The following is a 225,097-nucleotide window of genomic DNA, read 5'->3' as shown; positions in this document are numbered from 1 at the left end:
CGACCCCCGGGACGGTGCACTGGTGGTGAATCCGAGTTACTCGCCGGAGCAGGGCGACTTCTCGGCCGGGGCGTCGATGTCGCAGCAGATCGTGCAGGACCTGCTGTCCAACACCGCCGAGGCCGCCGAGCGGGTGGGCGACGACGACGGCGGCTTCCGGGCGGAGCTGGCGGACACGCTCGACCGGCTCGACCCGGGCCTGCGGATCGGCTCGTGGGGCCAGTTGCAGGAGTGGAAGGAGGACTGGGACGACCCGGCCAACGAGCACCGGCACGTCTCGCACCTGTTCTCGCTGCACCCGGGCGACCAGATCGACCCGTACGCGAACCCGGAGTACGTGGCGGCGGCCGAGACGTCGCTGCGGGCGCGGGGTGACGGGGGCACGGGCTGGAGCAAGGCGTGGAAGATCAATTTCTGGGCCCGGCTGCTCGACGGTGACCACGCGCATCGGATGCTGTCCGAACTGCTGAAGCAGAGCACGCTGCCCAATCTCTGGGACACCCACCCGCCGTTCCAGATCGACGGCAACTTCGGTGCCACCGCCGGGATGGCGGAGATGCTGGTGCAGAGCCATCGCGGGGTCGTGGACGTCCTGCCCGCGCTGCCTGGCGACTGGGGCACCGGGTCGGTGACCGGCCTGCGCGCCCGGGGTGACGTCACCGTGGACGTCGACTGGGCCGACGGGACGCCGACCCGGATCGCGCTCCAGGCGGGTCGCTCGGGACCGCTGACGGTGCGCAGCACCCTGGCCGAGGGGCGTTTCCGGGTGGTGGACGAGGCCACGGGACGTCCCGTCGAGGTCCGTTCGGAGGGCGGCGAGCTCACTCTCGACGCGCGGGAGGGGCACACCTACGTCGTCACCACTCTCGCCGAGGTGGCCGTCGCCGCGCCGGACCGGGTGGACGACGGGACGCCGTTCGAGGTCGAGGCCGTGGTGTCGGCCGGTGAGCGCACCGTGCCCGCGGCCACCCTGGGGCTCGACGTGCCCGAGGGCTGGTCGGTGACACCCGAGCGGCACCGGCTGCGGCCGGTGCACCGGGAGCAGAGCCGGGCCGTCACGTTCGAGGTCGTGCCCTCGGCCGGTGCGGAACAGGACCGGCATCGCCTGCGCGCGGTGCTGCGCGGGGACGGATGGCAGGCCGTGGGCAGCACGACCGTCCACATCGACCCGTTGCCGCCATGTACGCCACCGGAGCACGGCGACACGCTCGTCGCCTGGGACCCCGAGGAGGGCGAGACCGTGGCCGACGCCTCGGGCCGGGGACGGGACGCTCGGGTCGCCGGCGCGGGCGGCTACACCGGGGACGGCCCCACGGGCAGCGCGCTGGCGCTGGACGGCGGGACGTACCTGGCCTCCGAGCCGACGACCCTCGGCTTCCTGGAGGAGGCGACGTTCGCGGCGGAGGTCGAGGTGAGCTCCTCGGGGACCTACCGCCGCCTGTTCGACTCGCAGCCCAGCGGCGATCCGGGCACGGACGGCGTCCTCATCGATCTCACGCCGTCGAACCAGGTCCGGTTCATCGGGGCCGGGCGCAACGTCACCACCGATGCGGTGGTGCCCGAGGCCCGCTTCGTCGACCTGGTGGTCACGATGAGTGACAACGGTCAGGTGACCGTGTACGTCGACGGGGAACGCGCGGGTTCGGCACGAGTGCCGGACGGGGGCATCGACGGTTGCGCCACGCGCGAGTTGCGTTTCGCGGCCGACCAGGGCGGCGGGCAGCGGCTGACGGGTGCGGTCGATCGGATGGCCGTGCTCGCCGAGGCGCTGCCCGCGTCGGCGGTCGGGGACTGGCAGGAGCGCGCTTTCGGCCGGGTGTGAAACGGTGGTGAGGCGGGGGGCCGCGGGTCGGGCAGACTCGCGGCCCCGTCGCGTCGTTGACCCGGACGCGGGTGCGCCCTCCGCCGAACGGTCTAACACTTCTGCTTTGCAGCATCAGAAGTTGGACTTTCCTGACCTTAGATATTTACGCGCGAGTCTTAAGTGCTTAACGTCTCCGCAGCAACCGTTCTCGCTGGAGGCGTAGACCATGACTGGCAGGCATACTCGGTCCACCTCGCCCGGGCAACTCTCCCGGCGCTCGATGCTCGCCGGCGCCGCCGCCGGCGTGGTCGCTCCCGTCGCGGCCTCGGCACTGGGCAGTGCCCCCGCTGCCGCGGCGGCCAAGCCCGGCAAGGGCAAGACGGACGGCGGGGAGTACCGGCGCATCAAGATCTACGCCGAGGAACTGCCCAGCGGGCTCTTCGGTTACGGGCTGGAACCGGGCAAGGCCACCGTCCCGGGTCCGGTGCTGGAGATGTGGGAGGGCGACACCCTCGAGATCGAACTGGTCAACAACACCGACCGGCGGCTGTCGATCCACCCGCACGGTGTCGACTACAGCACCGACTCCGACGGCAGTCCCTTCAACGACTCGTTCAACGAGCCCGGCGAGACCCGCTTCTACGAGTGGCGCACGAAGAAGCCCTCGGAGGGGCCCGACGGGTTCTGGATTCCCGGCAGCGCCGGGTACTGGCACTACCACGACCACGCTCTCGGCGGTGAGCACGGCACCGAGGGCATCGCGAAGGGGCTCTACGGCGCGCTGGTCGTGCGCCGCCAGGGCGACATCGTGCCCGACCGCCAGTTCACGGTCGTGTTCAACGACATGACCATCAACAACAAGATGGCCCCCGACGTGCCCATCCTGGAGGCCAACCACGGCGAGCGCGTGGAGTGGATCGCCATCGGGCACGGGAACAACTTCCACACCTTCCACCTGCACGCCCACCGCTGGGCGGAGAACCGGACCGGTTACCTGCACGGCCCGGACGACCCGAGCCGGGTCATCGACACCAGGGACCTCAACCCGGGTGACGCCTTCGGCTTCCAGGTCCTCGCGGGTCAGGGCGTCGGCCCCGGGGCCTGGATGTACCACTGCCACGTGCAGTTCCACTCCGACGACGGCATGGCGGGCGTCTTCCTGGTCCGCAACGAGGACGGCAGCATGCCCGAGGGCGCGCAGGAGGCGATCGACCGCTATCACGGTCACGGCGGCGGTGGGCACGCCGCCACCGGCGGCTGACGCGCCGCCGCGTGCTGGTGCCGCGAAGGCCACCCTTACTGCGTTAGGTGCGGCGAAGGCCACCTTGACTGCGTCAGACGCAGCGAAGGTGGCCTTCGCCGCACTCGCATGAGGTGACCACGCTCGGGTGTCGCCCACCCTTGTGGGTGATTGGCCCGGTGCGCGAGTTTCGCCCTCGGTGTCCCGTGAAGCCTGGAGGGTCAGGGGGTCACGGGACACAGGTCACCAATGCGAGAGGAGGCGGCGATGGCCACCCCACTGCGCCCCGAGGAGCTGGTCGACAACGCGGTGGTCGACGCCAACGGCCGCAAGATCGGCAAGGTCGGCACCGTGTACCTGTCCGACGAGTCGAGGCAGCCCGAATGGGTCACCGTACGCACCGGCCTCTTCGGCATGAAGGAGAGCTTCGTGCCGTTGCAGGGTGCGCACATGGAGGCCGACGGCGTCCACGTCTCGGTGTCCAAGGACCAGGTCTCGGACGCGCCGCGCACCGACACCGACACCGACCTCACCGGGACCGAGAGTGCCGAGTTGTACCGGCACTACGACCTGCCGGCCCCTCGCGCGGCGATGCCGGAGGAGCACGGCGGCACGGCACGCGACACCGGCATGCGCGAGGGCGTCGAGCCGCGTGGCGAGCCCGAGCCCAGGCCGGGGATGGCCGGCGCGGCAGGAGCGGGCACCGCCGGCGCGGCAGGGACAGCGGGCACCGCCGGTGCGACCGGGACAGCGGGGACCCCCGGGACCACCGGACCGGCCGAAGGCGAACCGATGGTGCGCTCTGAGGAACACCTGCACGCGCGCACCGAGGATGTGGAGACCGGCCGGGTGCGGCTACGCAAGTACGTGGTCACCGAGGAGGAGCAGGTCACGGTGCCCGTCTCCCACGAGGAGGTCCGCCTCGAACGGGAGCCGGTGGGCGAGGCCGAGCGGGGCGAAGGCGGCCGGATCGGCGAAGAGGAGCAGGAGGTGACCCTGCACCGCGAGCGGGCGAAGGTCACCAAGGAGACCGAACCCGTGGAGAAGGTCCGGCTCGGTAAGGAGCGGGTCACCGAGCAGGAGACCGTGTCGGGCGAGGTTCGCAAGGAGCGCTTCGACGTGGAGCAGGACACGACGGAGACAGGCGAGGGGCGCCGACGGGAGACCTGAGAGCGCCGGCACCGGACGAGCAGGGCACGGTCGCGATTCGCGGCCGTGCCCTTTTCGCTGTCGGCGGCCTTCCGTGCGCGACTGCCCACGGAAAGTACTAACGCGACTGTCCGTAGTAGATCGTTCTGAAAGATCCGGAGAGCACCGGTTCAAACCTGATTGTTGTCACCGCCACACCGTCGCGGCGAGGACGGGGCCGAGAGCCGGTGGGTAGCGTGAGAGCGCCCGGGGCCGCCGGGTGTCGCGTGGCGACGCTCGGTGGCTCTTCCACGACACCGGCGACGTCGTGTTCCCCGCCGCCCCGACGCGGGTACGGGCCGTGCTCCGTCTCGCGGAAGGACTGAACGATCTTGCGGCGAACTCTGCCGCCGATGCTGCGCGCGTTCTCCAACCGGAACTACCGGCTGTGGGCCGCCGCGGATCTGGTGTCGGTCACCGGTACGTGGATGCAGGTGCTCGGGCTGAACTGGGTCGTCATGGAACGCACCGGTTCGGCCACCTCGGTGGGACTCTCCGTGGCGTTGTCCACGCTGCCGGCCATGGTGTGCGGGCCCTGGGCCGGTGCGCTGGCCGACCGGATGTCCCCGCGCCGGATCATCGTCGTCGCGGAGTCACTGCACGTGCTCATCGCGTTACTGCTGGCCCTCACCGTGTGGGCCGGGCTGCCGCTACCCGTCCTGTTCGGACTCACGGCCTCGGCGGGGCTGGTCGGCACGGTCGAGGGGCCCGCGCTGGGCCGGTTCGCGAGCCAGGTGGTGCCGCGCTCCGATCTGGGCAACGCGTTGGCGTGGAACTCGGTGGTGAACTCCGTGGGCAGGGTGCTCGGCATGAGCCTCGCCGGTGTGCTCGCGGCGCTGCTGGGCGAGGCGCTGCTGTTCTGCCTCAACGCGGTGAGCTTCACGGCCGTGATCGTCACGGTCCTGGTGATGCGGCCCGCCCAGTTCCACCCGCTGGCCGTGAGCACGCCCGAGTTCGCCGGTGTGCGGGCCGGACTGCGCTACCTGCGCACCCAGCACGTGCTGCTGGTGCTGTTCGCGCTCGGGTTCGTGCTGTCCTCGCTCGGCCGCAACTACCAGGTCACGATGGCCGCGATGGCCGAGGGACCGCTGGGCGCGGGACCGGCGGGCTACGGCACGTTGTCCGCCGTGTTCGCCGTGGGCACGGTACTCGGCGGACTGGCCGCGGCGCGGATCTCGGCGTACACGATGCCCGTGTTGCTGGCCACGGCGGCGGCGACGAGCGTCCTGCAGGCCGTCAGCGGCCTTGTGCCCGGCATGGTCGGGTTCGCGCTGATGCTCCTGCCCATCGCGGCGGGTGCCGTGGTGATCGACACCGTCAAGAGCACCCGCCTGCAACTGGACGCCGCCGAGAGCATGCGGGGCCGCGTGCTGGCGGTGCAGGGGACGGTGGCCGGGGGTGCGGGTGCGCTCGGGGCGCCCGCCCTCGGCTGGCTGTCCGAACACCTGGGGCCGCAGGAGGCGCTGCTGCTCGCCGGTGCGGTCACGCTGCTGGTCACCGGTGTGGCGGCGCTCGTGCTGCGGGAACTCGCCCGGAGGAGCGCGACGGCGCCGCAGGCCCCGGCCGCCGAGCCCGCGCTCACCCCCGCGTGAGCCCCCCGGCCCCCGTCACCGCGATCGCGGACGCCGGGTCCTGACGGCCGTACGCTCACCTCCGGTCGCGCCGGTTTTGGTGGAACCCTACAAACTCCCGTGACGGGACGTGGTGAGTCCGATCATTCCCCGCAGTCGCCGCAACGGCGAGAGTGGCAGGGTGGCCACCGCTGGTGGTCGCGCCGTTTCATGTCGCCGCCTGGAGGGTGAGGGATCTCTGGTGTTCCGTCGGGTCGCCATCGTCAACCGCGGAGAGGCCGCCATGCGGCTGATCCACGCCGTCAGGGAGCGCAACGCCGAGGGCGGGCCGCGACTGGAGACCGTGGCGTTCTACACCGACGCCGACGGGGACGCCACGTTCGTCAGGGAGGCCGACCACGCGTACTGCCTCGGTCCCGCCTCCGCGCGGCCGTACCTGGACATGGCGGCGCTGGAACGCGCGCTGCGGGACACGGCCGCCGACGCCGCGTGGGTCGGCTGGGGGTTCGTCGCCGAGGACCCGGCCTTCGCGGAGCTGTGCGACCGGCTGGGCATCACCTTCGTCGGCCCGAGTGCCGACGCGATGCGCAGGCTGGGTGACAAGATCGGCGCGAAACTGCTGGCCGAGGAGGTTGGCGTCCCCGTGGCCCCGTGGAGCCGGGGCCCGGTCGACGACCTCGACGCCGCACACGCGCAGGCCAGGCGCATCGGCTATCCCCTGATGCTCAAGGCGACCGCCGGGGGTGGCGGGCGCGGTATCCGCGTGGTGTCGTCCGAGGCCGAGCTCACCGACGCCTACGAACGCACCCGCAGCGAGGCCGAGCGGGCGTTCGGCAGCGGCGTGGTGTTCCTGGAACGGCTGGTCACCGGCGCGCGGCACGTCGAGGTCCAGGTCATCGCCGACGGGCAGGGCTCGGCCTGGGCGCTGGGCGTGCGCGACTGCTCGGTGCAGCGGCGCAACCAGAAGGTCATCGAGGAGTCGGCGTCACCGCTGCTGTCCGCCGAGCAGACCGCCGAACTGAAGGCGTCGGCCGAGCGGCTCGCGCTCGCGGTGGGCTACCGGGGCGCCGCCACCGTCGAGTTCCTCTACCACCCCGGTGAGCGCCTGTTCGCGTTCCTCGAGGTCAACACCCGCCTTCAGGTGGAGCACCCGATCACCGAGGCCACCACGGGCATGGATCTCGTGAAGGCGCAGCTGCACGTGGCCGCGGGCGGCACGCTGGAGGGCGAGAAACCGCCCGAGCGGGGGCACGCGGTGGAGGCACGGCTCAACGCCGAGGACCCCGACCGGGACTTCGCGCCCGCTCCGGGCCGGATCAGCCTGCTGGCGTTTCCGGCGGGGCCGGGTGTCCGCGTGGATACGGGTGTGAGCGAGGGCGACACGATCCCGGCCGACTTCGACTCCATGATCGCCAAGATCATCGCGTACGGGCGGGACCGCGACGAGGCACTGGCGAGGCTGCGGCGGGCGGTCGCGGGAACGCGCGTGCTCATCGACGGCGGGACCACCAACAAGAGCTTCCTGCTGGACCTGCTCGACGCGCCCGAGGTGATCGATGCCAGCGCGGACACCGGCTGGATCGACCGGGTTCGCGGCGAGGGACGGCTGCGGGCCACCCGGCACTCGGGGGTGGCGCTGGCCGTGGCGGCCCTCGACGCCTACACCGAGGCCGAGCGTGCCGAACAGCAGCATCTGCTCGCCACCGCCTACGGCGGGCGCCCTCAGGTGCGGCACGCGGGAAGCCACACCGTGGAGCTGAAGCTGCGGGGGAACGGCTACCGGGTGACCGTGGCGCGGACGGGACCGCGCCACTTCGGTGTGGCGATCGAGGACGGCGCCACGACACACGGCGTCGACGTCGAGATCGACCGGTACGACGCCGCCACCGGGCAGCTGGTCGTCAACGGGCACCGGTACCGGTTCGTCACGGGCACCCACGGTCCCGTCCACGTCGTCGATGTCGACGGCACCGTCCACCGCATCAGCCGCGACGAGGGCGGCGTGGTCCGCTCACCCGCGCCCGCGCTGGTCGTGGCGGCCCCGGTCGAGGTCGGCGCCGAGGTGGACGAGGGCGCCCCCGTGCTCGTGCTGGAGAGCATGAAGATGGAAACGGTGTTGCGCGCGCCGTTTCGCGCGGTGCTGCGGGAACGCCCGGTGTCGATCGGCAGTCAGGTCGAGGCGGGCGCGCCGCTGCTGCGACTGGAGCCGCTCGACGACGGCGAGGCCGACGCGGGCGCGGCGGCGGTGCAGTGCGGCGAGGACCTCGAACTGCCCGCCCGGACGCCGGAGACCGGCGCACGCGAGCGGGCCGCGCGGGCCCGCGCCGAGTTGCGCAGCCGACTGCTGGGCTACGACCTCGACCCCCACGACGAGAGCCGCGCGCTGGACGGCTACCTCGCCGCGCGGGCGGATCTCGTCGCACTCGGCGACCGCCCGGTGGAGGCCGAGTCCACGCTGCTCGGGATGTTCGCCGATCTCTCGGAGCTGAGCCGTAACCGGCTCGTGGACGGCGAGCGCGCGGCCGACATCCGGGTCCACAGCCCGCGGGAGTACTTCCACACCTACCTGCAGAGCCTCGACGTCGACCGGGCCGGCCTGTCGGAGGTCTTCCAGACCAGGCTCTCGCGGGCGCTCGGCCACTACGGCGTCACGGATCTGGAACCGGGCCCCGAGCTGACGGAGGCGGTCTTCCGGTTGTTCTGCGCGCAGCAGCGGGCCGCCACCGACGTCGGCGTGGTGACCGCGTTGCTGCGGCAGTGGCTCAGCGAGCCCGCGCCCGAGCAGGCCCTGAGCGAACCCGTGGGGCACGTACTGGAACACCTGATCGTCGCCACCCAGGTGCGGTTCCCGTGGGTCGCCGACCTGGCGCGCAGCGTGGTGTTCCGGTGGTTCGCACAGCCGATGCTGCGCCGCAGGCGGGCCGAGATCTATGCCGGGGTGCGCTCGCACCTGCGCCACCTCGACGCCCACCCCGATTCGGCCGACCGCACCGAACGGATCGCCGAGATGGTGGCGTGTGCCGAACCGCTGGTGCGGGTGCTCGGCCAGCGCATCCATCGCCGGGATGCCGACCTGGGCCCGCTGCTGGAGGTCATGGCCCGTCGGTACTACCGCGACCGGTCGCTGGCCAACGTGCGCGTGCACCGCGTCGGCGAGTTCTCGTGCGTCACGGCGGACTACGACTCCGACAGCGAGTCGGTGCGGCTCGTGTCCACCGCCGCGGACCCGGCACGGCTGACCGAGGCGCTGCGCGCGGTCGCCGAGGCCACCGACGGAACACCCGCGGCAACGGGCCTGGTGGTGGATCTGTACCTGTCGTCCTCGGACGAGCTGGCCGACGACGACAACGCCGCCGCGAAGCTGCTCGCCGCGCTCACCGAGGTGCCGCTGCCGGGGCCGGTACGCCGGGTCACCACGACCGTCGCGGGCCGGGGCGGAGCGGTCATGCACCACCACTTCACGTTCCGTCCTTCGGGCGCGGGCCTCGCCGAGGACCGGCTGATCCGGGGTCTGCACCCGCTCATCGCGCAGCGCCTGCGCCTGCGCCGGCTGCGCGAGTTCGACCTCACCCGGTTGCCGTCGGCCGACGAGGAGGTCCACCTCGTGCGGTGCGTGGCCCCGGGCAACCCCGCCGACGAGCGGTTCGTGGCCATGGCGCAGGTTCGTGACCTCACGCCGCTGCGCGACTCGGAGGGCCGCCTGCTGGCGCTGCCCTCCCTGGAGGGAACCCTGGCCGCGTGCCTCGACGCGATCCGGGAACAGCAGGGGCGGCGGCCCGCGACGAAACGGCTCGACACCAACCGGGTCGTGATCTATGTCTGGCCGACCAGCGAGCTGACCACCGACGAGCTACGCGCCGTCGCGCGGCGCGTGGTGCCCACCACGGCGGGAGCGGGCGTCGAGGAGGTCGAGTTCCTCGGCAGGCGCCGCGACCCGGCCACCGGCGAGGCGCGGGAGACGGCCGTGACGATCACCCACTCGCCCGGATCGGGTGTCGGAGTGCGGATGACCAAGCCCTCCACCGAGGTGATCCGGCCCCTCGACGCCTACGGACAGAAGGTCCTGCGTGCCCGGCGCCGCCGCACGGTCTACCCCTACGAGCTGCTGGACCTGCTCACGGGTGCCGAGGGCACGTTCGTCGAGCACGACCTGAGTGCCGATCGCACGCTCGTCCCGGTGGACCGGCCGAGAGGCGGCAACACCGCGGGCCTCGTCGCGGGCGTGGTGACCACACCCACCGAGCGGCATCCGGACGGCGTCACCCGCGTGGTGCTGCTGGGCGATCCGACGAAGGCGCTGGGTGCGCTGGCCGAGCCCGAGTGCGCCCGGGTGATCGCCGCACTCGACCTCGCCGAACGCCTGAACGTGCCGGTGGAGTGGTTCGCGCTGTCGGCGGGGGCCCGCATCGCGATGGACTCCGGCACCGAGAACATGGACTGGGTGGCCGCCGCGCTCAAGCGCATCGTCGAGTTCACCCAGGACGGCGGCGAGATCAACGTCGTGGTGGCCGGCATCAACGTCGGCGCGCAGCCGTACTGGAACGCCGAGGCCACGATGCTCATGCACACCAAGGGCATCCTCGTGATGACCCCGGACTCGGCGATGGTGCTCACCGGCAAGCAGTCGCTCGACTTCTCCGGCGGAGTGTCGGCCGAGGACAACTTCGGGATCGGCGGCTATGACCGCGTGATGGGGCCCAACGGCCAGGCGCAGTACTGGGCGCCGCACCTGGCCGGTGCGCGGGACGTGCTCATGTCCCACTACGACCACACCTACGTCGCGCCGGGCGAGACCGGGCCGCGTCGCGCCGGGACCACCGACCCGCGTGACCGCGATGTCCGCGACCACCCGCACAACGTGGTGGACAGCGACTTCACAACCGTCGGGGAGATCTTCTCCAGCGAGAAGAACCCGGACCGCAAGAAGGCGTTCGACATCCGCACCGTGCTGCGCGCCGTCGCCGACGCCGACCACCCGGTGCTGGAGCGGTGGGCGGGCATGGCCGACGCCGAGACCGCCGTGGTGCAAGACGCTCACCTGGGCGGGTGGCCGGTGTGCCTGGTGGGAATCGAGTCCCGGTCGGTGCCGCGCCGGGGCTTTCCCCCCACGGACGGCCCCGACACCTACACCGCGGGCACGCTGTTCCCCCGGTCGTCGAAGAAGGTCGCGCGTGCGATCAACACCGCCAGCGGCAACCGGCCGCTGGTGGTGCTGGCCAACCTCTCCGGGTTCGACGGCTCGCCGGAGTCGATGCGCGAGCTCCAGCTGGAGTACGGCGCCGAGATCGGTCGTGCCATCGTCAACTTCGAGGGCCCGATCGTGTTCTGCGTGATCTCGCGCTACCACGGCGGAGCGTTCGTGGTGTTCTCCAAGGCGCTCAACCCCAACATGACCGTGCTGGCCGTGGACGGCTCGTACGCCTCGGTGCTCGGCGGCGCGCCCGCGGCGGCGGTGGTGTTCTCCGGTGAGGTCGCCGCGCGTACCGCGTCCGACGAGCGGGTGCGGGATCTGGAGGCGCGCCTCGCGACCGCGGGTGACGACGAGCGTGCGGAGCTGGCGGAACAACTGGCGGAGGTGACCTCGTCGGTGCGGGCGGAGAAACTCGGTGAGGTCGCGGCGGAGTTCGACGGCATCCACTCCATCCGCCGCGCGGTCGAAGTGGGCTCGGTCGACGCGGTGATCGCGCCCGAGGCGTTGCGACCGGAACTGATCAGCGCGGTCGAACGCGGTCTGACCGGCGCCTGAGCCGCGATGGACGGTCCGGCGCGTTCACGTCGTGGGCCGGTCGTCGGCCAGGTCGCGAAACGGCGCGGCGCGCCGCGCGAGCCGCCGGAACAGTTCGATGGGCGTGGTGTCGTCGAGGAACTCCTCGAAGTTCCCGGTGCGCAGGAGGGTGGCGAAACCGTGCGCCATCGACCACGCCGCCAGCGCGTCGGCCTCGACGATGGTGTCGCCGGTGTCGTGGGCGTCGCTCGGCGCACCGGCGACACCGGCGCGCAGCACGCGCCGGGTCCAGTTCTTGGCGGCGAGCAGTTCGGGATCGTCGCGGTGGTAGAGATCCGGCCGGTACATCACCTCGAAGTGCGCGGGATGCTCGGCCGCGAAGCTGACGTAGCGCACGCCCAGCTCCACCACCGGCAGCGGTGTGCTGTTGAGCGCGTCCTGCAGTGAGTCGGCCAGGAACTCGTAACCCTCGACGGCGATCGCGGTGAGCAGCCCGGCCTTGTCCCCGAAGTGGTGCGCGGGCGCGGCGTGGGAGACGCCCGCGCGGCGCGCCAGATCGCGGAGGCTGATGGCCGCCGTGCCGTCGGTACTGATCACGTCGATGGCGACGGTGATGATCGCGCGCCTGAGGTCCCCGTGGTGGTAGGTGTCCCGACCGGGCATAACGTCTCAGTCTACGGCTCATCTTGTCGCCGTACAGTTCGGCGGCGCGGCGATGACCCGGTCGGGTGGTGCTGGCGGCGGGCGTAGTGATCGTACGAGTGGGTACGCCTTCGGCCATGAGGGACTTCGGCGACGACGCCGTGCGGAGTGCGGGACCGGCCGTGGTCTGGCATGGCCCCGAACGGGCCCCGGTGGTGCTGGTGCTCGATCCGGCGGGCGAGGCGAAGCACGACGAACTTCCCGCGACTTGGCGTCCGCTGGCCGAACACCTGCGGATCGGCTGGTGCCGACTGCCCGCCGAGAGTGGTGAGGCGCCGTCGGTGGAGGACCTGCTCGGCTCGATCCGGCAACGGGTGCATCTGGTGGCGGCCGCGACGGCGGCCGAACCGGCGTTGCGGCTGGCCGACGAGTACGCGGACCGGGTGCGCAGCGTGGTGGCCGTGGATCCCGCCCCCGCGTCCGGCGGCGAAAGCCCGCCCTCGGACTGGTGGGACGCCGCCACGGGGCCACGGCGGCAGCGTCTGCTCGCGGAGGGCGTGCGGGTGGCCGCGTTCGTGAGCAGGGAGACCGATCTCGCCGTCCGCGTGGAGCCGCCGGTGCCGCTCGGACATCCCGACGTGGTGGCGCGAGTGGTCCAGCTGCTGCTGTCGTTCCAGGGTGACCGCGCCGACCCCGAGCCCGTCGAGCCCGAGCGGGCCGAGCTGGCCGGGGCCTGGCAGGCCGTGCGGGACCGGGTCGGCCCCGCGCTGGAGCGCGCGCGCCGCCGACGGGGCTGAGCGACCCCGACACAGTGATCTGCGGAGACCGCGCAGCCCGGAAACTGTCGGTGGTGGTGGCTAGCGTGGTCTCCGTCCACACGAGAGGGAGGAAACCACCATGACGAGTCAACCACTGGTGACGGGGGAACGCGCCGAGCTGCTGGAGACGCTCGCGCTGCACCGCGGCTTCCTCCGGCACACCCTGAACGGGCTCAGCGACGAGCAGGCCGCCCTGCGGCCCACCGCGAGCGAGCTCTGTCTCGGTGGGCTCATCAAGCACGTGGCCGCCACCGAGCGGCAGTGGCTGCGGTTCGCGCGGGGTGATACGGCGGCGGTGGCGCTGCCGGACACCGAGGAGAAAGCGGAGGCCGCCCACCGTGAGCGGGCGCGGGAGTTCACCATGCTGCCGGGTGAGACCGTGACCGGGGTGCTCGCGTCCTACGACGACGTCGCGGCCGAGACCGCGCGGATCGTGACCGACGTGCCCAGCCTCGACACCACGTATCCGCTGCCGGAGGCGCCGTGGTTCGCGCCCGGCGCGCGGTGGTCGGTGCGGCGGGTGCTGCTGCACGTGATCGCGGAGACGTCCCAGCACGCCGGTCACGCCGACATCCTGCGCGAGACCATCGACGGCCAGAAGACCATGGGCTGACCCGGCCCGGGCCCGAAGTCCCGGCGTGGACGGGACCAACGGCGGCGGTGCAGCCGTCGCGCGAGTCCCTATCGTCAGCGTTGCGTGTCGGCGAAGGGAGCGGACATGGCGTCGCAGCGCCGGGACACCACGGGGGAGCCCGCGGGGGCGGCGGCACACGACGGCCCGTCGTCCACTGCCGGAGCGATCGTGGTCGGCGCGGACGGGTCCGAGACGTCGAAGCGAGCCGTGCGCTGGGCGGCGGAGCGGGCGGCGGGCCGCGATGTGCCACTGCACGTGGTGTACGCGTACGGGCTGGTGGCGCGGTTCTTCGCGGCGGAGGCGCCCATGCCCCCAAGTGTGATCAACTCACTGCTGGAGGAAGCGCACGCGATCGCCGAGACCGCCGCGAACGAGGCGCGTGCGGTGGCGCCGGGGGTGACGGTGCGGACGCACGTCGTGGACGAGGCGCCGGTCCCCGCGCTGACCCGTCGGTCGCGGCACGCGGCGCAGGTCGTGCTCGGTGCCGCGGGGCAGGGGGGTTTCACCGGCATGCTGGCGGGGTCCACCGCAGTGGCCGTGGCGGCGCACGCCGACGCGCCCGTCGTGGTGGTGCGGTGCGCGCCCGACCGCCAGGCGCCACCCGCGCGGGGCCCCGTGGTGGTCGGCGTGGACGGCAGCCCGCTGTCCGAACGGGCTCTGGCCTGCGCGTTCGACGAGGCCGCCCTGCGTGGGGCACCGCTGGTCGCCGTGCACGCGTGGGCCGACGTCGAGGACGAGAACCTGCTGCGCCGCGCCAAGCTGTATTTCTCGGGCACCCCAGAGGAGGGACAGGTCCGGACCCTGCTGGACGAGCAGGTGGCCGGGTGGTGCGAGCGGTATCCCGACGTCGCGGTGGAGAGTGTCGCGGTGCGCGATCGCCCGCGCAGGCAGTTGCTGGACCGGTCCACCACCGCGCAGCTCGTGGTGGTGGGCAGCCGTGGCAGGGGTGGGTTCACCGGGTTGCTGCTGGGTTCCACCAGTCAGGCGTTGATCCACCACGCTTCGTGCCCTGTGATGGTGGTACGGCCGAGAGGCGACGAGACCTGAGGGAGCGACCCATGCGGGCTTACCGACTGCTCGACTGGCTCACCGATCCGGTGCTGACCGAGCTGGACACTCCCGAACCGGGGCCGGGGCAGGTGCTCGTGCGGATCGGTGGCGCGGGGGTGTGCCACTCGGATCTGCACGTCATCCGCGAGTTCCCGCCGGGTCAGATGCCGTGGTCGGTGCCCTTCACCCTCGGACACGAGAACGCGGGGTGGGTCGAGGCGCTGGGCAGCGGGGTGCGGGGGCTGGAGCCGGGGCAGCCGGTCGCGGTGTACGGGCCGTGGGGCTGCGGTGAGTGCGACTACTGCCTGCGCGGGGTCGAGACCTACTGCGAGCGGCCGGACCGCGCGCCGGTGCCCCGCGGCGGCGGGGGCCTGGGACTCGACGGGGGGATGGCCGACTTCCTGCTCGTGCCCCATGCGCGGCAGGTGGTGCCGCTGCCCGACGGTCTCGATCCGGTGACGGCGGCGCCGCTGACCGACGCCGGGCTCACCCCGTACCACGCGGTACGGCGTTCGTGGCCGAAGCTCACGCCGTCGGCGACCGCCGTGGTGATCGGTATCGGCGGGCTCGGTCACCTGGCCGTGCAGATCGTGAAGGCCACGACGGCGGCCAGGGTGATCGCCGTGGACACCAGGCACGAGGCACTGGAGTTGGCCCGGACGCTGGGCGCCGACACGGTGGTCACGCCAGGGGACAACGCGGCCGAGCTGGTGCGGGACGCCACGCGGGGGAGGGGCGCGGACGTCGTGATCGACTGTGTGGGCACCGACGCCACGCTGGCCTTCGCCGCCGCGACGAGCCGCGTGCTGGGCGATCTCACGATCGTGGGGCTCGGGGGCGGGACGCTGCCGGTCTCGTTCTTCGGACTGCCGTTCGAGATGTCCGTGCAGACCACCTATTGGGGGAGCCGGCCCGAACTGGTGGAGGTGCTGGACCTGGCCGCACGGGGACGGCTGCACACCGAGGTGACCCGATTCGATCTGGCCGACGTCGCCGAGGCGTATCGCAGGCTGGAGGAGGGAACCCTTACCGGACGTGCCGTCGTGACACCGTAGCTGGTGGTCCGATGTGGAACGGCAGGTCGTGTGACGCCGCGGAGCCCGGTCGTGACTGGAGGCCATTGTGGATCTTTCCAGAACCGGTTTCCGGTGTTACTCACCTGATCGGGGGGCCACCGCTTCGGTTGCGGCAGCCGGGGAAGGCCATAGCATCGTCTGCGGTGGATGCGGAAAGCCTGGACGGTCAGGCGGCCGAGTCTCGCGCAGGACCGTCGCGACCCAGCCCGGACGACGTGCTCGTGTACGAAGTTGCCCGAGGACGCGCGCCGGGCCGAGAATGGAACATTCCAGATGCCGACTGTCGGCCCCACGGCTGAGCGGGACGAGGCGAGAGCCATGCACGCCGAAGCGGCGCGGGTGTCACCCACGGTGAGGCGGTGGCGCGCGCGGGCCCGGCACGAGAACTTCCCGGTGGCCCTGCGGGTGCTTCCCCGCCGGTACCGTCGTCACCTCGGCACGCTGTACGCGTTCGCGCGCACCGTCGACGACATCGGGGACGCCGCCCAGGGCGACCGGCTGGCCCTGCTCGATCGGGTCTCGGCCGAACTGGACGCCGTGTACGCGGGCGGTACCGGGTCCGGTCCGCTGTTCCAGCGGCTCGCCGTGACCGTGGCCGACTGCGGGCTTCCGCACTCCGAACTGGAGCGACTGGTCGAGGCCAACCGCCGCGACCAGAAGGTCGACCGCTACCGGACGTTCGACGACCTGCTCGGCTACTGCTCCCTGTCGGCCGAGCCCGTCGGCAGGTTGGTGCTGCGTGTTTTCGACGCCGACACCCCACGGCGGTGCGAGTTGTCCGACCGGATCTGCGCCGCGTTGCAGGTGCTGGAGCACTGCCAGGACGTCACCGAGGACGCCTACGCGGGCCGCGTCTACCTGCCCACGAGCGACCTCGAACGGTACGGAGTCGCCGAGGACGACCTGGTGGCCGCGTCCGCGGGGACGGGACTGCGGGCGGCTGTGGCACTTCAGGTGCAGCGTGCGGTGACGCTGCTGGACGAGGGCGCACCGCTCGTGCGCGAGCTGCGTGGCGCGGCCAGGGTGGCCGTCGCGGGCTACCTCGCCGGTGGTCGCGCCACCGCGCGCGCACTGGCGGACGACGGTTTCGACGTGCTCGCCCGCAGGCCAAGGCCCCGCCGTTCGCACGTCGCGCTCGCCGCGCTGGACTCGCTCCGGCGCGGCCCCGGGGCCGGTGATGCGCGGTGAGAACGGAGCACGCGTACCTCGACTGCGAGCGCATCACCCGCCGCCAGGCCCGCAACTTCTCCTACGGCATCAGACTCCTGCCCGCCCCGAAGCGGCACGCGCTCAGCGCGGTGTACGCCTTCGCGCGCCGGATCGACGACATCGGAGACGGCGACCTGAGCCGGGAGGTGCGGCTGAAGGGCCTCGAAGACGCCCGCACGGATTTGCGTGCGGTGGAGTCGGGGCTCGGTCCCGGTGCGGACGACGCCGTGCTCGTGGCGCTGTCCGACGCCGCCCACCGCTTCGATCTTCCCCTGGGGGCGTTCGACGAACTGATCGACGGGTGCCGCGCCGACGTGCTGGGAGTGGAGTACGCGACGTTCGACGCGCTGCGCCAGTACTGCCGGTGCGTCGCGGGTTCGGTCGGCAGGTTGTCGCTGGCCGTGTTCGGCACGCCCGACCGGGCTCGCGACGAACCCGTCGCCGACGACCTCGGGGTCGCGCTGCAACTGACCAACATCCTGCGCGACGTCGTGGAGGACCGGGCGCGCGGCCGGGTGTACCTGCCCGCCGACGAGCTGGCGCACTTCGGTTGCACGCTGGACCGTCGCGACGACGGCACAGCGGCGGACGATCCCGCCGACCTGGTGGCGCTGCTGGAGTTCCAGGCCGCACGGGCCCTCGAATGGTACGAGCGCGGCCTGCGGCTGCTCGACGTCCTCGACTGCCGCAGCCGCGCGTGCTGCGCGGCGATGGCGGGCATCTACCGGCGCCTGCTGACTCGGATGGCCTTGCGTCCCTCGGAGGTGCTGCGGGGGCGGACCAGCCTGCCGGACTGGGAGAAGGCGCTGGTCGCGGGTGTGGCGCTCGCGGGAGGCGCGCCGTGAGCGCCCCGTGCGCGCAGCCGAGGGCGCAGCGTGCAGGCCCGGCCGACGCCGACGTGGTGGTGGTCGGGTCGGGACTGGCCGGGCTCACGACCGCCTGTGACCTCGCCGATGCCGGTTTCGCCGTGACGGTGCTGGAGGCACGGTCCCGGCTGGGTGGTGCGACCTTCTCCTTCGAGCGGGACGGCCTGACGGTCGACAACGGCCAGCACGTGGTGTTGCGGTGCTGCACCGGCTACCGGGCGCTGCTCGAACGCCTCGGCAGTGGCGAGGGCATGGCGGTGCAGGAGCGCTTCCGCGTTCCGGTGCTCGCGCCGGGCGGGCGGTTCGCCGAACTGCGCCGCACCGACGCGCCCGCGCCGCTGCACCTGGCTCCCGCGATCGCCCGGTACTCGGCGCTGAGCCCGCTGGACCGGGCGCGGGTCCTGCGCGCCGCCCTGGCGCTGCGGTCGCTCGATCCGGATGATCCCGCGCTCGACGACCACAGTTTCGGCGACTGGCTCGCCCGGCACGGGCAGAACGCCGCGACCCGGGAGCGCCTGTGGGATCTGGTGTCGGTCGCCGCGCTCAACGGCGACGTCTCGCAGGTCTCGCTGGCCTCGGCGGTCATGGTGTTCCGTACGGCGCTGCTCGACGCACCCGACGCGGCCGACATCGGCGTGCCCCGGTGGCCGCTGGAGGACCTGCACGTCCGGCCCGCCGAGAAGTACCTGCTCGAACGCGGTGGGGTGGTCCGCACCCGCAGCGCGGTGCGCGGGGTCACCCCGACGCGGGATCGGTTCCTGGTGCGGCTGGACGACGAGGTGATCGACGCGGACGCGGTGGTGCTGGCCGTGCCACCGGAGGCGGCGAGCCGGATCTGCCCCGAGCGCGCCGGGCTGCACCGGCGGCGGCTGGCGCAGCTGGGCTCGGTGCCGATCGTCAACGTGCACGTCGTGTACGACCGGCCGGTGACCGACCTGCCGTTCGCCGCCGCGGTCGGCTCGCCCGTGCAGTGGGTGTTCGACCGCACGGCGGCGGCCGGGCTGGACGAGGGCCAGTATCTGACGGTCTCGCTGTCGGCGGCCGACACGTGGCTTACCGCCCCGGCGTCGGTGCTGCGGGACGTCTTCCTGGCCGAGCTCGGCAGGCTCTTCCCTCCGGCAGCGGCCCCGGCGGCGCGCCACCCGAGGTTCTTCGTCACCCGGCAGCGGCGGGCCACGTTCCGTCAGGCGCCGGGCTCGAACAGGTTGCGCGCGGCCCAGCGAACCGCGATGCCCGGGCTGGTTCTCGCCGGGTCCTGGACCGCGACCGGTTGGCCCGACACGATGGAGGGAGCCGTGCGAAGTGGACACCGAGCCGCGGACCTCGTGGCCGCCCACCTTGCGGGAGGTGTGAGGCGATGACTGCGACCATGCCCACCGAGGTGAGCGCCACCCAGGCACTGGTGCGACCGGCCCTGAGGGACGCGGTGGCCACCCTGGAGCCAGCGATGCGGCGCATCGTCGGCTACCACCTCGGCTGGACCGACGAGCGCGGCGAGGCCGTGGAGGGAGGCGGGGGCAAGGCGCTGCGTCCCGCGCTCGCGCTGCTCGCCGCCCAGGCCGTCGGGGCGCGGCCGGAGCCCGCGCTGCCGGGAGCCGTGGCGGTGGAACTGGTGCACAACTTCTCGTTGCTGCACGACGACGTCATGGACGGCGACACCGAGCGCAGGCACCGGCCCACCGTGTGGCGGCTGTTCGGCACGCCCGCCGCCATCCTGGCGGGTGACGCGCTGCTGACCCTGGCCGTGGAGGTGCTGGACGCGGCGGGCGACCGCACCGCGAGCCGGTGCCTCACCACGGCGGTGCGCAGGCTCATCGAGGGGCAGAGCGCCGACCTGGACTTCGAGCACCGGGCGACGGTGGGGGTCGAGGAGTGCCTGCGCATGGAGGACGGCAAGACCGCCTCGCTCATGGCGTGCGCGGCGGAGCTGGGCGCGTTGCTGGGTGGGGCGGGCGGCCCGGCCGTGTCGGCGCTCGGGGACTTCGGCCGCAACCTCGGTATGGGCTTCCAGCTCGTGGACGACTTGCTCGGCATCCTGGGAGCCCCCGAGGTCACGGGCAAACCGGTGCTCGCGGACCTTCGTGTGCGCAAGAAGTCGGTGCCGGTGGTCGCCGCGCTGAGCTCGGACACCGGCAGCGCGGCGGAGTTGCGCGAGTTCTACCGGCGTGAGCAGGTGCCCAGCGAGACCGACGTGCGGAGGATGGCGGCGCTGGTCGAACAGACCGGTGCGCTGACCTGGACGCGGCGGCGAGCCCGGCGCTATGTCGCCGACGCGGAGGCCGCGCTGGCCGCGGTGGACCCACCTGCCGGCATCCGTGCCGCGCTGGCCGAGTTGACCAGGTTCGTCGTGGAGCGTGACCGATGACCGAGCTGTTGCCGCGAGAGGCCGCCCCGACCCGCGAGGCGGCGCGGGCGTGCGCCGACGCCGCCCGAGCCCACCTGCTGTCGCGCCAGCACGGCGAGGGCTGGTGGAAGGGCGAGCTGGAGACGAACGTGACGATGGAGGCCGAGGACCTGCTGCTGCGGCGGTTCCTCGGCATCGACGACGAGAACGTCGTCGACGAGACGGCCCGCTGGATCCGGTCGCGGCAGCGCGAGGACGGCACGTGGTCGAACTTCCGGGGCGGTCCCGCCGACCTGTCGACGACCGTCGAGGCCTACACCGCGCTGCGGCTGGCCGGTGATCCGCTGGACGCGGCACACCTGCGGCGCGCCCGCGAGTACATTCTCGACAGTGGTGGGCTTGAGGCCACCAGGGTGTTCACCCGCATCTGGCTGGCCCTGTTCGGGCAGTGGTCGTGGCGTGAGCTGCCGGTGCTGCCACCGGAGATGGTGCTGCTTCCCGGCTGGTTCCCGCTCAACGTCTACGACTGGGCGTGCTGGGCGAGGCAGACCGTCGTTCCGCTGACCATCGTCGGGTCCGCGCGACCGAGCAGGCCGCTCGGGTTCGGCGTGCGGGAGCTGCGCACCGGCGTGCGGCGCCGCGAGTCCGAGTCGCTGCTGTCGTGGTCGGGTGTGTTTCACGGCCTCGACGCCGTGTTGCACCGGGTGGAACGGCTTCCCGTGCGGCCGCTGCGCAGGCGCGCGCTGGAGAAGGCGGAGCGCTGGATCCTCGACCGCCAGGAGGCGGACGGCGGGTGGGGCGGCATCCAGCCGCCGTGGGTCTACTCGATCCTCGCGCTGCACCTGCGCGGGTATCCGGTGGACCACCCGGTGATCCGCAAGGCGCTGGACGGCCTCGAGGGCTTCACGGTGCGCGAGCGCACCCCGGACGGCTGGGTCCGCAGACTGGAGGCGTGCCAGTCGCCGGTGTGGGACACCGGCCTGGCGATGACGGCCCTGCTGGACTCGGGTACCCCACCGGACGATCCGGCGCTCGTCCGGGCGACGGACTGGCTGCTGCGCGAGGAGATCCGCTCGGAAGGCGACTGGCAGGTGCGCAGGCCGGGAGTGCCGCCGTCGGGCTGGGCCTTCGAGTTCGCCAACGACCACTACCCGGACACCGACGACACCGCCGAGGTGCTGCTGGCGCTGCGCCGGGTACGGCACCCCGAGCCCGCGCGCCTGGCCGCGACCGTGGACCGCGCCACCGACTGGCTGGTGGCCATGCAGTCGGCCGACGGCGGCTGGGGCGCGTTCGACGCCGACAACACCCGGACGTTGTGCGAGAAGCTGCCGTTCTGCGACTTCGGTGCGGTGATCGACCCGCCGTCGGCCGACGTCACCGCCCACATCGTCGAGCTGCTGGCGGCGCGCGGCCTGGCCGGACAGGCCGCGGCGCGGCGCGGCGTGCGCTGGTTGCTGGAACGGCAGGAGGCGGACGGCTCGTGGTTCGGGCGGTGGGGCGCCAACTACGTCTACGGCACGGGTGCCGTCGTGCCCGCGCTGGTCGCCTGCGGGATCGAGCGCTCGCACCAGGCCGTGCGCGCCGCCGTGAACTGGCTCGCGGCGCACCAGAACGCCGACGGCGGCTGGGGCGAGGATCTGCGTTCCTACACCGACCGGGCGTGGGCGGGCCGGGGCGCCTCCACGCCGTCGCAGACCGCGTGGGCGCTGCTGGCGTTGCTGGCCGCGGGAGAACGGGGCGATCTCGTGCGCCGGGGGGTGGAGTGGCTGGTGGCCACCCAGCGCGCCGACGGCGGCTGGGACGAACCGCAGTTCACCGGAACCGGATTCCCCGGCGACTTCTACATCAACTACCACCTGTACCGCGTCGTGTTTCCGCTGTCCGCACTCGGCCGGTACCTCGACACCGCCGGGAGCGGTGACCGTGCCGGGCCGGGTTGACGACCTGCTGGTGATCTGCCCGCTGGCCGTGGAGGCGGTCAGCGTGCGGGCGGGGTCGCGGGGCCGCGACGTCGTGGCCGTCGTGTGGGCGGGGATGCGCGCGCGCCGGGAGGCGGCCGTCCTCGCGGCGTTGCGCCGCAACCCGGCCGCCGCCGTGGCGGTGGTCGGCGTCGCCGGTGCGCTCACCCGCGACGCGCGACCAGGGGACGTCGTCGTCGGCGAGGTCGTCGACGCGCCGCACGCGACGTGGCGATGCCCCGCGGCGCCGTTGCTCGCCGCCGCGCTGCGCCGGCACCGCGGGTTCACCCGGCGGGTTCACCGTGGCGTGGTATCGCAGTCCGACCGGGTGGTTGCCCGGGTTGGGTCCGTCCCGGCGGGGAACGCCGTGGCACTGGACATGGAATCGGGTTCGCTGCTGGAGCTGGTGGGTGAGGGGCGGCCCGCCGTCGTGCTGCGCGCGGTGGTGGACACCCCGAGCCGTCCGCTGGTGAGCCCGGCGACGGTGCCGGGCGGGGTCGCGGCGCTGACCGCGCTGGCGGCTGCCGGGCCCGCCCTGCGCGCGTGGGCGCGCGCCGTCGCGCCGGGGCGGGCCGGAGACGACAGCGTTGTGGACTACAGCGTTGTGAAGGTTGCGAAGGAGGTGCGGCACCGATGAGCATGCCGTGGCATCAGAGTCTGCGCATCGCGCGCTACCTGCTGGCCCAGAAGCTGCGACGGCGCTCCAAGTTCCCGCTCATCGTGGAGTTGGAGCCGCTGTTCGCCTGCAATCTGGGCTGTCCGGGATGCGGCAAGATCCAGCACCCGGCGAGTGTGCTGAAACAGCGCATGCCGGTGGAGCAGGCGATCAACGCCATCGAGGAGTGCGGGGCGCCGATGGTGTCGATCGCCGGGGGAGAGCCGCTGATGCACCCCGAGATCGACACGATGGTCAATGAGCTGGTGCGGCGGAAGAAGTACGTTTTCCTCTGCACGAACGCCGCCCTGCTCCGCCGCAAGATCGACAAGCTGGACCTGCGGCCGTCGCGTTACTTCGCGTTCGCCGTACACGTGGACGGCCTGCGGGAGCGGCACGACACCGCTGTCGCCAAGGAGGGTGTGTTCGACGAGGTGATGGAGGCGATCGCCGAACTCCAGCGGCGGGGCTTCCGCGTCACCACGAACACGACCGTGTTCAACACTGACACCCCGCAGACCCTGATCGACGTGCTCGACTTCCTCAACGACGACGTCGGGGTGGACGAGATGATGGTCTCCCCGGCCTACGCCTACGAGAAGGCGCCGGACCAGGAACACTTCCTGGGCGTGCAGGAGACGCGGGAGTTGTTCCGCAAGGCGTTCGCGGGCGGCAACCGCAAACGGTGGCGGCTCAACCATTCGCCGCTGTTCCTCGACTTCCTGGAAGGCAAGGTCGACTTCGGCTGCACCGCGTGGGGCGTGCCGTCGTACTCGCTGTTCGGCTGGCAGAAGCCGTGCTACCTGATGAGCGACGGCTACGCGAGCACCTACGCCGAACTCGTCGAGACGACCGACTGGGAGTCCTACGGTCGGGGCCGTGACCCGCGCTGCGCGAACTGCATGGCGCACTGTGGCTACGAGCCGACGGCTGTGCTGGCCACGCTGGGTTCGCTCAAGGAGTCGCTGCGGGCGGCCAAGGGCCTGTGACCGATCCCGGCACCCTGGCCTGGCTCATGGCTCACCGGGACGTCACCCGAAGCGGCGCTGCGCCGCGTCCGTGAGGCCCGGCGCGAGACCGCGTAACCGCGCGGGCAGGCGCAGCCAGCGCGGCACGAACACCTCCGCGCGGCGGTGTTCCACCGCGCGGACGACGGCCGCCGCCACGACCTCCGCCGCGACGGGACGCGGGGTGCGTCGGTGGTACGGCGTGCCACGCCGCGTGAAGAACGCGGTGTCGACCACGCCGGGCACGACGATCGAGACGCCCACACCGTGCCGGCGGGCCTCGTGGCGGAGACTGCCCGCGAGCGTGTTCACCGCGGCCTTCGTCGCGGAGTACACGGCCTCGTCGGCCACGGCCAGATGACCCGCGATGGACGAGACGAACACGAGGTGGCCCCGCCCGCGCCGGGCCATGTCCGGCAACACCGCGCGGGCCAGTCGCGCCGGGGCGAGCACGTTGGTCCGGAGCAGCGTCTCGATGTCCCGGTCGGGCATGTCGGCGAGTCTCCCGGCCCAGCCCACCCCGGCCGCCGCCACCACGACGTCCACCTCGCCCGCCTCGGCCAGCACCGCGTCGACGGCGTCCGGCTCGGTGAGATCGGCACGGCACGGTCTCGCGCCGGTGCGCCGGGCCACCTCGGCGAGGGCGCCGGAGTCGCGTCCTACCACCACGACGGCGCAGCCCCGGGAGGCGAACGTCGCCGCCGTGGCCGCGCCGATGCCCGACGATCCACCGGTGACGAGCACGCGCGTGCCGGGGGCGATCATGACCGTTGTCCGGCGTGCTCCGCCACCAGGGCGGACATCCGGTCGGTGACGGCGTCGGCGACCCCGCCCCATTCCGGAGTGGCCGTGAGGCCCAGCGTGATCCACGGACCCCAGGTGAGCGCGCCCCACGCCAGTCCGGTGCCGGGCGCGAGCGACAGCACGGGGTAGGCCACCGACATCACCGCGCCGTGCCAGCGCACCTCCCGCCGTGGACCCGGCATGACCGTGCCGACGGCGTTGAACCACCCGCCGCGGTACATCAGCCGTGCCGCCGCACGATGCGCCGGGGGCGGCAGCGCGCCGAGAGCCTGGACGACGAGACTGGCGGCCTCGGGAACGCCGCCGCCGGTGCGCGAGCGCAGCTCCGCCGCGACGCGCTCCACCCGGCCGGGTAACGGCATCGGCCCCACGGGAAGGTCCACGGGCACGGCTCCGGTCTGGTTGCCCGCCGTTCGCAGGTCGCCGGTCCCGCGCACCGACCACGGGACCATCAGCCGGAACCGCTCCGCGCGCCCGGCGAGCCCGGTCTCGTGCCATGCCTGGGCGAACACGCCGAGGAGGAACTCCGCCGCGCTCGCCCCGAGCGCGTTCGCGCGGGTGCGCACCGCGCGCCCGGGCAGCAGCGCGAGCGCGTGGTGCCGTCGTGCGGTGGTGACGGGTCCGTCGGTCGGCGCGGCCGGCGCCCGGCCCCCCGCCGCCAGGCGCCGGAGCCCGGCGAGTGCCGTTCCCGCACCGGCCCGCAGGCCGGGCACTCCGGTGCCGCCCACGGCCGGGGCCGGTCTCGACGACCACGACAGGCGTCCCGCGTCGTCGGTGTCCGACAGCAGGGCCTGGAGCACGGTCATGCCGTCGCCGAGCGCGTGGTGCAGCTTCACCAGCAGCGCCCTGCGACCGTCGGGGAGTCCGGTGACCAGCCGCATCGCCCCTGCCGCGCACCCGGCGCGCAGGGGTTCGGAGAAGAACGCGTCGACCTGGGGGCCGAGTTCGGGCGACGAGACGACCTCAACGCCGGAGGCCGCGCCTCGGCCGGGGACCGGGACCCACCTGGCAGCGCGGGTGGCGGTGGCGGCGGTGATCCGGCCCAGGGCACCCGGAATCCCGGCGAGCATCCCGGCAGCGTGCTCGGCGGTCAGGTCGGGTCCCGCGTCGAACAACAGCACCGTGCCCACATGCTGCGGCGCGGCGGGGGTGTCGACGTGCGCGAACAGCGCGTCGGAGGCCGGCAGCCGCCGTGGGCCGGGGCGGGGCGGGGTGTGCGCGAGGCGGCGCAGCACCGTGTCGAGATCGCCGGACGTGGAGGTGGGGTCAGTGGGTTCGTCGGGGTCCCACAGGGCGAACGGCAGCGCCAGCCCCCGGTGCCGGTGCAACAGGCCGAGCGCGTCCGCCAGCACCGGCCCGGTGACGAGCACGAGGTCGGGCCGCACCCGGTCGAGCAGGCGGCCCAGCGTTCTGGCCGTCCTGGCCGTTCTGGTTGCCGCGGCACCCGTCGGCAGCCACGTCGCCGGGACGTCGACCCGCTCGCCGACCACGTCGACCGTCGGCCAGACGTGCTCGGCCGCCTGCCGCACCCGCACCGGCGACGCCGGTGCGTCCGGGCAGGAGACGACGAGTAACCGCGGTGCCGTCGGAGTCCGCATCCGTTCAGCGTGGCAGGTGCGCGGCGTCGCGCACGGCGAGGCGGGCGGGACACGCGCAGAACCTCACCCTCCGGGACGAGGCCGCGCCCGTTTGCCGGGCGTTGCCCCGGCAATTCCCACGCACAGGGCCAACCGAGACGTCGACGCGGGAGCACCATGTTCACTCACACCAAGCACCTCCAGTTCGAAGCGAAGCCCGAGCAGCCCGACCCGGTCTACGCGCGCAAGCTCCAGGAACTGATCGGCGGTGCGTGGGGCGAGATGACGGTCACCATGCAGTACCTGTTCCAGGGCTGGAACTGCCGCATGGAGGGCAAGTACAAGGACCTCATCATGGACATCGCCACCGAGGAGATCGGGCACGTCGAGATGCTCGCGACCATGGTGGCGCGGCTGCTGGAGGGCGCCCCGGCCACGGAGACCACGCGGGCCGTGCAGGACCCGGTGATGGCGGCGGTGCTGGGTGGGATGGACCCGCAGCAGGCGATCGTGGGCGGCGGCGGGGCGATGCCGAACGACAGCCAGGGCGTGCCCTGGAACGGCCGCTACATCATCGCCAGCGGCAACCTGCTCGCCGACTTCCGTGCCAACGTGGCCGCGGAGGCGCAGGGACGCCTGCAGACCGCGCGCCTCTACAACATGACCGACGACCCCGGCGTGAAGGACATGTTGAAGTTCAACCTCGCGCGCGACACCTACCACCAGAACCTGTGGCTCGCGGCGATCGAGGAACTCAAGGCCGACGGCATCGAGGGCACCATCGCACCGAACGCGCTGCTGGACGAGGAACACACCGACCACGCCACGAGCCTGTGGAACCTGTCCGAGGGCGACGAGTCGGCGCGCGGCCGGTGGGCCAACGGCACCGCACCGGACGGTTCCCACTCGATGGGCATCGTCACCGAACCCAGGCCGCTGGGTGGCCCGGGCGAGGCTCCGGCGCCGGACCCGAAGCTGTTCGCCAGCTACGACGGCTCCAAGGGCGCGCCCGCCGATCCGAAGCTGACCGGTGGCAAGGGCATGGTGGGCCGGTTGAAGGAGGAGTTTAGCGACTGAGCGCCGTGCCCGTGCCGTCGCCGGAGCGCCGCAGTGCGAGCAGGCCGAGGTTGAGCAGCAGGCGGTCGCGCGCCTTCGACGGCGAGCGGCCGGTGACCGCCTCGACCCGCTGAAGGCGGTAGATCACGGTGTTGCGATGGCAGTAGAGCCGCTGCGCGGCCCGCGTCGGCGAGCCGCCGCTGTCGATCACCGCCTCCAGCGTCGAGAACAGCGTCTCGCGCTCGTGCGCCGGGAGGTCGAGCAGTCCGCCGAACGCCACCCGCACGAGCCTGCCCGTCAGTTCGGGGCTGCCGACGAGCAGTGCCTCGGGCAGGTGATCGTCGAGGAACGCCACTCCAGCGCCGCACAGCGTCCTCGCCGCCGTCCGCGCCAGCGTGTAGGCGTCCGCCACCTGCGCCAGTGAAGTGATCACCGGCGAGGCTCCCGCCCGGCCCGTGACCGAGGGGCGCAGCGCGGCGAGCGCGTCGGCGGGGGACCGGTCGCCCAGCGCGACGAGACCCACGATGTCGGAGGGCCGCACGTGCCACGAGGACACGATCCCGTGTGTGGCGAGCGCGTCTCGCGGGGAACGCAGCGGCTCGTCGGTGGCGGTGTCGACGGGTGCCACGACGCACAGCATCGGCCCGCACGTGGGAAGCCCCAGCACGGTCGCGGCCTCCTGGGCGAGCGCCGCGTCCGCGCCCTGCCCGTCGAGCAGCGCGTTGAGGAACGCGTGACGCTTGCTCAGTTCCTGGCTGCGCAGCCGCGACTCCTCCAGCCGGTAGTCGTCCACGAGCGCCGCGGAACTGGCGTCGATGGCGCGCCACACGTGGCCCGCGGTGGCGAGCAGCTCGCGGTCGTAGCGGCCCCGGAACCGCTCCCGCGACGCCGACAGCAGCGCCTCCCAGATCACCTGGCCGCCGAGCCGGTAGGCCCGCAGCACCGCCTCCAGCGGAACCCCTTCGCGAGCCCGCAGGCGGCCCGTCTCGCGGGAGGTGTCCTGCGGGTCCACGCCGGCCGGGACCAGCCCGCCGAGCGACTGGATGCCCCGCTGCAGATTCGCCCTGAGGTTCTCGCGCAGCGCGTCGGGCGCCGACACCCCGAGCTCCGCGTACGATGGTTCGGCGCGCAGCACCAGCAGCGTCAGGCGATCGGCGAGGGTGTCCAGTTCCTCCATGAGGGCCAGGCTGAGCAGCCGCAGCGCTGCCCTCGCCGGCGAGGACACCTCCCCGCCGGCCGGATCGCCCGGTGCCGTCGTCATCTCAGTGACCCTGGCATGTCGTGGGCGCTTCGTCCACCGTCACCGGGCGCAGAGCCCATCGGCACCCCGAAATCCTGGGCGCTGCGCCCATGGCTCCCCGCGACGGATGTCGGCGCCCGAAGAGATCACGGTGAGGGCCCGGACAGCCATCCGTTGCGCTGCGCGCATCGTCGGGCGGTGGCGAGGACGCCCGCGACTGCTGGTGACGGATCGTCCGCGGGCCACAGAACGGAGAGTTCCGCCATGATCGGCGGCTCGACGACAGCGCGGCGGACGACGCTGGTACTGGCCTTCGCGGCGTGCTCGGCGAACGCGGTCGGGGCCAGGCCGATCTCACGTCCTCCGGAGAGCCGGGCGAGCATGGCGTTCACCGGAGGGTCCTCGAACGCGCGGATCTCGGGTGAGAAGCCCGCTTCGTGGCACGCGGCGACGATGCCGTCGTAGTACGCCGGGGCGAGCTTGCGGGGAAACAGCAGCAGCGTCGCGTCGCGCAGTGCTCTCACCGGGATGGCCGGTCCGGTGGCGAGGCGATGCCGGGTGCTCAGTAGCGCGGAAACGGGCTCCTGGCGCAGAATCTCGCCACCGATGCCGTCCAGGGGCCGCGGTGAGAGGGCGAGACCGATGTCCAGTTCCCCCGCACGGAGCCGTTCGGGGATCTCGGCGCTGAAAACCTCTCGAGCGTCGACCGTGACACCGGGGTGGTCCTCCTGGAGAGCATTCAGTAGGGCCGTGAGCGTGCCGAAGTTCGCGACCGGGGTGTAGCCCAGCCGGATCGTCGTCGCGATGCCCGATCCGGCCAAGCGGGTCAGCCGCGTGGCTCGCTCCAGCGCGGCCAGTGCTCGCGGCGCCTCGTGGGCGAGCGTCCGGCCCGCGGCGGTGAGCTGTACCCGACGGCTCGACCGTACGAACAGCGGGGTTTCGAGGGTCTGCTCGAGTTTGCGGATCTGATGACTCAGCGACGGCTGGGAGATATAGAGACGCATGGCCGCCCTGCCGAAATGAAGCTCCTCGGCTACGGCCAGGAAATAGCGCAGTACACGGGGGCTGATATCGATAGGCGGATCCTATCGTCTCTCGCCCGGAGAAGTCTTGGACTTCCAGAAGACGGCCGCCGTAGCGTCAGGTCAGGCCACGGGAGACGTTTTCCGATCCGACTCCCGCCATCCACGGTCCAATCCACCACGCAGGAGGCAATATCGTGACGCGCACCGCGAAGGCCGGACTCGACGCGCTGCTCACCCCCGAACAGAGCGTTCTGGTGCTCATCGACCACCAGCCATTCCAGTTCGCCAACGTGCACAGCCACGAACCGACCATGATTGTCAACAACGTCGTCGGCCTGGCCAAGCTGGCGAAGGTCTTCGACGTTCCCACGGTGCTGACCACGGTGATCGAAGATCGGGGCGGCCACCTCATCAAGGGCCTCCAAGACGTGTTCCCGGACCAGAAGCCGATCAACCGCACGTTGATCAACACCTGGGAGGACCGCCGGGTCGTCGACGCCGTGGAGCGGACGGGGCGCACGAAGCTGATCCTTGCCGGGCTCTGGACCGAGATTTGCGTCGCCATGCCCGCCATTCAGGCGGCGGGGGAGGGGTACGACGTCTTCGCCGTCACCGACGCCAGCGGCGGAGTCAGTGCCGAGGCGCACGACATGGCGGTGCGTCGCATGGAGCAGGCAGGCGTGGTCCCCATCACCTGGATGGCCGTTTCCGGTGATTGGCAACGCGACTGGGCCCGCGAGTCGACGGCTGCCGCGCTCGGGCCGGTTCTCCAGGAGCACGCGGGCGGTAGTGGCATCGCGCTCGCCTGGGAGCTGCAACTTCTGGCCACGCCTACGGCTGATGGTGCTGGTGTGTAGCACTGGATCCGCGCGGCGGGAGGGGCGGGGCCGTCGCGGCTCCGCCACCCGCATTTGTTGACGTGTCAACCACGAGCGGGCATGATTGACACGTCAACAAAACGATGGAGAGTCGCGATCGCCCTCCGCCGACGACCGCCCCGGCGCTCCGTGGCACGACCTGGCCTTGAAGGAGTAGCACACGATGGATGTCTCGCGGATCGAGTTCGGTGTCGACAGCTTCGGAGACCGGCCCCGCGACGACAGGGGCGAGATCGTCTCGCACGCGCAGGCGATCCGCGCCGCGGTCACCGAGGCGACCCTGGCGGATCAGGTCGGCATCGACGTGGTCGCGCTGGGCGAACACCACCGGCCGGAGTACGCGATCTCCAGTCCGGAAACGGTGCTGGCAGGAATCGCGACCGCCACGAAGCGTATTCGGCTCGCCTCGGGGGTGACGGTGCTGTCCTCGGACGATCCGGTGCGGGTTTTCCAACGGTTCGCGACTGTCGACGCACTCTCCCACGGCCGCGCCGAGGTGATTCTCGGGCGGGGTTCATTCACGGAGTCGTTCCCGCTGTTCGGGCACGACCTGAAAGACTACGAGGTGCTGTTCGACGAAAAGATCGATCTGTTCCACCGGCTCCTGGACGAAACGCCGGTCACGTGGGAGGGCACCACCCGTGCCGCTCTGCACGAGGCGGACGTGTACCCGAAGACCGATTCGGGGCGCCTCAGTACCTGGGTGGGAGTCGGCGGGTCGCCGCAGTCGGTGGTCCGCACCGCCCGCTACGGGTTCCGGCTCATGCTCGCCATCATCGGCGGAGCCCCTGACCGCTTCGCCCCCTACGTGGACTTGTACCGGCGGGCGAGCCAGAAATTCGGTACCACCGCACGGCCGGTCGGGATGCACTCGCCCGGCTTCGTCGCCACCACCGATGACGAAGCCAGGACGCTGTTCTACCCGGGATACTCAGAGATTCGCGACCGGATCGGGGCGCTGCGCGGCTGGCCACCGATTCGCCGGGACGAGTTCGACGCCGAGGTGGAGCACGGATCGCTCTATGTCGGTTCTGTTGAGACGGTCGCGAACAAGATCGCCCACGCCATCCGGGTGCTGAACGCGGGCCGGTTCGACATGATCTACTCCGCTGCGGGCACCGTCGCCGCCTCGGCCCGGCTGCGTTCGGTCGAACTGTACGGCACTCAGGTCATTCCCCGGGTCCGTGAGCTTCTGGCCGAACAGCCCGCCGGTACCGCGGGAGCGACCCGATGAACGCGCCGATCACCACGATCGGAATCCTGGGTGCGGGGAAAGTCGGTACCGTCCTGGCGCGCCTGGCGGTCGCCGCGGGGTATCGGGTCTTCGTCTCCGGGTCCGGCGACCCCGCCAAGATCGCGCTGACGACCGAGGTGCTCACCCCCGGTGCGACCGCCGTGTGGCCGGCCGAGGCCGCGGGCGCCGCGGACGTGGTGATCCTCGCTCTCCCGCTCAGCAAGCATCGCGCTCTCCCGGTTCCTGAGCTGCGAGACAAGCTGGTCGTCGATGCGATGAACCATTGGTGGGAGATCGACGGTCCCCGCGACACGATCGTGCCGCCCGGTACGTCGTCGAGCGAAATCGTGCAGCGTTTCCTGGCGGGCGCGCGGATCGTGAAGGCCTTCAACCACATGGGCTATCACGACCTCGAAGAGGAGGCTCGTCCCTCAGGCGCCGGCGAGCGTAAGGCGATCGCGATCGCCGGCGACTCGCCCGATGACGTCGCCGTGGTCGCGAAGCTGACCGATGCGCTCGGATTCGATCCGCTCACCGTCGGCGACCTCGCGGCGGGCGCTCGGCTCGAGCCCGGCACCCCCGCGTTCGGAGCCGATGTCGACGTCACGCGGCTTCGCGCGCTCACCAACGTCGCCGCTCCGGCGGCACTTTCCGGAGCGACCATGAACCGGAAGCCCAGTGAAAGGACAGTCGGGTGCCTCGAGAACTGACGGACAACACCGGCGCGCCCGTGACGGTCGGGCTGCAGCCCGCCAGTCCGGTCGGCTCCTACACCGTGCATGTCGCCGAGGGGCCTCCCGTCGGCCGAGCCGACTTCGTCGAGCCTCAGGACGTCGCGGGCGAGCGGATCTTCTTCCACACCGAGGTGGACCAGGAGTTCGGAGGACGTGGTCTGGCGGGGCTGCTGGTGCGTGAGGCCCTCGCGGACAGCATCCGCCAGAATCTCACCGTTGTGCCGGTGTGCCCGCTGTTCGCACGTCATCTCAGAAGGCACGGTGATGAGTTCGTTGCCCGTGGCGGTGTGTTCCGCAAGCCGACACCGGCCGACATCGCCCTGGTCACGCGGGTGATACAGAGCTCGTGACCGGGTAGTCAGCACACGATTCTCCTGGCGCGATGAGTTGCTGCCATCGGGTCGGCCGACAGCGAAAGGGAAGACGATGGGTTACATCACCGTGGGCAACGAGAACAGCACGTCGGTTCAGCTGTACTACGAGGATCAGGGTTCCGGGCAACCGGTCGTCCTGATCCACGGTTACCCGCTGAACGGGCACAGCTGGGAGCGTCAGACGCGGGAGCTCCTCGCGTCCGGGTACCGGGTCATCACCTACGACCGTCGCGGATTCGGGCAGTCCTCCAAAGCCGGTTCCGGCTACGACTACGACACCTTCGCGGCGGATCTGCACACGGTCCTGGAAACCCTCGACCTGCGTGACGTGGTGCTGGTCGGGTTCTCCATGGGCACCGGGGAGCTCGCCCGGTACGTGGCACGGTACGGGCACGAGCGCGTGGCGAAACTCGCCTTCCTCGCCTCGATCGAGCCGTTCCTCGTCGCGCGCGACGACAATCCCGACGGGGTGCCGCGGGAGGTGTTCGACGGCATCATGGCGGCGGCGAAGGGGGATCGGTACGCCTGGTTCACGCAGTTCTTCCACGACTTCTACAACCTCGACGAGAACCTCGGCTCCCGGATCAGCCAGGAGGTCGTCACCGGCAGCTGGAACGTCGCGATCACCAGCGCGCCGGTGGCCGCCTACGCGGTCGTCCCGTCCTGGATCGAGGACTTCCGCGGTGACATCGAGGCGGTGCGTGCCAGCGGCAAACCGGCCCTGATCCTGCACGGCACCAAGGACAACATCCTCCCCATCGACGCCACCGGGCGCCGCTTCCGCACCGCGCTGCCCGAGGCCGAGTACGTCGAGATCGACGGTGCCCCGCACGGCCTGCTCTGGACGCATGCCGACGAGGTCAACACGGCGTTGAGCACCTTCCTCGGAAAGTAGGCTGCCGGACGGCATGGGAGGCCCGCCCGGGCTTCTCACACCGTCGCGAACGGACCGCCGACGCGGAATGCGTGGTCGGCGAAGCGCGTGGCGATCAACTCGTGAGTGGTGGTATCGGGGTGCAGCGCATCGGGAAGGGGGTGATCGCCGGCGTCGGCCCGTCCGTAGAGCGTGGTGCCGTCGAGGTAGTGCAGGTTTCGGTCCTGCCGTTGCTCGACGATGGCGGCGAGCGCGTCGCGGACGACCGTGAGGGTGAGACGCCCCTGCTCCGTGTCGCCCGCTCGTCCGGAGGCCGCGAACCGCACCTGTCCGTTGCCGAAGCTGTCGGGGTCGAACATGCCGGGCCCCGGGGTGTGCTCGTGGATGCCGCAGTGAATGGGCGAGACGACCAGCAGCGGTGTCGTGGGGTGGCCGTCGCGGATGGTGTCGAGGAAACCGTGTACCGCGGGGTCGAACGCCCGACGGCGCATGCTGTCCGCGTTGACGACGTTGATGCCGAGCTTGACGCTGATGAACTCGGCCGGGGTGTCGCGGATGATCCGCGCCATGAACGGGTCGACGAGCGCGCTGCCGCCGAAACCGAGGTTACGCAGTTCGACCCGTCCGATCCGGGCCGCGAGAGCCGGCCAGGTCCGGGCCGGTGTGGTGGCGTTGGAGCCCTGACTGATCGAGCTTCCGTGGTGCAGCCAGCGCCGTGCGCCGAGTGGTGCGGGAGACACGGCCGCGTCGGTGCGGAGCTCGACGAGCTCGATCGACTCGTTGTGCGGCAGCCACAGCTCCACGAGCTTCTCGCCTGCCACGAGTCCCTCGAAGCGCGCGATGTGGAGCGGGCCACCGGCGAGTGCGGTCTCACCGGTGGCAAGATCCGTCTCGAGCACATCACCTCCGGTGAGCGGATCGCTCGCGACGAGCTGGTGGTCCACGATCAGGTCGATGCTGCCTCGGGGACGGTCGAGCCCCCGGTAGGCGAGGTGAGTGGGATGGGTGACGAGTTCGATGTGCCGCGCCTCGGTGCGCATCGCCACCCGCACACCGGAGGGCTGCACCTCCCTGGACAGCAGCTGCGGGTCGGGGAACCGAGCGGTGACCCAGTCGGGAAGCCGATGGGGCCGCAGCCCGCGGGACGTTGTTTCGAGGTGCTCGAATCCACGCAGCAGTGCGGGCGTGAGAGGTGTGCGGATCGTCATTGGTGCTCCCCCTTGGTTCCGGTGTTGTCGTCCGCCCCGGCCGGCCACGCGCACAGCAGCGAGTCGAGGGCGTCGAGTGCCCGCTCCCAGGAGGCGTCCGGTGCTGGATCGCTGTGGTCGAAGCCTCCCGAGGACTCGAGAGTGATGAAGCCGTTGATCGCACTGCCGATCAGCCGGATGGCGTGAACGTGCTCGCGCTCGGGAAGGGCGTAGCCGCGCAGCACCGCGCTCGTCAGCTCGACGACGGCGCGGGCCGCGCCCGAGCCGACCACGGACGCGCCGACTCGCCGCTGGAGCGCCTGCCATCGGCCCGGGGACTCGGTGGCCAGGGCTCGATGCGCGTTCGCGAGGCCGCGCAGTGCGGACGCGCCGGATCGTCCCGCGATCGCGTGGGAGATCCGTTCGCTGAGATCGCGCAGGGCCGACTCGGCGAGCGCGTCCCGAAGCGCCGCGAGATCGCGCACGTGCGAGTACAGGCTCGGTGCTCGCACTCCCAGCGATCGAGCCACGGCCGAGAACGACACGGCGTCGAACCCGACGTCGTCGGCGAGCGCGGCAGCCGCATCGACGACGTCCGCGGCGGAGAGGTGTGATCGGGGCACGCGCCAAGCCTACAGCATGTAGGTAAGTGCCTATAGTTGGTAGGAACAAGCGCCGTCGAGGCGGAAGAGGAGACCCATGAGTCCGTTCTTGGACAAGGTCATGCCCGAGGCATGGCGAGCCGCGAGTGCGTTCTCGGCGGCGATCCGGGAGGCCACGTCGCGGCGGGGGCTGTCGGCGCAGGAGTCCGAGCTCATCAAGGTCCGTGCCTCGCAGCTCAACGGGTGCGCGTTCTGCCTGGACCTGCATTCGCGCGAGGCGAGACAGGCCGGGATCCGGCAACAGAAACTGGACCTGCTGCCGGGCTGGCGGGAGACCGGGGTGTTCGACGAGCGCGAAAGAGCGGTACTGGCGGTGACCGAAGCGTCCACGGTCCTGCCCCTCACCGAGGAGTCCGCCGCCGATCTGTCGGGCGCGCGATCCGTGCTCGGCGACGAGACGTTCGTGGCGGCCGAATGGGTGGCGGTCACGATCAATGCCTTCAACCGGATCTCCATCCTCAGCGGGCACCCGGTGCGTCCCCGCGATTCCGAAGGGAAACTCGTTCGATGAGCAACGCCGAGGCACGCCCCGATCTGGAGGTTCTGGAGTCCGGGCAGCCGTGTACGGCCGTGCAGCGCCTTGAGCCGCGCCTCGTTCCGCTCGGCGGTCCGCGGACGATGACCGTGTACCGCACGCTCCCGCAGCGGCGGCGGTCGTTGGTGGGAGCGTGGTGCTTTCTGGATCACTACGGTCCCGACGACGTCTCGGCAAGCGGCGGGATGCTGGTGCCGCGACACCCGCATACGGGACTCGCCACGGTCTCCTGGCTGTTCACCGGGCGCGTCGAGCATCTCGACTCCGGCGGCAACACGGCCTCGGTCGTGCCGGGAGAGCTCAACCTGATGATCGCGGGCCGTGGCATCTCCCACCAGGAGATCAGCCACAGCGGGACGAGCACCCTGCACGGGGTGCAGCTCTGGTACGCGCTGCCGGACGCGACGCGCTTCGCCGGCAACGCGTTCGCGCACTACGTTCCCGAGCCGGTGACGCTGTCCGGGGTCACGGCTCGCGTGTTCATCGGCGAGCTGCTCGGTTCGGTCTCCCCGGTCGAGACCCTGACTCCCGACCTGCTCGGTGCCGAACTGCTCATCGAGCCCGGCTGCTCAGCACGACTCACCGTCCGAGCCGACTTCGAGCACGCCGTGCTCGCCGAGAGCGGGGAGGTCACCGTGAACTCGGTCGCCGTCGACCACCGTTCACTGGCCTACGTCCCCGCCGGAGCCGAGACGGTGGTCATCACCGCGGGCGACGCGCCGACCCGCGTGCTCCTGCTGGGTGGCGTTCCGCTGGGAGAGCAGATCGTGATGTGGTGGAACTTCGTCGGGCGTGACCACGACGAGATCGTCGAGTACCGGCGCCGGTACCAGGCCGAACTCGGCTTCGACACCGCCGATCCGCGAGACGCGGGCAAGCCCGCCCTGTTCGGCACGTTCCCGCCCGGCCACCCGAGGCCGTTGCCCGCGCCGCCGCTGCCGAAATCCAGGCTGCTCCCGCGCGAGTAGGGTCACCGCGCGGATGTTGCCGCGCCGCGCCCGGTCGGAACGCTCGCAGCGCGCCACAGCGCCGTCGCTGCCGCCGTCGTCGTCGCAGTAACCCTGGCATGTCGTGGGGCGCTTCGTCCACCGGCACCGGGCGCTGAGCCCATCGGCACCCCGAAATCTTGGGCGCTGCGCCTATGGCCGTCGTTGGGCGTCCGGCACGAAGCTTGTCCCACCCCGGCCGAGGTCGGCGGCAGTGGCGACGACGCCAGCGGCGAAAGGGCACGAGCGTGCGGCAACGTAGCGGCGGCTCCGGCGACACCCCGCGGGAGCGACACCCCCTGTTCCAGATCGACGGCGTGACCGTGCGGTTCGGTGGACTCACGGCGCTGGAGGACGTGTCGCTGGCCGCGTGGCCCCACGAGGTTCACGGGGTCATCGGCCCCAACGGCGCGGGCAAGACCACCCTGTTCAACGTGTGCTGCGGGTTCACGGCCGCCGAGTCGCCGTCGGTGCGGTGGCGCGGTGACCCGGTGCCGCCGCCGCGACCGCACGAGCTGGCCGCCAGGGGTATCGCGCGCACTCTGCAGGGACTCGGACTGTTCCGCGGACTGACCGTGCTGGAGAACGTGATGGTGGGCGCGGACCGGTTCCGCCGCAGCGGGTTCGCCTCCGCGCTGTTTGGGCTGCCCCGGTCGGTCGCCGACGAGCGCGCGGTGCGGAACAGAGCACAGCGGGCGTTGCGGGACCTCGACGTGGACGGCTGCGCCGCGGCCTATCCGGACAGCCTGCCCTACCCGATTCGCAAGCGGGTGGCGCTCGCCAGGGCCCTGGTCTCGGAGCCCGAGCTGCTGCTGCTCGACGAGCCGGCCAGCGGGCTCGGCCACGACGACATGGGTGAGCTGGGCGAGCTGGTGCGCGGCCTGTCCGACCGGATGGCCGTGGTCCTGGTCGATCACCACATGGATCTCGTGATGTCGGTGTGCGACCGCATCACCGTCCTCGACTTCGGCCGGGTCATCGCCACGGGCGGCCCCGACGAGATCGCCGCGAACCCCGCCGTGGTGCGGGCCTACCTGGGGGAGGAGGCACACACGTGAACAGCACACTCGACGACCCGCCGACGGAGCGGCCGGAGACCGGGCTCCGGATCCGCGGGCTCACCGCCCGGTACGGGCCGGTGCTCGCACTGGACGAGGTCGACCTCACCGCGCCGCGCGGGCAGATCACCGCCGTGCTCGGCGCGAACGGTGCGGGCAAGACCACGTTGCTGAGAGTGGTGTCCGGGTTGCTGCGGCCGGCCGGGGGCGAGGTCCTGCTCGGCTCACGGAATCTCACCGACTCGGCCGCCGAGGACGTCGCCAGGGCGGGTGTCGCCCAGGTTCCCGAAGGCCGGGGGGTGATCACCGAGCTGACGGTGGAGGAGAACCTCCGGCTGGGCGCGCTGCTCGGAGCCACCCGCTCCCGCGCCGCGGGCGACGGGACTCCGGCGGCTCCGCCGGTTCCGGTCTCCGACCTGCCCGACGTGTTCGCCCTGTTCCCGTCGCTGGAACGCCGCAGGCGGCAGTCCGCCCACTCGCTGTCCGGCGGCGAGCGGCAGATGCTGGTGCTCGGCAGGGCGCTGCTCTCGGCGCCGGAGGTGCTGCTGCTCGACGAACCCTCACTCGGCCTCGCGCCGAAGGTGGTGGCGCGCATCTTCGCGGTGCTGCGCGAGCTGGTCGACGCGGGCGGGCTGGCGGTGCTGCTCGTAGAGCAGAACGCGCGAAGCGCACTGTCCATCGCCGACACCGGTGTGGTGCTCAACCTCGGCAGGGTCGTGGCCTGCTCCGACGCGAGCGCCCTCGCCGCCGACGACGAGCTCCGCCACGCCTACCTCGGTTTCTGACTCCTTCGCCCCATACCTCGATCCACGGGACGTCCTCCATGCAGCGATTCGTCGACCTCACCCTCAACGGCATCAGCCAGGGCGCGATCTACGCGGCGTTCGCGCTGGCGCTGGTCCTGATCTGGCGCTCGACCCGGATCGTGAACTTCGCCCAGGGCGCCATGGCGATGCTGACGACCTACGTCGCGCTCGTACTCATCGAGAGCGGGCAGCCGTACTGGGTCGGCTTCGCCGTCGCGCTCGTCGCGGGCTTCGCGCTCGGCGCGCTGGTGGAACGCCTGGTGATCCGGCCAGTGGAAGGCGGGCCCGAACTGAACGCCGTGATCGTGACGCTCGGTCTGTTCGTCGCGTTGCAGGCGCTGGCCGCGATCCTGTTCGGCTCGTCGTACGAGTCGTTTCCCGCGCCCTTCGCGCTCACCGGGTTCACGATCGGTGGAGCGACCGTGGCGTTCACGCCGTTCAACGCGTTCGTCATCCTCGCGGTCCTGGCGGTGATGCTCGCTCTGGTGGCGCTGTTCCGCCTCACCGATCTCGGGCTGCGCATGCGTGCGTCGGCTCTGCAACAGGAGGTGTCGCGGCTGCTGGGAATCCGGGTCGGGCGCATGCTGACGCTCGGGTGGGCGCTGGCCGCGGTCGTCGGCTCGCTCGCCGGACTGCTGATCGCGGGCGGCAGCCTCATCCATCCCGCCTACATGGAACCGGTGATCGTGTTCGGTTTCGTGGCGGCGGTGCTCGGCGGGCTCGACAGTCCCGGCGGCGCCGTCACCGGCGGCCTGCTCGTCGGGCTCGCCCTGTCCTACGTGTCCGGATACCTGGGCAGCGAACTCGTGGCGCTCGCCGCGCTCGCCATCCTCGTGCTGGTGCTGCTGGCACGCCCCCAGGGACTGTTCGGCCGCACCACCGAGAGGAAGGTCTGAATGAGCCAGGCGACGACCGGCGTGCGCCGGTTCCTGCCCTCCTCGCCGCCCGCGCGGCACCTGCTGTTCACCGGGCTCGGCCTGGTGGCGGTGGTGCTGGTGGCCGAGATCGTCTCGGACTTCCGGCACGCACAGCTCGCGGCGATGGCCTACTACGCCATCGCGGCGGCCGGTCTCACCGTCCTCACCGGACTGAACGGGCAGATCTCGCTGGGGCACGGCGCGCTGATGGCCGTCGGCGCCTACACCACCGCGCTGCTGCTCGACGGCGGGACCCTGCCGTTCGGCGTGGCGATGCTCGCGGCCGCCGCCGTGACCGCGGGTGTCGGAGTGATCGTCGGTGCCGCCGCCGCGCGGCTGCACGGGCCGTACCTGGCCGGTGCCACCCTCGCGCTCGCCGTCGGCCTGCCGGGCCTCGCGGTGCACTTCGACGGCCTGCTCGGCGGTGAGCAGGGGCTGCCGGTCGCCACACCCACGCCCGCACAGTGGTTCGACGACGCGCTGTACTTCCTCACCGGGCAGGAGCTGGGCCAGCAGAAGTTCCTCGCCTACCTGGCGTGGGGCACGGTGCTGCTGGTCTTCTTGCTGCTCGCGAACCTCATGACGAGCCGGTACGGGCGCGTGTGGCGCGCCGTGCGCGACGACGAGGTCGCGGCCACGCTCGCCGGAATCCACCTCGGCAGGGCACGGGTGCTGGCGTTCGTGGTGAGCGCCGCCTGCGCGGGGCTGGCCGGGTCGGTGCTGGCGATGGTCGTGCGGCTGACCGCACCGAGCGGGTTCACGATCGTGCTGTCGCTGTCGTTGCTCACCGCCGTGGTGGTCGGCGGACTCGGCAGCCTGACCGGTGCCGTGCTCGGTGCCGCGCTGCTCGTCTTCCTGCCGCCCGCGGTCACCGACCTGGGGACCGAGCTGGGACTGACCGCGGTGCGCGCCGCGCAGCTGGCGCCGCTGGTGTACGGGATCGTGCTGGTGGCCGCGATGCTCACCGCCCCGTCGGGCGTGGTCGGACTCGGTCGCCGCCTGTGGAACCGGGTACGCAACGAAGGGAGCAAGGCATGAGGACACGGAGAGGACGGGGTGGCACCCCGTGGCCGCGGTCGGCCGCCCGCGTCGGCGTGGCCGCGCTGACGGTGCCGCTGGTGCTGTCGGCCTGCGGTGCCGGTGGCAGACCGGACGGGGACTCGGGCGGTGCGGAGACCGGCGTCACGGACGACACGATCACGATCGGGGCGCACTTCCCGCTCACCGGGGTGGCCGCCCCCGGCTACAGCGAGATCCCCACCGGGGCGAAGGCGTACTACGACTACGTCAACGCGAACGGCGGCGTCCACGGCCGCACGATCGAGTACGTCTACCGGGACGACGCCTACAACCCGACCAACACGAGCCAGGTCACCAACGAGCTGGTGTTGCGTGACGAGATCTTCGCGATGGTCGGGGGACTCGGCACGCCCACCCACGGCGCGGTGCTCGACTTCCTGCACGACAACGAGGTTCCGGACCTGTTCGTGTCCTCGGGATCGCTGCTGTGGGACCAGCCCGACACCTACCCGATGACGTTCGGGTGGCAGTCGGACTACGAGATCGAGGGCAAGATCCTCGGCCAGTACCTCGCCGAGCACCACTCCGACGCCAAGATCGGACTGCTGCTGCAGGACGACGACTTCGGTGAGGACGGCGAGAAGGGGGTGCGCGCCTACGTCGACTCGCAGATCGTGTCCGCACAGCGCTATGCCCCCACCACCAACGACGTCACGCCACAGGTGAGTGCGCTGAAGGACGCGGGCGCGGACGTCGTGGTCGGCTTCACCGTGCCGTCGTTCACGGCGCTGAGCCAGCTGTCGGCGCAACGGCTGGACTACGACCCCCAGTGGGTGTACAGCAACGTGGGTTCCGACTCCGCGCTCGTGGGATCGCTGCTGTCGCGGTTCTCGGAGGGCGCCGTGGAGGACGCCAGCTCGCTGGAGGGGGCGCTCACGACCGAGTACCTCTCCGGGGTCGAGGATTCCGGCGACCCGTGGGTCGAGCTGTGGCAACGGGTGTGGGAGGAGCACGGCGGTGACGAGCCGCTGACCAACTACCGCATCTACGGCATGGCCCAGGCGTACACGTTCGTGCAGACGTTGCAGGCCACCGGACCCGAGCCCACGCGGGAGGGCCTGGTGGAGACCCTGGAAAGCTCCGGCGGCGAGTTCGCCGGGCCGACGCTGTCGCCGTTCCGGTACTCACCGGACTCCCACGCCGGAGTGTCGGGAGTGCGGGTCGCCGAGATCGTGGGGGAGGCCACGGAACCACTGACCCCGGTGCTGCTCACCGACAACGGCGACGCCGAGATCACCGAGCAGGAGAGCGACCAGGCGCCGCCACCGGAGGACGGCATTCCCGACGCCCCGGCAGGGAACTGAGCGGTCAGGACAGTCCCAGCGCCGCCGTCAGCAGGCGAGCCGCCGCGCCGCCGCGCTCGATGGCCACGTCGAGCGCGGCCGGCACGTCGAGATCGCGGCCCAGCAGGTGCCGTAGGTGCTCGATGTCGGAGTCGTCGGTGTGGCCGGTGCGGCGGCCCGCCGCCTGGTGCAGGTCCTCCAGCCGGGCGGCGGCCACGTCGAGCACGCCGGGCGCGTAGTCCCACGTCCGCGCCCACGGCCGGTCGATGATCGCCAGCCGCACCACCGTCGCCGGGTACGCCTCCAGCAGGTCGCGCACGAGCACCAGGTTTCCCGCCGAGGCCGCCATCTTGGTGCCGTCGACGCTCACGGTGCCGACGTGCAGCCAGGACCGCGCGTACGGGATGACGTCGGTGAACGCCTCCGCCATCGCCGCGTGGTAGGCGTGGTGGGGAAAGCGCAAATCCTCGCCGCCCGCGTGGATGTCCAGTGACGGCCCGAACGTGGAGATCGACATGGCGACGCACTCCGCGTGCCAGCCGGGCCTGCCGGAGCCCCACGGCGAGTCCCACGCGGGGTGCTCCGGCTCGGCGGGCTGCCACACAGCGACGTCGAAGGGGTCGTCCTTGGCCGGGTCGTCGGGCCTGCCGCCGTACTCGCGGGCCAGGTCCAAGGCGGCGTCCTCGTGGAGTCCGGACCGCGCCACCACGTGCCTGCCCCGGAAGTAGACACCGCCGTCCCGCACGTACGCGGCGCCGGATGCCGCGAGGGCACCGGCGAGGCGCACCACGGCGTCGACGTAGCGGTGTGCCCTCGGCTCGTGGTCGGGGACGGGCACGCGCAGCGCCGCCATGTCCTCGTCGAAACTGAACTCCTGGAACGCCGCGAAGTGGTCGTACCGGACTCCCGCCCGCTGGGCGGCGTCGTCGAGGACGTCGTCGATGTCGGTGACGTTGCGGCACACGACGGGCTCCACTCCGAGCACCCTGAGCACACGGCGCAGCGTGTCGACCCACACGAACGTCGCGGCGTGCCCGAGGTGGGTCACGTGGTAGGGCGTGATGCCGCAGGCATAGACGCGGGCGCGGTCGAGCAGCGTCGTCGACCGAGTGCCCAGTGTGAGCGTGGTGGCTCCGGTGGCGGGGCGCCACCGGGTCAGCGAGTCGAACGTCATGACCCCATCCTCGCCCCTGTGCGGCGACCCCGCTCAGCCGTCGCGAGCTGCGGACACGGCTACGCGAGCTGCGGACACGACTACGCGAGCTGCGGACACGGCTACACAGGCTGCGGACACGGCTACGCAGGCTGCGGACACGGGTGTGGGGTTACCACTCGCGCTTCTGGAGGCCCACCAGGATGCGGTCGACGACGCTGGGGTCCGGGCCCGCCTTCTCGCCGTTGGCGGGCTCGGGCACGTTCTGCGTCCGGCGCTCGTCTCGCCGGGGCAGCCGCACCTGCGCGGCGGAGACGCCGCCCGGCAGCGGGATCTCGCACCACACGAGCTTGCCCCTGCCGTCGAGCGGAACCGCCCCGGTCGGATAGCCCTCCAGCACGGGCGCGTCGTCGTGGATGTGCGCGAGCTGGTCGTCCTCCACCTCGACGACGAGGCAGTTGCCCGACAGTCGCAGCCGGATGGTCACGAATCCGGGAGCCTTCTCGTCCGTGCGCTGCACCACCGCGTCGACCAGCCCGCGCGCCACGCCAGCCGCCTCGTCGAAGAGGCCGGCCAGCGACCACTCGGTGAGCGAGAAGCGCACGAACAGCTCGGCGCACTTGATGGCACTCGGCAGCGCGACGAGACGGAGGTCGTCTAGCTGCGAGGTCTGGGAACCCACGAGCAATCCTTCCCGGTCGCTTCCCATCAGGTGCCGGCTGGTCGGCGAGTCCAGTATCCTGCCGCATCCGCGCACCCGGCGTCGAGTCCCGAGGCCGTGAGGCGTCACACGCCGTGACCGAGCGAGCGACCAGCCGTGGACACCCTACCGTGCGCGGCGCGAGGAGTTGACCATCGGGCGTGCTCAGGAGCGCGCGGTCCGGCGCCGCACGGCCAGACCGAGCTGGGAGCCCAGTTCCGTGTAGGCGGCGAACTCGCCGTGGTCGAACCACTGGTCGCCGGTGCTGTCGGTCGGGAACTCGGGATGGTGGACGGCGTAGGACTGCAACGAGTACGGCAGGGACGGCCACAACACACCGCGCGCCACGATCAGCTCGCCGGTGACCCCGTCGTCCAGCCCGCTTTCCGGGGGGTAGTACACGGTGCCGGTGAGCACGGGTGAGACGGCCAGTCGGTCGGCGAGGGGATGATCCGGCTGCTCGGAGCGCGCCGAGCCCGCGTCCACGCACCACGGGTCGTGCAGCTCGACCCGCACGCCCAGCTCCTGCCGGGCGAGTTCGAGCGCCTGTGCGAGCGTCCGGGCCGACGGCGGCGAGTCGTTGCTGGCGTCGATGCAGTAGATGCGGGTGCAGCGGCGCCGGAACAGCTCGACGAGCCCGAGATTGTCGTAGTGCCCGCCGTCGCTGACGTGCAGCAGCCGGTCGTGGTGGGGATGGCTGCCGAAGACCTCCCTGACCAGGTAGGGCAGCCTGCGCACGCTCGGCAGCCACGGGTAGGCCCAGTCGCCCTCCCTGGCCGCCTGCCTGGCCTGCCGCACGAAGCCGGGGTTGGGCAGCCACGCGCCGAGCCGGGCCCCCGAGACGGCGAACAGGACCTGGAACCAGCGGCTCATGCGTCCCATCGACGAGGCGAACGCGGCGCCGCTGAGCGCCACGGCGCCCTGGACGGTGAGGTCGCGGCGGAGCCGCTCCGAGGTCGTGCGCTCCAAATCGTCCGTGCGGACCCAGCCCACGTCGGGACCGCCGGTCCACTTCGCGCCCAGGGTGAACGACACGGCTGTCAGTCCCGGCGGCGTGCGGTGCTCGCCGGTGAGGTTCGCGGCGGCGGCGAAGACGACCTCGGGAAAGCGCACTCCCTCGGCCGCGACGCCGTAGGCCGAGAGCGTGGTGGCCTCGGCCGGGTCGTACGGCACCGCCACCACCTGACCGTCGCCGCCGCGGCGCACGGCGCGGACCGCGAAGGCCCTCGCCAGCCGCTCGCGGTAGAACGGATGCAGGCTCAGCGACGTCACGTCGAAGACGCCGCCGAGCAGCACTACCACCGCCAGCGTGAGCAGGGCGCTCACCAGCGCCGTCCCGTTGCCCTCCGTCATGACGGCCGCGCCGAGCAGCAGCAGCCACAGCAGTGCCAGCAGCCCGGTGGTGAGGATGACGAGCAGGCGGCGGAGCAGGCCGTCGGGCACGGCCGGTGCCCGGGACGGACCCGTCGTCCGCCGCCGGCGGAACCGGGAGCGCAGAGTCGTGCGGTGTCGCCACGCCATCGCGGACACCGCGCTGAGGTAGGTGAGCACGACCGCGCCGACGGAGGCGCCCACGTCGACGGCCCGTCCGGTGTGCGCGAGCAGCCAGGACGCCGCCCAGGCCAGCGAGGGTACGACCACCGCGACCCCGGCCACCGTCCACGCCAGCACGGCGAAGTCGGTGGCCAGCCGCGCCGCCGCGCCGCGCCTGCCGCGTTCGTGCTGGGTCAGGATGCCGACGAGGAACGCGGCGGCGGCGAGCACCGCCACGGCGATGGCCGCTCCCAGCCGGGGTGTGGGGTAGGCGAGCGGATCGGAGGTCAGCGTCGTGAGCGGAACCCGCTCGTAGAGCAGGCCCGCGGCCACTCCCAGCACCAGCGCCGGTCCGAACAGGACGATCAGGGACAGCACGAGACCGCGCGCCACGCGGCCCAGCGCGGCGAGGATCTCGCCCGGGGTGTCGGCGAGGTAGCTGGAGTGACGGCGGATGTGGTTCAGCTCGGCGGTGCCGTCGGTGAACACCGACTCCGCGTCGCGCAGCGGCGTGCCCGTGGTGGGCGGAGGTCCGGCTCCGGTGAGCGCCTGCTGGAACGCCCCCGCGGTGTAGCCGCCGCCGGAGACCGACACGAGGTAGCGCGCGTCGAGCAGCTCGGCCCGCAGGGAGCGCAACGCGCCGAGCGCGACACTCGCGGCGCGGATTCCCCCGCCCGACAGGCAGAAGCCAGTCGTGTGCTCCCCGCGCCGCCAGCGTTCGCTGACCACCGAGGGCCGGACGTCCGGGACCGTGTACGCCTGCCGCCAGCGCGGGGCGCGGGAGTCGGCGTCGGTGGGCATGGCCGGGTCGTCCGGCTCGACCGGGCGGGGCGGCACCGTGTCGAGTACCTGATCGGCCCGCCGCTCCAGCACACGGGGCGAATGGGCCGCACACCGCCACACTAAAACGGTCGCACCCGTCACGGCGATCAGTGCGGCGGGAACGAGCGCGGCGTACTTGAGCACGGCGAGCGTGATGACGGTGTGCGACAGCGCACCGCCCGGGGTGACGGCGCCGCCCGCGACCAGCAGGACGACGCATTCGAGCACGTGGGTGGTGACCGCGACGACCGTCGCGGTGAGCCCGAAGCGGACGGCGGCCCGCGCGGGCGCGGTGCGCCACGCCCAGCCCGCCGCGGCCATGCCGAGGTAGAGGCCCACGCCGTAACAGGCGGCCAGTGCGAACCCCCAGGCCGCGGCCGAGCTCACCGCGGCCGTCTCGGCCGCCGCTGTCGCGTCACCGGGAGGGAACTCGACGGCGAGCAGTGCGCTGCCCGTGTGCCACCAGGCGCCGGTCACGGTCAGCGCGATGGCGGCGAGTGCCAGCCCGGCCGCCACCGGCCGCGGTGGAACGTCACGGCGGACCGGTCCCGGCACCGACATCCCTGCCACCCCCAGCTGCCCTCGGCTCGTCGCATCCAGTGTCGATCATGCGGGCGAGCCCCGTGTCACCGGGACCGCCGGCCGATGATCCCACCGGGTTCGGGACGCCGGACACGGCCGAACGAGGGGAACCCGAGGGTTTCGGGCACCGCCGAACGGGAAAAGCGCCGGGGTGGATCACGCCACGGAAACCGGAGGACGCATGGCACGGGACGCGACGAGACCCATCGTGGTGGGCGTGGACACCTCACCCGCCGCTCGGCGGGCGCTGGAGTGGGCCATGGACGAGGCGCTGCTGCGGGGTTGTGCCGTCCGTGCGGTGGTGGTGTGGTCGGTGGACGTGACCAGCGAACCGCCGTGGCTTCCCGCTGAGGAAATCCGGCAGCGGCATGCCCGTGAACTCGCCGGCACGATCGCCGAGGTGAGTCGCGGGCGTGCGCGGGTGCCGGAGATCGTTCCCGTGGTCCTGGAGGGTGCGCCTGCCGCGGGGCTGCTGGAGGAGGCCCGGGGCGCCGCCATGCTGGTCGTGGCACGTCGCGCCGAGTCGTGGGTGCGTCGCGCGCTGCTGGGATCGGTCAGCAGCGCCTGCGTCAAGCACGCCACCGTGCCGGTCGTGGTGGTGCCTCCGCCCTCGGCGGGCCCGGCCGACGCCGAGGAATGGCCCGCCCACGACGCCGGGGCCACCACCGGGTAGCCGCGCGTCGCGGGCCGCCGAAGTTCAGTCGTGCCGGACGGGGATCTGCTTGACGTTCTCCTCCGGTGTGCTCAGCTCGACGGTCACCGTGAGGATGCCGTCGTCGTAGGACGCCTCGATGCCGTCCTCCTTCGCCCCGGTGGGCAGTGCCACCGTGCGCGCGAACGAGCCGTAGCGAAACTCCGACCTGCCACCCTCGGCCCGTTCCTCCGACCGCTGTGCCTCGATGGTCAGCAGGCCGTTGTGGACGGTGATGCTCAGGTCGTTGTCGGCGTCGATGCCGGGTAGTTCCGCCCGCAGCACGTACCGGTTGCCTTCGGTCCGGTCCTCGACCCTGATGCCGTGCAGGTCGAGCGAGGGCCGCAGGCCGCCCATCGTGGGAAACATCTCCAGCAGGTCGCGGAAGTCGGGAATGAGAGACCTCGGGTGGGCCCGCTCGGGCTGGCTCATGGCGGACTCCTTTCGTCGTTGTGCCCTGCCTTCATCGCACTCGGAAAGGTGGTTTCGGGGCGAGAGCCGTCCGCACACGGGCGCGAGGGACCTAAGTCCCTTCGGGCTCGCGCGGGGCCGGAGCACGCTGGACGAAAGGGGTGATCGGAGGTGCCATGCGCGCGTGGCGCGTGACGCGACCGGGGCCGGTGACCGCGGGGCCGCTGACGTCGCACGACGAGCCGGTTCCGGTGCCCGCGCCGGGCGAGCTGCTGGTGCGCGTCCTGGCGTGCGGGGTGTGCCGCACCGATCTGCACGTGGCCGAGGGCGACCTGCCGGTCCACCGGCCCGCGGTGGTGCCGGGTCACGAGGTGGTGGGCGAGGTGGCCGAGGCGCGGGCGGCGGGGTTCGCGCCGGGGGACCGGGCCGGCATCGCCTGGCTGCGGCACACCTGCGGCCGCTGTCGGCACTGCCTGCGCGGTGCGGAGAACCTGTGCCCCGATTCGCGCTACACGGGCTGGGACGCCGACGGCGGCTACGCCGAGTACGCCACCGTTCCCGCCGACTACGCACTCTCGCTGCCGGAGGGCTACTCCGATGCCGAACTCGCGCCGCTGCTGTGCGCCGGGATCATCGGTTACCGGGCCCTGCGCCGCGCGGAGCTGCCCTTCGGCGGGCGGCTCGGGGTGTACGGATTCGGCGGCAGCGCCCACCTGGCCACGCAGGTCGCGCTGGCCGAGGGCGCCACGGTCCACGTCATGACGCGCGGCGTGGGGGCGCGGCGGCTCGCGCGGGAGCTGGGGGCGAGTTCGGCGCAGGGCCCGGCCGACCCGCCGCCGGAGCCGCTGGACGCGGCGGTGCTGTTCGCCCCGGCCGGTGACCTCGTGCCGACCGCGCTCGCCGCGCTCGACCGGGGCGGCACGCTCGCCGTCGCCGGCATCCACCTGACCGACATCCCGCCCCTGCACTACCGGAGGCACCTGTTCCAGGAGCGGCAGCTGCGCAGCGTCACCGCCAACACCCGCGACGATGCCGGGGAGTTCCTGCGGTTCGCCGCACAGCACCGGCTGCGGGTCGCCACCACGTCGTACCCGCTGGCCTCGGCCGACCGCGCGCTGGTGGAACTGGCCGAGGGTTGTGTCGTGGGGGCCGCGGTGCTCGAACCCTCCGCGGGGGAAGGGAGATCCGCGTGACCCAGCGACTCCGGCGGCCGTGGTGGGTGGCACTGGCGGTGGTGCTGGTCGCCGTGCTGGCCCTCACGACGTGGGTGCTCGTGGCCGATCCCGGATCCGATTCCCCCGACGGCGCCGCCGAGCCGTCGCGGCCCGGCACCCAGCAGGCCGCGCCTCCCGCGCCTCCCGCGCAGCCACGACCCGTCCCCGTCACCGTCGTGAAGATCGACAATGTGGCGGTGGCCCGCCCGCAGACCGGGCTCGACGCCGCCGACGTCGTCTACGTCGAGCCCGTGGAGGGCGGGTTCACCCGGCTCGCGGCCGTGTACTCGTCGCGGGTTCCGGACGTCGCCGGACCGGTGCGCAGCGCGCGGGAGACCGACGTCGAACTGCTCGCCCAGTACGGGCGGCCCGCGCTCGTGTTCTCCGGTGCCGCTCCCGAGATCGAACCGGCGCTGGACGGGGCCACGGCCGTGCTCGTCCGGCAGCGCGACCACACCGAAGCGTTCTTCCGTGACCCGGCGCGCCCGGTGCCGCACAACCTCTACGGCAGGCTCCCGCTGCTGCCGGGCGGCAGCGGGCCGGGTCCCGACCGGGTGCTCCCGCGCGGTGCGGCCCCGGAGGGCGGCACCCCGGTCACGGAGTACCCCGTGGACTTCGCCCGCGACGAGTACCTGTTCACGTGGTCGCCGCAGCGGCGGGGCTGGCTGGCCGAACTGGACGGCACGCCGCTGGAATCGGCGGGCTCCGGGCCCGTGGCGCCCGCGACGGTGGTCGTGCAGCGGGTCGATCTGGTCGAGGGCGCCGGGGTGCGGGACGCGGCGGGCACGGTGTCGCCGGTGGTGCGCAGCACCGGCACCGGACCGGTGACCGTGCTGCGTGACGGGAACCGTTTCGAGGGCACGTGGTCCCGCCCGGACGCGGCCGACGGCACGCGGTTCACGACGCGGCAGGGTGACCCGCTGCCGCTGCCCGACGGTCCGGTGTGGGTGCTGCTGGTGCCGCGCTGAGCGGAATCACTCACCACGGCCGTGGGAATGGCCGTGGTGCCGTTCGGGTCGCACGATCATGACGGGGCATCCGGCGTGGTGGATGAGTGCCTGACTCGTGGAGCCCAGCAGCATGCCCCGGAATCCGCCCCTGCCGTGGCTGCCGACCACGACGAGCTGCGCCGACCGGCTGCGTTCCAGCAATTCGTGCCGGGGCCGGTCCTTGACCACCTCGCGTTCCACGACGACGTCGGGGTAGTGCTCCTGCCATCCGGCCAGCCGTTCGGAGAGCAGCCGTGACTCGTAGTCGCGCACCGGTTCCCAGTCGTAGTACAGCCGCTGTTCGTCGAACACGGCGGTGCTCGTATCGCTCCAGGTGTGGACGGCGAGCAGCGGCACCTCGCGAAACGCCGCCTCCTCGAACGCGAACCCCACGGCCCGTACGCTCAGCTCGCTGCCGTCCACGCCGACCACGACCGGGCGCGTGTCCTGGGCCACGGCCTCGGGATAGTCGCCCCGCACCGACACGACGGGGCTGTGGGCGTGGCTCACCAGCGCGAGTGTGGTCGAGCCGACCACCAGTCCGGCCAGGCCGGTGCGGCCGGAGGAGCCGACCACCACCATGCGCGCCGAGTGGGACAGGTTCAGCAGGGTCGGGATCGCCGACTCGATCTCGAAACGCGCCTCGACGTGGGGTGCCGCCAGTTCGGTCGCGATCCGCTCCGCCGTGCGCAGTGCCTGCTGCTGGCGCTGGCGCAGCTCCTCCTTGAACGCCTCGGGCGGCGGGACGGTGAAACCGAAGATGTACGGATCGCTGAAGCCGGAGGCGTGGACCAGGTGCAGCGGTGCCCTGTGCCGCGCCGCCGTGAGTGCGCCCCAGCGCACGGCCCGCATCGCGGACTCGGTGTCGTCCACTCCGACCACGATGGGCGTGTTGCCGCTGTAGGGATCGGTCATCGGCCTGCTCCCGGTGTCGGTCGGCCCCGCCGCGCGGGCTTCTCCCGCGACACTAGGCCGGTCCGGGCCCGCCGACCGCGGCCGAACGTCCCGTGGGAGGGGGACCTCCGGCCGCCACCCGCTCCCGCCCGGGTGCGGGCAGGGTGCGCGTGCCCAGGACGAGCCAACCGAGCACCGACAGCCAGATCCCGACGAACTGTCCGAACAGGATCACCTCCACCGCGCCGCCCGCCAGCAGCAGCACTCCGATGACCCGACCGCAGCGCCGCGCCACGCGCTCGCCCCTGGCCCGGTCGCCGGTGCGGGCCCAGACCAGTGCGCGCACGAGCCGCCCGCCGTCCAGGGGCGAGCCCGGCAGCAACGCGACGAGCGCGAGCAGCAGGTTCGCGGTGCCGAGCCAGAGCAACGACGCCAGCGGCACCGGCGCCAGCATCGGCTGGGCCACGAGGGCCACGGCCCAGAACACCGCGCCCGTCAGGACGCTCGCGGCGGGACCGGCCACGGCGATCACCGCGTCGGCGCGGGGCCCGGGAGCCTCGGAGTCCCGCTCCGCCACTCCGCCGAGCAGCCACAGCGTGATGCGCTCCGTGCCGACCCCGTGCCGCCGCGCGGCGAGCACGTGCGCGACCTCGTGGACCACCACGCACGCGAGGAAGGCGAGCGCGACCGCCAGCCCGCCGAGCCAGTACCACGCCGGTGCCCGGTCGGCGGCGGTCACGGGCAGCAGACCCAGCGCCAGGGTTGAGGTCAGCACCACCACGGTCACGGCCGAGGACGGGTGCAGCCGCAGCCTCGGCCCGCCGGTTCGGCCCTCGCGTGCCCGCATCGTCACCCGCCCGGGTTGACGAGTTCGGCGAGGGCGAGCAGCCGGTGCGCGTAGCCCCATTCGTTGTCGTGCCACCCGAAGACCTTGACGAGTTCCGCGCACGTGGTGCTCAGGCGGGAGTCGAACACGCACGATGCGTCGGAGCCCACGACGTCGCGCGACACCACCGGGGCATCGGTGTAGCGCAGCAGCGGGGCCAGCCCTGCCGCCGCTGCGTCGGCGAAGGCGCGATTGACCTGACCCGGCGTCACCGCCGAGCGCACCAGCACGCTGAGGTCGGCCAGGCACCCGCCCTCCACGGGCACGCGCACGGCGACGGCGTCGACGGCCCCGGCCAGCTCGGGCAGCAGGGCTCCCACCGCACGGGCGGCACCGGTGGCCGTCGGGATGATGTTCACCGCCGCCGAACGCGCCCGCCGGGGGTCGCGGTGTGGCCGGTCCACGAGCGACTGATCGCCGGTGTAGCTGTGGATCGACGTCAGGGCCGCGTGGCGGACGCCGAAGCCGCGGTGCAGGACCAGCAGCATGGGCGCCACGCACAGTGCGGTGCCCGACCCCGCCGAGACGACGTGGTGGCTGCTCGGGTCGTAGTCGTCGTCGTTGATCCCGACCGCGATCGTGGCGTCGGCGCGGGGGTGGTAGGCCGCCACGACGACCTTGCGCGCGCCCGCCGCCAGATGTGCGGCGGCGTCCCGCCGTGCCGACGCCGGGCCGGTCGTCTCCACCACGACGTCCGCGCCCGCGCGACGCCAGTCCACCTCGCCCGGGTTCGCCGCCGAGGTGAGCTGGATGCGCTGGTCACCCACACACAGCGTGCGCCCGCGCACCCGCACCGGCTGCGCCAGCCCGCCGTAGGTGGAGTCGTACTCCAGCAGGTAGGCCAGCGAATCGGCGTCGGCGGGGTCGTTGACGGCCACCACCTCGATCGGGTCGCGGTCCGGGGAACGCGACAGCACGCACCGCAACAGCACCCGGCCGAGGCGGCCGAACCCGTTGATGCCCAGCACGAGCGTCACAGGTCGATGGTCGCCAGGCACCGCCGCCGTCGGCAGGGCCGAAGGACACCGATGCCGGTGTCGGCCGTGGCGGGCACAGTGCCCGCCCGGCAGGGGCTTTCGACTCCTGTCGCCGCCCGGCCGACCCGGCCACGCTGGTCTGAAACACGGGCTGGAGGGAGCGGTCGATGGGCCTGGACGCGGGCGCCGCCGAGGTCGTCGTGGGGGTGGACGGCTCGGCCGACGCCCTTCGCGCGGTGGCCTGGGGCGCCGTGACCGCCGCGCGCAGGCACCGGCCGTTGCGGCTGGTCAGTGCCATCGCGCCGCCGACACCGTACGGTTCGGGCATCGGGTTGTCGCCTGGCCATTTCGTGGAGCTGGAGGAGCGCGGCCGGGCGTGGCTGGCCGAGGCCGGTGCCGTCGCCGAGCGGGTGACGCCGCCGTCGCGGGTTCCGGAGATCGGCACCGAACTGGCCGTCGGAACGGCGGCCCCGGTGCTCACCGAGCGGGCGCGGGCGGCCTTCGTCGTCGCCGTCGGCGCCGCCGAGGGGCAGCGGCGGCGCGGCAGGCTCGGCACGGTGACCGCGGCTCTGCTGGCACACGCCGCCTGTCCCCTTGCGCTCGTGCGCTGGCCGGGTGACTCCGAGACGCCGCCGCGCGACGGGGCCGTCGTGGTCGGGGTCGACGGCTCGCCACCGAGTGCCGACGCGGTGGCGGTCGCGTTCGAGGAGGCCGCCGTGCGGGCCGCCCCGCTGGTCGCCGTCCACGCGGTGGATGCGGGGCCGCGGGGCAAGGGACACCGGAAGGACCGGCACCCGTGGGGTGAGGACGAGACCGCTGACGCGGTGACCCTCGCGGAACGCCTGGCCGGCCTGCGCGAGTGGTACCCCGAGGTGGACGTGGAGCGGGTCGTGGCCCGCGACGGGCCGGAGGCCGCGTTGCTGCGGCACGCCGGGACAGCCCAGCTTCTCGTGGTCGGCACCACCGGGCACGGCGAGCTCGGCGGCAGGATGTCAGGCTCGACGAGCCACGCGCTGGCGCACTCCGCGCCGTGCCCGCTGCTGGTCGTGCCCCAGGGGACCCGCGCGGGTACGGCGGGACACGCCGCCCGCCGCGCGGAGAGGACGGGGCCATGAGCACCGTCGTCGCGGCGGTGGACGGGTCACCGGCGGCCGTGAACGCCGTCCGCTGGGCCGCGACCGACGCGGAACACCGGGGCGCGACGCTGCGACTGGTGCATGCCTATCTGGTCCCGGTACACGGCTATCCCGATTTCGCGGCGACGTTTCCCCAGCTGCGGGAAGGCATGCGCGACCAGGGTGCGCGATGGCTGGAGGAGGCGAGGACGGCGGCGGAGACGGCGGCGCCCGAGGTGGCCGTCGAGACCGAGCTCGCCGAGGGCGAGGCCGTCCCGGTGCTGCTGGCGGAGTCCCACCGGGCCGAGCTGGTGGTGCTGGGATCGCGCGGGCTGGGCGGGTTCACGGGCATGCTCGTGGGTTCGGTCGCGGTGGCGCTGGCCGCGCACGGGCACTCGCCGGTCGTGGTGGTGCGCGGGCGCGACCGGCTGCGCCCCGGCGGCGAGCCGCCGTCGCAGGGTGCCGTCGTGGCCGGGGTGGACGGGTCGGAGCCCAGCACGGCCGCGCTGGCGTTCGCGTTCGCCGAGGCTGAGCTGCGGGGAGCGCCGCTCGTGGTGGTGCGAACGTGGAGCGGGATCGTGCTCGACGCGGTCCCGCGCTACCCGCTCACGGTGGACCCCGAGCGGATCGAGGCCGACGAGCGGGCCGCGCTGGCCGAGCAGGTGGCTCCGTGGCGGGGTGCCTATCCCAGCGTCGCGGTGGAACCGGTGGTGGTACGCGGACGCCCGGTGCGCACGCTGCTGGAGCACGCCGACCGTGCCCGGCTGGTGGTCGTCGGCAGCCGGGGGCGGAGCGGGTTCCGGGGCATGTTGCTGGGTTCGACGAGTCAGGCGCTGATCGCGCACGCGCCGTGTCCGGTGGCGGTCGTGCGACGGTCGGCGGGGCAGGACTGAGGTCTCGATGCGGGCGAAGGACATCATGAGCAGCCCGGTCGTCACGGTGAGCCCCGGCGACCCGGTGAAACGTGCCGCCCGGCTGCTGGCCGAGCACGGGTTCACCGCGTTGCCGGTGGTGGACGACTCGGACCGGGTCATCGGCATCGTGACGGAGGCCGACGTCATGGCGGGCCGCGTGCCCCGCGACCCGCGCTACCGCACGACGGCGACGGAGCCGCCGCCTGGCGAGGTGGGGGAGGTGATGGCCGTCGCGCCCGCCTGCACCGACCAGGGCACCGACGTCGCCGACCTCGTGGCGGCCCTGCTGGACGGCCACCACCGGGTGATGCCGGTGCTGGCCGGGGACCGGCTCGCCGGCATCGTGACCCGGCACGACGTGGTGCGGGCGTTGTCGCGCGAGGACGCCGACATCGCGAGGGACGTGCGGCGGCGGCTGATGATCTACGGAGGCCCGGACCGCTGGAGCGTGAACGTCTCCGGCGGCACGGTCACGATCCTCGACGACCACGACGACGCCACCGACCGGCACGTGGCCACGGTACTGGCCGAGTCGGTCCCCGGGGTGGTGCGCGCGACCGTGCGCCACCGGACCGAGGACTGAGCCGCCGGAGTTGTCAGCGCGCGGGGGCGGCGGGCACCAGCACCAGCGGGCACACCGCACGCCGCACGCATTCGAGGGTGACTCCGCCGAGCGGAACCGCGCTGAGCCCGCGCTGGCCCTGCGTGCCGAGGACCAGCAGATCGGCCCTGGTCGCCGCGGCCAGCAGTTCCTCCGCGGGCTCGCCGGTGACGACCAGTTCCCCCACCGAGGCCGAGGTAGCCACCAGGCTGACGTCCCGGTGCAGTGCCGCGCGCACGGAGCCGTCGTCGCGCCACGCACCGCGCTGCCGCAACGCGAACTCGGAGCCGGGCAGCGGGGCGGGCTCGTCCCGCACCGAGACCGCCAGCACCTGCCCACCCGTCAACTCCGCCTCCGCGCACGCCCAGCGCAGTGCCTGCCGGGCCGCCGGGGAGCCGTCGACACCCACGACGATCGTTCCGGCTTCCGGGTCGGTGCCGTGGTGGGCGGGCATGGGTGCGAGCCTGCCCCTCGGCGGCGTGCCCGGCGAGAGTCGGAGGTCCCGGGGACCAAAGACCCTGCCCGGGCAGGCCCAGCGCCGCTGTGCCGGGCGCGGGCGGCGGACGAGGATCGGCGGCATGACCGAGACCGCCGTGTCCGGTGCCGCCGTGGCCGAGGCACTGCGTGCGGGCACCAGGGCACCGTCCCCGCACAACACCCAGCCCTGGCTGTTCGCCACCCGCGACGGCGAGATCGACGTCCGGCTCGACGAGTCCAGGGTGCTGCGCGTGTGCGATCCGGACGGCAGGGAGGCGGTACTGTCCTGCGGCGCGGCGGTGCTCAACATCCGGCTCGCGCTGGCGGCGGAAGGAACCGCCTGCGCGACCACCCTGCTGCCCGACCGCCGCGAGCCACTCCTGCTGGCCACGCTGCGGCTCGGCGCGGGACGCACCCCGTCGGCGCAGGACCGGCGGCTGGCCGGCGTCATCGCCGCCCGGCACACCCATCGCAGGCCGTTCACCGGCGAGGCCGTGCCGGCCGCGGCCCGGCACGTCCTGGTACGCGCCGCGGCCGACGAGGGTGCCCGGCTGCACCTGCTCGACGGGCCCGGGCAGTTCGACACCTTCGCCGCGCTGCTGCGCCGCGCCGAACACGTGCAGCGGCACGATCCCGCGTTCGTCGCCGAACTGGCGGAGTGGACCGGGCGCGGCGATCGTGGTGACGGGATTCCCGCCGCCGCGGGCGGCCCCCGGCCCTCGTCCGAGCCCGCGCTGTCGCTGCGCGACTTCCGGGGCGCGGACGCCACGGACGCCACGGACGCCACGGTCGCCCGGGAGTACGAGCGCACCCCGCTGGTCGCCGTGCTCACGACCCCCGGCGACACGCGCCGGGACGCGCTGCGGGCCGGGCAGGCGCTGCAACGGGTCCTGCTCACGGCCACGGCGGCCGGGTTGTCGGCGTCGTTTTTGGCGCAGCCCGTCGAGGTTCCGCGCGTGCGCGCCGAGCTCCGGTCGTTGCTGGGCGGACGGGACTTCCCGCAGACCGCGTGGCGGCTCGGCCACGGCCATCCCGGGACACCGACCCCGCGACGCGCGCTGGACGAGGTCGTCACCCGGCCCGGGACGGGGGAGCGACCATGACGGTCGGCCCGCCCGTGCTCTCGCGCGCGGGCCACACGTGGTCCGAGCAGGAGAAAGGTGTGCTGTCCAGGGCCGTGCTGCATGCCCACCGGTGCGGGCTGGCGGAACCGTGGAACGTGCGTGTCCACGGCCACCGCGTCGAGATCGCCGAGAACCTGCCGCCCGCGCTGCGGGGGCACGCCGGTGCCGACCGCAACGGCGTCATCGCCACCGGCTGCGCGCTCGCGGTCGTCACGAGCGCCGTGCGTGTTCTCGGCTGGGCTCCCGAGACGGTGTTGTTCGGTGATCCCGACCGCGCCGAACTGGTCGCGACCGTGGTGGCCAACCGGCGGCACCGGCCCTCGCCCGCCGACGTCGGGCGCTACCGTGCGGTGTTCGAGCAGCGCAGGCACCACCGGACCCTTGACCCCGGCGACCCCGAGGCGCTCCCACCGGCCGTGCGGGACGCCGTCGTGCGCGCCGGCGCGGTCGCCGACGCCCAGGTGGTGCCGGTCCCCGCGGTCGTGGCTGCCCACCGCAAGCGGGGGATGGACCCGGGACTGCTCGTGGTCACCGCGACCGACGGGCGGCGGGGACAGCTCGTGGCCGGGGTCGCGCTCCAACGCGCCTGGCTCTCGGCCACCGCGCTCGGGCTGACCGCCGCCACCGTGATCGAGCCGTTCGAGACCCGGGAGTTCCGGCAGCGGATGGTTCGGCACGCGCGGGTCGACGGCAGCCCGCAGTTGCTGCTCGTGCTCGGCCGATCACCCTCCACAACGGAGGCTTGAGACCCCGCTGTGCAGGGAATACGCTCGCGAAGCACAGCCCCGATCGGAGACGCCGATGGCAGCCGAGCAGCCTGCGAACGGGCGACGTGACGACGCCCGGTTCGGGACCAGCGCCCTCACCGGACTGCGCCTGGACGAGTTGCTGCACGAGGTGCAGGAGCGCATCGGCGAGATCGTGCGGACACGCGACCGGCTCCAGGGGTTGCTGGACGCGGTGCTGGCCGTCGCGTCGGGGTTGGAGGTGGACTCGACACTCCAGCGCATCGTGGAGTCCGCCACGGAACTCGTCGACGCGCGCTACGGCGCGCTCGGCGTGCTCGACGAGGACGAGCACGGACTCGCCGAGTTCGTCTACTCCGGCATCGACGACGAGACCAGGGCCAAGATGGCGCACCTGCCGGAAGGCAGGGGGCTGCTCGGTCTGCTGATCGAGGACCCGCGCCCGGTGCGGCTGGCGGACCTGGCTCAGCATCCCGCCTCGGTCGGCTTTCCCCGCAACCACCCGCCGATGCACAGCTTCCTGGGTGTGCCGGTGCGGGTGCGCGACAAAGTCTTCGGCAACCTCTACCTCACCGAGAAGCGAGGGGGCGCTGAGTTCACCGCCGACGACGAGGTGGTGTTGCAGGCGCTGGCCGCCGCGGCGGGTGTGGCCGTGGACAACGCGCGCCTGTTCGAGGAGTCCCGCAGACGCGAACGCTGGCTGGGCGCGGTCGCCGAGATCAACGGCGAACTCCTGGGCGGCGCCTCCGTGGAGGCCACGCTCGAACTCGTCGTGCGCCGGGTGTGCGAGCTGGCCGACGCCGAGGACGCCTTCATCCTGCTGGCGACCGACGAGACCTCCGACGCCGTCTCGGTCAGCGTGGCCACCGGGCGCCGTACCGCGTCGCTGTCCGAACTCGCCGTGGACACGCGCGGTGACTCCGCCGTGGCGGAAGCCATGCGCGGCGGTCGTCCGCGCCTGTGCGCCGACCTGGTCGCGGCGCTGCCGGAGGAACCCGGGGTCGCTTCGGCGGGGTTCGGGCCCGGCGCGGTGGTGCCGCTGACCGGTGCCGCGGGCGCGGGAGGCGTGCTGATCACCGCGCGCGCCAAGGGTTCAGCGGCGTTCTCCTCCGACCAGCTGCCGATGCTGACCTCGCTGGCCGATCAGGCCGCCGTGGCACTGGAGTTCGCCGACCAGCAGCGCAGCCGCCGGCTGCTCGACCTGCTCGCCGAGCGGGACCGGATCGCCCAGGACCTGCACGATCACGTGATCCAGCGGTTGTTCGCCACCGGGATGAGCCTGCAGGGCACCCTGCGCCGGATCGACGACCCCCACGCGCGGCTGCGGGTGGAGCAGGCCGTGGAACAACTCGACAGCACCGTGCGCGAGATCCGCACCTCGATCTTCGACCTGCACACCTCCGGCGCTCCCGGCCGGGGCAGTCTGCGCAGGCGGCTGCTGGACATCGTGGAGGAGCTGACCTCGGAGACCGCGGTGGCCCCGACCATGCGGCTCTCGGGCGCGGTGGACACGCTGGTGCCGGACCGGGTGGGCGAGCACGCGGAGGCCGTGGTGCGGGAGGCGCTGAGCAACGCGCTGCGCCACTCCGGGGCCGACGCCATCCGCATCGTGGTGGAGGTGGACCAGCAGGGCCTGCTCATCGAAGTGGCCGACAACGGCGTGGGCATCCCCGAACAGGCACGCCGCAGCGGGCTCGACAACCTCAGGCGCCGTGCCCGGCACTGCGGCGGCGACTTCACCGTCGGCGACGAGCCCGGCGGAGGCACCCGCGTGGTGTGGCGTGCCCCGTTGTGAGCCCTGCGATCACGGGCTCGGCGGATCGGGCGGCGTCGGCGGTCCCTGCTTGCGCAGCTCCGTCGCGAGCACGGCCGCCTGGGTCCGCCGCTGCATGCCCAGCTTGCCCAGCAGGCGCGACACGTAGTTCTTCACGGTCTTCTCGGCCAGGTAGAGGCGTGCGGCGATCTCGCGGTTGGTGAGCCCTTCGCCGATGAGTTCGAACACGGCGCGTTCCTGCTCGGACAGTTCCGCGACCGGGTCGGCGTCGGCCCGTTCCCTGCGGATGCGGTTCATGAGCGCCGACGTCGTCTTGCTGTCGAGCAGCGACCCACCGGAACCGACCGTGCGCACCGCCGACACCAGATCCGACCCCAGCACCTGCTTGAGCACGAAACCCGACGCCCCCGCCATGATCGCGTTGAACAGGGCCTCGTCGTCGGCGTACGAGGTCAGCATCAGACACCGCAGGCCCTCGACCGTGGACAGCAGCTCGCGGCACAGTTCCACGCCGTTGCCGTCGGGAAGCCGCACGTCCAGCACCGCCACGTCGGCCTCCGCGCCGGGAATGCGCGTCAGCGCCTCGCCGACCGAGGCGGCCTCACCGACGATCCGCATGTCCGACTCGCCGTCCAGCAGGTCGGCCAGGCCGCGCCGCACGATCTCGTGGTCATCGACGAGGAACACGCGAATCGTCATCGCGGCCAGCATAACTCCGGGAACCGGCGGCCACCGGATACGGAACCCGCCCGGGGCGGGGACTTTCGGCCCTGGTCCACCACACGGGTGACGTGGGTAGCTGTACCAGGCCGTTCGGCCCCGGGCGCCGGGGACTTCGGCACCGAGACACCGGACCCCGACGTCAGGAATCGTGGACACCATGACGCAGCGCGAATGGTCGGTGGGGGAGACCGACGTGCTCGCCAGGGCGGTCGTTCGTGCGCCCTCGGTGCACAACATCCAGCCGTGGCGGCTCGAACTGCCCGACGGCGAGGCACGGATCTTCGAACGCGCCGACTTGGCGCTGCCCTACCACGATCCGCGCGGGCGGGACCGCTCGATCTCCTGCGGTGCGGCCGTGACGAACCTCGAACTGGGCATGCGGGTGCTCGGCAAGCGCCCCGCCGTGCGGCTGCTGCCCGACGGGCCGGGCGGCTCGCTCGTGGCGACGGTGGGCGTCGCGGAGCGTGCGGAACCGACCGAAGCCGAGCTACGGCGCTACTCGGCCATCTCGCGCAGGCACAGCTACCGCCGGCCGTTCGCCGGCCCGGTGCCGCGAGGCGAGGACGTGACCCGGCTGGTGGCCGAGGCTGACCGGACCGACGCCGCCGACGTGCGGGTGCGCGCGCTGCACGGTGCCGGTGAGGTCGGCGCGCTCGCGGAACTGCTGGAGTACGCGGGCATGGTCCTGCGAAACGACCAGGGCTACCAGCGGGAGCTGGCCATCTGGACGATCCGCGACGAGCGCTCCCGCCCCCACGGTGCCGGGGTGGCGGGCAGTGCGACGCCGACCTCCACCCTGCCGTGGGCTGGGCTGGTGCGGGCCGGCACCGCGCTGCCCGACCGCGTGACGCTGACCGAGCGGCTGCACGGGGAGACCGTGTTCGTCTTCGCCAGCGACACCGACGGCAGGGACGCGCACGTGCGCACCGGCATGGCCATGCAGCGGCTGTGGCTCGCGGCGGTCGAACGCGGCCTCGTCGCGGCCGTGCAGACGCACCCGCTGCACCTCACGGAGGCGCGCAGCCGCTTCGGCGAGCGGCTGTCCCTGCCCGGGTATCCGCAGCTGCTCATGCGGGTCGGCAGGCCGGCGGGTGCCGTGCCCCGCAGCCCGCGCCGCCGCGCGGCCGAGCTGCTCATGCCGCGCGACTGACCCGCGTTCAGCGGGGCAGCCGCCGCCAGAGTGGGCGGGGCAGCAGGCGCAGCCCGGCGAAGACCGGGCGCAGCACCGTCGGCACCCACACCGTGTGCCGGCCCGCGCGCAGGCCGCGCACGGTGGCGTCGGCGACCTGCTCCGGTGTGCTGGAGAACGGGGCGGGTGTCATGCCGCGGGTCATCCTTCCGACCACGAATCCGGGACGCACCAGCAGCAGGTGGACACCGCTGCCGTGCAGTGCGTCGGCGAGGCCGGAGGCGAACCCGTCGAGCCCGGCCTTGGCCGAGCCGTAGACGTAGTTGGCGCGGCGGACGCGCACGCCCGCCACCGACGAGAAGACCACGAGCCTCCCGTGTCCCTGCGCCCGCAACCGGTTCGCGACGTGGGTGAGCACGCTGACGTGGGCGGTGTAGTCGGTATGCACGATCGAGACCGCGTGCGCGGCGTCCCGCTCGGCCCTGGCCTGGTCGCCGAGTACCCCGAAGGCCGTCACCACGACGTCCACCGGGCCGTGCCCGTCGACGATGTCACCCAGCACGCGCTCGTGGGAGCCGAGGTCGTCGGCGTCGAACTCCACCCGCGCCACCGACCGCGCGCCCGCGTCGCGCAGCGCGCGTTCCTCGGCGTCGAGGTCGCCGCAGCGCCGCGCGGCGAGCACGAAGGACCGCGCGCCCTGCCGTGCCAGCCGCCGCGCCACGGCCAGCCCGATCTCGCTGCGCCCGCCCAGCACCACCACCGTGTCCACAGTCCCGCTCATGAGCCTCAGTCTGTCACCGTGTCCGCAGCCCACGTAGCCGTGTCCGCAAGCTGCGTAGCCGTGTCCGCAGTTCGCGTCGCCGTGTCAGCGACTCAACGCGGTCTCCTGCTCCACGCGCGAGAGCTTCTCGGGGTTGCGCACGGTGTAGAGCGTCGTGACGAGTCCGTCCTCGATCCGCACCGTGACGACCGCGTCGATCTTTCCTTCGTGCCGCAGGAGGAGGGCCGGGCTGCCGTTGAGCCGCACCGGCTCGGCGGCCATGTGGCCCACGAGTTCGGGCAGCCCCGCGCTCAGCAGGCGAGCCACCTTGTCGGCTCCGACGACGGGTCGCGGCATGGCCTTGGCGACGCCACCGCCGTCGGCCAGGGCGACGACGTTCGGCGCGAGGATGTCGAGCAGGTCCTGCAGGTTACCCGTCTCGACCGCACGTCGGAATGCGGCGAGCGCCGCCGTCGTCTCGGCCTCGGACGTGGTCTCGCGCGGCCTGCGTGCCGCGACGTGCGCCCGCGCCCGGTGGGCGATCTGCCGGACCGCGGCCGGGCTTCTGCCGACGGCGTCCCCGATCTCGTCGTAGGCCAGTGCGAACACCTCCCGTAGAACGAAGACCGCCCGCTCCATCGGTGCGAGAGTTTCGAGTACCAGCAGCATCGCCATCGACACGCTCTCGGCCAGTTCGACGTCCTCGGCGACGTCCGGTGCGGTCAGCAACGGCTCCGGCAGCCAGGGCCCGACGTAGGACTCCCTGCGGCGGCCGAGCGTGCGCATCCTGGTGAGTGCCTGACGGGTGGTGATGCGGACCAGGTACGCCCGCCGGTCACGCACCGTGTCGATGTCGACGCCGGACCATCGCAGCCAGGTCTCCTGCAGGACGTCCTCCGCGTCGGCAGCGGAGCCGAGCATCTCGTAGGCGACCGTGAAAAGCAGATTACGGTGGGCGACGAAGGCCGAGGTCGCGGTGTCCGGGTGGCCGTCCTCGCGCATGTCTGGCTCCTGTCTCGTGTGTTGCTGTGCCTACCACGAGACGCCGGGGCGAACCGGGTTGTGACAGCGCGACGGTGCCTCTGAGCAGACCCAGCCCTCGGAGGGCGCGAGTTCCGCTCGCTGCCCACCGAGGGCCCGTGCCGAGTGACCGTCAGTCCACGCACGATCAGGGCGGAGTCCGAGGAATCACTGGCAGCAGATGTTGTAGCCGCGGTTCATCCAGAAGTTCGTCGGGATCGGGTTGTCCAGGGTGTAGTCCCCGACGCTGACCGCCGCGAGCGGCCTGCGACCGGGGCGCATCTCGACGTGCGTGTGCGCGGAGCTGGCGCCGCGCGCGGCCTCCGTGGCGATCCGCTGACCGCGTTTGATGTGCTGGCCTTCGCTGAGCCCGTTGAGCGGGTTGGTGTGCAGATAGATGATGCTCTTGTTGAGGTTGGCGTTGTAGATCGAGATGGTGGACAGTCCACCGCCGCCCTCGGTCTTGTTGATCAACGTCCCGGCGGTGAGGGAGTACACCGACTCGCCGGAACCTCGCGCGAAGTCGATGCCCTCGTGACGCCCCGACGTCGACAGGTAGCCGTCGAAGTAGGCGGTGATGTGGCCCGCCCTGCTGTGGTAGACGCCGTACTCCAGGCGGTTGTTGGCTCCCTTGCCGACCAGGTGACCCGCGTTGTCGTTCTTGAGCGCGGGCCGGAGGTTGGCCTTCTTGCCCGGGACGTAGGAGTCGATGGCCCCGGACCAGTTGCTCTTGTAGAAGACCGTGATCGGAACCGACTTGCGGTTCCAGACCGAGGCCGCGTTGTTCTTCACGCACTGCCCGCGCCCGTTACCGGAGCTGATGTACTTCACGCAGTTGGAACCCGTGCCGTAGTTTTTGATCGACCCCTTGAAGTCGACCAGTGATCCCGCGTTGTTGCTGTTGTAGTACAGGCAGACCTCCCCGGACTCGCAGACGCCGTTGCGTGCGGTGGCAGCCGCCGCCTGCGGGGTGGCCAGGACGAGCCCGCTGAGCAGTACCGCGCTGAGCGCGGTTACCACAACTCTTCGCAACAAAGTGTAACCTCCTCGATACTGAGCGTCACGAATGTGACGCAGAACACGAGACCATACCGACGCGGCCGACCGCGCTGCACCGACGAAAGTCGGTGATCAAGACGGTGGTCTGCACCAGTTGGATTCGTACGCTCCGGAGATGCCGCGATATCCGCAGGCTCTCACCCGTAACCCGTTCGTCGCGGTAGGATGTGCGATCGATGCCTGACACCAACCTCTACTTCCGGCAGCTGCTGTCCGGCCGCGACTTCGCCGTGGGTGACCCCGTGGCGACGCAGATGCGCAACTTCACCTACCTGATCGGTGACCGCGAGACGCGGGAGGCCGTGGTGGTGGACCCGGCGTACGCGATCGATGATCTGCTGAACGTGCTGGCAGCCGACGACATGCGGCTGGTGGGCGTGCTCGCGACCCATCACCACCCCGACCACGTCGGCGGGGACCTGCTCGGCTTCTCCCTGCCCGGGCTCGCGGAGCTGCTGGCGCGCGATCCGGTGCCGGTCCATGTGGCCGCGGCCGAACTGGAGTGGGTGCGCCGCACCACCGGGGTGTCGGCCACGGACCTGGTGGCGCACGAGCACGACGACCGGCTCGACGTCGGCGACATCCCGATCCGCCTGCTGCACACTCCGGGGCACACGCCGGGCAGCCAGTGCTTCCTGCTGGAGAACGCGCTCGTGGCGGGCGACACGCTGTTCCTCGACGGGTGCGGGCGCACCGACCTGCCCGGTGGGGACGCCGACGCGCTGTACCGCAGCGTGCGGGCGCTGGCGACGCTGCCGGGCGACCCGGTGGTTTACCCCGGGCACTGGTACTCCACGGAGCCGTCGGCGGCGCTGTCGACCGTGCGCCGCGGCAACGTGGCATTCCGGCCCCGGTCGCTGGAAGAGTGGCGCGCCCTCTTCGGCTGACGTGCCGCCGCCTGGCGGAAGTCCCCGGCACACCTCCCGGCACCAGCCCGGCACGTTTCACCCCGGCCCGGACGGGTTATGCCTCGGCGACATGTGCGCCGGGACGTGAGGAGTGCCGATGGCCAACCCGACGGTCGCCGAACAGCTGGTGGACCTCATGGTCCAGGCCGGGGTGCGACGGATCTACGGCGTCGTGGGCGACAGCCTCAACCCGATCACCGACGCGGTGCGGCGGCGGTCGGACATCGAGTGGGTGCAGGTGCGCCACGAGGAGGTGGCCGCGTTCGCGGCCGGCGCGGAGGCGCAGATCACCGGACGCCTCACCGCCTGCGCCGGCAGCTGCGGGCCGGGCAACCTCCACCTCATCAACGGCCTGTTCGACGCCCACCGCAGCATGGCGCCGGTCGTGGCCATCGCCGCCCACATCCCGAGCGAGGACATCGGCACCGCGTATTTCCAGGAGACCCACCCCGACCGCCTGTTCGTCGAGTGCAGCCACTTCTCCGAGCTGGTGTCGAGCCCCGAGCAGATGCCGCAGGTGGCGCAGATCGCCATTCAGACGGCGCTGGGGCGATCCGGTGTCTCGGTGCTCAGCGTGCCCGGCGACGTGGCGGGCATGGACGTGCCGCGAGGACGCGCGCGGCTGGTTCCCTCGTCCGACACGGCGACCATGCGGCCGGGTGACGCGGAAATCGATCGCCTCGCCGAGCTGGTCGACTCCGCCGAGCGGGTGACGTTGTTCTGCGGCCGCGGCACCGCCGAGGCCCACGACGAGGTGATGGCCTTCGCCGACCGGGTGCTCGCACCGGTGGGCCACGCGCTGCGCGGCAAGGAGTGGATCCAGTACGACAACCCGTTCGACGTCGGCATGTCGGGTCTGCTCGGCTACGGTGCCGCCTACGAGGCCATGCACGAGTGCGACCTGCTGATCCTGCTCGGCACCGACTTCCCGTACCGGCCGTTCCTGCCGGACGACGTGCGGATCGTGCAGGTCGACATCCGCCCGGAGAACCTCGGGCGGCGGTCGCGCCTGGATCTCGGGGTCTGCGGCGACGTGGGGGAGACGTTGCGGTGCCTCACCCCGCGGGTGCGCAGCCGCACCGACCGCCGTTTCCTCGACCGCATGCTGCGCAAGCACGCGGACGCGCTGGAGAACGTCGTGTCTGCCTACACCACCGACGTCGAGCGGCACAAGCCGATCCATCCCGAGTATGTGGCGTCCATTATGGACGACGAGGCCGCGGAGGATGCCATCTTCACGGTGGACACGGGGATGTGCAACGTGTGGGCTGCCCGCTACCTCAGCCCCAACGGGCGCCGCCGCATGATCGGCTCGTTCACCCACGGCTCCATGGCCAACGCGATGCCGCAGGCCATCGGGGCGCAGTGGCCCGACCGGTCCCGGCAGGTGGTCGCGATGGCCGGCGACGGCGGGTTCTCGATGCTCATGGGTGACTTCCTCACGCTCGTGCAGTACGGATTGCCGGTGAAGACGTTGCTGTTCAACAACTCGTCACTGGGCATGGTCGATCTGGAGATGCTGGTGGCCGGGCTCCCGCCGCACGCCACCGCGTACCCGGACTCCGACTACGCCGCCATCGCCCGCGCCTCGGGAGCGCACGGCATCCGCGTCGACGATCCCAAGCAGGTGCGGGACGGGGTGCGTGAACTGCTCGACCACGAGGGGCCCGCGCTGCTCGACGTGGTCACTGACCCCAACGCGCTGTCCATCCCGCCCCGGATCACCGGCCAGCAGCTCACCGGGTTCGCGCTGGCGACCAGCAAGATGGTGTTGCAGGGCGGTGTGGGTCGCATGGTGCAGCTGGCGCGGTCGAACCTGCGCAACATCCCGAGGCCGTGATCGCCGGTAGGTTCGGGGCATGACGACATCGCAGAGGTCCGTCCGCATCGAGCGGACCGCGCAGGGCAGGTATGTGGCACACAACGAGCGGGGCGCGACACTGGAGTTCGGCGACGGCGACGACCAGTTCAGCCCCGTGGAGCTGCTACTCGCCGCGATCGGGGGCTGCACGGCCATCGACACCGACGTGGCGACGAGCCGCCGCACGGAGCCGGACGAATTCACGGTGACGGTGACCGGCGACAAGGTGTCGGAGAGGGAGTCCGGAAACCGGATGGAGAACCTCGAGGTGCGGTTCGCGGTGCGGTTTCCCGAGGGCGAGCAGGGTGACGCGGCTCGCTCCATGCTGCCGCGCACCGTGGCGTTGTCGCACGACAAGCTCTGCACGGTCAGCCGCACGGTCGAACTGGGCACCCCGGTGCGCACGGTGATCGAGTAGCCCGGTCCCGGCGTTGCCGGTGTGCCGCGAAGGCCACCCTCACTGCGTCTGCTGCGGTGAAGGTGGCCTTCGCGGCGTCCAGCGCAAGCGGACATCGGCGCAGACCCGCAGCAGGCGCTCGGTGACGGCGTCCACGTCGAGCGCGGCGAAGCGCACCGACGGCAGCGCCACGGTGAGTGCGGCGTGCCGGCCGTCGAGCCAGCCGAGCGAGGCCCCGAGTGCTGTCACACCGGCCTCGCTCTCGTCGTGGTTGAGCCCGTAGTTCCTGCGCCGGACGGCGTCGAGTTCGCCCGTCAGTGCCGCGCGTCCCGCCGCCGGGCCGTGCGGCTCCCACAACGCCTCGACCTCGGCGGCGGTGAGGTCGGCGAGCATGGCCTTCCCGCCGGAGGTGCGGTGCGCGGGCATCCGCGCCCCCGTGCGCAGCCCCACCCGCAGGGGCTGGCGCCCTTCGACTCCGTCGACGAACCGCACCTCCGGCCCCACCCGCACCATGAGGTGCACGGTCTCGCCCACCTCGTCGAACAACCGCTCCAGATACGGCCGCACCCGGTCGGTCAGCGGCGGCGGGTCCTCCACCACGGAAAGCCCGCGCAGAGCGGGCCCCGGCCGGTACCGGCGCCGCTCGCCCCGCACGGCGAAGCCCCGGTGGCTCAACGTCGACAGCAGGCGGTGCGCGCTGGAGGGCGCGATGCCGAGTTCCCGCCCCGCCTCGGTGACGCTGAGTTGCCCGCGTTCGGCCAGCAGGCTCAGCAACGTCAGCGCGCGGTCCACGGCCTCGATGCGATACGGGTCCGAATTCTGCTCCACAGAAAAACAGTACGACGTCTTTGCGCTAAGCGGAAGAGTGTTCGTAGGCTCCGAGGAACTCGCCGGCGCTCGCCCGGTTGTCGCGCCGCGCGGAGTCGAAGAGGGAGGCCAGATGTCCACGGATCAGGTGCTCGTCACCGGAGGCGGTATCGGCGGGCTCAGTGCGGCGGTCCTGCTCGCCCGGCGCGGCGTCCGGGTGCGGGTGCTGGAGCGCTCGCCGGAGTTCGCCGAGGTCGGCGCCGGGCTGCAGCTGGCTCCCAACATCACCCGCATGCTCGACGAGGTCGGCGTGCTCGACCGCATCCTGCCGCTGTCGGTGCAGCCGCGCAGGCTGGTGTTCCGCAATGCCGAGACCGCGGAGGAACTCACCCACCTCGACCTCGCCGACGCGCGGCGCCGCTACGGCGGGCCGTACCTGGTACTGCACCGCAGTGACCTGTTGCGGGCCCTGCTGGAGGCGGCCGAGGCCGAGCCCGGCGTCACCCTGCACACCGGCCACGAGGTCACCGGCGTCACCGACGGGCCCGACCACGCCCTCGTCCACTGCGCCGACGGCACCGAGTTCCGCGCGGAGCTGGTGGTCGGTGCCGACGGCCTGCACTCGGTGGTGCGGGCCCACCTCGTCGACGACGAGCCCCTGTGCTCGGGTTACGTCGCGTATCGCGGCGCGGTGCCGATCGAGCAGGTCGCCCACCGCGCCTCGATGGACGACGTCGTCGTGTGGATGGGGCCCGGCCTGCACCTGGTGCAGTACCCCGTGCGGGCGGGCAGGCTCTACAACCAGGTGGCCGTCTTCCGCAGCGAGCAGTACCGCCGGGGCGAGCGCGACTGGGGCACGCCGGCCGAGCTGGACCGCACGTACGCGGGTATGTGCGACGAGGTGCGCGCCGCCGTGCCCGCCCTCGGCCGCGACCACCGCTGGCCGATGTACGACCGCGAACCGTTGCCGAACTGGACCCGGGGCCGCCTCACCCTGCTCGGCGACGCCGCGCATCCGATGTTGCAGTACCTCGCGCAGGGCGCGGGGCAGGCGCTGCTGGACGGTGCGGCGCTGGCCGGTGCGCTGCCGCCGGGGCGGCCGTGGGCCTCGCACGACCTCGGTGCGGCCCTGCGCGAGTACGAGGCCGCCAGGGTCGGCTTCGCCTCTCGCGTGCAGGCCACCGCGCGCGTCTGGGGCGACATCTGGCACGTGGACTCCCCGGTGTCCACCCTGCTGCGCGACGAGGTCTTCCGCAGCCGGGACGTGCACGACTACCACCTCGTCGACTGGCTCTACGGCCCCGCGGTGTCCGCCTGATCTCCCGCGAAAGGATTCCCATGTCCGCCCACTCGGAAGCCGCGACCGACCACGCCTCGGTCGCCAACCAGATGACCGGAGCCGACAGCCTGGAGCTGCGCGAGCTGTACTCCGACTTCGAGTCCGAACACCTTGTTCCACTGTGGACCCAGCTCGGCGACCTGATGCCGATGCATCCCGCGCCGAGAGCGGTACCGCACGTGTGGCGGTGGTCGGCGCTGCATCCGCTGGCGCGGCGCGCCGGTGACCTGGTCCCGGTGGGGCGCGGGGGAGAGCGGCGCGCGATCGCGCTGGCCAATCCCGGGCTGTCCGGCCACGCCTACGCCACGCCGACACTGTGGGCGGCGATCCAGTATCTCGGTCCGAAGGAGACCGCACCCGAGCACCGGCACGCGCAGAACGCGTTCCGCTTCGTCGTCGAGGGCGAGGGGGTGTGGACCGTCGTGGACGGTGACCCGGTGCGGATGTCGCGGGGTGACTTCCTGCTCACGCCCGGCTGGCACTTCCACGGCCACCACAACGAGACCGACTCGCCGATGGCCTGGCTCGACGGTCTCGACATCCCGTTCGCCCACTACGCCGACAGCGGCTTCTTCGAGTTCGGCGCCGACCGGGTCACCGACGAGTCCACTCCCGACTACAGCCGCAGTGAACGGTTGTGGTGCCACCCCGGGCTCCGCCCGCTGTCGGGTCTGCGCGACACGGTGTCGTCTCCCATCGCGGCCTATCGCTGGGAGCACACCGACGCGGCGCTGAGCCAGCAACTGCTGCTGGAGGACGAGGGCAGGCCCGCCACCGTCGAGCAGGGCCACGCCGCCGTGCGCTACGTCAACCCGACCACCGGCGGCGACGTCATGCCCACGCTGCGGGCGCAGTTCCACCGGCTGCGCGCCGGAACCGCACTGGCCACCCGCCGCGAGGTCGGGTCCAGCGTCTTCCAGGTGTTCGAGGGCCGGGGCCAGGTCGTGCTCGACGGCACGGAACACGAGCTGGCGAAGGGCGACTTGTTCGTCGTGCCCTCGTGGGCCGCGTGGTCGCTGCGCGCCGAGGGTCAGTTCGACCTCTTCCGCTTCTCGGACGCGCCGATCATGGAGCGCCTCCACCTCAACCGGGTCCACGTCGAAGGAGAGCAACGATGAAGCTGGCCACCCTGCGTCTCGGCGACGCCACCGCCGCCGTGCGCGTCGAAGGCACCACGGCCGTCGAAACTGGGTTCGCCGACGTCGGCGCGCTCCTGCGCGACGGCGGACCGAGCGCGGCGGCCACGGCCGACGGCGCGCGGCACGACCTCACCACCGCGGAGTTCGCCCCCGTGGTGACCCGGCCCGGCAAGATCATCTGTGCGGGGCTGAACTACCGCAACCACATCCTGGAGATGGGCCGCGATCTGCCGGAACATCCGACGCTGTTCGCGAAGTACCCGGAGGCGCTCGTCGGTGCGCGCGACGCGATCCAGCTGCCGCCCGAGTCCACGCGGGTCGACTGGGAGGGCGAGCTGGCGGTCGTGGTCGGCACGCGGGTGCGCCGGGCGCCGGTCGAGCGGGCGCGGGCGGCCATCGCGGGCTACGCCGTGCTCAACGACGTCACGATGCGCGACTACCAGTACCGCACGCTGCAGTGGTTGCAGGGCAAGACCTGGGAGGCCAGCACGCCGTTCGGTCCGGTGCTCGCCACCCCCGACGAGTTGCCGTCCGACGCGGAACTCGTCACCGAACTCGACGGCGAAGAAGTGCAGCGCACGCCGATCGACGACCTGGTGTTCGACGCCGCCGCGCTGGTGTCCTACATCTCGACCATCGTCACCCTCCAGCCGGGCGACGTCATCGCCACCGGCACGCCCGGCGGCGTCGGCCACGCCCGCGAACCCGCGCGGTACCTCTCGGCGGGGCAGACGCTCACCACCCGGGTCGACGGTATCGGGGAGCTGGTCAACGTCGCCGTGGCCGAGACCCGATCATGAGTGTCACCACGGACGAGGCCGCCCGTGCGGCGCTGCGAGCACGGCAGGGCCCGGGATATCGCGAGGACTCCCCGCAGGCCCCGGCGCGGGAACTGCTGTGGGCACGCCGGGGCACGGCGTACTTCGCCAGGGTGCTTGGCGGGCTCTCCGACGCCGAACTCGATGCCCCGAGCCTGCTTCCCGGCTGGTCGCGGCGCCACGTCGTCGCCCACGTCGGGTACAACGCGAGGGCCCTGACCCGGCTGCTGGAATGGGCGAGGACCGGGGTCGAGACCCCGATGTACGCCTCGGCCGAGCAGCGGGGCGCCGAGATCGAGTCGGGCGCGACGCTGCCGGCGAGGGCACTGCGCAGCCTCGTCGCGCACGCGGAGCGGCACCTCGACGTCGAGTGGCGCGACCTGCCGGGCCCCGCGTGGGAGGCCAGGGTCCGCACCGCGCAGGGCAGGCTCGTGCCCGTGCGGGAGACGGCGTGGATGCGCACCCGGGAGGTCTGGATTCACGCGCTCGACCTCGACGCGGGTGCGAGCACGCGCGACTTCCCGCCCGAGTTGCTCGGCGCACTGCTCGTGGACGTGCCCCGGATGTGGCGGCGCCGCGAGGAGACCGTGCGGCTGCGGCTGGTGCCCGACGGCGGCGACGACGTCGTACTCGGCGACGGCGGGCCGACCGTGTCGGGCAGCCTGCCCGATCTGGTGCGCTGGCTCGCGGGGCGGGGAGCACGCGGGCTCACCAGCAGCGCGGGCGAGCTGCCGCACCTTCCCCGGTGGTTCTAGTCCCACCGGGGTTATCGGGGTTACTGCCAGGTGGCGGTGTCGGGGTCGATTCCGTGGGCGCGTGCGCTCGCGTCGATGCTGTGCCGTAACCAGGTGGCGAGTCCGGTGCGGATGCCGTCGTAGTGGGCGGCGAAGCCCGGATCGGACTCGTATCTGCGGCCGAGGCAGACCTGCATCTGCCGGGTGAGGGGAAAGTACGCGGTCGTGAACACCGCGCGGTGTCGCTCGACGAGCTGGTTCGCCTCCGGGCTGCCGGGGGTGACACCGGCCGCCATCGCGTCCGCCAGTGCGCGGTCGAGGCCGGTGACGGTGTCGGTGACGGCCTGCCACTGCTCCGGCGTGCGAGCGGCCGAGCGCTCGGCGTACTGCTGCCACTGCGCCGTGTCCCCGTAGCGTTGCCGGGCCTGGGCCGCCCAGCCCGGGTCCCAGCGAGGGCCGAAGATCGCGGCTTGCTGCTCGGCGGTCAGCAGCAGGCCGCGCTCGTGGGCGTCGATCATCCGGTCCAGCCCGGCGCCGAGTTGCCGCAGGCGCTCGATCCGCTCGGCGACCTGGGCGCGCTGAGCGCGCAGCGCGCCGGGAACGTCCGTGGCCGAATCGGCCACGATGGCCCGGATCTCGTCCAGGCCGAGGCCGATCTCCCGGTACACGACGATGCGGTGCAGGCGCTCCAGATCGGCCGCGGTGTAGCGGCGGTATCCGGCGGCCGTGCGCAGCGACGGTCGCGCCAGGCCGATGTCGTCCCAGTGGTGCAGCGCGCGAACGGTCACGCCCAGCCGCGACGAGACCCGACCGACGGTCAGGCCCTCGGCGTCAGTGGCGTCAGTGGAGTCAGCGGCAACACCGGGGTCGGTCGCATCAGGCATGTTGCTCATTGTCACCGTGACCGGTGACCGGCGGGGTGATCCCGATGGCTTCGAGATTGCGTGCCTGCTGACCGGCCGGATCGAAGGGCTTCGCCGCGGTGAGCACGACCCGGGCGTTCTCGGGTGTGCTCACCTCCACGTCGCGGGTGTTCCACGGCGTGTCCCTCGGGCCCTCGACCGAGTCCGGGCTCACCGCACGGCACGCCTCGACCAGCGGATCGATCTGGCTGAGCACGCAGGCGAAACTGACGCTCATCGCCGGTGCCCGCTCCGGAACGCTCTCCGCCGACACGAGGAGTACGTCCTGGAACGCCCACCGGCGCAGATGCACGAGACTGCCGGGGATGCCGAACAGTTCGATGAACCCGAGCCCGCGAACCCAGAAATCCGCCGACGCCGTCAGATCGGTCGTGGGGATCGTGACGAACGCGGGCATCCCGTAGATGCCCCGGAACGGTTCCGGCGCCACCGCGTCCGGACGGGGATCGGGTACGGGACTGATCTCGAATGCGTTGTAGTGCTCACTCATGCGTCCCACTGTCGGGCCTCACGCGACGTGAGGGTCAAGCCGAATTCGCGGGGAATTCCGGTACTAGGACCCGGCCAGCCGCCGGAACGTGTCCAGCAGCACGTGCGCGAGGTTGAACACCACGGCTCCGGGCGGAGCGCTCGCCGCCTGCTCCGGGCCGCCGACGATGCTCAGCATCGGCGTGCCCGCGTCTCGCGCGGCGGCGACCGCCCGGTCCGCGACCTCGCGTACGGCCGCCTCCGCCGCACCGCCGGTCAGGCCCATCGACACCGACAGGTCGGCGGGCCCGACCAGCAGTGCGTCCACACCGTCCACCGCGGCGATCTCGGCTGCGGCGTCGCAGGCCGCCACCGTCTCCAGCATCGGGATCACCAGGGTGGTCTCGGCCGCGGTCGCCAGGTGCTCGGCGGCGCTGACCGCGCCGAACGACCCGGCCCGCGAGTACGTGGCGAACCCGCGCTCGCCGAGCGGCGGGTAGTGCGCGGCCCGGACGGCGCGCCGGGCGTCGGCGACGGTGTCGACATGCGGCACCACGACACCCTGCGCGCCGAGGTCGAGCACGCGCAGCACCAGGGCGGGTTCGTCCTGGCCCACCCGCACCAGGACCGCGACTCCCCGGGCCTGCGCGGCCTGGATGTGCTGCTGCAACGCCACGAGATCGGCGGGCCCGTGCTCGCAGTCGATCAGCACGAAGTCGAGGCCCGCGACCCCGGCCAGCTCGACGAGGAAGTCCGAGGGCAGGCGCAGCAGGCCACCCCGCAGGCGTTCGCCGCCGCGCAGCCGCTGTTTCAGGGTCATCGGGCCACCATCCCGGCGGAGAGGTCGATGTCGGCGGCGCACAGCCCGGGCATCGCCAGCATCGCCACGAGCGCGGTCGCCACCTCGGTCTCGGTGACCATCCGGCCGAGCGCCGAGCGGGACACGAACGCCGCCTCCGCCTCGGCGTAGCTCGCGCCGGTACGTTCGGCCTCCAACCGGAAGTTGCGTTCCATCCGGGGACCCGCCACCGGGCCGGGGGACAGGGAGTTCACGTTCACCCCGAGCGGGCCGACCTCGGCGGCCAGCGTGGTGGTCAGCCCCAGCACGGCCATCTTCGACGCGCAGTAGGGTGTGCGCCGCGCCAGGGGACGTTTGCCGCTCACCGAGGCCACGTTCACGATGTCGCCGCTGCCGCGCTCGATCATCGCGGGCAGCACCGCCCGGCACATCAGGTAGCTTCCGCGCACGTTGACGGCGAAGACGTCGTCCCACTCGGCCGGTTCGATGTCGGTCAGCGCCGCGACCGGCCCTGGTACGCCCGCGTTGTTGACGAGCACGGACACGTCCTCGTCGGCGAGGTCCGAGGCCAGCGCGCTCACCGAGGCCGCGTCGGCGACGTCCACCACCGCCGCGCGCCCGGGGGTGGGGAGACCGGCGACGCAGGCCTCCAGTGCCGAACGGGTGCGCCCGGCCGCGATCACGCGGGCACCGGCCGCCGACAGCGCGTGGCACATGGCTCTGCCCAGCCCGTTGCCGCCGCCCGTGACGAGCGCCGTGCGGCCGGTGAGCGCGCCGCTCACCGCTGCCCCACCGGAGCCCACGGAGTCCTCGAAGCCCAGGACACGGTGGCGTCGCCGTACTTGGCCGCGCGGACGTCACCGGAGCGCGCGTGTCCCTCGAACAACTCGATCCGCGACGCACGGCCGCACACCTCGCCGAGCCGGGCACTCGCGGCGGGGTCGGTGACCTCCTGGTAGGTGACGGTCTTGAGGTACTTGCCGACCCACAGGCCGCCGGTGTAGCGCGCCGCGCCACGGGTCGGCAGCACGTGGTTGGTGCCGATCACCTTGTCGCCGTACGACACGCAGGTGCCCTCGCCCAGAAACAGCGCGCCGTACTGGGTCATCCGGTCCAGCGCCTGCCTCGGGTTCTCCGTGAGGATCTGGACGTGTTCGCTGGCGTAGCCGTCGGCGACGGAGAACGCCTCCGCGAGCGAGTCCACCACGACAATCTCACCGTGGTCGCGCCAGGCCGGGGCGGCGAAGTCCCGGGTGGGCATGTCCGGCAACAGGCGCTCGACGTGCTCCAGCACGCTGCGGCCCAGTTCGGCCGAGGTCGTGACGAGCACGGCGGGGGAGTCGGGTCCGTGCTCGGCCTGGGACAGCAGGTCCACCGCCACGACGAACGGGTCGGCGGAGCCGTCCGCGACGATGAGGATCTCGGTGGGGCCCGCGAACAGGTCGATGCCCACCTCGCCGAAAAGCTGCCGCTTCGCCTCGGCGACGTAGGCGTTGCCGGGTCCGGCGATCAGATCGACCGGGTCCATCGACTCGGTGCCCACCGCCATCGCGGCCATGGCCTGAACGCCGCCCAGCAGGTGGATCTCGTCGGCTCCGGCCAGGTGCATCGCGGCGACCGTGGCCGCCGGGACCTCGCCCCGGATGGGCGGGGTACACGCCACGACCCTGGGTACACCCGCCACCTTCGCGGTGACGATCGTCATGTGCGCCGACGCCGTCAGCGGATACCGGCCGCCGGGGACGTAGGCGCCCGCCGCGGCCACCGGAAGGTGGCGGTGTCCGAGGTGGACTCCCGGCAGCGTCTCCACCTCGATGTCGCGCATCGACTCACGCTGGTGCCGGGCGAAGGTGCGAACCTGGTCCTGGACGAACCGGATGTCGGCGAGGACCTGGTCGTCGACACCGGACACGACGCGCTCGATCTCGGCGGCGGAGAGCCGGAACGACTCCGGCGACCACGAGTCGAAGCGCTGCGAGTGCTCGCGCACCGCCACGTCACCCCGCGCCCGCACGTCCGCGATGATCTCGCCGACGCGGTCGGGCACGGCGGTGGTGTCCTGCCGTGACTGCGCGGTGCGCGCCGGGCTCTTGAGTACCTCAGGCATGAAGCTCCTTCCGGAACGAGAATCGGCGCAGCCAGTCGCCGAGCAGCGCGGCCACCTCAGCGGGACGTTCGAGGGGCAGCAGGTGTCCGGCGCCGGGCAGGGTGTGCCGCTCGGCGCCGGGGATCGCGGTCGCGATCGCGGTGTGGAAGCTTTCCGGGCACAGGGCGTCCGCGCCGCCGCCGAGCACGAGCGCGGGTGCCCGCACCGCCGCCAGCGCCTCGTGCGCGTCGGTGCGTGTGGCCTGCGCGGCGAGTTGCGCCCGGAACACCTCGGGCCCGATGCGGTTCGCCATCGCGAGGAACGTCCGCGCCCGCTCGGCCGGGGGCTCGGGCGCGGCGAACATCGTCGGCAGAATCCGTTCGGTGACGACCTCGGCGAAGCCGCCCTCGGCGGTGAGCCGGTCGAGCGCGGCCCACTGTTCCCGCTGCCGCGCGGTGGGGGCACCGGCGTTGGTGGACATCGCGCAGAACCCGGCGACCCGTTCGGGAGCCAGGCGCAGAACCTCGAAACCCACGATCGCGCCGAGGCTGAGCCCGGCGAGCACGAAGGGCCCCTCGGTGGCGGCCAGCACCTGCCGGGCCATACCGCCGATGCTCGGCGCGCTCAGGTCCACGTCCACCACGGGGTGCCCGAGCGCGCCGCGCACGTCCTCCCACAACCCGGCGTCGCACAGCATGCCGGGCACGAGCACGACCGGGACGGTCCCGGTCATCGGCCGAGGGCCCTGGGCACGAGCGCGTACGGAGCCACGTAGCCGTTGTGGTCGGTGGCCACGCCCGCGTCGGCCGCCGCCTTGACGACCTCGTCGTCCCATTCGAGACGGACGCGGCCGTCCCCACCGTTGATCACGAGCATCGTCGCGGTGTCGTCGCCGGTGTTGCGCAGGGCCCGCCAGGCTCCCCGCGGCACGGACAGCATGTCCCACGGGCCCAGCCGGACGGTCACCTCGTCGTGCAGGTTGAGGGTGACCTCCCACTCGCCGTCCTTGACCAGCAGGACCTGGGTCTCGGCGTGCCGGTGCGGCAGCATGCCTTCACCCGGCTCGGCGCGCAGCCACGCGACGTTGTGCCCGTGCGGGTTGTACACGCGGGGTTCCTGGTGCAGGTCCTCGGTCATGCCGTAACCGATGACCAGCGCGAGCTGCGCACCGCCGCCCGGCAGGGCACTGTCGAGGAACGGGGCGGGCGAGAACTCCAGGTCGGTCGAGGTCGCGACCCGCCTGCGCATCTCGTCGGCGGTGTAACTGCGCAGCCTGGCGATCTGCTCGGGCGGCATCGGCCGCACGAGTTCGGTGTCCTCGCCGACCTCGTCGCCGGCCAGGGTGTCGACGAGCTGGTTCTCCGCCGTCAGGTACAATCCGTGGCCCTCGGCCTCGCGCAGCACCGACGGTCCCCAGATGATGCCGCCGGTGTCGTCGTGGCCCAGCGTGGTGAACAGCCAGCCGTCGTCCGGCCCGATGTTGGTGAAGCCCCGGAAGATCCACGTCGGCATCGAGGCGATGTCGCCCTCGCGCAGGACGAGTTCGCCGTCCTGGCCGTCCGCGCCCCAGCGGAGCAGGAACTCGCCGCGGAAGCAGTAGAACACCTCGGCGGTGAAGTGCAGGTGCAGGTTGTTGGTGATGCCGTTCGGCATCGCGGCGGCACCGATGTTGTAGCCGTGTGGCTCCCGCAGGTTCACCACCTGGTCGGCGCTCTGGGTGACCCCGGGGCCGATCATCGCGTAGTTCTCCTTGCGGTCGGAGCCCGGCGTCCGGCAGTCGATGAACGCCTGGTTGCAGGAGACGAAGTCGCTCCGCCGGATGGTGCGCCGGGCCGCCTCCGCCTCGGTCACCGTGTGGCCGTCACTCGTCACAGTGGAACCCTCCTCATTCATACGTATTCACACTAGTCCCGGCGCCCCGCTCGCTGTCAATCCCGGCCTGGGAGTCGGTGCTGTGATTCGAGTGGGAGCACGTATGCTTCGTCCAGTACGGCGACCGGGAGGGACTGTGGGGATCACCAGCCGCGACGTGGCACGCCTGGCCGGGGTGTCCCAGCCGACGGTCTCGCGGGCGCTGCGCGGCGACCCCCGGGTGTCGGAGGACACCGTGCGCAAGGTCCGGGCGGCGGCCGAGGCGCTGAACTACGTGCCCAGCGAGGCGGGACGCAGCCTGTCGACGCGGGTCAGCCACCGCATCGGCGTGCTCGTCACCGATCTCACGAACCCGTTCTACCCGCACCTCGTCGGCCCGCTGCACGACGAGCTGGAGGAGCGGGGCTACCGGATGATGCTGTTCACCGAGCGCTCCGACGCCCCCGCAGCGGCGGAACGGCTGGTGGACCGCTCGATCGACGGCATGGTGCTGGCCACCTCCACGCTGGATTCGGCGCTGCCCGCCGAGCTGAACCGCCGTGGGCTGCCCTTCGTCTACCTCAACCGGGAGGGCACGGCGCCCGCGGACGCGGTCGTGGTGGACAACCGCGCCGGTGGTGAACTCGCGGCCCGGCAGCTCGTGGAGAGCGGTCACCGGCACATCGGCGCCATCTTCGGCCCGGACAACACCAGCACGGGCCGCGACCGCGAACTCGGGTTCCGGCAGGCGCTCGCCGACGCGGGCATCGCGCTGCGGCCCGCGCACGTGCGGTACGGCCCCTTCGAGTTCGAGACGGGACTCGCCGCGTTACCGGACCTGCTGTCGGCGCGACCAGCGCCGACCGCGCTGTTCTGCGGTAACGACGTCGTCGCGATCGGCGTGCTCGACGCCGCGACGCGGCTCGGGGTCGCGGTGCCCGAGCAGCTGACGGTCATCGGATTCGACGACATCCCGATGGCCTCCTGGGCGAGCTTCCAGCTGAGCACCGTGCGCCACGACCTGCACCGGATGGCGCGGACGGCGGCGCAGCTCGTGGTCGAGCGGGTGTCCGGTACCTACGAGGGTGAGCCGAGGCGGATCGTGCTCACGCCCCGGTTCGTGGCGCGCCGCACCCACGCGGCACCGGCGGGCGACTGAACGACTGACCGCTCGTGTCCGGGCATACGTAATACGTGACCGAGCACGACCCGGCGTGGTGGCCGCGCCGAGGTCCGGTCACGTCTGTGCACGTGACACCGCGAGCGGGGAAGCGGAACCCGGGTTTTTCTCTGCCGCTTACCCATTGCTCCGGGCTTGTGAATACGCATACACTGCGCGGATTCCCAGCCCCGCCGCTCTTCCGGCAGAGGAGGTCGACCCCTGATGGTGGCAACCACCGTCCCGCCGCCGCGCAAGCGGTCCCGGCTGCGCCAGCACGCCACGCCGTACCTGCACTTGGCGCCCGCCCTGCTGGCGATCGTCCTGACGACCGTCTATCCCCTGGTGTCCGCGCTGATCACCAGTTTCCGCCACTGGCGGCTCAACGAGACCAGGGAAGCGGGGGAGTTCGTCGGCCTCCAGCAGTACGAACGGGTGTTCACCGACGGCACGTTCGGCAACAGCGCCTGGGTGACCCTGCAGTTCACGGTCATCTCGGTGGTGCTGTCGGTGGGGCTCGGGCTGGGCATCGCGCTGGTGCTGAACAACCGCACCCGGCTCAGCGCGCTGACGAAGGCCCTGCTGATCCTGCCGTTCGCCGTGGCACCCGCGCTCAAGGGCTTCTCCTGGCGGTTCATGCTCAACCCGGACACCGGTGTCTACGACCAGATGGTCGACACGATCCTGCCCTTCGCCGACGACATCAACTGGCTCGGTGACCCGTTCTGGGCGCTCATGGTGATCGCGCTGACGGAGGTGTGGGGCTGGGCTCCGCTCATCGCGCTGATGCTGCTCGGCGGTCTGGGCTCGATCTCACCCGAGGTGCGCGACGCGGTGCGGGTGGACGGCGCGAACGCCTGGCAGGAGTTCTGGCGCGTCACGCTGCCCCTGCTGCGACCGCTGCTGCTGGTGGTCGTGTTCCTCAAGGCCGTCTTCTCGGTCAAGATCTTCGACCAGGTCGTGACCACCACCGGCGGTGGTCCCGGCCGGGCCACGGAGACGCTCAACTTCTTCGCCTACTCACAGGGCTTCACGTTCCTCGACATCGGCTACGCGTCGGCCGTCTCCTGGGTGATCGTCGTGGTGCTCGGTGTGCTGGCGACCCTGTACCTGTTCGCGATGGCCAAGCAGGAGGCGAAATGACCGACACGGCCGTCACCCCGGCGCCCGCTCCCGCACGGCCCGCCCCCGCGATCCGCCCGCGACGCGGGCGCGGGGGCTGGGCGACGGCACGCGCGTTCCTGCGTGTGCTGACCACGCTGGCGATCCTGTTCTTCGTGCTGTTTCCCATCCTCTGGATGGGGATCACCGCCTTCAAACCCGCGCGGGACGCGTTCTCGACCGACGTCGTGTTCACCCCGTCCCTCGCCAACTTCGCCGCGATCCTCGGCGGCGCGAGCGATCTCACGGGGGCACTCGTCAACAGCGTGCTGATCGCGGTGGCCACGACCCTCGTCTCGATCCCGATGGCGCTGCTCGCGGCGTACGCGTTCTCGCGCTACCGCTTCCCCGGCCACCGCGGGATGCTGCTGGCGATCGTCGCGACCCAGTTCATTCCCGGTGTGGCGATCGCGCTGCCGTTCCTGTCGCTGTTCCGGGGACTCGGGCTCATCGACACCCACCTGGCGCTGGTGATCGTCAATCTCTCGCTGGTCGTTCCCTACATCACGTGGCTGCTCAAGGGCTTCGTCGACGGGCTGCCGATCGAGATCGAGGAGGCCGCCCGGCTGGACGGCTGCGGCCAGCTCACGCTGCTGTGGCGGGTGATCACGCCACTGGCCGCGCCGGGAATCTTCGTGGCCGCCGTCTTCTCCTTCCTGCTGTCTTGGAACGAGTTCCTGTTCCCCACCTTCCTCGCGCGGTCGGAGGCGTCGACGCTGCCGGTCGCGCTGATGACGCTCGTGCTGCCGGAGGGCGTGGCCTGGGGGCAGATGGCGGCGGCAGGACTGCTGGTGATGGCGCCGATGCTGGTGCTGGCGCTGCTCGTCCGTAAGCACTTCGCCGAGGGAATGACGATGGGAGCAGTGAAATGAGGCTCGCGCGCCGCCGCATCGGCAGGGCATCGACCGCGCTGGGCGCCGCACTGGTGATGCTGGTGAGTGGCTGCTCGGCCGGGCCGAGCCCGGACGATCTGCCGGACTCGGTCGCCACGGGACCGACCGGCGAACGCGGCCTGCTGACCGGCAAGCCCTACGACGGAACCCACATCCGGCTGCTCAGCTGCTGCAAGACCACCGCGCAGTTCGCGGCGCTGCAGCGCAGGACCGAACAGGAGTTCACGAAGAAGACCGGCATCACCGTGGAGTGGGCCAACATCCCGTACGAGTCGTACCTGCAGAAGATCGTGGCGGAGACGGCCGTCGGGGGCGGCACCTACGACCTCGTGGTGTGGCCCGACGCCTACGGCGCGTCGGCCAAGATCGGGCTGCAACCGCTGGACGAGGTCATGGCCGACGTGGGCCGGTCGATCGAGGAGTTCCCCCCGCCGTTCCAGCAGGCCGCGCGGGCCGGTGACGAGGACACCGTGTACGGGCTGCCGTTCCGGGGATTCTCCTACAACTACTTCTACCGCGAGAGCGAGTACGAGCGCCTCGGGATGGAGCCCGCGACCACCTGGCCGGAACTCGGTGAACAGCTGGAGCGGCTCGACGGGGCCGACGGCAGGGACGCCTTCGCCGGGCAGTACGGCCGGGGCGGCGGGCAGAACCTCTACACGTGGCTCTCGATGCTGTGGAGCAACGGCGCGGACGTCCTCGACGCCGAGGGCGAGCCCGCGTTCACCACAGCAGAGGGCGTCGCGGCGACGGAGCAGTACCTCTCGCTGCTGCGGGACGGCCACAGCCCGCCCGCGTCGACGAACTGGACGGAGACCGACGCGACGCAGGCGTTCGAGCAGAACCGCAGCAACTCCGTGTTCACGTGGGCGTGGCAGATGGACGACTTCACCGACCCCGGCAAGGTGCAGCCCGAGGTGTCGGAGGACATCGGGGTCGCGCCGCTGCCGGGCTGGGAGGGAAAGCCCGCGGTGACCTACGGCTACACGTGGCTGATGGGCGTGCTGAACACCTCCGGTCAGCAGGGCGCGGCGTGGGAGTACCTGAAGTGGGTGACCCACGCCGACACCGAACGCGACATCGCACTGGACAAGTCCGATCCGGACACCGCGACGAGCGTCGTCGTCCACACGCGCAACATGCTCGATCCCGAGGTCAACGCGGCCAACCACGGGTTGCCGGAGTTGCAGGAGTCGACGCTGCGCCGGGCGCGGACGGTGCCGATGACGATCGACTGGCCGCAGATCCAGGACGTGCTGGAGGTCGCGATCAACGAGATGGCCCACGGCGCTGACGTCCGCACCAAGCTCGACGAGGCCGCCGCCCAGATCCGCCGGCTGGTCCGGCGCTGAGACCCGAGGAGAACAGTGTGACCACGCTCGCCGACGTCGCCTACGCGCCGTACCGCGACCCGGAGGAGTTCATCGTCGAGTGGACCGACCGCATCTGGGTCCGGCGGGGGATCGGGCTGATCCGCGAGAACTACGCGGCCGACGCGATCGTGCACGGCGCCTACGGGACCGGCCGGGGCGTCGAGCCGGTCGTCCGCTCGACCCTGCGCAAGATCGCGGCGTTTCCCGACCGGGTCGGTCAGGCCGAGGACGTCGTGTGGGAGGCGAGGGGGCAGGACGCGTTCCTGAGTTCCCACCGGGTGTTCAGCTCGGGAACCCACACCGGGATGTCCGGTTACGGGCCACCGACGCACCGGCCCTTCGCGTCGCGCACCATCGCGAACTGCCTGTACCGCCGAGGGGTGATGGTGGAGGAATGGGTGGTCCGCGACGAGTACGCCGTCGTGGAGCAGCTCGGTCTCGATCCCGCCGCGGTGGCCAGGGAGCTCGCGTTCACCGGCTGGGACACCCCGCGTGCGCCGCTGGCGGACGTGCTCGTGGAGGGTGACTCCGGCGCGCGCCCCGAGCACGGCCGCGCGGAGTGCGAGCACGTGCTCGGGCTGGTCGACACGGTGTGGAACCAGCGGATGCTGCACGAGGTGACCGAGTTCGTCGCACGGGACGTCACCTGCGACATCTCCCGTGGGCGGGCGCTGACCCGGCCGGACGGCTACCAGCGTGGTCTGCTCGATCTGCTGGCGCCGCTGCCGGACGCGCGGTTCGAGGTGCGTGACGTCGTCGTGCACGACTCGCCCGCGCACGGCGGGGTCCGGGTGGGTCTGGTGTGGTGGCTGGAGGGCACGTACAGCGGGACGCCGGCCTACGGGCCGGTGACGAACTCACCGGTGACGCTGCTCGGGTCGTCGCAGTTCCTTCTCCGGGACGGCCGGATCGTGCGGGAATGGCGGGTCTACGACGAGCTGGCGATCCTGGCGCAGGTCGCCAGGGCGCGCGGCGACGAGCCCGTCAGTCCCGGGTGAGCAGCATCCGCTGGGCGAGTCTGGCCAGCTCCCTGCTCGCGGGGGACAGCACCTCGGCCTCCCGCCGCACGAGCGCGATCGTGTCGTAGAGCGGCTCCGCGAAGCTCACCGTGCGCACGGACGGTGGGCAGGAGCCGCTCTCCGCGACGGCACGCGACACGATGGTGTCTCCGATCCCGCGCGCGACGAGGCTCAGCGCGGACTCCACGTGCTCGACCTCGATCCACGGCTCCAGTCTGACCCCGGCCAGCTGCGCGCGTTCGGCGAGCTGGCGCCGGGTCGGGTCCTTCCACCCGTAGTGGGCGTCGTAGAGGATCAGCCGGGAGTTCGCCAGCCCGCTGATGGTCACCGGCTCGGCCACCCGCTCCGGGTCGGTGCTCGCGTAGACGACCTCGTCGCGGAGCAGCGGCGTGACGCGGAGCCCGGCGTCGTCGATGGGCAGGATCACCAGCCCCGCCTCCACGGTGCCTGCCGCGACGGCGGAGGCGACCTCCACCGAGTTGAGCCCGATCAGCCGGATGCGCACCTCCGGATAGGCGGAGTGGAAGTGCTCCGCCAGGTCGGAGAGCAGGTAGTACGCCGCGTTGCGGAGCAGCCCGAACGTCGCGACGCCACCCCGCAGGGACCGCACCGACCGCAGCGCCTGCTCCGCGTTGTCGGCCGCGGCGACCGCCTGCTCGGCGAAGGGCAGCAGGGCCGAGCCCGCCGCCGTCAGCACGAGCCGGCGCCCGCCACGGGAGAACACCGGTGTGCCGTGCTCGTCCTCCAGCTTGCGGATCAGCTCCGAGACCGACGCCTGCGTGATGCCCATGCGGGCGGCGGCGGCGGTGAACGATCCCGTCCGCACCGCCTCCAGGAACGCGCGCAGTTGCTTGAGGGTCATAGGGAAACCCTATCCTAGCCTCAGGACTTGCTGGCCTTGTCCAATGGCCGATCCGGTTCTAGCGTCGCGGTCATGAGATTCGACCCTTCCCGGCTGGCCGAGCTCGACGGTTCCTACCGCCTGCTCAAGACCGCGGCGGACCGGCCACCCGCGCAACGTGATCCCGAGGTCGCCGACCGGGTGTCGGTGATGCTGAGCGACATCGAGCGCGACGGCATGGCCGCCGTGCTGCGCTACGCCCGCGAACTCGACGGCTGGCAGGGCGGTGACGTCGAGATCAGCGCCGCCGAGCTGGCCCGCTCCGGCGACGAGCTGCCCCGCGACGTCCGGGCGGCGCTGGAACTGGGGGCCGAGCGCACACAGGCGTTCGCGCTGGCACAACGCGCCCACCTCGTCGACTTCGAGACCGAACTCGCCCCCGGTCTGGTCACCGGGCACCGTTACGTCCCCGTCAGGCGGGTCGGCGCGTACCTTCCCGCGGGCCGGTTCCCGCTGCTCGCGAGCGCCTTCATGACCGTCGGCGTGGCCAAGGCAGCCGGCGTTCCGACGGTGCTGGCGTGCAGCCCACCGGGGCCAACAGGGCAGGCGCACCCGGCCGTGCTGTACTCGGCGTACCTCTCCGGCGCCGACCGCGCCTACGCGCTCGGTGGGGTGCAGGCGCTGGCGGCCATGGCGTTCGGCCTGCTGGGGGAGCGGCCCGTGGACATGGTGGTCGGCGCGGGCAACGCCTACGTCGCCGAGGCCAAGCGGCAGTTGTTCGGCAGGGTCGCGATCGACCTGCTCGCGGGGCCCTCCGAGGTCGCCGTGCTCGCCGACGACACCGCCGATCCCGTCCTGGTGGCCGCCGACCTGCTCGGGCAGGCCGAGCACGGCACCGAGTCCCCGGCCGCGCTCGTCACCACGTCCCAGCGGCTCGGGGAGGCGGTGATCGCCGAGATCGACCGGCAGCTCCCGGCGCTTTCCACCCGCGACATCGCGGGCCCTGCCTGGCGCGACTACGGTTCCGTCACCTGGGCCCGTGACGCCGCGACGGCCGTCGAGCTGATGGACGACCTGGCACCCGAGCATCTGGAGGTGTACACCGCCGACGACGCCTACTACCACGACGCGCTGCGCAACTACGGCTCGATCTTCCTCGGCCGGTGGAGCACCGTGGCGTACTCGGACAAGGGCATGGCCGGCACCAACCACGTCCTGCCGACCGCGGGCGGGGCCAAGCACAGTGCGGGCCTCTCGGTGTCCCGGTTCCTCAAACCGCTCACCTACCAGCGCGTGACCGGCGAGGCCACGCCGCTGCTCGCGGAGGCCGTCGACGTGATCTCGGAGTACGAGGGGATGGCCGCGCACCGCGCCACCGCGACCCTGCGGCTGGCTTGCCACCGTTCCGGACAGGAGTAGACCCGATGACAGCCACCGAAGAGGGCCGCGAGCACCAGGGGCCCGCCCCGGCGGACTCACGGCCGTCGAGCCCTCCCGGCACGATGGCGCCGGGGCGGCGCACGATGCCGCGCGATCACCGCATCTCGCTCACCCCCGGCTACGGCGTCGACGCGCCGAACGTGACGCCGGGGGAGCGGCGGCAGTCGCTGCGCGGCTTCGAGGACACCTACACCGACATCGTCGACTACATCGTCCGCATCACCCACCGCATCTGGGAGGACCAGGACGTCGGCTACATCTACGACACCTACAGTCCCGGCTGCAGGCTCTACGACGACAGCGGTGTCCACTACGGGGTGGAGCAGCTGGTCCACGGCACGATGCAGAGCATCAACGCGTTCCCCGACTGCAGGCACTACGCCGACGACGTGATCTGGGCGGGCACCGACGAGGAGGGCTTCGTCACCTCGCACCGGGCCATCAACATCGGCCACCACACCGGCCCGTGGCGCTGGAGCGAGCCCACCGGCCGCAAGCTCGACACGTGGGTCATCGCCAACTGCGTGGTGCGGGAGAACGAGATCTACGAGGAGTGGGTGCTCTACAACACCGCGGCGAAACTCCAGCAGCTCGGCATCGACGTGCTCGCCGCCGCGCGTGACTACGGCAACTCGCTCGCCTTTCCCACGCTGTCCGAGCGGCCGTTCGCCGAGGTCGACCGCATCGAGGGCGGGCGCAAGCCGCTGCCGTACCCGGAGGCGCCCAGCGCGGACTTCGACGTCGAACACGAGGTGCGCAGGCTCTTCCACGACGTCTACAACCGGCGCGACCTCAGCGCCGTCGACCGCCTCTACGCCGAGACCGTGCGCTGGCACGGCACCACGAACCGCACCGGACAAGGCCGCTCGGACGTGCGGGGGATGGCGCGCAACCTGCTGGCCACCTTCCCCGACCTGGGCGTGCGGGTCGACGAGGTCTACTGGATGGGCAACGAGGCCGACGGGTTCAGCGTGTCGGTCCGCTGGTCGGGGGCGGGCACCCACCGCGGCTACGGGCTCTACGGTGAACCCACCGGCAGGCGGGTCCACCTCTGGGGCATCTCGCAGCTCTACTTCGCGCAGGAGCGGATCGTGGAGGAATGGTCCCTGTTCAACGAGTTCGACGTGCTCGCCCAGTTGCTGCGCGACGAGCCGGGGCGTGCGTGAGGCGCGTCGCGTGCGCGCCACTGGCTCCCCGGGTCGGTGACCTCGCCGCCAACCGCGCGCTCACGCTGGCGGCGATCGGCGCCGCGCGGCGGCGGGGTGCCGACCTGCTCGTGCTTCCCGAGCTGGCCACGTCGGGCTACGTCTTCGCCGACGCGGCGGAGGCGCGGTCCGTCGCGGTCGGCGCGGACGACCGGTTGCTCACCGACTGGGCCGAGGCCGCGGGAGAACTCACTCTCGTCGCCGGGTTCTGCGAACTCGGCGACGACGGGGCGCTCTACAACAGCGCCGCGGTGCTCGACGGCGACGGGGTGCGCGCGGTCTACCGGAAAACCCACCTGTGGGACCGCGAACACCTCGTGTTCACCCCGGGCTCGGCGCCACCGCCCGTCGTGGACACGCGAGCGGGGCGTCTGGGCGTGCTGATCTGCTACGACCTGGAGTTTCCCGAACTGACGCGCTCGCTCGCGATGCGCGGCGCCGAGGTGATCGTGGCGCCGGTCAACTGGCCCCTGGTGGCCCGGCCGCCGGGGGAGCGTCCACCCGAAGTCGTGATCGCGATGGCCGCCGCCCGCACCAACCGCGTGTTCGCGGCGATCTGCGATCGCACGGGCACCGAGCGAGGCCTGCGGTGGACGGCGGGCACCACGATCCTCGACGAGTCCGGCTGGGTCCTCGCCGAGTCGGTGGAGGACGCGCTCGTGGTCGCCGACCTCGACCCGGCACGCGCGCGGGACAAGTCGCTGTCCGGGCGCAACGACGCGCTGGCCGACCGCAGGCCCGAGCTCTACGGCACCGGCGAGGCCCAGCCCGGCGCCTCGGCGCGCTGATCCGCGCGCGGGCTTCACACGGCCGACCAGCCGTTGTCGACTGGCAGGACCGGGCCTGGGGACCTCCGGCCCTGCCGGAGGGGGCCGATCAGCGCTGCTGCCGCCGCGCCAGGCCCGGAACGCTGGACGACGTGGTTCGGACCGGATGGCTGCCCCCGTGGGAAGCGAGAGCCCGTCGGCGGGTGGCGCACCACCGGACGGTGGGCCAGGACCCGCCGGAGTGCCCGCTGCCCGCCGAACCGGGGGGCACGGGATGACCACCACCGAACCGGCGCCCGCGCATCCGGTGCGCGTGCGGGCAAGCCTCGATCCGGAGCTGTCCCGCTGGCTGTGGCTGGTGAAGTGGCTGCTCGCGCTCCCGCACTTCCTGGTGCTGGCGGTGCTGTGGCTCGCTGTGGCCGGGGTGACGTTCGTGGCGTTCGTGGCCGTGCTCGTCACCGGCCGCTATCCGCGCGCCCTGTTCGACTTCACCGTCGGTGTGCTGCGCTGGAGCTGGCGGGTTCACTACTACGCCTACGCGGCACTCGGCACCGATCGGTACCCGCCGTTCACGCTCGCCGACGTGCCGGACTACCCGGCCCGGCTGGAGGTGGACTATCCACCGCGCCTCTCGCGGGGTCTCGCGCTGGTCAAGTGGTTGCTGGCCGTCCCGCACTACCTCGTCGTCGGCCTGTTCACCGGCGGTGCCTGGGGCTGGTGGTGGTCCGGCGACGACCGCGTGACCGGGTGGGGGCTCATCGGGATACTCGTGCTCGTCGCGGCGATCGTGCTCCTGTTCACCGGCCGGTACCCGAGATCGGTGTTCGAGTTCGTGGTGGGGCTCGACCGCTGGGTGGTACGGGTGGTGGCCTACGTCGGCCTGCTCACCGACGTCTACCCGCCGTTCCGGTTGGAGCAGGGCGGTGACGAGCCGGGCCCGGCACGCGCGCCCGGCCCCGGCGGGACCGCTCCGCCCGGTGACCGCCGGGGCTGGACGGCCGGGCGGGTCAGCGCCGTCGTCGGCGGGTTCCTGCTCACGCTCGCCGCCCTGGCACTGCTGGCCGGTGGTGGGACCGCGCTGTGGGCGGACACGACGCAGCGCGACACCGACGGCTACGTCACGGCGTCGACCACTCTGCGCACCGGCTCCGGCGCGCTGGCGACCGAGCGGATCGACCTGGGCGAGCCGGGCGATCCCGTCGGTGCGGCGCTCGGTGATCTCCGGGTGCGGGTGACGCCGACGGAACCCGGCCGGGAGGTCTTCCTCGGAGTGGCACCGGCCGCCGATGTCGCACGGTATCTCCGTGGCACCTCCCACGCCGTCGTGCGCGACCTCGCCCCGGGCGGGGTCACCACAACGGCCGTGCCGGGGCCGCCACCCGCCCCGCCCGGCACCGTGGCCGGGTGGACCGCACAGGCGAGCGGCGCGGGGACGCAGGAGGTGCGGGTGCCCTCGGAAGCCTCGGAAGGCGGCGACTGGGCGGTCGTCGTCGTTCCCACCGGCGACGCGAACGGCTCCCGAGGCGTCAGTGTGCGCGCCGAGGTGGGCGCCACCGCGCCCGCGCTGCCCTGGGTCGCGGTCGCGGGCCTCGCGGTGGGCACCGTCGTGCTCGCCGGTGGCTCGGTGCTGATCGCTCTGGCCGCTCGCCGCGCGTCGCCGCCGGGGTCCGCGGCGAGCTCGGCGGCTTGACAGCGGCGGTGGCGGTCGGCATTGTCGGCGGAGAGGAGGGGAGTACCCGCCCTTTCCGGGATCGTCAATACGGCGGCTTCGTCGGCCGCCCGGTCCCGAACCGTGCCGCCGCCGCTCACCCGGCTCACGGTGGGGAGACCTCCGGTACTGAACCGGAGGTGTGTCGTGGTTGTCGACTGGTGGGTGTGGCTTGCCGTGCTCGGCGTCATCCTGCTGATGCTCGCGATCGATCTGTTCGCGCATCGTCGTGCTCACGTGGTGGGCGTCAAGGAGGCGCTGGCGTGGTCGGCCGTGTGGGTCACGCTCGGGCTGAGCTTCGGCGTGATCGTGTGGTGGGTCTGGGGAGCGGAGTTCGCCGCCCAGTACTTCGCGGGCTACGTCATCGAGAAGTCGCTGGCCGTGGACAACGTGTTCGTGTTCGCGATCATCTTCAGCTACTTCGCGGTGCCCCGCGAGTACCAGCACCGCGTGCTCTTCTACGGCGTACTGGGCGCGCTGGTCTTCCGAGCAGGCTTCATCGCGGCCGGGTCCTGGCTCATCGCCTCGTTCGCCTGGGTGCTCTACGTCTTCGGGGCGTTCCTCGTCGTCACCGCCGTCCGGATGGCCCGGCAGAGCGACGAGACCATCGACCCGTCCCGCAGCGTCGTGCTCAACGCCTTCCGCCGGATCATTCCCGTCACGGAGGACTACCACGGCCAGCGCTTCTTCGTGCGCAAGCTCGGCCGCTTGTACGCCACGCCGTTGCTGGCGGTGCTGGTGCTCGTCGAGGTCTCCGACATCGTCTTCGCCGTCGACTCCATCCCGGCGATCTTCGCCGTGACGCAGGAGACGTTCCTCGTGTTCACCTCCAACGCCTTCGCGATCCTCGGCCTCCGGGCGTTGTACTTCCTGCTCGCCGACCTCATTCACCGCTTCGTCTACCTCAAGCTCGGGTTGGCGATCGTGCTCGCCTGGGTCGGCGTGAAGATGCTGCTGCTCGACGTCGTCAAGATTCCGACGGTGCTGTCGCTGGGCGTCGTGGTGGCGATCCTCACCGTCGCCGTGACCGCGAGCCTCCTGCGGACCCGGGGAGGCGGCTCCGGCGGCACCGGGAAGACCGGGCCACCGGAGCGGGCCGGCAGCACCGAGGAGGACACGCACACCGGCTGAGCGGGACCGGGCTCACTCCCGCAGGTGTGCGAGCGCCTGCGTGAGTGAGCCCTCCACGCTGCCCGCCGTGAGCACCCGGTGCGACTCGGGCCAGGGATTGAGCCGGTCGGTGAGCCGCTGCGCGATCTCCGGCGTCGCGTCGGACACCGCACCGGAGCGCTCCCGCAGCCTGCGCGCCATCGTGGCGGGCGGGGCCCAGCACTCCAGCTGCTCCAACCCGCTGTCGGTGCGGGCGGCGAGCGCGGCGGCGGCCTCCCGATGGGCCGTGGAGATCCACGACGCGTCCAGTACCACCGTCTCGCCGCGCGCCAGTCGCCCCTCGGCCCTGCGCAGCAACTCGGCGTAGGTGCGCTCGGTGTTCTCGGGGCTGTAGATGCCGCGTTCGAACTCGGCGGCCCCGCTCTCGGTGGCCTCCAGACCCGCCAGCTCCTTGCGGACGCGATCGCTGGTGAACACGGTGGCGCCGAGCCGGTGGGCGATCGCCTCGCTCAACGTCGACTTGCCGATGCCGGGCAGGCCGCCGACCAGGATCAGCCGCACCACGCCCTCGCGCAGGTGCGCCAGTGCCAGGGACGCGTGCTCGTGCGCGAGATCGGCCGCGCGGGGATCGCCCTGGGCGTGGCGCAGGCACGCGACCTTGGCCCGCACGAAGGCCCGGTAGGCCACGAAGTGGTGGCGCAACGACGCCGGGGCCGGATCGGCCGAGGCCGTGACGTAGGTGTCGAGCAGCAGCGCCGCCAGTTCCGGGGCCCCGAGGCGTTCCAGGTCCATCGCCAGGAACGCCACGTCGTCCAGCCCGTCGACGGCCCGCAACCGGTCGTCGAACTCCAGGCAGTCGAGGATGCGGGGGCCATCGTCGAGGCAGAAGATGTCCTCCGACAGCAGGTCGCCGTGCCCGTCGACGATCCGGCCCTCGGCGATCCGGTCGGCGAACAGGGGTTCGCGCCCGGCGAGGTAGGTGTCGCTGAGTTCCTCCACCCGCTCGGCGACGGTCGTGCCCACCACCCTCCGGTGTGGCGCGATCTCGGCGAAGCTGTCGTGCCAGCGCCGCCGGATCGCGTCGCGGGTGCCCTCGTTCTCGAGTGCCTCGCCACGGGCGGCGTCACGGTGGAACCGGGCCAGGGTCTCGGCGATGCCCCGCACCGTGTCCGCCAGTGGTTCGTCGTGGCGCACCAGCGTCTCCAGGCGGCGCTGCTCCGGCATCCTCCGCATCACCACCAGGTGCTCGCACACCGCACCGTCCGGGCCCACCAGGTCGGCCACGCCGTCGTAGACGTCCGGCGCGAGACGCCGGTTCAGTTCCACCTCTCGGTGGCACGCCACCTCGCGCCGGTGCAGGTCACGGAAGTCCACGAAACCGAAGGCCACGGGCTTTTTCAGCTTGTACGCGCGGTCGCCGACGAAGAACACCACTCCGATGTGGGTCTCGCGCAGCCCCACCCACTCCGGAGGGAGCCGCGCGAACCCGGCCGAGTGCGCCATACCGGTCACTGTGGTCGCCGGCGGGGTGGCCGCGCCAGGGGCGGAGGTCACCGGGCCGCGTCGCGTTCGACCCGCCGAGGCAGGCCAGGATGCGCCGATGGTCCCGGCGCGGAGGGGGACAGCGGCCCTCGCACCGGCACCGGTGTGCGGTGTTGGCTGTGCTCGACGTGAGGAACCGGGACGACACGTCCGGCCGTGGCACCGGGCGTGAGCTGATGCTGCTGGCCGGCACGGTGGTGCTGCTGGTGTCGGGGCTGCTCGTGTGGCCCCTGACACCGGAGGTGGCGCGCGTGCTGTGGGCCTGCGTCACCGGCGCGATGCTCGTCCCGTCGGCGGCCCGGGTCGTGGGCGAGCTACGGCGGCACCGGTACGGCGCTGATCTGCTGGCCGTGCTGTCGCTCGCGGGAACCCTTGCGGTCGGCGAGTACCTGGCGGGCGCCGTGGTGGCGTTGATGGTGGCCACCGGGAGGGTGCTGGAGGCCGCCGCCGAGCGGCGTGCGGCGCGGGACCTGTCGGGCCTGCTCGCCCGCGCGCCCCGCAACGCCCACCTGCGGCACGGAGACGAGATCGAAACGGTTCCGGCCGGGCGGGTCGTGGCGGGCGACGTGGTGGTGGTGCTGCCCGGCGAGGTCGTCCCGGTGGACGGGACGGCCCTGGGCGAGGGGATGTTCGACGAGTCCGCGCTCACCGGAGAGTCTCGGCTGGCCGCCCGGTCCGTGGGGGAGGACGTGCGCAGCGGCGTGGTCAACGCGGGAGCCGCTGTCCCGCTGCGTGCGTCGGCGGCGGCGAGCGACAGCACGTACGCCGGGGTGGTGCGCCTGGCGGAGCAGGCCACGGCCGAGCGCGCGCCGATCGCCCGGCTGGCCGACCGGGTCGCCGTGTGGTTTCTGCCGCTGGCCCTGGTCATCGCCGCGGTGGGCTGGGCGGCGTCCGCCGACGCGGTCACCGCCGTGGCCGTGCTGGTCACCGCCACCCCGTGCCCGCTGCTGCTGGCCGTGCCGATCGCCGTGACGGGCGGGATGTCGCGGGCGTCGCGTGCGGGTGTCGTCGTCCGGGACGGTGCCGCGCTGGAACTGCTCGGCGGGGCGCGGTCGCTGCTGCTGGACAAGACGGGCACGGTCACGGCGGGGCGTCCCGAGGTGACCGACGTGCTGTGCGCGCCGGACACGACCACCGAGCAGGCACTGGGTCTCGCCGCGGCCGTGGAGCGGTACTCGCCGCACGTGCTCGCGGAGGCGGTCGTGCGCGCGGCGCGCCGCGCCGGTGTGGCTCCGCCCTCGGCGGACGACGTGACCGAGGAACCGGGCCGCGGAGTCGAGGGCCGGGTCGGCGACCGGTTGGTCCAGGTCGGCACGCGGCCCACGGGGGAGGAGCTGCCGCACTGGGCGGCGACTGCGCTGCGGCGGGGCAGGCTGGATCTCGCCACGGTCGTCTGGCTCACCGTCGACCGTGTTCCCGCGGCGGCGCTGCTCGTGCGCGACCGCATCCGTGCCGACGCGTCTCGCACCATGCGGCGCCTGCACGCGTCGGGAGTGGCTCGCATCGTGCTGCTCACCGGCGACCGGTCCGGCAGCGCCGACGAGGTCGCGGCGATGCTCGGCCTCGACGAGGTGCAGGCGGGCGCGGACCCCGCCGCCAAGATCGCGCGGGTGGGGCGGGAACGGGAACGCGGAACCGTCGTCATGGTCGGCGACGGCATCAACGACGCTCCGGCGCTTGCTGCGGCGGACGTGGGAATCGCCCTCGGCTCGCGCGGATCGACCGCCGCGGCGCAGGCGGCGGACGCGGTGATCGTCGATGACCGCATTGCGCGGCTGGCCGACGCCATGGACATCGCACGCCGCACGCGCCGGGTCGCGGTGCAGAGCGCGATCGTGGGAACGGCGCTGTCGGTACTGGCGATGATCGCCGCCGCGCTCGGCAGGCTACCCCCGCTCGCCGGGGCACTCGTCCAGGAGGGCATCGACGTCGCGGCGATCGCCAATGCGCTGCGCATGCTCGGTGGCGGGCACCGGCCGCGTTCCGGGACGGAGCCGTTGCTGCGGCGGTTCGCGGCCGAGCACGAGAGCCTGGCTCCGGTGCGCGCGGCCGTCCGGCAGGCGGCCGACGGCCTGACCGACGGGATCACGGCTTCGTCCGACGCCGCCGTCCGCCGCGCGTTCCGGCTGCTCACCGAACGGCTGCTGCCCCACGAGCGCGCCGAGGAGTCGGAGCTGTACCCCTCGCTACGCCCGGCGTTCGGCGGTTCCGACGGGATCGCCACGATGAGCCGGGGCCACGCGGAGATCGAACGGCTGTGCCGCAGGCTCGGCCGCCATCTCGCCGAGGAACCGCGACGGCTCCGGCCCGATCAGGTCGACGACCTGCGAGCCACCCTCTACGGCCTCGACGCCGTGCTCACCCTGCACTTCGCGCAGGAGGACGAGGGGTTCTTCACGCTCGCCGACGGTACCGCCGGCACCGACGGCACTGAGGGCACCGACGGCCGGTGACCGTCGTCGGCGTCAGCGGATCGGCACGCTGTGCTCGGCGGCCGTCCTGATGGTGCGCAGCGTCGCCTTCTGCAGTGACGCCACGAACGGGGCGACGGTTTTCCAGTACCGGCCGAACAGGACCGCCGTGCGCCGGTCCGTGGTGCTCACCCGCAGGTCGTAGCTCACCAGGGAGCGCATCCCGTAGGGCCTCGCCGACAGCGACAGCACGATCGTGCCGAAGCCGGGCTCCGCGAACTCGGTGAACCGGTCCGGTTCCACCTGTCGCCACTGCACCACCGGTTTCCAGAAGCGCCCGGCCACCCCGGCGGCCACCTCGCTGCCGGGTGCCTCGCCCAGCAGTACCCACTCCGACTCGGCCACCATGTCGTCCAGCGTCATCCGCGTGGGGGTCCTCGGCGGCCCCTGCCCGCGGTGGCGCCACCGCTCCGGCAGCGCGCGCACCCACATCGCCGCGCCGACCAGCGGGCCGCGCACGTCGGTCAGATCGAGGTGGCGGGCGGCCTCGTAGGCCCGCACAGTGTCGGCACCCACGACGAGGTGCCGTGCCTGCACCACATCGGGCTCGGGGGCGAAGCGATCCGCCAGTGACGGCGTGTGCCCGCCCGGGATTGACTCGTCGGTCATCGGTCCTCGGCTCCCGTTCCTGTCTCACCAGCGTGTTCACGGGTGTGGGCCAGCCCCGCCGGCACGACCACCACCGGGCACCGCGCCCGGCGAACACAACTCGCGGACACGCTGCCCAGCAGCATTTCGGACAGCGCACCGCGCCGGTGGCTGCCCACCACGAGCAGGTCGGCCCGCTCCGACGCGGTGATCAGCTCGCCGGCCGGATCGCCCGCCCGCACGGTCTCGGTCACCGGCACGTCGCCCGCGTGCGGGACCGCGGCGGCCACGGCCGCGATCGCCGCCCGCAGGTACGCGCGCGTGCCGCTGTCGTCCGTCACGGGCCTGCGCCCGCGCGGCTGGAACGTGTACGACGTTCCCGGCAGCAGCGCGTCGGGTTCCCGCACGGCCACGGCCTCCACCGCGCCACCCCGGTCGGCCGCGTCGGTCACCGCCCAGCGCAGCGCCAGCTCGGCGGTGGCCGAGCCGTCGATACCCACCACGATCCGGCGGGAGGGCAGGTCGGTGCGTGACATGTCGATGCCGGTCCCCTCACCTCGCTCCACCACTCTTCACCGGCCGGGGTGCGAGTAGGTAGGGCCGTCGGGCCCCGCCCGCATCGTGTCCGCAGCCTGCGTAGCCGTGTCCGCACTTCCCGTAGCCGTGTCCGCAGCGACGGCTTGCTTGACGGAGATCACGCCCTGCGCTTCACTGGCGTCGGAGCCCGGCTACCGAGAGGAAGCACACTGTGGCGGACAGCGAGACCGTGGCCGAGTATCCGTTCGTCAATCCCACTGCACTCGAACCGCCCGAGGAATGGGCCCGCCTGCGGACTCGGTGCCCGGTGAGCACGGTCCGCCTCCCCAGCGGCGACGAGGCATCGCTGCTCACCCGCTACGACGACGTGCGGCAGGTGCTCGCCGACTCGCGGTTCACGCGGCAACTCGACGCCGGGGCGGGCGCGGCGCGCATCGCGGCCAACGAGTCGGGGGGCGTGTTCAACAGTTCGATGGCCTCGACCATCCCCCAGGCCGGTCCGGGCCACCAGCGCTGGCGGCGCAGGGTCAGCCGCTGGTTCACCGCGAAGCGGATGACGGCACTGCGCCCCGGCATCGAGGCGATGGCGGACCGGCTGATCGACGGGATGGTGGAACGGGGCGCCCCCGCCGACCTGAAGGCGGACCTCGGATTCCCGCTGCCCGTGTGGGTCATCTGCGACCTGCTGGGTGTTCCGGAAACCGACCGTGACCGCTTCGCCTACTGGTCGGACACCCTGCTGAACCTCACCCGGTACGGGCAGGCCGAGATCGACGCGGCGCAGGCCGAGTTCACCGGGTACATGGCCGAGCACGTCGCCGCGCGGCGCGCCGAGCCCGGTGACGATCTGCTGAGCAGTCTGCTCACCGAGGACGACCCGATGCCGGACGCCGCGCTCGTCGCCACGGGAATGGGACTGCTGGTGGCCGGGCACGAGACCACGGCCAACATGATCGCGAAGATGGTGGGGATGTTGCTGGCCGACCGGGCGCGCTGGGAAAGCCTCCTGGCGGAGCCCGCGCTGGTGCGGACGGCCGTTGAGGAGGCGCTGCGCTTCGACGCCAACCCGGGCTTCGGCATGCCGCGTTACGTCAGCGAGGACGTCGAGTTCGACCACGCGAGGATCGAGGCGGGCACCACGGTGGTCTGCAGCATGGCCGCCGCGAACCGCGACGAGCACGCTTTCGCGCGGGCGGGCGAGATGGACCTGACTCGCAGCCCGAATCCGCACCTGGCCTTCGGCGTGGGCGCCCATTCGTGTCTCGGGCAGTCGCTCGCGCGCACGGAGTTGCAGGCGGTGCTGACCGTTCTGCTGCGCCGCCTGCCGGGTCTGGAACTCGCGGTGGATCCGGCGGAACTCGACCGGGTGGAAGGTCTCGCCGTGGGCGGATTGCGCACCGTACCGGTGCGGTGGTGAGCGACGCCGCAGCGATCGCGCCTGCGCGAGGGCGGAAGGACATCGATCAGTGACAGGGAGGCGACACATGAGAATCAGCGTCGACGAGGACCGGTGTTGCGGGTCGGGTCAGTGCTCGATGCTGGTTCCCGAGGTGTTCGACCAGCGCGAGGACGACGGCATCGTCGCGTTGCTCGACGCGAGCCCGCCCGCTCAGCTGCACGACTCGGTGCGTGAGGCGGCGGACATGTGCCCGACCTCCGCCATCCAGGTGGAGGACGTGGAGGACTGAGTCCGCACATCGTGTCCGCAGCCTGCGTAGCCGTGTCCGCATCGCACGCTGCGGACACGGCTACGCAACTTGCGGACACGGCTACCTAAGCTGCGGACACGGTTCAGCGGGAGCTCGACTCGGCCCAGATGTTGATGCCCGACTCGGTGGCGTAGTCGTCGATCTCGGCGAGCTCGGCGGCGGTGAAGTCGAGGTTGTCCAGAGCCGCGACGTTCGCCTCCAGCTGGCCGACGCTGCTGGCGCCCAGCACGACCGAGGTCATCCGCTGGTCACGCAACGCCCACGCGATCGCGAGCTGGGCCAGCGACTGTCCCCGCCGGGCTGCGATCTCACCCAGCGCGCGCACCTTGGCGAGGTTGTCGTCGGACAGGAACTCGGCGGGCAGCGAGCTGTCCCGGCTCGCGCGGGAGCCCTCGGGCACCCCACGCAGGTAGCGGTCCGTCAGCAGGCCCTGCGCCAGCGGCGAGAATCCGATGCAGCCCACGCCCTCGCGCTCCAGGACGTCGAGCAGATCCTGCTCGATCCAGCGGTTGACCATCGAGTACGACGGCTGGTGGATGCGCAGCGGCGTTCCCAGCTCCCGCAGAATGGCGGCGGCCTCGGCGGTCCGCTCGGCGGAGTAGGACGAGATCCCGACGTAGAGCGCTTTGCCCTGGCGTACCGCCGTGTCGAGCGCACCCATCGTCTCCTCGAGCGGCGTGTCCGGGTCGAGGCGGTGCGAGTAGAAGATGTCGACGTAGTCCAGCCCGAGCCGGGACAGACTCTGGTCCAGGCTGGCGAGCAGGTACTTGCGTGAACCCCGGTCGCCGTAGGGGCCGGGCCACATGTCGTATCCGGCCTTCGTCGAGACGATCATCTCGTCGCGGTACGGCCGGAAGTCGGTGGCGAGCACCCGGCCGAAGTTCTCCTCGGCCGAGCCGTAGGGCGGGCCGTAGTTGTTCGCCAGATCGAAGTGCGTGATGCCCAGGTCGAAGGCCCGGCGCAGGATCGCGCGCTGAGTGTCCAGCGGCCGGTCGTGGCCGAAGTTGTGCCACAGGCCCAGCGAGATCGCGGGCAGCCGGAGCCCGGTGCGGCCCGAACGCCGGTACGGCATGGAGTCGTAGCGCGAGGATGCGGCCTGATACGTCATGGCCGCATCCTCGCACGGGATCATGCTCAGCCGGTGGTCGCCGGGTCGCCGTCCAGGGCGGCCGACAGGCGGGGCACGAGGTCGTCGACGATGTAGGGCACGCTGAGCACTGACGCCTGGGAGAACGCGGTGCCGAAGTCGCTCGAATTGTCGATCATCACTTCGCGCTTCTGCTTCGCCACCGGCAGGGTCGAGTACAGCGTGTCCTTGCGCAGGGCCTCGCCGTCGTCGTCCAGCAGCCACAGCAGGACGTCGGTGTCGAGCACGTCGGCGCGTTCGCGGCTGACGCTGGCCCCGAACTGGTCGCCCACCAGTTCGCCGAGCCGGTCGGGAAGCCGGAGGCCGAGATCGGTCAGCAGCACCGAGCGCGGGTCGTTTCCGCCGTAGAGGAAGTAGCCCTCGTACAGGGTGGCGATGAGCGCGGTGGCGCCCTCGAACTCGGGGTGCTCCGCCCGGACGCTCGCCAGGTGGTCGTCGACCTCGGCGACGACGCGGCGCGCTTCGTCGGGTTTGCCGACCGCCCGGCCGATCGTGGTCGTGAGGTCGCGCCACGGCATCCCGTAGTCGGGCAGATCCGGCGGTGGCGCGACGGTCGGAGCGATCTCGGAGAGCGTGTCGTACTCCTCGCGGGTGAGGTCGGAGTACAGGCCGACGATCAGGTCGGGACGCAGCTCGGCGATGCGCTCGAACTGGATGCCGTTGGTGTCGTCGAGCACCACGGGATCGTCGGCGCCGCCGAGTGCGTCGCGGGCCCACGGCCCGATCGCGCCGGGGTAGTCGCTGAACCAGCGGGTGGTCGCCACCGGCGTCACGCCGAGGGCCAGCAGCGCGTCCTGGTCGGTGTATCCGACGCTGACGACCCGCTCCGGCGCCTCGTCGACGGTCGTGGACCCGAAACGGTGGTCGAGTGTGACCGGCAGCGCGCCGGATTCGGCTCCCACCGGGCCCGCGCCGTCCTGGCCGGCCTGCTCGGTGCCTCCCGAGCAGGCGGCCAGCAGCAGGGCGGTGACGGCGAGAACGGCGGGGGCCACGCGGCGCCCCCGGGACAGGACAGACATGGCCCTAAGGTTTGCCTAACCAAACCCGGTTGGTCAAGAGTGGGTGGGTCACGTCTGTGCCGCGCCGCCCGCCGACAGTGCGTGCGCCCGCTCGATGACGGCGAGGACCGCCACGGCATCGCGGGGGTCCACCGGTGGCGGCGTGCCGTCGCCGGTGAGTGCGTGCGCGAGCTGCCGGTAGAACGCGCCGTAGTCGCCGCGTTCGCCGGGCACGCGGCGGGTGTCGTCGCCTGCGCCCAGCAGGCCGGGTTCCCGGTCGAGGCCGAAGCCGTCGTCGGTGGGCAGTGCCCCGGCCCGCAACGCCGCCTCCTGCGGATCGAGACCCCAGGTGGTGTAGGCGGCCCGGTCGCCGAGCACGTGGAAACGCGGCCCCGGCAGTGCGGCCAACGACGACATCGACAACCGCGAGCGGGTGCCGTCGCGATGCCGCAGGACGACCAGCGTGTCGTCGTCGGCGGCGCCGTCGGGCAGGCCGGGTGTGCGGCGGGTGACGTCGGCCCACACGTCCTCGACCGGACCGAACAGCCGCATCGCCTGGTCGATCAGGTGGCTGCCCAGGTCGAACAGGATGCCGCCGCCGTCGGCGACCGGTGTGGCGGCCTTCCAGCTGCGCGGTCCGCCCGGCTTCCAGGACTCGAACCGCGACTCGAAGGTGTGGACGCGGCCGAGTTCGCCACGCTCCACGAGCCCGCGAAGCGTGCGGAAGTCGCCGTCCCAGCGCCGGTTCTGGAACACGGTGAGCACGCGACCCGCCTCGCGGGCCCGCTCCACGAGCGCCGTGCCCTGGGCGCTGCTGACCGCGAACGGTTTGTCCACCACGACGTGCAGGCCCGCGTCGAGGGCGCGCGAGGCCAGCTCGGCGTGGGTGCGCGGCGGGGTGCCGACGACCACGAGGTCGAAGTCGGCCGCGCGGGCCAGGACGTCCTCGGCGTGGGGCAGCACCTCGACGCCGGGGTGCGCCGACCGGGCCGTCGCGGCGCGTTCAGGGTCGGCCGTGACCACCGCGTCCAGCGAGTACGCCGGGTCGCAGGCCAGGAAGGGTGCGTGGAACACCCTGCCGGAGACGCCGAACCCCACTACCGCGGTCCGAACCGGTCCTGACGAGACCATGGCTCCACCCCCGTTTCCGTCGTGTCCGCAGCCTACGTCGCCGTGTCCGCACTTCCCGTAGCCGTGTCCGCGGTTCCCGAAGGCCCGGAGGTCACCTCGCCGGGCCGGTACGGCGCGCGACGGCCCGCTGCAACACGATGAACACCAGGAGCAGGAGCCCCACGACGATCTTCGTCCACCAGGAACTGAGCGTTCCCTCGAACGAGATGATCGTCTGGATCGTGCCGAGCACCAGCACGCCCACCATCGAACCGACGACGTAGCCGGAGCCGCCCGTGAGCACGGTGCCGCCGATCACCACCGCCGCGATGGCCTCCAGTTCCATGCCCACGGCGTGCAGGCCGTAGCCGGAGAGCATGTACAGCGCGAACAGCAGTCCCGCCAGCGCGGAGCAGAATCCGCTGATCGCGTACACGCCCACCTTCACCCTCGCGGTGGCCAGGCCCATGAGCAGGGCGGACTGCTCACTGCCGCCCACGGCGTAGACGGTGCGGCCGAAGCGGGTCCGGTGCAGCACGTACACCGCCACGGCCACGACGAGCAGCGCCACCACGGCGCCGTAGGTGAGCCGGACGTCGCCCGGCAGTTCGATCACTCCGGTGGCGAGGTCGCGAAAGCCCTCGTCCTTGATGGAGACCGACTCGACGTCGATGACGAAGCACAGCCCCCTGGCCAGGAACATCCCCGCCAGCGTGACGACGAACGGCTGGATATCGAAATGGTGGATCACCATTCCCATGAGGAGCCCGAACCCGGTGCCGAGCACGAGCACCGCCAGCACCACCAGCGGCACCGGCCAGCCGTCCCGCAGGGTCGCGGCGGCGACCATCGTGGACAGCGCGACCACCGAGCCCACCGAGAGGTCGATGCCCCCGGTGAGGATCACGAAGGTCATCCCCACGGCGAGCACGATGAGAAACGCGTTGTCGATGAACAGGTTCGCGAACACCTGGCCGGACGCGAACGCCTCGTACCGCAGCGCACCGACGCCGAAGGTGGCGAGAAACAGCGCCACGGTGGCCAGCAGCGGGACGAACCTGCGCGGCGGGGTGAGGCGCCCACGACCCGGTGCCTTCGAGGACGCGGAGGAGACCGTCAACGCTGCCCCGCCTTCGCCGTCGGAGCCGTCTCGGTGGCGCCCTCTGCGCCCGCTGTGCCCTCCGCGCCTTTGCCGCCCTCGCCGCCCGCGCCTGCCGCGGGGCCGGGCGGCGAGGGGGAACGCCGCCCGCGCCGCAGCAGCGCCCTGGCCTTCGGCGACTGCACGAGACACACGGCGATGACCACCAGCGCCTTGAACACCAGTGTGACCTCGGAGGGGATGCCGATGGTGTAGACCGTGGTGGTCAGCGTCTGGATCAGCAGCGCCCCCACGAGCGTGCCGGTCAGCGAGTACCGGCCTCCGGAGAGGGCCGTGCCGCCGAGGACGACCGCGAGGATGGCGTCCAGCTCGATCCACAGCCCGGCGTTGTTGGCGTCGGCGGCGCTCACGTTCGAGCTGATCATGAGCCCGGCCACCCCCGCGCACAGTGCCGCGAAGACGTAGACGGTCCAGATGATGGTGCGGGAGCGCACGCCGGCCAGCCTGCTCGCCGTGGGGTTGCCGCCGACGGCCTCGATCAGCGTTCCGAGCGCGGTTCGCCGGGTGAGCACGGCGACGAGGGCGAACACGCCGAGACTGATGAGGATGGCCACGGGCAGCACGAGAAACCCGGCGCCGACGCCCGCGTACGTGCCGTTGTTGACGGTGACGATCTGCCCGTCGGTGATCAGCATCGCGACGCCACGGCCCGCCGTCATGAGGACCAGCGTCGCGATGATCGGCTGGATGCCGAGCACCGACACGAGAAAGCCGTTCCACGCGCCGAGCGCCACACACAGTCCCAGCGCCAGCGCCATGCCCCACAGCGCGGTGGAGGCACTGCCCTGGTCGGCGGAGCCGGCGATGGTGGTGCAGGCCACGGCCCCGGCGATGGCGGCGACCGCGCCCACCGACAGGTCGATGCCCCGGGTCGCGATGACCACGGTCATCCCGAGCGCGATCAGCAGCGTCGGCGCGCCGTTCTTCAGGATGTCGACCAGACTGCCGTAGAGGTGGCCGTCCTGGAAGCGGAGGTCCAGAAAGGACGGTGTGACCACGGCGTTGAGGACCAGCAGTGCCAGCAGCGCCAGAACCGGCCAGGTGACGGTGCTGTGGCGGGCTCGCGCCGCGAACCCGGCGGTGCGGCTCATGACGCGAGCCTTTCGACAGCCGGGGAACCGCCGCGCGCGATCAGGTCCATGACCTCGTCCACGGTGATGTCCGGGTGGTCCAGCTCGGCGACCGCGCGGCGGTCCCGCAACACCACGACCCGGTCGCTGATGCGCACGACCTCCTCCAGCTCGGCCGAGATGAACACGATCGCCAGGCCGTCGGCGGCCAGTTCGGTGACGAGTCGCTGGATCTGGGCCTTCGCTCCGACGTCGATGCCGCGGGTCGGCTCGTCGAGGATGAGCAGCTTCGGTTCGGTGACGAGCCAGCGGGCGAGCAGCACCTTCTGCTGGTTCCCGCCGGAGAGGGTGCCGACGAGCGCGTCGGGGTTCGCGGGGCGGATGTCGAGCGTGGTGATCCAGCGCCGCACGAGCGCGTCCTTCACCCGGCGTGGGACCGGTCTGGCCCAGCCCCGTGCCGCCTGCATGGCGAGCACCAGGTTCTCCCGGACACTGAGGTGGGAGACGAGGCCCTCGCCCTTGCGGTCCTCGGAGCAGAACGCGACGCCACGGGCGATGGCGGCGCGCGGCGTGCGCAGTGACACGGCCGTGCCGTCGATCTCGACGTGGCCCGAGTCCGCCCGGTCGGCGCCGAACAACAGCCGCGCGAGCTCGGTGCGGCCGGAGCCGAGCAGCCCCGCCAGCCCCACGACCTCGCCCGCCCGGACCTCCAGGTCGACCGGTTCGATCGCGCCGCGCCGGCCGAGCCCGCTGGCGCGCAGCAGCGGCGCCGTCCCCTCGTCGCGCACCTCGTGCTCGGTGGCCATCCGCTCCACCTGTTCCAGCGTGCCGAGTTCGCGGCCCAGCATCGCCGACACGAGGTCGAGCCTGCCGAGTTCCCGGGTGGCGTACTCGCCGACCAGCACGCCGCCTCGCAGGACGGTCATCCGGTCGGAGATCTCGTACACCTGGTCCAGGAAGTGCGACACGAACAACACGGCCACGCCGTCGTCGCGCAGCACCCGGATGATGCGGAACAGCTCGGCGACCTCGTCGGCGTCGAGGCTGGAGGTCGGTTCGTCGAGCACGAGCACGCGCACGTCGATCGCGACGGCGCGGGCGATGGCGACCAGCTGCTGCACCGCGATCGGATGCGAACCCAGCGCCGAGTCGGGATCGATGCGCAGGCCGATGCGGGCGAGCAGCTCGGCCGCACGCCTGCGCAGCGCGCGGCCGTCGATGCCGCCCAGCCTGCGCGGCTCCCTGCCGAGCAGGATGTTCTCGCCCACCGTCAGGTTCGGGCACAGGTTGACTTCCTGGTACACGGTGCTGATGCCCGCCCGCTGCGCCTGCCCCGGGCCGGAGAACGACACGCGCTCACCCGCGAACCGGATCTCGCCCGCCGTGGCGGAGTGAACGCCCGTGAGTGCCTTGATGAGCGTCGACTTGCCCGCGCCGTTCTCGCCCAGCAGCGCGTGTACCTCGCCGGGGAACAGGCGGAAGTCGACGTCCTGGAGCGCCTTCACGCCGGGAAACTCCACCGTGATGCCCCGCAGAGTGAGGACCGGCTCCGGGGCGGGAGCCGTCGCTGTGTTCCGGTTCTCGGTCATCGTGTGCCTTCGCTTCCCGCCCCGGGGCCTCAGTACTGCCGGTCGGGCAGTGCCTGCCGCGCCTCCTCCTGCGTGAAGGTGGTCTCCTCGACCACGACGCGCTTGGGCACCTCCTCGCCCGCGACGACCCGCTCCGCCAGGTCCATGAGCTGGTCACCCAGCAGGGGATTGCACTCGACGATGAAGTTGATCTTTCCGTCCGCGAGCGCCTGCATGCCGTCCCGCACGGCGTCGACTGTGATGATCCTGATGTCCTCGCCGGGGGTGAGCCCCGCGGCCTCGATGGCCTCGATGGCTCCGAGTCCCATGTCGTCGTTGTGGGCGTAGACCACGTCGATGTCGTCGTGTGCCTTGAGAAACGCCTCCATCACCTGCTTGCCGCCCGAGCGGGTGAAGTCCCCGGTCTGGGAGGCGATGATCTCGACTCCCGAACCCGCGATCGCCTCGGTGAAGCCGGTGTGGCGGTCGATGGCGGGTGCCGCTCCGGTCGTGCCCTCCAGCTCCACGACGGCGACGGAGTCCTCGCCCTCGGTCTCCTGCAGGAGCCATTCGCCCGCCTTGCGGCCCTCCGCCACGAAGTCGGAGCCCAGGAACGTCTCGTAGAGCGAGTCGTCCTCGGAGTCGATGGCGCGGTCGGTGAGGATCACCGGGATATCCGCGCGCTGGGCCTCCAGCAGCACGGTGTCCCAGCCGGTCTCCACCACCGGGCTGAACGCGATGACGTCCACCCGCTGCTGGACGTACGAGCGGATGGCCTTGATCTGGTTCTCCTGCTTCTGCTGGGCGTCGGAGAACTTCAGCTCGACCCCGGCGCGCTGCGCGGCCTCCCGCACCGACTTCGTGTTCGCGGTTCGCCAGCCGCTCTCGGCGCCGACCTGCGCGAATCCCATCGTGAGGCCATCGGGCTCCCCACCGGCGGAGTCGTCCGAGCCGCAGGCGGCGAGAGTGCCGAACAGGGTCACGGCGGCCACCGCAGCCGTCCATCGTCTGAGCACCGATCTTCCTCCTGACTGCCGTCGCGAGCTGCGCGCGGCTCGTACCCGGCGCCCTTCGCGCGGTGATCCGCGTCACTTGATCGGCAAGTGTGAACGCTAACATGGACGGCGTCAAGGGAGCCGATCAGAAAAGTCGCCGCCGGAAGGCGGCGTCGAGCGGCCGTGCATGTTAGCGCTCACTCGGATCAGCGGACGGGACGAACTCGCCGCCTGCGCCCGACGCTGCTCTGGCGCACGACCAGCTCCGGCGCCACGACCGCGACCGGCGCGGGGCCGGGGCCGGGAGGTCCTGAGGCGATCTGGCCGAGCAGCAGCTCGATGCTGCGGCGCCCGACCTCCTCGAAGTCCTGCCGCACGGTGGTCAGGGGCGGGGTGAAGTAGGCGGATTCGGGAATGTCGTCGAAGCCGGCCACGAGGACGTCGTCGGGTACGGACACGCCGCGCTCGTGGAAGGCCCGCAGGACACCGAGTGCCATCTGGTCGTTCGCGACGAACACCGCCCGCACGTCGGAGCGTTCGGCCAGCAGCTGCCCGGCCGAGTAGCCCGAGGCCGGACTCCAGTCGCCGTGCAGCGGTTCCCCGGGCTCGATCCCGGCGTCGGCGAGCTCGGCGCGCCAGCCCGCGACGCGGTTCTCCGCCTCCAGCCAGTCGGAGGGGCCCGCGACGTGCCACACCGTGGGAGCGCCCTGGGCGAGCAGATGCCGCGTGGCCAGCCGGGCTCCTTCGGCCTGGTCCACGCACACCACGGGCCTGCCGTTGCCGTCCCCGCCCTCCACCACGACGAGTGGGAGGTCGGCGGAGGCGCCGGCGAGTGCGTCCACCGTGGCCCGTCGTGGTGCGATCACCACGACGCCCTCCACCGACTGGCTGGTGAGCCGTTGCAGAGCCTGCCGCACCGCTGCTCCGTCGGCCACGCGAACACCGGCCACGCTGACGTAGTAGCCCGCCCGCCGCGCGGCCTGTTCCAGCCCGGACAGGGTGCTGGCCGGACCGTAGAGCGACGTGTCGAACCCGACCACGCCGAGCACTCCGGTCCGCCTGGTCACGAGCGCCCGTGCGGCGGTGTTGGGCCGGTAGCCGAGTTCCTCGATGGCCGCGACGACACGGGTCCGGGTCACCGGTGACACGGACGGGTGTTCGTTGAGTACGCGCGACACCGTCTGCTGGGACACCCCCGCCAGGCGCGCGACGTCGGCCATGACGGCGGGCCGCCTTGGCGCGGGCGCGTTGCTCGCCATGACTACCTCCGGCTGGGTGGGTTCGGCCTCGACCGTACCGGCGCGACCGGCCGCGGCCCGGGTGAGGGGACGGTCCCACCCGGTAGGGTGAGCGATAACATGTGAGCCTTGTTATCTGCGGCCGTGTGCCCGTGAAAAGTCGGTGAAATCCTTGACGAGCCCGATGTGAGCGCTAACACTGAGGCGGTCCTGCTGTGCTCGTCGCCCCAGGGAGGCCGCACCCCATGACCGCGTTCGCGCCGCCGCGCCCCGGCCCGTCCGAGCGTCGCTGATGCCGAGGGCGGAGCAGGTCACCGAAGTCTGCACCCACCACGGCGAGGGGCCCGTCTGGGATACCGGCGCCGGGCTGCTGCGGTTCGTGGACCTGTTGCGGGGGGACGTGCTCGCCCACCGGCCCGGCGGCCCGGTGTCACGCCGTGCCGTCTCGACGGTGGCGGCGGCACTGCGGCCGAGGCGGGGCGGCGGCCTCGTCGTCGCGGTCGAGCGGGGGTTCGCGCTCGTGGAACCGGACACCGGAGCGGTGACGATCCTGCCCGCCGTCTGGGACGACCCCGGGGTGCGCATGAACGACGGTGGCTGCGACCCGCAGGGCCGGTTCTACTGCGGGTCGATGGCCTACGACGCCGCCCCCGGCCGGGGTGCGCTCTACCGGCTGGACGCCGACGGCACCGTCCACCCGGTACTCACCGGGGTGACGATCTCCAACGGCATCGGGTGGAGCGCGGACGGTGCGACCGTGTACTACGTGGACTCGCCCACCCAGCGGGTCGCCGCCTACGACTTCGACGGCGACAGCGGCCGGTTCTCCCGGCCGCGCACCGTGGTGGAGATCCCGCCGGAGCGGGGTATGCCCGACGGCATGACCCTCGACGCGGAGGGCGGGCTGTGGGTGGCGCTGTGGGGAGGCGGTGCCGTCCACCGCTACACGCCCGACGGGCGGCTCGACGAGGTGGTGGAGGTCGCCGCCACGCGGGTGAGCGCGTGTGCCTTCGGGGGTGACGACCTGACCGATCTGTACGTCACCACGTCCCGGCAGGGGCTGTCGGGCACGGCGGCAACGGAGGAGCCCGCCGCCGGTGCGCTGTTCCGTTGCCGCCCCGGTGTCTCGGGCCTGCCCACCACACCGTTCGCGGGCTGAGCGCGCCGCGTCACCGCAGCCGAGGGAGAGCAGATGAGCGCGATGAGCCCGGCCGTCCGGATCGACGAACCGGGACGCCTGACGGTGTTCTCCGCCGCCCGTACCGCGCCGGAGTCCGGCGAGGCGCTGGTGCGCGTGGCCTACAGCGGGATCTGCGGCTCGGACGTGGAACTGTTCGCGGGCACGCGGCCCGCGGCCTTCGCGCGGTATCCGGTGGTGCCGGGGCACGAGTGGGCGGGCACGGTGGAGGCCGTCGGGGTCGGCGTGCCCGTGTCGCTGGTGGGCAGCCCGGTGGTGGGGGAGGGCTTCCGGTCGTGCCAGGTGTGCCCGGCGTGCCGAGGGGGAGAACCCACGGTCTGCCACGGTCCCTACGACGAGACCGGCTTCACCCGGGACGGCGCGTGGGCGGAGTGGTTGCGGGTGCCTGCCCGGCTGCTGCACGTGCTGCCCGAGGGCGCGGACCTGCGTGCCGCCGCGGGACTGGAGCCCGCGGCCTGCGTGGCGGAGGCGTGCCTGCGCGCGGGGGTGTTACCGGGCGAGCGGGTGGCTGTCGTGGGCGGTGGCACGCTCGGCCTGCTCGCCACCCAGTTGCTGCGGGCACACGGCCCGGCCGAACTGGTCGTGGTCCATCCCGCGACGGCCCGGACCGGGCTGGCCGTCGCATGTGGAGCGAGCGCGCTCGTGACCCCGGACGATGCGGAGGCACTGACCCGGCACTTCGACGTCGTCGTCGAGGCGGCGGGCGCGGCGGGCACGGCCGCGAGCGCGGTGCGCCTGGTGCGGCGGGGCGGGCGGGTCGTGCTCACCGGTATCCCCGGCGAGGACGACCACCTCACCACGCGGGAGCTGGTCACCGGCCAGATCGCCGTGTATCCCGTGTTCGGCGCCCCGCCGAGGGCGTGGGTCCACGCGGTGCGGGCCTTCACCGCGGGCACTCTCGACCCGGCGCTGATCGTGACCCACGAGTTCGCGCTGGCCGAGGCGCGGGAGGCCCTGCGCCTGGTCGCCCGGCGCGATCCCGCCGTGGTGAAGGTCCTGCTGCGTGCCTGACACGTCGCGGGCACGAGGAAGGGAAGGGACAGCGCCGATGAGCCCGTCGGGCGAGCAGTTCGTCCTCCGCGCCGCCGGTTACCGCGCGACCGTCACGGAGGTGGGTGCCGCGCTGCGGACGCTGACCCACGACGGCCGTGCCCTGGTCCGGGCTTTCGCCGAGGACGAGGTCAGGCCGGTCTACTCGGGCGCGGTGCTGGCACCGTGGCCCAACCGCATCGCCGACGGGCGGCACCCGCACGGCGAGACGGTGTTGCAGCTTCCCCTCACCGAACCGGAGCGGGCCACCGCGCTGCACGGCCTTGTCTGCTGGGCGGCGTGGCGGCCGGTGGGCCACTCGCGGTCGAGCCTGAAGCTGGAGCACACGCTGTGGCCCACGCCCGGCTACCCGTTCCGGCTGCGGCTGGTGACGACCTACGAGCTGACCGAGGCGGGGTTGACCGTGAGCGTGTCGGCCGAGAACACGCTCACCGGGGTGGCGCCGTACGGCTGCTCGATCCACCCGTACCTGGTCGGGGGCGCGGGCCGGGTGAACGACTGGACGCTGCGCCTGCCCGCCTCGCGCGTGCTGGACGTGGACCCGCACCGGCTGCTGCCCACCGGGCAGCGGGAGGTGGCCGGTTCCCCGTTCGACTTCCGGGACGGCCACCCGATCGGCCCGCTGAAGGTGGACCACGCTTTCGGCGGCGTGGAGTTCGGCGCCGGGACCACGGCCGAAGCCGTGGTGCTCGCCGCCGACGGCCACGGCGTGCGCCTGCGGTGGGATTCGATGTGCCCGTGGGTGCAGGTCCACACCGCCGACCGCCCCGAGCCGGTCCTGGACCGCACCGGGCTGGCGGTGGAACCGATGACGTGTCCGCCGGACGCCTTCAACAGCGGCCGGGACGTGGTCCGGCTCGCACCCGGCGCCACCCACGTCGTGCGGTGGCGGCTGGCCGCCGTGTGATCAGCGCGGCGCGACCGGTTCCGGTGCGGACTGGAGAATGTCGGCGTGGACGCGGCGCAGCAACGGGCCCGGTTCGTCGCCCACGGCCTCCACCAGCGTCCGCCTGCTGCGTAGGTAGGTGTCCAGCGCCTCCGCGCGACGACCGTCGTGGTAGAGCGCGCGCATGAGCAGGGCGGTGATGCGCTCGTCCAGCGGATGATCCCAGGCCAGCTCGCGCAGCGCGGGAATCAGCTGTGCGTGCCTGCCGAGGCGGAGCTCCACCTCGATGCCCGCGACCCGCGCGGCCAGCCACTCCGCGCTCAGCGCCCGGCGCACGCGCTCCGCCCACACACCCTCGACATCCGCCAGCGGGACCGGAGCCCACAGCCGCATCGCCTCGTCATAGTGCCCGGCCGCGGCGCGGTCGGGGGCGGCCCCGGCTCGGGTGACCAGCGCCCGGAACCGATGCACGTCGATGCGCTGCGGGTCGGCGTCGAGCAGGTACCCGCCGCGCTGCCGCACGACCCAGCCGACGGGGGAGTGCGCCCGCAGCACCCGGCGCAACCGCTTCGCCGCCGTGTACAGCGCGTCCCGGGGATCGCCGGGTACCGATCCGCCCCAGATGCGATCGATCAGCAGGTCGTCGGCGACGAACTCGCGCGGTCGCCAAGACAGCGCCGCCAGCAACGCCCGCGCCCGCCCGGACGTCACGACCAGCGTGCGGGCCGGTACCTCCGCGCGCACCGCCCCCAGCAGGCGGAACTCCATGACCACTCCTTGACCTCTCCTTCGGCAGGCTGGCTGCCTGGCGACCGTGTCCCGGCCGCTGTCGCCAGCCTGACGGGCGCGGCCACACGATCCCCACAGTCGCGCCATACGGCGCGGGCGGGGCGCGTCGCCGCGCGCGCGCCGACGCGGCGCCCTACCGTGGTCGCATGCGAGTGTTGATCACCGGTGGGGCCGGGTTCGTCGGCTCCCACGTCGCCGACCAGCTGACCGCCCGAGGCCACGAGGTGCTCCTGCTGGACGCACTGCTGGACACCGCCCACGGCGGTGCCGGGGCGCCGGACTGGGTCAGCGGGCACCAACTCGTGCGCGGGGACGTCCGGGACGCGGGCCTGCTGGGCGAGCTGCTGACCGGGGTCGACGTCGTGTGTCACCAGGCCGCCGTCGTGGGCCACGGGCTCGACCCCTCCGACGCGCCGCTGTACGCGAGCCACAACGACCACGGCACGGCGGTGTTGCTGGCCGCCCTGCACGCGGCCGGGGTGCGGCGGCTCGTGCTCGCGTCGTCGATGGTGGTCTACGGCGAGGGCCGGTACGCGTGCGAGGTCCACGGCGAGGTCCGCCCCGGCGCCCGGACGCGGGCGGAGCTCGACGCGGGCCGCTACGAGCCGCCATGTCCGCTGTGTGGCGCGCCGCTGCGGTGGCGGCATGTCCCCGAGGACGCGCCCGTGGACCCGCGCAGCACCTACGCCGCCACGAAGGTCGCCCAGGAGCACCTGGCCGCCGCGTGGGCCAGGCAGACCGGCGGGCACGTGTGGGCACTGCGTTACCACAACGTGTACGGGCCGAGGATGCCGCGCGACACCCCCTACGCCGGGGTGGCGTCGCTGTTCCGCTCGGCCCTGGAGAACGGCCTGGCCCCCACGGTGCTGGAGGATGGCGCGCAGTGCCGCGACTTCGTTCACGTCCGCGACGTCGCGCTGGCCAACGTGCTGGCCGTGGAGCGGGCCGGTGCCGAGGGCGAGCTGACGCCGGTCAACGTCTGCTCGGGCGAGCCGCACACGGTCGGTGAGCTCGCCACCGAACTCGCGCGGGCGACCGGAGGGCCGTCGCCGAAGGTCGTCGGTGGCGCCCGGCCTGCCGACGTGCGGCACGTGGTGGCCGACCCGGCGCGGGCGCGGGAGCTGCTCGGGTTCTCGGCGGAGGTGCCCTTCGCCGACGGGGTGGCCGCCTTCGCGACCGACCCGCTACGGGCGCCGGTCGCTTCCGCGTAGCGTCACGGGCTCACCAGTTGGTGAGCATGAGGTGGTTCACGGCCAGCGCGGTGGCCGCCTGCGCGAGCAACCACCACCGCCGCGCCCGGACCGGCACCAGGGCGGCCGCCGCGACCAGCCAGATCGCGAACGGGAGCCAGATGCGTTCGACCTCGGCCTTCGACATCCCCGACAGGTCGGCGGCGGCGACCGCGACGGCCGCTCCGGCCACCACCGCGACCAGGCCGGGCACCCGCCGCCACGCGAGCGCGGCCCTGCGCAGCCCGGGTCCCACGACCGGGCCGGTGGCCAGCGCCAAGCACGCGAGGTTGGCCCACACCCAGAACTCGAACGGCCGGTCGGCGGCGATGCCCTGGTAGTACCGGATCACGACGTTGCCGTATCCGTCGAACCACCAGAACCCGGCGGCGGCGAACGCCCCGGTGACGGCCAGCGCCCCCACGACGGCCGAGCCCAGGGCCCGCCAGTTCCTGGTCACGACGATCACGGCGAGCGCGACGGCGCCCATGAGGACCAGCCCGTAGGACAGGAAGATGCCGAACCCCAGCAGGACACCGGCGGCCACACACGGCAGCACCCGCCCGCGCGTGGCACCGACGGCGAGCAGCGCGACGCCGGTGGCGGTCACGCCCATGAACAGCGCGTCGGCCGACACCCCCACCCACACCGCGCCCGGGAAGAGCACCAGAAACGGCAGCGCGGCCCGCGCGGTGTCCCGGTGGCCCAGCGCGGCCAGCGTCACCGGCACCGCCACGACGGCGGCGGCCCCGGCGAGCACGCAGACCACGCTCGCCGCCGTGCCGCCGCCCAGCCCGATCCGGTCCAGCCACACGAACACCAGCGTCGCGCCCGGAGGGTGGCCCGACACGTGGGTGGTCCACGAATCGGGCTGGAAGTCCACGATCCGGTCGGCGAAGGTCCGCAGCATCACGCCGACGTCGGTGATGCCCGGTACCTCGTGCAGGTACTCCGTGCCCCCCGTCAGCCGTTTCGTGAAGCCGAACCGCCAGCCGTCCACGAGCGCCAGCGCCATGGTCCACGCCACCGCGGTTCCGTACGCGGCGGCCAGCGCCGCGCGCCAGGGCAGCCGTTCGGCCAGCCCGGGGCCGAGGACGACGACCGCGACGGCCAGCAGCACGGCGGGCACCGTGCCCGGCCCGATGTGGGGATGGAAGAAGCCGAGCAGCGGCCACTCCCCGAAGTCGGCCGGCGCGCCCCCGAAGGACCCGGGGCCGAGTTGCCTGCCGTCGTTCCACCACAGGGTGCCCGCGATCGCGGCCAGCACCAGTGCCACGACGGCACCGGCGGCCAGCAGGTCGGCCCGGTGCGTGCGCGCCGGGGCATCCTCGTCGGAGTTGTGCACGGTCACCGGCGTCACGCTAGTGCGTCGCGTCGGGTCGAGATTCGTCACCTCCGTCCGGCTGCCGCCCGCCGTTGGCGGCTCTACCGTGGCACTGGTGAACATCGACAGCGTTGACGTGATCCTGCCCTGCCTCGACGAGGCGGCGGCCCTGCCGGGCGTGCTCGAAGCGCTGCCCGAGGGCTACCGGGCCATCGTCGTGGACAACGGCTCGACCGATTCGTCGCCCGAGGTAGCGGCGGCGTGGGGCGCGAAGGTCGTGCGTGAACCGCGCCGCGGCTACGGCGCCGCCGTACACACCGGAGTCGAGCACGCGAGCGCCGACGTCGTGTGTGTGCTCGACGCCGACGGCTCGCTCGACCCGGGTGAGCTCACCGCGCTCGTCGCCAGGGTCGCACCGGGCACACTCGTCGTCGGGGCGCGCCGACCCGAGGGGCGCGGCGTGTGGCCGTGGCACGCCAGGATGGGCAACCGGGTGGTCGCGGCCCTGCTGCGGCGCCGGGGCGTCGCGGTCACCGACATCGGACCGGTGCGCGTGGCCCCGAGGACGGAGCTGCTCGATCTCGGCGTCCGCGACCGGGCGTTCGGCTATCCGCTGGAGGTCCTGTTGCGTGCCGCCGGGGCGGGATGGTCGATCGTGGAGCTGCCCATGACCTACCGCGCGCGCCACGCCGGGACCCGCAGCAAGGTGACCGGTACCGTGCGCGGCACGCTGCGCGCCGTGCGGGACATGTCGCGGGTGCTGCGATGAGCGGGGCGGGACGGCACGCGAGGGTGGTGCTCGTCGTGGCCAAGGCGCCGGTCGCGGGGCTGGCCAAGACCCGGCTCGCCGAGTCCCTTGGCTCGGTGGCCGCCGCGCGGATCGCCGCCGCGGCGCTGCTGGACACGCTGGACGCGGCGCTGGCCACGCCCGGCACTCGCACGCTCGTCGCGCTCGCGGGAGATCTCGCCTCGGCCGAGCAGGGAGAGTCGGTGCGGGCGCTGCTGGCCGGCTGCGACGTGGTGGCGCAGCGCGGTGCCACCTTCGCCGAACGGCTGGCTCACGCGCACGAGGACGTCGCACTGGCGTATCCGGGCGCGAGGGTGGTGCAGATCGGCATGGACACCCCGCAGGTGTCCCCGGATCTGCTCGCCACGGCGCTGTCCCGGCTCGACGACGCCGACGGGGTGGTGGGCCCCGCCGCCGACGGCGGCTGGTGGGCCCTGGCGCTGCGCGATCCCCGTGCCGCGGAGGTGCTGCGGGCGGTGCCGATGTCGCGCCCCGACACCGGAGCCCGCACCGAGGCCGCGCTCCGGACGCGGGGCCTGCGCCTGGCCGCACTGCCCGTCCTCACCGATGTGGACACTCTCGACGACGTCAACGGCGTCGTGGCGCGGACGCCGGGCTCGCGTTTCGCCGCCGCCGTGGCGCGTGCGCTGCCGCGCACGGTGTTGTGATGGGTGCCCGGCCGCGGTTTCGCTCCGAGGCGCACGACGCCCGCGTCACTTCCCGGGTCGGGGTGTGGCTGGGGGTCGCGTTCGGACTGTGTTTCCTGACCGGCCTGCTGAGCCACCTGCTGCAGCACCCGCCGGGCTGGTTCGCGTGGCCAACCCGCCCGGTGTATCTGTACGGGATCACCCAGGGCATCCACGTCGTCTCCGGGGTGATCGCCGTACCGCTGCTGCTGGCGAAGCTGTGGAGTGTCTACCCGAGACTGTTCCAGCGACCCGTCGTGCGCTCGGCCGGACACGCGCTGGAGCGGCTCTCGATTCTCGTGCTCGTGAGCGCGGCGTTCTTCCAGCTCGTCACCGGGCTGTTCAACGTGGCCCAGAACTACGCCTTCGGGTTCTTCTTCCCGCAGGTCCACTACCTCGTGGCCTGGGTGGCGATCGGCTCGGTCCTCGTCCACGTCGCCGTGAAGCTGCCGGTCGTGCGCCGGACGCTGCGCGAGCCCCTGGACAGCGGGCCGCCGGAGCGGGGACTGCTGTCCCGGCGCGGGTTCCTGCGCGTCACGGCCGTGGCGGGCGGAACCGCCGCCGTCGCCACGGCGGGCGCGCCGATCGAGGCGCTGCGCCCGGTGACGCCGCTGACGTGGGCGACCGGGCCGGGCCTGCCGGTGAACCGCACCGCCGCCGCCGCGAACGTCCGCGTCGACGACCCGGACTGGCGGCTCGCCGTGGCGGTGCCCGGCGGTACGCGAACCTTCACCCGGGCCGCGCTCGCGGGACTGCCCCAGACCACGGCCCGCCTGCCCATCACGTGTGTCGAGGGCTGGACCGCCACCGCCACCTGGACCGGAGTCGCCGTGCCGGACCTGCTGCGCGCGGCAGGGGTTCCCGAGGGCCGCGCGGTGCGGCTGGTGTCGCTGGAGCGCGGCTCGCTGTGGAGCGTCAGTGAGCTGTCCGCCCACGCGGCGCGCGACCGGCTGGCCCTGCTCGCGCTGCGGCTCGACGGGGCCGATCTCCCGCCGGACCACGGCTACCCGTGCCGGCTGATCGCCCCGAACCGCCCCGGTGTCCTGCAGACCAAGTGGCTCGACCGGATCGAGGTGCTGTGAGGACATGAGGACCGCACGGGTGCTGCTGTCGCTCGCCGGGCTGGCCGCCCTGGCCTGGGGCGGCGTGCTGGCCTTCGAGTTCGTGACGACCTCGGCGCGCTGGCCCTCGGCACTGTGGTGGTTCGCGGGTGGCACGCTCGCCCACGACTTCCTCGTCGCTCCGCTCGTCGGCGTCGCGGGTGTGTTGCTGGCCCGCGTGCTGCCGGAGCCGTGGCGCGCGCCGGTCGCGGCGGGCGCGGTGCTCAGCGCGGTACTGGTGCTGCTTGCCGTGCCGTTGCTGTACCGGCCGTATCCGGCACCCGCGAACCCCGGCCTGCACGACCGCGACTACCCGGTCGCCCTGGCGCTGACGCTGGTGGTCGTGTGGCTGGTGGTACTGGCGGCGGGTCTGTTCCGGCACACACGCCGGCGTGGGGGCTAGGTCGTCCTCAGGTGGTTGTGTCCTCGGCGCCCGGCTCGTCCAGCACGAACTCCAGACCCACCGCGGGTCCGCCGCGCCGACGCCACCTGCCGAGAAAGGTCACGAGCACGAACCACCGGAACGCCGTGCCGTACTTCGCGAGCATCGCACGCTTCGCGGCGGGCAGCTCCGCCGTGGGCAGAATCCTCGCGTTTCCGGTGAGCCATGCGCCGGTGGGTGTGCCATCGAAGGTCGAAGGGGCGATCTCGATCCGGGGTGTACGGCGGATGCGCACGACCTTCCACGACCGGCTGGGCGTATAGGCGTACCAGCGATCACCGACTGGCGCGAGCCACACCGGCGTGGCCGTAACCCTACCGTCGCGCCGGAAGGTGCGCAGGGCGAAGAACCGGTCGCCGTCGGGATCGTCGCGGAACCGCATGGGAAGACGGTACTGGCGCGAAGCGAAGCTGGGGCACGGTGCCCCGGAGTTGTCGCCGGATCTCCCGCGACCCGCCCGTCATCTCTGCTCGCCGCGCCGTCGTGCCTGCACGCCGTCCAGAATGACGTCGAGACCGTCCTCGAACCAGTTCCGGTCCCCGTCCGGCAGCGGCTCGGCGATCAGCGCCCGCAGGCGCGGGAACGACCGGAGATCGGTGTCGTGGAGCCGGTCCTGCCAGCTGCGGCCGGGGTCCGGCTCGGCGCCTTCACGGGGTTGCCCCAACACGACCCGCGCCGTGCCCTGGACGTAATTGTTGATCGTCATGATCGCGCGAGCGGCTTCGTGCGGGGGGAGCCGGAGTTCCCCCAGCGCCGTCAGCGCCCATTCCATGGCCGCCAGCGACGCTGTCCCGAAGGGCGGGGTGACGGTGGTGGTGGCCGTCAGCAGCCACGGGTGGGTCAGAAAGGCGGTCCAGTCCTGCCGGGCCAGCACGTGCATGCACTCGCGCCAGTCCAATCCGGCGGGGTCCGGATAGTCGAACGCGGCGGTGACGTGCTCGACCATCGCGGTGACCAGTTCGTCCCGGTGAGCGATGTGGCGGTAGAGCGACGCCGGGCCGGTGCGCAGGTACTCGGCCACCCGGCGCATCGAGACCGCGTCCAGGCCGTCGCGGTCAGCGAGTTCGATCGCCGCGGTCACGATCCTGCACATCGCGATCCCGACCATCACGGCCGAGCTGGCACCGAGTCCGAGTCAGACCCTGTGGATCCTCGACGTGTACGGGTTCCTGCTGGCCGGGCTGCTGATCGTCATGGGCAATCTGGGTGACCGGATCGGCAGGCGCAGGCTGCTGCTGCTCGGGTCGGGGCTGTTCGGCGCGGCGTCGGTGCTCGCGGCGTTCGCCGCGACACCGGAGGTCCTCATCGCCGCCCGGGCTCTGATGGGCATCGGTGGCGCCACGCTGATGCCGTCGACACTGTCGCTGATCCGCACGATGTTTCCCGATCCGCGCGAGCGGACCCGCGCCATCGGGATCTGGACGGCGAGCCTGTCCGGTGGCATCGCCCTCGGGCCCATCGTCGGTGGTGTGTTGCTGGAGTCGCTGTGGTGGGGATCGGTGTTTCTGATCAACGTGCCCGCCGTCGTGGCGCTGGTCGCGCTCGCGCCCCGGCTCGTGCCGGAGTACCGCGGTGCCGTTGCGGCACCGCTGGACCTGTGGAGCGTGACGCTGTCGTTCGCCATGATCCTGCCGGTCGTCTGGTCGGTGAAGGCGGTCGCGGAGAAAGGGGCGCTCGGCCCTGCGCCGGTCGGGGCGCTGGCCGTGGGCCTGCTGTTCGGCGCGGTGTTCCTGGCGCGGCAACGTCGTCTGTCCACTCCGCTGGTCGAGCTGCGGCTGTTCACGCATCCCCGGTTCACCGGCGCGATCCTCGGCGCGGGGCTGGCGATGTTCTCGCTGGTGGGCGTGATGCTCTACAACGCCCAGTACCTGCAACTGGTCCACGGGCTCTCTCCGCTGGCCGCCGCCGTGGCGCTGTTGCCCGTCATGGCCGGAGTGGGAGTCATGTCGGTCGTGTCGTCGGTGCTCGTCGGCCGCCTGGGCTACGCCGTGGTCTTCGGCGTGGGCTCGCTCGTGGCGGCCGGGGGAATGCTGGCCCTGAGCCGCGCACCCGTCGGCGACGGCCTTGTCCTCGCCGTCGTGGCCGCGGGTGTCATCGGCGCGGGGATCGCGCCGATGATGACCCTCGCCACTGACGTCGTCGTGGCGTCCGTGCCCGCCTCACGCGCGGGAGCGGCCTCCGCGCTGTCGGAGACGGCCGCCGAGTTCGGGGCGGCGCTGGGTATCGCGGTCCTCGGTTCGATCGGGACCGCGCTCTACCGGTCCCGGGTGCTCGACGGCGTTCCCGGTGATATCCCGGCCGAAGGAGCCGAAACGGTCGGGTCCAGCCTGGGTGCGGCGCTCGGCGTGGCGGAGCGGCTTCCGGTGCAGACCGCCGCCGAACTCAGCGATCTCGCCCGCGCCGCGTTCGTCGACGGCCTGAGTGCCGCTACCGTCACGGCGGCCGTGGTTCTGGTCGTGGCCGCGATCGTCTGCCCACTCCTGTTGCGGCGGTCCTGACCGGGAGCGCTCCCAGTTCTGCTGCGCAGATGTGGGGGCCACGGTTGAGACGCTGAGGTAACAAGCTGGTCATCGCGCATTGACACCCGAACGGGTGAGGGTGCAGTCTTCTCCCTCAACTGGGAGCGCTCCCAGTTTTCGTGTAGCCAACCCAACGAGGGGTGACCGTGCGACACCAACTCAGACGCGCCATCGCCGCGACCTCCGCCGTGGCCGCCGCAGGTCTGGTGACCGTGGCCTGTGGCGGGGACGACTCCGCCGACGGCGGCAAGACCGAGCTCACCATCGCGACCTTCGGCGAGTTCGGATACGAGGAGCTCTACGCCGAGTACGAGCGGCTCAATCCGGACATCGACATCGTGCCCCACACCACGGGGCAGGGCGGCCCGCACCACCAGGCCATGTTCACGAAACTCGGCGCCGGGTCCGGGCTGGAGGACGTGGTCGCCATCGAGGAAGGCCACATGCCCGAGGCGCTGGGCAAGTCGAGCCGCTTCCACGACCTGAGCGAAATCGGGCCGTCCGACGTGGGTCCCGACCGCTGGCTGGACTGGAAGTACGAGAGCGGCCAGGACAAGGACGGCAAGCTGCTCGGTTACGGCACGGACATCGGCCCCCTGGCGATGTGCTACCGCAAGGATCTCTTCGAGCAGGCCGGGCTGCCGTCCGACCCCGAGGACGTCAAGGCGCTGTTCGAGACCTGGGACAGCTACTTCGAGGCCGGTGACGAGTTCATCGCCGAGGTCGACGACGTGGCGTGGTTCGACTCGTCGGCGCAGATCTTCAACGCCATGCAGAACCAGCTCGACGTGGGCTACTTCGACCGGCAGGACAACCTGACCATCGAATCCAACCCCACGATCCGGCAGAACTGGGACGAGGTGACGGACGCGGCCGCGCGCGGCCAGTCCGCGGGGCTCGTGGCGTTCAGCAACGAGTGGAACAGCGGCTTCACCCAGTCGGCGTTCGCGACGAAGACCTGCCCGGCGTGGATGCTCGGGGTGATCGAGGAGCAGGCGGGCGAGGACCTGGCGGGCGAGTGGGCCGTGACCGACGCGTTCCCCGGCGGCGGTGGCAACTGGGGTGGCTCCTACCTCGCGGTGCCCACGCAGAGCGAGCATCCGGAGGAGGCCGCGGCGTTCGCGGCATGGCTGACCGAACCGGAACAGCAGATCACCGCGTTCAAGGCGGCCGGAGCGTTCCCCAGCCAGGTCGAGGCGCTGGAGTCACCGGATCTGCTGGCGGCGACCAACGAGTACTTCGGTGGCGCCGAGATCGGGGAGCTGTTCGCGGCGCAGGCGCAGAAGGTGGGCGAGGCCCAGTACAAGGGCCCCGGTGACGGCAAGATCCAGGAGAACGCGGCCACTCCCGCACTGCAGTCCGTCGAGCAGGGTGCCTCGCCCGACGAGGGCTGGCAGCAGCTCGTCCAGTCCGCCAAGCAGATCGCGTCCTGACGGGAGCGAACGTGAGTCAGACGAGCCCCGCCCCGGCGGCTGCCGAGGACGAGGCGGCGCCCGAGCCCGCGGGCCCTCCGCTCACCCGGTCGCGCCCCAGCTGGCGTGACCGGGTGAGCCGGTGGGACGTGCGCTACTCGCCGTACCTCTACGTGGCGCCGTTCTTCGTCATCTTCGGTGTCGTCGGCCTGTTCCCCCTGCTCTACACGGCGTACGTGTCGCTGTTCGACTGGGAACTGATCGACGACTCCCCGTCGTTTCTCGGCCTGGACAACTACGCGCGGCTGCTCGGTGACGAGCAGTTCTGGAAGACCCTGGTCAACACGCTGAGCATCTTCGTGCTCTCCAGCGGGCCGCAGATCATCATGGCGGTGCTGCTGGCGGCGCTGCTGAACACGCGGGTGCGGTTCCCGACGGGGTGGCGGGTCGGCGTGCTGATGCCGTACGTGGCGTCCCTGGTGGCGCTGGGCATCATCTTCGCCAACCTGTTCGGCCCGCAGTACGGGCTGGTGAACGGCGTACTGGAACTGCTGGGCCTGGACCGGGTCGACTGGCAGGCCGACCGGTTCTCCAGCCACGTCGCCATCGCCGTGATGGTGAACTGGCGCTGGGTGGGCTACAACGCGCTGATCGTGCTGGCCGCCATGCAGGCCATCCCGAAGGAGGTCAACGAGGCCGCCGTGGTCGACGGCGCCGGCGCGGTGCGCCGGTTCGTCAGCGTCACGCTGCCGATGCTGCGGCCGACCCTGATCTTCGTGGTGATCACCTCGACGATCGGTGGCCTGCAGATCTTCACCGAGCCCAAGTTGTTCGACGCGATGCCGGGCTCGAACAACGGTGGTTCCACCAATCAGTTCCAGACCATCACCCTGTACATGTACCAGTCCGCGTTCGAGCGCGAGGACCTCGGCTACGCCTCCGCCGTCGCGTGGGTGCTGTTCGTCCTCATCATCGGCATCGCGCTCGTGAACTTCCTGCTGACGCGGCGTATCGCCTCGACGGGGGACGATCGATGAGCGTGTCTGTCCTGACCCGTGCCCGCACACCGCGGCTGTCCGGCCCCGGCAGGCCCACCTTCTGGGTCTACGGGCTGCTGATCGCCTTCGTCCTCGGCTCGGTCTTCCCGTTCTACTGGTCGTTCCTGGTCGCCAGCCGGGACGGCTCGATGCTGACCGAGCAGATCCCGCCACTGGTACCCGGAGGCAACTTCTTCGCCAACGCGGCGCGGGTGTTCGACACCGTGCCGTTCTGGAAGGCGCTCGGCAACAGCGTCATCGTCTCCGGGTCGGTGACGATCTCGACGGTGCTGTTCTCCAGCCTGGCCGGGTTCGCGTTCGCCAAACTGCGGTTCAAGGGCCGCAACGGGCTGTTCGTGTTCGTCGTCGCGACGCTGGCGGTGCCGACGCAGCTCGGCATCATCCCGCTCTACATGGCGATGGCCGAGCTGGGCTGGGCCAACCAGTTGCAGGCCGTGATCGTGCCGAACCTCGTGACGGCCATCGGTGTGTTCTGGATGCGCCAGTACACCGTGAGTGCCGTCCCGTACGAACTCATCGAGGCCGCACGGGTGGACGGCTGCTCGATGATCCGCGTGTTCTGGCACGTGTGCCTGCCCGCCGTGCGACCCGCGGCGGCGTTTCTCGCCATGTTCACGTTCATGACGTCCTGGAACGACTTCCTGTGGCCGCTGGTGGCGCTGGGACCGGACAACCCGACGGTCCAGGTGGCGCTGGAGAAGCTGCAGAGCGGTTACTACGTGGACTACTCGCTGGTGCTGGCGGGCACCACGCTGGCCACCGTTCCGATCCTCGTCGTGTTCTTCCTGCTCGGCCGCCAGATCGTGGCCGGGATCATGCAAGGTGCTGTGAAGGGATAGCTCGTGTCGACAGTTCATGACGGAACCGGACCGGCCGGAAACCCCGCGACGCCGGCGCCACCCGTGACGTTCCCTGCGGACTTCCGCTGGGGAGTGGCCACGGCGGCGTTCCAGGTCGAGGGCGCGACCACCGCTGACGGCCGGACACCGTCCATCTGGGACGCCTTCTGTGCCAGGGAGGGGGCCGTGGCGGGCGGGGACACCGGTGATCCCGCCGCCGACCACTACCACCGGATGCCCGCCGACGTCGCGCTCATGCGGGACCTCGGCGTGGGCGTGTACCGCTTCTCTCTGGCGTGGCCCCGGGTCCGCCCGGACGGTGGTGAGATCAACGCGGCGGGGCTCGACTTCTACGAGCGGCTGATCGACAACCTGCTGGATGCGGGAGTGACCCCGTGGCCCACGCTGTACCACTGGGATCTCCCGCAGGCGCTGGAGGAGCGGGGCGGGTGGACCGCCCGCGACACGGCGTACCGGTTCGCCGACTACGCCGCCGCCGTCGTCGAGCGCCTCGGCGACCGGGTCGGCACGTGGACGACCCTGAACGAGCCGTGGTGCTCGGCCTTCCTCGGCTACGGATCGGGGCGGCACGCTCCCGGACGCACGGAGCCCCGTGCCGCCGTCGCCGCCGCGCACCACCTGCTGCTCGCGCACGGGCTGGGGGCCGCCGCGATCCGGGACACGGTGCCCGGTGCCGAGGTGGGGGTGACACTCAACCTGTTCCCGGTCGGGGTCGCCGACCCCGGGTCGGCCGCGGACTGGGACGTGGCCCGGCGGGTCGACGGGCTGCAGAACCGCGTGTTCCTCGACCCGGTACTGCGGGGGCGCTACCCGGACGACGTGCTCACCGACCTCGAGCCCTACGGCCTGCGTGACGCGATCCACGACGGTGACGAGCGGATCATCGGCACCCCGGTGGATTTCCTGGGCGTGAACTACTACCGGGACCTGCTGGTGTCGGCCGTGCCGGACGCGCGGTCCGGCCTGCCCTCGGAGTGGGTCGGGGCGGAGCACGTGAGCTTTCCGGAGCGGGACCTGCCGAAGACGGACTCCGGCTGGGACATCAGTCCCGAACCACTCACGGGACTGCTGCTGCGGTTGCACACCGAGTACCCGCGCCTGCCGCTGTACATCACGGAGAACGGGGTGGCGTTTCCCGACGAGATCGGGGCCGACGGCCACATCGCCGACACCGACCGGATCGCGTTCGTCGACGCACACCTGCGCGCGGCGCACGCGGCGATCGAAGCAGGAGTGGACCTGCGGGGCTACTTCTACTGGTCGCTGCTCGACAACTTCGAGTGGGCCGAGGGCTACGCCAAGCGCTTCGGGCTCGTGCACGTCGACTACGCGACCCAGCGCCGCACTCCCAAGGCGAGTGCGTCATGGTATGCCCGGGTGATGGCGGACAACGGTTTGGCAGGACGAGAATGATCGAGCCCGGGAACGCGGCGGTCGAGCATCGGGGCGCCCCCACGCTCGAGGAAGTGGCGCGGGTGGCGGGAGTGTCCCGCTCGACCGTCTCCCGGGTGATCAACAACTCGCCGGGGGTCAGCGGGCGGGCGCGGCGGGCGGTGACGCGCGCGATCGAGACCGTCGGCTACGTCCCCAACGAGGCCGCCCGCAGCCTGGTGACCCGGCGGACCAACTCCGTGGCGCTCGTGGTCTCCGAGCCCGGTGAACGGGTGTTCGGTGACCCGTTCTTCGCGGGCGTCCTGCGCGGGGTTCACGCCGGCTTGTCCGGCAGCCTCCGGCAGCTGGTGCTCATGATGCTCGCCGAGGACGACGACGGTGCGCGGCTGGAGAAGTACCTGTGCAGCGGGCACGTCGACGGCGCGCTGGTCGTGAGCATGCACGGTGACGACCCGCTGCCGCAGCGGCTCGCCGAGGCGGGCCTGCCGGTGGTCGCGGGCGGCCGTCCGCTCAGCGGGAGCGACGTGCCCTACGTGGACGCCGACAACTTCACGGGCGGGCTCACCGCCGCGCGCCACCTCACCTCGACCGGTCGACGTGGGCTCGGCACGCTGGCGGGGCCCGCCGACATGGCGGTCGGCATCGACCGCTTCGCGGGCTGGCGGCTGGGACTGTCGGAGGCAGGCGTCGGCGCGGACGCCGTGGTCCACAGCGACTTCACCGTGGAGGCCGGGGCCAGGGCGATGGCGGAGCTGCTGGAGCGCCACTCCGAGCTGGACGCCGTGTTCGCCGCGGCCGACATCATCGCGGTGGGCGCGTTGCGCGAGCTGGCGGCCCGGGGCCTCGCGGTCCCGGACGACGTCGCCGTGGTGGGGTTCGACGACTCCGTGCTGGCGACGACGGTGACGCCGCGCCTGACCACGGTGCGCCAGCCGGTCGAGGAACTGGGCCGCACGATGACGTGGCGCCTGCTCGCTCAGCTCGCGGGGGAGACACCGCTGCCGCCGTCGATCCTGCTGCCCACGGAGCTGGTGGTGCGGGAGTCCGCGTGAGGTGGGGGCCGACCGGGTGAGATGAAGGACTCGGGGTCGGTGAGGATCGTGCGCAGCGCGGTGGTGGCCGCGCCACGCACGGCGGCGTCGGCGCCGAGCACGGAGGCCCGGACCTCCACGGGGTGCCATCGCGCGCTCAGCACCCGGGTGCCGAGCTCGTCGGTCAGCGGGCCCGCCAGCCACGGGTGCAGCCGGGCATAGGTGCCGCCGAGCACCACGGTGGGCACGTCGAGCAGGTTCACCGCGCTCGACAGCGCCGTGCCCAGCAGGCGGCCCGCCGACCGGACGGCACTGGTGGCGGTGCGGTCGGCGGCGTCGAGCAGCGCGAGCAGGGCGTCGACGTCGCGGGCCCCGGCACGGTCGAGAATGGCGTCCTGCCCGGCCAGCCGTTCCAGGCAGCCCCGCGAGCCGCACGAGCACCGGGGGCCGCGCGGGCGCACGGGGAAGTGCCCCAGCTCCCCGCCGAAGCCGCGGGTGCCGTCGAAGAGTTCGCCGCCGAGCACGAGACCGGCGCCGATGCCGACCTCACCGGAGACGTGGACGAAGCTCTCGGGGATCTCGCCACCCGCCTGCCGCAGTGCCGCGAGTTCGGCCAGGGCGGCGAGGTTGGCCTCGTTGCCGACCACCAGCTCGCCCGGGGCGACGGGGACGCGGCAGGCCAGCTCCTCGGCGAGGTCCACGTCGTGCCAGCCGAGGTTGGGTGCCCGGTGGACCCGCCCGCCGGAGGCCTCCACCAGGCCGGGCACGGCGACCCCGATACCGCCCACCGGAATGCCGTCGTGCTCGGCACGGCGCAGTGCGTCCGCCACCTCGCCCGCCACGCGCTCCAGCGTGCGGGCCGGGCCGTCCCGGTTGTCGGCGCGTCGCACGTGCGCGTGCCGCGTGCCGCCGGTGAGGCCGACGAGGCAGGTGGTGACGTGGTCGACCGCGATCTCGACGCCGAGTCCGTGCGGGCCGTCGGGCGACAGGGACAGGGACGTGCCCCTGCGCCCGGGACCGCTCCGGTGCTGGCGGCCCTCCTCGCGGATCAGCGAGGCGAGCACCAGGCGATCGACCAGGCTCGACACGGTGGCCTTCGTGAGTCCGGTGCGCGTGGCGACCCCGGCCCGGGAGACTCCGGGTTCGTTCGCGACGGCGGCCAGCACGAGGGCGCAGTTGTGGCGCCGCACGGTGTGCTGGCCCGCGGGCCCGGTGGCGGTCATCGCCCGATCCTAATCGTTCAGGCGTTGAACGAAAGCCTTGACCCTCTGCCGGGGCACGGCATAAGTTCAGTGCTCGAACTATTTCGCCGGATCTCCAGCGGGAGGACATCGTGGTCGGCAAGCCCGTGCCCGAAGACAAGTTCAGTTTCGGCCTGTGGACGGTGGGATGGCGTGCGGCCGACCCGTTCGGCGACGCCACCCGTCCCGAGCTGGATGCCGTAGAAGCCGTGCACCGCCTCGCGGAGCTCGGCGCGTGGGGCGTGACCTTCCACGACGACGACCTGATCCCGTTCGGCAGCGACACCACCGAACGGGACCGGCGCATCAACCGGTTCCGGGCCGCGCTCGACGAGACCGGGCTCGTGGTGCCGATGGCCACCACCAACCTGTTCACCCACCCGGTGTTCAAGGACGGCGGCCTCACCAGCAACGACCGGGAGGTCCGCCGGTTCGCGCTGCGCAAGGTCATGCGCAACATGGACCTCGCGGCCGAGCTCGGCGCCTCCACCTACGTGCTGTGGGGCGGGCGCGAGGGCAGCGAGACCGACGCGGCCAAGGACGTGCGCGCCGCGATGGACCGCTACCGCGAGGGCATCGACACCCTCGCGCAGTACGTGCGCGACCAGGGCTACGGCCTGCGGCTGGCGCTGGAGCCCAAGCCCAACGAGCCGAGGGGCGACATCCTGCTGCCCACGATCGGGCACGCGCTGGCGTTCATCTCCACGCTGGAACACCACGACATGGTGGGTGTCAACCCCGAGGTCGGGCACGAGCAGATGGCGGGCCTGAACTTCGTCCACGGCATCGGCCAGGCGCTGTGGCAGGGCAAGCTGTTCCACCTCGACCTCAACGGCCAGCACGGGCCGCGCTACGACCAGGACCTCGTGTTCGGCCACGGTGACGTGCTCTCGGCGTTCTTCCTCGTGGACCTGCTGGAGCACGGTGGCTACGAGGGGCCGCGCCACTTCGACTACAAGCCGCCGCGCACCGAGGACATCGACGGGGTGTGGGCGAGCGCGGAGGCCAACATGCGGTCCTACCTGCTGCTGCGGGAGCGGGCGCTGGCGTTCCGGGCCGACCCGAGGGTCGTCGAGGCGCTGGAGCGCTCGCGGGTGCCCGAGCTGTCGCGGCCCACCCTGGCCGAAGGGGAGAGCCCCGCCGACCTCAAGGCCGACCGGACCGCGTTCGAGGATTTCGACGCCGACGCCGTGGCACAGCGCGGCTACGCCTACGCGCAACTGTCCCAACTGGCCTTCGAGCACCTGCTCGGCGCCGCCTGAAGCGTCGGGCCCCGCAGCCGTGTCCGCAGGCTGCGTAGCCGTGTCCGCAGGCTGCGTAGTGGTGTCCGCAACTCGTGTCGTGCCCGCCGCCGCCCTCCGCGGTGGGCACGCCACGGCTTCACCCGTTCGAGTCGGCCTGGGGCCGGTCAGGAGTGCAGTCCCTCGGCGGCGAGCACCAGCCGGACACAGTGGGCCGTCAGCCGTTCGCGGGTGACGTCGAACGTCCCGCCCAGGTACCCGGCGAACACGTTGGCGAGCCCGCCCACCAGCGCGGTCGCCGTCATGGCGCGGTCACCCTCGTCGAGCCGGTCGGACAGTTGCTCGCGCACCAGGTCGGCGAAGACCGGCAGCCGTTGCGCGCCGATGCGGCGCAGCGGCTCCTCCGCCAGCGGCGCCAGCAGCAACACGCGCCCCTGCCGCGGATCGTCGAGGATCAGCGTGACGAACGCCGACACCGCAGCCTCGGCGCGCCGGGACGGATCGCTGCCCGCGAGCGAGACGGCGTCGACGAGAGTCCGGTGCGCCAGCGTGACGACGTGGTCGTAGGCGGCCACCACGAACTCGTCGCGATCGGTGAAGCTCTCGTAGAAGTAGCGCTCGGTGAGCCCGGCCGAGCGGCACACGGCGCGCACGCTCACCGCAGGCCCCTCCGGGGTGCCGAGGAGGTCGAGCCCGGCGTCGAGGAGCTGCCGCCGCCTTCTCGCCCTGCGGTCGGAGAGCGAGGTTCCGGCCCAGGTGCGATTCGCGTCCGTCATCGTCTGATCCGAGTCCGATCCGTGCCACCGCCGATGTGACCACGTGCGTTGTCATCCTAGACCGTCGCCCGCCGTTCCGGGTTCCGTGGCACGCTGAGCCCATGAACGACCACGCCGCGCGGGAACCGGACCCGGAACTGCTCGACCTGTGGGCCAGGGTGTTCGGCTTCGCCAGGCACGGGCAGGCCGAGACGCTCGCCGCCTACGTCGACGCCGGGATCTCCGCCGATCTCACCAACGACAGCGGCGACACACTCGTGATGCTGGCCGCCTACCACGGCCACGCGGCGACGGTGCGGACGCTGCTGGAACGCGGGGCCGACCCCAACCGTCTCAACGATCGCGGCCAGAGCCCGCTCGCCGGTGCCGTCTTCAAGAGCGAGCCCGACGTCGTTCGTGCCCTGCTCGACGGGGGCGCCGATCCCGAGCTGGGGCAACCGTCGGCTGTGGACACCGCCCGGATGTTCGGCAACAGCGAACTGCTGGCACTGCTGCGTCCCAGTGACTGAGAGCTGCCCGTACCGGATGGTGAGACGCTGACCACTGCGCTCGTTCTCGTGGCGGGCGGGACGGCATGCTGGTCCGCATGCCGGAGGAGGAACAGCACTACCTGACGGGTCTCGATCTCGCGGGCCGCCGGGTCCTCGTCGTGGGCGGGGGCACCGTGGCGCAGCGGCGTCTGCCGCGCCTGCTGGCGGCGGGTGCGGCGGTGGAGGTCGTCGCGCCGCACACCACACCCTCGGTGCAGGCGCTGGCCGACGCCGGGGAATTGGTGTGGCACGCGCGGCCCTACCGCGCGGGCGAGGACGGCGACGTGGCGGATGCCTGGTACGCGCTCGCCTGCACCGACGACCCGGCCGTCAACGCCACGGTCGTGGCGGACGCCGAGAGTGCCAGGGTGTTCTGCGTCCGCGCCGACGACGGCACGGGAGGCAGCGCGGTCACCCCGGCGACCGGACACCACGACGGCCTGCTGGTGGGCGTCCTCTCCGGTGGCACCCCGCTGCGCTCGGCCGCCGTCCGCGACGCGGTGCTCGACGGGCTGAGCTCCGGCGTGGTGGCGGACCCGGGCGAGTCCGGGCCGGACGAAGCCCGGACGGGCGGGGTCGCGCTCGTCGGCGGCGGGCCGGGCGATCCCGAACTCATCACGGTGCGCGGCCGTCGCCTGCTCGGGCGAGCCGACGTGGTGGTGGTCGACCGGCTGGCGCCCCGCGAACTGCTCGACGAACTGCCGCCCCACGTCGAGGTCGTGGACGCGGCGAAGATCCCGTACGGCAGGGCCGCCGCGCAGGACGTCCTCAACCGCACGCTCGTCGAACACGCCCGTGCGGGCCGGTTCGTGGTCCGCCTCAAGGGCGGCGACCCCTACGTCTTCGGCCGCGGCTTCGAGGAGGTGCTCGCGTGCGCCGAGGCCGACGTCCCCGTCACCGTCGTCCCCGGTGTGACCAGTGCCTTCTCCGCGCCGGCCGCCGCCGACGTGCCGGTGACCCACCGCGGCGTCGCGCACGAGGTGGTCGTGGTGTCCGGGCACGTGCCCCCCGGCGACGAGCGCTCGCTCGTGGACTGGGACGCGCTGGGCAGGCTGCGGGGCACGGTCGTTCTGCTCATGGGCGTGGAGCGGCTCGGGCGGTTCACCGACGCGCTCGTCGAGGCGGGGCGCCCGAAGGACACGCCCGTGGCGGTGGTGCAGGAAGGCACCCTGCGTTCGCAGCGGGTGGTGCGCGGCACGCTCGCCGACATCGCCGCGAGTGTGACCGAGGCGGGTATCCGGCCGCCCGCCGTCACGGTGGTGGGGCCCGTGGCGGGGCTGGCCTAGGCCGGAACTCGCGGACGGCCCCGGCGCGCGACGTCGCTCTCACTCTCCGCCCGACCACTGCCCGCATCTGGCGGGGTGGGCGAGGATGGGCGCATGACTGGCAGCGACACGAACGACACACCGGACACCGTCTCCGGGCAGTACACCTCCCTGAGCGTGGAGCGCAGTGGGCACGTCGCCGAGGTGACGTTGCTCGGGCCCGGCAAGGGCAACGCGATGGGGCCCGACTTCTGGCGGGAGCTGCCGATCGCGTTCGGTGAGCTGGACCGGGACCCGGAAGTCAGGGCGATCGTGCTGACCGGCAGCGGCAGGAACTTCTCCTACGGGCTCGACCTCGCCGCGATGCTGCCGTCGTGGAGCGAGTACCTGGGTGGCGACGCGCTGGCCCGGCCCCGGCGCGAGTTCCTCGACGAGGTCCGCCGCATGCAGGACGCGATCACCTCGGTCGCCCGCACCCGCAAGCCGGTCATCGCGGCCGTCGCGGGCTGGTGCATCGGCGGCGGGGTCGACCTCGTGTCGGCGGCCGACGTCCGGATCGCGAGCGCGGACGCCCGGTTCAGCGTCCGCGAGGTTCGGGTCGCGATCGTCGCGGACATGGGCAGCCTGCAGCGACTCGCGTCGATCATCGGGGAGGGGCACCTGCGCGAACTCGCCCTCACGGGACGGGACATCGACGCCGCACGCGCGGAGCGGATCGGCCTGGTCAACGACGTCCACGCCGATCGCGACGCCACGCTCGCCGCGGCACGGACCATGGCGGCCGACATCGCGGCGAATCCTCCGCTGGTCGTGCAGGGTGTGAAGGACGTACTCTCCGTCAACACCGACCAGCGGGTCGAGGCCGGGCTGCGGTACGTGGCGACGTGGAACGCCGCGTTCCTGCCGAGCCACGACCTGACGGAGGCGGTGCAGGCGTTCCTGCAGCGCCGTGAGCCGGAATTCCGGGGTGAGTGAGGAGGCAGCGCCAGTGGGCAACGGCAAGGGCGCCGACGACATCGGGAACACGGACACCGGAGACGCCGTAGACGCCGCAGAGACCGTCTCGCGGGAGGCGTACCGGCGGTTCCGGCAGGCGCGGGACTCGCTACTGGCGCATCGCGAGGACTACGCGGCGGCGCGGGCGGAGTTCGCGTGGCCCGAGTTCGGCGAGTTCAACTGGGCGCTCGACTGGTTCGACCGGATCGCGGCCGAGGAGCACAACGCCGAGCGGGCCGCGCTGTGGATCGTCGAGGAGGACGGCGCGGAGAACCGGTGGACGTATCCCGAACTGTCCCGCCGTTCGAACCAGGTGGCGAACTGGCTGCGCGAGCGGGGAGTGCGACGCGGCGACCGGCTGATCCTCATGCTCGGCAACCAGGTGGAGCTGTGGGAGACGATCCTCGCGGCGGCCAAGCTCGGTGCGGTGATCATCCCGGCGTCGACGCTGCTGGGCCCCGCGGACCTGCGTGACCGCGTGGAACGGGGCCGGGCGGCGCACGTCGTGGTGCGGGCCGCCGACACCGCGAAGTTCGCCGACGTCCCCGGTGACTACACGCGCGTGGCCGTGGGCGGCGGCGACGGCTGGCACTCGTTCGCCGACTCCTCGGACGCCGACCCCGTGTTCACCCCGGACGGGCCGACCCGCGCCGGCGACCCGTTGCTGCTGTACTTCACCTCGGGCACGACGGCGCAGCCGAAGCTCGTGGAGCACACCCACGTCTCCTACCCGGTGGGCCACCTGTCGACGATGTACTGGATCGGCCTCGAACCCGGAGACGTCCATCTCAACATCTCCTCGCCCGGCTGGGCCAAACACGCGTGGAGCAACGTCTTCGCGCCGTGGAACGCCGAGGCCACCGTCTTCCTGTACAACTACACTCGCTTCGACGCGGGCGCGCTCATGGCGCAGCTGGACCGCTGCGGGATCACGAGCTTCTGCGCCCCGCCGACGGTGTGGCGCATGCTGATCCAGGCCGATCTCACCGCGCTGCGCACACCTCCGCGCAAGGTGGTGGGCGCGGGGGAGCCGCTGAACCCCGAGGTCATCGAGCAGGTGCGCCAGGCGTGGGGCGTGACGATCCGCGACGGGTTCGGCCAGACCGAGACCAGTGTGCAGGTCGCCAACACGCCTGGCCAGCCCGTGCGGCCGGGCTCGATGGGGCGGGCGGTGCCCGGATTCACCGTCACGCTGCTCGACCCGGCCACCGGGCAGCCCGCGCGCGAGGGCGAGATCTGCCTCGATCTCACGCGGCGCCCGGTGGGGCTCATGACGGGCTACGCCGGCGACGAGGAGCGCACGGCCGCCGCATTCGCCGGAGGCTACTACCACACCGGGGACGTCGGCAGCCTCGACGACGACGGCTACATCACCTATGTGGGCCGCACCGACGACGTCTTCAAGGCGTCCGACTACCGCATCTCGCCGTTCGAGCTGGAAAGCGTTCTGCTGGAGCACGAGGCGGTCGCCGAGGCCGCCGTCGTGCCCTCACCGGACGAGATCCGGCTGGCGGTGCCCAAGGCGTACGTCGTGCTCGCCCAGGGCCACGAGGCCACCGGGGAGACGGCGGCGAGCATCTTCGCGTTCTGCCGTGAGCACCTCGCGCCGTACAAGCGCATCCGCAGACTGGAGTTCGCCGACCTGCCGAAGACGATCTCCGGCAAGATTCGCCGGGTCGAGTTGCGGAGCCGGGAGCAGGACCGGCCGGACGCCGGGAACGACACCGAGTTCCGGGAGGCGGACTTTCCGCCGCCTGCGAGCTGACTCTGGTGAGAATCACCCGACACGGTGGCGCGTTTCGTCATCGATTCGCTAACGAATCGTGTCACCGTGCCGATGGGTTGTGTGAGCGAGGTCTCGCGAGGACGTGTGAGACGGCGCTCACAGGTCAATCCCGTCAGTGATCCACACAGTCGAACCGAGTGCAGGTGCGATGAGTACCGACCAGCAGAGCGGACCCCGCGTCCGCCCCACCGAACCCACCGACGACCACGGGTCCAGCCGTACCCGGGCGGGGGACCGGGACGCCCAGGCATCCCCGCCCACGACCCCCTGCACCGTGGTGTGGAGCCGGGGACGGCCGTACGTGCTGGAGAGCGGGTCGGGACGGCCCCGGTGGATGGGAACCGATCACCACGGGCGACCGCAGCCGCTCACCGGCGACGAGCTGCGCAGACGAGGCTGGACCTATCGGCGCTCCTGCTGATCACGACGGTGCTGGGTGCCGCTACGGTGAGCGGGTGACCGAAGCTCAGCCCGTCGGGACCGGCAGCCAGCAGTCCGTGGCACGACAGCTCATGACCGTGCCGAACCTGCTGTCGATCGCCCGGCTCGCGGGAGTGCCGGTCTTCCTCTGGCTCCTGCTGGGGCCACAGGCCGACGGGTGGGCCTTCGGGTTGCTGATCGTCAGTGGGATCACCGACTGGCTGGACGGCAAGCTCGCCCGAATCCTCGACCAGTCCACTCCGCTCGGCCAGCTACTCGATCCCGCGGCCGACCGGCTCTACATCGCCGCCGCGCTGCTGGCCTTCCTGCTGCGCGACATCGTGCCGTGGTGGGTCGTGCTCGCCCTCGTGGGCAGGGAGATCGTCGTCGGAATCGCCCTGCTGGCGCTGCGTCGCCGCCGCTTCGCCCCACCCGAGGTGACCTACATCGGCAAGGCGGCGACCTTCACCCTCATGTACGCGCTGCCGCTGCTGCTGGTCTCCCACGCCGAGACCCCGGTCGCGGAGGTGCTGCGCCCGATCGCCTACGCCTTCACGGCGTGGGGTGCGGTCCTGTACCTATGGTCCGGTGCGCTGTACGTGGCACAGATCGCGCGGGCCGTGGGACGCGACGTCGCCGGGAGGGCGTGACGCCACGCCCGTGCGGAGCAGGCGGACACGCGGCATTGTGTCAGGAGCCGCCCGAGGCGGATCATGGTGACGAGCGGAGAGGAGAGTGCCACGTGTCGGTTCCCGAGGAACTGCGCTACACCGAGGAACACGAGTGGGTCGCCGCGGTCGACGGCGGTCGGGCGCGGGTCGGTATCACCGCGTACGCCCAGGACCAGCTCGGTGACGTGGTGTTCGTCGAGTTGCCCGAGGTGGGGATTCACCTGACGGCGGGAGCGACGTTCGGGGAGATCGAGTCGACCAAGAGCGTGTCCGAGCTGTTCGCGCCGGTGGACGGTGAGGTACTGGCCGTCAACGACGCGGTGGTGGCCTCGCCGGAGTTGGTCAACTCCGACCCGTACGGCGAAGGCTGGCTCGTCGAGCTCGCTCTCGACGACGCGGCGGCACCGGACTCGCTGCTGGACGCGCAGGGGTACCGGCGTGTGATCGACAACTGATCCGGGAGCCCCGGCACTGTGTACGGTCCCGGCACGGTACGTTGACCACACCACGTTCACGACGACGACACTTCAGTGCGTAAAGGAGAGCTCAGGTGAGCACGAACGACGGGCCCGGCGTTCCCCCGGAGCAGTCTCCGGAGCGGACCTCCGTTTTCCGGGCCGACTTCCTGTCGGAGGCAGAGGGCCAGGAGGCTCCCGCGGCCGAGCCGCAGGACGCCGGCGTCGACGCTCTGCCCGGCGGCTCCGCACTGCTGGTGGTCAAGCGCGGGCCCAACGCGGGTTCGCGGTTCCTGCTGGACCGCGACACGACGAGCGCGGGCAGGCATCCGGACAGCGACATCTTCCTCGACGACGTCACGGTGTCCCGCAGGCATGCGGAGTTCCGTCGTGAGGGCGGCGAATTCGTGGTGATCGACGTCGGCAGCCTCAACGGCACCTACGTCAACCGCGAGCCGGTCGACCAGGCGGTCCTGTCGGGTGGTGACGAGGTGCAGATCGGCAAGTTCCGCCTCGTCTTCCTGACCGGTCCGGGACACGGGGGTCAGGGGGCACGGTGACGGCTGCCGGGCGGCCACAACGCGAGGGGTCGAGCATCGGGGCCGTGCTGGCCCAGCTGCGTCCCGACTTCCCCGACGTGACGATCTCGAAGATCCGTTTCCTCGAGTCGGAGGGCCTCGTCCGGCCTGCCCGCACCCCGTCCGGATACCGGCAGTTCGGTCCCGCCGACGTCGAGCGGCTGCGCTTCGTGCTCGCCGCCCAGCGGGATCACTACCTCCCGCTCAGAGTGATCAAGGAGCAGCTCGACGCCGCCGACCGGGGCGAGGGCCCGGCCTCCGCCGGCACGCCGAGGCCCCGGCCGCCGCGCAAGCTGGTGGCGGTCGACTCCGGAGACGACTACGGCCAGGCCCCGGGCCTGCCCGGGCCCGAGCGATTCGCGGCGGAGCCCGGGGACGAGGCCGTGTTCACGGCGGAGGACCTGCAGCGCGAGGCGGGGATCGACGCGGCGATGCTGTCGGAGCTGTGCCAGTTCGGCCTGGTCAAGCCCAGTGGTGCCGGATACTACGATGCCGACGCCGTGCGGGTCGCGCACACGGTCAAGGCGATGAGCGACTACGGCATCGAACCTCGGCACCTCCGGGCCTTCCGGGCGTCGGCGGACCGGGAGGTCGGACTGGTGGAGCAGATCGTCGCCCCGGTGCTGCGGCATCGCGACGCCGACGCCCGGGCCAGGGCCGAGGAGACGGTGCGGGAGCTCGCGGCGCTGTCGGTCACGCTGCACACGCTGCTCGTGAAAACCGGGATTCGCGGTGTGACCGGCGGGTAGACTCGAGTGAGTGAACCAGCGACCGGCCAGCCGAGTGACAGTCCGGCGAGGAACGGGATCACGAAGCGTGTCCTGTGTCGTCTTGATGACGCGTCGGGCCGACGGGTCAACGCGGCCCCTCAGATGCCGTACCGTAGATGAACGGTTCGCGGAAATGAGCCGTGGAGGACAACAAGTTTCGCGACGAGCACAGCGCCCAGATGACGGGTAGCGTCGAGTAGAGTCGATGCGGAATCCTCGTGACAGCGCTGCAGCCCGCGCGCAGGACAGGGAGGCGAAGCCCGATGAGCGAGATGCGCGTCGTCGGCGTCCGGGTCGAGTTGCCCGCGAATCAGCCGATCTTGCTGCTGCGGGAAACCGACGGTGAGCGGTACCTGCCGATCTGGATCGGCTCGGTCGAGGCCACGGCCATCGCGTTGGAACAGCAAGGTGTCCGTCCGGCCAGGCCGCTGACCCACGATCTGCTCAAGGACATTATCGGCGCACTGGGCCGGGAACTTCAGCAGGTCGTCATCACCGATCTGAGCGAAGGTACGTTCTTCGCCGAACTCGTGTTCGACGGAGACATCCGGGTGTCGGCCCGGCCCAGCGACTCGGTGGCGCTCGCGTTGCGCGTGGGCGTGCCCATCCATGCCGAGGACACGGTGCTGGAGGAGGCGGGCCTCGTCATCCCCGACGAGCAGGAGGACGAGGTCGAGAAGTTCCGTGAGTTCCTCGACTCCGTGTCTCCCGAGGACTTCCGGGGCGCCGACACCTGAGGCTCAGCCCGGGGAGGTCGCCCGCGCGAACAGCGCGGTGATCTCCGCGGCGTGGTGCCGGAGGTCGAGACCGGGATCGCCGGACAGTCGTTGCGCGATGTCCTCCACCGTGGCGCGGATCGCCCTCGCCATGATCTCGGCGTCGAACGCGCCGAAGACTCCTTCTCGTTGTCCCTGTGTGAGCTGCCGAGCCAGTCGGCCGACCCGCAGGTCGTACACGACGACCTCGAACAGCGGGGAACCGTCCGAGTCCCTGGCGTTTCCGGCGATCTCCGTCAGCGCACGGGCGGCCTTAGGCTCGCTCGCGAGATAGTCGATCTCGGCGGTCAGTACCGAACGGAGCATCGCGGCCCTGTCGTGATCCATGGGGGAACGCTCGGTGACGAACCGGTCGTGATCGTCGATCAGTGCGAGCAGGGTGGCCGTGATCAGCTCGGTCTTGTCCGTGAAGTGGTAGGAGATCATGCGGGTACTGCTGAGCCCGGCCCGCGCGATGATCCGGGCGAACGAGGTCCTGGCATAACCGAACTCGGCGATGACCTCGATCGTGGCGTCGATGATCTGCGCTCGCCGGGCGGCCTCGGTGGGGGTGAGTCCCAGGCCGTCGGCGAACTCGCGCTTTATCTGCATGAGTAAATAGTTACTCGACCGAGTAAGGGTGTCAACCGGCTGACATGGCGGGGTGGCGGCCCGCGCGTCGCGTTGACCGGCCCGGCGGGCGGGCTTACCGTCGGAAAAGACGTGAATCGCGCCGATGTGATTACGCAGGTTAAGCGGTCCGAGGTGGCGGGATTGTCGTAACCGGTCGGTTCCGGCCCGGGATCGGCGGTCTTGTTTCGCTGCCGGCGCTCGCCGGGCGAGAGGAGGCATGGGTGGTCGACGAGAGTCCGATGAGGGCTACCGGTGGTGAGCAGGGGGAGTTGTTCCCCGACGCCTCGCTGCCGGACGAACTGGTTGGCTACCGCGGCCCCGCTGCCTGCCAGATCGCCGGGATCACCTACCGGCAGCTCGACTACTGGGCCCGCACCCGGCTCGTGATGCCGACCATCCGGACCGCCCACGGTTCGGGGTCGCAGCGGCTCTACTCCTTCAAGGACCTGCTGGTTCTCAAGATCGTGAAGCGATTGCTCGACACGGGTGTCTCGTTGCAGAACATCCGGGTCGCGGTGGATCACCTGCGGGCCAGGGGCGTGCGCGATCTGGCGCGCGTGACGCTGTTCTCGGACGGCGCGACGGTGTACGAGTGCACGTCGCCCGAGGAGATCGTCGATCTGCTGCAGGGCGGGCAGGGCGTGTTCGGCATCGCGGTGAGCAACGCGATGCAGGAGATCAGCGGCACGCTGCACGAGTTCACCGCGGAACGGGCCGACGGCGGGCAGGTCGAGCCCGAGGTGCCGGACGAACTCACCGAGCGCCGCAACGCCCGCCGCACCGGCTGACGTCGCGGCGGTGGTCAGTCGTCGGCCGGGCCGAGGCCGGCCTGCCGGAACTCCGCCTGCTGGGCGGGTTCGAGCAGGTACTTCTGGAAGGACTGCGCCGCGTGCTGGCGCAGCAGCTCGCCGTCTCCCGCGATGGCGAGGAAGGGATACTCCCCGTCGGGCCCCGTGGCCACCGGCAGGCCAGAGGAGCCGAGGAGGTCGGGTCGCGCCCGGTTGAGCTCGTCCAGCCAGGTTGTGGAGTCGGGCAGCCAGGCCGCGGGCGCCCCGGTGTCCGAGGTCGTCAGCGAGTCGTAGACCTCGGCCGAGGGGGTCGCGGCCACGGTGACGTGGACGCAATGCTCCTGCACCACGGTCCTGGCCCGGTTCCACCGGTTCGCCGCGGTGGTCACGGGTTGTTCGAGCGCGGGGTCGACGGCGACACGGATGGTGGTGTCGCCCTGCTGGCAGTCGGCGGCCTCGGCCGCGGCGCGGCTCTCCTGGACGCCGTCGGCCCAGTTCCAGCCGAACCAGCCAGCGACGAGCAGACCGAGCAGGACGACACAGGCCACGGGCCAGGCGGCGACGGTGCGCCTGCGGCCCACGGCGCGGTGCGTCCCGGTGGACGTCGTCGACGCCGTGGAGGCTCGGTGTCGTGCTGCGCGGTGCCGGGCTTCGCCCTGTCGCGCCATCGCGTGATCCCCCTCGATGATTACGCTCAGTGCATGAGACCAAAACGGTATCACTCTACCAGGCTGCACTGTGATCGATATGTGATCTCGGTCAATACTCCGAGTCACAACCGTCGAGGAGTGTCCGGCAGTGCCGCAGCAGCCGCTCGCGGAGCGGTACCGCTCGCCGCGCGAACCGTGCCTGCGCTCGCGCGTAGCTCGCCTTGCCTTCCGGCGTCTCGATCGGCACCGCGGTGTAGCCGTACCCGGAGAGGTCGTACGGGCTCGCGCGCATGTCCAGCTCCCTGATGTCGGCCGCGAGCGCGAAGCAATCGCCGAGCAGCTCCGACGGCACGAACGGGTCGAGCTTGTAGGCGTGCTTGTACAGGTCCATGCCCACGTGCAGGCAGCCGGGCTGATCCAGCTCACGCTGGGTGTCGCGGGTGGGGTGGAACCGATTGAGCGGGCGGGCGGACTCGGTGAAGAAGCGGAAGGCGTCCACATGGCTGCACCGCACGTCGTGGGACTCCACCACTGCGTCGGTACCGGCGTGCCCGAGCCGCAACGGAACCTGTGCGTGCCGCACCTCGTCGGCGCTGGTGCGGTAGACCATCGCCCACTCGTGCAGTCCGAAACAGTCGAGCCGCGCTCGCCGTGCCCCGATGGCCTCCAGGCGCGACACCGCATGGCGGGCGGAGCGGGCGATCCGTTCGGGGACCGCCGGGTCGAGCACGACCCCGGCCGGAGTCCTGCGGTATCCGGGCCGGTCGAGGAACCGCTCGGCGCCCGCGCCGGCCAGCGCCACGCCGGGGCCCGGTTGCCAGCGTTCGAGCCGGGACGGCGGGAACGAGTAGTACGTGAACAGAAAGTCCAGCACCGGGTGCCGCTCACCGAGGGAACGGCGCCGCGTGTGCGGCGCCGTCCACTCCCGCATGCGCTCGGCGTGTGCCTTCTCGCGGGCCAGCCACCGCGCCTCGGGCAGCACGACGGGTGTCACGGCCGTCCCGTGATGTGCGTGCCGTCGCGCACGGTGCCGACGTACTCCTCCAGCAGATCCTCCAGGGCCACGATCCCGACCGCGGTGCCCTCGGCGTTGACGGCGACCGCGAGATGGCTGCCCTCCCGGCGCATGGCCGACAGCGCCTCGTCGAGCCTGGCGGGCAGGGCCAGCTGGGTCAGCCTGCGGGTCCGCTCGGCCGGAACCACGACCGTGGGGTCGCCGTCGAGCTGGTCGAGGATGTCCTTGACGTGGACGTAGGCCGTCAGCCTGCCACCGGCGGCGAGCACCGGGAACCGGGAGAACCCCGTCGTGGACACCGCCTTCTCCACCTGCCCCACCGTGGGCTTCTCCGGGAGGGTGGTCAGTTCGTCGAGCGGCACCAGCACGTCGGCGACCGTCTTCTCCACCGACGACAGAGTCTGGCTGAGCCTGCGGTGCTCGGCGTGCTCCAGCAGTCCCTCGCGACGGGACTCCCGCAGCAGCGAGGCCAGTTCGTCGGAGGTGTAGCCCGTCTCGACCTCGTCCTTCGGCTCGACCTTGCCCAGGCGTAGCAGGACGTTGGCCACGCCGTTGAGCAGCCAGAGGAACGGGTGCATGATCCGTACCCACGCGACGTGGACGGGCACGAGCCACAACGCGAGCCGCTCCGGCTCCGCGATCGCCAGGTTCTTCGGCACCATCTCGCCGACGAGCACGTGCAGCAGCGTCATCGCCACCAGCGTCACGGCGAACGCGACCCCGTGCACCACGTAGCCGGGGATGGGCACGCCGAGCGCGGCGACGGCGAGTTCGAGCTGGTGGGCGACCGCGGGTTCGCCGAACTGCAACAGCAACAGCGAGCACACGGTGATGCCGAGTTGCGCTCCGGCCAGCATCAACGACACGTTGCGGCTGGCGTTGATGACGATCTTCGCCCGGGTCTTGCCCTGCGCGAGCAGGGCTTCCAGCCGGTCCCGGCGGGAGGAGATCAGCGAGAACTCGGCCCCGACGAAGAAGGCGTTGGCCAGCAACAGGACGCCGATCAGGGAGATGGCGAGCCAGTCGTTCACGGGGTCACCTCCGCACGGCGCCGCACGGTGACCTCGGCGATGCGGTGGCGGTCCATGCCGGTCACCACGAGCCGCCAGCCGTCGACGTCCACGGACGCTCCGGGGTCGGGAATGTCGCCCAGCTGTTCCAGCAGGAAGCCCGCGATCGTCTCGTAGTCGCCCTCCGGCATCGCGAAACCGGTGGCCTCGCGTACCTCGTCGCCACGCAGCTGACCCGACACGACCCAGCTGTCGGCGGTGAGCTGCTGGGACGTGGGTTCCTCGTGGACGTCGTGCTCGTCGCGCACGTCACCGACGATCTCCTCGACCACGTCCTCCAGCGTCACGAGACCGGCGGTGCCGCCGTACTCGTCGACGACGACGGCCAGCTGGAACCGGGAGTCGCGGAGCCGGTCGAGCACCGCGTCACCGGGTAGCGACTCGGGCACGGTCGGCATCGGTCGCATCAGCGACCCCGCCGGGGTGGCCCCGCGATCCGGCGCGGGCACGGTGAACGCCTGCTTGACATGCACGGTGCCCTGGATGTCGTCGAGATCCTCCCGGTAGACGGGGAAGCGTGACAGCCCTGTGGCGCGGGCCAGCGACACCATGTCGGCTACGGTGTCGTCGACATGCACCGCCTCCAGCTGCACGCGCGGGGTCATCAGCTCGCCCGCCGTCCGGTCGCCGAACCGCAGCGAGCGGTCGAGCAGTTCGGCGGTCGACTCGTCGAGCGTTCCCGTCTCGGCGCTCGCCCGCACGATCGAGCCCAGCTCCTGCGGCGAGCGTGCCGACCGCAGTTCCTCCTGTGGCTCGATGCCGAACTTGCGCACCACCCAGTTGGCGCTGTTGTTCATGAGGTCGATGAGCCAGCGGAACAGCGCCGAGAACCGGGTGTGGTATCCCGCCACGGCGCGTGCCGTGGCCAACGGCCTGGCCACCGCGAGGTTCTTGGGCAGCATCTCGCCGATCACCATGGACAGCGAGGTCGCGAGCACGATGGACAGCACCAGCGATACGCCGCCCGCGGCCGACTCCGGCACGCCGAGCGAGGTCAGTGCCGGCCGGATGAAGCGGCCGAGCATGGGTTCGGCCACGTAGCCGGTGATCAGCGTGGTGAGGGTGATGGCGACCTGCGCGCCGGAGAGCTGGAACGACAGGGTGCGATGGGCCTTGAGAACGGTCTTCGAGCGTTTGTCGCCGACCTGCCGGACGTTGGACTCGACGGTGCTGCGTTCGAGTGTCGTCAGGGAGAACTCGGCCGCGACGGCGAGCCCGGTCCCGACGGTGAGCAGGAGGACGAAACAGAAGCCGAGGATGGTGATGAGGATGTCCATCAGTGGACACCGCCGTCACTGCGGCCGGAAACGAAGGGACAGCCGGGTGGGTCACCCGGCTCGGTACTGTCCCCGGGTGACTGCGCGTCGCGCACGGGTGAGGTCACTCCTCCATATCGTGGGTCGAAGTGGCGCTATCTTAACCACCTCCAACGGGGCCGTGCGGAAACGTGTTCCACGGACCACGGGCGGCGCACCGCCGCCACGCGGATCACAGCTCCGGCGTCGCCAGGCCGCGATGGCGGCGCACGCTCTCCTCGACCACGTCGAGCACCGGTTCGAGGTCGTCGGCGGGAAGGCCCATGGCGAGGTGGGACACCAGCCCTTCCAGGACCAGTTCGAGATACGCGGTGAGGACGTCGACGCTCACGTCGTCGCGCAGGTTGCCCGCTTCGCGCTGCCACAGCAGGCGCTTACGGGTGGCGGTGGTGAGCTGCTCCGATCGTTGCGCCCAGCGCGCGCGGAAGTCGGGGTCCGTGCGCAGGCGGCGCGAGACCTCCAGCCGGGTGCCGAGCCAGTCGGCGGGATGTGCGTCCGCGCCGGACAGCAGTTCGCGCATCACCTGCACGAGGCCCTGCTCGGCCACGACGTCGGCCATGCGCCGCGCGTCGTCCTCGGCCAGTGCCAGAAACAGCGAGTCCTTGTCGCGGAAATGATGGAAGATGGCTCCCCGGGAGAGCCCGGTCGCGTCCTCCAGGCGCCGGACCGTCGCCCCCTCGTAGCCGTGGCGGGTGAAACAGACGCGCGCGCCGTCGAGGATCTGACGACGGCGCGCCGCGAGGTGGTCCTGGCTGACCCGGGGCATCCCACGATCTTGACAGCGGGTCCGGTAGATCGCAATCCGTACGTACGTACTGTGATGCTGCTCCCCGTGGCTCACCCGGCGGAGTGAGCACCGTAGGGCTGTTGCGGTGAAGGCTCACCGTCGCCGCCACACTCGCGGCAACGGTGAGCCCGGCCCGGATCACGGGATGGTGAGTACCTCGTCGACCGGGGCCCCGTTGGCAGCGGCCAGTTCGCGGGTCGCCGCGAACTCCGAGCCGGTCTGCCTCGGCGGCACGCGGTCGGCGTTCCAGGCCGCCAGCAGCAGGGCGACCTTCGCCTGCATCTCGGTGCGCAGCTTGAAGAACGAGTCGGTCGGCTCGGCCCCGACCTGCCCCAGCAGCAGCCACCATGCCCACGCCGCCGCTCCCGCGTTGGCGACGAAGTCCGGGATCACCGGAATGCCGCGTGCGGCGAGCATCGCCTCGGCCTCGGGAGTCGTCGCCGCGTTCGCGGCCTCCACGACGGCGGAGGCTTTGACGTCGTAGGAGTTGTCCGGCGTCAGCGCGTAGGAGATGGCGGCCGGGACGAGGATGTCGGCCTCGGCGGCCACCACGGCGGAGCGGGGCAGGCGCTGCACCCGCTCGGGTACCTGGGTGCGGTCGATCTCGCCGTAGCGGTCCCGGGCCTCCAGCAGTGCCGGGATGTCGAGCCCCTCGGGGTCGTAGAGGGTGCCCGCGGCGTCGGCGACGGCGACGATCCGCAACCCCGCCTCGTGCAGGTACCAGGCGGCGCCACCGCCCATCGTGCCGATTCCCTGGACGGCGACGGTGGTGGACTCGTGCGTCCACTCCCACGCGGAGACCACACCGAGGCAGGCCTGCGCCACGCCGTAGCCGCCGATGACGTCGCCCAGCAGCAACCCTCCCGGCACGGGCGCGCCCAGACCGGCCTGCACGCGGCGCAGCGTGCGCTCGGGATCGGCCGAGCGGCGGATCGCCGCGTGGTACGACTGCCGCAGGCCCAGCCCCGCGAAGACGTCGTCGATGAGGTGCTGCGGCACGCCGAGGTCCTCGGCGGTCACCCAGTGCGCGTCGATCCAGGGCCGCATGGCCTGGCAGAACCGCTCCAGCACGCCCCTGGCGCGCGGGTCCTTGGGGTCGAAGTCGATACCACCCTTGGCGCCGCCCACGGGCAGGTCGAACGTGGCGGTCTTGGCCGCCATGCCGCGGGCGAGGTCCTCGACCTCCGACATCGTGCATCCGGGACGCATCCGCGTCCCACCCGTCGCCAGCCCGGAGACGAGAGTGTGCACGACGAGATAGCCGTGAGCACCCGTCACCCGGTCGGTCCATGTCAGTCGCAGCAACGGTTCGTCGGCATGCTGGAGACCCACTCGACCCCTCCTCCTGTGGCACTGACTGGTGTTTGCCTACTCACAGGCTGGGGCGCGGGAACCGCTCACGTCCAGTTAAGGATGATGCACGGTTCCGTTTAGTGTTGATGCATGGAGCTGTCGGTGCATCGGTTGCGGATGCTGCGGGAGTTGCAACGCAGGGGGACGATCACGGCCGCGGCTGCGGCCCTGCATTATACGGCGTCCGCTGTGTCCCAACAGCTGGCGCAGTTGGAGCGCGACGTCGGCGCGAAGTTGTTCGAGCGGCTCGGCCGCCGGGTGCAGCTGACCGAACTGGGCATGCTGCTCACGGAGCACGCGGAGGAGATCCTGGGCGCCGTCGAACGGGCCACGTTGGCGCTGGAGGAGGCACAGGAGACCCAGACGGTGCGGCTCACGGCCGGGGTATGGGCCTCGGTCGCGTCGGGTCTGCTGCCGACGGCACTGGCCTCGCTGGCCGAGGACCATCCGGGAATCGAAGTGAGAACCCGGGAACTCGCCCCGGAGGAGACGGCCGACGCGGTGCGGGACGGGTCGCTGGACTTCTCGTTCGTCATCGACTACACCGACGCGCCCACGCCGTGGGACAACGGGCTGGAACGCGTGGCCGTGGCGGTGGAGCGGCTCTACGCCGCGGTCCCGGCGGCGACCGCGACGACGAGCACGATCAGCCTGTCCGAACTGGGCGATCAGCCGTGGATTCTCGCCAGTCCCCGGAGCCATTTCGGCAGGGCGGTGCGGGTCGCCTGCCAGCGTTTCGGCTTCGAGCCCACGATCAACCACGAGGTCGAGGAGCAGGCCACGGCCATGGCGATGGTGAGCGCGGGGCTGGGAGTGACCCTGGTGTCGGATCTGGGGCTCACGCTGCGGCCGTCCGGCGTGGACATCCTCACGTTGACGACGCCGGTGCTGCGGACCGTGTCGGTGGCTCACCGCCGGACCACCCAACGCCGACCCGCGCTGCGCCTGGTGATCGACGCCGTGCGGGCCGCGGCGGCGGAGCTGGGACTCGGGGCCTCGGCCACGGTTCCGGGCTGAGACACGGACGGAACGGGCGGTGCGGACGCCGTGAGCGGAGCGGAATCCCGAGGTTTCGGCCACTCGAAAGTGTCGTACCCCCCGTGTAGCGTCCGGTGGTGGTCACCGGCGCAGAGCGTGGGGAGTGTGGCGATGACAGCGATTCGCGACGCCCGTCCGTGTCCGTCCGGCGCGGGCCCCGACGGTCCCGGGCCGGGGGACGTCCCGCCGGTCGCGGCAGCGGAGGAGGCGGCGGCCAGGGAATTGTCCGACCGCGCGGAGGGCGAGGCCTACGTGGCGTCGGTGTGCTTCAAGCACGGCCCGCCGCGGCTGCTCGGAGTGGAGCTCGAATACACCGTCCACGACACCACCGACCCCGCCCTCCCGCTCACGGCGTCCCGCCTCGCCGGGGCACTCGGCCCGCACGCCCCGCGCACTCTCGTCCCCGACAGCCCCGCCCTTCCTCTGCCCGCGGGCTCGGCGCTGACCCTCGAACCCGGCGGCCAGGTGGAGATCTCCACCACTCCCCATTCCTCGTGGCGCTCGCTCTGCGACGCGGCCGACACCGACCTCGCCGCCGTGACCGACCTGCTGGCGCGTGCGGGCCTCACCCTCGGGACGCACGGCATCGACCCGTTCCGCACTCCCCGGCGTCTGCTGCCCACACCGCGGTACGCGGCGATGGAACGCCGGTTCGCCCCGATCGGGCCCGGGGGGATCACGATGATGTGCAGCACGGCGGCGTTGCAGGTGTGTGTGGACGCGGGGGAGCGGGCGCACGTGGCGGGCCGGTGGGCGGCCGTGCACGCGCTGGGCCCGGTGCTGCTCGCGCTGTTCGCCAACTCCCGCCACCACGCGGGCGCCGACACCGGATTCGCCTCGGCGCGCTGGCGGTCCGTGATGGACACCGAGCCGTGCCGCACGCTGGCGCCGGAACCCGCTGACGATCCGGTCGCGGCCTGGGCGGGCCGGGTGATGGACACCCCGTTGCTCGTGCTGCGGGGCGACGGCGACACGTGGGACGCGCCCGCCGGACTCACCTTCGCCGACTGGGTGGCGGGCAGGGGAGCGGCGGCGAAACTTCCCCGCCCCACCGTGGCCGACCTGGACTATCACCTCACCACGCTGTTCACGCCCGTGCGTCCGCACGGCTATCTGGAGGTGCGCTACCTGGACGCGCAGCCCCCGGAGAGCTGGGCGCACGCGGCTGCGCTGCTGGCGGCCCTGCTGTCCGGTCCCGACGTCGTGGACCGGGTGGTGGAGCGGTGCGCGCCGGTGACGGACCGCTGGTCCGCCGCCGCGCGGCACGGGCTGGCCGACCCGGCGATCGCCGCCGCGGCCTCGGCCGTCGCCGGTCTGGGCTGCGCCGCCCTGTCCACATTGGATCTTCCCGATCGCACGATCACCGACATCGCCGACACCGTCGACCGCAGGCTGCGGGCGGCGGGAAGGGAGTGACATCGTGACCAGCGTCCACAGTGAACCCCACGACGTATCCGGCGGCCGTCCCGCGCCGCCCCCGCTGGGGGAGCGCTCGGAGGAGGACCTGCGGGCACACACCGCCGAGGTGCTCCACCGGGCACGGGCGCGCAGCACGGCACTGACCGAGGCCGTGGACGACGACGACCTCGTCCGGCAGCACTCCAAGCTGATGTCGCCGCTGGTGTGGGACCTCGCGCACATCGGCAGCCAGGAGGAGATCTGGCTGGTGCGCGACGTGGGCGGGCGGGAACCGCTGCGCCCGGACATCGACGATCTCTACGACGCCTTCCAGCACCCGAGGGCGACGCGCCCGGAACTGCCGTTGCTCGGGCCGTCGGAGGCGCGCGGCTACGTGGCACAGGTGCGCAGCAAGGCGCTCGACGTCCTCGAGCGCACCACCCTGAGCGGTGACACGCTGACCGGGACCGGCTTCGCCTTCGGCATGATCGCCCAGCACGAACAGCAGCACGACGAGACGATGCTCGCCACCCACCAGTTGCGCCGGGGTGATCCGGTGCTGCGTGCTCCCGAGCCTCCCCGGCCGGCGACGGGCGACCTGCCGGACGAGGTGGTCGTCCCCGCGGGCCCGTTCGCGATGGGAACGTCGGTGGAGCCGTGGGCGCTGGACAACGAGCGCCCGGTACACGAGGTGTTCGTCGCGGGTTTCGCGCTCGACACCACGCCGGTGACCAACGCCGCCTTCGCCGCCTTCGCCGACGACGGCGGCTACCGCGACTCCCGCTGGTGGAGCGCGGAGGGCTGGGCCTACCGCAGCGCCCACGACATCGTCGCGCCACGCTTCTGGCGGCGGGAGGGTGATCGCTGGTGGCGCAGGCGGTTCGGCGTCGACGAACCGGTGCCGGACGACGAGCCGGTGATGCACGTGTCCTACTACGAGGCCGAGGCGTTCGCGCGGTGGACGGGCAGGCGCCTGCCCACCGAGGCGGAGTGGGAGAAGGCCGCCCGGTTCGACCCCGCCACCGGGCGGTCCCGGCGGTACCCGTGGGGGGACGGCGAACCGGAACCGCGCCACGCGAACCTGGGACAGCGGCATTTGCGCCCCGCTCCCGTGGGTGCCTATCCGGACGGCGCGTCGCCGCTCGGGGTGCACCAGCTGATCGGTGACGTGTGGGAGTGGACGAGCAGCGACTTCCGGCCCTATCCGGGTTTCGCCGCGTTCCCGTACCGCGAGTACTCGGAGGTCTTCTTCGGCCCGGAGCACAAGGTGCTGCGCGGCGGGTCGTTCGGCAGCGATCCGGTGGCCGTTCGCGGCACCTTCCGGAACTGGGACTACCCGATCCGCAGGCAGATCTTCGCCGGGTTCCGGTGTGCCCGCGACCTGACCGCCGCCGAGACGGCCGCCGGTGTGTAGGCACCTGGCCTATCTCGGACCGCCCGTGTCGCCAGCCGATGCCGTCCTGCGCGCGCCGCATTCGCTGCTGGTGCAGTCGTACGCACCGCTGGACATGCGTGGCGGTGGCACGGTGAACGTGGACGGTTTCGGGTGCGGCTGGTTCGCGGGCGACGGCTACCCGACGCGGTACCGCCGCGCCGATCCGATCTGGACGGACGGGGCACTGCCCCGGTTGCTGGAGCCGGTGCGCACGGGCAGTTTCCTCGCGGCCGTGCGGTCGGGCACGCCCGGCATGCCGGTCACCGAGACGGCCTGCGCCCCGTTCGCCGACGACGACTGGCTGTTCAGCCACAACGGCGTGGTGCTCGGCTGGCCGGAGTCGATGGCGCGGCTGGCGGCGGAGATCCCGGTGGTGGATCTGCTGCATCTGGACGCGCCCACCGATTCGGCACTGCTGTGGCGCGCGCTGCGCTTCGACCTGCGGCGCGGGCGTGATCCCGTGGCGGCGGTCGCGGACCTGAGCTTCCGGGTGGAGACCGGCGCGCCGGGCTCGCGGCTGAACCTGTTGCTCGCGGGCAGGGACCTGCTCGTCGCCACCGCCTGGTCGCACTCGCTGTCCGTGCGCACGGCGGGCGGCGGTGTGCTCGTCGCGTCGGAACCGTGTGACGGCGACCCGGCCTGGCAGGCCGTCGCCGACGGCGATCTGGTGGTGGCGCGCAGAACCCGGGGCGCGGACGAGAATGTCGAACCGTCGGTCGAGATCAGCACCGTGGAGAAGGAACGGAGTCAGGCGTGAGTGACGTGCGGATCGACGTTCAGCGCGACAGTGCCGAGGTGACCGGGGCCCTGCGGGAGGACGTGCGGGCCGGGCTGTCGGCCCAGGAGAAGTGGTTGCCGTCCAAGTGGTTCTACGACGCCCGTGGCAGTGAGCTGTTCGAGCGCATCACCACGCTGCCCGAGTACTACCCGACCCGGGCCGAGCGGGACGTGCTGCGCGTTCACGCCCCGGACATCGTGGCCGCCAGCGGCGCGAGAACCGTGGTCGAGCTCGGGTCGGGATCGGGTGAGAAGACCCGGTTGCTGCTCGACGCGTTCACCACGAGCGGTCGGCTGGAGGTGTTCGTGCCGCTGGACGTCTCGGAGTCGGCGCTGGCGGAGTCGGCCGGTGCGCTCGCCGCCGACTACCCGGGCCTGGCGGTACACGGGGTCGTCGCCGACTTCACCGGCGCGCTGGACTCCCTTCCCGGCGCCTCGCCGCGGCTCGTGGCCTTCCTCGGTGGAACCATCGGCAACTTCCTGCCCGCCGAGCGGGCGAAGTTCCTGTCCTCGGTGCGCTCCGTGCTCGGGGCGGGGGAGTGGCTGCTGCTCGGGACCGACCTCGTCAAGGACCCGGACACGCTGGTGCTCGCCTACGATGACGCGGCGGGCGTGACCGCCGAGTTCAACCGCAACGTGCTGCTCGTGCTGAACTCCCGGCTCGGCGCGAACTTCGACCCGGAGGCCTTCGACCACGTCGCCCGGTGGGACGCGCGGCACGAGCGGATCGAGATGCGCCTGCGGGCCCGCCACGAACTGCGTGTGGACGTGCCGGGTGCCGAGCTGGCCGTGACGTTCGCGGCGGGCGAGGAGCTGCGCACGGAGGTGTCGGCGAAGTTCCGGCCGGACGGCGTGCGGGCCGAGCTGGCCGACGCGGGGTTCACCCTGCGGCACTGGTGGACCGATCCGCGGCATCGGTTCGGTGTGTCGCTGGCTGTGGCGCACGAGTGAGACCACTCGAAGCGCTGGCGCGGCGGCTGGGTGCGAGTAGGTGGATGATGCGGTGCGCCCCGGCCGTGCTGTGGGCGGACTCGCGGTTGCACCGCCTGTCGCGGGGCCGGTGGAGCCTGCTCGGGATCGCGGGCCTGCCGTCCCTGCGACTGACCACGGTCGGCAGGCGCAGCGGGGTACGGCACACCACCGGGCTGCTCTACTTCCCCGACGGCGACACCTTCGTGGTGGTCGGGTCCAACTGGGGGCGGCCCCGTGACCCGGACTGGGCGTTCAACCTGCGGGCGGAGCCCGACGCGACCGTGACCGTGGGCGGCGTGCCGGCACCGGTGCGGGCGCGGGAGGTGCGGGGCGAGGCCCACGCCGCGCTGTGGCGGCGGCTGCTCGAATTCTGGCCCGGCTACGGTGCCGAGGCGCGCTGGGCGGGGCGCGAGCTGCCGGTCTTCGTCCTCGCGCCCCGGCCGTGAGCCCCGAGCTCAGCCCACGACACTTCGCGTCAGCAGCACCAGCGCGCTGACGGTCGCCACCGACAGCACCGCGACGCGCATCCGCCGCCCGTGCAGGAACCGGCGTGCGGGCCCGGACAGCAGGAACCCGGCGACCAGGAACGGCAGCAGCCAGGCCACCGTGACGAGGTGGCCGGTGTTCACCTGTCCCGCCAGGCCCAGCGCCAGCAGCGAGATCGACGAGCCCAGCGCGAAGCAGGCCCCCAGCGTAGCGCGGATCTCCGGGCCCGCCGAGTGCTGGTACAGCAACGCCAGCGGCGGGCCCCCGATGGACGACGCGGTACCGAACGTGCCGCTGGCCAGCCCCGCCACCAGCAGCGAGCGCGGGGCGGGGCGCGGTGTCCACGACACCACGGACAGCACCACGCAGACGAGCACCGCGACGGCGACCGCGCCGGCGAAAGCACGGGGTGCGAGCAACGCCACCGCCAGCACCCCGAGCGCGGTGCCGGGAAGCCTGCCCGCGGTCACGAAGCCCACGCCGCGCCAGTCGACGTGGCGATGCTCGCGCGCCACCGTCAGCAGCGCGTGCGCCAGCGCGATCACCAGCAGTGGCACGGGAACCAGCCGCGGGTCCACGAGTGTCAGCAGCGGCGCCGCGATGAGGTTCATCCCGTATCCCACGGCGCCCTGCACGAGCGCGCCGCACGCCAGCGCCAGTCCCGCCAGCAGGATCTCCGACATGGGTGCCCTCCCGGGTCATGGCGCGGCGAAGGCCACCCTCACAGCGCCGGACGCGGTGAAGGTGGCCTTCGCGGCGACCCGGATCAGGCCGAGGTCATCTTCCGCAGCACGTACTGCAGGATGCCGCCGTTGCGGTAGTAGTCGGCCTCGCCCGGCGTGTCGATGCGGACGACGGCGTCGAACTCGACGGTCGTGCCGTCCTCCCGTGTGGCCGTGACGCGCACCGTGCGCGGCGTCTCGCCCTCGTTGAGGGCCGTGATGCCGCTGACGTCGTAGGTCTCGGTGCCGTCGAGCCGCAGCGACGACGCCGACTCGCCCTCGGGGAACTGGAGCGGGATCACGCCCATCCCGATCAGGTTCGAGCGGTGGATGCGCTCGAACGACTCGGCGATCACCGCGCGGACTCCGAGCAGCCGCGTGCCCTTGGCCGCCCAGTCACGCGACGAACCGGAGCCGTACTCCTTGCCGCCGAGCACCACCAGCGGCGTGCTGCGCGCCGCGTAGTTCTGCGCCGCGTCGTAGATGAACGCCTGCGGGCCGCCCTCCTGCGTGAAGTCGCGGGTGTAGCCGCCCTGCACGTCGTCGAGCAGCTGGTTGCGCAGCCGGATGTTGGCGAACGTGCCCCGGATCATCACCTCGTGGTTGCCCCGGCGGGAGCCGTAGGAGTTGAAGTCCCTGCGCTCGACGCCGTGCTCGGTGAGGTAGCGGCCCGCGGGGGTGTCCGCCTTGATCGCACCGGCGGGGGAGATGTGGTCGGTGGTCACTGAGTCCCCCAGCTTCGCCAGCACCCGCGCGCCCGCGATGTCGGTGACCGGGTCCGGCGACGCCGCCATGCCCTCGAAGTACGGGGGCTTGCGCACGTAGGTGGACTCGCCGTCCCACGCGAACGTCTTGCCCTCCGGCGTCGGCAGCGACTTCCACCGCGGCCCGCCGTCGAACACGTCGGCGTAGTCGGTGGTGAACATGTCCTGCGTGATCGACGAGTCGATCGTCTGCTGGATCTCCTGCGGCGACGGCCAGATGTCCCGCAGGTAGACGTCGTTGCCGTCGGAGTCCTGGCCCAGCGGCTGGCCTTCGAAGTCGAAGTCCATCGTGCCCGCCAGCGCGTACGCGATGACCAGCGGCGGCGACGCCAGGTAGTTCATCTTCACGTCGGGGTTGATGCGGCCCTCGAAGTTGCGGTTACCCGACAGCACCGACACCGCGGTGAGGTCGTTCTCCTGGATCGCGGCCGAGATCTCCTCGGGCAGCGGGCCGGAGTTGCCGATGCAGGTGGTGCAGCCGTAGCCCACCAGGTGATAGCCCAGCTTCTCCAGGTACGGCCACAGTCCGGCGCGGTCGTAGTAGTCGGTGACGACCTGCGAGCCGGGCGCCATCGACGTCTTCACCCACGGCTTGACCGAGAGGCCCTTCTCCACCGCGTTGCGCGCCAGCAGGGCGGCGCCCAGCATCACCGACGGGTTGGACGTGTTGGTGCACGACGTGATCGAGGCGATCACCACGGCGCCGTGGTCGAGCACGAACTCGCCACGGTCGGCCGACGACACCGTCACCGGCTTGGTCGGGCGGCCGGACGAGCCGTTGGCCGCCGAGTGGACCTCGACGGCGCCGTCGTCGGCGAACTGCAGCGACGCCGGGTCGCTCGCCGGGAACGACTCCTCGGACGCCTCGTCCATCTTGGTGTGGGGAACCGGGTGGTTCTCCTCCACGTAGTCGTGCAGCGACTTGCGGAACGAGGACTTGGCGTCGGTCAGCTCGATCCGGTCCTGCGGGCGCTTCGGGCCCGCGATCGACGGCACCACGGTCGAGAGGTCGAGTTCGAGGTACTCGGAGTACTCGGCTTCACGGCTCGGGTCGTGCCACAGGCCCTGCTCCTTGGCGTACGCCTCGACGAGCGCGAGCTGCTCGGCCGAGCGGCCGGTGAGCCTCAGGTAGCGCAGCGTCTCGTCGTCGATCGGGAAGATCGCCGCCGTGGAGCCGAACTCGGGGCTCATGTTGCCGATCGTGGCCCGGTTGGCCAGCGGCACCGCGCCCACGCCCTCGCCGTAGAACTCGACGAACTTGCCCACCACACCGTGCCTGCGCAGCATCTCGGTGATCGTCAGCACGACGTCGGTGGCGGTGGCCCCCGGCGGGATCTCGCCGGTGAGCTTGAAGCCGACCACGCGAGGGATCAGCATCGACACGGGCTGGCCCAGCATCGCGGCCTCGGCCTCGATGCCGCCGACGCCCCAGCCGAGCACGCCGAGGCCGTTGACCATCGTGGTGTGGGAGTCGGTGCCGACGCAGGTGTCGGGGTAGGCCTGTCCGCCCCGGGCCATCACGGTGCGCGCCAGGTGCTCGATGTTGACCTGGTGGACGATGCCGGTTCCCGGCGGGACGACCTTGAACTCCTCGAAGGCGTTCTGGCCCCAGCGCAGGAACTGGTAGCGCTCACGGTTGCGCTCGTACTCGATCTCGACGTTGCGCTCGAAGGCGTCGGCGCGGCCGAACACGTCGATGATCACCGAGTGGTCGATCACGAGTTCCGCGGGCGCCAGCGGGTTGACCTTGTCGGGATCGCCGCCCAGCTCCGTGACCGCCTCGCGCATGGTGGCGAGGTCCACCACGCAGGGAACCCCGGTGAAGTCCTGCATCACGACGCGCGCGGGCGTGAACTGGATCTCGGTGGCCGGGTCCGCGGTGGGGTCCCAGCCGCTGAGCGCGCGAATGTGCTCGGCGGTGATGTTGGCGCCGTCCTCGGTGCGCAGCAGGTTCTCGAGCAGGATCTTCAGGCTGTACGGCAGACGCTGCGAGCCCTCGACCTTGTCCAGGCGGAACACCTCGTAGGAGGCGTCACCGACCTGGAGCGTGTCGCGGGCGCCGAAGCTGTTCTTGCTGGCGGGTGCAGTCACGTGTCACTCCAGTGGCGGCGGTGGTTCGGGTAGGAGCAGGTCGAGTGTCGCCCACCCCCACCGCGTCCGCAGCGCCCGCGGAGGTGGCCGTCGCGACGGCCTGCCCACTAAACCGTACGCTTGTCCTTTTTCTGGTCAAGGTCAGGATAGCCCACCGGTGTGCTCCGGGGGTGTGATAGCGGCATCCGTGGCGCCCTGGCTTGTGCAGCGAAGGCCACCTTGACTGCGTGTGGTGCAGCGAAGGTGGCCTTCGCTGCACCACCCCTCCGGCGCTGGGTCACCCGGACGAGCGCGGCACCCGTCACCCGGATGCCTGAATTCGCAGGGAGAAACTCGTGTTTCGCCTGGTGCGCGTGGTGTGCCTGTGACACCGGTGGCACAGTCGGGAGCCATCCGACGTGGAGGTGACACCGGTGCCGAGCGAGCGAGTGCGAACGTCCCGGCCGGCCGCCGTCCTCGCGCTGCTGGTGGCGGCGCTCAGCGGCGCCTGCCACGTGGCCTCGGCCCAGCCGCCCGACAACCCGAGTGACTCCGAGATCCGCCAGAGCGAGGAGCGGGCGCAGCGCAGGGCCGACGCCGTGGGGCGGCTGGCCAACGACCTCGCGGAGACCGAAGCCCGGCTGGGCGAGCTCCACGCCGAGGTCGCGGCCCAGCGTGAGGCCGCCAACAAGGCACGGGTCGACCACGACTCCGCCGTGGCCGCCGCGGAGGAGGCCGACCGGGCGGCCACCGCCGCCGAACGGCGGGCCCACGGTGCCCGCGCGACGCTCGGTGACGCCCGGCGTGACTTCGACGACTTCGTGGCGGGCAGCTACCGCCAGGGCGGCGTCATCGGCTCCGTCGGCGCCTACCTGGGCGCCGAGAATCCGCGCGATGTGCTCGCGCGGGAGCAACTGCTGGGCGCCGTCGGTGAGGTCCACCTCGGCACGCTGCGCCGACTCCAGGACGCGCTCGTGGAGGCGGCGAACGCCGACGCCGACGCTCGCGAGGCGCTGCGCACCGCCGAGACGCGGCGGGTGGAGGCCCGGCAGGCCAGCGAGGCGGCCGACGCCGCGATGGCCGACGCGGTGTCCGCCGCGCGGGAGCAGCAGCGCGAACTGCGGGCCGTCGAGGCGGACAAGCGCGACGTCGAACGGCGCCTCGCTCAGGCCAGAAACACCGTGGACGGCCTGCATGCCCAACGTGATCGCTACGAGCGGTGGCGGGACCAGCAGGCCGCCGCCGCGCCCCCGGCGGCGCCCGCCCCCGCCGCCCCCGCCACGCCCCCGGCTGCCTCGGGCCACTCCGGTGACGTCGTCGAGTCCGTCGTCGCGCGAGCGCTGTCCCAGCTGGGTGTGCCCTACGCGTGGGGCGGTGGCAACGCGCACGGGCCCACCTACGGCATCCGCGACGGCGGCGTCGCCGACGCCCACGGTGACTACAACAAGATCGGGTTCGACTGCTCGGGGCTGATGATCTACGCGTTCGCCTCCGTGGCGGCGTTGCCGCACTACAGCGGCTACCAGTACGAGGCGGGCCGCAAGATACCGCTGGCGCAGATGCGGCGCGGCGACATGCTGTTCTGGGGCCCGGGTCGCATACACCACGTCGCGCTGTACCTGGGCGACGGGCAGATGGTGGAGGCCCCGTACTCGGGCGGACACGTGCGCGTCGCGCCGGTACGCTACAGCGGCATCATGCCGTACGTCACCCGCCTGGTGGAGTAGTGACCGCGTGACCGAAGTGCCGTCCCCGCCCGTGCTGCCGGGGCTGGCCGGTGTCGTGCTCGCGGGCGGAGCCGCGCGGCGGCTCGGCGGGATCGACAAGCCGTCGCTGCGCGTCGAAGGCGTTCCGTTGCTGGTCACGGCCACGACGGCGTTGCGCGCGGCCGAGCCGGTGATCGTCGTGGGTCCCCGCAGGCCACTGCCCGCGGACGTGCGCTGGGTGCGCGAGGAGCCGCCGGGCTCCGGTCCGGTGGCGGCGCTGGCCGCCGCGCTGGCCCTGCTGGACCGGCTCGCGCCGCCCTCCGACGATATGACCGATGCGAGCGACACGACCGAGACGACCGATACCACCGGGACGAGCGACGCGACCGGCATGACCGTGGCGGTGCTGGCGGCGGACCTGCCCGGCGTGACCGCGCACACGGTCGCCCGGTTGTGGTCCGCTCTGCGTGGCGACCCGGCGGCCGACGGTGCGCTGCTCGTCGACGAGACGGGCCACCGGCAATGGCTCACGGGCATCTGGCGGCGGGCGGCCCTGACCACGGCCGTGCCCACCGAGCCCCGGGGCGCGTCGATGCGTGGCACCCTGGGTATGTCGTCCATTGTGGAGGTCGCGGCGCTGGCGGACGAGGCCCGTGACATCGACACACCGGAGGACCTGCGCCCCTGACCAGGCTTCACAGCCGTCACACCGGCCGGGGAGTTTCCTGGCGACTGCACGGCCGTGATCAGTCCCACCCCGGGCACCCGGTACGGTCACGGGGCACACCAGTGGTCGCCAGCGAGGAGGTAGGTGTGACCGAGCCCGGCACCCCGGCGCAGGACGCGCAGTTGCTGGAGCGCACCGTGTTCGAGGTGAAGCGCGTCATCGTGGGGCAGGACCGGCTCGTCGAGCGCATGCTGGTCGGGCTGCTGGCGAAGGGCCATCTGCTGCTGGAAGGCGTGCCCGGTGTCGCGAAGACGCTCGCGGTCGAGACGTTCGCCCGGGTGGTGGGCGGATCGTTCTCCCGCGTGCAGTTCACCCCCGACCTCGTGCCAGCCGACATCCTGGGAACCCGGATCTACCGGCAGTCCAGCGAGAAGTTCGACGTCGAGCTGGGGCCGGTGCTGGCCAACTTCGTCCTCGCCGACGAGATCAACCGCGCGCCCGCGAAGGTCCAGTCGGCCATGCTGGAGATCATGGCGGAGCGGCACGTGTCCATCGGCGGCGAGACGTTCCCGATGCCGCACCCGTTCCTGGTGCTCGCGACCCAGAACCCCATCGAGAACGAGGGCGTCTACCCGCTGCCGGAGGCCCAGCGCGACCGCTTCCTTTTCAAGATCGTCGTCGAGTACCCGACGGCGGAGGAGGAGCGCGAGATCGTCTACCGCATGGGCGTGACTCCGCCGGAACCGCAGCAGGTGCTCTCGCCCGACGAGCTGGTGCGGCTGCAGGACGTCGCGTCCCAGGTCTTCGTCCACCACGCGCTGGTGGACTACGTGGTGCGGCTGGTGCTGGCGACCCGCAAACCCGGTGAGCACGGCCTCACCGACGTCGCGGGCTGGGTCTCCTACGGAGCCTCGCCGCGGGCGAGCCTCGGGGTCATCTCCGGTGCCCGCGCGCTCGCGCTGGTGCGGGGCCGGGACTACGTGCTGCCGCAGGACGTGGTGGACATCGTGCCCGACGTGCTGCGCCACCGGCTCGTGCTGTCGTACGACGCGCTGGCCGACGGCGTGCCGCTCGACCACATCGTCAACCGGGTGTTGCAGGCCGTGCCGCTGCCGCAGGTGTCGGCCCGGCCCCAGGGACCCGGCCCCGGCACGGGACCCGCGGTCCCGGCAGGTGTGCCCGGCAGGTAGCGGGCCGACATGACACCGAACAACGACGCCAGGGCGAACCGGCCCACGTGGGCGCCGCCCATTCTGCGGGGCGACCGGATGGAGGCCGGGCTGCGCACCCTGGAACTGGACGTCCGGCGCCGGCTCGACGGGCTTCTGCAGGGCAATCACCTGGGACTGGTGCCCGGCCCCGGTTCCGAACCCGGTGAGGCCCGGCCGTACCAGCCCGGCGACGACGTCCGCCGCATGGACTGGGCGGTCACCGCGCGGACGACCACCCCGCACATTCGCGAGACGGTCGCCGACCGCGAGCTGGAGACCTGGGTGGTGGCCGACCTCTCGCCGAGCCTGGACTTCGGCACCGCGGCCTGCGAGAAGCGTGACCTCGTGGTGTGCGCCGTCGCCGCCGTCGCCCACCTCACCGGCGGCGGTGGCAACCGCATCGGCGCGCTGCTGTCGAACGGCGCCGAGACCGTGCGGGTCCCGCCCCGGGGCGGCCTCGGCCATGCCCGTGACCTGGTCCGCAGGGTCGCGACACTGCCGAGCGCCGAGGAGGGCACACGCGGCGACCTCGCGACGCTGGTGGACAAGCTGCGCAGGCCGCCGCGCCGTCGTGGCCTCGCCGTCGTGATCTCGGACTTCCTCGGCCCCGTGACGTGGGAGCGCCCGCTGCGGGCACTGTCGGCGCGGCACGACCTGATGGCCGTGGAGGTGCTCGACCCGCGCGACGTCGACCTGCCCGAGGTCGGATCGGTCGTGCTGGCCGACCCCGAGTCGGGGCGGCAGCGCGACGTCCACGTCTCGGCTCTGCTGCGCAAGGAGTTCGCCGCCGCCGCGAGCGCCCACCGGGCCGAGGTGGCGCGCGCGATCCGGCAGGCCGGGGCGGGGCACCTCGTGCTGCGCACGGACTCCGACTGGATCGCCGACCTGGTGCGCTTCGCCGTGGCCCGCAAGCGAGGATGGTCGGGAGCTGCCTCATGAGCGTGTCCGGATTCGCGGCGCCGTGGTGGTTCCTGCTGGTCGTCGTGGTGGCGGCGCTGGTGGTGGGCTACGTGCTCGCGCTGCGTTCCCGCCGCAAACGCACCCTGCGGTTCACGAACCTGGAACTGCTGGAGCGGGTCGCGCCTCGGGGACAGGGCCGGGCGCGGCACGTGCCGGCCGCGCTGCTGGTCGTGTCGCTGCTGCTGCTGACGTTCGCGCTGGCCGGTCCGACGGCCGAGCAGAAGGTGCCGCGCAACCGCGCCACGGTCATGCTGGTGGTCGACGTGTCACTGTCGATGAAGTCGACGGACGTCGAGCCCAGCAGGCTGCGTGCCGCGCAGGACGCCGCGCGTTCGTTCGCCGAGGGCCTGACCCCGGGAGTCAACCTCGGGTTGATCTCCTTCGCGGGCACGGCCACGGTGCTGGTGGCGCCCACCACGGAGCGGGGCGGCGTGACCCACGCGATCGAGAACCTCAAGCTCGCGCAGTCCACCGCCACGGGGGAGGGCATCTTCGCCGCCCTCCAGTCCATCGAGAGCTTCTCCGCCGTCGTCGGGGGTGCCGAGGGGCCGCCGCCCTCCCGGATCGTGCTGATGACGGACGGCAAGCAGACCGTGCCGCAGGACGAGTACGCACCGCGTGGAGCGTTCACGGCGGCGGGCATGGCCAAGCAGAAGGACATCCCGGTCAGCACGATCTCCTTCGGCACGTCCTACGGCAGCGTGGAGATCGAGGGTAAGCAGGTACCGGTGGAGGTCGACGACACGTCCATGCGCGAGATCGCGCGGTTGTCGGGCGGCGACTTCTACAAGGCCGCCACCGCCGAGGAACTCAAGCGGGTGTACGACAGCCTCGGCGAGCAGATCGGCTACGAGACCAAGGAAGTGGACAACAGCAGGCCGTGGGTGGCGCTGGGCACCATCGCCCTCGTGGGCGCCGCCGCGAGTTCACTGCTGATCGGCCAGCGGTTGCCCTGATCCCGCACCCGCGAAGTCGTGCTGGCGCCACGCCTCGTACACGGCGACCGACGCCGTGTTGGTGAGGTTCAGCGAGCGGGACGCGGGCACCATCGGCAGCCGCACCCGGCCGGTGATCCGCCGGTCGGCCAGCACCTCGGACGGCAGGCCCACCGACTCGGGGCCGAACAGCAGGACGTCGCCCGCCGCGTAGGACACGTCGGTGTGCCTGAGCCGCGCCCGTGCCGTGAACGCGTGGACCCGTTCCGGGGCGAGTGCCTGCCAGGCCCCCTCCAGATCGCGATGAATCCGCACCTCCGCCAGGTCGTGGTAGTCCAGGCCCGCCCTGCGCAGGTAGCGGTCCTCCAGCGAGAACCCCAGCGGTTCGATCAGGTGCAGTTCGCAGCCGGTGTTGGCGGCGAGCCGGATCGCGTTGCCGGTGTTGCCTGGAATCTCGGGATGGAAGAACACGATCCGGAACACGGCGACGATTCTGCCGGGTCGCCCCGGCACGGCCGCACGGGGCCGGTTCGGGCCCGCTACGAAGGCCCCGGCGCGGGGCCCCGGTGACGCGCGAGGTCCGTGGTGAACTCCGCGCTCGGGTCGGCGACCTCCACTTCGGTGCCGTCGTCGCTGGTGAACGCACCGGCGATCCGCCCGAGACCCGCCCTGCTGAACGGCAGCGCCGAGAGCACCAGCGCGACGAACCCGCCCGCGGCGGCGCCCGCGAGAGCACGGGGAGCGTCGTCGGAGAGCACGCCGACCAGCAGTGAGCCGACGAACGCCGTGAGCCCGCCCACGAACAGCAGCAGTGTCACCGCCAGCCACGAGCGCCGCAGGCGCAGGCAGGACCGGCACAACGGCCAGGCCCGAACGGGTACGACGCGCACCCGTTCGGCGTAGCGGCTCAGCCTGCTCGCCGTGCTGAGCGCGTTGGCGCTCAACGCCCGGTTGCCCTCCACCCGGACCTTCGACTGGAGGGCGAAGTCGGCGCGCCTCGCGGCGGGCCGGCCGTGCCGGGCGCAGCGGTCGGGCAGGCCGGTGCCGTCCGCGGCCAGTTCGGCGGGGATCCGCACTCGCGCCCGGTCGGATGACATCGTTCGCTCCCTGCCCGTCTGCGTCCGTGCTCGCCGTCGCGGTCCTGGCCGGTCCGTGGGCGTTGGTACAGTCCGCGCGAGACAGCGGACCAGGACGCGGCGGTGAGCATCGTATGGGATTCAGGGCGGAGCCCGGAAGCATCCGGAAGTTCGGCGAGGCGATGGACGGCCTGGTGTCCGACGCCAACGCGGCGAAGGACTACGTGTCCGACCACCTGAATGTCACCGCGGGCGACGCCCGCATGTTCGCCACGGTGGCCGGTGCGGCGGCCGACGTGCTGGAGGCGTTGACGGCGAACTACGGCCGTCTCGCGACGATCCAGCGGACCTCGGCGGCGGAAGTGGACAAGGCCGCCGTGATGTACCAGGAGACCGACGACGAGAAGGCCGAGCGGCTCGACCGCACGTACGAGACGGGCGACTGACCATGAGTGATCCCTCCGCCGCGTTGACGGACCCGCAGGCGTCGGACCCGATCCCGGACCTACTCGAGAACGTCATCGGCATCAGTCAGTACATCAGCGTGTCCTACTGGGTGGGGCAGGCGATCGACGCCGTCTTCGACGTCAACCCCTTCGAGTGGGTCGCCCAGGAGATGGCGGGCGACTGGGAGGCGGTCCAGCGCGCGGGCATCGCCTTGAAGAACCTCGGTGAGTTCAGCGCCGAGTACGCCAACAGCATCACGACGGCGTGCGGTGCCGTCGCGCACGACTGGCAGGGCAACGCCGCCGACAGCGCGAACGAGTACTTCACGGGGCTCGCGGGCACGGTCGGGGACCAGCAGCAGAGCCTGGAGGCGATGGGCGGCGACTTCGAGACCACGGCCGTGGGCATGTACGAGGCGGCAGCCGCGATCAAGGCCTCGCTGGAGATGCTCATGGACCTGCTGATCGCGCTCGGGCTCGAACTCGCCGCCGCCGCGGCGAGTAGCTGGACCGTGATCGGCCCGGTGCTGTCGGGCGCCGCCGCGGTGGCCACGGTGTCGAAGGCGCTCGGCGTGTGGGGCGACGTCCTGCAGGCTCACACCATCGCGTGGAACAGCGCGCAGGGGCTGGTCGGGCTCGTCGCGGGCTACCTGGGCACGTTGGACGACCTGGAAAAGCACGCCCTGCCGGAGAGCAACTACGACCACCCGGGAGTCTGACATGGCCGAGGCGAGCCCGGACCCGCTGCTCGACGTCGCCCGAGGCGACGCGGCGCTGTCCCGCCACCTCCGCAATTCGCTGACGCTGTTGCGCGGCAAGACCGAGGACCCGGAGTTCCGCCATCTGGTGGACGACGTGCTGACCGGCAGGCGCGGCCTGCGCGACGTGGCCGGATCCGCGGCGTTCGCCCGGGCGTTGAACCCGCTCGCCGAGCAGGGCGCCGAGCAGTACCGCGCACTGTCCGACGAGGAGCGCGACGAGCTGGCGGCGCTGGGGGAGCGGCAGTTCGCCGAACTGCGGGAACGGGAACGTGCGGAAGCGCAGCGGCGCGGCGCGGACGGTGAGCACGGCCCGGACGACGGGGACGACGACTTCGGCGACCGCACCTACCTGCGGTGACGACGCGCCGGTCCCAGCCGCGACGCCGCCGTCCGAGAAGGATAATGTCGGCGCTGCAGCATGTACCCATCTCGGCGCGAGGAGTATCACGTGGGACGGTCCGTTCTGGTCACCGGCGGTAATCGCGGCATCGGGTTGGCGATCGCGCGCGAACTCGCCGACGCCGGTCACAGCGTCGCGGTGACCCACCGCGGTTCGGGCGCGCCGGAGGGCCTGTTCGGGGTGAAGGCCGACGTCACCGACGCCGAGCAGGTGGACGCGGCGTTCCAGCAGATCGAGCAGCACCAGGGTCCGGTCGAGGTGCTGGTGTCCAACGCCGGGATCACCGACGACACCTTGCTCATGCGCATGAGCGAGGACCAGTTCTCCCGGGTCGTGGACGCCAACCTGACGGGTGCCTACCGCGTCGCCAAGCGGGCCTCGCGGGGAATGCTGCGCGGCAGGTGGGGGCGGTTCGTGTTCATCTCGTCGGTGGTCGGGCTGAGCGGTGGCGCGGGCCAGGTGAACTACGCCGCCAGCAAGGCCGGTCTCGTGGGGCTCGCGCGCTCGCTGACCAGGGAGCTCGGGTCGCGCAACATCACCGCGAACGTCGTGGCTCCCGGCTTCATCGTCACCGACATGACCGACGAGCTCACCGACGAGCAGCGGTCGTCGGCGCTGGAGCGCATCCCGGCGGGCCGCTACGGCGAGGCGGGCGACGTCGCGCGCGCCGTGCGGTTCCTGGCCTCCGACGACGCCTCCTATGTCAACGGCGCGGTGCTGCCCGTCGACGGCGGCCTCGGCATGGGCCACTGAGCCCACCGCCCACCCTTCCGATCTCCCGAATCCCGAACTTGGAGGATGACTGTGCCCGGACTGCTCGAAGGCAAGCGGCTGCTGATCACGGGCGTGATCACCGACGCGTCGATCGCGTTCCACGCGGCCAGGGCCGCGCAGGAACAGGGTGCCCAGGTGGTACTCACCGGGTTCGGGCGGCTGTCGCTGGTGGAACGCATCGCCAAGCGCCTGCCCGAGCCCGCGCCGGTGCTGGAACTGGACGTGCAGAACCCCGAGCATCTCGACACGCTCGCGGACCGGGTGCGCGAGCACGTGGACGGTCTCGACGGTGTGCTGCACTCGATCGCCTACGCGCCGCCGACCTGCCTGGGCGCGCCGTTCATGGACGCGCCCGCCGGCGACGTCGCCACCGCCGTGGAGGTCTCGGCCTACTCGTACAAGTCGCTGGCCGCGGCCGTGCTGCCGTTGCTGAGCCGTGGCTCGTCGCTGGTCGGCATGGACTTCGACGCGCGGGTCGCGTGGCCCGCCTACAACTGGATGGGCGTCGCGAAGGCGGCGCTGGAGTCGGTCAACCGCTACCTCGCCCGTGAGCTCGGACCGCACGGTGTGCGCGTCAACCTCGTGGCGGCGGGGCCGGTGAAGACCATGGCCGCCAAGTCCATTCCCGGCTTCGGTGAGCTGGAGGACGGCTGGGGCGATCGTGCCCCGCTCGGCTGGGACACCACGGACCCGGAGCCGGTGGCCAAGAGCATCTGCGCGCTGCTGTCGGACTGGCTCCCGGCCACCACCGGATCGATGGTCTGGGTCGACGGCGGCGTCCACGCCACCGGGCAGTGATCCGTCGATCCGTCGCTGAGCGGCGGGCGCTCACAGCGCGGTGAGCGCCCGCTCCGCCATGTGCTCCAGTGCCGCGCGACCGAACCCGGTGCGGGAGAGCACCCGCAGGCCACCGACGGTGCCGTGGACGAACTCGGCCACCGCCGTCGGGTCGGCGCCCGGATCGAGTTCGCCGTCCCGCTGCCCGCGACGGACGAGGTCGGCGAACAGCACGACGATGTCCTCGGCGTGCCCGCGCAGGTCCTCGGTGATCACCGGGTCGCGTCCGCCGAGTTCGGCGGCGGTGTTGACGGCGAAGCACCCTCGGGAGCCCGGCCCGGCCTCGTCCTCGATCACCGAGGTGAACACGGTGCGCACGATCTCGCGCACGGGCCGGGGCTCGTCCACCAGGAGCCGGTAGCGCTCCATCGTGTCGTCGAAGTAGCGCCGCAGTGCCCGCCGGAACAGCGCGTGCTTGCTGCCGAAGGCGTTGTAGACGCTGCTGCGGCCCAGGCCGGTGGCCTCGCACAACTCCTGGGTCGAGGTGGCCTCGTATCCGGCGGCCCGGAAGGCGGTCAGCGCCCCCGACACGGCGGTGGCCTCGTCGAACTCCCGTGGACGTGGCATGGGACGACTCTAGTCGTGGGATTGACCGACGTAGCCGAGGCAGCCGTCGGCGTCGCTGTCGATCTGCGCGACGAGATCGGCGAGCTGTGGATCCTGTCGGGCATGGCGCAGTTCGGTGTCCAGCGCTTGGAGGTAGGTGCCGCGGGCACGTTCAAGCAGTCGTCGCCCATGTTCGGTGAGTTGGGTGTACACGCCCCGCCGATCGGTGTCGCAGTGGTAACGCTCGGTGAGACCGGCCCGTTCGAGTCGGCCGACCAAGCGGCTGACCGAACTGTGGTTCAGCGGTATCGCGTCGGCGAGCACCTGCTGCCGCAGGTGTCCCCCGTCGTCCGAGAAGGCCAGCGCGGCCAGGGCGAGGTACTCCGACACGGACAGCCCGTGCTCGCCCTGGAGTGAACGTTCTACGGCGTCGTCGACGCGGGCCTGAAGTCGGCGTAGCGCCTGCCAGCGCCGCTCCAGGAGGGTGGGGAGGGTAACGACGGGTTGGCCGTCTCGCATCGGTCCAGTTTGACAGAGGACTCACGCGCTGAAAGTATCTGCATATACACATAGTGCATGTGCAACTAGTTGAGATCCTTGGGGGCGGGAAAATGCGGGTGTTCATCACGGGCGCAACCGGCTACATCGGTGGTTCCGTCGCGGTGGGGTTGTGTCGTGCGGGCCACGACGTGGCCGGCCTGACCCGGCAGCCGGCGGCCGCCGATCGGCTGGCTCGGCTCGGGATCGATCCCGTCGTCGGCTCACTGGACGACGCGCAGCTGCTGGCCCGCCAGGCGACGAAGGCCGACGCGGTGATCAACGCAGCGGACAGCGACCACCGTGGCGCGGTGGTCGCATTCACCGAGGCACTGGCAGGTTCGGGCAAACCACTGCTGCACACCAGCGGATCCAGCGTCGTGGGCGATGATGCGCGGGGCGAGGCCTCCCACCACGTGTTCACCGAGGCCGATGTCCGTCCCGGCGGGTCTTGGCGGCCGACCGAGGACAAAGCGGCCCGGGTGGAGATCGATCGTCTCGTGCTGGCGGGCTCCGCCGACAACATCCGGTCCGTTGTGCTGTGCAACAGCCTGATCTACGGGCACGGTCGCGGGCTCGCCAGGGACAGTGTGCAGCTCCCGCGCCTGGTCGCCGTGGCCACGGCAACCGGAACCGCCCGGCATATCGGCCGCGGGCACAACATCTGGTCCACCGTGCATATCGATGACGTCGTCGACCTCTACCTACGGGCACTGACCAGCGCTCTGGCGGGTTCGTTCTACTTCGTGGAGAACGGTGAGGACTCGTTCGCCGACATGGCCCAGGCCATCGCCGAGACGCTGGGCCTGCCACCCGCCCAGCCCTGGGACCTGGACTCCGCGATCGAGGCATGGGGCTACGAACCGGCCGTCTATGCCCTTGGTTCCAACAGCCGAGTGCGGGGTGGCGCGGCACGCACGGAGCTGGCCTGGGCGCCTCGGCACGCCTCGGCGATCGAGTGGATTCGTCGCGAACTTCGCGTCACCGGCGACAGCGCGGAGGCGACACCGGCGTCGTAGGGGGCGCGTGAGCAGCGACGCCACGCCCGCCCGCCCGTGACGCGGGGTGAGACGGCGGTCGCGCATGGGCACACCCCCGGTCTGCGCCGCGTGCGGGGCGACGGCAGGATGAGGGCGTGGACTACGACGCGTTGCTGTGGTTGTCGTTCGGCGGACCCGAGGGACCGGACGACGTCATGCCGTTTCTGGAGAGGGTCACCAGCGGCCGGGGAGTGCCACCGGAGCGGCTCGCCGAGGTCGCCGAGCACTACCACCACTTCGGCGGGGTGTCGCCGATCAACCGGCTGAACCGGGAGGCCATCGCCGCCGTGGAGGGCGAGCTGGCCCGGCAGAACCTGTCGCTGCCCGTCTACTTCGGCAACCGCAACTGGCACCCGCTGGTGGAGGACACCGTGGCGAGGATGGCCGCCGACGGGGTGAGCAACGCCCTGGTGTTCGCCACGAGTGCCTACGGCGGGTACTCGGCGTGCCGCCAGTACGACGAGGACATCCTGCGCGCCAGGGCCGCGTTCGGTGAGGGCGCACCGCAGCTGGTGAAGCTGCGCCAGTTCTTCGACCACCCGCTGTTCGTGGAGTCCGTCGCCGACGCCGTCCGCGACGCCTACACCCAGGTCGGCGATCCCGGCGCGCGGCTGGTGTTCACCGCGCACTCGGTGCCGACGGCCGCCGACGCGGCCGCAGGCCCGCCGGAGGAGGGCGGGCATCGCTACTCCCGCCAGGTGGCGGAGGCGGCGAGGCTGGTGGCGGCCGAGGTCGGCGCCGAGACCTACGACGTCGTCTGGCAGTCCCGGTCGGGACCGCCACAGGTGCCGTGGCTGGAACCGGACGTCGTCGACCACATCGACGCGCTGCACGACGAGGGCGTGCGCGCGGTGGTGTGCAGCCCGATCGGGTTCGTGTCCGACCACCTCGAGGTGATCTGGGACCTCGACAACGAGGCCGCGGACAGGGCCACCGAGCTGGAGATGCGCTTCGCGCGCGCCGCGACGCCCAACGACGACCCCCGGTTCGCGCGGCTGGTGGTGGAGCTGGTGCGGGAGCAGACCGAGGGCGTGTCACCGCGCTCGCTGTCCGACCTCGTCAACGGTGGCGACACCGCCAACGGCGCGCCCTGCGCGACCCGCTGCTGCGAACCCGCCCGTCGTCCGGCGGCGCACACGTAGTCCGGCCGCGTGGGTGCGATCGAAGCCGTGCTGGTCCTGCTGCCGGGCACCGTGCGCGCCAGGGCGATCCGGCACCGTGAACTCGTCAAGTTCGCCTGCGTCGGTGCGGTCACGTTCGTGGTGGACAACGCCGTCTGGTACCTGCTCAAGCTGACGATCCTGGTGGAGCATCCCACCACGGCCAAGGGCATCGGCATCCTCGTCGCCACGATCGTGTCGTACGTGCTCAACCGCGAGTGGTCGTTTCGCACCAGGGGCGGGCGGGAGCGCCCGCACGAGGCGGCGCTGTTCTTCGCCGTGAGCGCGGCAGCGCTGATCATCAACGTCGTGCCGTTGTACCTGTCGCGATACGCACTGAACCTCCAGGTGCCGCACGTGGACCGGTTCACGCAGGAGGTGGCCGACTTCGCCAGCGCGTCGGTGCTCGGTGTCGCGCTGGCGATGCTCTGGCGGTTCTGGGCGTTCCGCCGGTGGGTGTTCCCAGCCGAGTTCGGCACGCGGGGCTGAGGGCCGGGTCAGCACAGCGCCGAGGCCCGCGCGGCTTTGGTGGCACACCGCGACAGCACTGCCGCGCGTGAGGCGGCGGCGCGCCGGGTTCTAGACTGAACCGCGATGTCCTCACCACGCACCACACCGGTCCGCGCATGAGGGTCGTGTTCGCGGGCACGCCCGCGCCGGCCGTGCCCTCCCTGCGCGCGCTGCTCGATTCCGGCCGTCACGAGGTCGCCGCCGTCGTCACCAGGCCCGATGCCCCCGCGGGGCGCGGGCGTAAGGTGCTGCGCTCACCCGTGGGCGCGCTGGCCGACGAGCACGGCATCGAGGTACTCACCCCACGCAGGGCGGGCGACGAGGATTTCCTCGCCCGGCTCACGGAGCTCGCGCCCGACGCCTGTCCCGTCGTGGCCTACGGTGCGCTGCTGCCGGAACGCGCACTCGCGATACCGCGCCACGGGTGGATCAACCTGCATTTCTCGTTGCTGCCCGCGTGGCGGGGCGCCGCCCCGGTGCAGGCGGCGATCAGGGCGGGGGACGAGATCACCGGTGCCTCGACCTTCCGTCTCGTGCGCGAGCTGGACGCGGGCCCGGTGTTCGGCACCGTCACCGAGCGCATCGACGCGACCGACACGGCGGGCGCACTGCTGGACCGGCTCGCGGTGTCGGGTGCGGCCCTGCTGGTGTCGACTCTGGACGGTCTGGCCTCCGGTGAGGTCGGTGCCGTGGAGCAACCGGCCGACGGCGTGAGCTACGCGCCCAAACTGTCCGTCGAGGACGCGAGGGCGGACTTCACCCAGCCCGCCCTCGGCGTGGATCGGCACATCCGGTCAGTGACGCCGGAACCCGGCGCGTGGGCGCGGTTCCGGGACCAACGCCTGAAACTCGGGCCCGTGACGGTGGCCGAGGGCGAGGCGAGCCCGGCTCAGGGGGAACTGGTGCTGGAACGCAGGCGGGTGCTGGTGGGCACCGCGACGGCGCCCGTCGTGCTCGGCGAGGTGCAGGCACACGGCAAGAAACGCATGGCCGCCACCGACTGGGCCAGGGGTACCCGCATCGAACAGGGAGAGCGGCTGACATGACCGACGACCGGCGGCGAGGCCGTGCTCAGCGGCCCCAGCGAGGGCCCCGGCCCGCGCCCCGCAAGCAGGGGCCGAAGGCGCCGCCCGTGCGGGACCCCGCCCGGCGCGTGGCGTTCGACACGCTGCGTGCGGTGAGCGAGCGCGACGCCTACGCCAACCTCATCCTGCCGGAGCTGTTGCGGCGGCGGCGTATCACCGGCAGGGACGCCGCACTGGCCACCGAACTCACCTACGGCACCGCCAGGGCCAGCGGCCTGCTCGACGCGATCATCGGGCGCTGCGTGGACCGTGGGCTGGACACTGTGGACGCCGTCGTGCTCGACGCGCTGCGGCTCGGGGCCTACCAGCTGCTGCGTACCCGCATCCCGCCCCACGCTGCCGTGGCTTCCACCGTGGACCTGGTGCGCGAGGACGCGGGATCGCGGGTCGCGGGCTTCGCCAACGCCGTACTGCGCCGGGTGGGGGAGAAGGACGAACAGGAGTGGCTCGCGGAGCTGGAGTCCGAGGCGGCTTCCGATCCGCTGGCGCTGCTCGCGTTGCGGACGTCGCATCCACGCTGGGTGGCGCGGGCGTTCGCCGAGTCACTCGGCGACAAGGGCGACGACCTGCGGGCGGCGCTGGAGGCCGACGACGCCCGGCCCGCGGTGCACCTGCTCGCCAAGCCCGGCCAGGTCAGTGCCGACGAGCTCGCCGCCATCACCGGCGGTGACGTGGCGCCGTACTCGCCGTACGGCGTCCACCTTCCTTCCGGCGCGGGCGACCTCGCCCAGTCGGATGTCCTGAACGAGGGGCTCGCCACCGTGCAGGACGAGGGCAGCCAGCTCGTGGCCGTGGCCGCCACCAAGGCCCCGCTGTCCGGGGAGGGCGACGAGCGGTGGCTCGACCTGTGTGCCGGGCCCGGCGGCAAGACGGTGGTGCTCGGCTGCCTGGCGCAGGTGTCGGGTGCGACGGTCGACGCGGTCGAGGTCGCCGAGCACCGGGCCAAACTGGTGCGGGAGGCCGTCGACGACCTGCCCGTCACCGTGCGCGTGGCGGACGGCCGCGACCCGGGGCTCGACGGCGGGTACGACCGGGTGCTGGTGGACGCCCCGTGCAGCGGGCTCGGGGCACTGCGGCGCAGGCCGGAGGCCCGCTGGCGCAAGCAGCCCGGCGACATCGCCGACCTGACGCGGTTGCAGGCCGAGCTGCTGGCGTCGGCGTACCGGCTGGTGCGGCCCGGCGGGGTGGTGACCTACGTCGTCTGCTCCCCGCACCTCGCCGAGACGGAAGGTGTGATCGCGGAGGCGGCCCGCCGGGGCGAGGCGGACGTGCTCGACGCCCGCGACCTGTTCCCGGGCGTCCCCGACCTCGGGAACGGGCCGTTCGTGCAGCTGTGGCCGCACCGGCACGGCACCGACGCCATGTTCTGCGCGGTGACCCGCAAGCGCTGAACCGGCGGGCGTGAACGCGGCGGGCTCCTGCGGGCAACACCGGGTGTGAACGATCCGATCCCGCGCGCGGAGGTCGGCGGCATACTCGCTGCCGCCGACTCGTCCGCCGACGACCGGCCCGACCTCTCCGGCCGGGACCCAGGGCCGCAGTTCGAACGCATGTTCGACCGTCATGTTCGCCCGCTGCATCGCTACCTGGCGCGCCGGAGCCGGGACGTGGCCGACGACCTCGTCGCGGAGACGTTCCTGGTGGCGTGGCAGCGGCGGCAGCACTACGACCCGAGCCGCGGCTCGGCGCGGTCCTGGCTCTACGGCATCGCGACCAACCTCTTGCGCAGGCACGTGCGCCAGGAGGTGCGCGGGCTGCGGGCCACGGCACGGTCGGGCGACGCGGGCGCGGCGGAGGGGCACGAGGGCCGGGTCGCCGACCGGCTGGACGCCCAGGCGCGGGCGCGCGGGCTGGCGGGTGCGCTCGCCGAACTGGACCCGGGGGACCGGGACGTGCTCCTGCTCACCAGCTGGGCCGGACTCGACTCGGCCGAGGTGGCCGAGGCACTCGACATTCCCGTGGGAACGGTCCGCTCCCGCCTGCACCGTGTTCGCCGTCGCCTGCGTGTCCATGCCGCAGCACAGGAAGGGGACCCCTCATGAGCCGACACGACCCGGGCGGCACCGGCGGCGTGAGCCGTGTGTGGACCGAGGCCGAACTGGACGAGGCACTCGACGCGCTGCATGCCGACGTGCGTGCCGACGAGGCGGTCGTGGAGCGCGCGCGATCCGGGCTGCCGCCCACGTCGGAGTGCGGGCCGTTGCCGCGCCGTCGCGGGCCGTCGCGGTGGTGGGTGGCGGCGGCCGTGGCCGGTCTGGTCGCGGCCGGGGCCACCGTGACCCAGATCCTGCCGTCCGGCGACGGTGTGGGGGTGCCCGCCGCCGCCACGCTCGAACGCGCCTCGGGCAGCGCCGCGGGGCTCGCGACCACTCCGGGGCGGTACCGCTACGTCGAGACCCACGCGTGGTGGATCACCACCACGGAGGTGGGCGGGGCCCGGTTCGCGTGGCGTTCCGAGCACCTGCGCGAGACCTGGGTGCCGCACCGGCAGACCGACGAGTGGTGGCACCGCCGGGACGTGACGGGCGAGCGTGAGTGGGTGCTCGGGTCGGAGGAGCAGGCCCGCGCGGCGGGGGTGGAGTTCACTCCGGGCGAGGTCGACGAGGGCGAGTGGCGGGTACCGTGCGGCGACTGGTTCGCCGAACAGCCGTGTACTCGGCCCGGGGGTTGGCACAATCCGACTCCGGAGTGGCAGGCCGGGCTGCCGCGGGATCCGGGCGCGCTGCTGGACCGGCTGCGGCGGGACGCGCCCGACAACACGCGGGGGGACGTGGAGCTGCTGGTCCTCGCGGCGCAGGCACTGCGCTCGGGATTGCTGACCGAGGAGGTGCGGTCGGCGCTCTACGCGGCGCTGGCGTCGTTGCCCGGCTTGGAGGTCACGGCGGAACGGGCCAACGTGGACGGTCGCGTGGGGACGGCGCTCGGGATGGACGACGGCACCGTGCTCGAAGAGATCATCATCGATCCGGACACCGGGCGGTTCCTGGGTGACCGTCAGGTGGCCTCCGGCGGCTCCGACCTGCCCGAGGGCACGGTGCTGAGCTACACGGCGGTGTCCGTCTCCGTCGTCGACGCGGCGGGGAAGCGGCCGGAGGGCTGAGCGCGCCGGGTGACCCGGGGCCCGTGAACGCCGACGACCCTGGCGGCGCGGGCCCCTCTACACTCGACGTGTGGCTCACGCACCATTGATCGCCCCGAGCATTCTGTCCGCCGACTTCTCCTGTCTGGGTACGGAGATCGACGCCGTCGCGGGGGTGGGCGACGCCAGGGCCGACTGGGTACACGTCGACGTGATGGACGGCCACTTCGTGCCCAACCTGACCATCGGGCTGCCGGTGGTGGAGTCGCTGTTGCCGCGCACCGACCTGCCGCTCGACTGTCACCTGATGATCGACGACCCGGACCGGTGGGCTCCCTCCTACGCCGAGGCCGGCGCCTACAACGTCACCGTGCACGCCGAGGCCGCCCACGATCCGGTGATGCTCGCCAAGAATCTGCGTGCCGCCGGAGCGAAGGCCGGTTTCTCGGTCAAGCCCGGGACGCGGCTCGACGACCACCTCGACACGCTGCGCCACTACGACACGCTGCTGGTGATGTCGGTGGAACCCGGGTTCGGGGGCCAGTCGTTCCTGCCCGAGGTGCTCGACAAGGTGCGGACCGCGCGCAGGCTCGTCGACACCGGGCACCTGCGGCTCGTCGTCGAGATCGACGGCGGGATCAACGCCGACACCATCGAGCAGGCCGCCGAGGCGGGAGTCGACTGCTTCGTCGCGGGCTCGGCGGTGTACGGCGCCGACGACCCCGGCAGGGCGGTCGCCGCGTTGCGTGAGCGCGCGAGGACGGCCGGCGCCCGGTGAGCACACCCGCCGCGCGGCGCGGGGTGCGTGCCGCGATGGAGGACGCGCTCGCGCTCAGCGACGCCGTGCGCGGCACGACGAGTCCGAATCCGCCCGTCGGCGCGGTGATTCTCGACGCCCACGGTCACCGCGTCGGAGCGGGCGCCACGCAGCCGCCGCCCGGCCCGCACGCCGAGGTCGTGGCGCTGCGCGAGGCGGGGCGACGCGCCAGGGGCGGCACGGCGGTGGTCACGCTGGAACCGTGCGCCCACCACGGCCGGACACCGCCGTGTACGCGGGCGCTGCTCGACGCCGGGGTCGCGGCCGTCCGGTTCGCGGTGCCCGATCCGCACCCGGCGGCGTCCGGCGGCGGCGAGGTGCTGCGCGCGGCCGGGGTGGACGTCGAGGCCGGGTCGCTCGCCGACGAGGTGGCCGCGGGGCCGCTGCGGGCGTGGCTGCACCGCGAGCGCACCGGCCGCCCGCACGTGACGTGGAAGTACGCCGCCACGCTCGACGGCAGGGTGGCGGCGGCCGACGGCACCAGCCGCTGGATCTCGGGCCCGGTCTCGCGTGCCGAGGTCCACGCGATCCGGGCGGCGGCGGACGCGGTCGTGGTCGGCACCGGCACGGTGCTCGCCGACGACCCGTGGCTCACCGTGCGCGGGGACGACGGTGCCCTGGCGGCCCGGCAACCGCTGCGTGTGGTGGTGGGCACACGCGGCATACCCGGCGGCGCCCGGGTGTTGGACAGCGCAGCGGAGACGATCGTGCTCGACTCCCACGATCCTGACGAGGTGCTGGCCGTGCTGGGTGACCGCGGTGTGGTGGACGTCTTGTTGGAGGGCGGTCCCACGCTGGCTGGCGCCTTCGTGGCCGGGCGGCGCGTCGACCGGCTGCTGGCCTACGTCGCCCCCGCGCTGCTGGGCGCGGGGGCCGTCGCACTGGGCCCCGCGGGCGTGTCAACCGTCACCGAAGCACACCGGTGGCGCGTCGAAACCGCCACCATGAGTGGTGAGGATGTGCGGATCTCCGCCGTTCCGGTCACTGGCGAGGGAGGCGACTAGGTGTTCACGGGGATCGTGGAGGAACTCGGCGAGGTCACGCGGGTGGAGCCGGGGCCGGGGGTGACTCGGCTGTCGGTGCGGGGCCCGATCGTCACGAGCGACGCGCGGCACGGCGACTCGATCGCCGTCAACGGCGTGTGCCTGACGGTGACCGGGGTGGCGGGCGACGAGTTCACCGTGGACGTCGTGCCCGAGACGCTGAACCGCACCAGCCTCGCCGGTGTGCTGCCCGGCAGGGCGGTCAACCTGGAGCGGGCGCTGGCGGCGGACGGCCGCTTCGGCGGGCACGTGGTGCAGGGCCACGTCGACGGCGTCGGCACGTTCCTCTCGCGCGAGGCCGACGGTCTCACGCACTTCGCCTACCCACCGTCGCTGGCGCGTTACGTCGTGGAGAAGGGCTCCGTCGCCGTCGACGGCGTGTCGCTGACCGTCGCGAACGCCGCACGGGAGGAGTTCGCGATCGCGCTGATCCCGACCACGCTGAACGCCACGACGCTGGGCAGGACCCAGCCGGGCGAGACGGTGAACCTGGAGGTGGACGTGCTGGCCAAGTACGTCGAGCGGCTGACCGCCGTTCACCTGCCCGGAGCACCGGTGGAGAATGGCAGGGGCGAGGAGGACAGGTGACGATGATCGAGTCCGCGCCGTCGTTGGACGTCGAGTCCATCGAACGGGCCATCGAGGACATCGCGAACGGCCGCCCGGTCGTCGTGGTCGACGACGAGGACCGCGAGAACGAGGGCGATCTGATCTTCGCGGCCGAGAAGGCGACGCCGGAGCTGCTGGCCTTCATGGTGCGCTACACCTCCGGCTACGTCTGCGTGTCGCTGACCGGTGAGGACTGCGACCGCCTCGACCTGCCGCCGATGTACCACACGAACCAGGACCGCCGGGGCACCGCGTACACGGTGACGGTGGACGCCACCGACGGGATCGGCACCGGGATCTCGGCCGCCGACCGCAGCCGCACCATCCGGCTGCTCGCCGACCGGGCCGCGCGACCCCAGGACTTCCGCAGGCCGGGCCACGTCGTGCCGCTGCGCGCCAAGGACGGCGGGGTGCTGCGCAGGCCGGGCCACACCGAGGCCGCCGTGGACCTGGCGCGGCTGGCGGGGCTGGCGCCGTCCGGGGTGCTGTGCGAGATCGTGTCCCAGAAGCACGAGGGCGACATGGCGCTGCGGGACGAGCTGGAGGTCTTCGCCGCCGACCACGACCTGCGGCTCATCACCATCGCCGACCTGATCGCCTACCGCAGGCGGTTCGAGAAGCAGGTCGAGCGGGTGGCGGAGGCCCGTATCCCGCTGGCGGCCGGACACTTCCGCGCCATCGGCTACGACAGCCTGCTCGACGGCATCGAGCACATCGCGTTCGTCTACGGCGACATCGGCGACGGCGAGGACATTCTGGTGCGGGTCCACTCGGAGTGCCTGACCGGCGACGTGTTCGGGTCGCTGCGCTGCGACTGCGGTCCACAGCTCCAGGCCGCGCTGGAGACCGTGGCGGCCGAGGGGCGCGGCGTGGTGCTGTACGTGCGCGGGCACGAGGGCCGCGGGATCGGCCTGCTGCACAAGTTGCAGGCGTACCAGCTGCAGGACGCCGGAGCGGACACCGTGGACGCGAACCTGGCGCTGGGAGTGCCCGCGGACGCCCGCGACTACGGCACCGGCGCGCAGATCCTGTCCGATCTCGGCGTGCGGTCGATGCGGCTGCTCACCAACAACCCCGCCAAGCGGGTCGGGCTGGAGGGCTACGGGCTGCGGGTGGTCGGCCGGGAGCCGCTGCCCATCTCACCCAACCCGGAGAACCTGCGTTACCTGCGGACCAAGCGGGACAGGATGGGTCACGAGCTGGCCCAGCTGGAGCACTTCGACGAGGTGGGCGCCGAGGTCTCCGACAGCCGCAACGGCGAGGGACCGGGTGGAGCATGAGTGGAGAAGGGCGCCCCGACGAGGGGCAGGAGCTGAGGGAGTGCGCGAACCTGCGGCTCGCGATCGTCGCGACCCGCTGGCACACGCGAATCACCGACAGCCTGGTGTCGTCCGCGTTGCGCGCCGCGGCCGAGGTGGACCTCGCGGAGGACCCCACGGTGCTGCGGGTCGCGGGTGCGGTCGAGTTGCCCGTGGTGGCCCAGGCACTGGCCCGTGGTCACGACGCCGTCGTGGCGCTGGGTGTGGTGATCCGGGGCGGGACGCCGCACTTCGAGTACGTGTGCGACGCGGTCACCGCGGGCCTGACGCGCGTGGCGCTGGACGAGAGCACCCCCGTGGGCAACGGGGTGCTGACCTGCGACACCGAGGAGCAGGCGCTGGCGAGGGCGGGGCTGCCGTCGTCGTCGGAGGACAAGGGACGTGAGGCGACCGTGGCAGCGCTGACCACCGCGCATGTGCTGCGCGGGCTGCGGCAGCCGTGGACGGAACGAGGGTTCGTGTGAGCGGGGCGGCCGACGTGACGGAGCAGAGCCGGAGCACCGGAGGAAGCGACGCCGTGGTGCTGCGCCCGCGACGGGTGTTCTGGATGTCCTTGCCGCTGGCACTGTTGCTGCTGGGCGTGTTCACGACCGTGGCGGTGCTGCTGCGCTCCGAGGACACCGGGGTGATCTTCCAGGCGAGTGACCAGATCGCGATGATCGGGGTCGGCGTCTTCCTCGCCGCGGGAGCGATGCTGTTCACCACGCCCGTCGTGAAGGCCGACGCCGAGGGAGTCCACGTCCGCAACATCGTCGTGTCCCGGTACTTCCGGTGGGACGAGGTGCTGGCGATCAGCTTCCCCGACGGCGCGTCGTTCGCCCGTCTGGAGCTGCCGGACTACGAGTACCACTCCGTCATGGCCATCCAGGCCGTGGACCGCGACCGTGCCGTGAGCGGGGTGCGGTCGCTGCGGCGCCTGCACGCCGCAGCGACCCGGGACTGAGCACCGCCGGGCCGGCTCAGGGGGCCGGGGTCTCGGCCCGCCGCCGGCGGGGCCGGTAGCGCGACAGCGCGACCCCGGCGAGGCAGACCGCGCCCCCGACGAGGCCGTACGCGGTCGGGATCTCCGACAGCAGCACCCACGACAGCAGCACCGCGATCGCGGGGACGGCGTAGGTGGAGACGCTCAGCTTGCCCGCGTCGGTGCGCTTGAGCGCGTACGCCCACGTGCTGAACCCGATCGCGGTGGGAAACACGCCCAGGTAGACCGCGCCGAGCACTGCCGGGGCGGGCGCCGCCGCGACCTCCGTGACGAGCTGGGGCGTCCACGGCAGCAGGACCACGGTGGCGATGAGGCAGCCCAGCCACGTGATCGTGGTCGCGTCGACGCTGGCCAGCGCCTTTTTCTGCACCAGAACGCCTGTCGCGTACAGCACCGCGGCGAGGACGCACAGCCCGACGCCGATCCAGTCGCCGCGCGTCTCGGTGCCCATGCCGATGATGACGATGCCGCTCATGCCCACCACGGCGCCGATCAGTACCGGACGGGGGAATCCCTCGCCGAGGAACAGGCCGGCACCGCAGGTGACCAGCAGGGGAGCGATGTTGACCAGCAGTGCGGCGGTGCCGGCGTCGAGGTGGTGTTCGGCCGCGTTGAGCGCCACCGTGTAGCAGCACAGCCACAGCACGCCGTACGCCGCGATCAGCGACCACGCTCGCCGGGTGCGGGGCACGCTGGGCAGGCGGCGGGAGCTGACGAGGATGAGGACGGTGAGGGTCGCCGCGGCCACCGCCAGCCGCAGCAGGGCGAGCGGGGCGGGGGAGAGGACGTCGCCGATCGCGCGGATGCCCACGAACGCGGACGCCCACAACAGGATGGTGACGGCAGCCGCCACGGCGGCCTTGACGGTGTCGGTTCTCGGGTGAGCGGGATGTGTCGTGGTCGACGACGGCGCGTGAGTCACGGAGCAATCGTCACCGGCAGGACGCAACAGCGCAAGCGATTAGTTGTGCATCACCGTTCAGTGTTGCTGTATGGTTCACGCATGGTGGACGTGGGCCGGTTGCGAGTGTTGCGGGCCGTGGTGGCGAAGCGGTCGATCCGTGCGGCGGCGGAGGCGCTGGACTACACGCCGTCGGCGGTGAGCCAGCAGCTCGCGGCGTTGCAGCGGGAGACGGGGCTGCGGCTGATCGAGCGGGTGGGGCGCGGCGTGGAGCCCACCGCCGCCGCCCGCACCCTCGCGGCCGAGTCGCAGTCGCTGTTCCGGGAGCTGAGCAGGCTCGACGGCCTGGCGAGCGATCTGAGGGCGGGCCGCACGGGCAGTCTCTCGATCGGCTACTTCGCCTCGGCCGGGGCGGCGTGGCTGCCGTCCGTGGTCACCGTGTTGCGCGAGGAGTTTCCGGAGCTGCGGCTCGACCTGCGGTGGACCGAGGTCCTCGACGAGCCCGCGGACGATCTTGACATCGACGTGTTCGTCGAGTCACCGTGGTCGCGCGAGTACTCCGGCGACGCCGTCGTCCACCGGCTGGTCGACGACCCGTACGAGGTGGTGCTGCGCGAGGACGACCCGCTCGCGGCACGCGAGACGGTGCCGCTCGCCGAGCTGGCGGGGCGGGCGTGGATCGACAACGACCTCAGCCACGGCGCCTGTCGCGAGGTCCTGCTGGCGGCGTGTGCCGAGGTCGGGTTCGTGCCCCGGTTCTCGGTGGAGATGCGCGACTACCGCACCGCCGTGCCGTTCGTGTCCACCGGCATCGGGGTCACGGTGCTGCCCGCGCTGGCGAGGGGGGAGCTGCCGGCTGGGCTCACCTCGCGTCCGGTGGTGTCGCCCGTGCCGATGCGGCGGATCAGTGTGGGCGTCCGGAGGTCCGGCGCGGAAAACGCCGCGGTGCTCCGTGCGGTGGAGCTGCTGCGCGAGGCCGTGACCAGCGGCGCGCGGGCCAGTCTCACAGGGTGAGGTCCACCACGACCGGTGCGTGGTCCGAGGCGCCCTTGCCCTTGCGCGCCTCGCGGTCCACGTAGGAGTCGGTCACCGCGTCGGTGACGGCCTTGTTGGCGTAGACGAGATCGATGCGCATTCCCCGGTTCTTCGGGAACGCGAGCTGGCGGTAGTCCCAGTACGTGTAGGGGCGGTCGTACTTGAGCGCGCGCGGGTACACGTCGGACAGTCCGGCGTCCCGCAGCACCGCGAGCGCGGCCCGTTCCGGGGCGGTGACGTGGGTGGAGTCGGCGAACAGGGCGATGTCCCAGACGTCGTCGTCGGTGGGTGCGATGTTGAAGTCGCCGAGTACCGCGAAGGGCCGCGCGGGGTCGTCCTCGGCGAGCACGGTCGAGTGCAGCGCGTCGAGCCAGCGCAGCTTGTAGTCGTAGTGTGCGTGGCCCGGCTCGCGGCCGTTGGGCACGTACACCGACCACACGCGGACACCGCCGCAGGTCGCCCCCAGCGCGCGGGGCTGGACGGCGTCGTCGTAGGCGGGTTCGTCGACGAGCCCGCGCGTGACGTCGTCGAGCCCGACGCGGGACAGCACGGCCACCCCGTTCCACCGGCCCGCGCCGTAGGAGGCGACGTCGTAGCCGAGTTCCTCGATCGCCTCGCGGGGGAACGCCTCGTCGTCGCACTTCAGCTCCTGGAGGCACAGCACGTCGGGCCGCGCCGCTTCGAGCCATGCGAGCACGCGCGGCAGCCGGGCGGTGATCGAGTTGACGTTCCACGTCGCGAGGCGCATGCCGCGAGGCTCCCACACGGGGCATGTATAACGCCCTATACGCCGGGCCTCGGTCCTGACGCCGTGTCCGCAGCCCAGGTAGCCGTGTCCGCAGTTCCCGTAGCCGTGTCCGCAGGCTGTGGAGCTGTGTCCGCAGTCCGCGTAGGGCAATGCCGGGAGGACCGGGGCGGGTGTCGAACTCCCGCGTGGTGAATCACGGGACGGACTTCGGGGTGTCCGGTTCGCTCGGGGTCTCATGGCTACGCGAAGTGCGAACACGACTACGCAGCCTGCGGACACGGCTACGTGGGCTGCGGTCATGGCTACGCGAAGTGCGAACACGACTACGCAAGCTGCGGACACGGCTTCGCGGGCTGCGGACACGGGGGTGGGGCAGGGGTCGCACCGGTTGTCGGAGCGGCGCCATAGGCTGAACGGGTGGCCGATCCAGCGACCTACCGACCCGCTCCGGGAACCATCCCGGACTCGCCCGGCGTGTACAAGTTCCGCGACGCGGGCGGCCGGGTCATCTACGTCGGCAAGGCCAAGAGTCTGCGCAGCCGCCTGAACTCGTACTTCGCCGACCTGTCCGGCCTGCATCCCCGCACCCGGCAGATGGTCACCACGGCGGCGAGTGTCGAGTGGACCGTGGTCACCACCGAGGTCGAGGCGCTGCAGCTCGAGTACAACTGGATCAAGGAGTTCGACCCTCGGTTCAACGTCCGCTACCGCGACGACAAGTCGTATCCGGTGCTGGCCGTGACGCTGAACGAACAGTTCCCCCGGTTGCACGTCTATCGCGGCCCCAGAAAGAAGGGTGTGCGCTACTTCGGCCCCTACGCCCACGCCTGGGCCATCCGCGAGACGCTGGACCTGCTGTTGCGGGTGTTCCCCGCGCGAACGTGCTCGGCGGGGGTGTTCCGCAGGCACGGTCAGATCGGGCGCCCGTGCCTGCTCGGCTACATCGACAAGTGCTCGGCGCCGTGCGTGGGCACGGTCTCGCCCGAGCGGCACCGCGAGATCGTCGAGGACTTCTGCGACTTCCTCTCCGGCCGCACCGACGTCATGGTGCGCAGGCTGGAGCGGGAGATGAGCGAGGCGTCGGACGAGCTGGAGTTCGAGCGCGCCGCGCGGCTGCGGGACGACCTCGGCGCGCTGCGCAGGGCCATGGAGAAGCAGGCCGTGGTGTTCGGGGACGGCACGGACGCCGACGTCATCGCCTTCGCGCACGACGAGCTGGAGGCGGCGGTCCAGATCTTCCACGTGCGCGGTGGACGGGTGCGGGGCCAGCGCGGCTGGGTGATCGACAAGGTCGACGAGATGGACGTGGCCGCCCTCGTCGAGCAGTTCCTGGCGCAGTTCTACGCCGAGCAGACCGAACTGGCCGCCGAGACGTCCACCGAGGGGTCCGTGGTGCCGCGCGAGGTGCTGGTGCCCGAGCTGCCCGCCGATGCCGGCGCCGTGGAGCAGTGGCTGTCCGAGCTGCGGGGTTCGCGGGTGCGGTTGCGGGTGCCGCAGCGCGGGGACAAGCGCGCGCTGGCCGACACGGTGACCCGCAACGCGGCGGAGGCGTTCGCCCAGCACAAGCTGCGTCGGGCCGGTGATCTCACCGCCCGCTCCGCCGCCCTGTCCGAGCTGCAGGAGTACCTGGCGCTCGACACCGCGCCGTTGCGGATCGAGTGCGTGGACATCAGCCACCTCGCCGGAACCGACGTGGTGGCCTCGTTGGTGGTGTTCGAGGACGGCCTGCCGCGCAAGTCCGAGTACCGCCGCTTCGCGTTGCGCGAGGCCGCCACCGAGGGAGACGTCGCCGCGATCGCGGAGGTCGTGCGGCGCCGGTTCGCGCGCTATCTGAAGGAGACGCGGGAGGACGTCGGCGAGACCGAGGAGACGGCCGGGACCCAGCAGGGCCTCGACCCGGACACCGGCAGGCCGCGCAAGTTCGCCTACCCGCCGAACCTGCTGGTCGTGGACGGGGCGGGCCCGCAGGCCACGGCGGCGGCGGACGTGCTGGCCGAGCTGGGCGTCACCGACGTGGCCGTGGTGGGCCTGGCCAAGCGGCTGGAGGAGGTGTGGCCGCCGGCGGAGGAGGACCCGGTCATCCTGCCGCGCACATCGGACGCGCTGTACCTTCTGCAACGGGTGCGCGACGAGGCTCACCGGTTCGCGATCCGCTACCAGCGCGAGAAGCGCTCGAAGCGGGTCCAGGCTTCGGCGCTGGACGGGATTCCCGGTCTCGGCCAGACCCGGAAGGCGGCACTGGTCAAGCACTTCGGTTCGGTGAAAAAGCTCCGGCAGGCCACCGTGGCCGAGATCGCGGAGGTACCGGGAGTCGGCACCCGCACGGCCGAGGTGGTGCGCGCCGCGCTCGCAGGGGAGCCGATCGACAGCAGAGGGGAGTCGCAGACGTGACGGGTTACGACGCCGACGGCACCGGAAGGGGCCGGGGTTCGGGCATGGAGGTGGCGGTGGTCACCGGCTTGTCCGGTGCGGGCCGCAGCACGGCCGCGAAGTGCCTGGAGGATCTGGGCTGGTTCGTGGTGGACAACCTGCCGCCCGAGCTGATCTCCACGATGGTGGAGCTGGGCGCGCAGGCCCGGGGTGCGATCACCAAGGTCGCCGTCGTGATGGACGTGCGCTCGCGCGCGTTCACCGACGACCTCGCCTCGATCATCAAGGACCTCGACGCGCGGGGCTACAAGCCGAGGGTGCTGTTTCTGGAGGCCACCGACCCGGTGCTGGTGCGCCGCTTCGAGCAGGTGCGCCGCGGTCACCCGATGCAGGGTGACGGCAGGCTGGTGGACGGCATCACCGCCGAGCGTGCGCTGCTCGCGCCGCTGCGGGAGGAGGCCGACCTCATGCTGGACACCTCGGCCCTGTCGGTGCACGACCTGCGCGCCAAGATCGAGGACGCCTTCGGCACCGAGTCCAGCACGCAGACCCGGGTGACGGTGCTGTCGTTCGGCTACAAGTACGGCCTGCCGATGGACTCCGATCTGGTGATGGACGTGCGGTTCCTGCCGAACCCGTTCTGGATCCCGGAGCTGCGCGACCAGAGCGGGCTCGACGGTGACGTGCGCAACTACGTGCTGGGCCAGGAGGGCGCGGAGGACTTCCTGGAGCAGTACCACGAGTTGCTGCGCCTGGTCGGGGCCGGGTACAAGCGGGAGGGCAAGCGCTACCTGACGCTCGCGGTCGGCTGCACCGGTGGCAAGCACCGCAGCGTGGCGATCTCCGAGGAACTGGCCGCGCGGCTGTCCAAGGAGGACGGCATGGCGGTCAAGGTGGTGCACCGGGACCTGGGCAGGGAGTGAGTCCGAGGATGCGTGCCGTCGCGCTCGGTGGTGGTCACGGGCTGCACGCGACGCTGTCGGCGCTGCGGCGGCTCACCGCGGACGTGACCGCGGTGGTGACCGTCGCCGACGACGGTGGGTCGTCGGGACGGCTGCGGCGCGAGCTGGGCCTGTTACCGCCCGGCGATCTCCGGCAGGCGCTGGCGGCCCTGGCCGCGGCGGAGGACGGCGGCACGCTGTGGGCGGAGGTGTTCCAGCACCGGTTCGGCGGCAACGGGGCACTCACCGGGCACGCGGTGGGAAACCTGCTGCTGGCGGGACTGTTCGAGGTGCTGGACGACCCGGTCGCCGGGCTGGACGAGGCGGCCCGGCTGCTCGGGATCACCGGCAGGGTGCTGCCGATGTCCGCGGAGCCGCTGGAGATCGAGGCGGAGGTCACGGGGCTGGAGAACGGGGAGGTCAGCCGGATCAGGGGACAGGTGGCCGTCGCCAGCACCCCCGGCCTGGTACGCCGGGTCAGCCTGCACAATCCGGGTCGCCCCCAGCGGCCGCCGGTGGCCTGCGAGGACGCGGTGCGGGCGGTGCTGGAGGCCGACGCCGTGTTCCTCGGACCGGGGTCGTGGTTCACGAGCGTGCTTCCGCACCTGCTGGTGCCCGACCTGCACGACGCGCTGGTGCGCACGAACGCGACGAAGGTCGTGATTCTCAACCTGGTACCCCAGCCGGGTGAGACGGCGGGGTTCTCGCCGGAACGTCACCTGCACGTACTCTTCGACCACGCTCCCCGGCTCAAGGTGGACGCGGTGATCGCCGACCGTGACTCCGTACCCACTCCCGCGCGGTTGCGCCGCGCGGCCCGGGCTTTGGGCGGGCGTGCGCGTCTGGCGTCGATCGCCACCCGGGACGGGGTGGGCAGGCATGATCCGGATGCCCTGGCGGGCTGTGTGCGAGAGGCTCTCGGTCTGATCGAGAGCGTGGAGGAGGGGCATTAGATGGCGATGACGGCGGCGGTCAAGGACGAGCTGAGCCGCTTGGAGATCACCAAGATCGGTCCGCGCCGGTCGGAGGTGGCGTCGTTGCTGCGGTTCGCGGGCGGGCTGCACATCGTCGGGGGACGGGTCGTCGTCGAGGCCGAGGTGGACACCGGTTCGGTGGCGCGCAAGCTGCGCCGGGAGATCCACGACCTGTACGGGCACCTGTCCGACGTGCACGTCATCACCTCCGGCGGGTTGCGCAAGGGCACGCGGTACGTGGTGCGCGTGGTGAAGGACGGTGAGGGGCTGGCGCGGCAGACGGGGCTCATCGACCAGCGGGGACGGCCGGTGCGGGGGCTGCCCGCCCCGGTGGTCTCCGGTGGTGTCGCCGACGCGGAGGCCGCGTGGCGGGGCGCGTTCCTGGCGCACGGTTCGCTCACCGAGCCGGGGCGCTCGTCGTCGCTGGAGGTCACGTGCCCGGGCCCGGAGGCGGCGCTGGCGCTGGTGGGCGCCGCGCGGCGGATGGGTATCCAGGCCAAGTCGCGCGAGGTGCGGGGTGCCGACCGCGTGCTGGTGCGCGACGGCGACGCCATCGGGGCGCTGCTGACGCGGCTCGGGGCCCACACCAGCGTGCTGGCGTGGGAGGAGCGGCGGATGCGCCGGGAGGTGCGCGCCACGGCGAACCGGCTGGCGAACTTCGACGACGCGAACCTGCGCCGGTCGGCGCGGGCCGCCGTGGCGGCGGCCGCGAGGGTGGAGCGGGCGATGGACCTGCTCGGTGACACGGCTCCCGACCATCTGCTCGCGGCGGGCAAGTTGCGGCTGAGTAACCGGCAGGCATCGCTGGAGGAGCTGGGGCAGCTCTCCGACCCGCCCATGACGAAGGACGCGGTGGCCGGGCGGATCCGGCGGTTGCTGGGCATGGCGGACAAGCGCGCGAAGGAGCTGGGCGTGCCCGACACCGAGTCGGCGGTGACCACGGAGATGCTCGAAGAAACCGGGTGAGCGCCGAGCGGGCGCCCTCACTGCCCGTCGCGAGCGTGACGCGGCGGGGAGTGAGGCAACTTGCTGCCCCGTTCGAGGTGTGAATCGGCGGTGTGACGTCCATTCGGGTGTAGAGGTCAGGTCGTCGCGGGGCTCGCCCGGCGCACTCGTTCGACGGCCCGCCCGCGCAGAGCCGCCCAAGCTCCCCCTCGCAGGGCCGTGCCGGTCGGCCGCCGGAGGACGAAAGGGGATCTCGTGGACACCACAGGGATCGGTCTGGGCACCGACAACGCCGGTCTTGCTCTCTCCTCGCGGGTCCGCACGTGGTCGCGGCGCCGGTCGCGCCGCGCGGACGACTGGACCGCGCACGAACTGGCCGCCGCGAAGCGCGGGCGCACCGTCAGTGTCGTCATCCCGGCGCGCGACGAGCAGGAGACCGTCGGCCAGATCGTGCGGACCGTGCGCACGGCGCTGGTCGAGGACGCTCCGCTGGTCGACGAGGTGCTGGTGGTGGACTCCCGGTCACGGGACGACACGGCGCGGGTGGCCGCCGAGGCGGGCGCACGGGTGGTGGCACAGGACGCGGTGCTGCGACCGCTGCCCGGGATGCACGGCAAGGGGGAGGCGCTGTGGAAGGGGCTGGCGGCCACCAGCGGCGAGCTGGTCGTGTTCGTGGACGGCGACCTGTACGACTTCACGGCGGGCTACGTCATCGGGCTGCTCGGTCCGCTGCTCACCGATCCCGGCGTGGACTACGTGAAGGGCTTCTACCAGCGGCCTCTCGTGGACGGTCTCCACACCGACGCGGACGGGGGCGGCCGGGTCACCGAGCTGGTCGCGCGCCCGCTGCTCAACATGTACTGGCCCGACCTCGCGGGGTTCGTGCAGCCGCTGGCGGGGGAGTACGCGGGCAGGCGCGAGGTGCTGGAGAGCATCCCGTTCGTGACGCACTACGGTGTCGAGGTGGCGCACCTCATCGACCTGCTGCGCTGGCGGGGTCTCGACGCGCTCGCGCAGGTGGACCTCGGCATGCGCACCCACCGGCACCAGAGCACGCAGGCACTGGGGCGGATGGCGGGTCAGATCATGCTGACGGTGATGGACCGGCTCGAACGCAGCGGGCGGCTCGTGGCCGACGAGGCGCCGTCCCCGCTGCTGGCGCAGTTCCGCCGGAGTCCGCTCGGTGACGGCGCCGACCGGGAGCTGGTGGTGACCGATCTCGCGGTGCGGGAGCGACCGCCGTTGCGGACGGTGCGGTCGTCCCCGCGCTCGGCGGGCTGAGCGCGGGAGGCGCCATGCGGGCGATGAGCAGGGACGAGTGGTGGGCCTTCGCGCAGGAGGGCACGCGCACCGGCAAGGTCGCGGTCGTGACCGGCCGCGGCGCGCCGCACGTGACGCCGGTGTGGTTCGTGCTCACGGACGAAGGGCCGGGTGACGCGGTCGTGTTCAGCACCGGCGCGGAGACCGTCAAGGGCAGGGCGCTGCGCCGCGATCCCCGGGTGTCGATCGCCGTGGACGACGAGCGGCCGCCGTACTCGTTCGTCCAGTTCACCGCCGAGGCCGAACTCGTCGACGACGTGGCGGCGCTGCGGCCGTGGGCGGTGCGGCTCGGCGGCCGGTACATGGGTGAGGAGCAGGCCGAGGAGTTCGGCCTGCGCAACGCCGTGCCGGGGGAGCTGCTGGTCATCGCCCGGATCACCAGGGTGGTGGCTTACGCGGCACTCGCGGAGTGAGTTTGGGCGCGAGCCCGCCGGGCAACACCGGTCCCGATCGGGAGGTGCGGTGTGGGCGAACGGCGGACGGTGCGGCGGGCTGCCGAGCGGACTGTGACGGCTCGGTGGCCCGAACGGTGGCCGCTGCAGCCTCTGCCACGGCAACGGTGGGGGCGCGGGCGGCCCACGGTGGGCCAGGCCGATCCTGCGGTGATCGAGGCGGCGGTGAAGCGCGCGCAGGCCCGGCCGTCGGGCAACTGGTTCGTCGCGGCCGACTCCCGGCTCGTGCGGCGCGACCGGCCGTACGGGCTGCGGATCGCGGGCCGCGAGCTGGTGGCGTGGCGGGACGCCGGGGGCGAGGTGGCGGCCGGGCCCGGCGTGTGCCCGCATCTCGGCGCGCCGCTGTCGGAGGGCCGGATCGTCGGTGACCGGCTCGTGTGCCGCTGGCACGGGCTCGCGGTGCCCGCCGCCGGGTTGCCGGGCTGGAACTGGTGCCCGGTGCCCGCCTACGACGACGGGGTGCTGGTGTGGGTGCGGCTCGACGGCGTGGACGGGGAACCGCCCACGCCGAGGCCGGTGCTGCCCGCGCGGCCCGCGCTCGACGGCGCGCTGACGGCGGTGACCCGCCTCGACGGGACCTGTGAACCGGTGGACGTGGTCGCCAACCGGCTCGACCCGTGGCACGGCGCGTGGTTTCACCCGTACTCGTTCTCCCGGCTGCGGGTCGTGCGGGCCCCGGCCCAGGACGCGACGGACGGCCGGGACCGGTTCGTGGTGGACGTGACCTTCCGGGCGGGGCCCCGCCTTGGCGTGCCCGTCACGGCGGAGTTCACGTGCCCCGAACCGCGCACGGTGGTGATGCGCATCGTCGAGGGCGAGGGTGCGGGCAGCGTCGTCGAGACTCACGCCACTCCGCTCGCGGTGGGTCCCGACGGCAGGCAGCGCACCGCCGTGATCGAGGCCGTGGTGGCCGACTCGGCCCGGTCCGGTTTCGCGGTGGCGAGGGCACTCGCGCCCGCGCTGCGCCCGCTGGTGCGCCGGGCCGCGACGCGCCTGTGGCGCGACGACCTCGCCTACGCCGAGCGGCGCTACGCCCTGCGCCGGTCCGGCGAGTTCCCGCCGGGATCGTCCGCGGCCGGTGCGCCGCGGTCGGACGACGGCCACACGTAGGGCAGGTCGTCGGCCACCTCGGGAAACCAGCGCCGGTAGTGCTCGGGGTCCTTGCGCACGAGCGCGGAGCGGTGGCTGGTGTGGAACGCCTCGTCGCCGAGCCAGGGCGGCAGCTCGCCCGCGACGGCCAGGCTCGCCTGGTCACGCACGTCGGTGACGCCGACGGCGGCCGCGAGATCGGCCCGCAGCGTCGCCGCCACCGTGTCCGCGTGCCCCCGCGCGCTCCACAGCGCGCACAGGGTGAGGCCGTACCGGGTCAGCGCCTCCTCGTAGCCCGCCCACATGCGCACGGCGGGATGGCGGCGCCAGCCGTGTCCTGCCACCGTCAGGGCGCGCAGCACCTGCAGGGTCTCCACGCGCTGCTTGCCCAGCCGCCGCTGGTCGAGCACCCGCGCGCTCTCGGCGAAGTCCGGGTAGGGCAGGAAGGTCTGCACGCGGCCTCCTCGGCTCAAACCGGCAGCCGCGACCCGGGCCGGGTGTCCCGGCCCGGCCCGAGGCGGGCGGCCAGTGCTCGCAGCACGGCGCTGCGGCCTCGCGTCGGCACGGTCAGCAGGTCGTGGCCGGCCACACCCCATCCGGCCAGCAGGTGGTTCGCCGCGGCCAGCCCCGTCGTGGCGGCACGCTCCATCAGCGCCACGGGCAGATCCACCCGGATGCCGTCGCCCGCCAGCGCCAGGTTCGGCACCGGAGTGGCGACGGTGGGCCGGTGCGCGAACCCGCCGGGCGGGAACAGCGGGCAGTCGGCGCGCCACACGACCTCCTCCGCCACGGCACGGGCCTCCCGCGTCTCCGGATAGACCTCCCGCAACCGCTGCCACAGCCCGGCACGGGTGCGCTGCCGCACCGGGTCCTGGTCTCCGCCGTCGACGGCGTAGGCGTGCAGTTCGACCACGGAGCCGCCGCTGCGGCGCGACCACGCCGCCGCGTCGGTGTCGTAGCGGTCGAGCACGCTCACGTTGTCCAGCGGCGCCCGGCCGCCGGTGGCGAGGAAGGCGGGCCGCTCGGGGGCGACGGGGCGGTCGAGCCACGCCCGCAGCACGCAGAACGGCGGAGCGGTGGGCGCCGCCGCGATCCGGTCCCGCCACCACGGCGGGCCGAGTCCGGGCGACGCCGCCACCAGTGACCGCAGCGACGGCAGATCCGTCGCCAGCACCACGGCGTCCGCGTGCGTGACCCGCTCGGCGTCGCGCACCCGCAGTCCCGTGCCGTCCGGCTCCACCCCGTCGACGGCCACGCCCGTGCGCACCGTGACCCCGAGCCGGGTCAGGTGAGCGGCGAGCGGGTCCCACAGGGCGTGGAAAGGCGTGCGCGGCACGTCGAACAGCAGGCCCTCGGAGGAGCCGAGGAAGTACAGGTGGAACATCACCGCGAGTTCGGCCGCGGACAGGCGTTCGGGCGGGGCGAAGAAGCTGCGCGAGAACACGTCGAACGCGAGGTGCCGCGCGGGCTCGGGGAATCCGACCCGGTCGAGGAACTCGCGTGCGTCGCAGGAGTCCAGTGCCTGATAGGTCTCCGGCACCCGCACGTCGGTCAGCGGCAGCGCGGCCCTCGGCGACAGCCCCAGCATCCCGCGCGCGCCGAACGTGGGGCTGCGCAGGGCGAAGGCCAGCGCGTTCCACGGTGGTGTGCGGGGCAGGCCCCGGAAGCGGTCCACGCGGCCACCGGCGTCCACCAGCGGGTAGTCGGGGACCGGCCGGAACACCGACAGCTCCTCGTCGGCGCGGGCCAGCAGCGCCCTGAGGTTGTAGTACTGGCGGAAGAAGGCGTGGAAACCGCGGCTCATGCCGGTGCGGGTTCCGTCGGGCAGCCGGACGGTCCAGCCGCCCACCCTGCCGCCGAGGAACGGTTCGCGCTCGACGAGGTCCACGCCCACCCCGCGTTCGGCCAGTGCGGTGGCGGCGGCCAGCCCGGCGATCCCGCCGCCCACCACGACGGTTCTGCGATCCGGCCCGTCCGGCTCGCGCGCGTCGCGCCGCCCTCCGGGTGCCGGCACCCGCTGCCGTCGAGGGTCGCGACCCAGGGGCGCGCCCATCAGCGTGCCCTTCGTGCGGCCACGGTGTGCAGGATGCCGCGCTGCCAGCCGCGCGCCGAGTGGTGGCGCACGGCCGTGAAGCCCGCCGCGCGCAACCGGTTCCGCAACCGGGGAGGGGAGTCGAACTCCCGCACGCTGCGCCACAGGTACCGGTAGAGCTGCGAGTCGCCCGCCGTCATCCGCGCCGCCGGTACGATCACCGAGCCGCACACCGCGGTCCAGACCAGCCGGGGCACGACGTGGCCGGTCAGGGCGTAGTCGTGGACGACGAGCACCCCACCGGGCCGCAGCAGCTCCCGCAGCGCGAGCAGCGTCGCGTCCGGGTCGGGGACGTTGCGCAGCAGGTAGGCGGCGAACACGGCGTCGAACGGGCCGCGCACCGCCGAGGTGGGCAACGAGTCCACGGGCGCGTGCGCGAACCGCACCGTGGAGGGCCACGTCTTGCGTGCCGCTTCGGCCACCATGCCCGCCGAGGCGTCGACGCCCACCACCTCGGGATCGGGCAGGACCGCGAGCAGCGCCCTGGTCGAGGCGCCCGTGCCGCACCCGGCGTCGAGCACCCGCGCGCCGGGGCCCACCGCACCGGCCACGACGCGCGCGGCGGAACGAAGGTGTGCGTGGTAGCCGGGATTGAGCCCCACCAGGCGGTCGTAGCCGTCGGCGGCGTGGTCGAAGGCGGCGGGCACGTGGTGCCGCGACAGCACCGCCGCCCCGGCCGGGATCGTGGTCAAGACCGGGTCTCCTTGCGTTCGTGTGCGGTCCAGGCCAGCAACGTGGCCGTGATGAGGCTGAAGCCGAACAGGAAGTCCTCGACCGGGATGTCCAGCGGGAAACGCAGCCCGAGATGGTGCGCGGGGTCGTACACGACCACCGGTGCGTCGAGCTTGGTGAGCCAGCCGTCCACCGGAACCTGGAAGGCGAGCACGATCGCGACGGTGATCCAGTACGACCGGCGCCGGAACAGCCCGGTGCGAAGCCAGGCCAGCTCCACGGCCACCACCACGAACACCGACAGCACGGCGGGAAGGGTGTAGCCGATTCCGCTCACGTGCGCTCACCGACCCTGATCCTGCGTACCGTCTCGAAAGTCAGCAGCGCACACAGCGGGATCGTCACGAAGAACAGCACCTCCTCCACCGGAAGGCCGGGAGCCACGAGCACCCCGAGGGTGTACACGCCGCTGATCTCCCACACCCCGGCCGCGATGGCCACCACGTCCCACACGAGGAACAGCGACGCGGGAGCGAGCGCGACCGCCAGGCGGCGTGGCCTGCGGTAGACCCGTGCGCCCGCGACTTCGAGCGGCAGGGTGACGGCGAGGCACGCCACCAGTGCGAGCAGGTAGTGCCACTGGTCGGGCACGAACGAGGGAAGCGCCATCAGCGCCACCCCTCCGTCGCGCCGGCGGCGGGCCCGGCCGTGCCCCGGAGCGGCGGAGCCTGGCGAGGGGATGCCGCCCAGGTCCGGACCACCGTGCGCGCCGCGAGGGCCAGCCGCGTGGGTACGGCCACGACGGCGCGGCCCGCGAACACGTCGTAGCCTGCCTCCGCGATCACGTCGAGGATGCGTGAGTACAGCGTGAACGCCGTCGCCACGCACGGGCGCGACTCGGGCCGCAGCTGTGCCACCCCCGCCCACGCCACCCGGTAGCGGGCCCGGGTGCGCTCCACCTGGTCGGCGATGGCCGCGCGCGCCCGGGGATCGGCGTAGCCGGTCCGGTGGCACCACTCCAGCAGGTCTCGGTCCACCCCGTGCGCGGCCAGCTCGTCGGCGGGGAGGTAGACGCGCCCCCGGTCCAGGTCCTCGGCGACGTCGCGGAGGAAGTTGGTGAGCTGGAACGCCGACCCGAGCGCGGCGGCCCGCGGCGCGGCCTCGGCCTGCTCGCCCACGGTGCCGAGGACGGGCAGCAGCTGCAACCCGATGACCTCGGCCGAACCGTGGACGTACTCGTCGAGCGCGGCCCGGGTCGGGTACTCCGCGGTGGTCAGGTCCATGCGCATCGAGCGCAGGAACCGGGAGAACAGGCTCGGGTCGATGCGGTAGCGCCGCACGGTGTCGGCCAGCGCCGCCAGCACGGGGTGGTCGCTGTCGCCGTCGGCCAGAGCCTGCCGCGCGGCGGTGTCGAACGCGCCGAGCCGCGCGGTGGCCTCGGCGACGGTCAGATCACCGTCCACGATGTCGTCGGCGTGGCGGGCGAACCCGTACAGCGCGTGGACCGCGGGCCGCCGCGAGGCGGGCAGCAGCCGGGTGGCGAGGAAGTAGGTGCGCCCGTGGGCCGCGTTGAGCCGCCTGCAGCGCGCGTAGGCCGCCCGCAGCCGCGGGTCGCTGATCCCGGCCGCCGTCAGCTCCCTGCGCGTGAGCGGGCTCGCGGTCGGCTCACCGTGCTCCATCCCCGTCACCGCGCCGAGCGCGAGGCCGACGAGGCAGCGGAGGCCGCCGGTGCTCCGTGTTCCGCGGGGTCCGCCTCGTGCCCCGGCTCTCCCCGGGTGCGCCGGGCGCGCTTGAGGCTCGCCTCGAAGGCGTGCCGCTGTCCCGGTGTCAGCGCCCGTGCCCGCGACACGAACCCGGCGAACACCTCGTAGTAGGTGTCGTCGTAGTCCTCGACGACCTGGTAGGTCCAGCGACCGGGCAGCACGTTGCGCCCCACCAGTTCCCGGTCGAGCCGTTCCGCCAGTTCGGTGTGCCCCGCGTCGCGCAGCAACCCGGCCGCCTCCTCCAGCGCGAAGTCGGCGGTCCCGGTGAGCCGGTGGAACGCATACAGATGCCCCCGTGCCTCCTCCACCACCTCGAACGCCTCCGTCAGCTTCCCCACGGCCCGCACGGTCGCGGTGTCGGGCTCGGTGCCGGGCTCGGATGTGTGTGTCATGCGCGCCCGGGTACCCGCAGTGCGGCATGGTGATGCGCGCCGAGATCCGGCGCCGCGACATGCGCCGAGGAGGTGGTGTGAGTGAGCACGGTGATGAAGGCCGTCGACGTGGAGGTCCCCCTGTCCACCGCGTACAACCAGTGGACCCAGTTCGAGTCGTTCCCCGAGTTCATGGAGGGGGTCGAGCAGGTCCGCCAGCTCGACGACACGCACACCCACTGGGTCCTGCAGGTCGGGGGAATGACGCGGGAGTTCGACGCGACGATCACCGAGCAGCATCCCGACGAGCGGGTCGCGTGGACGTCGGACTCCGGTCCCCAGCACGCCGGGGTGATCACGTTCCACCGGCTCGGCGCGAACCGCACCCGGGTGACGGCGCAGATGGACATCGACCCCGAGGGTGTGCTGGAGAAGGTGGCGGACAAGTCCGGGCTGCTGGAGAAGCGCATCGACGGCGACATGCACCGGTTCAAGACCTTCATCGAGCGCCGCGGCAGCGAGACCGGCTCGTGGCGCGGTGACGTGGACACGCCGCCGACCGCGCGCTCGTAGCCCGTTCACGACGCGGCCCGGAGCCCCGGACGCTCCGGGCCGCGTCCCACATTCCGGGAGCCGCGAGGGTGTTGTGACCCGGACTTCTTAATCGATTCGCCTGTTCGGCGGGGGTGGGCCGCATCTCCTGCCGGGGTACTCGGATACTCGCTGGCCAGCACGCTAGGGTGGCTGGTGAACCCGACGAAGTGTCAGCCCGGCCACGGCCGGGCCGAACCCCGAGGAGAGCAGAGCAGTGACGGTTCGCGTAGGCGTCAACGGCTTCGGCCGGATCGGCCGCAACTTCTTCCGTGCCGTGCAGGCCGGCGGTCACGACATCGAGGTCGTCGCGTTCAACGACCTGGGTGATGTCGCCACGATGGCTCACCTGCTCAAGTACGACAGCATCCTGGGACGACTGGACGAGGAGGTCTCCGTCAGCGACGAGGGCATCGTCGTCGGCGGCAAGACCATCAAGGCGCTCGCCGAGAAGGACCCCGCCAAGCTGCCCTGGGGCGAGCTGGGCGTCGACGTCGTCGTGGAGTCCACCGGCTTCTTCACCAAGGCCGAGGCCGCCAAGGCGCACCTCGACGGCGGAGCGAAGAAGGTCATCATCTCCGCCCCGGCCAAGGGCGAGGACCTCACCGTCGTCCTCGGCGTCAACGACTCCGCCTACGACGGTTCGCAGCAGATCATCTCCAACGCGTCCTGCACGACGAACTGCCTCGCCCCGCTGGCGAAGGTGCTGCACGACGAGTTCGGCATCGAGCGTGGCCTCATGACCACGATCCACGCCTACACGGCGGACCAGAACCTGCAGGACGGCCCCCACAAGGACCTCCGTCGCGCCCGCGCCGCCGCCCTCAACGTCGTGCCGACCTCCACCGGCGCCGCCAAGGCCATCGGCCTGGTGATGCCGGAGCTCAACGGCAAGCTCGACGGCTACGCGCTGCGCGTCCCGGTACCCACCGGCTCGACCACCGACCTCACGGTGACGCTGGCGAAGAACGTCTCCCTTGACGAGATCAACGCCGCCTACAAGGCCGCCGCCGAGGGCCCGCTCAAGGGCATCCTGCGCTACAGCGACGAGCCGATCGTGTCCTCGGACATCGTCACCGACCCGGCCTCGTGCATCTACGACGCGCCGCTGACCAAGGTCATCGACAACCAGGTCAAGGTCGTCGGCTGGTACGACAACGAGTGGGGCTACTCCAGCCGCCTCGCGGACCTGGTGACGCTCGTCGGCTCCAAGCTGTCCTGACGACATGGCGGTGAAGACTCTCGACGACCTGCTCGGCGAGGGCGTGTCCGGTCGGCGCGTGCTGGTGCGCGCCGACCTCAACGTCCCGCTCGACGGGGACCGGATCACGGACGACGGCCGCGTGCGGGCCGCGCTGCCCACCCTCCGCAGGCTGACGGAGGCCGGGGCGCGCGTCGTCGTGGCGGCACATCTCGGCAGGCCCAAGGGCGCGCCCGACCCGGCGTACTCGCTGCGCCCGGTCGCCACCCGGCTCGGCGAGCTGCTCGGGACCGAGGTGACGCTGGCGGGCGACGTGGTCGGCGAGTCGGCGCGCTCCGCCGTCGGCGCGCTCGGCGACGGCGGCGTGGTGCTGCTGGAGAACGTACGCTTCGACGCCAGGGAGACCAGCAAAGCCGAGGCGGAGCGGGCCGGACTGGCCGCGGAGCTGGCCGCGCTGGTGGGCGAGGACGGCGCGTTCGTCTCCGACGGCTTCGGCGTCGTGCACCGCAAGCAGGCGTCGGTCTACGACGTCGCGCGCGTGCTGCCCGCCTACGCGGGCGGGCTGGTGCTGGCCGAGCTGGAGGTACTGCGGACGCTCACGGGCGACCCGCGGCGCCCCTACGCGGTCGTGCTCGGCGGCTCGAAGGTGTCGGACAAGCTCGCCGTCATCGAGGCGCTGCTGCCCAAGGTCGACCGGCTGCTCGTGGGCGGCGGGATGTGCTTCACGTTCCTGGCCGCCCAGGGACACGGTGTCGGTTCCTCGCTGCTGGAACAGGACATGGTCGACACCTGCCGGAGGCTGCTGGCCGAGGCGGGTGACAAGCTCGTGCTGCCCGTGGACGTCGTGGTGGCCGACGCGTTCTCCGCCGACGCCGCCACCCGGACGGTGCCGGTGACCGGCATCGAGGACGGGTGGCTGGGCCTCGACATCGGGCCCGAGACGGTGGCCGCGTTCGGAGCGGCCGTGCGCGACGCGGGCACGCTGTTCTGGAACGGCCCGATGGGTGTGTTCGAGCTGGCGCCGTTCGCGGAGGGCACCCGGGCGGTGGCGTCGGCCATCGCCGAGTCGGAGGCGTTCAGCGTCGTCGGCGGCGGGGACTCGGCCGCCGCGGTGCGCGTGCTGGGCCTGCCCGAGGACGGGTTCTCCCACATCTCCACCGGCGGCGGCGCCTCGCTGGAGTACCTGGAGGGCAAGGACCTGCCCGGCGTCGCCGTGTTGAGTGAGGAGCGCTGATGGCCCGCAAGCCGCTGATCGCAGGCAACTGGAAGATGAACCTCAACCACCTCGAGGCCATCGCCCTGGTGCAGAAGATCGCGTTCTCGCTGCCGGAGAAGTACTACGCCAAGGTCGACGTCACGGTGCTGCCGCCGTTTACCGACATCCGCAGCGTGCAGACGCTGGTCGACGGCGACAAACTCCTGCTCACCTACGGGGCGCAGGACCTCTCGCCGCACGACTCCGGCGCTTACACCGGCGACGTGTCGGGGCCGATGCTGGCCAAGCTGGGGTGTACCCACGTCGTCGTCGGGCACTCCGAGCGGCGCCAGTACCACGAGGAGACCGACGAGGTCGTGAACAAGAAGACCCGCGCCGCCCTCAAGGCCGGGCTCACTCCCATCGTGTGCGTGGGGGAGAACCTGGACGTGCGGGAGGCAGGCGGTCACATCGAGCACACGACCTCGCAGCTCATCGCCGCACTCAAGGGCCTCAAGGCCGAGCAGGCCGGTGACGTGGTGGTGGCCTACGAGCCCGTGTGGGCGATCGGCACGGGCCGCGTCGCCACCCCGGCCGACGCCGAGGAGGTGTGCGCCGCCCTGCGGTCGGCCCTGGCCGAGAAGTACGGTGACCTCGCCGAACGGGTGCGGGTGCTCTACGGCGGTTCGGTCAAGTCGGGCAACGTCGCCGAACTCGTCAAGTGCGACAACATCGACGGCGCGCTCGTCGGAGGGGCCAGCCTCGACGGCGAGGAGTTCACCAAGCTGTGCGCGCTGGCGGCCGGTGGCCCGCTCCCGTGACGTCGGCGGGGTTTGCGCTACCCTGGTAGCGCCCGCCACACGCAGTACACAGAGGATGACATGGAACTGTTCCTGCAAATCTTGTTGATCGTCACCAGCGTGTTGCTCATCGGCGCGGTGCTGTTGCACCGGGGCCGGGGCGGCGGGCTGTCGTCCCTGTTCGGTGGCGGGACGCAGTCGAGTCTGTCGGGATCGAGCGTGGCCGAGAAGAACCTCGACCGCATCACGCTCGGTCTCGGGGCGGTGTGGGTGATCGCCATCGTGGGGCTCGGCCTGCTGGTGAAACTCTGATCGACGCTGGCGTGCGGATAGCGTGCGTCAACTCTCTGGTGGGGTGAGTATTCATGGTTGGCGGTAACGCGATTCGAGGCACGCGGATCGGGGCGGGCCCGTCCGGTGAGACGGAGCGTGGGGAGTCCGCTCCGCGCCGTCGGATCTCGTACTGGTGCGCACACGGGCACGAGTCGCGGGTGTCGTTCTCGATGGACGCGGAGGTTCCGGAGGAGTGGGACTGCCCGCGCTGCGGACTGCCCGGTGGGCAGGACGAGGCGAATCCTCCCGCGGCTCCCCGGACGGAGCCGTACAAGTCCCACCTGGCGTACGTGAAGGAACGCCGCAGCGACGCCGACGGCGAGGCGATCCTGGCCGAGGCCCTCGAACGGCTGCGCCGCCGTCGCGAGGGCTGAGCGTCCACCGGGTCCGTTCGCCGCGAAGGCCACCTTTCCTGCATCAGCCGCAGGGAAAGGTGGCCTTCACTATCACAGGAAAAATGGCCTTCGCGGTCAATCGAACGGATAGCGGGCGAGCACGCGGAAACCGCCGTCGGCGGTGGCGCCCCGCTCGAACGTGCCACCCAGCAGCTTGGCTCGTTCGGCCAGTCCGGCGAGGCCGTAGCCGCCGCCGTTGGGCAGTGCGGGGTTGCGGCGCGCGCGGGGCCGGTCGTTGCGGACCTCGACGCACACCGTGTCGCACGTGGCGCTCACCTGCACGAACGCGGTCGCGCCGGGGGCGTGTTTGCGGACGTTGGTCAGGGCCTCCTGCACGGTGCGGTAGGCGGCGGCCGACACCGGCGGTGACAGGGTCGTCGGCAGGTTCTCCACCGTGACCCGCACCGGCACACCGGAGTGACGCACGAGGTCGTCGAGGTCACTCAGGTCCGCCTGGCTCGCCATGTCGGCTCCGGCTCGCAGCACACCCACCAGCCCGCGTAGTTCCTCCAGCGTGCGGGTACTGAGTGTGCGGATGGTGTCGGCCGTCTTGCGCGACTCCGCGTCGACTTCGGCGGCCGACAGCACGCCGGCCTGCATCGCGATGAGCGTGATGTCGTGGGACACCACGTCGTGCATCTCCCGTGCGAGTCGCGCGCGTTCCTCCGCCCTGACCGCCTGGGTGTGCAGCTGCCGTTCCCGGTCGCGGCTCTGGGCCAGTTCGCTCAGCCGCGCGGCGAGTTCGGACCGCGCGCCGATCAGCAGGCCGATGGCGACCGGCATCCCGGCCACGATGACGCCGTAGATGGCGTCGAGGATGTGCATGCGCCAGCCGAGTTCCGCGAACTCGGAGAACGGCCACAGCACGAACCTGCTCAGCCACACCAGGCCCGCGCCGACCCACATGTGCCAGTGGAACTGCTTGCGGCGCGCCAGAGATCCCAGCGCGAACATCGCGGCCAGTTGCGCCCAGCCCGCGAAGAACCCGGGCACCGCCAGCACCACCGCCGTGAACGGCAGCTTGCGGCGCAGCAGCAGGGCCACGCAGCTCGCCGCGGACAGGTAGATGGAGTACGACGGCGCCTCCTGCGGAATCACCAGCCACACGTCGAGGACGGCGATGACGACGAAGGCGAGATCCGCCCCCACTCCCCGCAGAGCCCGGTGTCTCGAAAAGATCCGGGACAGACCGGCAAGTCCTGCGGTGCCCTCCCGCGGTGGGTCCGCGGTCCCCGTGCCAGGGCCGGTGACCGGGACCCCGGCGAGGGAGATTCCCTGTGTGGTCATAGTTCGACCTCTCGTCTTGTGGACTCGACACAGAGAGGTTTCTGTGGGGGCGTAGACCAGCGCAACCCCTGGGCCGTGTGCGGTTGCAACGAAACGTGCCGGACACGTCGCCGTCAGCGACCCGAAACGGGAGTGTCAGCGACGAATCGCCCTGCTCGCGGCAGCCCGGTCGAGCAGCCACACGGTCCGGCTTCTGCCCTGCGCGCCCGCAGCCGGGAGGCTGATCTCGTCGGCCCCGCCCAGCGCCAGCGCCACCGCGTCGGCCTTGCTCTCGCCCGCGGTGAGCAGCCACACCTGCTCGGCCGCGCGCAACGCGGGGAAGGTGAGCGACAGCCGGGTCGGCGGGGGCTTGGGACATTCCCGTACCGCGACGACGGCCGCCCGGCTCTCCTCGGCAGCGGGGGACGACGGGAAGATCGACGCGGTGTGACCCTCGCCACCGACCCCCAGTAACAGGACGTCGAACGCGGGCACCTGGGCCGCGCCGGTGGCACCGCCCGCCGCACGGGCGTCGGCCGCCAGGACGGCGGCGTAGCCCGCGGCGGCGGCGTCCGGGTCGTCGCCGAACTCACCGTCGGAGGCCGGCATGGGATGCACGCGGGCCTCGTCCACCGCGACGTGGTCGAGCAGCGCCGCCCTCGCCTGCTTCTCGTTGCGCTCGTCGTCGTCGGCGGGCACGAACCGCTCGTCGCCCCAGTAGACGTCGAGGTTCGACCAGTCCACCGCGTCGCGGGCGGGGCTGCGCCGCACCTGGTCCAGCACGGCGATGCCGGTGCCGCCCCCGGTCAGGACCACCGAGGCCGACCCGGTCCGGGCCTGGACGTCCGCCAGCGTCGAGATCAACCGTGCGGCGGCGGCCGCCGCGAGCACGTCGCCGTCCGGATGCACCACCACGGTGGGCTCGTGGTCGCGCGTCTCAGTGCCGCTCATGCGTTCGCCTCCGGGGTGGTGTTCGCCTTGCGGCCCCGCGACGTCGTCCGCTTCGACGCGCCGGCCTTCGACGCGCCTGCCTTCGACGCGCCTGCCTTGGCCGCGTTTGTCTTGGCCGCTTCTGTCTTGGCCGGCGCGGCCGCCGAAGGTTTCGCCTTCGCCGCCTTCGTCGCCTTCGCCGTCGCTGTGTCCTTGCGGCCACCGGACGGCGGGCGTGCGGGTGCGAGTTTGGACAGTCCGCGCAGGGACGCCTCGTACACCTCGTCGGCGTCGAGCCTGCGCAGTTCCTCGACCAGGCAGTCGCGGTTGTCCCTGCGCTGCAGGGCGACCCGTCGCGTCGGCTGCCCGGGCTGTGTGAGCGTGCCGGTCTTGCCGTCGGGCCGGTACAGCTCGATCGCGCCCGACGGCCGCTCCAGCCGCACCGCCACGATGCCCTGCGCCTCCGAGGTCTTGATGCGCTTCACCGGCACCCGCAGGTACTCGGCCAGCCACCCGGCCAGCAGCTCGGTCGACGGGGAATCCGCCTCCCCCCGCACCGACGCGCCCGTGACTCGTTCGTGCGGAGGCAGGTCCAGCGCCGCGACCAGTTGGGCTCGCCAGTTCGTCAGCCGCGTCCACGCCAGGTCCGTGTCACCATCCACATAGGACTTACTGCGGGTGGTGAGCGCGCGGATGGGGTTGGCCTCCGCGGCCGAGTCGGTGATCCGTCGCTGGGCGAGCTGGCCCAGCTGGTCCTCGGACGGCGACTTCGGTCCCTTGCCGGGCCACCACGTGACGGTGGGCGTGTCCGGCAACAACAACGGCACCACCGCGCTGCGACCCTGGTTCGCCAACGGGCCGTACAGGCGCAGCACGATGACGTCGCTGGCGCCCGCGTCGCCGCCCACCCGGATCTGGCCGTCGATGCGCGGCGCGGCCGTGCGCGCGCCCTTCGCCACCACGATCACCCGGGACGGGTGTTCGCGACTCGCCTCGTTGGCGGCGTCGACGGCGTCCTCAAGGTGGTCGTCGTCCTCCGCCGCGATCACCAGCGTGAGCACCCGCCCCAGGGCCACCGCGCCGCCCCGCTCGCGGATCTCGACGAGTTTCTTGTTCAACTGCGACGTCGAGGTCGACGGCAGATCGATGATCATCGAAGTCTCCTGTGTTGAGCCAGGGTGTCCGTGACGGACGCCTTCGGTGCCTTGCGGGGCACCCGCACCCGGTCGGCGTCCGTGATGGCCCGGCGAGTGTCCGTCACGGACGCCTTCGGTGTTGTGCGGGGCACCCGTACCCGGTCGGCGTCCGTGATGGCCCAGTGAGTGTCCGTCACGGACGCCTTCGGTGTTGTGCGGGGCACCCGCACCCGGTCGGCGTCCATGACGGCCCAGTGAGTGTCCGTCACGGACGCCTTCGGTGTTGTGCGGGGCACCCGCACCCGGTCGGTGCCCATGACGGCCCGGCGAGTGTCCGTCACGGACGCCTCCAGTGACGGCCCGTGCGGTTCAGCATCTCCCTCGCCGACGGCGGACCCCACGAGCCGGGCTCGTAGGGTTCCGGTGTTCCGAGCTTCGCCCAGTGCTCCAGCACCGGGTCGAGGATGAGCCACGACAGCTCGACCTCCTCGTTGCCGGGGAACAGCGACGGCTCGCCCAGCAGGACATCGAGGATCAGGCGCTCGTAGGCCTCCGGCGAACTCTCCGTGAACGCGTGGCCGTAGCCGAAGTCCATCGTGACGTCGCGGACCTCCATGAGCGTTCCCGGCACCTTGGACCCGAATCGCAACGTCACGCCCTCGTCCGGCTGCACGCGGATCACCAGCGCGTTCTCGCCCAGTTCCTCGGTGGACGTCGAGTCGAACGGCAGATGCGGTGCCCGTTTGAAGACCACCGCCACCTCGGTCACCCTCCGGCCGAGCCGCTTGCCCGAGCGCAGGTAGAACGGCACGCCCGCCCACCGGCGGTTGCGGACCTGCAACGTCACGGCGGCGTAGGTCTCGGTGGTGGACGCCTTCGAGAACCCCTGTTCCTGATGCAGGCCCGGCACCTTCTTGCCGCCCTGCCAGCCGCCGGTGTACTGGCCGCGCGCCGTGGTCTCGTCGAACGGCCCTTCGGCGGTGGTGGCGCCGAGCACCTTCACCTTCTCGGCGCGCAACGCCTTCGGGTCGAACGACACCGGCTCCTCCATCGCGGTGAGCGCGAGCAGCTGCAGCAGGTGGTTCTGGATCACGTCCCGCGCGGCGCCGATGCCCTCGTAGTAGCCGGCGCGCCCGCCGAGGCCGATGTCCTCGGCCATCGTGATCTGCACGTGGTCGACGTGCTGCGCGTTCCACAGCGGTTCGAACAGCTGGTTCGCGAAGCGCAGCGCCAGGATGTTCTGCACCGTCTCCTTGCCGAGGTAGTGGTCGATGCGAAACACCGACTCCTCGGGGAAGACGTCGTTGACGACGGCGTTGAGTTCCTTGGCGCTGGCCAGGTCGTGCCCGAACGGCTTCTCGACCACGACGCGGCGCCAGACGTCCTCACTGGAGTCCGCCAGTCCGCACCGCGCGAGCTGCTTGGTCACCACCGGGAACGCCCACGGCGGGATGGAGAGGTAGAACGCGGTGTTGCCGCCCGTGCCGCGCTCCTCGGTCAGCTCGCGCACCGTCGCGGCGAGGTTGTCGAAGGCGTCGTCGTCGTCGAACGAGCCCTGCACGAACCGGATTCCCTCGGCCAGCCGGTTCCAGACCGACTCGCGGAACGGGGTCCGCGCGTGCTCCGCCACCGCGTCGTGAACCTGCTGGCCGAAGTCCTGGTGCTCCCAGTCCCGGCGGGCGAAACCGATCAGGGAGAACCCGGCGGGCAGCAGGCCACGGTTGGCGAGGTCGTAGATCGCGGGCATGAGCTTCTTGCGCGACAGGTCACCGGTGACCCCGAAGATCACGAGACTCGACGGCCCCGCGATCCTCGGCAGGCGCTTGTCCCGGGGATCGCGCAGCGGATTGGTCCAACCTTGCCTCATCGCGTGAGCTCCTGTACAGCGCGGACCACGTCGGCCAGTCCCGCGGCCCGGTCGGTGAGGTGCAGCCGCAGGACGGGCCTGCCGGTGTCGGCCAGGACCTGCGCGTCACCGAGTGCCTGCGCGAGCTGCAACGTGCCCAGGGTGTAGGGACGGCCCGGCACGGCGACGTCCTCCTCCACAGCTCCCGTGAGCTGCAGGAAGCTGCCGTTGCGGTGGCCGCCCTTGTGGTACTGGCCGGTCGAGTGCAGGAACCGCGGCCCCCAGCCGAAGGTCGTCGGTATACCGGTCCGCCGGGCGATCTCGCCTCGCACCAGTGAGGCGGAGGCGTCGTCGAGCCGGTCGAGGTAGGCCTGCACGGCGAGGTAGCCGCCGTCGGCCACTCCGCCGGCGAACTCGCGCAGGACCTCGCCCAGCGTGCCGCGCGCCGCGGCGCCGAGGCTGCCGTAGACCTCGACGGCGCCGATCACGGCGGCCGGTTCCTCGCTCGCGGTCAGCGCCTGCGGGTTGTCCAGCAGCGTCCTCGCGGCCTTCTTCGCGGCCTCGACGTCGGGCTGGTCGAACGGGTTGATCCCCAGCAGCCTGCCCGCCACCGCGACGGCGTACTCCCAGAGCAGGAACTGTGCGCCCAGCGGACCGGTCGTGGCCACCGCCGCGACGTCGTCGGCCGGTCCCACCGCGACCGCCGTGGCGGTGGCGTCCGCATCGGTGTAGCCGGGAGCGTGCGGGCCCTCCACCACGACCGGCAGCAACCCGGTGCCCTGCTTGCCCGTGGATTCCGCGACGAGCTGCTCCGCCCAGTCGCCGAAGCCGGTGATCCCGGAGCCGGTGTCGGCCAGCACGACCTTCTCGGCTCCGGCGTCGTGGGCGGCGCCCAGCGCGGCGGCCAGCCGCAGCGCCGGGTTGTCCGGTGAGTCGGCGGCCAGCTCGTCCGCCAGCAGGGCGGCCTGGTCGAGCAGCCGGGCGACGTCGGCGCCGGCCAGCCCCGCGGGGACGAGACCGAACGCGGTGAGCGCGGAGTAGCGGCCACCGACGTCCGGATCGGCCAGGAAGACGCGGCGGTAGCCCTGCGACTCGGCCAGCTCGGCCAGCGCCGAACCCGGGTCCGTGACGACGATCATCCGGCTCGCGGCGTCGATGCCGGAATCGGCGAACGCCTCGGCGAAGACGCGCCGGTGAGTGTCGGTCTCGACGGTCGTGCCCGACTTCGACGACACCACCAGCACCGTGCGTTCCAGGTCACCCGCGAGCGCGTCCGCGACCTGGCCGGGGTCGGTGGTGTCGAGCACCGTCAGTGCCACGCCCTCGGTTGCGGTGATCACCTCGGGCGCCAGGGAGGAGCCGCCCATGCCCGCGAGCACGATGCGGTCGAGGCCCTCCGAGCGCAGCTCCGCGCGCAGCGCCTCGATCTCGCCGATGAGCGGCCGGGAGCTCTTGTGCAGCGTGGTCCAGGACAGCCGGATGGCGGCCTCGGACTCCGCGTCCGGGCCCCACAGGGTCGCGTCCCGCGCCGTGAGCCTGCTCGCCACGCGGTCGGACACCAGCGAGTCGAGCCTGTCGCGGGCGGCTTCGGCCAGGCGGGGATCGACGATCTCGACGGTCGTCCGCTCCGCCATCAGCCCTGCGCCTTCGCCGAGTCGAGCTGGCCCTTGACGGTGTCGAGCAACTCGGCCCAGGACTTGTCGAACTTCTCCACACCCTCGTTCTCCAGGGTGAGGAAGACGTCGGTGATGTCGATTCCCGCCGACGACAGCGAGTCGAACACCCGCTGCGCCTCGGCGGCGCGACCGGTCACCGTGTCGCCGCTGATCTCGGCGTGGTCGGCGGCGGCCTCCATCGTCTTCTCCGGCATGGTGTTGACCGTGCCCTCGACCACCAGCTCGTCGACGTAGCGGGTGTCGGAGTACTCCGGGTTCTTCACGCCCGTGGACGCCCACAGCGGGCGCTGCGGGTTGGCCCCGGCCTCCTTGAGCGCGGCCCAGCGCTCGCCCGCGAACTTCTCCTCGAAGGCGGCGTAGGCCAGGCGGGCGTTGGCGATCGCGGCCTCACCGCGCAGGGCCAGCGCCTCGTCCGTGCCCAGGGCCTCCAGCCGCTTGTCCACCTCCGCGTCGACGCGCGACACGAAGAACGAGGCCACGGACTCGATGCCCGCCAGGTCGTGCCCGTTGGCCCGTGCCTGCTCCAGCCCGTCGAAGAACGCGTCGATCACCGCACGGTAGCGCTCCACCGAGAAGATCAGCGTGACGTTGACGCTGATCCCGTCGGCGAGCGTGCGGGTGATGGCGGGCAGGCCCTGCTCCGTGGCCGGGATCTTGACGAAGATGTTGGGCCGGTCCACGGTCTTCCACAGTTCGGCCGCCTCGGCCACTGTCTTGCCGGTGTCGCGGGCCAGGCCGGGGTCGACCTCGATCGACACGCGGCCGTCGGTGCCGCCGGTGCCGGTGTAGACGTCGCGGAACAGGTCGGCGGCGTCGCGCACGTCGCTGGTGGTCAGCTCGCGGACGGCCGCGTGGACGTCCGCGCCGCGGGCGGCCAGGTCGCGCAGCTGCGCGTCGTAGGCCTCGCCCTGCGCCAGCGCGCCCGCGAAGATCGTCGGGTTGGTGGTGACCCCGACGACGTGCTTGTCGCGGATCAGCGAGGCCAGGTTGCCCGAGCGCAACCGCTCGCGCGACAGGTCGTCGAGCCAGATCGACACCCCTGCCTCGGACAGTCGGGCCAGCCGGTCGGTGTTGCCCATGACGTCATCCCTCTCAACGTTTCGACTTGTCGCGGGCGGGGGCGCCGCGAGCCTGTCGCGGCCGTCACCGCGGCGCCCCGCCCGCCTGACGGTGGTGTCCGGAGTCAGCTCCCGCCCAGCGCGCGCCGGGCGGCCGCCACCACGGTCTCGGGAACGAACCCGAACTTCTCGAACAGCGTGTTGTAGTCGGCCGAGGCGCCGAAGTGCTCGATCGACACGATCTCGCCCGCGTCGCCGACGAAGCGGTGCCACGGCTGCGCGATGCCGGCCTCGACGGCGACCCTGGCCTTCACGGTGGGCGGGATGACCGCGTCCCGGTAGGCCTGGTCCTGCTGGTCGAACCACTCCACACACGGCATCGACACCACGCTGGTGGGCACGCCCTCGGCTTCCAGCGTCTCCCGCGCCCGCACCGCGAGCTGGACCTCCGACCCGGTGCCGATCAGCACGACCTCCGGCGAGCCGTTCGACGCCTCCGCCAGCACGTAGCCGCCCTTGGCGACGCCCTCGGCGCTGGTGCCCTCGAGCACCGGCACGTTCTGCCGGGTCAGGGCGAGTCCGGTGGGGGCGTGGGCGTCCTCCAGCGCCGCCTTCCACGCGGCGGCCGTCTCGTTGGCGTCGGCGGGGCGGACGACGTTGAGCCCGGGAATGGCCCGCAGCGCGGCCAGCTGCTCGATCGGCTGGTGGGTGGGGCCGTCCTCGCCGAGACCGATCGAGTCGTGGGTCCACACGTAGACCACCGGAGCCTTCATCAGCGCCGCGAGCCGCACCGAGGGCCGCATGTAGTCGCTGAAGATGAGGAACGTGGCGCCGTAGGGGCGCGTTCCGCCGTGCAGCGCGATGCCGTTGAGGATCGCGCCCATCGCGTGTTCGCGCACGCCGAAGTGCAGGTTCCTGCCGTACGGCTGGGCGGTGAACATGCCGGTGGACGCGCTCGCCGGTCCGAACGAGTCCGAGTTCTTGATGATGGTGTTGTTGCTCTCGGCCAGGTCGGCGGACCCGCCCCACAGCTCGGGCAGCACCTCGCCGACGGCGTTGAGCACTTCACCGCTGGCCTTGCGGGTGGCGATGCCCTTGGCGTCGGGCTCCCAGCTCGGCAGCTTCTCGGCCCACCCGGCGGGCAGCGTGCGGGTGCGCAGCCGGTCGGCCAGCTCCTTGCGCTCCGGGTTGGCCTGCGCCCAGGAGTCGAACGCCTGCTGCCACTTCTCGCGCGCGGTCCTGGCCCGGTCCCCGGCGGCGCGGGTGTGGCGCAGCACGTCGGAGTCGATGTGGAAGTGGGCCTCGGGGTCGAAGCCCAGCGCCTCCTTCACCGCCGCGACCTCGTCGGCGCCCAGCGCCGCACCGTGGGCCTTGCCGGTGTCCATCTTGTTCGGCGCCGGGTAACCGATCACCGTGCGCAGCAGGATGAACGAGGGCCGGTCGGTCTCGGCCTTGGCGGCCGCGATCGCCTTCTCGAACGCCACGACGTCCTCGCCGCCGTCCACGACCTGCACGTGCCAGCCGTAGGCCTCGTAGCGCTTGGCCGTGTCCTCGGACAGCGCGATCGAGGTGTCGTCCTCGATGGAGATCTTGTTGTCGTCGTAGATGACGACGAGGTTGCCCAGTTCCTGCCTGCCCGCGATCGACGACGCCTCGGAGGTCACGCCCTCCTCGATGTCACCGTCGGAGGCGATCACGTAGACGTCGTGGTCGAACGGGCTCTGCCCGCGCGGGGAGTCCGGGTCGAGCAGGCCGCGCTCGCGCCGGGCCGCCATCGCCATGCCCACCGCGTTGGCCAGGCCCTGCCCCAGCGGTCCCGTGGTGGTCTCGACGCCCGGCGTGTGCCGGTACTCGGGGTGCCCCGGGGTGGCCGAGCCCCACCGGCGCAGCTGCTTGAGGTCCTCCATCTCCAGCCCGTACCCGGCGAGGAAGAGCTGGATGTAGAGCGTGAGGCTGCTGTGGCCCGCGGACAGCACGAACCGGTCCCGCCCCGGCCACTCCGGGTCGGCGGGGTCGTGGCGCATGATTCGCTGGAACAGCGAGTAGGCCACCGGCGCCAGGCTCATGGCGGTGCCGGGATGCCCGCTGCCGCAGTGCTCGACGGCGTCGGCCGCCAGCACGCGGACCGTGTCCACCGCGCGGGTGTCCAGGTCCGTCCAGTCGGCCGGGTAGTTCCGGCGCAACAGTGGGTTGTTCTCCGTAGCGGCGATGTCCGACACTGACTCGGCTCCCTGAGGTCTCGCGCGTTGCTCTGGTTTCTTGCCCGGTTACCCGGAGGCGGCCGTCACCGACGGATCTTAATCGATCAGGAACCCGCTGTGCTCGTCGTCTCAGTACGTGGCGCACGGGTCCGGTATCGGGAACGGGAACCGGCGCCGGACACCCGGCCGGTCCGACGGCCAGCCTAGTCCACGCGCCGTCACCGGTCAGTGATCACGGCGGTGGGGACGGTGTGCCGCGCGGGGCGTGACGGCGGGTGACGTGGATCCCCTGGGCGGGTGCCGCTCGGCGGGTCGCGGGCGCGCTCTACTACGATTCGTCACGGTATCGCGTCCAGGTCGACGCGCGAGGAAAACCATGGCACAGGGAGCGAGATGTCGTTGGTGAACGCTGCGCACACCCCACACGGGCGCAGTGAGCACACCAGCGCCGTGCATCCCACTGGCGAGCCCGCAGCCGGTGGCCGGCGAGGTCTGCGTGAGGTCATCGGCGCGTACGCCGCGCTCGCCAAGCCGAGGGTCATCGAACTCCTGCTCGTCACCACGATCCCGGCGATGTTCCTCGCGGGCCGCGAGATCCCGTCGCCGTGGCTGGTGCTGGCCACGCTGCTGGGCGGCACGATGGCCGCGGGCAGCGCCAACGCGCTGAACTGCGTCATCGACGCCGACATCGACCGCGTGATGAACCGGACCCGGCGGCGCCCCCTCGTGCGGGACTCCGTGCCCAGGCGGGGCGCGCTCGTGTTCGGCGTGACGCTCGGCGCGGGGTCCTTCGCGCTGCTGTACGCCACCGTGAACCTGCTCGCCGCCGTGCTCGCGATCGTCACGATCCTCTTCTACATCTTCGTCTACACGCTGGTACTCAAGCGGCGCACGCCCCAGAACGTGGTGTGGGGCGGTGCGGCGGGATGCATGCCCGTGGTCATCGGCTGGGCCGCCGTGCAGGGCACCGTCGAGTGGCCCGCGTTCGTGATGTTCGGTGTCATCTTCTTCTGGACGCCGCCGCACACCTGGGCGCTCGCGATGCGCTACCGCGACGACTACGAACGCGCGGGCGTGCCGATGCTGCCCGTCGTGGCCACCCCGCTGCACGTGGCAAAGCAGATCGTCGTCTACTCGTGGGTGATGGTGGCCTGGACGCTGCTGCTGGCGCCCGCGACCAGCTGGCTCTACGCCACCTTCGCCGCGCTCGCGGGCGTGTGGTTCCTGTTCTACGCCCACCGCCTGTACGCCGCCGTCGCCCGGGGCGAGAAGACCAAGCCGATGGCGCTGTTCCACCGGTCCAACACGTACTTGATGATCGTGTTCGTCGCGCTGGCCGTGGACGCCGCGATCGGGCTGCCCGTGCTGGGCCTGCCGTTCTGAGAATCCGCGGGCGGCACCGGATGGTGTGAGGGCGGGAATTCCGCGTGAGCCGCGTTCGTTATGCCTCGGCCAACTCGTCCCTCGACCGTGAAAGTGGGTCGCCTTGTCCGTGTCCCCGCACCATCGGGAACCCGACAGCACGATGACCGCCGAGCCGACCGAGCTCGCCGCCGAGCAGCGTTACGTGTCGTCCCTGTACGAGCGTCTCGACGCCGAGCGCGACCTCGCCGACCGCAGGTTGACCGAGGCGTTGCGCAGCACGGGGGGACCACCGCAGGCCGCCGCCGAACGGGAGGCGGCCACCGCGACCTACAGTGACCGGCTCGCGCAGCTCAAATCCGTGGAGCAGGGTCTGTGCTTCGGCAGGCTCGACTTCTCCGAGGGACACGACGGCGACTCGCCGATCTACGTCGGCAGGGTGGGGCTGTTCGACACCGAGGACGACTACCGGCCGCTGCTCGTGGACTGGCGCGCGCCCGCCGCGCGGCCGTTCTACCTCGCCACGGCCGCCTCACCCGAGGGCGTGCGGCGGCGCAGGCACCTCCGCACACTCAGCCGCCGGGTCGTCGGCCTCGACGACGAGGTGCTGGACCTCGCCGCGGGTGAGCACACCGACCACCTCGGACTCGCGGGCGAGGCGGCGCTGCTGTCCGCGCTCGAACGCAGGCGCACCGGCGAGATGTCCGACATCGTGGCGACGATCCAGGCCGAGCAGGACGCCATCATCCGTGCCGAGCCCTCCGGGGTCCTCGTCGTGCAGGGTGGGCCCGGCACCGGCAAGACCGCGGTCGCGCTGCATCGTGCCGCCTACCTGCTCTACACGTACCGGCGGCAGCTGACCAGCCGGGGCGTGCTCGTGGTGGGCCCCAACAGCACCTTCCTGCGCTACATCGGGCAGGTGCTGCCGTCGCTGGGCGAGACCGGGGTGCTGCTGGCCACCGTCGGTGAGTTGTTCCCCGGCCTGTCGGCCACGGGCCTCGACACGCCCGAGGCGGCGGAGATCAAGGGGCGCATCGGCATGGCCGACGTGCTGGCCAACGCGGTCCGCGACCGGCAGCTCGTACCCGACGACCGGCTGGAGGTGCCGGTCGAGGGCGGGGAGGTGCTGGTGCTCGATCGCGCGACGTGCGAGCGCGCCAGGGCGAAGGCGCGCGACACGCTGCGGCCCCACAACGTCGCGCGCCGGGTGTTCACGGAGCGCCTGCTCGACGTGCTGGCCGACCAGTCGGTGTCGCGGCTGGAGTCCCGTGTGCTCGACGACCTGCCGGACATCCCGCTGGCCGCCGACGAGGTGGATGGCGGCCCGATGCTCGACGCGCGCGACCACGCCACGGTCCGGCAGGAGCTGGCCGAGGACCCCGCCGTGCGCGAGGCACTGCAGTCGCTGTGGCCGAAGCTGACGGCGCAGGAGCTGCTGAGCGACCTGTTCACCTCGAAGGAGCGGCTGGAGTCGGCCACGGCGGGTGTGCTGGGCGGCGACGAGTGGCGCTCGTTGCTGCGCGCGCCGGGAGCGTGGTGGACGCCCGGCGACGTGCCGCTGCTCGACGAGCTGGCCGAACTGCTGGGGGAGGACGACACCGAGGCGCGCGCCCGCAGGGAGCGGCAGCGCCGCGAGGAACGCGCCTACGCCGAGGGCGTGCTGCATGTGCTCGAACAGGACGAGGAGATCCTCGACGAGGAGGTCGTGCGGGTGCGCGACGTGCTCGACGCGGAACTGTTGGCCGAGCGTCAGGAAGCGAGCAGCGGCCTCACCGCCGCCCAGCGGGCGGCACTCGACCGGTCCTGGACGTTCGGGCACGTGATCGTCGACGAGGCGCAGGAACTGTCGGCGATGGACTGGCGGTTGCTCATGCGCCGCTGCCCGAGCCGGTCCATGACGCTGGTGGGCGACGTGTCGCAGACGGGCTCGGCCGCCGGGACCTCGGCGTGGGGCGATGTGCTCCGGCCCTACGTCGACGACCGGTGGCGGCTGCGGGAGCTGACGGTGAACTACCGCACTCCCTCGGAGATCATGGAACTGGCCGCGGCGGTGCTCGCCGACATCGATCCGGAGCTGTCGGCGCCGGTGTCGGTCCGCGACGCGGGTGTCTCCCCGTGGCAGCGCCGGGTGCTCCCCGGCACGGACACCACGGAAGCCACGGACGCCACGGACGCCACGGCGGCGGCGCTCGCGGCCGAACTCCCTTCGCTCGTGACCGAGGAACTGGCGACGCTGACCCGCGAGCGTGGCGGCGGCACGCTCGCGGTGCTGTGCCCCGCGTCGCTGGAGGGGCGCGTTTCGGCGGAACTCGCCGGGATGCGGGAGGCCGCGGGCCTGGACGAGGCGGGGGAGAACCCGAGGGTGTCGGTGCTGACCGTGGACCGGGCGAAGGGGCTGGAGTTCGACGCCGTCGTCCTCGTGGCGCCCCACGAGATCGTCGCGGCGTCGTCCCGGGGCTCCAACGACCTGTACGTGGGGCTGACCCGGGCGACGCAGCGGCTGGGCATCGTCCACACGGCACCGCCGCCGCCCGCTCTCTCAGGCGCGCAGAAGCCCTCGTCGGCGGGCGGATAAGGTGTCAGCCATGCGCAACGCTGGCAAGATCATGACCGTGGCGGCCGTCGCCGCGGCGCTCGCGGCGTGCTCGCCGCCGAACGAGCAGCCTTCCGACCTGCCGCCCGGTGCGGACCCCACCCCCTCCCAGGCCGCGCAGCAGCCCTCGCCGTCGGCCGAGCAGCAGGGCGGTCAGGACCAGAACCGTGAGCCCTGCACCGCCGAGGACGTCGAGGTCACGCAGTCCGCCGCGGGGGAGGGCTACGAGGTGAGCGTCCCGCAGGACTGCACGGCGCCGACCGAGCTGCTCACGCGGGAGCTGCAGGCGGGAACGGGCCCGGCCGCCGCCGAAGGGGATCAGCTCGACGTCGACTACTCGGTCATCGGGTGGTCGGACGGCGAGGTGAAGGAGACCTCGTTCGGCGAGCTGGGCACGCTCAGCGTCCAGCTCGGTGACGACGACCCGCAGTTCACGGGGTGGAACGAGGCGATGCAGGGCGCGCAGGAGGGGACGCGGCGCCTGATCATCGTTCCCGAAACAATGGGATTCGCGCAGGAAAGCGTCAACCCGCTGGCGGAGGAGACCCTCGTGGTCGTGGCCGAGGTCGTGGGGATCGACCCGCAGCCGTGACGACTCCGGTGCGTCGTGGGCGGCCGAGTGCCCGCTCACGACGCACCGCCCGTGTTCAGGGCACCAGCAGCAGCTTGCCGGTGGTCCGCCTGCCTTCGAGGTCCTCGTGGGCCTTCGCGGCGTCGGTGAGCGCGTACCGCCCGCCGATGCGGACGTCGAGGCGATCGTTCGCCATCGCGTCGAACAGCTCGCCGACCCGCCATTCGAGTTCCCGACGCGTGCGCGTGTAGTCGGCGCTGGTGGGCCGGGTCAGATACAGGGAGCCGCCCTGGTTCAGCCGCTGCGGGTCGATCGGCGGCACCGGGCCGCTGGAGGCGCCGAACAGCGCCAGCAATCCCCTCGGCCGCAGGACCGCGAGGCTGCCCTCGTAGGTCGAGGCGCCCACCCCGTCGTAGACCACGGCGACGCCCTCGCCCCGGGTGTACTCCCGCGTCGCCTCGACGAAGTCCCGTTCGGTGTAGCGGATCACCTCGTCGGCACCGGCCGCGCGAGCCAGGTCCGCCTTCTCGGCCGTCGAGACGGTTCCGATCACCGTGGCGCCCCTGGCCTTGGCCAGCTGCGTCAGCAGCAGCCCCACGCCACCCGCCGCCGCGTGGACCAGCACCGTCTCACCCTCGGCGACGGGATGGGTCGACGCGACCAGGTAGTGCGCTGTGATCCCCTGGAGCATGACGGCGGCGGCCTGCTCGTCCGGCACCGCATCGGGAACCCGGATCACCACGTCGGCGGGCACGAGCGCGCGCTCGGCATAGCCCCCGGGCGCTCCCTGCCACGCGACGCGGTCGCCCACCGACAGGCCGGTGACCTCGCTGCCGACGGCGGCCACCCGGCCCGCGCCCTCCAGCCCGGGTGTGTAGGGCAGCGGGACGGGGTAGAGACCGCCGCGCTGGTAGGTGTCGATGTAGTTCACCCCGGCCGCGGACACGTCGATCACGACCTCCCCGGGCCCGGGTGAGCCGATCTCGATCTCTCCGACGCCGAGCACTTCGGGACCTCCGGTGCGCTCGATGCGAATCGCCGTGGCCATTGCGTTCCTCCTCGCGGGACTGTCTCAACCGTGTGCGTTCCAGTGTGTCCCGCCCACCCAACACGACGGCGCACGTCCGGCTCCGGGGTGGTGCGCCGCGTACCCTGATGGAGGCGGCATCGGCCGTGGGCAAGTTCATCGCACGACGTGATCGGGAATCTCGGCCGCGCCTGCGGCGCTGGTTGTGAACGTGGTACTGCCTGTCGCTCTCGGCTTCACGGCGGCGTTTCTGTTCGCCGCCTCCGCGGCGTTGCAACGCCGCGCGGTACTGCACGCCGCCGACTCCGACTCCGAACACCGCGCGAGTACGCACCGGCTTCCGGTGCTGTGGCTGTTCCGGCGGTTGCTGCGGCAGCGGGTGTGGCTCGCGGGCTGGATGACCAACATCGGCGGGTTCTGCTGCCAGGCCGGCGCGCTGCACTTCGGCTCGGTGGCGCTGGTGCAGCCACTGCTGGTGACCCAGTTGCTGTTCGCGTTGCCCATGGCCTCGGCCGCCGTGCGGCAGTGGCCTCCGCTGCGCGACTGGCTGGCGGCCATGGCGATCAGCGGTGGAGTGGCGCTGTTCCTGTCCGTCGAGGGCGCGGCGCCCATGGCGGGAACCCCGGACCGGCAGCGGCTGGTCATCGCCGTGCTGGTGGCGGCGGCGACCATCGCCACGCTGCTGCAGATCGCGCAGCGGCAGGGGCCGCTGCTGTACAGCGCGCTGGTCGCGGCCTCGGCGGGTATCTGCTACGCCATGAGCGCGGCCATGATGAAGCTCACCGCCGACAGCCTGCTGACCGAGGGGATCGCCGCGACGGCCACCGACTGGCCGGGTTACCTGCTCGCCGTCACGACGGGCGCGGGACTCGTCCTCGGCCATCAGGCGTACGGCTCGGGTTCCCTTTCGGCGGCCGTGGCCATCATGTCGATCGTGAATCCCGGCGTGAGCTTCACGCTGGGGTTGCTGGTCTTCGGCGCGGTGCCCGCCACCGAACCGGGTCCGCTCGCCGCCGCGGCTGCGGCGGGGGCGCTGCTGGTGGTCGGCGTGTTCGGGCTGGCGCACTCGCCTGCCGTGCGATCAGAGACCCGCAGCACAGCGACACACGGCGTTTACCCTGTTCGGGGTAACGTTTAGGACACGAGCCAGCGGGTGTTCCATCCTGGAGACATTCTCGCCCGCCTGGTGTCACGCCCGACCCCGGCCTGACCCCGACCCGAAAGTACTCGTATCGTGCCTGCCCTCGCTCCGGTGCCGGCTCCTGACCGGCACCTGGTCATCGAGATCCCGCATCTGCGGGCCACGGTCACGCGCGCCGTCGTGCTGGCATTCGAGACGGCGGTCGTGCCCACGCTGCTGTTCATGCTGTTGCTGAACGTCGCGGGGCTCGTACCCGCGGTGCTCGGCGTGCTCGGCTGGAGTGCGTTCGTCATCGGCCTGCGCAGGGCGATGCGGCGCGACGTGCCGCACACGCTGCTGCTGTCCACCGGAATGCTCGTGAGCAGAGCCCTGGTCGCGCTGGTCACGTCCAGCGCGGTCGTGTACGTACTGCAACCCGTGGTGGGCTCCGTGCTCATGTTCCTGCTCTTCGTGGGCAGCGCCGCGCTCGGCAAACCCATCACGGCCCGGCTGGCGCGCGACTTCGTGCATCTGCCGGCCGAGCTGTTCGCCCACCGCCGGGTGCGGCGGGTGTTCGTCAACGTCGCCCTGATGTGGGGTGGCTCGCGCCTGCTGGACGCGGCCATGACACTCGGCTTCCTCCAGTGGAGCCTCGACGCGGGGCTGCTCTCCCGTGGGGTGCTCAGCGGCCTGCTCACCGCGTTGACCATCGCGGCCTGCGCCGGGCACGGCTGGCGCGCGCTGCGCAGGGTGCCCGACGTGACCCTGCGCCTCGCCCGCAGACCCACGGCCGCCCCGGAGCCCGCGCCCGCCTGAGCGCCGCACCCGGCTCGGCGCCGGGCTGCCGGCTCACCCGGCGGGGCGGTTCTCGGGACCGGGGCCCCGCCGCGTGGTATCCGGTCCACGTGCTCACGGCAGGGTCGGTCACGAGCACCACCCCGCGCCCGGCCGCCCGGCGGCCCCTCCGGCGCCCGCGGTGGTGGCGTGAGATCGCGCTCGGGCTCGCCCTGTTCGGCGTGTACTCCGTGCTCGGCGGGCTGGCGATGCCGGGACACGAGCGCCGGGCCTTCGCCAACGGTGAGGACATCCTCGCGCTCGAACGCCTGCTGCACACCGACGTCGAGCTGGTGGTGAACCACTGGCTCGCCGGACAGGGCTGGCTCACCGTCGCCGCGAACTACGAGTACGCGTTCAGCTATGTCGCGGTGACGCTGGTGACGCTGGCCTGGCTCTATCGCCGCAGGCCCGAGCGGTACCGCTGGGCGCGGGACGCGTTCGTGGTCGCCAACGTGCTGGCCATCCTGTGCTTCTGGGCCTACCCGGTGGCGCCACCCCGGCTGCTGCCGGACGCGGGGTTCGTCGACACGGTGCGCCTGGGGGGCACGTGGGGATCGTGGGGCTCACCGATGGTCGACGGGGCGAACCAGCTGGCCGCGATGCCGTCGTTGCACATCGGCTGGGCCCTGTGGGCGTCGCTCGCGCTGTCCCGGGCCCGCGCGCCCCGCTGGGCGCAAACCGCGAGCGCGCTGCACGTCCTGCTGACCCTGGTGGTGATCGTGGCGACCGGCAACCACTACTGGCTGGACGCCGTCGGCGGGGTGGCCGTGGTCTGGCTGGGCGCGTTGGCGGCCGACCTCGCCCGTGGCTCGCCGGTGACGTGGACCGCTTCCGCCCGGCAAGGGCTGTGGCCGCCCCTGCGCCGCCCCTACACTGTCGCCGTGACCGACACCGCAGCCGAGACTTCGAGCCCTCCCGCCGTCACCTCCGCCCAGCGGAGCGCGGTGCGCACCTTCGCCGCCGAGCACGGCACCCCGGTGAAGGCCGTGGTACAGCGCATCGGCAGGGCCGGTGCCAGGGTCGTGCTCGTCGGTGACGACGGCGCGATGGGTGACGTCGTCGTGCCCGACGTCGCGACCGGCGAGGCCCTGATCGCGGCCGTGGCCGATGTCGAGGCCGCCGAGTGGGACGCCGAGACCGTGGGCGCCACCGCGATCGGAGCACGGCACCGCAGGCGGATGGCGGGCCCCCTGGCCCGCCGATGACCGCGCCCCTCGTCCTCTTCGCGGGATGCCGCGGCCTGCCCGAGGGCAGCGGCGACGAGGCACCCGTCGGTCCCGAGCTGGCGAAGCTGGGAGTGACGCTGCGCTGGGCCGTCTGGGACGACCCGGCGGTCGACTTCGCGGCGGCCGACCTGGTGGTCCTGCGCGCGACCTGGGACTACTCGCGGCGGCGTGACGCCTTCCTCGACTGGTGCGAGTCCGTGCCCCGGCTCCGCAATCCCGCCTCCGTGGCGCGGTGGAACACCGACAAGCGCTACCTGCTCGATCTCGCCGCGGCCGGGGTGCCCGTGGTGCCCACCGCACTGGTGGCCGTCGGCGAGACACCCCACTGGCCCCCGGGGGAAGTGGTCGTGAAGCCGGCCGTGGGCGCGGGCTCGCGCGGAGCGGGGCGGTTCGGGCCACGCGAGCGGGACAGAGCCGCCGCGCACCTCGCCGCACTGCACGGGCAGGGCAGGGACGCGGTGGTGCAGCCGTACCAGGCCGACGTCGACGAGCGTGGCGAGACGGCACTCGTGTTCCTCGGCGGGCGGTACTCGCACGCCTTCACGAAGGCGGCGATGCTCGCGGGCACAGGGCCCGATTCCGCGGGGCTGTTCGTGCCGGAGAAGCTCGCGGGGACCGAACCGGGCGCCGCCTACCGCGCGCTGGCCGAGGACGCGCTCGACGCGGCGGCGGGCCTGCTGCGGCTCGCCCGGACCGACCTGCTCTACGCGAGGGTCGACGTGGTGACCGGCGACGACGGTGTCCCCGCGGTGCTGGAGCTGGAGGTGACGGAACCGCGCCTCGGCTTCGCCCAGGCGACGGGCGCGGCGGCCCTGCGGTTCGCCGAGGCGGTGCGCGCCCAGCTCGGCTGAGCCGGGCGCGCGGGCCTTGGCTGGGGGCTCTAGGGAGTGGCGACGCGCTTGGCGGCCAGGCGCTCAGGCTTGGGCCAGCGCACGTTGTGGGCCCACCCGAGCTTCTCGAACAGCCAGATCAGGCGCGCGGAGATGTCGAGCTGCCCGCGCAGCACACCGTGCCGGGCGCAGGTCGGGTCGGCATGGTGGCTGTTGTGCCAGGACTCACCCATCGACAGGATGGCCAGCGGCCAGAAGTTCGCGGCCTTGTCCCGGCTGGTGAACGGTCGCTCACCCACCATGTGGCAGATCGAGTTCACCGACCAGGTCACGTGGTGGGAGAACGCGATCCGGACGAGTCCCGCCCAGAAGAACGCGGTCACCGCGCCCCACCACGACCAGGTGAGCAGACCGCCGAGCAGGGCGGGCAGGCCCAGCGAAGCCACGATCCACAACCAGAAGAAGCGGTTGACGACCTGCAGGTCCTTGTCGGTCACGAGGTCGGGGGCGAAGCGCTCGTAGTTGGTGACCTCACGCTGGAACATCCAGCCCATGTGGGCGTGCCAGAAACCACGCAGCAGCGCCGTCGGCGACGTGCCGAACAGCCACGGCGAGTGCGGGTCGCCCTCCTTGTCGGCGAACGCGTGGTGCCTGCGGTGGCTCGCCACCCAGAAGATCACCGAACCCTGCACCGCCATGCTGCCGGTGATGGCCAGCGCGATGCGCAGCGGCCGGTTGGTCTTGAACGCGCCGTGGGTGAAGTAGCGGTGGTAGCCGACGGTCACCCCCAGCGTTCCGACGGTGTAGAACACGGCGGCGAGGGCGAGGTCGAGCCAGGTCAGGCCCCAGCCCCACGCGAAGGGGATCGCCACGACCAGCGCGACGAACGGGACCAGCAGAAACGTCTTCAGCACAACCATCTGTGCGGTGGAACGTTCGTCTCCGACCAGGGGCTTGGGTCCGGTGCGCCGCTCGTCGGACGCCTGTGCGGTACTGCTCATCGTGTTCCTGTGACCTCGCATCGCGGAAAGGGAAACGGGCGGAATCCAGAGTGTTCCGACCCTCAGTGGAGCACAGCGTAACGGCTGATCGCACAGGCGGAAGACCTGCGCGGCAGCGGACTCAGGCCGTGCCGAGGGCGTGGTCGCGCCGCGCGGCGGGCTCGCCACTCACCGCCGCACCGCGATCACGCGCCGCGCACCACAACGCGGCGGTCGCGATGATCACCAGCGCCGACCCGAGCACGTGCAGTGACACCAGCCCTTCGGGCACGCCGAGCCGGTACTGCACGCTGCCGAGCACGCCCTGCGCGAGGGAGACCGCCCAGACAACGCCGTAACGCACCCACAGCGACCGCGCGACACCGCCGCGCCACCACTGCACGCCGAGCACGACGAGCACGGCGAGGAACACGACGAGGAGCCCGGCGTGGATGTCGGCCAGCGTCTCGACGGGGGCGTCGAACCGCTCGACGTCGGGGTCACCCCCGTGCGGTCCCGCGCCGGTCACGGCGGTTCCGGCCACGAGCAGGCCGAACAGGGCGGCGACCAGGGTGGCCAGGACGGGCCTGCTGGCCTGCGGGATGCGCGAGCGGGGTGGTTCGTCGCCCTCGCCGAAGGCGTGCAACAGCACCACGGCCATCCACACGAGCACCGCGGAGACCAGGAAGTGGATCGCCACGGTCCACCACAGCAGTTCGGCGAGCACCGTGATGCCGCCGATGACCGCCTGCGCGACCACACCGCCCGGCATGACCCACGCCAGCGCGAGCAGCCGCTTGCGCCCGGGATGGTCGAGGACAATGCGCCACGCGGCGAGAACGCACAGCGCGGCCACGATGACCACGACGATGGTGAGCAGCCGGTTGCCGTACTCGATCCACTGGTTGAGCATGGCGTACTCGGGGTGCTCGACGGGGAACATGCTGCCGGGAAAGCACTGCGGCCAGGTGGGGCAGCCGAGCCCGGAACCGGTGACCCGCACGACGGAGCCGGTGACCCCGATCCCGCCCTGCGTGATGATGGCGGCCACCGCGAGGACACGCTGCACGGCCTGCGACGGGTAGGGCAGGCGGCCGACGAGCGAAGACAACTGCACGACACCGAATACTACGACCGGGCGTAGCGCAACGAGGTGGGCGGGGGAGGCTCGGGCGCTCTCAGGTCAGTTTCGTCGTCCGGGTGGCCAGCGCGGTGGCGGCGGCGGCCCACACCGCGAGCACGGCGACCGCGGGCCACGACAGCGTTCCCTCGCCGAGCGCGGCGTGCAGGCCGCCAGCCAGCGCGCCCGACGGCAGGTACGGCACGACGGCGCCGAGCACGCCGGGCAGCGCGTCAGCCGCCACGACGATGCCTCCGGCGAGCAGCAGCACGAACCACACGACGTTGGCCAGCGCCAGCACGGCTTCGGCGCGCAGTGCCCCGCCCAGCAGCACCCCGAGCGCACCGAAACTGACGGTGCCGAGCACGAGCAGCAGCACCGCCGCTCCGACCCCGGACGCGGACGGCGTCCAGCCGAGCGCCGCGGCGATCCCGCCCAGCACGACCACCTGCAGGGTGACCACCACGAGCGCCGCGACCAGCTTGCCCGCCACGAGCAACCAGCGGGGCAGCGCCGTGGCCGCGAGCCGTTTCAGCACGCCGTACCGGCGGTCGAAACCCAGCGCGATCGCCTGACCGGTGAAGGCCGACGACATGACGGCCAGCGCGAGAATCCGTGGCGCGACCCAGTCGACCCTGCTGCCGGTGCCGTCGGGGACCGGCACGACGTCCAGCAGGCTCAGCCCCAGGAGCAGTGCCACGGGAATGAGCAGCGTGAGCAGGATCTGCTCGCCGTGGCGCAGGGTGAGTGCCGTCTCGGTGCGGGCGTGGGTGAGCAGCATTCGGCCCACGCGGCCCCGGCCCGGCGCGGGGGTGAACGTGCCCGCCTCGAAGCGGCGCCTGCCGTTGGCCCGGGTGGCGGTCACGCGCGCAACTCCCGTCCGGTGAGTTCGAGGAACACTTCCTCCAGGTCCCGCCGCCCGACGTGCAGCTCCTCGGCGAGCACACCCTGCTGGGCGCACCACGCGGTCACCGTGGAGATCACCTGCGGGTCGACCCCTCCGCAGACCCGGTAGCTGCCCGGGGCGGACTCGGTCACGAGGTAGCCCTCGGGCAGGGCGGCGGCGAGCAGGTCGGTGTCGAGACCGGCGGTGGCGCGGAACCGGAGTTGCGCGTCCTCGGCGTGCTCGGCCGTCAGCGCCGTCGGTGAGCCCGAGGCGATCACGCGCCCGCCGTCGACGATCACCACGGTGTCGGCCAGCGACTCGGCCTCCTCCATGAGGTGGGTCGTGAGCAGGACGCTCACGCCGTCGGCGCGCAACGCCGCGAGCAGGTCCCAGACCAGACGGCGGGCCTGCGGGTCCATGCCCGCCGTCGGCTCGTCGAGGAAGACCAGCTCGGGGCGTCCGACAAGCGCGCAGGCCAGCGACAGCCGTTGCTGCTGCCCGCCGGAGAGCCGTTTGAACGGCGTGCGGCGCACCCCGGCGAGCCCGAGCACGTCCAGCAGCCAGGCGGGATCGAGCGGGTGGGCGGCACACGACGCCACCAGCCGCACCATCTCGTCGGCGCGCACCCCCGGATAGGCACCGCCGCCCTGCGGCATGACACCGATCCTGGGGCGCAGCGCGGCGCTGTCGCGGACCGGATCGAGACCCAGCACCCGCACGGTGCCCTCGTCCGCCTCCTGGAACCCCTCGCAGACCTCGACGGTCGTCGTCTTGCCTGCCCCGTTGGGACCGAGCAGGGCGAGGATCGTGGCCCTGGGCATCGTCAGATCCAGGCCGGACACGGCCGTGACGGCGCCGAACCGCTTCACCAGTCCGGTGATCTCGACGGCCGTTGTGTTCACGACTGACAAGGGTAGAGCGCTCCGCTCACGACGTGGCGGTCGGGCGCGGCCCGCGACCGGGCAGGCGCAGGAGCATCGGAGCGCTGCGCCAGGCCACCAGCACCGCCAGCAGAACCACGACCACCGCGGCGGCGTAGGCCTGGTGCAGGATGAAGCTGCGGTTGTCGAACGGGCTGCCGGTGGGCGGGATGAGCAGCGCGAGCACGGCGCTGGCCGCGGTGGCGGCGTTGCGGAACCGGGACGTGCCCGCCGCGGCGGCGAGCGGGATCACGGCCCACAGCAGCCACCACGGCTGCATCGACACGTGCAGCAGCATGAACGTCCCCAGCGACACGCCGAGCCCGATGATGGGCCGGTAGCGCCAGTGGAAGCTGTCCCACAGGAACTTCACCGTGACCGCGCCCGCCACCGCGTAGCCGAGCAGGTTCAGGATGGCGATGACCGACGCGGTGTGGTTGCCGAGGCCCAGGAACACACCCAGCACCCCGCCGAGCTGGCCGAGCTCGGCGCCGGGGGAGGTCCAGCTCCACACCTTGGACGGCGTGTCCAGCGCGCCCACCCAGCCGAACCCCAGCCCGGTGCCGAAGCCGACGGCGAGGGTCACGGCGACGAAGATGACGAGCATCAGCGCCGCCGAGGCCGCGAGATCGAGGAATCTGCCCTTTGCCCTCCGGGCGACCATCACCCCGAAGAACCCGAGCGCGACGATGGCGTGGATCTTCACCATCGCCGCGAGTGAGATCACCACCGCGCCGAGCACGATGTAGGTCAGCTCACCTCTCGCCCTCGGCGGCGGCGGGGCGCCCTTGACCCGCACCGCGAGTCTGCGCATCCCCAGCTCAAGGCCCACGAGCATGAGCCCGATCCCGAGCGCCTCGTTGTGGGCGCCTGCCACGAGGTGAAACAGCACGAGCGGGTTGGCCGCCCCCAGCCACAGCGCGGTGCCGGGCGCCACGCCGTAGCGCCGGGCCAGCCGGGGCAGCGCCCACACGATGAGCGCGAACCCCGCCAGTGCCAGCAGACGCTGGAGCAGGACGCCGAGCGCCACGTTGGTTCCGGCGACGCCGCTGAGCCAGCTCCCCGCCTCCAGAAACAGCGGCCCGTACGGCGCCGGGGTGTCGCGCCACATGTTCGACACGCCCGCGGTGAACGGGTCGGCCACGCCCAGTGCCTCGGCGGGACCGAGCTGGTACGGGTCGAACCCCCGCCGCACGATCTCGCTCTGCGCGAGGTAGCTGTACACGTCCCGGGAGAACAGCGGCGGGATGACGACCAGCGGCAGCACCCACGTGAGCAGCGTGCGCAGGACCTGGCTCTGGCTGGCGATCCGGTCCCGTCCGGGCCGGGCGAACCGGCCCAGCCACAGCCAGGCGATCACCATCAGGCCCATGCCGGTGAACGCGATCGCCACCGACACGGTGGGGATGCGCGCGAACAACCGCAGGACCGGGATGTCCAGCACCGGGTTGAGGATCGGCGCGGCGCCCGCCCCGAGTGAGCCGAACGCGAGCAGCAGCGCCCCGACGATGCCGAACCGGCGCACCACGGCGAGTGCACGGTTCTCGTCGGCGTCGAGCGGATCCGTCCGCCGCGCGCCCACCGGTGATGGCGTCATGATCCCGCCCTTGCCCTGAACCACGGTCGTGAGCGTATCGACTCCCCTCAGGCGTGAAACCGGTCACTCGGTTTCCGGGCCGCCTTTGCCACCTCACGGGAAATACGACACACTTATGTTGTGAAAAAGCAGGAGGCCGAGGGTCGGCGTGGCGGCAGTGTCGAGCCGCCCGCTGTGGTCTTCCCTGCCCAGGTGACGCCCGAGGGCCGCACCCGCAACGAGATCGCGCGCCTGCTGCTGGAGGAGGGGCCGCTGTCCGCCGTGGCCGTCGCCGAGCAGCTGGGCATCAGCGCCACCGCGGTGCGCCGCCACCTCGACGTGCTGGTGGCCGACAACGAGGCGCAGACCCGCGAGGCCCCCCGCCGTGGCCGCCGCGGCCGGGGCAGGCCGGCCAAGCTGTTCCTGCTCACCGAGCAGGGTAGGGCCCGGTTCGGGCACGCCTACGACGACCTCGCGGTGTCGGCGCTGCGGTTTCTCGCCGAGCACGCGGGGGAACCGGCCGTGAAGGCGTTCGCCCAGCACCGCATGGCCGCGCTCGTGGATCCCTATCGCGAGGCGGTGACCCGGCAGGCCGGGGCGGCGTCGCGAGCGGAGGCACTCGCCAACGTTCTCACCCGTGAGGGTTACGCTGCGTCGACCCGCGAGGTCGACGCAGCGGGGGCGGGCCCGGTCGCGCCAGGAGCGCAACTGTGCCAGCACCACTGCCCGGTCGCGCACGTGGCAGCTGAGTTCCCGCAGCTGTGCGAGGCGGAGACCGAGGCCTTCGCCGAGCTGCTCGGAACCCACGTGCAGCGACTGGCGACGATCGCACGCGGTGACGCCGCGTGTACCACACACGTGCCCGCCGAGCCGGTGGGTAGTGAAGGGAGACGTCGGCACCGTCCGCTCGCGGAGCGCGAGGACGCCACCGTGACGGACACCGACAGCGCAACTCCGAACGGAGGGACTACCGCATGACTGCCGCTGCCGAGCAGCGCAATCCCACCACCGCGCCACTCAGCCAGGAAGAGACCATCGACTCCCTGGGTAAGTACGCGTTCGGCTGGGCCGACCCGGACACCGCGGGCGCCAGCGCCCGTCGCGGGCTCAACGAGGATGTCGTCACCGACATCTCCGCGAAGAAGTCCGAGCCGGAGTGGATGCGCGAGGCGCGCCTGAAGGCGCTCAAGCTGTTCGACCGCAAGCCGATGCCGAACTGGGGCGCCGACCTCTCGGGCATCGACTTCGAGAACATCAAGTACTTCGTGCGGTCCACGGAGAAGCAGGCCACCAGCTGGGAGGACCTGCCGCCGGACATCAAGAACACCTACGACAAGCTCGGGATCCCGGAGGCGGAGAAGCAGCGCCTCATCGCGGGTGTCGCCGCGCAGTACGAGTCGGAGGTCGTCTACCACCAGATCCGCGAGGACCTGGAGGCACAGGGAGTCCTGTTCCTCGACACCGACACGGCGCTGCGCGAGCACCCCGAGCTGTTCAAGGAGTACTTCGGTTCGGTCATCCCGGCCGGTGACAACAAGTTCTCCGCGCTGAACACGGCCGTGTGGTCGGGCGGGTCGTTCATCTACGTGCCGCCGGGCGTCCACGTCGACATCCCGCTCCAGGCCTACTTCCGGATCAACACGGAGAACATGGGCCAGTTCGAGCGGACGCTGATCATCGTCGACGAGGACGCCTACGTCCACTACGTCGAGGGCTGCACCGCGCCGATCTACCAGTCGGACTCGCTGCACTCGGCCGTGGTCGAGATCATCGTGAAGAAGGGCGGCCGTTGCCGCTACACGACGATCCAGAACTGGTCGAACAACGTCTACAACCTGGTCACCAAGCGCGCCAAGGCCGAAGAGGGCGCGACCATGGAGTGGATCGACGGCAACATCGGCTCCAAGGTGACGATGAAGTACCCGTCGGTGTTCCTCATGGGCGAGCACGCCAAGGGCGAGGTTCTGTCCGTGGCGTTCGCGGGTGAGGGCCAGCACCAGGACGCGGGCGCCAAGATGGAGCACCTCGCGCCGCACACGTCCTCGACCATCGTGTCGAAGTCGGTGGCGCGCGGCGGTGGCCGTACCTCGTACCGGGGCCTGGTGAAGGTCGCGAAGCGGGCGTACAACTCCAAGTCCAGCGTGGTGTGTGACGCGCTGCTGGTGGACACGATCTCGCGGTCGGACACCTACCCCTACGTCGACATCCGCAACGACGACGTGTCGATGGGGCACGAGGCCACCGTGTCGAAGGTCAGCGAGGACCAGCTGTTCTACCTGATGTCGCGCGGCCTCACCGAGGAAGAGGCCATGGCCATGGTGGTGCGCGGGTTCGTCGAGCCCATCGCGCGCGAGCTGCCCATGGAGTACGCGCTCGAACTGAACCGCCTGATCGAACTGCAGATGGAAGGAGCCGTCGGCTGACATGACGGTCGCCGAGAACACCACCAACACCGCCGCCGCGGCGGAGGCCACCGTGCCCGCGGCCTCCCGCGGCGAGCGGTTCACCTCGTACGACGTTCAGGCGTTCGAGGTGCCCGGCGGTCGCGAGGAGAACTGGCGGTTCACGCCCATGAAGCGGCTGCGCGGCCTGCACGACGGCTCCGCTCCCGCCACCGGCACGATCACCGTCGACGCCGAGGCCGCCCCGGAGGTGACCGTGGAGACGGTCGCCCGTGACGACGCGCGGCTCGGCGAGGCGGGTGTGCCCAGCGACCGCATCGCGGCGCAGGCGTACTCGTCGTTCGAGAAGGCCACGCTGGTCACCGTGCCCGCCGAGACCAAGGCGTCCAACCGGACGCTGGTGCGGCTGACCGGTCCCGGCGAGGGCGAGACCGCCTACGGGCACGTGCAGATCCGCGCGGAGCGCTTCGCCGAGGCCGCGATCGTGCTCGACCACGTCGGTTCGGGTACCTACGCCGACAACATCGAGTTCGTCATCGGCGACGGCGCGATCCTGACCGTGGTCAGCGTGCAGGACTGGGCCGACGACGCCGTGCACGTCTCCGAGCAGCACCTCCGGCTCGGCCGCGACGCGAGGCTGCGGCACATCGTCGTCACGCTGGGCGGTGACGTGGTGCGGGTCAGCCCGACGGCCACGTTCGCCGGTCCCGGCGGCGACGTCGAGATGCTGGGCCTGCACTTCGCCGACGCGGGGCAGCACCAGGAGCACCGGCTGTTCGTCGACCACGCGGTGCCGCACTGCAAGTCCAACGTGCTCTACAAGGGCGCGCTGCAGGGCGACGGCGCGCACTCGGTGTGGATCGGCGACGTGCTCATCCGGGCCGCCGCCGAGGGCACCGAGACGTTCGAGCTGAACCGCAACCTCGTGCTCACGCAGGGAGCGCGCGCCGACTCGGTGCCGAACCTGGAGATCGAGACCGGGGAGATCGAGGG

219 protein-coding genes (2 of these 219 running past the window's edge) are annotated in these 225,097 nt (G+C 72.2%); 138 read left to right on the top strand and 81 right to left on the bottom strand.

Annotated features, from left to right (window positions below; translation table 11 throughout):
- The 5 genes from FFT09_RS04360 to FFT09_RS04340 all read left to right on the top strand — a co-directional run.
- Positions 1-1,822, top strand: the 3' portion of a protein-coding gene (locus FFT09_RS04360; protein WP_138381889.1) for a glycosyl hydrolase family 95 catalytic domain-containing protein. It extends 1,619 nt beyond the left edge of the window; the window shows 1,822 of its 3,441 coding nt (coding positions 1,620-3,441); its start codon lies off the left edge, out of view; its stop codon occupies positions 1,820-1,822.
- 208 nt (positions 1,823-2,030) lie between these two features.
- Positions 2,031-3,065: a multicopper oxidase domain-containing protein gene (locus tag FFT09_RS04355; RefSeq protein ID WP_081190834.1), complete on the top strand. Its 1,035-nt coding sequence runs from the start codon at positions 2,031-2,033 to the stop codon at positions 3,063-3,065.
- Positions 3,066-3,311: 246 nt separating this feature from the next.
- Complete coding sequence (locus FFT09_RS04350) at positions 3,312-4,214, top strand: DUF2382 domain-containing protein (RefSeq protein ID WP_081190833.1); 903 nt, start codon at positions 3,312-3,314, stop codon at positions 4,212-4,214.
- Positions 4,215-4,585: 371 nt separating this feature from the next.
- Positions 4,586-5,824 (top strand): MFS transporter, encoded by a 1,239-nt coding sequence (locus FFT09_RS04345; protein ID WP_081190832.1) that lies wholly within the window; start codon positions 4,586-4,588, stop codon positions 5,822-5,824.
- A gap of 220 nt (positions 5,825-6,044) precedes the next feature.
- Positions 6,045-11,549, top strand: a complete 5,505-nt coding sequence (locus FFT09_RS04340; protein WP_138381888.1) for an ATP-binding protein — start codon at positions 6,045-6,047, stop codon at positions 11,547-11,549.
- Between the two features lie 24 nt (positions 11,550-11,573).
- Here the strand turns inward: FFT09_RS04340 and FFT09_RS04335 are convergent, their stop codons facing one another.
- Complete coding sequence (locus FFT09_RS04335; protein WP_081190830.1) at positions 11,574-12,191, bottom strand: TetR/AcrR family transcriptional regulator; 618 nt, start codon at positions 12,189-12,191, stop codon at positions 11,574-11,576.
- A 116-nt stretch (positions 12,192-12,307) separates the two neighbouring features.
- Here FFT09_RS04335 and FFT09_RS04330 point away from each other — a divergent pair, with 116 nt between their 5' ends.
- The 11 genes from FFT09_RS04330 to hpnH all read left to right on the top strand — a co-directional run bounded on the left by FFT09_RS04330 (position 12,308) and on the right by hpnH (position 23,772).
- Positions 12,308-12,967, top strand: a complete 660-nt coding sequence (locus FFT09_RS04330) for a hypothetical protein (RefSeq protein ID WP_081190829.1) — start codon at positions 12,308-12,310, stop codon at positions 12,965-12,967.
- A gap of 100 nt (positions 12,968-13,067) precedes the next feature.
- Entirely contained in the window at positions 13,068-13,601 is a 534-nt protein-coding gene (locus tag FFT09_RS04325; RefSeq protein WP_081190828.1) for a DinB family protein, read from the top strand.
- A 105-nt stretch (positions 13,602-13,706) separates the two neighbouring features.
- The gene (locus tag FFT09_RS04320) at positions 13,707-14,669 is read left to right on the top strand and encodes a universal stress protein (RefSeq protein ID WP_081190827.1); all 963 of its coding nucleotides are present in this window, start codon (positions 13,707-13,709) and stop codon (positions 14,667-14,669) included.
- An 11-nt stretch (positions 14,670-14,680) separates the two neighbouring features.
- Positions 14,681-15,727, top strand: coding sequence for an NAD(P)-dependent alcohol dehydrogenase (locus FFT09_RS04315; RefSeq protein WP_081190826.1), 1,047 nt, complete (start codon positions 14,681-14,683; stop codon positions 15,725-15,727).
- 294 nt (positions 15,728-16,021) lie between these two features.
- Positions 16,022-16,936, top strand: coding sequence for a squalene synthase HpnC (hpnC, locus tag FFT09_RS04310; protein ID WP_024874448.1), 915 nt, complete (start codon positions 16,022-16,024; stop codon positions 16,934-16,936).
- The gene (gene hpnD / locus FFT09_RS04305) at positions 16,933-17,802 is read left to right on the top strand and encodes a presqualene diphosphate synthase HpnD (protein ID WP_138381887.1); all 870 of its coding nucleotides are present in this window, start codon (positions 16,933-16,935) and stop codon (positions 17,800-17,802) included. Before hpnC ends, hpnD begins: the two co-directional genes overlap by 4 nt.
- A complete protein-coding gene (gene hpnE / locus FFT09_RS04300; protein ID WP_081190823.1) occupies positions 17,799-19,184 on the top strand; it encodes a hydroxysqualene dehydroxylase HpnE in 1,386 nt (461 codons plus the stop codon). The genes hpnD and hpnE overlap by 4 nt, the downstream gene beginning before the upstream one ends.
- Positions 19,181-20,188: a polyprenyl synthetase family protein gene (locus tag FFT09_RS04295; RefSeq protein WP_024874445.1), complete on the top strand. Its 1,008-nt coding sequence runs from the start codon at positions 19,181-19,183 to the stop codon at positions 20,186-20,188. The genes hpnE and FFT09_RS04295 overlap by 4 nt, the downstream gene beginning before the upstream one ends.
- Positions 20,185-22,110: a squalene--hopene cyclase gene (shc, locus tag FFT09_RS04290; protein WP_138381886.1), complete on the top strand. Its 1,926-nt coding sequence runs from the start codon at positions 20,185-20,187 to the stop codon at positions 22,108-22,110. The genes FFT09_RS04295 and shc overlap by 4 nt, the downstream gene beginning before the upstream one ends.
- Positions 22,094-22,765, top strand: a complete 672-nt coding sequence (locus tag FFT09_RS04285) for a hypothetical protein (protein WP_138381885.1) — start codon at positions 22,094-22,096, stop codon at positions 22,763-22,765. Before shc ends, FFT09_RS04285 begins: the two co-directional genes overlap by 17 nt.
- Complete coding sequence (hpnH, locus tag FFT09_RS04280) at positions 22,762-23,772, top strand: adenosyl-hopene transferase HpnH (protein ID WP_024874442.1); 1,011 nt, start codon at positions 22,762-22,764, stop codon at positions 23,770-23,772. Before FFT09_RS04285 ends, hpnH begins: the two co-directional genes overlap by 4 nt.
- Before the next feature lie 42 nt (positions 23,773-23,814).
- Here hpnH and FFT09_RS04275 read toward each other — a convergent pair whose 3' ends face one another.
- Together FFT09_RS04275 and FFT09_RS04270 are read right to left on the bottom strand one after the other, a co-directional pair.
- Positions 23,815-24,555: an SDR family NAD(P)-dependent oxidoreductase gene (locus FFT09_RS04275; RefSeq protein ID WP_138381884.1), complete on the bottom strand. Its 741-nt coding sequence runs from the start codon at positions 24,553-24,555 to the stop codon at positions 23,815-23,817.
- On the bottom strand, positions 24,552-26,192 hold the full coding sequence (locus tag FFT09_RS04270) for a wax ester/triacylglycerol synthase domain-containing protein (RefSeq protein ID WP_138381883.1): 1,641 nt from the start codon (positions 26,190-26,192) through the stop codon (positions 24,552-24,554). The genes FFT09_RS04275 and FFT09_RS04270 overlap by 4 nt, the downstream gene beginning before the upstream one ends.
- 156 nt (positions 26,193-26,348) lie before the next feature.
- On the opposite strand from FFT09_RS04270, the gene FFT09_RS04265 reads away from it, so the two are divergent.
- Positions 26,349-27,248, top strand: a complete 900-nt coding sequence (locus FFT09_RS04265) for a manganese catalase (RefSeq protein WP_081190819.1) — start codon at positions 26,349-26,351, stop codon at positions 27,246-27,248.
- Here the strand turns inward: FFT09_RS04265 and FFT09_RS04260 are convergent.
- Together FFT09_RS04260 and FFT09_RS04255 are read right to left on the bottom strand one after the other, a co-directional pair.
- The gene (locus tag FFT09_RS04260) at positions 27,238-28,488 is read right to left on the bottom strand and encodes a PucR family transcriptional regulator (RefSeq protein ID WP_138381882.1); all 1,251 of its coding nucleotides are present in this window, start codon (positions 28,486-28,488) and stop codon (positions 27,238-27,240) included. The two genes, FFT09_RS04265 and FFT09_RS04260, sit on opposite strands and share 11 nt — an antisense overlap.
- Positions 28,489-28,613: 125 nt before the next feature.
- Positions 28,614-29,522: a LysR substrate-binding domain-containing protein gene (locus tag FFT09_RS04255; protein ID WP_275528139.1), complete on the bottom strand. Its 909-nt coding sequence runs from the start codon at positions 29,520-29,522 to the stop codon at positions 28,614-28,616.
- 164 nt (positions 29,523-29,686) lie between these two features.
- Here FFT09_RS04255 and FFT09_RS04250 point away from each other — a divergent pair, with 164 nt between their 5' ends.
- The 5 genes from FFT09_RS04250 to FFT09_RS04230 all read left to right on the top strand — a co-directional run bounded on the left by FFT09_RS04250 (position 29,687) and on the right by FFT09_RS04230 (position 33,607).
- The gene (locus FFT09_RS04250; RefSeq protein ID WP_138381881.1) at positions 29,687-30,349 is read left to right on the top strand and encodes a hydrolase; all 663 of its coding nucleotides are present in this window, start codon (positions 29,687-29,689) and stop codon (positions 30,347-30,349) included.
- A 184-nt stretch (positions 30,350-30,533) separates the two neighbouring features.
- Entirely contained in the window at positions 30,534-31,604 is a 1,071-nt protein-coding gene (locus tag FFT09_RS04245; RefSeq protein ID WP_138381880.1) for an LLM class flavin-dependent oxidoreductase, read from the top strand.
- Positions 31,601-32,314 (top strand): NADPH-dependent F420 reductase, encoded by a 714-nt coding sequence (locus tag FFT09_RS04240; RefSeq protein ID WP_138381879.1) that lies wholly within the window; start codon positions 31,601-31,603, stop codon positions 32,312-32,314. The genes FFT09_RS04245 and FFT09_RS04240 overlap by 4 nt, the downstream gene beginning before the upstream one ends.
- Positions 32,299-32,688 (top strand): GNAT family N-acetyltransferase, encoded by a 390-nt coding sequence (locus tag FFT09_RS04235; RefSeq protein WP_138381878.1) that lies wholly within the window; start codon positions 32,299-32,301, stop codon positions 32,686-32,688. The genes FFT09_RS04240 and FFT09_RS04235 overlap by 16 nt, the downstream gene beginning before the upstream one ends.
- Positions 32,689-32,764: 76 nt before the next feature.
- A complete protein-coding gene (locus FFT09_RS04230) occupies positions 32,765-33,607 on the top strand; it encodes an alpha/beta fold hydrolase (RefSeq protein WP_081190813.1) in 843 nt (280 codons plus the stop codon).
- A gap of 35 nt (positions 33,608-33,642) precedes the next feature.
- Here the strand turns inward: FFT09_RS04230 and FFT09_RS04225 are convergent, their stop codons facing one another.
- Together FFT09_RS04225 and FFT09_RS04220 are read right to left on the bottom strand one after the other, a co-directional pair.
- On the bottom strand, positions 33,643-34,794 hold the full coding sequence (locus tag FFT09_RS04225; protein WP_138381877.1) for an SGNH/GDSL hydrolase family protein: 1,152 nt from the start codon (positions 34,792-34,794) through the stop codon (positions 33,643-33,645).
- Positions 34,791-35,396 (bottom strand): TetR/AcrR family transcriptional regulator, encoded by a 606-nt coding sequence (locus FFT09_RS04220; protein WP_081190811.1) that lies wholly within the window; start codon positions 35,394-35,396, stop codon positions 34,791-34,793. The genes FFT09_RS04225 and FFT09_RS04220 overlap by 4 nt, the downstream gene beginning before the upstream one ends.
- Positions 35,397-35,472: 76 nt before the next feature.
- Here FFT09_RS04220 and FFT09_RS04215 point away from each other — a divergent pair, with 76 nt between their 5' ends.
- From FFT09_RS04215 to FFT09_RS04185, 7 genes are all read left to right on the top strand, one after another.
- On the top strand, positions 35,473-35,946 hold the full coding sequence (locus FFT09_RS04215; protein ID WP_138381876.1) for a carboxymuconolactone decarboxylase family protein: 474 nt from the start codon (positions 35,473-35,475) through the stop codon (positions 35,944-35,946).
- Positions 35,943-36,938 (top strand): pirin family protein, encoded by a 996-nt coding sequence (locus tag FFT09_RS04210; protein WP_138381875.1) that lies wholly within the window; start codon positions 35,943-35,945, stop codon positions 36,936-36,938. The genes FFT09_RS04215 and FFT09_RS04210 overlap by 4 nt, the downstream gene beginning before the upstream one ends.
- A 266-nt stretch (positions 36,939-37,204) precedes the next feature.
- Entirely contained in the window at positions 37,205-38,014 is an 810-nt protein-coding gene (locus tag FFT09_RS04205; RefSeq protein ID WP_024874427.1) for an ABC transporter ATP-binding protein, read from the top strand.
- Positions 38,011-38,799 (top strand): ABC transporter ATP-binding protein, encoded by a 789-nt coding sequence (locus FFT09_RS04200; protein WP_138381874.1) that lies wholly within the window; start codon positions 38,011-38,013, stop codon positions 38,797-38,799. The genes FFT09_RS04205 and FFT09_RS04200 overlap by 4 nt, the downstream gene beginning before the upstream one ends.
- Before the next feature lie 38 nt (positions 38,800-38,837).
- A complete protein-coding gene (locus FFT09_RS04195; RefSeq protein WP_024874425.1) occupies positions 38,838-39,716 on the top strand; it encodes a branched-chain amino acid ABC transporter permease in 879 nt (292 codons plus the stop codon).
- Positions 39,717-40,775 (top strand): branched-chain amino acid ABC transporter permease, encoded by a 1,059-nt coding sequence (locus FFT09_RS04190; protein ID WP_138381873.1) that lies wholly within the window; start codon positions 39,717-39,719, stop codon positions 40,773-40,775.
- Positions 40,772-42,121 (top strand): ABC transporter substrate-binding protein, encoded by a 1,350-nt coding sequence (locus FFT09_RS04185; RefSeq protein ID WP_081190806.1) that lies wholly within the window; start codon positions 40,772-40,774, stop codon positions 42,119-42,121. The genes FFT09_RS04190 and FFT09_RS04185 overlap by 4 nt, the downstream gene beginning before the upstream one ends.
- Before the next feature lie 4 nt (positions 42,122-42,125).
- On the opposite strand, the gene FFT09_RS04180 is transcribed toward FFT09_RS04185, so the two are convergent.
- From FFT09_RS04180 to FFT09_RS04170, 3 genes are all read right to left on the bottom strand, one after another.
- A complete protein-coding gene (locus FFT09_RS04180; protein ID WP_138381872.1) occupies positions 42,126-43,274 on the bottom strand; it encodes a cysteine--tRNA ligase in 1,149 nt (382 codons plus the stop codon).
- A 151-nt stretch (positions 43,275-43,425) separates the two neighbouring features.
- Positions 43,426-43,935, bottom strand: a complete 510-nt coding sequence (locus tag FFT09_RS04175; protein WP_024874421.1) for a hypothetical protein — start codon at positions 43,933-43,935, stop codon at positions 43,426-43,428.
- A gap of 183 nt (positions 43,936-44,118) precedes the next feature.
- Entirely contained in the window at positions 44,119-46,869 is a 2,751-nt protein-coding gene (locus FFT09_RS04170) for a patatin-like phospholipase family protein (RefSeq protein ID WP_244231207.1), read from the bottom strand.
- 202 nt (positions 46,870-47,071) lie between these two features.
- Between FFT09_RS04170 and FFT09_RS04165 the strand changes: the two genes are divergently transcribed.
- A complete protein-coding gene (locus tag FFT09_RS04165) occupies positions 47,072-47,563 on the top strand; it encodes a universal stress protein (RefSeq protein ID WP_138381871.1) in 492 nt (163 codons plus the stop codon).
- A 24-nt stretch (positions 47,564-47,587) separates the two neighbouring features.
- Here the strand turns inward: FFT09_RS04165 and FFT09_RS04160 are convergent, their stop codons facing one another.
- Entirely contained in the window at positions 47,588-48,013 is a 426-nt protein-coding gene (locus FFT09_RS04160; protein WP_024874419.1) for an Hsp20/alpha crystallin family protein, read from the bottom strand.
- A 155-nt stretch (positions 48,014-48,168) separates the two neighbouring features.
- Here FFT09_RS04160 and FFT09_RS04155 point away from each other — a divergent pair, with 155 nt between their 5' ends.
- On the top strand, positions 48,169-49,185 hold the full coding sequence (locus FFT09_RS04155) for a zinc-binding alcohol dehydrogenase family protein (protein WP_138381870.1): 1,017 nt from the start codon (positions 48,169-48,171) through the stop codon (positions 49,183-49,185).
- Positions 49,182-50,174 (top strand): DUF3048 domain-containing protein, encoded by a 993-nt coding sequence (locus FFT09_RS04150; RefSeq protein ID WP_244231206.1) that lies wholly within the window; start codon positions 49,182-49,184, stop codon positions 50,172-50,174. Before FFT09_RS04155 ends, FFT09_RS04150 begins: the two co-directional genes overlap by 4 nt.
- Before the next feature lie 6 nt (positions 50,175-50,180).
- Here the strand turns inward: FFT09_RS04150 and FFT09_RS04145 are convergent, their stop codons facing one another.
- Genes FFT09_RS04145 through FFT09_RS04135 form a run of 3 tightly spaced genes read right to left on the bottom strand, consistent with a single transcriptional unit; the run spans position 50,181 to position 52,952 of the window.
- Positions 50,181-51,110 carry a universal stress protein gene (locus FFT09_RS04145; protein ID WP_138381869.1) on the bottom strand — a complete coding sequence of 310 codons (930 nt, stop codon included), beginning with the start codon at positions 51,108-51,110 and terminating at the stop codon, positions 50,181-50,183.
- Positions 51,111-51,162: 52 nt separating this feature from the next.
- Positions 51,163-51,936: a site-2 protease family protein gene (locus FFT09_RS04140; protein ID WP_244231205.1), complete on the bottom strand. Its 774-nt coding sequence runs from the start codon at positions 51,934-51,936 to the stop codon at positions 51,163-51,165.
- A 2-nt stretch (positions 51,937-51,938) separates the two neighbouring features.
- Positions 51,939-52,952 (bottom strand): type I glyceraldehyde-3-phosphate dehydrogenase, encoded by a 1,014-nt coding sequence (locus tag FFT09_RS04135; protein WP_138381868.1) that lies wholly within the window; start codon positions 52,950-52,952, stop codon positions 51,939-51,941.
- 167 nt (positions 52,953-53,119) lie between these two features.
- Here FFT09_RS04135 and FFT09_RS04130 point away from each other — a divergent pair, with 167 nt between their 5' ends.
- Genes FFT09_RS04130 through FFT09_RS04120 form a run of 3 tightly spaced genes read left to right on the top strand, consistent with a single transcriptional unit; the run spans position 53,120 to position 55,564 of the window.
- Positions 53,120-54,067, top strand: coding sequence for a universal stress protein (locus tag FFT09_RS04130; protein ID WP_138381867.1), 948 nt, complete (start codon positions 53,120-53,122; stop codon positions 54,065-54,067).
- Entirely contained in the window at positions 54,064-54,960 is an 897-nt protein-coding gene (locus tag FFT09_RS04125; protein ID WP_138381866.1) for a universal stress protein, read from the top strand. The genes FFT09_RS04130 and FFT09_RS04125 overlap by 4 nt, the downstream gene beginning before the upstream one ends.
- A gap of 7 nt (positions 54,961-54,967) precedes the next feature.
- The gene (locus FFT09_RS04120) at positions 54,968-55,564 is read left to right on the top strand and encodes a CBS domain-containing protein (protein ID WP_138381865.1); all 597 of its coding nucleotides are present in this window, start codon (positions 54,968-54,970) and stop codon (positions 55,562-55,564) included.
- 13 nt (positions 55,565-55,577) lie between these two features.
- Here FFT09_RS04120 and FFT09_RS04115 read toward each other — a convergent pair whose 3' ends face one another.
- The gene (locus FFT09_RS04115) at positions 55,578-56,216 is read right to left on the bottom strand and encodes a universal stress protein (protein WP_244231204.1); all 639 of its coding nucleotides are present in this window, start codon (positions 56,214-56,216) and stop codon (positions 55,578-55,580) included.
- Here FFT09_RS04115 and FFT09_RS04110 point away from each other — a divergent pair.
- The 3 genes from FFT09_RS04110 to FFT09_RS04100 are packed head-to-tail and all read left to right on the top strand — an operon-like array spanning position 56,161 to position 59,724.
- Positions 56,161-57,162 (top strand): Acg family FMN-binding oxidoreductase, encoded by a 1,002-nt coding sequence (locus tag FFT09_RS04110; protein WP_138381864.1) that lies wholly within the window; start codon positions 56,161-56,163, stop codon positions 57,160-57,162. The genes FFT09_RS04115 and FFT09_RS04110 overlap by 56 nt on opposite strands.
- Positions 57,159-57,929, top strand: a complete 771-nt coding sequence (locus FFT09_RS04105) for a hypothetical protein (RefSeq protein ID WP_081190796.1) — start codon at positions 57,159-57,161, stop codon at positions 57,927-57,929. Before FFT09_RS04110 ends, FFT09_RS04105 begins: the two co-directional genes overlap by 4 nt.
- Before the next feature lie 55 nt (positions 57,930-57,984).
- Positions 57,985-59,724: a sensor histidine kinase gene (locus FFT09_RS04100; RefSeq protein ID WP_138381863.1), complete on the top strand. Its 1,740-nt coding sequence runs from the start codon at positions 57,985-57,987 to the stop codon at positions 59,722-59,724.
- A 9-nt stretch (positions 59,725-59,733) separates the two neighbouring features.
- Here FFT09_RS04100 and FFT09_RS04095 read toward each other — a convergent pair whose 3' ends face one another.
- Complete coding sequence (locus FFT09_RS04095) at positions 59,734-60,402, bottom strand: response regulator (protein WP_081191027.1); 669 nt, start codon at positions 60,400-60,402, stop codon at positions 59,734-59,736.
- A 181-nt stretch (positions 60,403-60,583) separates the two neighbouring features.
- Between FFT09_RS04095 and FFT09_RS04090 the strand changes: the two genes are divergently transcribed.
- Positions 60,584-61,576: an Acg family FMN-binding oxidoreductase gene (locus FFT09_RS04090; RefSeq protein WP_138381862.1), complete on the top strand. Its 993-nt coding sequence runs from the start codon at positions 60,584-60,586 to the stop codon at positions 61,574-61,576.
- A gap of 7 nt (positions 61,577-61,583) precedes the next feature.
- Here the strand turns inward: FFT09_RS04090 and dprE2 are convergent, their stop codons facing one another.
- From dprE2 to FFT09_RS04075, 3 genes are all read right to left on the bottom strand, one after another.
- Positions 61,584-62,336, bottom strand: coding sequence for a decaprenylphospho-beta-D-erythro-pentofuranosid-2-ulose 2-reductase (gene dprE2, locus FFT09_RS04085; protein WP_138381861.1), 753 nt, complete (start codon positions 62,334-62,336; stop codon positions 61,584-61,586).
- Between the two features lie 84 nt (positions 62,337-62,420).
- The gene (locus FFT09_RS04080; protein WP_138381860.1) at positions 62,421-63,317 is read right to left on the bottom strand and encodes an RNA polymerase sigma-70 factor; all 897 of its coding nucleotides are present in this window, start codon (positions 63,315-63,317) and stop codon (positions 62,421-62,423) included.
- A gap of 186 nt (positions 63,318-63,503) precedes the next feature.
- Positions 63,504-64,355, bottom strand: a complete 852-nt coding sequence (locus FFT09_RS04075; RefSeq protein ID WP_208544349.1) for a peptidoglycan DD-metalloendopeptidase family protein — start codon at positions 64,353-64,355, stop codon at positions 63,504-63,506.
- Between the two features lie 215 nt (positions 64,356-64,570).
- On the opposite strand from FFT09_RS04075, the gene FFT09_RS04070 reads away from it, so the two are divergent.
- The 3 genes from FFT09_RS04070 to FFT09_RS04060 all read left to right on the top strand — a co-directional run bounded on the left by FFT09_RS04070 (position 64,571) and on the right by FFT09_RS04060 (position 67,581).
- Complete coding sequence (locus tag FFT09_RS04070; protein WP_138381858.1) at positions 64,571-65,281, top strand: MBL fold metallo-hydrolase; 711 nt, start codon at positions 64,571-64,573, stop codon at positions 65,279-65,281.
- A 118-nt stretch (positions 65,282-65,399) separates the two neighbouring features.
- Positions 65,400-67,142, top strand: coding sequence for a pyruvate dehydrogenase (locus FFT09_RS04065; protein WP_138381857.1), 1,743 nt, complete (start codon positions 65,400-65,402; stop codon positions 67,140-67,142).
- 19 nt (positions 67,143-67,161) lie between these two features.
- Complete coding sequence (locus tag FFT09_RS04060; protein ID WP_024874399.1) at positions 67,162-67,581, top strand: OsmC family protein; 420 nt, start codon at positions 67,162-67,164, stop codon at positions 67,579-67,581.
- A 39-nt stretch (positions 67,582-67,620) separates the two neighbouring features.
- Here the strand turns inward: FFT09_RS04060 and FFT09_RS04055 are convergent, their stop codons facing one another.
- Positions 67,621-68,388, bottom strand: coding sequence for an IclR family transcriptional regulator (locus FFT09_RS04055; RefSeq protein WP_244231203.1), 768 nt, complete (start codon positions 68,386-68,388; stop codon positions 67,621-67,623).
- A 112-nt stretch (positions 68,389-68,500) separates the two neighbouring features.
- On the opposite strand from FFT09_RS04055, the gene FFT09_RS04050 reads away from it, so the two are divergent.
- The 4 genes from FFT09_RS04050 (at position 68,501) to FFT09_RS04035 (ending at position 72,418) form a co-directional block, all read left to right on the top strand.
- Positions 68,501-69,685, top strand: coding sequence for an FAD-dependent monooxygenase (locus FFT09_RS04050; RefSeq protein WP_138381856.1), 1,185 nt, complete (start codon positions 68,501-68,503; stop codon positions 69,683-69,685).
- Between the two features lie 71 nt (positions 69,686-69,756).
- Complete coding sequence (locus tag FFT09_RS04045) at positions 69,757-70,824, top strand: cupin domain-containing protein (RefSeq protein WP_244231240.1); 1,068 nt, start codon at positions 69,757-69,759, stop codon at positions 70,822-70,824.
- Complete coding sequence (locus FFT09_RS04040) at positions 70,821-71,645, top strand: fumarylacetoacetate hydrolase family protein (protein WP_138381855.1); 825 nt, start codon at positions 70,821-70,823, stop codon at positions 71,643-71,645. The genes FFT09_RS04045 and FFT09_RS04040 overlap by 4 nt, the downstream gene beginning before the upstream one ends.
- Positions 71,642-72,418 (top strand): maleylpyruvate isomerase family mycothiol-dependent enzyme, encoded by a 777-nt coding sequence (locus FFT09_RS04035; RefSeq protein WP_024874394.1) that lies wholly within the window; start codon positions 71,642-71,644, stop codon positions 72,416-72,418. The genes FFT09_RS04040 and FFT09_RS04035 overlap by 4 nt, the downstream gene beginning before the upstream one ends.
- 20 nt (positions 72,419-72,438) lie before the next feature.
- Here the strand turns inward: FFT09_RS04035 and FFT09_RS04030 are convergent, their stop codons facing one another.
- The 7 genes from FFT09_RS04030 to FFT09_RS04000 form a co-directional block, all read right to left on the bottom strand.
- Entirely contained in the window at positions 72,439-73,281 is an 843-nt protein-coding gene (locus tag FFT09_RS04030; RefSeq protein ID WP_138381854.1) for a MerR family transcriptional regulator, read from the bottom strand.
- Positions 73,274-73,810, bottom strand: a complete 537-nt coding sequence (locus FFT09_RS04025) for a VOC family protein (RefSeq protein WP_081190784.1) — start codon at positions 73,808-73,810, stop codon at positions 73,274-73,276. The genes FFT09_RS04030 and FFT09_RS04025 overlap by 8 nt, the downstream gene beginning before the upstream one ends.
- Positions 73,811-73,873: 63 nt before the next feature.
- Positions 73,874-74,608 (bottom strand): HpcH/HpaI aldolase family protein, encoded by a 735-nt coding sequence (locus FFT09_RS04020; protein ID WP_081190783.1) that lies wholly within the window; start codon positions 74,606-74,608, stop codon positions 73,874-73,876.
- Positions 74,605-75,369, bottom strand: coding sequence for an SDR family NAD(P)-dependent oxidoreductase (locus FFT09_RS04015; RefSeq protein WP_138381853.1), 765 nt, complete (start codon positions 75,367-75,369; stop codon positions 74,605-74,607). The genes FFT09_RS04020 and FFT09_RS04015 overlap by 4 nt, the downstream gene beginning before the upstream one ends.
- The gene (gene hisD / locus FFT09_RS04010) at positions 75,366-76,694 is read right to left on the bottom strand and encodes a histidinol dehydrogenase (RefSeq protein WP_138381852.1); all 1,329 of its coding nucleotides are present in this window, start codon (positions 76,692-76,694) and stop codon (positions 75,366-75,368) included. Before hisD (FFT09_RS04010) ends, FFT09_RS04015 begins: the two co-directional genes overlap by 4 nt.
- On the bottom strand, positions 76,687-77,406 hold the full coding sequence (locus FFT09_RS04005) for an alpha/beta fold hydrolase (RefSeq protein WP_138381851.1): 720 nt from the start codon (positions 77,404-77,406) through the stop codon (positions 76,687-76,689). The genes hisD (FFT09_RS04010) and FFT09_RS04005 overlap by 8 nt, the downstream gene beginning before the upstream one ends.
- Positions 77,403-78,545 (bottom strand): cupin domain-containing protein, encoded by a 1,143-nt coding sequence (locus tag FFT09_RS04000; RefSeq protein ID WP_244231202.1) that lies wholly within the window; start codon positions 78,543-78,545, stop codon positions 77,403-77,405. Before FFT09_RS04000 ends, FFT09_RS04005 begins: the two co-directional genes overlap by 4 nt.
- Positions 78,546-78,681: 136 nt before the next feature.
- On the opposite strand from FFT09_RS04000, the gene FFT09_RS03995 reads away from it, so the two are divergent.
- The 5 genes from FFT09_RS03995 to FFT09_RS03975 all read left to right on the top strand — a co-directional run bounded on the left by FFT09_RS03995 (position 78,682) and on the right by FFT09_RS03975 (position 84,108).
- Positions 78,682-79,683 (top strand): LacI family DNA-binding transcriptional regulator, encoded by a 1,002-nt coding sequence (locus FFT09_RS03995; RefSeq protein WP_081190779.1) that lies wholly within the window; start codon positions 78,682-78,684, stop codon positions 79,681-79,683.
- A gap of 225 nt (positions 79,684-79,908) precedes the next feature.
- Positions 79,909-80,826, top strand: coding sequence for a carbohydrate ABC transporter permease (locus FFT09_RS03990; protein WP_081190778.1), 918 nt, complete (start codon positions 79,909-79,911; stop codon positions 80,824-80,826).
- The gene (locus tag FFT09_RS03985) at positions 80,823-81,716 is read left to right on the top strand and encodes a carbohydrate ABC transporter permease (RefSeq protein ID WP_081190777.1); all 894 of its coding nucleotides are present in this window, start codon (positions 80,823-80,825) and stop codon (positions 81,714-81,716) included. The genes FFT09_RS03990 and FFT09_RS03985 overlap by 4 nt, the downstream gene beginning before the upstream one ends.
- Positions 81,713-83,089, top strand: coding sequence for an ABC transporter substrate-binding protein (locus tag FFT09_RS03980; RefSeq protein ID WP_138381850.1), 1,377 nt, complete (start codon positions 81,713-81,715; stop codon positions 83,087-83,089). The genes FFT09_RS03985 and FFT09_RS03980 overlap by 4 nt, the downstream gene beginning before the upstream one ends.
- Before the next feature lie 17 nt (positions 83,090-83,106).
- Positions 83,107-84,108, top strand: a complete 1,002-nt coding sequence (locus tag FFT09_RS03975; RefSeq protein WP_138381849.1) for a nuclear transport factor 2 family protein — start codon at positions 83,107-83,109, stop codon at positions 84,106-84,108.
- Here FFT09_RS03975 and FFT09_RS03970 read toward each other — a convergent pair.
- The gene (locus FFT09_RS03970) at positions 84,095-84,991 is read right to left on the bottom strand and encodes a LysR family transcriptional regulator (RefSeq protein WP_081190774.1); all 897 of its coding nucleotides are present in this window, start codon (positions 84,989-84,991) and stop codon (positions 84,095-84,097) included. The two genes, FFT09_RS03975 and FFT09_RS03970, sit on opposite strands and share 14 nt — an antisense overlap.
- Before the next feature lie 72 nt (positions 84,992-85,063).
- Here FFT09_RS03970 and hisD (FFT09_RS03965) point away from each other — a divergent pair, with 72 nt between their 5' ends.
- The 5 genes from hisD (FFT09_RS03965) (at position 85,064) to FFT09_RS03945 (ending at position 91,221) form a co-directional block, all read left to right on the top strand.
- Positions 85,064-86,389 (top strand): histidinol dehydrogenase, encoded by a 1,326-nt coding sequence (gene hisD / locus FFT09_RS03965; RefSeq protein ID WP_138381848.1) that lies wholly within the window; start codon positions 85,064-85,066, stop codon positions 86,387-86,389.
- A 5-nt stretch (positions 86,390-86,394) separates the two neighbouring features.
- Complete coding sequence (locus tag FFT09_RS03960) at positions 86,395-87,576, top strand: ester cyclase (RefSeq protein ID WP_138381847.1); 1,182 nt, start codon at positions 86,395-86,397, stop codon at positions 87,574-87,576.
- Entirely contained in the window at positions 87,573-88,403 is an 831-nt protein-coding gene (locus FFT09_RS03955) for a nitrilase-related carbon-nitrogen hydrolase (RefSeq protein ID WP_208544348.1), read from the top strand. The genes FFT09_RS03960 and FFT09_RS03955 overlap by 4 nt, the downstream gene beginning before the upstream one ends.
- A gap of 253 nt (positions 88,404-88,656) precedes the next feature.
- Positions 88,657-90,072 (top strand): DUF4389 domain-containing protein, encoded by a 1,416-nt coding sequence (locus FFT09_RS03950; protein ID WP_081190770.1) that lies wholly within the window; start codon positions 88,657-88,659, stop codon positions 90,070-90,072.
- Between the two features lie 165 nt (positions 90,073-90,237).
- Positions 90,238-91,221 (top strand): TerC family protein, encoded by a 984-nt coding sequence (locus FFT09_RS03945; protein WP_138381845.1) that lies wholly within the window; start codon positions 90,238-90,240, stop codon positions 91,219-91,221.
- 12 nt (positions 91,222-91,233) lie between these two features.
- Here FFT09_RS03945 and FFT09_RS03940 read toward each other — a convergent pair whose 3' ends face one another.
- Positions 91,234-92,703 carry a bifunctional aminoglycoside phosphotransferase/ATP-binding protein gene (locus FFT09_RS03940; protein ID WP_208544347.1) on the bottom strand — a complete coding sequence of 490 codons (1,470 nt, stop codon included), beginning with the start codon at positions 92,701-92,703 and terminating at the stop codon, positions 91,234-91,236.
- A gap of 215 nt (positions 92,704-92,918) precedes the next feature.
- Between FFT09_RS03940 and FFT09_RS03935 the strand changes: the two genes are divergently transcribed.
- Positions 92,919-95,195, top strand: a complete 2,277-nt coding sequence (locus FFT09_RS03935) for a heavy metal translocating P-type ATPase (RefSeq protein WP_208544362.1) — start codon at positions 92,919-92,921, stop codon at positions 95,193-95,195.
- A gap of 12 nt (positions 95,196-95,207) precedes the next feature.
- Here FFT09_RS03935 and FFT09_RS03930 read toward each other — a convergent pair whose 3' ends face one another.
- Both FFT09_RS03930 and FFT09_RS03925 read right to left on the bottom strand, forming a co-directional pair.
- Positions 95,208-95,822 (bottom strand): hypothetical protein, encoded by a 615-nt coding sequence (locus FFT09_RS03930; protein ID WP_138381843.1) that lies wholly within the window; start codon positions 95,820-95,822, stop codon positions 95,208-95,210.
- The gene (locus tag FFT09_RS03925; protein WP_081190767.1) at positions 95,819-96,337 is read right to left on the bottom strand and encodes a universal stress protein; all 519 of its coding nucleotides are present in this window, start codon (positions 96,335-96,337) and stop codon (positions 95,819-95,821) included. Before FFT09_RS03925 ends, FFT09_RS03930 begins: the two co-directional genes overlap by 4 nt.
- 212 nt (positions 96,338-96,549) lie before the next feature.
- Between FFT09_RS03925 and FFT09_RS03920 the strand changes: the two genes are divergently transcribed.
- Together FFT09_RS03920 and FFT09_RS03915 are read left to right on the top strand one after the other, a co-directional pair.
- The gene (locus FFT09_RS03920) at positions 96,550-97,755 is read left to right on the top strand and encodes a cytochrome P450 (protein ID WP_138381842.1); all 1,206 of its coding nucleotides are present in this window, start codon (positions 96,550-96,552) and stop codon (positions 97,753-97,755) included.
- A 67-nt stretch (positions 97,756-97,822) separates the two neighbouring features.
- Positions 97,823-98,026 (top strand): ferredoxin, encoded by a 204-nt coding sequence (locus FFT09_RS03915; RefSeq protein WP_138381841.1) that lies wholly within the window; start codon positions 97,823-97,825, stop codon positions 98,024-98,026.
- A 103-nt stretch (positions 98,027-98,129) separates the two neighbouring features.
- Here FFT09_RS03915 and mgrA read toward each other — a convergent pair whose 3' ends face one another.
- From mgrA to FFT09_RS03875, 8 genes are all read right to left on the bottom strand, one after another.
- Positions 98,130-99,155, bottom strand: a complete 1,026-nt coding sequence (gene mgrA, locus FFT09_RS03910; RefSeq protein ID WP_081191021.1) for an L-glyceraldehyde 3-phosphate reductase — start codon at positions 99,153-99,155, stop codon at positions 98,130-98,132.
- Between the two features lie 26 nt (positions 99,156-99,181).
- Entirely contained in the window at positions 99,182-100,213 is a 1,032-nt protein-coding gene (locus FFT09_RS03905) for an iron-siderophore ABC transporter substrate-binding protein (RefSeq protein ID WP_138381840.1), read from the bottom strand.
- 48 nt (positions 100,214-100,261) lie between these two features.
- A complete protein-coding gene (locus FFT09_RS03900; RefSeq protein WP_138381839.1) occupies positions 100,262-101,323 on the bottom strand; it encodes a Gfo/Idh/MocA family protein in 1,062 nt (353 codons plus the stop codon).
- Between the two features lie 91 nt (positions 101,324-101,414).
- Positions 101,415-102,422 (bottom strand): galactofuranose ABC transporter, permease protein YjfF, encoded by a 1,008-nt coding sequence (yjfF, locus tag FFT09_RS03895; RefSeq protein ID WP_138381838.1) that lies wholly within the window; start codon positions 102,420-102,422, stop codon positions 101,415-101,417.
- Positions 102,419-103,552, bottom strand: a complete 1,134-nt coding sequence (locus tag FFT09_RS03890) for an ABC transporter permease (RefSeq protein WP_138381837.1) — start codon at positions 103,550-103,552, stop codon at positions 102,419-102,421. The genes yjfF and FFT09_RS03890 overlap by 4 nt, the downstream gene beginning before the upstream one ends.
- Entirely contained in the window at positions 103,549-105,120 is a 1,572-nt protein-coding gene (locus FFT09_RS03885; protein ID WP_138381836.1) for a sugar ABC transporter ATP-binding protein, read from the bottom strand. Before FFT09_RS03885 ends, FFT09_RS03890 begins: the two co-directional genes overlap by 4 nt.
- A gap of 29 nt (positions 105,121-105,149) precedes the next feature.
- On the bottom strand, positions 105,150-106,115 hold the full coding sequence (locus FFT09_RS03880) for an ABC transporter substrate-binding protein (RefSeq protein WP_081190759.1): 966 nt from the start codon (positions 106,113-106,115) through the stop codon (positions 105,150-105,152).
- 185 nt (positions 106,116-106,300) lie between these two features.
- The gene (locus FFT09_RS03875; protein WP_081190758.1) at positions 106,301-107,353 is read right to left on the bottom strand and encodes a LacI family DNA-binding transcriptional regulator; all 1,053 of its coding nucleotides are present in this window, start codon (positions 107,351-107,353) and stop codon (positions 106,301-106,303) included.
- A 271-nt stretch (positions 107,354-107,624) separates the two neighbouring features.
- Here FFT09_RS03875 and FFT09_RS03870 point away from each other — a divergent pair, with 271 nt between their 5' ends.
- From FFT09_RS03870 to FFT09_RS03860, 3 genes are read left to right on the top strand one after another with little or no spacing between them, the layout of a single operon-like run.
- Positions 107,625-108,491: an SMP-30/gluconolactonase/LRE family protein gene (locus FFT09_RS03870; RefSeq protein WP_081190757.1), complete on the top strand. Its 867-nt coding sequence runs from the start codon at positions 107,625-107,627 to the stop codon at positions 108,489-108,491.
- A gap of 33 nt (positions 108,492-108,524) precedes the next feature.
- Positions 108,525-109,541, top strand: a complete 1,017-nt coding sequence (locus FFT09_RS03865; RefSeq protein WP_244231201.1) for a zinc-dependent alcohol dehydrogenase — start codon at positions 108,525-108,527, stop codon at positions 109,539-109,541.
- Between the two features lie 37 nt (positions 109,542-109,578).
- Entirely contained in the window at positions 109,579-110,487 is a 909-nt protein-coding gene (locus FFT09_RS03860; protein ID WP_138381835.1) for an aldose 1-epimerase family protein, read from the top strand.
- On the opposite strand, the gene FFT09_RS03855 is transcribed toward FFT09_RS03860, so the two are convergent.
- Positions 110,488-111,234: an AfsR/SARP family transcriptional regulator gene (locus FFT09_RS03855; RefSeq protein ID WP_167305330.1), complete on the bottom strand. Its 747-nt coding sequence runs from the start codon at positions 111,232-111,234 to the stop codon at positions 110,488-110,490.
- Positions 111,235-111,401: 167 nt separating this feature from the next.
- Between FFT09_RS03855 and FFT09_RS03850 the strand changes: the two genes are divergently transcribed.
- Positions 111,402-112,466 carry an NAD-dependent epimerase/dehydratase family protein gene (locus FFT09_RS03850; protein ID WP_138381833.1) on the top strand — a complete coding sequence of 355 codons (1,065 nt, stop codon included), beginning with the start codon at positions 111,402-111,404 and terminating at the stop codon, positions 112,464-112,466.
- 10 nt (positions 112,467-112,476) lie between these two features.
- On the opposite strand, the gene FFT09_RS03845 is transcribed toward FFT09_RS03850, so the two are convergent.
- Positions 112,477-113,835, bottom strand: a complete 1,359-nt coding sequence (locus FFT09_RS03845; RefSeq protein ID WP_167305329.1) for a hypothetical protein — start codon at positions 113,833-113,835, stop codon at positions 112,477-112,479.
- A gap of 88 nt (positions 113,836-113,923) precedes the next feature.
- On the opposite strand from FFT09_RS03845, the gene FFT09_RS03840 reads away from it, so the two are divergent.
- The 4 genes from FFT09_RS03840 to FFT09_RS03825 are packed head-to-tail and all read left to right on the top strand — an operon-like array spanning position 113,924 to position 116,784.
- Positions 113,924-114,577: a glycosyltransferase family 2 protein gene (locus FFT09_RS03840; RefSeq protein WP_024874346.1), complete on the top strand. Its 654-nt coding sequence runs from the start codon at positions 113,924-113,926 to the stop codon at positions 114,575-114,577.
- Positions 114,574-115,263 (top strand): TIGR04282 family arsenosugar biosynthesis glycosyltransferase, encoded by a 690-nt coding sequence (locus FFT09_RS03835; RefSeq protein WP_138381832.1) that lies wholly within the window; start codon positions 114,574-114,576, stop codon positions 115,261-115,263. The genes FFT09_RS03840 and FFT09_RS03835 overlap by 4 nt, the downstream gene beginning before the upstream one ends.
- Complete coding sequence (locus tag FFT09_RS03830; RefSeq protein ID WP_138381831.1) at positions 115,263-116,363, top strand: molybdopterin-dependent oxidoreductase; 1,101 nt, start codon at positions 115,263-115,265, stop codon at positions 116,361-116,363. Before FFT09_RS03835 ends, FFT09_RS03830 begins: the two co-directional genes overlap by 1 nt.
- A 4-nt stretch (positions 116,364-116,367) precedes the next feature.
- Positions 116,368-116,784: a hypothetical protein gene (locus FFT09_RS03825; RefSeq protein ID WP_138381830.1), complete on the top strand. Its 417-nt coding sequence runs from the start codon at positions 116,368-116,370 to the stop codon at positions 116,782-116,784.
- A gap of 7 nt (positions 116,785-116,791) precedes the next feature.
- Here the strand turns inward: FFT09_RS03825 and FFT09_RS03820 are convergent, their stop codons facing one another.
- On the bottom strand, positions 116,792-117,205 hold the full coding sequence (locus FFT09_RS03820) for a PPOX class F420-dependent oxidoreductase (protein ID WP_138381829.1): 414 nt from the start codon (positions 117,203-117,205) through the stop codon (positions 116,792-116,794).
- A 78-nt stretch (positions 117,206-117,283) separates the two neighbouring features.
- Positions 117,284-117,904, bottom strand: a complete 621-nt coding sequence (locus FFT09_RS03815; RefSeq protein ID WP_208544346.1) for a TetR/AcrR family transcriptional regulator — start codon at positions 117,902-117,904, stop codon at positions 117,284-117,286.
- Between FFT09_RS03815 and FFT09_RS03810 the strand changes: the two genes are divergently transcribed.
- The 6 genes from FFT09_RS03810 (at position 117,825) to FFT09_RS03785 (ending at position 125,116) form a co-directional block, all read left to right on the top strand.
- Positions 117,825-119,321, top strand: coding sequence for an MFS transporter (locus FFT09_RS03810; protein ID WP_138381827.1), 1,497 nt, complete (start codon positions 117,825-117,827; stop codon positions 119,319-119,321). The two genes, FFT09_RS03815 and FFT09_RS03810, sit on opposite strands and share 80 nt — an antisense overlap.
- A 167-nt stretch (positions 119,322-119,488) precedes the next feature.
- Entirely contained in the window at positions 119,489-120,775 is a 1,287-nt protein-coding gene (locus tag FFT09_RS03805) for an ABC transporter substrate-binding protein (protein ID WP_081191019.1), read from the top strand.
- An 11-nt stretch (positions 120,776-120,786) separates the two neighbouring features.
- Positions 120,787-121,791 carry a carbohydrate ABC transporter permease gene (locus FFT09_RS03800; protein ID WP_081190745.1) on the top strand — a complete coding sequence of 335 codons (1,005 nt, stop codon included), beginning with the start codon at positions 120,787-120,789 and terminating at the stop codon, positions 121,789-121,791.
- A complete protein-coding gene (locus FFT09_RS03795; RefSeq protein ID WP_024874339.1) occupies positions 121,788-122,651 on the top strand; it encodes a carbohydrate ABC transporter permease in 864 nt (287 codons plus the stop codon). The genes FFT09_RS03800 and FFT09_RS03795 overlap by 4 nt, the downstream gene beginning before the upstream one ends.
- A 63-nt stretch (positions 122,652-122,714) precedes the next feature.
- A complete protein-coding gene (locus FFT09_RS03790) occupies positions 122,715-124,085 on the top strand; it encodes a GH1 family beta-glucosidase (protein WP_081190744.1) in 1,371 nt (456 codons plus the stop codon).
- Positions 124,082-125,116 (top strand): LacI family DNA-binding transcriptional regulator, encoded by a 1,035-nt coding sequence (locus tag FFT09_RS03785; RefSeq protein ID WP_138381826.1) that lies wholly within the window; start codon positions 124,082-124,084, stop codon positions 125,114-125,116. Before FFT09_RS03790 ends, FFT09_RS03785 begins: the two co-directional genes overlap by 4 nt.
- Here the strand turns inward: FFT09_RS03785 and FFT09_RS03780 are convergent.
- Entirely contained in the window at positions 125,041-126,318 is a 1,278-nt protein-coding gene (locus tag FFT09_RS03780; RefSeq protein WP_138381825.1) for an ROK family transcriptional regulator, read from the bottom strand. The two genes, FFT09_RS03785 and FFT09_RS03780, sit on opposite strands and share 76 nt — an antisense overlap.
- 110 nt (positions 126,319-126,428) lie before the next feature.
- Here FFT09_RS03780 and xylA point away from each other — a divergent pair, with 110 nt between their 5' ends.
- On the top strand, positions 126,429-127,598 hold the full coding sequence (xylA, locus tag FFT09_RS03775; RefSeq protein WP_138381824.1) for a xylose isomerase: 1,170 nt from the start codon (positions 126,429-126,431) through the stop codon (positions 127,596-127,598).
- Positions 127,599-127,744: 146 nt separating this feature from the next.
- Here the strand turns inward: xylA and FFT09_RS03770 are convergent, their stop codons facing one another.
- Entirely contained in the window at positions 127,745-128,353 is a 609-nt protein-coding gene (locus FFT09_RS03770) for a TetR/AcrR family transcriptional regulator (protein WP_081190740.1), read from the bottom strand.
- A gap of 101 nt (positions 128,354-128,454) precedes the next feature.
- Between FFT09_RS03770 and FFT09_RS03765 the strand changes: the two genes are divergently transcribed.
- The 10 genes from FFT09_RS03765 to FFT09_RS03720 all read left to right on the top strand — a co-directional run bounded on the left by FFT09_RS03765 (position 128,455) and on the right by FFT09_RS03720 (position 136,561).
- The gene (locus tag FFT09_RS03765) at positions 128,455-128,862 is read left to right on the top strand and encodes an ankyrin repeat domain-containing protein (protein WP_138381823.1); all 408 of its coding nucleotides are present in this window, start codon (positions 128,455-128,457) and stop codon (positions 128,860-128,862) included.
- A gap of 77 nt (positions 128,863-128,939) precedes the next feature.
- Entirely contained in the window at positions 128,940-130,169 is a 1,230-nt protein-coding gene (gene cobA, locus FFT09_RS03760) for a uroporphyrinogen-III C-methyltransferase (protein ID WP_138381822.1), read from the top strand.
- 93 nt (positions 130,170-130,262) lie between these two features.
- The gene (locus tag FFT09_RS03755) at positions 130,263-131,123 is read left to right on the top strand and encodes a crotonase/enoyl-CoA hydratase family protein (RefSeq protein ID WP_138381821.1); all 861 of its coding nucleotides are present in this window, start codon (positions 130,263-130,265) and stop codon (positions 131,121-131,123) included.
- Between the two features lie 40 nt (positions 131,124-131,163).
- Positions 131,164-132,909 carry an AMP-binding protein gene (locus FFT09_RS03750; RefSeq protein WP_138382045.1) on the top strand — a complete coding sequence of 582 codons (1,746 nt, stop codon included), beginning with the start codon at positions 131,164-131,166 and terminating at the stop codon, positions 132,907-132,909.
- 169 nt (positions 132,910-133,078) lie between these two features.
- Entirely contained in the window at positions 133,079-133,351 is a 273-nt protein-coding gene (locus FFT09_RS03745; RefSeq protein WP_138381820.1) for a hypothetical protein, read from the top strand.
- A 91-nt stretch (positions 133,352-133,442) separates the two neighbouring features.
- Positions 133,443-134,000 (top strand): cardiolipin synthase ClsA, encoded by a 558-nt coding sequence (clsA, locus tag FFT09_RS03740; protein ID WP_176218231.1) that lies wholly within the window; start codon positions 133,443-133,445, stop codon positions 133,998-134,000.
- Between the two features lie 92 nt (positions 134,001-134,092).
- Positions 134,093-134,476: a glycine cleavage system protein GcvH gene (gene gcvH / locus FFT09_RS03735; RefSeq protein WP_081190735.1), complete on the top strand. Its 384-nt coding sequence runs from the start codon at positions 134,093-134,095 to the stop codon at positions 134,474-134,476.
- A gap of 95 nt (positions 134,477-134,571) precedes the next feature.
- Complete coding sequence (gene garA, locus FFT09_RS03730; RefSeq protein WP_024874329.1) at positions 134,572-135,036, top strand: glycogen accumulation regulator GarA; 465 nt, start codon at positions 134,572-134,574, stop codon at positions 135,034-135,036.
- Positions 135,033-135,803: a transcriptional regulator FtsR gene (gene ftsR, locus FFT09_RS03725; RefSeq protein ID WP_081190734.1), complete on the top strand. Its 771-nt coding sequence runs from the start codon at positions 135,033-135,035 to the stop codon at positions 135,801-135,803. The genes garA and ftsR overlap by 4 nt, the downstream gene beginning before the upstream one ends.
- A gap of 284 nt (positions 135,804-136,087) precedes the next feature.
- Entirely contained in the window at positions 136,088-136,561 is a 474-nt protein-coding gene (locus tag FFT09_RS03720) for a bifunctional nuclease family protein (protein WP_024874326.1), read from the top strand.
- A 3-nt stretch (positions 136,562-136,564) separates the two neighbouring features.
- Here the strand turns inward: FFT09_RS03720 and FFT09_RS03715 are convergent, their stop codons facing one another.
- A complete protein-coding gene (locus FFT09_RS03715; protein WP_138381819.1) occupies positions 136,565-137,191 on the bottom strand; it encodes a TetR/AcrR family transcriptional regulator in 627 nt (208 codons plus the stop codon).
- Positions 137,192-137,451: 260 nt separating this feature from the next.
- On the opposite strand from FFT09_RS03715, the gene FFT09_RS03710 reads away from it, so the two are divergent.
- A complete protein-coding gene (locus tag FFT09_RS03710; RefSeq protein WP_138381818.1) occupies positions 137,452-138,000 on the top strand; it encodes a MerR family transcriptional regulator in 549 nt (182 codons plus the stop codon).
- 14 nt (positions 138,001-138,014) lie between these two features.
- Here the strand turns inward: FFT09_RS03710 and FFT09_RS03705 are convergent, their stop codons facing one another.
- From FFT09_RS03705 to FFT09_RS03680, 6 genes are all read right to left on the bottom strand, one after another.
- The gene (locus FFT09_RS03705; RefSeq protein ID WP_138381817.1) at positions 138,015-138,668 is read right to left on the bottom strand and encodes a substrate-binding domain-containing protein; all 654 of its coding nucleotides are present in this window, start codon (positions 138,666-138,668) and stop codon (positions 138,015-138,017) included.
- Between the two features lie 91 nt (positions 138,669-138,759).
- Entirely contained in the window at positions 138,760-139,581 is an 822-nt protein-coding gene (locus FFT09_RS03700) for a 3-methyladenine DNA glycosylase (RefSeq protein WP_425273041.1), read from the bottom strand.
- Positions 139,582-139,640: 59 nt separating this feature from the next.
- Positions 139,641-140,696, bottom strand: a complete 1,056-nt coding sequence (locus FFT09_RS03695; RefSeq protein WP_081190729.1) for a hemolysin family protein — start codon at positions 140,694-140,696, stop codon at positions 139,641-139,643.
- Positions 140,693-142,012: a hemolysin family protein gene (locus FFT09_RS03690; protein WP_081190728.1), complete on the bottom strand. Its 1,320-nt coding sequence runs from the start codon at positions 142,010-142,012 to the stop codon at positions 140,693-140,695. The genes FFT09_RS03695 and FFT09_RS03690 overlap by 4 nt, the downstream gene beginning before the upstream one ends.
- Before the next feature lie 211 nt (positions 142,013-142,223).
- Positions 142,224-142,817, bottom strand: a complete 594-nt coding sequence (locus tag FFT09_RS03685; protein ID WP_081190727.1) for a TetR/AcrR family transcriptional regulator — start codon at positions 142,815-142,817, stop codon at positions 142,224-142,226.
- A 159-nt stretch (positions 142,818-142,976) separates the two neighbouring features.
- Positions 142,977-144,170, bottom strand: a complete 1,194-nt coding sequence (locus tag FFT09_RS03680; RefSeq protein ID WP_024874318.1) for a Glu/Leu/Phe/Val family dehydrogenase — start codon at positions 144,168-144,170, stop codon at positions 142,977-142,979.
- 111 nt (positions 144,171-144,281) lie between these two features.
- Between FFT09_RS03680 and FFT09_RS03675 the strand changes: the two genes are divergently transcribed.
- The 6 genes from FFT09_RS03675 to FFT09_RS03650 all read left to right on the top strand — a co-directional run bounded on the left by FFT09_RS03675 (position 144,282) and on the right by FFT09_RS03650 (position 150,257).
- Positions 144,282-145,208 (top strand): LysR family transcriptional regulator, encoded by a 927-nt coding sequence (locus FFT09_RS03675; protein WP_081190726.1) that lies wholly within the window; start codon positions 144,282-144,284, stop codon positions 145,206-145,208.
- A gap of 132 nt (positions 145,209-145,340) precedes the next feature.
- Positions 145,341-146,645, top strand: coding sequence for a glutamate-cysteine ligase family protein (locus FFT09_RS03670; protein ID WP_081190725.1), 1,305 nt, complete (start codon positions 145,341-145,343; stop codon positions 146,643-146,645).
- 4 nt (positions 146,646-146,649) lie between these two features.
- Positions 146,650-148,041, top strand: coding sequence for an ergothioneine biosynthesis protein EgtB (gene egtB, locus FFT09_RS03665; protein WP_425273036.1), 1,392 nt, complete (start codon positions 146,650-146,652; stop codon positions 148,039-148,041).
- Positions 148,034-148,819: an ergothioneine biosynthesis protein EgtC gene (gene egtC, locus FFT09_RS03660; RefSeq protein ID WP_138381814.1), complete on the top strand. Its 786-nt coding sequence runs from the start codon at positions 148,034-148,036 to the stop codon at positions 148,817-148,819. The genes egtB and egtC overlap by 8 nt, the downstream gene beginning before the upstream one ends.
- Entirely contained in the window at positions 148,816-149,790 is a 975-nt protein-coding gene (egtD, locus tag FFT09_RS03655; RefSeq protein WP_138381813.1) for an L-histidine N(alpha)-methyltransferase, read from the top strand. The genes egtC and egtD overlap by 4 nt, the downstream gene beginning before the upstream one ends.
- Before the next feature lie 47 nt (positions 149,791-149,837).
- The gene (locus tag FFT09_RS03650; protein ID WP_138382044.1) at positions 149,838-150,257 is read left to right on the top strand and encodes a nitroreductase family deazaflavin-dependent oxidoreductase; all 420 of its coding nucleotides are present in this window, start codon (positions 149,838-149,840) and stop codon (positions 150,255-150,257) included.
- A gap of 9 nt (positions 150,258-150,266) precedes the next feature.
- Here FFT09_RS03650 and FFT09_RS03645 read toward each other — a convergent pair whose 3' ends face one another.
- Positions 150,267-150,980, bottom strand: a complete 714-nt coding sequence (locus tag FFT09_RS03645; RefSeq protein ID WP_081190721.1) for a sulfite exporter TauE/SafE family protein — start codon at positions 150,978-150,980, stop codon at positions 150,267-150,269.
- 83 nt (positions 150,981-151,063) lie between these two features.
- Positions 151,064-153,874: an aconitate hydratase gene (locus FFT09_RS03640; RefSeq protein ID WP_138381812.1), complete on the bottom strand. Its 2,811-nt coding sequence runs from the start codon at positions 153,872-153,874 to the stop codon at positions 151,064-151,066.
- 413 nt (positions 153,875-154,287) lie between these two features.
- Between FFT09_RS03640 and FFT09_RS03635 the strand changes: the two genes are divergently transcribed.
- From FFT09_RS03635 to FFT09_RS03615, 5 genes are all read left to right on the top strand, one after another.
- Positions 154,288-155,580, top strand: coding sequence for an NlpC/P60 family protein (locus tag FFT09_RS03635; protein ID WP_138381811.1), 1,293 nt, complete (start codon positions 154,288-154,290; stop codon positions 155,578-155,580).
- A 7-nt stretch (positions 155,581-155,587) separates the two neighbouring features.
- Positions 155,588-156,247, top strand: coding sequence for a molybdenum cofactor guanylyltransferase (mobA, locus tag FFT09_RS03630; protein WP_138381810.1), 660 nt, complete (start codon positions 155,588-155,590; stop codon positions 156,245-156,247).
- Between the two features lie 125 nt (positions 156,248-156,372).
- Positions 156,373-157,416, top strand: coding sequence for an AAA family ATPase (locus tag FFT09_RS03625; protein ID WP_024874307.1), 1,044 nt, complete (start codon positions 156,373-156,375; stop codon positions 157,414-157,416).
- A gap of 9 nt (positions 157,417-157,425) precedes the next feature.
- Entirely contained in the window at positions 157,426-158,376 is a 951-nt protein-coding gene (locus FFT09_RS03620; protein ID WP_081190718.1) for a DUF58 domain-containing protein, read from the top strand.
- The gene (locus FFT09_RS03615) at positions 158,373-159,353 is read left to right on the top strand and encodes a VWA domain-containing protein (RefSeq protein WP_024874305.1); all 981 of its coding nucleotides are present in this window, start codon (positions 158,373-158,375) and stop codon (positions 159,351-159,353) included. The genes FFT09_RS03620 and FFT09_RS03615 overlap by 4 nt, the downstream gene beginning before the upstream one ends.
- On the opposite strand, the gene FFT09_RS03610 is transcribed toward FFT09_RS03615, so the two are convergent.
- Positions 159,324-159,815: a tRNA (cytidine(34)-2'-O)-methyltransferase gene (locus tag FFT09_RS03610; RefSeq protein WP_138381809.1), complete on the bottom strand. Its 492-nt coding sequence runs from the start codon at positions 159,813-159,815 to the stop codon at positions 159,324-159,326. The genes FFT09_RS03615 and FFT09_RS03610 overlap by 30 nt on opposite strands.
- A 56-nt stretch (positions 159,816-159,871) precedes the next feature.
- The gene (locus FFT09_RS03605; RefSeq protein WP_138381808.1) at positions 159,872-160,429 is read right to left on the bottom strand and encodes a hypothetical protein; all 558 of its coding nucleotides are present in this window, start codon (positions 160,427-160,429) and stop codon (positions 159,872-159,874) included.
- Between the two features lie 113 nt (positions 160,430-160,542).
- On the opposite strand from FFT09_RS03605, the gene FFT09_RS03600 reads away from it, so the two are divergent.
- From FFT09_RS03600 to fabI, 5 genes are all read left to right on the top strand, one after another.
- Positions 160,543-160,854 (top strand): type VII secretion target, encoded by a 312-nt coding sequence (locus FFT09_RS03600; protein ID WP_138381807.1) that lies wholly within the window; start codon positions 160,543-160,545, stop codon positions 160,852-160,854.
- A 2-nt stretch (positions 160,855-160,856) separates the two neighbouring features.
- Entirely contained in the window at positions 160,857-161,573 is a 717-nt protein-coding gene (locus FFT09_RS03595; protein ID WP_081190714.1) for a hypothetical protein, read from the top strand.
- Position 161,574: 1 nt separating this feature from the next.
- Positions 161,575-161,973, top strand: coding sequence for a hypothetical protein (locus FFT09_RS03590; RefSeq protein WP_138381806.1), 399 nt, complete (start codon positions 161,575-161,577; stop codon positions 161,971-161,973).
- Positions 161,974-162,063: 90 nt separating this feature from the next.
- A complete protein-coding gene (fabG, locus tag FFT09_RS03585; protein ID WP_081190712.1) occupies positions 162,064-162,768 on the top strand; it encodes a beta-ketoacyl-ACP reductase in 705 nt (234 codons plus the stop codon).
- A 51-nt stretch (positions 162,769-162,819) separates the two neighbouring features.
- Positions 162,820-163,587 carry an enoyl-ACP reductase FabI gene (fabI, locus tag FFT09_RS03580; protein ID WP_081190711.1) on the top strand — a complete coding sequence of 256 codons (768 nt, stop codon included), beginning with the start codon at positions 162,820-162,822 and terminating at the stop codon, positions 163,585-163,587.
- A gap of 30 nt (positions 163,588-163,617) precedes the next feature.
- Here the strand turns inward: fabI and FFT09_RS03575 are convergent, their stop codons facing one another.
- On the bottom strand, positions 163,618-164,193 hold the full coding sequence (locus FFT09_RS03575) for a TetR/AcrR family transcriptional regulator (RefSeq protein WP_138381805.1): 576 nt from the start codon (positions 164,191-164,193) through the stop codon (positions 163,618-163,620).
- A 9-nt stretch (positions 164,194-164,202) separates the two neighbouring features.
- Positions 164,203-164,691 (bottom strand): MarR family winged helix-turn-helix transcriptional regulator, encoded by a 489-nt coding sequence (locus tag FFT09_RS03570; protein ID WP_167305328.1) that lies wholly within the window; start codon positions 164,689-164,691, stop codon positions 164,203-164,205.
- 92 nt (positions 164,692-164,783) lie between these two features.
- Here FFT09_RS03570 and FFT09_RS03565 point away from each other — a divergent pair, with 92 nt between their 5' ends.
- The 13 genes from FFT09_RS03565 (at position 164,784) to FFT09_RS03500 (ending at position 176,314) form a co-directional block, all read left to right on the top strand.
- Positions 164,784-165,728 (top strand): NAD-dependent epimerase/dehydratase family protein, encoded by a 945-nt coding sequence (locus tag FFT09_RS03565; RefSeq protein ID WP_138381804.1) that lies wholly within the window; start codon positions 164,784-164,786, stop codon positions 165,726-165,728.
- Positions 165,729-165,844: 116 nt separating this feature from the next.
- The gene (locus FFT09_RS03560; RefSeq protein ID WP_138381803.1) at positions 165,845-166,891 is read left to right on the top strand and encodes a ferrochelatase; all 1,047 of its coding nucleotides are present in this window, start codon (positions 165,845-165,847) and stop codon (positions 166,889-166,891) included.
- 9 nt (positions 166,892-166,900) lie between these two features.
- Positions 166,901-167,398, top strand: a complete 498-nt coding sequence (locus FFT09_RS03555; protein ID WP_208544345.1) for a GtrA family protein — start codon at positions 166,901-166,903, stop codon at positions 167,396-167,398.
- A gap of 137 nt (positions 167,399-167,535) precedes the next feature.
- Positions 167,536-168,465: a methionyl-tRNA formyltransferase gene (fmt, locus tag FFT09_RS03550; RefSeq protein WP_024874294.1), complete on the top strand. Its 930-nt coding sequence runs from the start codon at positions 167,536-167,538 to the stop codon at positions 168,463-168,465.
- Positions 168,462-169,895 carry an RsmB/NOP family class I SAM-dependent RNA methyltransferase gene (locus FFT09_RS03545; protein WP_138381802.1) on the top strand — a complete coding sequence of 478 codons (1,434 nt, stop codon included), beginning with the start codon at positions 168,462-168,464 and terminating at the stop codon, positions 169,893-169,895. Before fmt ends, FFT09_RS03545 begins: the two co-directional genes overlap by 4 nt.
- A 45-nt stretch (positions 169,896-169,940) precedes the next feature.
- Complete coding sequence (locus FFT09_RS03540; RefSeq protein ID WP_420852666.1) at positions 169,941-170,546, top strand: RNA polymerase sigma factor; 606 nt, start codon at positions 169,941-169,943, stop codon at positions 170,544-170,546.
- Positions 170,543-171,604, top strand: a complete 1,062-nt coding sequence (locus tag FFT09_RS22845; RefSeq protein WP_167305327.1) for a CU044_5270 family protein — start codon at positions 170,543-170,545, stop codon at positions 171,602-171,604. The genes FFT09_RS03540 and FFT09_RS22845 overlap by 4 nt, the downstream gene beginning before the upstream one ends.
- Positions 171,605-171,689: 85 nt before the next feature.
- Complete coding sequence (rpe, locus tag FFT09_RS03525) at positions 171,690-172,361, top strand: ribulose-phosphate 3-epimerase (protein WP_138382042.1); 672 nt, start codon at positions 171,690-171,692, stop codon at positions 172,359-172,361.
- A 35-nt stretch (positions 172,362-172,396) separates the two neighbouring features.
- Positions 172,397-173,404, top strand: coding sequence for a bifunctional diaminohydroxyphosphoribosylaminopyrimidine deaminase/5-amino-6-(5-phosphoribosylamino)uracil reductase RibD (gene ribD / locus FFT09_RS03520; RefSeq protein WP_138382041.1), 1,008 nt, complete (start codon positions 172,397-172,399; stop codon positions 173,402-173,404).
- Complete coding sequence (locus tag FFT09_RS03515) at positions 173,405-174,031, top strand: riboflavin synthase (RefSeq protein ID WP_081190705.1); 627 nt, start codon at positions 173,405-173,407, stop codon at positions 174,029-174,031.
- Positions 174,032-174,033: 2 nt separating this feature from the next.
- Positions 174,034-175,332 carry a bifunctional 3,4-dihydroxy-2-butanone-4-phosphate synthase/GTP cyclohydrolase II gene (locus FFT09_RS03510; RefSeq protein ID WP_138382040.1) on the top strand — a complete coding sequence of 433 codons (1,299 nt, stop codon included), beginning with the start codon at positions 174,034-174,036 and terminating at the stop codon, positions 175,330-175,332.
- Positions 175,329-175,835 carry a 6,7-dimethyl-8-ribityllumazine synthase gene (gene ribH / locus FFT09_RS03505; protein WP_138381799.1) on the top strand — a complete coding sequence of 169 codons (507 nt, stop codon included), beginning with the start codon at positions 175,329-175,331 and terminating at the stop codon, positions 175,833-175,835. Before FFT09_RS03510 ends, ribH begins: the two co-directional genes overlap by 4 nt.
- Before the next feature lie 83 nt (positions 175,836-175,918).
- Complete coding sequence (locus FFT09_RS03500; RefSeq protein ID WP_081191010.1) at positions 175,919-176,314, top strand: PH domain-containing protein; 396 nt, start codon at positions 175,919-175,921, stop codon at positions 176,312-176,314.
- A gap of 16 nt (positions 176,315-176,330) precedes the next feature.
- Here FFT09_RS03500 and FFT09_RS03495 read toward each other — a convergent pair whose 3' ends face one another.
- Positions 176,331-177,275 (bottom strand): DMT family transporter, encoded by a 945-nt coding sequence (locus FFT09_RS03495; RefSeq protein ID WP_081190703.1) that lies wholly within the window; start codon positions 177,273-177,275, stop codon positions 176,331-176,333.
- Between the two features lie 81 nt (positions 177,276-177,356).
- Here FFT09_RS03495 and FFT09_RS03490 point away from each other — a divergent pair, with 81 nt between their 5' ends.
- Positions 177,357-178,268 carry a LysR family transcriptional regulator gene (locus FFT09_RS03490; RefSeq protein ID WP_024874285.1) on the top strand — a complete coding sequence of 304 codons (912 nt, stop codon included), beginning with the start codon at positions 177,357-177,359 and terminating at the stop codon, positions 178,266-178,268.
- On the opposite strand, the gene FFT09_RS03485 is transcribed toward FFT09_RS03490, so the two are convergent.
- Positions 178,258-179,037: an exodeoxyribonuclease III gene (locus FFT09_RS03485; RefSeq protein WP_138381798.1), complete on the bottom strand. Its 780-nt coding sequence runs from the start codon at positions 179,035-179,037 to the stop codon at positions 178,258-178,260. The genes FFT09_RS03490 and FFT09_RS03485 overlap by 11 nt on opposite strands.
- 417 nt (positions 179,038-179,454) lie before the next feature.
- On the opposite strand from FFT09_RS03485, the gene uvrC reads away from it, so the two are divergent.
- From uvrC to FFT09_RS03450, 7 genes are all read left to right on the top strand, one after another.
- A complete protein-coding gene (gene uvrC, locus FFT09_RS03480; protein WP_138381797.1) occupies positions 179,455-181,428 on the top strand; it encodes an excinuclease ABC subunit UvrC in 1,974 nt (657 codons plus the stop codon).
- Between the two features lie 44 nt (positions 181,429-181,472).
- Positions 181,473-182,330 carry an RNase adapter RapZ gene (gene rapZ, locus FFT09_RS03475; RefSeq protein ID WP_024874282.1) on the top strand — a complete coding sequence of 286 codons (858 nt, stop codon included), beginning with the start codon at positions 181,473-181,475 and terminating at the stop codon, positions 182,328-182,330.
- A gap of 8 nt (positions 182,331-182,338) precedes the next feature.
- Complete coding sequence (locus FFT09_RS03470; protein WP_138381796.1) at positions 182,339-183,301, top strand: gluconeogenesis factor YvcK family protein; 963 nt, start codon at positions 182,339-182,341, stop codon at positions 183,299-183,301.
- Positions 183,302-184,288, top strand: a complete 987-nt coding sequence (whiA, locus tag FFT09_RS03465; protein WP_024874280.1) for a DNA-binding protein WhiA — start codon at positions 183,302-183,304, stop codon at positions 184,286-184,288.
- A 234-nt stretch (positions 184,289-184,522) separates the two neighbouring features.
- On the top strand, positions 184,523-185,548 hold the full coding sequence (locus tag FFT09_RS03460; RefSeq protein ID WP_138381795.1) for a glucosyl-3-phosphoglycerate synthase: 1,026 nt from the start codon (positions 184,523-184,525) through the stop codon (positions 185,546-185,548).
- A 14-nt stretch (positions 185,549-185,562) separates the two neighbouring features.
- Positions 185,563-186,000: a PPOX class F420-dependent oxidoreductase gene (locus tag FFT09_RS03455; RefSeq protein ID WP_081190698.1), complete on the top strand. Its 438-nt coding sequence runs from the start codon at positions 185,563-185,565 to the stop codon at positions 185,998-186,000.
- 51 nt (positions 186,001-186,051) lie between these two features.
- Entirely contained in the window at positions 186,052-187,149 is a 1,098-nt protein-coding gene (locus FFT09_RS03450; RefSeq protein WP_244231199.1) for a DUF5914 domain-containing protein, read from the top strand.
- Here FFT09_RS03450 and FFT09_RS03445 read toward each other — a convergent pair.
- From FFT09_RS03445 to FFT09_RS03415, 7 genes are read right to left on the bottom strand one after another with little or no spacing between them, the layout of a single operon-like run.
- Complete coding sequence (locus FFT09_RS03445) at positions 187,068-187,583, bottom strand: MSMEG_6728 family protein (RefSeq protein ID WP_138381794.1); 516 nt, start codon at positions 187,581-187,583, stop codon at positions 187,068-187,070. The genes FFT09_RS03450 and FFT09_RS03445 overlap by 82 nt on opposite strands.
- A 14-nt stretch (positions 187,584-187,597) precedes the next feature.
- A complete protein-coding gene (locus FFT09_RS03440; protein ID WP_138381793.1) occupies positions 187,598-189,181 on the bottom strand; it encodes an FAD-dependent oxidoreductase in 1,584 nt (527 codons plus the stop codon).
- Positions 189,181-189,912: a class I SAM-dependent methyltransferase gene (locus FFT09_RS03435; protein ID WP_244231198.1), complete on the bottom strand. Its 732-nt coding sequence runs from the start codon at positions 189,910-189,912 to the stop codon at positions 189,181-189,183. Before FFT09_RS03435 ends, FFT09_RS03440 begins: the two co-directional genes overlap by 1 nt.
- Positions 189,909-190,229: a lycopene cyclase domain-containing protein gene (locus tag FFT09_RS03430; RefSeq protein WP_024874273.1), complete on the bottom strand. Its 321-nt coding sequence runs from the start codon at positions 190,227-190,229 to the stop codon at positions 189,909-189,911. Before FFT09_RS03430 ends, FFT09_RS03435 begins: the two co-directional genes overlap by 4 nt.
- Positions 190,226-190,561, bottom strand: a complete 336-nt coding sequence (locus tag FFT09_RS03425) for a lycopene cyclase domain-containing protein (RefSeq protein ID WP_024874272.1) — start codon at positions 190,559-190,561, stop codon at positions 190,226-190,228. The genes FFT09_RS03430 and FFT09_RS03425 overlap by 4 nt, the downstream gene beginning before the upstream one ends.
- Complete coding sequence (locus FFT09_RS03420) at positions 190,561-191,571, bottom strand: phytoene/squalene synthase family protein (RefSeq protein WP_138381792.1); 1,011 nt, start codon at positions 191,569-191,571, stop codon at positions 190,561-190,563. The genes FFT09_RS03425 and FFT09_RS03420 overlap by 1 nt, the downstream gene beginning before the upstream one ends.
- Before the next feature lie 5 nt (positions 191,572-191,576).
- On the bottom strand, positions 191,577-192,047 hold the full coding sequence (locus FFT09_RS03415) for a hypothetical protein (RefSeq protein ID WP_138381791.1): 471 nt from the start codon (positions 192,045-192,047) through the stop codon (positions 191,577-191,579).
- Positions 192,048-192,128: 81 nt separating this feature from the next.
- Here FFT09_RS03415 and FFT09_RS03410 point away from each other — a divergent pair, with 81 nt between their 5' ends.
- The 6 genes from FFT09_RS03410 (at position 192,129) to FFT09_RS03385 (ending at position 196,520) form a co-directional block, all read left to right on the top strand.
- Positions 192,129-192,599: an SRPBCC family protein gene (locus FFT09_RS03410; RefSeq protein WP_081190693.1), complete on the top strand. Its 471-nt coding sequence runs from the start codon at positions 192,129-192,131 to the stop codon at positions 192,597-192,599.
- A gap of 235 nt (positions 192,600-192,834) precedes the next feature.
- Entirely contained in the window at positions 192,835-193,839 is a 1,005-nt protein-coding gene (gene gap, locus FFT09_RS03405) for a type I glyceraldehyde-3-phosphate dehydrogenase (RefSeq protein WP_081190692.1), read from the top strand.
- A 10-nt stretch (positions 193,840-193,849) separates the two neighbouring features.
- Complete coding sequence (locus FFT09_RS03400; RefSeq protein WP_176218230.1) at positions 193,850-195,052, top strand: phosphoglycerate kinase; 1,203 nt, start codon at positions 193,850-193,852, stop codon at positions 195,050-195,052.
- Complete coding sequence (gene tpiA, locus FFT09_RS03395; protein ID WP_024874266.1) at positions 195,052-195,834, top strand: triose-phosphate isomerase; 783 nt, start codon at positions 195,052-195,054, stop codon at positions 195,832-195,834. Before FFT09_RS03400 ends, tpiA begins: the two co-directional genes overlap by 1 nt.
- A 60-nt stretch (positions 195,835-195,894) precedes the next feature.
- Positions 195,895-196,125 carry a preprotein translocase subunit SecG gene (secG, locus tag FFT09_RS03390; RefSeq protein ID WP_024874265.1) on the top strand — a complete coding sequence of 77 codons (231 nt, stop codon included), beginning with the start codon at positions 195,895-195,897 and terminating at the stop codon, positions 196,123-196,125.
- A gap of 53 nt (positions 196,126-196,178) precedes the next feature.
- Positions 196,179-196,520, top strand: a complete 342-nt coding sequence (locus FFT09_RS03385) for an RNA polymerase-binding protein RbpA (RefSeq protein ID WP_138381790.1) — start codon at positions 196,179-196,181, stop codon at positions 196,518-196,520.
- Between the two features lie 96 nt (positions 196,521-196,616).
- Here FFT09_RS03385 and FFT09_RS03380 read toward each other — a convergent pair whose 3' ends face one another.
- The 8 genes from FFT09_RS03380 to tkt all read right to left on the bottom strand — a co-directional run bounded on the left by FFT09_RS03380 (position 196,617) and on the right by tkt (position 206,672).
- Complete coding sequence (locus FFT09_RS03380) at positions 196,617-197,828, bottom strand: sensor histidine kinase (RefSeq protein WP_138381789.1); 1,212 nt, start codon at positions 197,826-197,828, stop codon at positions 196,617-196,619.
- Positions 197,829-197,963: 135 nt separating this feature from the next.
- Positions 197,964-198,758 carry a 6-phosphogluconolactonase gene (gene pgl / locus FFT09_RS03375; RefSeq protein WP_138381788.1) on the bottom strand — a complete coding sequence of 265 codons (795 nt, stop codon included), beginning with the start codon at positions 198,756-198,758 and terminating at the stop codon, positions 197,964-197,966.
- Positions 198,755-199,891, bottom strand: a complete 1,137-nt coding sequence (gene opcA / locus FFT09_RS03370) for a glucose-6-phosphate dehydrogenase assembly protein OpcA (RefSeq protein ID WP_138381787.1) — start codon at positions 199,889-199,891, stop codon at positions 198,755-198,757. Before opcA ends, pgl begins: the two co-directional genes overlap by 4 nt.
- Positions 199,888-200,214, bottom strand: coding sequence for a hypothetical protein (locus FFT09_RS03365; protein WP_244231197.1), 327 nt, complete (start codon positions 200,212-200,214; stop codon positions 199,888-199,890). Before FFT09_RS03365 ends, opcA begins: the two co-directional genes overlap by 4 nt.
- The gene (zwf, locus tag FFT09_RS03360) at positions 200,211-201,740 is read right to left on the bottom strand and encodes a glucose-6-phosphate dehydrogenase (protein WP_138381786.1); all 1,530 of its coding nucleotides are present in this window, start codon (positions 201,738-201,740) and stop codon (positions 200,211-200,213) included. Before zwf ends, FFT09_RS03365 begins: the two co-directional genes overlap by 4 nt.
- The gene (locus tag FFT09_RS03355; protein ID WP_081190686.1) at positions 201,737-203,353 is read right to left on the bottom strand and encodes a glucose-6-phosphate isomerase; all 1,617 of its coding nucleotides are present in this window, start codon (positions 203,351-203,353) and stop codon (positions 201,737-201,739) included. Before FFT09_RS03355 ends, zwf begins: the two co-directional genes overlap by 4 nt.
- Positions 203,353-204,474, bottom strand: a complete 1,122-nt coding sequence (tal, locus tag FFT09_RS03350; protein ID WP_024874258.1) for a transaldolase — start codon at positions 204,472-204,474, stop codon at positions 203,353-203,355. Before tal ends, FFT09_RS03355 begins: the two co-directional genes overlap by 1 nt.
- A 104-nt stretch (positions 204,475-204,578) precedes the next feature.
- Entirely contained in the window at positions 204,579-206,672 is a 2,094-nt protein-coding gene (gene tkt / locus FFT09_RS03345; RefSeq protein ID WP_081190685.1) for a transketolase, read from the bottom strand.
- Positions 206,673-207,047: 375 nt separating this feature from the next.
- Between tkt and FFT09_RS03340 the strand changes: the two genes are divergently transcribed.
- From FFT09_RS03340 to FFT09_RS03330, 3 genes are all read left to right on the top strand, one after another.
- Complete coding sequence (locus FFT09_RS03340; RefSeq protein WP_024874256.1) at positions 207,048-208,037, top strand: heme o synthase; 990 nt, start codon at positions 207,048-207,050, stop codon at positions 208,035-208,037.
- A 142-nt stretch (positions 208,038-208,179) separates the two neighbouring features.
- Positions 208,180-210,591, top strand: coding sequence for an ATP-binding domain-containing protein (locus tag FFT09_RS03335; RefSeq protein ID WP_138382037.1), 2,412 nt, complete (start codon positions 208,180-208,182; stop codon positions 210,589-210,591).
- A 10-nt stretch (positions 210,592-210,601) separates the two neighbouring features.
- On the top strand, positions 210,602-211,201 hold the full coding sequence (locus FFT09_RS03330; RefSeq protein WP_081190684.1) for an FKBP-type peptidyl-prolyl cis-trans isomerase: 600 nt from the start codon (positions 210,602-210,604) through the stop codon (positions 211,199-211,201).
- 55 nt (positions 211,202-211,256) lie between these two features.
- Here the strand turns inward: FFT09_RS03330 and FFT09_RS03325 are convergent, their stop codons facing one another.
- Complete coding sequence (locus tag FFT09_RS03325) at positions 211,257-212,228, bottom strand: quinone oxidoreductase family protein (RefSeq protein ID WP_081190683.1); 972 nt, start codon at positions 212,226-212,228, stop codon at positions 211,257-211,259.
- A gap of 190 nt (positions 212,229-212,418) precedes the next feature.
- On the opposite strand from FFT09_RS03325, the gene FFT09_RS03320 reads away from it, so the two are divergent.
- The 4 genes from FFT09_RS03320 (at position 212,419) to FFT09_RS03305 (ending at position 216,241) form a co-directional block, all read left to right on the top strand.
- The gene (locus FFT09_RS03320) at positions 212,419-213,345 is read left to right on the top strand and encodes a DMT family transporter (protein ID WP_024874252.1); all 927 of its coding nucleotides are present in this window, start codon (positions 212,419-212,421) and stop codon (positions 213,343-213,345) included.
- A gap of 114 nt (positions 213,346-213,459) precedes the next feature.
- The gene (locus FFT09_RS03315; RefSeq protein WP_338066637.1) at positions 213,460-214,143 is read left to right on the top strand and encodes a DUF3159 domain-containing protein; all 684 of its coding nucleotides are present in this window, start codon (positions 213,460-213,462) and stop codon (positions 214,141-214,143) included.
- A gap of 89 nt (positions 214,144-214,232) precedes the next feature.
- Positions 214,233-215,369, top strand: a complete 1,137-nt coding sequence (locus FFT09_RS03310; RefSeq protein ID WP_081190682.1) for a phosphatase PAP2 family protein — start codon at positions 214,233-214,235, stop codon at positions 215,367-215,369.
- Entirely contained in the window at positions 215,366-216,241 is an 876-nt protein-coding gene (locus FFT09_RS03305) for an ATP-grasp domain-containing protein (protein ID WP_138381784.1), read from the top strand. The genes FFT09_RS03310 and FFT09_RS03305 overlap by 4 nt, the downstream gene beginning before the upstream one ends.
- A 29-nt stretch (positions 216,242-216,270) precedes the next feature.
- On the opposite strand, the gene FFT09_RS03300 is transcribed toward FFT09_RS03305, so the two are convergent.
- The 5 genes from FFT09_RS03300 to mptB form a co-directional block, all read right to left on the bottom strand.
- Positions 216,271-217,221, bottom strand: a complete 951-nt coding sequence (locus FFT09_RS03300; protein ID WP_081190680.1) for an acyl-CoA desaturase — start codon at positions 217,219-217,221, stop codon at positions 216,271-216,273.
- 121 nt (positions 217,222-217,342) lie between these two features.
- Complete coding sequence (locus FFT09_RS03295) at positions 217,343-218,317, bottom strand: COX15/CtaA family protein (RefSeq protein ID WP_081190679.1); 975 nt, start codon at positions 218,315-218,317, stop codon at positions 217,343-217,345.
- Positions 218,318-218,378: 61 nt separating this feature from the next.
- Complete coding sequence (locus FFT09_RS03290) at positions 218,379-219,185, bottom strand: ABC transporter permease (protein ID WP_081190678.1); 807 nt, start codon at positions 219,183-219,185, stop codon at positions 218,379-218,381.
- Positions 219,182-220,108 carry an ABC transporter ATP-binding protein gene (locus FFT09_RS03285; RefSeq protein ID WP_024874245.1) on the bottom strand — a complete coding sequence of 309 codons (927 nt, stop codon included), beginning with the start codon at positions 220,106-220,108 and terminating at the stop codon, positions 219,182-219,184. The genes FFT09_RS03290 and FFT09_RS03285 overlap by 4 nt, the downstream gene beginning before the upstream one ends.
- A gap of 25 nt (positions 220,109-220,133) precedes the next feature.
- Positions 220,134-221,723, bottom strand: coding sequence for a polyprenol phosphomannose-dependent alpha 1,6 mannosyltransferase MptB (gene mptB, locus FFT09_RS03280; protein ID WP_138382036.1), 1,590 nt, complete (start codon positions 221,721-221,723; stop codon positions 220,134-220,136).
- 120 nt (positions 221,724-221,843) lie between these two features.
- Between mptB and FFT09_RS03275 the strand changes: the two genes are divergently transcribed.
- The 3 genes in view from FFT09_RS03275 to sufD are tightly spaced (at most 1 nt apart) and all read left to right on the top strand, a layout consistent with a single transcriptional unit that may run on beyond the window.
- A complete protein-coding gene (locus FFT09_RS03275; RefSeq protein ID WP_081190677.1) occupies positions 221,844-222,680 on the top strand; it encodes a helix-turn-helix transcriptional regulator in 837 nt (278 codons plus the stop codon).
- Positions 222,677-224,125: a Fe-S cluster assembly protein SufB gene (gene sufB, locus FFT09_RS03270; RefSeq protein WP_024874242.1), complete on the top strand. Its 1,449-nt coding sequence runs from the start codon at positions 222,677-222,679 to the stop codon at positions 224,123-224,125. Before FFT09_RS03275 ends, sufB begins: the two co-directional genes overlap by 4 nt.
- 1 nt (position 224,126) lies before the next feature.
- Positions 224,127-225,097: the 5' portion of a Fe-S cluster assembly protein SufD gene (gene sufD, locus FFT09_RS03265; RefSeq protein ID WP_081190676.1), read on the top strand. It continues 202 nt past the right edge of the window; the window shows 971 of its 1,173 coding nt (coding positions 1-971); the start codon lies at positions 224,127-224,129; the stop codon falls past the right edge of the window.

The organism is Saccharomonospora piscinae (assembly GCF_005862235.1).
In the GTDB taxonomy this organism is placed as follows: domain Bacteria; phylum Actinomycetota; class Actinomycetes; order Mycobacteriales; family Pseudonocardiaceae; genus Saccharomonospora; species Saccharomonospora piscinae.
The sequence above is the reverse complement of the archived record's forward strand: the minus strand, read 5'-3'. Positions and strand labels throughout refer to the sequence as shown.

Bases quoted from the DNA above. Each gene is read 5' to 3' on its own strand.
- FFT09_RS04355 (WP_081190834.1), top strand. From the start codon at position 2,031: ATGACTGGCAGGCATACTCGGTCCACCTCGCCCGGGCAACTCTCCCGG.
- FFT09_RS04350 (WP_081190833.1), top strand. From the start codon at position 3,312: ATGGCCACCCCACTGCGCCCCGAGGAGCTGGTCGACAACGCGGTGGTC.
- FFT09_RS04345 (WP_081190832.1), top strand. From the start codon at position 4,586: ATGCTGCGCGCGTTCTCCAACCGGAACTACCGGCTGTGGGCCGCCGCG.
- FFT09_RS04335 (WP_081190830.1), bottom strand. From the start codon at position 12,191: ATGCCCGGTCGGGACACCTACCACCACGGGGACCTCAGGCGCGCGATC.
- FFT09_RS04330 (WP_081190829.1), top strand. From the start codon at position 12,308: ATGAGGGACTTCGGCGACGACGCCGTGCGGAGTGCGGGACCGGCCGTG.
- FFT09_RS04325 (WP_081190828.1), top strand. From the start codon at position 13,068: ATGACGAGTCAACCACTGGTGACGGGGGAACGCGCCGAGCTGCTGGAG.
- FFT09_RS04320 (WP_081190827.1), top strand. From the start codon at position 13,707: ATGGCGTCGCAGCGCCGGGACACCACGGGGGAGCCCGCGGGGGCGGCG.
- FFT09_RS04315 (WP_081190826.1), top strand. From the start codon at position 14,681: ATGCGGGCTTACCGACTGCTCGACTGGCTCACCGATCCGGTGCTGACC.
- hpnC (WP_024874448.1), top strand. From the start codon at position 16,022: ATGCCGACTGTCGGCCCCACGGCTGAGCGGGACGAGGCGAGAGCCATG.
- FFT09_RS04295 (WP_024874445.1), top strand. From the start codon at position 19,181: ATGACTGCGACCATGCCCACCGAGGTGAGCGCCACCCAGGCACTGGTG.
- shc (WP_138381886.1), top strand. From the start codon at position 20,185: ATGACCGAGCTGTTGCCGCGAGAGGCCGCCCCGACCCGCGAGGCGGCG.
- hpnH (WP_024874442.1), top strand. From the start codon at position 22,762: ATGAGCATGCCGTGGCATCAGAGTCTGCGCATCGCGCGCTACCTGCTG.
- FFT09_RS04275 (WP_138381884.1), bottom strand. From the start codon at position 24,555: ATGATCGCCCCCGGCACGCGCGTGCTCGTCACCGGTGGATCGTCGGGC.
- FFT09_RS04270 (WP_138381883.1), bottom strand. From the start codon at position 26,192: ATGCGGACTCCGACGGCACCGCGGTTACTCGTCGTCTCCTGCCCGGAC.
- FFT09_RS04265 (WP_081190819.1), top strand. From the start codon at position 26,349: ATGTTCACTCACACCAAGCACCTCCAGTTCGAAGCGAAGCCCGAGCAG.
- FFT09_RS04260 (WP_138381882.1), bottom strand. From the start codon at position 28,488: ATGACGACGGCACCGGGCGATCCGGCCGGCGGGGAGGTGTCCTCGCCG.
- FFT09_RS04245 (WP_138381880.1), top strand. From the start codon at position 30,534: ATGGATGTCTCGCGGATCGAGTTCGGTGTCGACAGCTTCGGAGACCGG.
- FFT09_RS04240 (WP_138381879.1), top strand. From the start codon at position 31,601: ATGAACGCGCCGATCACCACGATCGGAATCCTGGGTGCGGGGAAAGTC.
- FFT09_RS04230 (WP_081190813.1), top strand. From the start codon at position 32,765: ATGGGTTACATCACCGTGGGCAACGAGAACAGCACGTCGGTTCAGCTG.
- FFT09_RS04225 (WP_138381877.1), bottom strand. From the start codon at position 34,794: ATGACGATCCGCACACCTCTCACGCCCGCACTGCTGCGTGGATTCGAG.
- FFT09_RS04215 (WP_138381876.1), top strand. From the start codon at position 35,473: ATGAGTCCGTTCTTGGACAAGGTCATGCCCGAGGCATGGCGAGCCGCG.
- FFT09_RS04210 (WP_138381875.1), top strand. From the start codon at position 35,943: ATGAGCAACGCCGAGGCACGCCCCGATCTGGAGGTTCTGGAGTCCGGG.
- FFT09_RS04195 (WP_024874425.1), top strand. From the start codon at position 38,838: ATGCAGCGATTCGTCGACCTCACCCTCAACGGCATCAGCCAGGGCGCG.
- FFT09_RS04190 (WP_138381873.1), top strand. From the start codon at position 39,717: ATGAGCCAGGCGACGACCGGCGTGCGCCGGTTCCTGCCCTCCTCGCCG.
- FFT09_RS04185 (WP_081190806.1), top strand. From the start codon at position 40,772: ATGAGGACACGGAGAGGACGGGGTGGCACCCCGTGGCCGCGGTCGGCC.
- FFT09_RS04180 (WP_138381872.1), bottom strand. From the start codon at position 43,274: ATGACGTTCGACTCGCTGACCCGGTGGCGCCCCGCCACCGGAGCCACC.
- FFT09_RS04170 (WP_244231207.1), bottom strand. From the start codon at position 46,869: ATGTCGGTGCCGGGACCGGTCCGCCGTGACGTTCCACCGCGGCCGGTG.
- FFT09_RS04165 (WP_138381871.1), top strand. From the start codon at position 47,072: ATGGCACGGGACGCGACGAGACCCATCGTGGTGGGCGTGGACACCTCA.
- FFT09_RS04160 (WP_024874419.1), bottom strand. From the start codon at position 48,013: ATGAGCCAGCCCGAGCGGGCCCACCCGAGGTCTCTCATTCCCGACTTC.
- FFT09_RS04155 (WP_138381870.1), top strand. From the start codon at position 48,169: ATGCGCGCGTGGCGCGTGACGCGACCGGGGCCGGTGACCGCGGGGCCG.
- FFT09_RS04145 (WP_138381869.1), bottom strand. From the start codon at position 51,110: ATGACCGATCCCTACAGCGGCAACACGCCCATCGTGGTCGGAGTGGAC.
- FFT09_RS04140 (WP_244231205.1), bottom strand. From the start codon at position 51,936: ATGCGGGCACGCGAGGGCCGAACCGGCGGGCCGAGGCTGCGGCTGCAC.
- FFT09_RS04130 (WP_138381867.1), top strand. From the start codon at position 53,120: ATGGGCCTGGACGCGGGCGCCGCCGAGGTCGTCGTGGGGGTGGACGGC.
- FFT09_RS04125 (WP_138381866.1), top strand. From the start codon at position 54,064: ATGAGCACCGTCGTCGCGGCGGTGGACGGGTCACCGGCGGCCGTGAAC.
- FFT09_RS04120 (WP_138381865.1), top strand. From the start codon at position 54,968: ATGCGGGCGAAGGACATCATGAGCAGCCCGGTCGTCACGGTGAGCCCC.
- FFT09_RS04110 (WP_138381864.1), top strand. From the start codon at position 56,161: ATGACCGAGACCGCCGTGTCCGGTGCCGCCGTGGCCGAGGCACTGCGT.
- FFT09_RS04105 (WP_081190796.1), top strand. From the start codon at position 57,159: ATGACGGTCGGCCCGCCCGTGCTCTCGCGCGCGGGCCACACGTGGTCC.
- FFT09_RS04100 (WP_138381863.1), top strand. From the start codon at position 57,985: ATGGCAGCCGAGCAGCCTGCGAACGGGCGACGTGACGACGCCCGGTTC.
- FFT09_RS04095 (WP_081191027.1), bottom strand. From the start codon at position 60,402: ATGACGATTCGCGTGTTCCTCGTCGATGACCACGAGATCGTGCGGCGC.
- FFT09_RS04090 (WP_138381862.1), top strand. From the start codon at position 60,584: ATGACGCAGCGCGAATGGTCGGTGGGGGAGACCGACGTGCTCGCCAGG.
- dprE2 (WP_138381861.1), bottom strand. From the start codon at position 62,336: ATGAGCGGGACTGTGGACACGGTGGTGGTGCTGGGCGGGCGCAGCGAG.
- FFT09_RS04080 (WP_138381860.1), bottom strand. From the start codon at position 63,317: ATGCGCGAGGACGGCCACCCGGACACCGCGACCTCGGCCTTCGTCGCC.
- FFT09_RS04070 (WP_138381858.1), top strand. From the start codon at position 64,571: ATGCCTGACACCAACCTCTACTTCCGGCAGCTGCTGTCCGGCCGCGAC.
- FFT09_RS04065 (WP_138381857.1), top strand. From the start codon at position 65,400: ATGGCCAACCCGACGGTCGCCGAACAGCTGGTGGACCTCATGGTCCAG.
- FFT09_RS04060 (WP_024874399.1), top strand. From the start codon at position 67,162: ATGACGACATCGCAGAGGTCCGTCCGCATCGAGCGGACCGCGCAGGGC.
- FFT09_RS04050 (WP_138381856.1), top strand. From the start codon at position 68,501: ATGTCCACGGATCAGGTGCTCGTCACCGGAGGCGGTATCGGCGGGCTC.
- FFT09_RS04045 (WP_244231240.1), top strand. From the start codon at position 69,757: ATGACCGGAGCCGACAGCCTGGAGCTGCGCGAGCTGTACTCCGACTTC.
- FFT09_RS04040 (WP_138381855.1), top strand. From the start codon at position 70,821: ATGAAGCTGGCCACCCTGCGTCTCGGCGACGCCACCGCCGCCGTGCGC.
- FFT09_RS04035 (WP_024874394.1), top strand. From the start codon at position 71,642: ATGAGTGTCACCACGGACGAGGCCGCCCGTGCGGCGCTGCGAGCACGG.
- FFT09_RS04030 (WP_138381854.1), bottom strand. From the start codon at position 73,281: ATGCCTGATGCGACCGACCCCGGTGTTGCCGCTGACTCCACTGACGCC.
- FFT09_RS04025 (WP_081190784.1), bottom strand. From the start codon at position 73,810: ATGAGTGAGCACTACAACGCATTCGAGATCAGTCCCGTACCCGATCCC.
- FFT09_RS04020 (WP_081190783.1), bottom strand. From the start codon at position 74,608: ATGACCCTGAAACAGCGGCTGCGCGGCGGCGAACGCCTGCGGGGTGGC.
- hisD (WP_138381852.1), bottom strand. From the start codon at position 76,694: ATGCCTGAGGTACTCAAGAGCCCGGCGCGCACCGCGCAGTCACGGCAG.
- FFT09_RS04005 (WP_138381851.1), bottom strand. From the start codon at position 77,406: ATGACCGGGACCGTCCCGGTCGTGCTCGTGCCCGGCATGCTGTGCGAC.
- FFT09_RS03990 (WP_081190778.1), top strand. From the start codon at position 79,909: ATGGTGGCAACCACCGTCCCGCCGCCGCGCAAGCGGTCCCGGCTGCGC.
- FFT09_RS03985 (WP_081190777.1), top strand. From the start codon at position 80,823: ATGACCGACACGGCCGTCACCCCGGCGCCCGCTCCCGCACGGCCCGCC.
- FFT09_RS03980 (WP_138381850.1), top strand. From the start codon at position 81,713: ATGAGGCTCGCGCGCCGCCGCATCGGCAGGGCATCGACCGCGCTGGGC.
- FFT09_RS03970 (WP_081190774.1), bottom strand. From the start codon at position 84,991: ATGACCCTCAAGCAACTGCGCGCGTTCCTGGAGGCGGTGCGGACGGGA.
- hisD (WP_138381848.1), top strand. From the start codon at position 85,064: ATGAGATTCGACCCTTCCCGGCTGGCCGAGCTCGACGGTTCCTACCGC.
- FFT09_RS03960 (WP_138381847.1), top strand. From the start codon at position 86,395: ATGACAGCCACCGAAGAGGGCCGCGAGCACCAGGGGCCCGCCCCGGCG.
- FFT09_RS03950 (WP_081190770.1), top strand. From the start codon at position 88,657: ATGACCACCACCGAACCGGCGCCCGCGCATCCGGTGCGCGTGCGGGCA.
- FFT09_RS03940 (WP_208544347.1), bottom strand. From the start codon at position 92,703: ATGGCGCACTCGGCCGGGTTCGCGCGGCTCCCTCCGGAGTGGGTGGGG.
- FFT09_RS03935 (WP_208544362.1), top strand. From the start codon at position 92,919: ATGCTGCTGGCCGGCACGGTGGTGCTGCTGGTGTCGGGGCTGCTCGTG.
- FFT09_RS03930 (WP_138381843.1), bottom strand. From the start codon at position 95,822: ATGACCGACGAGTCAATCCCGGGCGGGCACACGCCGTCACTGGCGGAT.
- FFT09_RS03925 (WP_081190767.1), bottom strand. From the start codon at position 96,337: ATGTCACGCACCGACCTGCCCTCCCGCCGGATCGTGGTGGGTATCGAC.
- FFT09_RS03915 (WP_138381841.1), top strand. From the start codon at position 97,823: ATGAGAATCAGCGTCGACGAGGACCGGTGTTGCGGGTCGGGTCAGTGC.
- mgrA (WP_081191021.1), bottom strand. From the start codon at position 99,155: ATGACGTATCAGGCCGCATCCTCGCGCTACGACTCCATGCCGTACCGG.
- FFT09_RS03905 (WP_138381840.1), bottom strand. From the start codon at position 100,213: ATGTCTGTCCTGTCCCGGGGGCGCCGCGTGGCCCCCGCCGTTCTCGCC.
- FFT09_RS03900 (WP_138381839.1), bottom strand. From the start codon at position 101,323: ATGGTCTCGTCAGGACCGGTTCGGACCGCGGTAGTGGGGTTCGGCGTC.
- FFT09_RS03890 (WP_138381837.1), bottom strand. From the start codon at position 103,552: ATGAGCCGCACCGCCGGGTTCGCGGCGCGAGCCCGCCACAGCACCGTC.
- FFT09_RS03885 (WP_138381836.1), bottom strand. From the start codon at position 105,120: ATGACCGAGAACCGGAACACAGCGACGGCTCCCGCCCCGGAGCCGGTC.
- FFT09_RS03875 (WP_081190758.1), bottom strand. From the start codon at position 107,353: ATGGCGAGCAACGCGCCCGCGCCAAGGCGGCCCGCCGTCATGGCCGAC.
- FFT09_RS03870 (WP_081190757.1), top strand. From the start codon at position 107,625: ATGCCGAGGGCGGAGCAGGTCACCGAAGTCTGCACCCACCACGGCGAG.
- FFT09_RS03865 (WP_244231201.1), top strand. From the start codon at position 108,525: ATGAGCGCGATGAGCCCGGCCGTCCGGATCGACGAACCGGGACGCCTG.
- FFT09_RS03860 (WP_138381835.1), top strand. From the start codon at position 109,579: ATGAGCCCGTCGGGCGAGCAGTTCGTCCTCCGCGCCGCCGGTTACCGC.
- FFT09_RS03855 (WP_167305330.1), bottom strand. From the start codon at position 111,234: ATGGAGTTCCGCCTGCTGGGGGCGGTGCGCGCGGAGGTACCGGCCCGC.
- FFT09_RS03850 (WP_138381833.1), top strand. From the start codon at position 111,402: ATGCGAGTGTTGATCACCGGTGGGGCCGGGTTCGTCGGCTCCCACGTC.
- FFT09_RS03835 (WP_138381832.1), top strand. From the start codon at position 114,574: ATGAGCGGGGCGGGACGGCACGCGAGGGTGGTGCTCGTCGTGGCCAAG.
- FFT09_RS03830 (WP_138381831.1), top strand. From the start codon at position 115,263: ATGGGTGCCCGGCCGCGGTTTCGCTCCGAGGCGCACGACGCCCGCGTC.
- FFT09_RS03825 (WP_138381830.1), top strand. From the start codon at position 116,368: ATGAGGACCGCACGGGTGCTGCTGTCGCTCGCCGGGCTGGCCGCCCTG.
- FFT09_RS03820 (WP_138381829.1), bottom strand. From the start codon at position 117,205: ATGCGGTTCCGCGACGATCCCGACGGCGACCGGTTCTTCGCCCTGCGC.
- FFT09_RS03795 (WP_024874339.1), top strand. From the start codon at position 121,788: ATGAGCGTGTCTGTCCTGACCCGTGCCCGCACACCGCGGCTGTCCGGC.
- FFT09_RS03785 (WP_138381826.1), top strand. From the start codon at position 124,082: ATGATCGAGCCCGGGAACGCGGCGGTCGAGCATCGGGGCGCCCCCACG.
- FFT09_RS03780 (WP_138381825.1), bottom strand. From the start codon at position 126,318: ATGACCGCCACCGGGCCCGCGGGCCAGCACACCGTGCGGCGCCACAAC.
- FFT09_RS03770 (WP_081190740.1), bottom strand. From the start codon at position 128,353: ATGACGGACGCGAATCGCACCTGGGCCGGAACCTCGCTCTCCGACCGC.
- FFT09_RS03765 (WP_138381823.1), top strand. From the start codon at position 128,455: ATGAACGACCACGCCGCGCGGGAACCGGACCCGGAACTGCTCGACCTG.
- cobA (WP_138381822.1), top strand. From the start codon at position 128,940: ATGCCGGAGGAGGAACAGCACTACCTGACGGGTCTCGATCTCGCGGGC.
- FFT09_RS03755 (WP_138381821.1), top strand. From the start codon at position 130,263: ATGACTGGCAGCGACACGAACGACACACCGGACACCGTCTCCGGGCAG.
- FFT09_RS03745 (WP_138381820.1), top strand. From the start codon at position 133,079: ATGAGTACCGACCAGCAGAGCGGACCCCGCGTCCGCCCCACCGAACCC.
- clsA (WP_176218231.1), top strand. From the start codon at position 133,443: ATGACCGTGCCGAACCTGCTGTCGATCGCCCGGCTCGCGGGAGTGCCG.
- FFT09_RS03720 (WP_024874326.1), top strand. From the start codon at position 136,088: ATGAGCGAGATGCGCGTCGTCGGCGTCCGGGTCGAGTTGCCCGCGAAT.
- FFT09_RS03715 (WP_138381819.1), bottom strand. From the start codon at position 137,191: ATGCAGATAAAGCGCGAGTTCGCCGACGGCCTGGGACTCACCCCCACC.
- FFT09_RS03710 (WP_138381818.1), top strand. From the start codon at position 137,452: ATGAGGGCTACCGGTGGTGAGCAGGGGGAGTTGTTCCCCGACGCCTCG.
- FFT09_RS03705 (WP_138381817.1), bottom strand. From the start codon at position 138,668: ATGGCGCGACAGGGCGAAGCCCGGCACCGCGCAGCACGACACCGAGCC.
- FFT09_RS03700 (WP_425273041.1), bottom strand. From the start codon at position 139,581: ATGCGGGAGTGGACGGCGCCGCACACGCGGCGCCGTTCCCTCGGTGAG.
- FFT09_RS03690 (WP_081190728.1), bottom strand. From the start codon at position 142,012: ATGGACATCCTCATCACCATCCTCGGCTTCTGTTTCGTCCTCCTGCTC.
- FFT09_RS03685 (WP_081190727.1), bottom strand. From the start codon at position 142,817: ATGCCCCGGGTCAGCCAGGACCACCTCGCGGCGCGCCGTCGTCAGATC.
- FFT09_RS03675 (WP_081190726.1), top strand. From the start codon at position 144,282: ATGGAGCTGTCGGTGCATCGGTTGCGGATGCTGCGGGAGTTGCAACGC.
- FFT09_RS03670 (WP_081190725.1), top strand. From the start codon at position 145,341: ATGACAGCGATTCGCGACGCCCGTCCGTGTCCGTCCGGCGCGGGCCCC.
- FFT09_RS03650 (WP_138382044.1), top strand. From the start codon at position 149,838: ATGCGGTGCGCCCCGGCCGTGCTGTGGGCGGACTCGCGGTTGCACCGC.
- FFT09_RS03645 (WP_081190721.1), bottom strand. From the start codon at position 150,980: ATGTCGGAGATCCTGCTGGCGGGACTGGCGCTGGCGTGCGGCGCGCTC.
- FFT09_RS03620 (WP_081190718.1), top strand. From the start codon at position 157,426: ATGACACCGAACAACGACGCCAGGGCGAACCGGCCCACGTGGGCGCCG.
- FFT09_RS03615 (WP_024874305.1), top strand. From the start codon at position 158,373: ATGAGCGTGTCCGGATTCGCGGCGCCGTGGTGGTTCCTGCTGGTCGTC.
- FFT09_RS03605 (WP_138381808.1), bottom strand. From the start codon at position 160,429: ATGTCATCCGACCGGGCGCGAGTGCGGATCCCCGCCGAACTGGCCGCG.
- FFT09_RS03600 (WP_138381807.1), top strand. From the start codon at position 160,543: ATGGGATTCAGGGCGGAGCCCGGAAGCATCCGGAAGTTCGGCGAGGCG.
- FFT09_RS03595 (WP_081190714.1), top strand. From the start codon at position 160,857: ATGAGTGATCCCTCCGCCGCGTTGACGGACCCGCAGGCGTCGGACCCG.
- FFT09_RS03590 (WP_138381806.1), top strand. From the start codon at position 161,575: ATGGCCGAGGCGAGCCCGGACCCGCTGCTCGACGTCGCCCGAGGCGAC.
- FFT09_RS03575 (WP_138381805.1), bottom strand. From the start codon at position 164,193: ATGCCACGTCCACGGGAGTTCGACGAGGCCACCGCCGTGTCGGGGGCG.
- FFT09_RS03570 (WP_167305328.1), bottom strand. From the start codon at position 164,691: ATGCGAGACGGCCAACCCGTCGTTACCCTCCCCACCCTCCTGGAGCGG.
- FFT09_RS03565 (WP_138381804.1), top strand. From the start codon at position 164,784: ATGCGGGTGTTCATCACGGGCGCAACCGGCTACATCGGTGGTTCCGTC.
- fmt (WP_024874294.1), top strand. From the start codon at position 167,536: ATGAGGGTCGTGTTCGCGGGCACGCCCGCGCCGGCCGTGCCCTCCCTG.
- FFT09_RS03545 (WP_138381802.1), top strand. From the start codon at position 168,462: ATGACCGACGACCGGCGGCGAGGCCGTGCTCAGCGGCCCCAGCGAGGG.
- FFT09_RS22845 (WP_167305327.1), top strand. From the start codon at position 170,543: ATGAGCCGACACGACCCGGGCGGCACCGGCGGCGTGAGCCGTGTGTGG.
- ribD (WP_138382041.1), top strand. From the start codon at position 172,397: ATGGAGGACGCGCTCGCGCTCAGCGACGCCGTGCGCGGCACGACGAGT.
- FFT09_RS03510 (WP_138382040.1), top strand. From the start codon at position 174,034: ATGATCGAGTCCGCGCCGTCGTTGGACGTCGAGTCCATCGAACGGGCC.
- ribH (WP_138381799.1), top strand. From the start codon at position 175,329: ATGAGTGGAGAAGGGCGCCCCGACGAGGGGCAGGAGCTGAGGGAGTGC.
- FFT09_RS03500 (WP_081191010.1), top strand. From the start codon at position 175,919: ATGTCCTTGCCGCTGGCACTGTTGCTGCTGGGCGTGTTCACGACCGTG.
- FFT09_RS03490 (WP_024874285.1), top strand. From the start codon at position 177,357: ATGGTGGACGTGGGCCGGTTGCGAGTGTTGCGGGCCGTGGTGGCGAAG.
- FFT09_RS03485 (WP_138381798.1), bottom strand. From the start codon at position 179,037: ATGCGCCTCGCGACGTGGAACGTCAACTCGATCACCGCCCGGCTGCCG.
- rapZ (WP_024874282.1), top strand. From the start codon at position 181,473: ATGGAGGTGGCGGTGGTCACCGGCTTGTCCGGTGCGGGCCGCAGCACG.
- FFT09_RS03470 (WP_138381796.1), top strand. From the start codon at position 182,339: ATGCGTGCCGTCGCGCTCGGTGGTGGTCACGGGCTGCACGCGACGCTG.
- whiA (WP_024874280.1), top strand. From the start codon at position 183,302: ATGGCGATGACGGCGGCGGTCAAGGACGAGCTGAGCCGCTTGGAGATC.
- FFT09_RS03455 (WP_081190698.1), top strand. From the start codon at position 185,563: ATGCGGGCGATGAGCAGGGACGAGTGGTGGGCCTTCGCGCAGGAGGGC.
- FFT09_RS03440 (WP_138381793.1), bottom strand. From the start codon at position 189,181: ATGGGCGCGCCCCTGGGTCGCGACCCTCGACGGCAGCGGGTGCCGGCA.
- FFT09_RS03425 (WP_024874272.1), bottom strand. From the start codon at position 190,561: ATGGCGCTTCCCTCGTTCGTGCCCGACCAGTGGCACTACCTGCTCGCA.
- FFT09_RS03420 (WP_138381792.1), bottom strand. From the start codon at position 191,571: ATGGAGCACGGTGAGCCGACCGCGAGCCCGCTCACGCGCAGGGAGCTG.
- FFT09_RS03415 (WP_138381791.1), bottom strand. From the start codon at position 192,047: ATGACACACACATCCGAGCCCGGCACCGAGCCCGACACCGCGACCGTG.
- tpiA (WP_024874266.1), top strand. From the start codon at position 195,052: ATGGCCCGCAAGCCGCTGATCGCAGGCAACTGGAAGATGAACCTCAAC.
- secG (WP_024874265.1), top strand. From the start codon at position 195,895: ATGGAACTGTTCCTGCAAATCTTGTTGATCGTCACCAGCGTGTTGCTC.
- FFT09_RS03385 (WP_138381790.1), top strand. From the start codon at position 196,179: ATGGTTGGCGGTAACGCGATTCGAGGCACGCGGATCGGGGCGGGCCCG.
- FFT09_RS03380 (WP_138381789.1), bottom strand. From the start codon at position 197,828: ATGACCACACAGGGAATCTCCCTCGCCGGGGTCCCGGTCACCGGCCCT.
- pgl (WP_138381788.1), bottom strand. From the start codon at position 198,758: ATGAGCGGCACTGAGACGCGCGACCACGAGCCCACCGTGGTGGTGCAT.
- opcA (WP_138381787.1), bottom strand. From the start codon at position 199,891: ATGATCATCGATCTGCCGTCGACCTCGACGTCGCAGTTGAACAAGAAA.
- zwf (WP_138381786.1), bottom strand. From the start codon at position 201,740: ATGAGGCAAGGTTGGACCAATCCGCTGCGCGATCCCCGGGACAAGCGC.
- FFT09_RS03355 (WP_081190686.1), bottom strand. From the start codon at position 203,353: ATGGCGGAGCGGACGACCGTCGAGATCGTCGATCCCCGCCTGGCCGAA.
- tal (WP_024874258.1), bottom strand. From the start codon at position 204,474: ATGGGCAACACCGACCGGCTGGCCCGACTGTCCGAGGCAGGGGTGTCG.
- FFT09_RS03340 (WP_024874256.1), top strand. From the start codon at position 207,048: ATGTCGTTGGTGAACGCTGCGCACACCCCACACGGGCGCAGTGAGCAC.
- FFT09_RS03335 (WP_138382037.1), top strand. From the start codon at position 208,180: ATGACCGCCGAGCCGACCGAGCTCGCCGCCGAGCAGCGTTACGTGTCG.
- FFT09_RS03330 (WP_081190684.1), top strand. From the start codon at position 210,602: ATGCGCAACGCTGGCAAGATCATGACCGTGGCGGCCGTCGCCGCGGCG.
- FFT09_RS03325 (WP_081190683.1), bottom strand. From the start codon at position 212,228: ATGGCCACGGCGATTCGCATCGAGCGCACCGGAGGTCCCGAAGTGCTC.
- FFT09_RS03305 (WP_138381784.1), top strand. From the start codon at position 215,366: ATGACCGCGCCCCTCGTCCTCTTCGCGGGATGCCGCGGCCTGCCCGAG.
- FFT09_RS03300 (WP_081190680.1), bottom strand. From the start codon at position 217,221: ATGAGCAGTACCGCACAGGCGTCCGACGAGCGGCGCACCGGACCCAAG.
- mptB (WP_138382036.1), bottom strand. From the start codon at position 221,723: ATGACGCCATCACCGGTGGGCGCGCGGCGGACGGATCCGCTCGACGCC.
- sufB (WP_024874242.1), top strand. From the start codon at position 222,677: ATGACTGCCGCTGCCGAGCAGCGCAATCCCACCACCGCGCCACTCAGC.